Here is a 224,215-nt window from a genome sequence, read left to right as displayed (position 1 = left end):
GCGGGTGCCGGCAAGTAGCCCGCGGCCCTGACTCGCCTCCGACCCTCGACCCGACCCGATCACCTGAAGGATGCCGTAGTGACCGACGCCCATACGCCCCGACCCCTCTTGCATTTCACTCCGGAGCGGAACTGGATGAACGACCCGAACGGGCTGGTGTTCCACCGGGGCAAGTACCACCTCTACTACCAGTGCAACCCGGATGGCGCGATGCATGATCACATCAGCTGGGGGCACGCATCCAGCACCGACCTGGTCAGCTGGGAGCACCATCCTGTCGCCATTCGGGACGATGAGGCCGGGGAGATCTTCTCCGGATCCGTCGTCATCGATCACGGCAACACGTCGGGTCTCGGCTCGGCCGACGCGCCGGCGCTGGTCGCGTTGTACACCCAGGCATCGAGGAACCCGAGTCGGCAGGCGCAGTCGCTCGCCTACAGCATCGACGACGGACTCACCTGGACGAAGTACGCGGGCAACCCGGTGCTCGATCGCGGCACCGGGGAGTTCCGCGACCCGAAGGTGTTCCGCTACGACGGGCCGGCCGGCAGCTATTGGGTGATGGTCACCGTCGAGGCGGTCGACCGGCAGGTGCTGCTGTATCGCTCCGATGACCTCACACGCTGGACGTTCCTGTCGAGCTTCGGACCGGAGCGGGCCGTCGACGGCGTCTGGGAATGCCCGGACCTGTTCCCGCTCGCCGTCGACGGCGACCCGTCAGAGGTGCGCTGGGTGCTGATCATCAGCCTCAGCCCCGGCGGCGTCGCGGGCGGCTCGGGCACCCAGTACGTCATCGGGAGTTTCGACGGCGTGACCTTCACGGCGGATGCCGAGGCGACGGATGAGCCGGCGGACTGGCTGGACTTCGGCCGCGACTGCTACGCCGGGGTCACTTTCGACGGTCTGGATCGCGAGGAACGGACCCTGATCGCGTGGATGTCGAATTGGGACTATGCGCGGGAACTGCCCGCCGGTGAAGGACTGCTTCGGCACGGGATGATGACGCTCCCGCGCCGGCTGTCGCTCGTCAGTCGAGCGGGACGGATCCGGCTGCGGCAGCAGCCCGTGTCCGCTCCCCTCGAGAGGGAGAGCGCGGTCGAGGCGGTGTCCGTCGACGAGCGGGTCACGCTGATGGAGCGGCTGCCGGAAGCCGGGCGGATGACCGTGCGCGTGGATACCCGAGATGCGGCGGGGTTCGCCCTCCATCTGCGATGCGACCCTTCCGGCGACGGCGGTGTCGTCCTCGCCTACGATCGCGGCGACCTGCGGGTCACTCTCGATCGACGCCCCGGCACCGAAGGACTGCCCGAGAGCTTTCCGAGCGTCGAGGTGATGCCTGTCGCGGGTGGAGGCCTGGTTGAGCTCGTCATCTGGCTGGACCGCGCGTCGATCGAGATCTTCGCCGACGGTGGCACTCGCGTGCTCACCGATCTGATCGCCCCGCAGTCGGGAACGGCTCTCGCCATCGAGGGGCGCGGGGGAGCCGTGCACGTGGAGCGGATCGCGGTAGCCGGGGTCATCGCGTCGGGGTGAGGAGCGGCGTGGCCGTGCTGCGGCTGGCGGTCGCGGGCGGCGAGTGGTCAGAAACGCTCCTTCAACGCGCGTTTGCGATGCGTTTCTGACCTCTCACCGAGGCGACGGCGCGTTTCCGATGCGTTTTCGACCTCGTATGCGCGCAATCTCGCCCCCGACGCGACTCCGACCGGGCCCGCACCCAGCGGCAGGTGGGAAACTTGAAGGATGAGCACTTCCCCTGTTGTCGACCTGGCTGCCCCGCTGAGCGAGGCGGAGGTGCGTCGCATCCGCGAGGACTTCCCGATCCTGCAGACGCAGGTGAACGGGCATCCGCTCGCCTACCTCGATTCGGGGGCCACGTCGCAGCGTCCTTTCGCCGTCCTGGATGCCGAGCGCGAGTTCGCGTCCACGATGAACTCGGCTGTGCACCGCGGCGCCCACACGCTCGCCGCCGAGGCGACGGAGCTGTTCGAAGATGCCCGCAGCACCCTCGCCCGTTTCGTCGGCGCCGATGATGACGAGATCGTCTGGACATCCAACGCCACCGAGGCGATCAACCTCGTCGCCTACTCGCTCTCCAACGCCTCCATCGGACGCGGCGGTGCCGAGGCCGACCGGCTCCGGCTGCGCGAGGGCGACGAGATCGTCACCACCGAGATGGAGCACCACGCGAACCTGATCCCGTGGCAGGAGCTCGCCGCCCGAACCGGCGCGACACTGCGGGTCATTCCGGTCGACGACGACGGCGCGCTGCGGCTCGACGACGCGGCCTCCATCATCAACGAGCGCACCAGGATCGTCGCCGTCACGCACGTCTCCAACGTGCTCGGCGTGATCAACCCGGTCCCGCAGATCGTCGCCCGTGCGCGAGAGGTCGGCGCGCTCGTGCTCCTCGACGCCTGCCAATCGGCCCCGCACCTCCCGCTCGACGTGAAAGAGCTCGACGTCGACTTCGCTGTGCTCTCCGGCCACAAGATGCTCGGACCCACCGGGATCGGGGCCCTGTACGGGCGGCGCGAACTCCTCGAGGCGATGCCGCCCTTCCTCACCGGGGGCTCGATGATCACCACGGTCACGACGACGACCGCCGAGTACCTGCCGCCGCCGCAGCGCTTCGAAGCGGGCACGCAGCGGGTTTCGCAGGCCATCGCGCTCGCTGCGGCCGTCGACTATCTGACGGCGGTCGGGATGCCGCGGATCGCTGCGCACGAGGCGGCATTCGGCAGGCAGCTCGTCGACGGGCTGAGCGCGATCGACGGTGTCCGCGTGCTCGGCGCGGGCATCGACCTGCCGCGGGTGGGACTCGCGAGCTTCGACGTCGCCGGCATCCACTCCCACGACGTCGGTCAGTTCCTCGATGATCGCGGCATCGCCGTGCGCGTCGGGCATCACTGCGCCCAGCCGCTGCATCGGCGGCTCGGCGTCACCTCGTCCACGAGGGCGAGCACCTACCTCTACACGACTGAGGCCGAGGTGGATGCCGTCATCGAGGGCGTCGCCGCGGCGATCGACTTCTTCCGGAGGGGCGCATGAGCGACCTGCAGAACCTGTACCAGGAGCTCATCCTCGACCATTCCCGGACCCCGCACGGTTTCGGGCTGCGTGATGAGGTCGCGGCGCAGTCGCATCAGGTGAATCCCACCTGTGGCGACGAGGTCACCCTTCAGCTGCACCGCGCCGCCGACGGCACGATCGAAGCGGTCGCGTGGGAAGGCCACGGATGCGCGATCTCGCAGGCATCCGCTTCGCTGTTCGCCGAACTCGTCGAGGGGCTCACCGTCGACGAGGTGGAGGTCCGGATCGCCGCGTTCCGCGAGGCGATGCGCTCACGCGGGAAGATCGAACCAGACGAGGAGCTGCTCGGAGATGCCGCGGCCCTCGGCGGGGTATCGAAATACGTCGCGCGCGTGAAGTGCGCGATGCTGGCCTGGGTCGCTGCGGAGGACGCACTGCACAAGCTGGCTTGACGGGTCGCGGCGGCAACAGAGGATGATGGACGAATGCCTCTGAAGCTGCTTCCTCTGAATGCCGACCGCTACGACGAGTGGCGGGAAGTCACCAGGACGCGGCTCATCCGGCTGCGGCAGGACTCGGGTTTGCGCCTGGGACAGGATGCCGTCGACCAGGCCGACGCCTACTTCAGCGACCTGATTCCCGACGGCACGGCCACGGCCACGTCGCGCATTCTGCGCATCGTCGATGATGCAGACGGCGAGATCGGCACGGTGTGGCTCGGCCTGAACAGCACCACGATGTTCATCGTCGATCTCGCGTTCAGCACCGAACCCAGCGATGCGCAGTGCGACGCCGTGTTCGCCGCGGTGCTGGACACGGGCCGTGAGCATGACGTCCGCAGGGTCAGCATGGGGCTGTTCCCCCAGGATGCTGCGGGGCATCGGTTCGCCGACGGCCGTGGCTTCCAGGTCTCGTCCATCCAGATGCTGCTCGAGCCGCTACCGGGTCGGCAGATCGCGGCCCACGTGGAGGTGGCGCCGATGACCCCGGAGCGCTACCCCCGCTACGAGATCGAATCCGAGGCGGCCTTCGCGCAGGACCTCGTCGATGCGGGCAGATACACGATGGAGGAGGCGGTGGAGGAGTCCCACCGGCAGTTCCTGCAGGAGCTGCCGCAGGGATTGGAGACACCGGGTCAGGAGTTGTTCACCGCGACGGTCGACGGCGTCGAGGTGGGCATCCTCTGGATCGGCATGCGCCGACGGGGTGGTCATCCGCATGCCTTCATCCTCGATATCGAGGTGGCCGCCGATCAGCGGCGGAAGGGGTACGGCCGCGAGCTCATGCACGCCGCCGAACGAGAAGCCGAGCGTCTCGGTGCCGGCTCCATCGGACTGCACGTGTTCGGGTTCAACGTCGGTGCTGTCTCGCTCTACGAACAGCTCGGCTACCGTCGGCTGGAAGAACATCTCCTTCTGGAGCTGTGAATCGGCCTTCGTGACTTCCGGCGTCACCGACGGGAATACCGCAGTGCGGAGGGCGTTGGCCCGGACATGACAACTCTCGGAATCATCGGTGCAGGACACATCGGAGCCCAGGTCGCACGCGCGGCCGTCTCCTCCGGCTACGACGTCGTGATCGCGAACTCCCGCGGTCCCGAAACCCTCGGCGACCTCGTCGCGGAACTCGGCCCGAAGGCGCGAGCTGCCACGGCCGCAGAGGCGGGAACGGCGGGAGATGTCGTCGTCGTGACCGTGCCGCTGCACGCGATCGACCAGGTCCCGGTCGAGCCGCTCGCCGGAAAGATCGTGCTCGACACGAACAACTACTACTTCGAGCGCGACGGCCGCATCGAGGCTCTCGACAAGGGGGAGACCACCACCTCGGAGCTCCTCCAGCAGCACCTGCCGACCTCCAAGGTGGCGAAGGCGTTCAACCACATCTTGGCCTCGGAGATCGCGACGGCCGGCGCCCCGGCCGGGTCGCCGAACCGGCGCGCGCTCGCGACCTCGAGCGACCATGACGACGCGGCCGAGTTCGTCGAGCGGTTCTACGACGAGATCGGCTTCGACACCGTGAACGTCGGCCCGCTGAGCGAATCGTGGCGCGTGGAGCGCGATCGTCCCGCGTACGTGGTCAGGCAGAACGCCGAGGAGCTGACCGCGAACCTGGCTCTCGCGAACCGTCTGCCCTGACGATCGTTCCAGCCGCATGAAGGGGACGGGGTGCTGTGGCATCCCGTCCCTTTCGACGTGCACGCGCGGGGAGACACACGCGAACGCGAAACTCCGAACAGTGCGAGAATTCAGACATGACAGGGCTGGGGGCAGTCGGGGAACTGGAATCTGCGCGGGTGACGCGGATTCTGCGCGACGACATCGTGCTGGGCCGGCGTCTGCCCGGAACCAAGCTCATCGAGCGGGATATCGCGGCCGAACTCCACGTGTCACGTCTGCCGGTGCGAGAGGCGATTCGCGCTCTGGTCGGCGAGGGAGTCGTCGTGGCGCGACCGCGCAGTTGGGCGGTCGTGCGCGAGTTCACCGTGCGCGACCTGTACGACCTCAGCGAAGTTCGAGAGTCTGTCGAGACGTTGATCTTCGTCTTCGCCGCCGAGCGGCACGATGACGCCGGAATCGAACGGTTGCGCGCCGCACTCGAACGGGAAGAGAGCGCCGCACGCGCGGGCGATACGGAAGCAGCGCGAATCGCCGCCGGACGGTTTCACGAGATCGTGTCCGAGCTGGCCGGCAACGAGATGCTCGATGAACTCATCCGCGTGTTCATCACGCGCCTGCAGTGGCTCTTCGGGCAGCACGACGATCTCGTCGCGATGGCTGCCGAGCACCGCATCATCTTCGATGCGCTGATCGCGCGCGACGTGGATGCCCTGCGCGTCCTCGTGCCGCGGCACCTCGCCGCCGGGCGGGCGACCGCCGAACGGGTTCTCCTGGCGCGCGCCGCTTCGTCGGACTGAACGCGACCGCGAACGGGTTCAGGAGGCGGGGGTCGTCGTGTCGATCGCCGCACGGAGCGGTCGCCGCATCGCCGCCCAGTATCCGGTCGGGCTGGCGCGCACGAGCAGATCGATGAGACGCGCCTCACGACCGATCATCGTTCGCGCACGGCGCCGCTGCGTGGCGCGCACGATGCGGGCCGCGGCATCCGCGGGGTCGGTGTGATACATCTGCGCCTGCGCTGCGGCGGCCCGGGCTGCGACGGCCGGATCGATCGCCGCCGCATAGCGGCCGTGCAGGATGATCCCCGTTCGCACTCCGGCGGGGTAGACGGCCCCGACCGTGACCGAGGTGTCTTCGAGCTCATGGCGCAGCGACTCCGAGAAGCCGCGGACGGCGAACTTGCTCAGCGCATAGGGGATGCGACCCGCGGGGGCGGCGAGGGCGTAGACGCTGGCGAGATGCGTGATGTGAGCCGCCGGCGCCGCGCGCAGCACGGGGAGGAGTGCCTTCGTGATCGAGACCGTTCCCCACAGGTTCACATCGACCAGCCAGCGCATCTCCTCCATCGTGAGCTGGTCGAGAGAGCCGAGCATCGACGAGCCTGCGCAGGTGATCAGGGCGTTCACCTGCCCGTGCGCAGCGGCGATCTCGGCGGCCGCCGCGAAGACCGCGTCGTCATCGCGCAGGTCGACGACATGCGTCGTCACGGTCGTATTCGCCAGGTCCTCGGCCACGGCGGCCAGCGCGTCGGCATCGTGGTCGAGCAGCGCGAGGTGGGCGCCCTGGGCGGCGAGCAGGCGGGCGACAGCGGCGCCCATGCCGTTCGCGGCTCCGGTGATGACCGTTGTGCTGCCGGTGAACGTGAGCGGCTGCATCCATCCTCCTCTGGGGGCGATCTCGAGGATGCGTCTCGCGCGGCGGTGTAGGCGGCGAGACCCCGATCGGATCCATTCTGGCCGACGTTCTGCGCAAGTGATACCGGTACGCTCGAGGAGAGGAGGTTGCGGTGGGACGAACATCGGATGCCATCGCTGAGGGTGTCGCGATCGCGACCTCAGCTGCGCGCCTCGTCGTGAAGAACCACATCCTCGTCGACACGATCGCCCAGGGCGGCGTCTTCGACACCGGCAAGTACATCGCCGACGCCCGTGAGGCGCTGCGCGCGATGGCGGAGGAAGCGGAGCAGGCCGAGAAGACGCTCGCGGAACTGCGCAAGCGCGCCCGCGGTCGCCACTCCGACCCTTCGGGCACGCACGACTACCGCGACCGCGACGTCCGCAACCTCAAGCGTCGGGCGAAGCAGTCCCACGGCGTCGCCACCAAGCTGCGCGAGACGATGGAGGACGCGGAGGCGCTCAGCGTCATCGTGGAGGAAGCGCGGGAGGGAGCCTGGGCCGACGTGCGGCACAACCTCGATCGGCGCCTGCGCGTCGAGGGGATGCGCCCTGATCAGGATCCCGACTACGACACCATGCGCGAGGCACGGATGCAGGCGCTCCGGCTCGTCGATCTGCAGGCGCTGTCCTCGCAGCAGCGTGCCCGCCGCAAGGTGAAGAAGAAACAGAAGGCGGCCGCAGAGCACGACTGAGCCCTCGTTTCGCAATCGCGACGCGACTGTTGTAGGCTTATCGTCGGCCCGCTGAGCGGGCAGGAGCGCCCGTAGCTCAATGGATAGAGCATCTGACTACGGATCAGAAGGTTAGGGGTTCGAGTCCCTTCGGGCGCACATCATCAGAAATTCCCCGTCACGGAAGTGGCGGGGAATTCTGCTTTTCCGGGCTAGCCGAGCAGGCTCGTGATGGCCGGGTCGCGTTGTGCGACCTCGGCGGCCGTCGAGACGATGACCCGCCGCATGGCGGCACCGGCGGCGGTCGGCGTCACGTCGGTGCGATGGGCGAGGATGATCGTCCGCGTCATCAGTGGATGCGCCAGCCGCACCGAACGCAGTTCCGGTCGATCGAGCAGCACCATCGCCGGCACGACCGCGACTCCCAGGCCGCGCTCGACGAACCGCAGCACCGCGTCCATCTCGGCGCCCTCCAGCACCGGCGTCGGTGCGAGACCGACGGCGCGGAATGCGGCATCCGTCGTCGCACGCAGGTCGTAGCTCTCGTCGAAGGCGATCAGCGGGAGCTCGGCGAGCTGCTCCAAGGCGATCGTCGCCTGCGCCGAGATCGGGGGTCGGGCGGCGGACGACACGACGACGAGCTCTTCGGACAGCAGCGGCATTCTCGTGAGGCTGACGCCGGCGACAGGCGGGTCATCGGAGGCGGTGATGAGCGCCATGTCGACCGCGCCGACGGCGAGTTGCTCGATGAGCAGTCGGGAGCCGGCCTCGGAGAGATGCAGCTCGATGCCGGGGTGCATCTCGTGGAAGGCCCCGACCGCCTCGGGCACGAGGCTGATGCAAAGGGTAGGAGTGGCGCCGAGACGCACTTTTCCTCGTCGGAGTCCGGCGAGGTCGCTCATCTCCTCTTTGATGGCATCGGCCTCGGCGAGCATCCGCTGCGCGCGGGGCATCAGCGCTTCGCCGGCGGGAGTGAGCGAGATATGTCCGCGTGCGCGGTGGAAGAGCGCGGCCCCGAGCTCCTGTTCGAGCGTCGAGATCTGCCGGCTCAGCGAAGGCTGGGCCAGATGGAGGTCCTCGGCGGCCCGGGTGAAGTGCCCGAGCTGGGCGACGCGGACGAACCCGCGGAGCTGCTCCAGATTCATGAGAATAGTCTACAGCTATCGAATCAAGCCGAACAATGCATTGGAGTTATCACCACAGGGTTCCTAGCGTGGAGGATATGAGCACACGTGAACGACAGATCTCCACCTCCGTCCTCGTCATCGGAACAGGGGGTTCGGGCCTGCGCGCGGCGATCGAAGTAGCTGAGCGGGGCGTCGACGTTCTGGCGGTCGGCAAGCGGCCGCGGCAGGATGCGCACACTGCACTCGCTGCCGGTGGCATCAATGCCGCGCTCGGCACCATGGATGCCGAGGACAGCTGGCAGCAGCACGCCGCCGACACGATCAAGGAGAGCTACCTCCTCGCCAATCCGCACACGGTCGAGATCGTCGCGAAGGGCGCGGAACGCGGCATCCGCGACCTCGAGCGCTACGGCATGGACTTCGCCCGCGAAGACGACGGACGCATCTCGCAGCGCTTCTTCGGCGCGCACACCTTCCGGCGCACCGCGTTCGCCGGGGACTACACCGGCCTCGAGATCCAGCGTTCCCTGGTGCGCCGGGCCGAGCAGCTGCACGTGCCGATCCTCGACCACGTCTACATCACACGTCTGCTCGTCCGCGACAACGTCGTGTTCGGCGCGTACGGCTTCGATCAGAGCGACGGCACTCGCTACCTGATCCACGCGGATGCCGTCATCCTGGCCGCCGGCGGCCACAACCGCATCTGGCGGCGCACGTCTTCTCGTCGTGACGAGAACACCGGCGACTCCTTCCGCCTCGCTGTCGAGGCCGGGGCGCGGCTGCGCGACCCTGAGCTCGTGCAGTTCCATCCGTCCGGGATCATCGAGCCCGAGAACGCAGCGGGAACCCTGATCTCCGAGGCGGCGCGCGGTGAAGGCGGCATCCTGCGCAACGCACTCGGCGAGCGGTTCATGGAGAAGTACGATCCGGAGCGGATGGAGCTGTCGACCCGGGACCGCGTCGCGCTCGCCGCCTACACCGAGATCGCCGAGGGGCGCGGTACCGAGAACGGCGGCGTCTGGCTCGACGTGTCGCACCTCCCGCGCGAGACGATCATGTCGCGACTGCCGCGCGTCTACCAGACGATGCTCGAGCTGCAGATGCTCGACATCACCACGGACCCGATCGAGATCGCGCCGACCGCCCACTACTCGATGGGCGGCGTCTGGGTGCGCCCGGAAGACCACCGGACCGACGTCGAGGGCCTGTATGCGATCGGGGAGGCCTCGAGCGGCCTGCACGGTGCGAATCGCCTCGGCGGCAACTCGCTCATCGAGTTGCTCGTCTACGGCCGTCTGGTGGGGCAGGCAGCGATGGCGCATGCTGCTGGATTGGATGCGCAGCGGCGATCTGCTGTCGCCGTGGCGGCTGCCCGTGCAGAGGTCGATGACCTGCTCGCTGCGGATGGGAGGGAGAACGTCCGTGCCTTGCAGCGCGCGATCCGCAACACCATGACGTTGCATGCAGGCGTGGTGCGATCCGAGGAGGGGCTGCTCGCGGGGCTCGCCGAGCTCGACGCGATCGAAGCGCGGATGGCCGACATCGGAATCCACCCGGACATCGCCGGGTTCCAGGATCTCGCGCATGCGTTCGATCTGAAGGCGTCGGCGCTCGCCGCCCGGGCCACGATGGAGGCGGCCCTCGAGCGGCGGGAGACCCGCGGATGCCACAACCGCAGCGACTATCCCGAGACCGATCCGGCGCTGCAGGTGAACCTCGTCTGGTCGCCGCGCACGGGTGTGACGCGCGAGTCGATCCCGCCGATCCCCGACGAGATCGCCGAGCTCATGCGCGACGTCGACACGGTGGGCAAGCTCGTGGAGTAGCCCCTGTCCTCGTCAGCCGGCTCTGCGTCAGCGGATCAGGCGGGTCTCCATGGCCACGATGCGATCTCCCTCCGAGGTGAACAGGAGGAGGGATTCCGGGACGCCGTCGGAGATCGCGACCACAGCGAAACCGGTGGCGAGTTCGACGATCTCGAAGTCGAAGCCCGCCGCGTAGCGGTGGTAGGCGGCGGCGCTCGAGGCGACGCTCTCTGCACCGCGGACGATACGGATGCCGTCAGCGCCCTGATCGACGCGGAACTCCACATCCGGGTGCAGCACCGCCAGCAGCCCGGCGAAGTCTCCGGTCCGCGCGGCCGCGAGGAACGCATCCACGACCGCCCGCCGTTGTTCGCGGGTCGCCGCCTGCTGAGGGTCGCCGGGGGCAGCCCCGCGCACGCGGTCGCGCGCCCGGCTGGCCAGCTTGCGGGCGGCGGGCGTCGTCCGGTCCACGATCGGCGCGACCTCGTCGAACGACAAGCCGAACACGTCATGCAGCACATAGGCGAGGCGCTCATCGGGTGTCAGCTGCTCGAGCACCAGCATGAGGGCGTAACCGACCCGGTCGGCGCTCTCGGCGCGCACGACCGGGTCGGACTCGTCGGGGCTCCGCTCCGCCTCCGGAAGCAGATCGAGCGGGTTCTCCTGCCGCCGCGAGCGGGAGCGCAGCTGGTCGAGGCAGATCCGGCTGACGACCCGCGTGAGCCAGGCACGCAGATCGTCGACCTCGGGGGTGGCGCGGGCGACGCGGAGCCACGCCTCCTGCACGGCGTCCTCGGCGTCGGCGTGCGAGCCGAGCATCCGATAGGCGACGGCGGTCAGATATCGCCGGTGGGTCTCGAACGTCTCGCCGAGGTCGGTCGTCTGCATGTGCACCTCTCCGCTCGCAAGCTACCGGTCAGTGGGCGCCGGCCGGCTGCCGGATCGCCGCATTGATGCGATTCCACACATTGATCGCGCCGATCTCGAAGAGCAGCCCGGAGATCTGCCTGCGATCGAAATGGCTCGTCATCTCCTCCCAGAGCTCATCCGAGATCGGGTCGTGGTGATCGGCGAGGCGGGTGAGGACCTCGGTGAACTCGAGCACGGCGCGCTCCTTGGCGCTGAAATACGGCGCGTCCCGCCAAGCGGCGACGGCATGGACGCGCTCATGGGAAGCACCGTCCTCGAGCACCTGACGGGCGTGGTCGACGACGCACCAGCTGCAACCGTTGATCTGGCTCGCCCGCAGCGCGACGAGATGCAGCAGTGACTCCGGGACGCCGGATGACTGCGCGGCGCGGTTGATGCTGCTGATCGCGTCGATTCCTCCTTCAAGCACGAAAGCCGGATGCGGCATCCGCGCCTTGTGGGTGACGATCGCATCTGCGTCGATGGGGGCTTCGGTGATGATCATGGGTTTCTCCTGTTCGTCGGTTGTGCGCCGTCCGGTGAACCTCTTCATAGAGAAGACGGATGGGGCGCGCAGAATGTGACGGATGCGTCGTCGCGCGACATTCCGATCGTCGGGTCGGACCGATGCTGGCCGCCCTCGACCCCTCGCGGCGGCGGAGTGGGACCGACTACCTGACCGGTGGTGCTCGACTCCAAGGAAATCGAAAAAGTTTCTCTGATCTGCTTCTTTTCGGGTCTGAATGTCGGTGGCCCCCTGTTGAATGGAGGTATGAACAACCCCATACCTCTCCTCGATCAGGTCGTCGACGACCTCGATCAGGTGCTGAGTGCGGATGCTCTCGGGGCACTGTCGGATGCCGACCGGATGCATGTTCTTCGCGTCGCCGGGGAGGCGTTCCGCCGCATCGAGGCGGTCGTGGTGGAGACGACGGCAGGTGCAGAACCGGGTTTCCCGGACGGCTTCGGATGCCGGAACATGAACGAACTGCTGCAGCGGGTGCTGCGGGTCGACGCACCGGGGGCTGCCCGGGTGGTGAAGGCCGCGGACATGGTGCACCGTGATGTGGAACTCACCTCAGGTGCACGATTGCCGTCCCGGTGGCCCGCACTGCGCGGCGCGATGCTCGGCGGGACGATCGGGATCGCCGGGCTGCTGGCGGCGACCGGTCCGATCGAACGGGCGGGGGTCCGGATCGGGACGGCTGATCGGTTGCGGGCGGATGTCGAACTCGCCGGCCAGGCCCGCGGGTACGTCCTCGCCGGTGCCGCCGCCGATGCCGACTTCGGCGAGCGGGCAGATGCCGATACTGTGCCCGCTGATGTGGCGCCTCCGGCGACGCCGGAGGATCTGAAGCAGTTCGCGCAGCTGATCGCCCTGTATCTGGATCCGGATGGGTCCGCGCCGTCGGAGGCGGAGGCATCGCAGAACCGGTCCTTCACGGTCGGGAGGCTCCGCAACGGGACCTACCCGGTCTGGGGGAACATGCTGCCCGAGGTCTACGCGCAGATGCAGTTGATCTTCGACGCGCAACTGAACCCGAAGACAGCAGGCCCGGCCGACTTGGGTGTGATGTTCCGCCCCTCCGACGAGATCGACGGGGCTAGTGACGGTCTGGATCCGTTCAACTCGGACCCGAGGAACGTGATCGATCCGCGCACCCGCGCGCAGAAGCAGCACGACGCCCTCGCCGCGGCCTTGGGCATCGCGGCCCGCCACGACGAGATGCCCAGCCTGGGTGGGGCGGCGCCGACTCTCGTGGTGCACGTCGACGCTGCCACCTTCGCCACGGGCGACGGTGCGAAGTTCGCAGTCGGATCAGCCGCAGACGCGCTCCCTGTGCCGGACAGCGGCACCAACACCGACAGCGGCGTCAACAGCGACACCGGCGCCGGAGCGGGATTCGCGGCCGGTTGGGCGACGATCCCCGGCGTTGACGCCCCGGTCTCGGCATCCGTCGCCTCCCACACCGCCTGCACGGGTACGATCCAACGCGTCTTGTTCGACGAGGGCCGCATCGTCGGGATCAGCGTCACCGACCGGGTCTTCACCGTCCACCAACGTCGGGCGATCGTGCTCCGCGACAAAGAATGCCTCATCCCGGGCTGCCACGTCCCGGCATCCTGGTGCGAGATCCACCACGTGACCGAACACGCCCGCGGCGGACCGACCCACACCGACAACGGGGTGCCGCTGTGCTGGCACCACCACCGCACCCTCGACAGATCCGGATGGGAGATCCGCATGATCGGCGGCATCCCACAGATCCGCGGACCCGGCTGGTGGGACCCCGCACAGCGATGGCGCACCCCACGCGCCACCCTCGACACACTCACCCGCACCCGCGTCTGACCGCGCGCTGCGGCACGCTCAGCGACCCGGGGTGCTCAGCGGGGTCACCCCGGGGTGATGTCGTCCGGATCGAATTGCGGTCGTCCGACCACGCCGATTCCCACCGCTTCGTGGTCAGGCTCGGGACGCTCCTTCTTCGCCGGAGCCTTCGGCTCTTCGCTGGGTTCCTTCTCGGTGCTCGGCTCCTGCAACTGCTCGGTGGTCGGCTCTTCGGTCGTGGAAGTGGCGTTCGTCGCCGGCTCCGTTGGTGCTTCGGTTGCCGACTCGTCCGTCGCCGGTTCCGTCGTCGACTCGCCTGCAGCTGGCGCTTCGGTTACCGACTCGTCCGTCGCCGGTTCCGCCGTCGACTCGTCCGTCGTCGGCTCCGTCGCTGGCGATGTGTCGGTCGCGGACTCGGCGGTCGTGGCCTCGTCGACTGCTGGCGCATCCGACGGTTCGTCCGCAGTCGGAGTGGATGATGGGTCTGCCGCGGCCGGGGCGGTTGTCCGCTCCTCCGTCTGCGGTGCGGGTGCTGGCTCTGCGGCGGGGGCTGATGTCGGCCCCTCCGCCGGATCGCTCTGCTCCTGCGGGGCTGCACTGTTCGTCATGATCGCTCCTTGGTCTTGCGGCCTGGTGACGACAGCATGCGTCGAGGGCTCGCCCCGGCCAAGGGGGTTGACGGATGGCCGCGACGGCCGTCGCTCAGAAGTGCATCTGCTTCAGGGTGCCGTATTTGATCAGGATCTCCTCGAGCTCGGGATGCTCCTCGGGAGTCTCGATCCGGAGCGTGTGGGCGGCGCCGTCGGACAGGACGATATCCGGCCCATTCGAGAAGAGGAGAGAGCTCCACGGCGAAGACCACACGACTGCGCCGGCGGCATCCCGCGCGGCGACGCCGTCGGCATCCATCGTGATCGACACGACCTTGTCCGACGCCTTGACCGGGAAGGTCGCCGGGAACTCGCTGTTCTCCCACTCGGCGAAATACGCGGTGAGCCCCAGCTGCGCCTGAGGCCATCCGCCGCGCAGGCTCCGGCCGATCCGCGAGACTCGCAGGTCGCGCTCGACCGGGTCGCCGTTCTCATCGGGAAGCGTCATCGGCAGCACTCCACCGATCGTGTACGTCAGGCGGAACAGCTCCTCCTGACGTTTGTCGTCTTGTGTCAGATCAGTGCTCGCGAGGTACGGCTGGTCGCCGATCCACTCGGTCCGCACGGTCCACGAGCGCGTCTGCGCGTTCTTCTTCCGCCGTGAACTCAGAAGGCCGAACACGACGATCCCGATCAGGATGACCGTGCCGATGCCGAGGAACAGAAGGATGCCGGTGTCGTCACTCACGCCCACAGCGTAGCGGGCAGTCGGCGCTCGGCCGGGCGATGCCGCCCTGAGGGGCGTAGCCTTATGAAGTGACTGCGTACGTCTCGGCCTTCGACCTGTTCTCCATCGGAGTGGGGCCCTCGAGCTCCCATACGGTCGGACCGATGCGGGCCGCCCTCGACTTCACTCGACGCCTGAGCGCGATGGAGGTGCTCACCCGCGTCGCTCGCGTGGGATGCACGCTGTTCGGCTCGCTCGGCGCGACCGGGATCGGACACGGAACCCCGGATGCCGTCGTGGCCGGTCTCCGCGGCCTCGCCCCGGAATCCTGCGACCCTGCGGACGTGCGGGCGGCCTGGACCGACCTGCGCCCCGGCGCGCTGCTCCGCCTCGACGGCGTCCATGACGTCCCCTTCACGAAAGACGACATCGTCTTCGCCCCTCGCACGCGGCTTCCCGGCCATCCGAACGCGATGACGATCACTGCCTGGGATGCCGAGAACGACGTGGTGGCCGAGGAGACCTATTACTCGATCGGCGGCGGCTTCATCCGCCGTGACGGCGAAGAGGCGAAGCTCGCCACGAGCGCGTTCCCGTACTCCTACGCGGATGCCGCGTCGCTGCTCGCCCTCTGCGACGAACACGGCCTCTCGATCGCCGAGGTCGCCAGGCTGAACGAGACCGCACTGCGCACAGAAGAAGAGGTCGCTGCCGGACTCGATGCGATCTGGGATGCGATGGCGTCGTGCGTCGACGCGGGTCTGCGCGCCGACGGGACTCTGCCGGGCATGCTCAGAGTGAAGCGCCGCGCCGGCACGATCCGCGCGCAGCTCGAGGAGGCCGAGTCCGGCGGACACCGTGAACTCCCCGGCGAATGGCTGGGTGCATTCGCGCTCGCCGTGAACGAGGAGAACGCGGCCGGCGGCCGAGTCGTCACTGCCCCCACGAACGGCGCGGCCGGCATCCTTCCCGCCGTGGCGATGTACTGGTGGCGCTTCCTGGCCGACTCGGGCCTCGGCGCGGGAAACGCGGTGACGCCCTACGGCGAACTCGTCGGCAGCGCGTTGCTCGGCTTCGATGGGACGCGAGCCCTGGAGACGGCGGCGTCCAGCGCCGATGACGACCTCGTCGCCGAGGCGAACCGTCGCCGTGGCATCCGTCGTTTCCTGCTCACCGCGACCGCGCTCGGGTCCTTGTTCAAGGCGAATGCCTCGATCTCGGGAGCGGAGGGCGGATGCCAGGCCGAAGTGGGATCCGCATGCGCGATGGCCGCCGGTGGCCTGACCGCGGTGATGGGCGGCACGAACCGCCAGATCGAGAACGCCGCCGAGATCGCGATGGAGCACCACCTCGGGCTCACCTGCGACCCGATCGGCGGGCTCGTGCAGATCCCGTGCATCGAGCGGAACGCGATCGCCGCATCGACCGCGGTGACGGCGGCGCGGCTCGCGCTGCGCGGGGACGGCTCGCACTACGTATCGCTGGATGCCGTCGTCGAGACGATGCGGCAGACCGGGCTGGACATGTCGACGAAGTACAAGGAGACCAGCGAGGGCGGCCTCGCAGTCAACGTCATCGAGTGCTGAGCGCGGTGTCCGTGGCCTGAGGCAGGATCGCACTTGTGCGCGGAGCGGCATTCTGCGTACGAGGCGACATCCACTGCGCGATGTTCGTGCACATGTCGATTTTGTCCGCGGAAGGACACGTATGGATGCGTTCTGGGAGCCGAGCAGCCGTCGGCGTCGCCAGCAGCCGGTGGTGTCCGTTCGCCCATCTGATGATGCCCCGGCACCCGGTGCGCAGTGGCCGACGAGCATCCCCGCCGTCGCTCAACTGCTGCGAGAAGGCATCGATCTCGATCCCGGCGTCACGTTCCTCGTCGGCGAGAACGGCAGCGGCAAGTCCACCCTCGTCGAGGGCATCGCGATCGCCTATGGACTCTCACCCGAGGGCGGTTCCCGTCAGGCGCAGCACCGCACACGGCCGACGGAGTCACCGCTTTCCGACTGGCTTCGTCTGCAGCGCGGCGTCGGCGCCAGCCGGTGGGGATTCTTCCTGCGTGCCGAGACCATGCATTCGTTCTACACATATCTCGAGGAGAACCCGTCGACTCGGGCTCCCGATGTGCCTTTCCATGAGATGAGCCACGGCGAGTCCTTCCTCGCTCTCCTGGACAGCCGCTTCGCTGAGCCGGGCTTCTACTGCCTCGATGAGCCGGAGGCGGCGCTGTCCTTCCAGTCGACCCTGGCGCTCATCGCGGTGCTCCGGCGCATCGCCGACGAAGGCGGGCAGGTCGTCTGCGCGACGCACTCCCCGGTGCTCGCCGCGCTTCCCGGCGCACGGATCCTCGAGGTCGGCGACTGGGGTGTGCGACCCGCCGAGTGGGGCGACCTCGAGATCGTGAACCACTGGCGCTCCTTTCTCGATTCCCCGGAGCGCTACCTGCGCCATCTGCTCGACTAGACGTCACTCTCGCGATCCCGTGTAAGCGAAGTCGGCTGGCGGGCATGAGCGACAAGAGCGCGCCGCGGCGAAGGGGTCGCCACCGCTGTCCCGCAGGCGCATAATTCATCGCATGATGAATAAACCGGCGGGAGAGATCGCGCAGCTTCGGGTGCGGCGAGGGAAGACGCGCGTTTTCGACGGCATCGACCTGACGATCCCGCGCGGCGAGATCACCGGTCTCCTCGGCCCGTCCGGATGCGGCAAGACCACCCTGATGCGTTCGATCGTCGGCGTCCAGCGCATCGAGGGCGGCGATGTCACCGTGCTGGGTGAGCCGGGCGGATCGCGGCAACTGCGACGCCGGGTCGCCTATGGCACACAGGGTGCCGCGGTATACGGCGACCTCAGCGTGCGGCAGAACCTGCGCTACGTCGCTGCGCTGCTGAAATCGCCGAAGGGCGACATCGACCGGGTCATCGACGAGGTCGGTCTCCGCGCACAGGCCGATCAGATGGTCGACTCCCTCAGCGGCGGGCAGCTCACCCGCGTCTCACTGGCGATGGCGCTCATCGGCGTGCCGGAGCTCATCGTCCTCGACGAGCCGACCGTCGGGCTCGACCCGGTGCTGCGAGCCGAGTTGTGGACGCTCTTCCGGCAGCTCACCGACCGCGGCGTGACCCTGATCGTCTCCAGTCACGTGATGGACGAGGCGCTGCGCTGCGATCGTCTGCTGCTCATGCGCGAAGGGCGCATCATCGCCGATACGACGCCGCGATCCCTGCTTGCCGACACCGGCGAGGAGGACCCGGACGCCGCGTTCCTCGCACTGATCGAGCGGGATCAGCGGGAGCACCCGTCCTCGCGCCGTGCCCATCGAGACGGGGTCGGGTCGTGAACGGCAATCGGATCTTCGCCACAGCCGGCCGCGTGCTGACCCAGCTGCGGCATGATCCCCGGTCGATCGCGCTGATGCTCATCGCTCCGAGCCTTCTGGTCGGACTCTTCGCCTGGCTCTTCAGCGACCAGGAGGGGGTCTTCGACCAGGTCGGCGGTGCGATCCTGGCGCTCTTCCCGTTCATCGTGATGTTCTTGATCACGTCGATCACGACCCTTCGCGAGCGTAAGTCGGGCACCCTCGAGCGGCTGATGACGACGCCGCTCGGCAAGGCGGACTTCATTCTCGGTTATGCGCTCGCGTTCGGCCTGATGGCGCTGCTGCAGGCCACGATCACGGTGTCGTTCGCGGTCGGCGTCTGCGGCCTCGACGTCGACGGCCCGCTCTGGCAGCTCGGCCTCGTCGCGGTCGTCGACGCGCTGCTCGGCACCGCGCTCGGGCTGCTGGCCAGCGCATTCGCGCAGACCGAGTTCCAGGCGGTGCAGTTCATGCCGTTGCTGGTGTTCCCGCAGATCATCCTCGGCGGACTCTTCATGCCGCGCGACCGGATGCCCGATGTCCTGTATGCGATCTCGGACTGGCTTCCGCTGAGCTACGCGATCGACGCGGTGGGAGCCGTCGCCGCCGGGGAATCGGGATGGGATGTCGCGGGCCCATTGCTCGTGGTGGTGGCCTTCGCCGTCGGTGCCCTCGTACTCGCCTCGCTGACCCTGCGGCGTCGTACGAGGTAGCAGGTGCACGTCGCAGCGGGCGCGGCGGGTCAGCCCCGCAAGCGTCGGGTCGTGTGCCGGGTGGGCGGAGCCTGCCAGGGATCCTCCGGCCACGGATGCTTGGGGTAGCGGCCGCGCATCTCGGCACGCACCTGCGTGTAGGGCCCCGACCAGAACGAGGCGAGGTCTCCGGTGACGGCCAGCGGCCGGCCGGCGGGTGAGAGCAGGTGGAAGAGTACGGGCACACGACCGCCGGCCAGGCGCGGCGTCTCGGCCCAGCCGAAGCACTCCTGCAGTTTGACCGCGACCACCGGACGCGCCGTCGGGTCATCGAGCGGCGGATAGGCGATCCGGATCCGCGAGCCGCTCGGCACCTCGAGACGCTCGGGTGCGAGCGCGTCGAGATCGGATGCCGCGGGCCACGGCAGTATCCGGCGCAGCGGCGATGCCAGATCGATGCGCTCGGCTCGAGTGCCCGTCGCGAGCGAATCGACCTCGGGGCCGAGCCAGGCGTCGAGCCCGTCGAGCAGGGCGTCGTCGGAGACGTCCGGCCAGGGCGCCCCCAGTTCGCGATGCAGAAGGCCGAGCCGACGGCGCAGATCGTCGGCGGCATCCGACCAGGTGAACACGTCGAGGCCACGGTCCTGGATCGCCCGGCGCACCGCGTCATGCCCTTCCTCGGCCGTTACGCGCACCGGAACCGATGAGCGCACGATGGCGCCGACGCGGCGCTCGCGTCGGGCGACGACGCGACCATCGACGAAACCCGCCTCCACCCGGTCGGTGGTCAGATGGCCGGCGGCCAGTTCCATCTGGCGCTCCGAGATGATGGCGGCGGCGCGGATCACCGCTCCGGAACCGGCGGCCAGACGCCCGGAAGCCCTGGCGACATCGGCCACGGCGAGCCACTCGGCATCCGCCAGCGGGGCGCGCACGGCGGCGCGGGTTCCGGATGCCAGGAGGAACGTCGCACCGTCCGCCGAACGTTGCACCCGCTGGGCGATCCGCTCCGGGAAGGCGAGGGCGATGACGAGCCCGGCGTCGTCGACGCTCGCGCGGCGCGGAGCAGCGGCGTCGGACGAGGTGTAGTGCAGGAGTCGATCGACCTCGCGCGCCCAGCGCTGCGCATCCGGTCCGCGCCGGCCGCGGAGAGCCACGATCGCGCCGGCGACATCTGCCTCCGTGACCCGGATGTCGCCGCTGAGCAGCGCGACGACCTCGGCCGCGAGCCGCGCCCCGACGAGGGCGCTGCCGTCGCGCAGCGCACGGGCGAGGCGAGGGTCAGCGGGGATGCGGGCGAGTTCGCGGCCCTCCGGCGTCGCGCGCCCATCGGCGTCGATGGCGCCGAGCCCGCGCAGCACGGCGTGCGCCTCGCGCAGGCTGTCGAGGGGCAGCGGGTCGATCATCCGCAAGCCGGCTCCGCCGGGTGCGCCCCAGCATGCCAGCAGCAGGGCGGCATCAGTGAGGTCGGTTGTCGCGATCTCGGGGGCGGGTCTGGCCGGAGCCGCAGCGTAGGTGCGCTCATCGAGGCAGCGGATCACCGTGCCCGGGCCCTGACGGGTGGCGCGTCCGGCGCGCTGGATAGCGGACGAGCGCGGAGAGCCCATCGTGACCAGGCCGCTCATGCCGCGCGCAGCATCGCGCTGCGGATGCCGGGAGAGGCAGCTGTCGACCACGAGGCGGACGCCGGGGACTGTGAGAGACGACTCCGCCAGAGAGGTGGTGACGATGATGCGCGGCGGCTGATCCTTGCCGCGGCCCCGGATCACGGCATCCTGCTCGGCCGCCGGGATCTGCCCGTGCAGCTCGCGGACATCGAAATCGGGGGCGTGCTGACGGATGCGGCGGGCGATCTCGGACACCTCCCGGGCGCCCGGGGCGAACACCAGGACGTCAGCCGCGGGGAGGTCGCGGACCAGCTCGCGCCCGGCGGATGCCGCGGTATGCGCGACATGGTCGAGGAAGCTCCAGGTGACGCCGCGCTCGTCAAGGCGAGGTGTCGCGCTCGGGGCCCAGCGCTCGGTGAGCGGGTGCGCGGGGACGGCGTGGGAGACGACCGGGGCGGGAGAGTCGCCGGTTCCGATCACGGCCGCGATTCGGTCGGCGTCGATCGTGGCCGACATCGCGACGAGCACGAGGTCGTCGCGCAACTGTCGGGCCTCGCCGAGCAGTCCGATCAGCAGATCGGTCTCGAGTGCGCGCTCGTGGACCTCGTCGATGATGACCGCGTCGATGCCCTCGAGACCCGGGTCATCGAGCATCCGCCGCAGCAGTACACCCGCGGTGACGAATTCGATCCGCGTCGACGCGTCCACCTGGCGCTCGCCCCGGACGGTGAATCCGACCCTGGTACCGAGCGGGGATCCGTCGAGCTGCGCGAGCCGACGTGCGGCCGCTCGGGCGGCGACCCGGCGCGGCTGCGTGACGATCACCCGGCCGGGGGAGCGGGAGGCGAGCAGCGGCGGCACGAGCGTGGTCTTCCCGGTGCCGGGCGGTGCGCTGACGACGGCCGATGAGCTCTGGTCCAGGGCGGCGCGCAGGTCGTCGACGGCGGCGGCGAAGGCGAGCCCCTCGCCGATCGTCGTCAGGTCGAACGCCCCGGAGATCATTCGTCCAGTCTCCCGCATGCGTGATTCGCGGCATCCGAGGCGGCCCGGCGGAGTCGCCGGGCGGCGGTGCCTTCGACGGGCCGTTCATAATTCAGGCGATCTGTCGGACTCCGGGCGGTTTCGGCGGTGCGAGTCGCGTGATTCCGGTGGCCGCGGTGCCGGCCGGTGCCGATCTTCCTGAGTTATGAACAGGCGGTCGCCGGCACCGGCGCGCCGCGGACGCAGAAGAGCGGATGCCGCGACCGAATCGGCCGCGGCATCCGCTCTTCTCTGGTGTCGACTACTCCGCGGCGGTAGCGGGCGGGGCGGGAGGCGGGGGCGTGGTCGGGGCCGGCGTGCGGGGCGTCGACGGTGCGCTCGCCGTAGCCGTCGCCTCTGCCACTCCGGTACCGAAGCCGCGGCCGACCGCCTGGCCCTGGATGATTCCGGCGAGGTCGAGACCGGTCGCCGAGTGCACGCTGTCGAACACCGAACGCAGCGCCTTCGCGCTGTCGGCGCCGATGACGCTCGAGGCGCCGTCCTCGCCGGACGATCCGATGATCGAGACGTTCCCGATCGCCGCGTACCCCTTGGCGAACTCGGCCATGATCGACGGCAGCACTTGGAGCACCTGCTGAGACAGGAAGGCGTCCTGGTTCGACGCGATGGCCTTCGCCTCAGCCTCGAGCGCAGCGGCCTTCGCGTCGCCCTCGGCGCGGATGGCGTCAGCCTCGGCGTTGGCGCGCAGGCGGCGCGCGTCGGACTCGGCCTCGGCGAGAGCCCGCAGCGCGTGCGCCTCACCTGCTGCCTTCGCCTGAGTGGCCGCCGCCTCACCGTCGGCCTTGGCACGGTCGGCCTGTGCCTGCTGCTCGGCGATCCGGGTGCGGGCCTCGGCCTGCTTGACCTGCTCGATCGCGGCCGCTTCGGCTGCGCGCTCGCGTGTGTACAGTTCGGCCTGCGCGCGGGTCTCCGCCTCATAGCGCTGAGCGTCGGCGACGCGCTTGATGTCGGCATCCAGCTGCGCCTGCTTGTTCTCCGCCTGCTGCTGGAGGACGGCCTGCTCGGCCTGCGCGCGGGCCAGGTGCTCGGCCTGCTCGGCTTCGGCGCGTGCCCGGCCGATGCCCGAGTCGGAGTTCGCCGTGTTCGTGTCGAGCGCGGTCTGCTCGATCAGGTTGGCTTCCTTGTTGGCGATGTTCTTCTGGTTGATCGCGCGGTCGGCGTTGGTCTGCGAGATCTCCGCCGACTGACGCTTCGCCTGGATCTCGGGGGCGCCGAGCGACTGGATGTAGCCGACCGCGTCGGTGATGCCCTTGATCTGGAACGAGTCGAGGATGAGGCCCTGCTCGGCGAGCTCCTGGGAGACCTCGGCCGCGATCTGGTCGGAGAACTTCTTGCGCTCGCGCATCAGCTCGACGACCGAGAGGGTGGCGACGATTCCTCGGAGCGCTCCTTCGAGCTGCTCAGTGGTGAACTGTTCGATCGCGCTGTCCTGCGACGCGAAGCGCTCGGCGGCCCGGCGCACGTAGAGGGGGTCGGATCCGATCTTCACGATCGCGACGCCGTCGACGTTCAGGGTGACGCTGTCGAGCGACTGGGCTTCGGCGTTGAGGGAGACCTGGCGCGAGCGCAGCGAGATGATCTCGTGGCGCTGCGTGATCGGGTTGACCAGCGATTTGCCGTTCACGATGACCGTGACGGGCGACTCCTCCATCTCGGAGTGACTCGAGCCGTCGGCCGAGATGATCGCGCGCTGCACCTTCTGCTTGCGGCCCGAGATGACGAGGGCTTCATCGGCGCGGGCGACCTTGATCCAGCTGCGTGCGAGCAGCAGAACGACCAGCGCGATGACGATCGCGGCGACGATGCCGATGCCTATGAAGAAAAGGGTGCCGACGGCGTCGGTGAACTGCATGACTTCCTCCGTGTCCACTCCGCTGACGCGGAGCCTTACGAGGAACTATGCCAGATCGTGGGAAAGCGCCGTCTCGGTGCGCGCTCGACGGCGGATGCTCAGCCCTGGCGCAGCTTCTCGGCGAGGTCGCGCAGAGTGCGCAGCTCGTCGTCGTCGAGGTGCGACATCCGCTCGGCGATGGTGCGGCCGTGCACGGTGGCGAGTGAGCGGAATGCCTTGGCGCCGGCATCCGTCGCGCGGATCACCGCTCCGCGGCCGTCTTGCGGGTCGGGGCATTTCGCGACGAGGCCGCGCGCGACCATCCGGTCGACGAGGCGAGAGACGCTGGGCTGGCTGATCAGCATGTTGGCGTTGACGTCCCGCAGGCGCGCGGTCATGTCGGAGCACCGAGTCACGGTGAGCAGCACGTCGTACTCGGCCTGCGTGAGGGCGGCGTTGTCGAAGTCGGCGATCATCTCGCCGAACAGCTCGTGCTGCGCCCGGAAAAGGCTCTCCCACGCCTCGATGGCGAGCTTGCGGTCGGTCATTCTCACAGCGTACTGGGAACAGTAAAGGGCCGGTCGGAGAGGCTCCCGACCGGCCCTTGTCCCTTGCACCAAGAGTGTCCTGCAATCACATGCGGTGAGTGCCACAGCAAACATTCACCGTGCGATCACTGTATAACGGCGCGGTAACGAATGCAACGGTTTGGTCACGGAGATTTTGGGGAGGATGCCCGTCTCACGAAGCGCCGGAGCATCACGTAGATGCTGGAGCGTCGGCGAGTGAGGTCAGTGCTTCATGCAACGGCCCGGCCCTTGATCGAGATCTTCGTCGTCTTCGGACACCCTGGGCGCGGCGCGGTGCGGTGTGATCTGGCTCAGCGCGAGTGTGCCCGCACATGCGAAGACGACGAGGTCGCCGGGGGAGGTCTGCTCCGGGAGGCGCACTCGCATCGGGCTCTCTTCGTCGGATGAGTGGATGAGCATGGGCTGAAGATCACGACCGCGCGGACTGTTCAAGAGCTCAGCGTGCATGACACGGGGAATGATCGGGCGCAGGTCGCAATCGACATCAAGATCTACCTCGCGATGCCAGCGCCGTCTCTCCCGACGCGCGGTGACGGTCGCGACCACCAGGGTTCGGTACGCGCCACCGCTGTCACCGATCCCGGACGCAGCCGCAGGAGCGATGAGAACGCAGGGCGTTCGTCGTTCTCTGGCGAGGTCGATCAGTGAGCGTCCGCCCACGACGACGTCGTGTTCGCTGATCGTGGTGTTCTGGGGCCAGAGATCGCGAGACTCGCGTTGACGATCGTTTCGAAGAAGCGAGGTCGTGTGGATGAGGGTGTGCATCATGGTCACTTGGTCCTCGCCGTCGGTGACGCCAGGGCGGGCGTGAGGCGGGCCGTCTTGGGGCGTACATCGTGCAGCGTGATAGCACCAGCGCAAGGCACGGTGAGGATGTCGCCCTCCCGGAGGTCCTCCGGCACGCTCACGGTTGGATGCGGCCAGCTGGATCCACCATCCTCTCCGGGGATCAGCTCGATCTCCACGTTTCGTGACGTGGACGCGCGACCGATCAGGCGGCATTCCTCCCAGCGGGCGTCGATCGCGTCGAATGTGCAGTCGGTGAGGGCAATCCGCTTGCTCTCTTGCGTGTCGACCCGGAGGGTTATGCGGAAAACCAACACACTGACGTCCGTTCCGGAGCCTACGTCGCGGGTGCCTTGCGATCTCGGTCGGGGAAGGTCGCCGGTGAGAATGGCAGGCGAGTCGCTGATCTCCAGTAGCCGCATCAGTGAGATCCCGCCGACGACGACGTCTGTGGTCGTCGGTTCCGTGTGCACTGGCCAGCAGTGGGCGGCGATGGGGACAGGAATGCTGCGACGCAGCGTGGGGAGAATCTCGGTAAGAGTCATGACCCTGTCTTACGACGCCCTCCGACCCGTGCGACAGTGACCTCACGGAACCCATGCGCGGGAGGGCGCCTGCACTATTGCCGCGCGTCGCGTCGCTCGCTAGCCTCCCTGGGATGGACATCGCATCGTGGTGGCTTCGGCTTGCGACCGAGGACCAGCAGTATCTGATCGCAAACAACGGGGACGAGGTTCGTGAGCCCCTCCGATCGCGAGTCGTAGCGGCGGGTGCGGTGATCGGTTCGCCCTTGTGGTGGAGCATCAGCGACGATCCGTCGGACTCCACACTCGCCGACGCTGTCACCGACTGGATCGAGGCCGTTGCCAACGGCGAAACTCCGATGCCGTGATGACCGCGTCGGCATCCTCGCCAGCGTTACTTTGAAAGCCGGATCTCATGGCCTGGGCTGGTCGCCACGGCCGGTCATGGGTGCGGTGCGCGGCCAGGTCCAGGCGTATCGCAGGATGAGGGCGAGAATGAACAATTCCAGTGCGACGCCGAGGAAGTAGAAGTACATCCACGACCCGCCCAGCTCGCCGACCGCGTTGAAGGCCGCGAAGGGGACCTGAATCGAAGCCACGACGAGGTTCGCGATGCGGTTGGCCCTGGCCGGCAGCAACATGGACAGCGCGACCATGAAGATCGGGATCGCCAGGAGGATCAGCGCGGTGATCGCCCAGGTCTGCGTGATGTCGAACTCCCAGACCACGCCGATGAGGATGTCATCGACGACGCCGGGTTTGTAGAAGGCGAGAATGTCCATATAGATGTACAGGAACATGAAGCTCGCCCACGCGGCGGCGAGCTTGGCCTTGACCGGTACCTGCTGCTCTTCCAGTGCCGTGGCGGTGGATTGACGAGTTCTCATCAGATACTCCTTTGTCGGGGTGAGGGAACGACGGTGTCCGTTTCGGCGTGCGTGACGCGCAGCACGACGTTGCCCCGCTTACGGCCGGTGTCGACGTAGCGGTGCGCATCGACGATGTCGGCCAGATCGAAGGACCGGTCGATGACGGCCTGGTAGCGGCCGGAGTCCGCGAGGCTGACGAGGTGCGCGAGCTCGTCAGCGCCGGGCTTGCCGACGTTCCAGGTGACGAGCTTTCCCGAGCGTCGGGTCTGCCCGCGGCTGCGCAGCATCGACCACAGGTCGCTGATGACGAGCAGGAGCGCCCCACCGGGGTTGATGGATGCCTCTACCCGGCTGAAGGGGGCGTTGCCGACGCAGTCGACGATCACGTCATACGTGCCGCCTCCCGCGGTGAAGTCCTGGCGGGTGTAGTCGATGACCCGGTCGGCGCCGAGGGAGGTGACCAGTGCAGCGTTGCCGCCGCTCGTGACGGCGGTGACATCGGCGCCGAGCTGCTTCGCCAGCTGGATCGCGGCGGTGCCGACCGCGCCGGATGCGCCGTTGACGAGCACCGAGGTGCCCGGCCCGATCGCGACCTGGTTGAAGAAGCCCTGCGCGGTGATGCCGCCGAACACCAGCGTCACCGCCTCATCGAGGCTCATGGTGGCGGGCGCCCGGGTGATCGCGCCGTCGGCGGGCAGGCACACGTACTCGGCGTGACCACCGAACGCTGCGTCCATCGAGGCGATGACCCGGTCGCCGGGGGCGAAGGCGGTGACGCCAGCGCCGACCGCCGCAATGATGCCCGCGGCATCCATGCCGAGGATCGGCCGACTGGGCCGGAACATGCCGAGCCCGATGGCGGCGAGCATCCCGAGGCCCGACGGGATGTCCCGAGCGCGGGCTCGGTGATCGGCGACGCTCACCGTGCTCGCGTGCACTCGGAGGAGCACTTCGCCCGTCTTCGGCGAGGGGGTCGGGCGTTGCTCGAGGTGAACCTCCTCGGGGGCGCCGAAGCGGCGGTAGACGGCCGCGGTCATGGTCGTGTTGGTTGTCATGACTCGATGCTCGCCGTCTCGGGGAAGCGCGTCATCGGCCGGACGGCCCGGATCCGGTCGGCCGAAAGTACGGCTCTGAGTCCGTGCGGAAGGCCGATGTCCAGGGCGCTCGATCAGGCGAGCATCGAGACATGTCGCAACAGATGAAGACCACCCGCCCCCTTGCCGAGCAGAAGCGGCGGCCGAGGAGCGGATGGCTGGCCATCACCGGTCTCCTGCTGCTCAGCGTCCTCCCCGTGATTGGCGGAGTGCTTCGCTTGGAGGAGGTGGGCACCGAGCCCGTAGACACAGTGCTCTCGTCGGTGCCGATCGTCGCGCACATCGTGGCGATGACCGTGTACTGCGTCCTCGGCGCATTCCAGTTCTCTCCGGCACTGCGAACTCGGCGTGGGTGGCACCGCACCGCCGGCCGTGTCTTGATCCCTGCGGGATTCATCGGGGCACTGTCGGCCGCGTGGCTCGCGGTCTTCTTCGGCGGGCCGACGGACGAGCTCGCACTCGCCATGGTTCGTCTTGTCTTCGCCGGAGCGATGATGGTGTTTCTCGTGCGGGCCGTGATCGCGATCACGCGGCGCGACTTCGCTGCGCACGGAGCATGGATGACGCGCGCCTATGCGCTCGCTCTCTCTGGCAGTACCCAAGCCCTCGTGCTGGTGCTGTGGACGATCCCCCTCGGTGACGTCGACGTATACGGTGAGGCCTGGTTCGTCGCTGCGGGCTTCGTGATCAACAGCGTCGTTGCGGAGTTGCTCATCCGACGACGCCGCCGACGGTCCGGCCGACGCATGCGCGGGGTGTCGGGCCGTGGTGCGCTTGTATCCTGACCTGGTGACCGGCCTCTTGCGTTCCGCGTGGAGTGCGCCGAGCGCGGCGCCCCCTCCGCCGCGCCGGGTCTGGCGGGATTGGGCTCTCGTGGCTCTTGTCGCCGTGCTGGCGGTGATCGAGGGCATGTTCAGAACCGACCTGTCGCAGCCGGTCCTCATGGTGATCGTGTTGCTCGCCGTGCTGCCGACCGTGCTGTGGCGCCGCACCAAGCCGCTTCTGATGCTCGTCGTGGTGATGGTGCCGATCGACCTGCTCCTGCCCGACCCCGTCCTCTACACGAACCTCTTCGTCATGGTGATCGTGTACGCGTTGTACCGCTGGGGATCCGGTCGCGACCTCATGATCGGATCGGGCATTCTCCTCGTGAGCCTCGGGCTCACGTTCGTCCGAGGGGGAGGGCTCAACGAGCTCGTCGGCGGGTTCGCGCTGCTGCTGACGATGGCGCTGCTCGGCACCGCATTTCGCTACCGCGCAGGATCCCGCAGGCGCCTCCTCGACAGCATCCGGATGCGGGAGCGTGAGCACCTCGCCCGTGACCTGCACGACACGGTCGCCCACCACGTCTCCGCCATCGCGATCCGTGCCCAGGCGGGTCTTGCGGTGGCGGCGCGAGACCCGCGCGCAGCGCAGGATGCGCTCGGCGTGATCGAGGCGGAGGCGGCCAAGACCCTCAGCGAACTGAGGTCGATGGTGCGAGTGCTGCGGCAGGGCGAGACGGCGGAACTCGCGCCGAGCCCGCGGCTGGACGACATCGAGCAGCTCGCCGGCACAAGGCCGGGCGGCGCGGACGTCACCGTGAAGGTGGAAGGCGACGACGGCAGCATCCCGCCGCCGGTGGCTGCCGCGGTCTTCCGTCTGGCGCAGGAGTCCGTGACCAACGCCCTCCGACACGGGCGTCAGGTCACCCGTGTCGACGTGCTCGTGGAGGCAGACGAGGGCGGGGTGCGGTTGAGCGTGACGAACGACGGAGACGTCGCCGCGTCGCCGACGCCGGGATTCGGCATCATCGGTATGACGGAGCGCGCCGCCCTGCTCGGCGGGACCTGCCAGGTGGGACCTGCGTCCGGCGGCGGATGGGTCGTCACCGCGGTGCTTCCTCGTGTTGGATGGGCACCATGACCATTCGCGTGCTCATTGCCGACGACCAGGAGCTCGTGCGCACAGGGCTGAGCATGATCCTCGACGCGCAACCGGACATCGAGGTCGTCGGTCAGGCAGTCGACGGCAACGAAGCGGTCGCCCTCGCCCGCAGCCTGCGACCGGACGTCTGCCTGTTCGACATCCGGATGCCCGACCTCGACGGCATCGAGGCGACCCGCGTGCTCGCCGGCCCGGGCGTGGACGACCCGATGGCGGTCGTCATCGTCACGACCTTCGACCTCGACGAGTACGTCTTCGCGGCACTGCGGGCGGGCGCCAAGGGCTTTCTGCTCAAGGACGCCGGTTCCGAGTTGCTCGCCCAGGCGATCCGCGCTGCCGCGAGCGGGGATGCCCTGATCGCCCCCAATGTCACGGTGCGGCTGCTCGAGGCCTTCGCCGGAGCGGGGCCGGCTGCGCCGCCGCCGCAGCCGATCGAGCAGCTCACCGAGCGCGAGGAACAGGTGCTCGCGAAGGTCGCTGGCGGCCTGAGCAACGGCGAGATCTCGACTGAGCTGTTCATCACCCTCAGCACGGTGAAGACGCACGTGGCGAGCCTGATGACCAAGCTCGGCGCCCGCAATCGCGTCGAGATCGCCATCTGGGCGCACCAGACAGGGCGGATGCGTGCACGAACCACCGGTGACGGCCACTGACACTGCGTGCTCTCGACCGGGGCGGCAGGCAGGGTTCAGACGGCTCGCGCCTGAACCCACCGCATCCCGAGCGCGCGCCTCAGGCGCGTCCCCAGAATGTGTCCTCGGCCGCACCGTCCTCTGAGAACAGGTGGACCTCGACGATCTTGCCGTCGCGAACGGTGAGCAGATCGACGCCGCTCATGTCCATCGACGCGTCGCTGCGCTGGCCGGTGAAGCGAACCGGAACGGCGACCAACTCGCCGTTGACCATGGCGGGCCCGGACACCGAGAGTTGGAAGGTGCCTTCGCTGACCTCCATCATGCCGCCGATCATGGCACCGACACTGTCGATACCGGCGTGATCTCCGGAGAACCGGTTTGCTCCGGGCTGGTGCCAGACGACGTCCGGCCTGATGAGGCTCATCGCGGCGGGCACGTCGCCGTTGCCGAGCGCACTGAAGTAGGCATCCGCCACAGCAGCAGGGGGGTTCTCGCTCATTGCATTTCTCCTTCTATCGAGGTGATCTGATCTATGATTACATTTGGTAACTTGTTACCTCAACGTAACTAAGGGCGTGATCATGGAAAGACCGGAGTGGAACGTGATGCTCGCGACGTGTCCCTCGCGGACATCGCTTGCGCGGATCGCCAACAAGTGGACGGCGATGATCGTTGTCGCCCTCAGCGGTGGGGCCCTGCGGTTCGGGGAGATCCGCGAAGCAGTCGGGGGTATCAGCGGAAAAGTCCTCGCTGACACTCTGCGAGAACTCCAGCGCGACGGGATCGTCTCCCGAACGGCGTTCGATCAGATGCCTCCGCGCGTCGACTATGCCCTCACTCCACTCGGGCGCACCCTTCAAGAACCGCTGGCAGCACTCGGGCGGTGGGCCGAATCGCACATCGAGGAAGTCGAGGTCGCCCGCGCCGCGTACGACGATATGACGATGCCCACCGACACCGGAGCGGTGCGAACTCTGCGCTGAGCGCTCTGCCGATTACCTACCGGCGTTTCGCAGTGCGGTGTCGAGCATGCTCATGATCTGCGCGACGCGGTTCGTCCCCGGTGGCGCCGGAGGGTATCGGCGAAGGACGTCGATCAGACCGGGGCTCGCGGATTCTGCGCAGCGCCGGACAGCGAGAGCGCCGGCCTCCTCATCGTCCGCGCCGTCCAGCTCGGCGAGGTACGCCTCGATCGCGGTGGCCCGAAGGATGTGAGCGACCTGGTGCGCCTTGGCGATCGGATGCAGGTACGCCGCTGCCGCTGCGTCACCGGCGGCCTGGGCGGCGAGCTTCGCGCGCTCATCGGTCGATTCCTTCGCCGCACGGTGAGCGGCGAACGCCGTCGTGCGTTGCAGCATCGTGCGGGGCGCCCCGGCGGCGAAGGCCCGTGCGGCATCGACTGCCGCACGAGGGCGGGCATCATCCGGGTGAACCCGTTCGAAGATCGGGAGGATCCGTGCCGCTGCTTCGGCGGCGAATCCGGCGACCACGCGGATCTCGTCCATCGCCAGTTCGAAGTCGCCGGAGGAGGAGGTCACGTGCCAACTCTAAGCGGGCGGTCGGCGCCGACTTCGTCGTCGCCCGCGTGCTAGCATCATCCCGTCCACACGGGTGCCCGAGCACGGGCTGAGATCTGGCTGAAGCTGCCTGCGACCGTAGAACCTGTCCGGGTAATGCCGGCGTAGGAAGTAGGAGCCTGTGAGCACCTTTGAAAAGGTGCGCGTTCTCGCGCACCATCACGACGAAGAACACGGCATTTCGGTGCCCGTCACCCGCATCTCGCTCGCCGATTCGCCGGATGCCTCGGCGAACGAACCGTTCGATGTGTACCGCACCGAAGGGCCGCCGTGCGAGCCGGAGGCGGGCCTTCCGCCGATGCGCGACGGCTGGATCGCCGCGCGCGGCGACACCGAGGAATACTCGGGTCGTGCCCGCAACCTCCACGACGACGGTCGCAGTGCGACTCGACGTGGTGCAGCCTCCGCCGAGTGGCGAGGCGCGAGCCGCCCGCCGCGCCGCGGTCTCGATGGCCGCACCGTCACCCAGATGCACTACGCGCGCCAGGGCGTGATCACGCCCGAGATGCGTTTCGTCGCGGTGCGTGAGGCGTGCGACGTCGAACTCGTCCGTTCCGAGGTCGCCGCGGGAAGGGCGATCATCCCGGTGAACGTGAACCACCCCGAGTCTGAGCCGATGATCATCGGACGGGCGTTCCTGGTCAAGATCAACGCGAACATCGGCAACTCCGCGGTGACGAGCTCGATCGCCGAGGAGGTCGACAAGCTGCGGTGGGCGACCAAATGGGGGGCCGACACGGTCATGGACCTGTCGACGGGCGACGACATCCACACCACCCGCGAATGGATCCTGCGCAACTCGCCGGTGCCGATCGGCACCGTACCGATCTACCAGGCTCTCGAGAAGGTCGACGGCCAGTCGCGCAGCCTGACCTGGGAGATCTTCCGCGACACCGTGATCGAGCAGTGCGAGCAGGGCGTCGACTACATGACGATCCACGCCGGCGTGCTGCTGCGCTACGTGCCGCTCACCGCGAATCGGGTGACCGGCATCGTGTCACGCGGCGGGTCGATCATGGCCGACTGGTGCCTCGCGCACCATCAGGAGAACTTCCTGTACACGCACTTCGACGAACTGTGCGAGATCTTCGCGCGGTACGACGTCGCCTTCTCGCTCGGCGACGGCCTGCGGCCGGGCTCCACCGCAGACGCCAACGATGCCGCTCAATTCGCCGAGCTGGACACCCTCGCCGAGCTCACGGCGCGGGCATGGCAGTACGACGTGCAGGTGATGGTCGAGGGTCCCGGCCACATCCCGTTCGACCTGGTGCGCGAGAACGTCGAGCGGCAGCAGGCGCTCTGCCACGGCGCCCCGTTCTACACGCTCGGCCCGCTCGTGACCGACATCGCGCCCGGTTACGACCACATCACCTCGGCGATCGGCGCCACCGAGATCGCCCGCTATGGCACGGCGATGCTCTGCTACGTGACCCCGAAGGAGCACCTCGGGCTGCCGAACAAGGACGATGTGAAGACCGGTGTGATCACCTACAAGATCGCCGCTCACGCCGCCGACATCGCCAAGGGCCACCCCGGCGCCCGAGACCGCGACGACGCCCTGTCGAAGGCGCGGTTCGAGTTCCGCTGGCGCGACCAGTTCGCTCTGTCACTCGACCCGGATACCGCCGAGGCGTTCCACGACGAGACCCTGCCGGCGGAACCCGCGAAGACGGCTCACTTCTGCTCGATGTGCGGGCCGAAGTTCTGCTCGATGCGCATCTCGCAGGACATCCGCGACCGTTTCGGTGGCGTCGCCGAACAGACGGCGATCGCCGGGATGCAGCAGCAGGCAGAGGCCTTCCGCGAAGCCGGGGGAACCGTCTATCTGCCGGCGCCCGCGTTGCGGGATCCGGCGGGCGAGAAACTGCCAGAGCCGACTCTCCGCGGCTGAGCGGATGTCACATCTCGGGCAGCCGCGCGCGCAGTTTCCGCGCGGCATCGGCGGGGTCGCCGGCCTCGGTGATCGCGCGTACGACGACGATCCGGCTCGCGCCGGCGGCGACCACTTCGTCGACCGTGCCGAGGTCGATCCCTCCGATCGCGAACCACGGCCGCGCGACACCGGCCAGGTCGGCATCGGCGGCCGCGCGTACGAGTTCGAGGCCGACGGCGGCGCGGCCGGGCTTCGTGGGCGTCGCCCACACGGGTCCGACGCAGAAGTAGTCGAGTCCGGGCTCGGCGCGGGCGGCGGCGAGCTGGTCGGCGTCGTGGGTCGACAGGCCCAGTGCGACGTCGCCGCCGAGAATGCGGCGCGCAGCCGGGCGGGGCAGGTCGCCCTGGCCGAGGTGCAGGACGGGCGCGCCGGAGACGGCCGCGATATCAGCCCGATCGTTGACGGCCCACAGTCGACCGTGCCGCTCGGCGACCTCGCGCAGGATGCCGAGGTACTCGAGTTCCTCGGCGGCTTCGAGCGCCTTGTCGCGCAACTGCACGATGTCGACGCCGCCGGAGTAGGCCGCGTCGACGAACTCGGCGAAGTCCCCTCGATCGCGGCGGGCATCAGTGCACAGGTAGAGCCGGGCGGAGGAGAGCAGCATGCGGCGAGTGTATCGGTGCGCTGCGATACCGTCGTGATCGGCGGGGGAGTCGTCGGGCTCTCGATCGCGTGGGAGCTCGCGCGGACAGGCCGCGATGTGCGTCTGATCGATCCGGAACCGGCGTCGGGCGCGACGTATGCCGCGGCCGGCATGATCACACCGATCAGCGAGCACCGCCCCACAGAGCAGTCGCTGCATGTCATCGCTCAAGAATCGGCGGCGCGGTATCCCGCCTTCCTCGCGACGATCCCCGGTGGTGGCCGGTGCGGCTTCGAGGCCGTATCGACTCTGCTCCTCGCCGTCGACGACGCGGATCGCCGCCGCATCGACGATCTCTCCGCCCTCCAGCCGGGAGCGATCGAGCCGCTGACGCTGCGTGAAGCGCGACGCCTCGAACCCCTCCTCGGTCCGCGGACGACCGCGGTCCGTCGCGTGCGCGAGCATCGCATCGACCCCCGCGCCCTCGCCACCGCTCTGCTCGCCGCCCTCGGAGATCGCATCGTGCGCACCGTGGTGCGCGGCATCCTGCACGAAGACCCGAATGATCCGATGTCGCCCGCGATCGGAGTGCGCCTCGACGACGCCGTGATCACGGCGCGAGAGGTCGTCGTCGCGAACGGCCTCGCCGCCGGCCGCCTCGACGGGATGCCGTTCGTGCCGACGCTGCGCCCGGTGTACGGCGACATCCTGCGCCTGGGCGTTCCCGATCGGCTGCGCCCGCTGCTCGACTGCACCGTTCGCGCTCGCGTGCACGGTGCGTCGGTGTACCTCCTGCCGCGTATTGACGGCACCGTCGTGCTCGGTGCCACGCAACGCGAACACGGCGGGCCGGCAGCGTCGGCGGGAGGCGTCTACGAACTGCTGCGCGACGCCGCTGCGGTGGTGCCTGCCGTGGCCGAACTCGAGTTGCTCGAGGTCACGGCGCGGGCCCGGCCGACGACTCCGGACAACGCGCCCCTGCTCGGACGCGCGGCATCGGGGCTGATCATCGCCACCGGCTTCGGGCGCCATGGCGTCATGCTCGCGCCCATCGCGGCCGAGGCCGTGGCCTCGCTCATCTCGGGCGTCGCCCCGACCGGCATCGCCCCTTTCCGACCCGACCGCTTCACCGCATCCCCCATACCCCTGGAGGTCTCATGATCGACGTTCGCCTGAACGGCGCTCCCGCCCGCATCGCACCAGACGCCACTGTCGCCGACGTCGTCACCGACCTCACCGGCCGTGCCATCGGAGCCGACGGCCGGGCAGTCGACGGCGAATCGCTGGGCCTCGCCGTCGCGGTCAACGCGGCCATCATGAGGCGAGGCAGCTGGACCACGACGGTCCTGAGCACCGGCGACGAGATCGAAGTGCTCACGGCGGTGCAGGGTGGCTGAGCGGGAGGACCCGTTCGAGGTCGCCGGAGTCCGCTTCACCTCACGGCTGATCATGGGCACGGGCGGGGCAGAGAGCCTTGCCGATCTCGGAGCCGCACTCACCGCGTCTGGCACCGAGCTCACCACCGTCGCGGTGCGTCGCTACTCGCCGGAGGCGGGCACGCTCTACTCGATGATCGCCGAGCGCGGCATCCGCCTGCTCCCCAACACCGCTGGCTGCTTCACTGCCCGCGAAGCGGTTCTCGTGGCCGAGCTCGCGCGCGAGGCGTTCGAGACGGACTGGGTGAAGCTCGAGGTCATCGCCGACGAAGACACCTTGCTGCCGGATGCCGTGGAGCTCGTGGATGCGACGGAACAGCTCGTGCAGCGCGGCTTCACCGTGCTCGCCTATACGAACGACGACCCGGCTCTCGCGCTGCGACTGGAGCATCTGGGGGCGGCAGCGGTGATGCCGCTCGGGGCCCCGATCGGCACTGGACTCGGCATCCTCAACCCGCACAACATCGAATTGATCGTCTCCCGGGCATCGGTACCTGTCGTGCTCGACGCCGGCGTCGGCACCGCCTCGGATGCGGCGCTGGCGATGGAACTCGGCTGCGATGCGGTGCTGCTCGCCAGCGCCGTCACCCGCGCGATCGACCCGGTCGGGATGGCCCAGGCATTCCAGCACGCCGTCATCGCCGGGCGCCTCGCGGCGCGGTCCGGCCGGATTCCACGCCGCGAGCATGCCCTGGCATCCTCGTCGATGGCGGGACGGCCCGACCTGTGAACCGCACGCATCACGGGCCGCCCCACCCGCTGGTCGACCCCGCCGGCCCCCTCGATGCGGACGCCCGTGCCCGCTTTGCGCGCCAGCTCGCTCTGCCGGGCATCGGCGAAATAGGGCAACGCCGACTCGCGGCGGCCCGGGTGCTCGTCGTCGGGGCCGGCGGGCTCGGCACTCCGGTGCTCGCTGCGCTCGCCGCGGCAGGTGTGGGCGTCGTCGGCGTCATCGACGATGACACCGTCGAGATCAGCAACCTGCATCGGCAGTTGCTGCACGGGATGGCGGATCTGGGCCGGTTGAAGACCTCGTCGGCGAGCGACGCGCTGCAGGAGATCAATCCCGGGGTCGCCGTGCGTGAGCACCGCGAGCGCCTCACCGTCGCGAACGCCGAGACGATCCTCGCCGGCTACGACCTCGTCATCGACGGCTCCGACAACTTCGCCACGCGTTACCTCGTCGCCGATGTCGCCGAACGTCTCGGCGTGCCGGTCGTGTGGGGTGCCGTGCTCGGATACTCCGGTCAGGTCAGTGTGTTCTGGCCTCCGTACGGCCCGGGATACCGAGACCTGCATCCGGACACCCCGAGCGACGCGGCCACCTGCGCGACCGGCGGCGTGCTCGGGATGGTCTGCCACGCCATCGGGGCGGTGATGGCGGCGGAGGCGGTCAAGCTCATCACCGGGACCGGCCGCACCCTGCTCGGACGGCTGCTGCAGTTCGATGCTCTGGATACGACCTGGCGCACGTTCACCCTGTCGCCGGATCCGGATCGGACGGCGCCGGACGCAACCGCTGAGAGGGCCGAGTGCAGGACGGATGCCGCGGCATCCGCGTCGACGAGGCCGGTCGTCCCGATCGTGATGCCGTCGGTTCTCGCTCGCGAGCTCGCCAGAGGAGAAGCGCTCGTCGTCATCGACGTGCGTGAGGCCGCAGAGACAACGGGGGCGCTGCCGGTCGCATTGCGGATTCCGCTCGGCTCCATCGCGACCGCTCCGCAACTCCACGAGCTCGCTCCATCGACCCGCATCGTCACCGTGTGCGCCTCTGGAGTGCGTGCCGCGCGAGCAGGGTCTCTGCTCGCTGAGCGCGGTTTCCGCGACATCCGCTCATTGGCCGGTGCCGTCGGAGCCGTCGTCGAGGCGGCAGCGCGGCTGCGCGGCGACCCGACGAACGTCTTGGTCGAGTGAGGCTCGCGGGTCACCGGCTGGTGAACAGCAGCGCCGCGTTGTGCCCGCTGAATCCGAAGGAGTTCGAGAGCACCGTCTCGACCGCGACCGCCTGAGGGCGGTCGCGGACGAAGACCCAATCGTCGAACTCGGGATCGGTGAGGTTGAGCGTCGGCGGGAGCGTCTGATCGCGGAGGGTCAGCACCGCGAGGATGGCTTCGATGACTCCGGAGGCTCCGAGCAGGTGACCGGTCGACGATTTCGTGGCCGTGAGCGGAACGCGGTGCGCGCGCTCGCCGAGTGCGTGGGCGAGCGCCGCGATCTCGGCGCGATCTCCGAGGGGAGTCCCCGTTCCGTGCGTGTTCACGTGATCGACCTGCGCGGCGGAGGTGTGCGCGTCGGCGAGGCAGGCACGGATCGCCGCGGCCGCCCCCTGCCCATCGGGATGCGGGGCGGTGGGGTGGTGGGCGTCCGTCGTCTCACCGAATCCGGCGACGGTGGCCTGCGGCACGGCGCCCCGGCGGACTGCGGTGTCGGCGGCTTCGAGAAGGACGGCTCCCACGCCCTGCGCCATCACGAATCCGGAACGGGACCGATCGAACGGGCGCGATGCGGATGACGGGTCGTCGGCGTACCCGGTGGCCAGTGCGCGGAGGTTGGTGTTCGCGGCGAGGTGCACGGAGTTCAGGCAGTCCTCCATGCCGACGACGAGCACGGCGTCCGCATAACCGTGCCGGATGCGCCGCAACCCTTCGCCGATTCCGACTGCCCCGCTGGCACAGGCCGCGGTGACAGCGTGCGTCGCGCCGCGGAACCCGTATCGCTGACTCAGGATTCCGGCCGCAGCGTCGGCTGTTCCGAAGACGACCAGGCCTGGCGGGACTTTTCGCGGTCCGCCGGCCTCGAAGGCGGATCCGGCCCGCAGCATCGCATCGACCGGCCCGGATCCGGTCGCAACGATGATGGAGACGCGATACGGCTCCCAGGGTGATGCGCCACGGGACCGATCCCAGCCGGCATCCGTCAGCGCCTCATCGGCGGCCGTGATCGCCCACCGCTGCACGGGGCTGAGGTGACGCGCGAGGGAGGCGGGCAGATCCGGCGGCTCCGGGAACCCTGCGATGACGCCGCCGACGCTGACCGCCATCCCCGTGGTCAGGCTGTCGGGGAGGACGCTCATTCCACTGCGCCCTTCGACAACCGAGTTCCAGAGTGCGGCCGCCGTCGTTCCACTGGCGGTGACGGCGCCGACACCGGTGACGACCACCTCGCGGTGTGACGCGATCACAGGCGCGTCGCTCCGGTTCCGGAGAGGACGAGCTGCACAGTCGCTCCTCGGCGGACCTTGCCTCCGCCGGTGCGGGGAAGGCTCGGAACGGCGTGCCAGCGTCGAGGCACTGACGCTGACGGCAGCTGCGAGGCCGCCCACTCCCGGAGGACTCGCTTCGACGGCAGATCGTCGCCCTCGAGGACGAGGCCGACGACGGAGCCCAGGCTTGGATGGGGGAGCGCGATCGCGCAGACCACGCCGACCCCCGGCATCCCGTCGAAGGCGCGCTCCACCTCGGCCAGAGCGACCTTGTGCCCTCCGGTCGCGACGACCTCGCCCCGCCGCCCCGCGAACACGAACATGCGGCCGTCAAGGGAACCTTGGTCATGGACGGTCGCCCAGCCCTCGGCATCCGACAACTCCGCATCCGTGGTGTGCGGCAGGTACTGGGTGGTGCAGGACCCTGATCGGACCCAGAGTGTTCCGAGCTCGCCCGGCTCGAGTGCGTGCCCGGCATCGTCGCGAACGAGAGCCTCGACGCGCGGATACAACTGGATGCGGGTGCCGTCGCCGTCGCGGCTGTCGCCGATGAATCCGAGTTCGCCCGCCCCGTAATAGCTGACCAGGCGAGCCTGAGGCATCTCATTGGTGCCCCGGGCGCGCGTCGCCGAGGAGAGCGCCGCGCCGCCGGTGATGATCAGGCGGAGTCCTTCGAAACGCGCCGGGGAACGGTGAGCGGCATCGGCGAGAGCATGCAGCGCCGAGGGCACGGTCACCAGCCGTGTGACGTTCTCCTCGCGGGCGCGACCGGTCAACCACAACTCATCGAGCCGGTCTGCCACATGCACGCGCCCACCGGTGGCGAGCCCCTCGAACAGGGCGTACAGGGTGAGGCTGTACGACAGGGGTCCGGGTGCGAACGTCGCCACTCCGGGGTGCGCGCCGAGGAACTCGCGGGATACCGCGACGTTCGCGAGGTATTGCGCCCGGGTCTTCAGAAACGCCTTCGGAGTGCCGGTCGTTCCCGAGGAGAACAGCATCAGGAACGGGGCATCGTCATCTTTCGCCGAATCCATCATCGACGCGCCCTCGCCGGGCGTGCTGCCGGCGGATGCAAGGTGATCGAGATCGGAGGCGGGGATGATGGTTCCGCCCCAGCCCGCGGCCCGCAGAGCGTCAGGCAGACCGGGCACATCGGTGAGCAGGATCTGCGTTCTCGTGTTCCGGATCATCTGGATCTGCAGTGCCTGGGGCCACTGAGGATCAACGACGGTGAGAATCGTCGACCCGGCCTCGAGACCCACCACCAGCCGTGCCGTCACGAACGCCGAGCGCACACAGATCCCGACCACGGGCAGGTCTGTCGACACCGGCAGGGCGCGCACGCAACCGTCGATGAATGCCGCGATCCCGCGCGCATCCTGCGCCAGTTCGGCGTAGGTCAGGTGCGCGCCGTCGCCGACGATCGCGACGCGGTCAGGATCGACGGTCGCGACGCGGTGCACGGATGACGAAACAGGCGTGATCGGCTTCTCTCTGGGGCGGCTCGGAATGACCCAGCCCAGTGTACTGAACGGTGTTCAGGTGAGGTGTCGTCACTGCGTGTCGCTGAACAGCCCCATGATCCGCTCGCCCATCTCGACCTGGGTCAGCACGATCTGAAAAGAGCCGTCGGGGTCGACGAAGAAATCCGTACCCTGGCCGCCTGACCACCCGTACCGTCCGGCGTGCTCTCCCGCGGTGCGCACCGCGACCCCGAATCCCCATCCGGTGCCGTTCCAGAACCCGGGGAAGAAGCTGTCGTCCGCCTTGGCCCCCGCGGGGACCTGGTCGGTGTGCAACTGCTCCAGGAGAGCGGGCTCCAGGAAGGCTTTCCCCTGGTGCTGTCCGCCGCCGGCGAGCATGCGGGCGAACGCCGCGTAGTCGGAAGCCGTGGACACCAGTTCGGCATGACTGAGGTCGAACGGGGCCGGCGCGACATAGAACCCGCCGGCCGCCGGTTCGGTCTGCGTCAGTCCGGCCGTCTCGTCGTGGCGGTACGCGGTGGGTAGCCGGTGCGCCTTCTCGAGCGGGACGGTGTAGCCCGAGTCCACCATGCCGAGCGGACGGAAGAGGTCGTCGGTCAGGTGCTGCTCGAGCGACCCTTCGACCACGCGCGACAGGAGGATGCCGAGGATTCCGAACGAATGGTGATAGCGCCAGGCGGTGCCCGGCTGGAACGCGAGCGGCAGGTCGGCGAGGGCATCGAGCCACTCCTGCGCTCCCAACTCGACCGGTTCCTGTCCAGCCTCGGTGCGATTCGCGATCATGGCTTCACGCAGGGGGCTGGGGGCCGTCGTCATGCCGTAACCCGATGTGTTCGTCAGAAGGTGGCGCACCGTGATCGGCGTGCTCATCGGCACGGTGTCATCGAGAGCTGCCTCGGGAGAGCGCAGTACCTGCCGGTCGGCCAACTCTGGCAGCCACGTCTCCACCGGGTCATCCAGGTTCAGGCGACCGGACTGCACGAGACGCAACGTCGCGACCGCGGTCACGGGCTTGGTCATCGATTGGATGCGCACGATGGCATCGCGTGACATGTCGCCCACGCTGATGATCTCGACCTCTCCGTCGGGGGAGCCGGTCGCAGCGACGGCTCCGGGCATGGTGCCGTCTGCGACGTGCGTGGTCAGGATCTGCAGGAGTGCGCTCATCATTCCTCGATTCGCTCTGAGATCCCCATCCTGCCACTGGGTCGTGGAGAGGTCTTCGAAGAAGCAGGAGGGTGCCGGCGCATCGAGAGGATCATGCGCCGACAGCCCGAAACGTGGCGACGGCGAGCGCCGCGCAGGCGAGCGCGAACATCGTCGCCCAGGGAATCAGGCGGAAATCACGCACCCGAAAGTGGGCGCCCAGCGCGACGAGATAGTAGATCACGAAGCCTGCGGCCGCCGCGATGCCGAGGGAGGGCACCGCGAGTCCCACCACCAGCCCGAGACTCCCGGCGCCGAGCATGGTGCCGAAAACGGGGAGGAGCGAGTGCGGGATGCGCATCTGATCGGCTTGGGACTTCGGATAGTCGTGTCCGATGAGGTTCAAGACGGCGATGGCGCCGTTGAGAGCCGCGGTGAGAAGGGTGATGGCGAGTCCGAGGATGAACACGTATTGCTCCGTTCGTTGAGGATGCTTCACCTCACGGACGAGACAGCAGAGCGATACGTGACACTCGGATCGGATTTCCGTGGCGCACGTGCGTCAGCTTCGCGGGGTTGCTCACGACGTGCAGCATCTCGATCACTCCGTCCCGCAGGTGCAGCGTCGCTGCGAGCACCGGGCCGGATGCCGTGAGCACGATTCCCGGACCGCCGTTCAGCGGCGCGATGAACGGTCGGGTTCCCTCGGGTGCCTGCCGCGTGAGCTTGAGGATCGCGCGGGCGACGGCCTCGCGTCCGATGATCGGCTTGCGCGGCGCGTAGGTTCGTCCGCCGCCGTCGCTGATCATCGTGACGCCGGGTGCCAGCACGGCCATGAGCGCCTCAAGATCTCCGCCGACGCAGGCCGCGAGGAACCGCTCCGTCGCGACCCGGCGCGTCTCGATATCCGTGTCATATCGCCGCCGGCGAGCAGCAACGGCGTTCCGCGCGCGATGCGCGATCTGCCGGACGGCGGGCTCTTGCCGGTCGACGAATTCCGCGATCTCGGCATAGGAGTAGCCGAACGCCTCCCGCAGCACGAAGACAGCGCGCTCGATCGGGGTCAGGGCTTCCAGCACGAGAAGGACGGCGGTCGAGACGGAGTCGGCGAGTTCGACCCGGTCTGCCACATCGGGCGTGGTGCGGATCGGTTCGGGGAGCCACGGACCGACGTATGCCTCCCGCCGGGCGCGAGCACTGCGCAGCTGGTCGATCGCAAGCCGGGTGGTGATGCGCACCAGGTAGCCCTCCGGGTCGAGGATGCCGGCCGGGTCGACGCCGCTCCACCGCAGCCAGGCGTCCTGCACCACGTCCTGGGCGTCGACCATGCTTCCCAGTACCCGGTAGGCGACTGCCTCCAGCAGTCCGCGATGTTCGGCGAATGACGCGATCGAATCCGGTCCGGCGATCGACGGGGGTGTCGAGATCTCACGGTCGACGTCGGTCATGATTCATCCTTGCATCGGAGTGTGCGTCACGTGACCTGTCCGCCGTGAACTCGGCGGGCAGACACCGATTTCTCGGATCCGGTCACATTCCGATCGCTCTCATCGTCTTCTTCATGACTCGCCATTTCGGCGGGCATCCGAAGGAGACATCATGCTTGCCGAGATCGACACCCAGCTCGCCGAATTCACCGGCGCGATCATCACTCCCGATTCGGCGGAGTACTCGGCCGCTGCCCGTACGCCGATGGCGTCGGCCGCACCGGTCCTCGTCCTCCGTCCTGCCGACACCGCCGACGTCGCCCGCGCGGTCCGCTTCGCGGCGGCATCCGATCTTCCGCTCGCCGTGCGCGGTGGCGGTCACTCGGCTGCCGGATTCAGCACGGTCGATGGCGGAATCGTCATCGACCTGCGTTCCCTCGACGCCGTGGAGGTGCTCCCGGATCGCCGGGTGCGCGTCGGCGGTGGCGCGCTCTGGCGGCAGGTGGTCGAGGCCCTCGCTCCGCACGGCCTCGTGATCTCGTCGGGCGACACCGCAGACGTCGGCGTCGGCGGGCTGACCCTCTCCGGCGGGATCGGCTGGATGGTGCGTCGAGACGGGCTCACCCTGGATCACCTCCGTGCCGTCGAACTGGTCACGGCCTCTGGCGACGTGCTCGTGGTGGATGCCGAGCACCACGCCGAGCTGTTCTGGGCGCTGCGCGGTGGGGGTGGAGCGTACGGCGTCGTCACCGCGTTCGAGTTCGAGGCGCAGGCGACTCGAACGGTCGAGTTCGCCGCCCTGACCTTCTCATCCGACCAGGCAGAGCGGATCGTCACCGGATGGGCCGCCCACATGCGGCACGCGCCGCACGCGATCGGATCGACCGTCGTGCTGGCGAACCCGCTCGCCGGCGGGAAGGAGGCTCCCATCGTCGTCACGATGGTGCGCTCCGACGAGGGTGATCTCGTCGAGTCCGTCGACGCGCTGCGCGCGATCGCCGCTCCGCTGTCGGTGGACGCACGCCGTCGCACCTACGCCGAGATCCTGCACCCGGGAGCGGAACTGCCGCTCGGGCTGCGCGCCGTGGTCCGCAACGGATTCGTCGCTCCGGACGCCGCGGATGCCGCTGCCCTCGCCGTCGCCCGGATCGCCGGGGAGTCGCAGCCGTCAGCGATCGTCCTGCACAGTCTCGGCGGCGCGTTCGCCGAGGTCCCGGCCGACGCCACAGCCTTCGCCCACCGCTACGCCGAGCTCATGGTCACGACCTTCGCGGTCGGTCCGGATGCGGCGGTCGGTGGCATCCACGCGCGAATGACCGAAGTGTGGCGCGACCTCGAGCCGCACGTTGCAGGTGCGTACGCGAACTCGCTCGACGGGTCATCGGCGGATGCCGTGGCCTCGATCTATCCGGAGGGCACGCGCGAGCGCCTGGCAGCGGTCAAAGCCGCGTACGACTCCGCCGACCTGTTCTCGCGCAACTTCGGAGCGCGTCCTGCCTCCACCGGCGCCGAGCGTGGGCAGGATTGAACGATGATCACTGTGCTGGAGACGCGAAACCTGGGCTGATTGACCGCACGGTCTCTCAGCCCAGGCTGCATGGTCACAACTCAGTGGATCGCGTACACCGCGCTGCCGATGATCGCCGTGATGACGGTCGTCCAGCCGATGATCGCGATGGCCTGCCAGATCAGGATGCGGACCTTGCCGACGCCGGCCGCGGCGAGCATGGTCGCGGTGAACTGCGTCGGCAGCAGGAGCGGGCCGAGCAGGCTCACACCGGGAACGCCGTAACGCACGAGCGCCCGCTGGAACTTCTCCTTGCGTGCCGTCTTGCGGCCGGAGTCGCCGACGATGTCGTCGTCGAGCGGCATCGTGCCACCGGCCGGCACGAGTTCGCGAGACCGGTCGCGTCGGGTGACGATGGCCTGTCGGGCACCGGAACTGAGCAGCACGAGGACAGCGACACAGAGGAAGTTTCCGGCGATCGCAGCGATGGCGGCGATCACCGGGTGGATGCCGCCGATGATCCCGATGGCGGCGGCGCCTTCGCCTTCGATGAAGGGGACAGCGCCGGCCAGGGCGACGATCAGCGGCTGCACGAGCTCGGGCACCTGTGCCACGAGGTTCTGGAAGGTTTCGATGAGGTTCACGGTGGCTCCTGGTCTCCGGGCGATCGGTGTGTCCGTCGCGATGAGTCCAGTTCATCGGCATTCGCCTCGGCGCGGCAGTGCCGGGCTGTCACCTCTTCGCGTGCGCAACACCTGCCGGATCCCTGACAAGTGTCATGCCTCTATCGTGGTTCGAATGAGCACGAAGTCCCTCGCCGCAGGCGCAGAGCCCGGGCCCGGCGCCCAGCAGCTGGCCCGCGGGATCACCGCGACGTGGTGGTACACCGCGAGCGCCGTGATGTTCTTCGAGGTGTTTCTGGTGCTGGTGTGGACCGCGATCGCGTTCGCGGTGACGCCGGGAAGTGCCATCGCGCTCATCGTCGGAATCGGCGGCCTGCTCTGGTGCGCATCGACGGTGCCGGTGATCGCCGCCTACCGACACCGCATCGACGCTGAGCCAGGGGTTCGATGGGTCCCGCTGGCGGTGCCGGCGGGCGTTTCTTTGGCGTTCGGCATCACAGCAGGCACCATCACAGACAGCTGGCTGCTCGGAATCATGCCCGTCGCGCAGTTCCTCGTTCTGCTGAACTGGCCGAGGGGTGTTCGGCTCCGCCTCGTCATCGCGGTGACTCTCGTGCTCGTCGGCGCGGCCTTCGTCGATGCGTCCTCGGGTGGCCCGGCGTACGACGAGGCCTGGACGCTCCCCGTCGTCTACACGCTCATCCTGCCGGCGATGACGGTGAGCTCGCTGTGGTGGTGGGATGTGTTGATCACACTCGATCGGGCTCGCGCCTCCGAGGCGCGACTCGCCGCGACGCAGGAGCGTCTGCGCGTGGCGACCGACGTCCACGACCTGCAGGGGCACCACCTCCAGGTGATCGCGCTGCAGCTGGAGCTCGCCGAACGACTCATGCCGCGCGACCCGGAAGCAGGGATGGAGCAACTCCGTGCGGCGCGGGCGAGCGTCGACGAAGCGCGGCAGGGCACGCGCGACCTCGCGATGCGGTTCCGTTCGGTGCCGCTGAGCGACGAGCTCGCCAACGCCCGCGATCTGCTGCGGGCGGCCGGGCTCGATGTCGAGACGGCGATCGCGGCGGATGCCGATCAGGCACCGGCATCCGATCTCGGCCCCGTCATCCGCGAGACGACGACGAACGTGATCCGGCACGGCGGCGGAAAGCGCGCACGGCTCGTGCTCGCGCGGGAAGCGGATGCCTGGCGCTATGAGATCTCAAACGACGTCGTTCCAGGCATCGAGCCCGGGCGTGAGGGCTCAGGACTCGAGGGCGTCGGGCGCCGGATCGCCGAGGCCGAGGGCGCGCTGGAGGTGCACCGCGGCGAAGACGAGTTCACGGTTGTCGTGACGGTGCCGGCACGACAGGGAGAAGCACGATGATCCGGGTTCTGCTCGCCGACGACGAGGGGATGATCCGCTCTGCGCTCGCCGCTCTCCTCCGTCTCGAAGACGACATCGAGGTCGTCGCCGAATGTGAGAACGGCGAGCAGGCGGTCGCCGAGGCGCTGCGACTGCTGCCGGATGTGTGCCTGCTCGACCTGGAGATGCCCGGACTCGACGGCGTCGAGGTCGCCGAGCGCCTGAACCGCGCCATCGCGACACGGTGCGTGGTGGTCACCCGCCACGCGCGACCGGGAATCCTGCGCAGGGCGCTGGCCTCGGGCGTCGCCGGGTTCCTCCCGAAGTCCCGCGGCGCCGACGAGGTCGCGGCGATCATCCGCCGCGTTGCTGCGGGCGGACGCTATGTCGACCCGGAGATCGCAGCGGATGCGCTGAGCGACGAGCGCTCCCCGCTCACCGACCGAGAGCTCGATGTGCTGCGCGCCGGACGCCGGGGAGAGACCACGAGTCAGATCGCCCGAAGCTTGTCCCTGGCGCCCGGCACCGTGCGCAACCACATCTCCGCGGTGCTCGCCAAACTCGCCGTCGGCACCCGTCAGCAGGCGGTCCTCCTTGCGGAGGAACGCGGCTGGATCTGACGCTGCGCGGATATCGTAGGCTGGTCCGATGGGAACAATAAACAGCGCGCTGGTGACGGCGCCTTCCTTCACGTTCCGCGACCGCCGCGCCTGACGGCGCGCTCGCTCGTCGTACGCGCCGTCCTCCGAGATGCCATCTGCACCTCGGGACGGGCAGCTTCTCCGCGCTCTCGCGCGTTCCCTCCCTCGAGGTGCTCCGATTCTTCTTCTGGAGCGCACTCATGCCTCGTTCTCTTCATGGCGGCCGACACGAACTCGGCCAGAACTTCCTCACCCACCGGCCGACGCTCGGCCGTCTCACGTCTCTTGTCGCGCACACCTCGGGTTCGATCCTCGAACTCGGCGCGGGCGACGGCGCCCTCACCCGCTCGCTCGCCGAGCTGGGCAGGCCCCTCACCGCGATCGACATCGATGAGCATCGAGTCCGGCGCCTTCGGAAGGCGCTACCCGCGGTGCGGGTGGAAGCGGCGGATGCCACTCGCTACCCGCTCGACGCCGAGGTCGTCGTCGGCAACATCCCGTTCCACCTCACGACGCCGATTCTTCGTCGCCTCCTCTCCTCGGAGGGATGGAGGCACGCAGTTCTGCTGACGCAGTGGGAGGTCGCTCGAAAGCGCGCAGGCGTGGGCGGCGGCACGATGATGACCGCGCAGTCGGCGCCCTGGTTCGACTTCGAGTTGCAGGGACGGGTACCGGCGTGGGGCTTCTCGCCGCAGCCCAGCGTCGACGGCGGCGTGCTCACGGTCCGCCGACGCGCGACCGCCCTCATCCCGCGATCGGAGCGTCGGGCGTATGAGGCATTCATCGGTGCGGTGTTCACGGGCCGCGGGGCCAGTCTGGCGGTGGTCGTCGCACGCGCTGCGCGCGTCGATGTCGTGTCCGCACGGCAGGCACTCGCGCACGCAGGTATCTCCCCCCGTGTTCTCCCGCGGGATCTCCAGGGGGAGCAGTGGTCGAGTCTGTGGCGGCACCTCAAACGGTCACGCGGTTAGGCGCCACGGTGTGCGCATCGGATGCCCGTTGCGCACACCGGCCCGCTTCGTCACCCCGTCGTCGCACCTGCGAGAATGGAACCCGCGTCACTCGCCGATTCCGACCCGAGGAGCCACCGTGCAGTTCATTTCCACCCGAGGTGGCATGGAGCCGCTGCCGTACAGCGACACGCTGCTCGAGGGCCTGGCGCCCGACGGCGGCCTGGCGGTCCCGGAGGAGATGCCGCAGGTCGACGCCGCAACGCTGGAGAGCTGGCGCGGTCTGAGCTACCCGGAGCTTGCCACCGAGGTGCTCGGCCTGTTCGCGACCGACATCCCGCGCGACGACCTCGCCATGATGTGCGCCGACGCGTACGCGGACTTCCCGGAGGCCGTCGTCCCGCTGCGATCGATCGGCGAGGGAATCACGCTGGTCGGACTGTCCGAGGGGCCGACGCTGGCGTTCAAGGACATGGCGATGCAGTTCCTCGGCCAGGTGCTGGAGTACGCGCTGGAGCAGCGGGACAGTGTCTTGAACATCGTCGGCGCCACCTCCGGAGACACCGGCTCGGCCGCCGAGCACGCGCTGCGCGGCAAGGCAAGGGTCTCCGTTTTCATGCTGTCGCCGCAGGGGCGGATGAGCAGTTTCCAGCGTGCACAGATGTTCTCGATCGATGACGAGAATGTGCACAACATCGCCGTCGAGGGCGTGTTCGACGATTGCCAGAACCTCGTCAAGAGCCTCGCCGGTGACCTGGAGTTCAAGCGAGCGCAGCACCTCGGCGCCGTCAACTCGATCAACCTCGCTCGGATCACCGCGCAGATCGTCTACTACTTCTGGGCCTGGTTGCGGGCGACGGATGCCGACGGACCCGTCGAGGTCTCGTTCACGGTGCCGTCCGGCAATTTCGGCAACATCCTCTCCGGCTTCTTCGCCAAGCAGATGGGGCTGCCGATCCGCCGTCTCGTCCTCGCGGCGAACGAGAACAACGTGCTGGACGAGTTCTTCCGCACCGGTATCTACCGGCCTCGTGCCGCAGCGCAGACGCTCGCGACCTCCAGCCCGTCGATGGACATCTCCAAAGCCTCGAACCTCGAACGCTTCATCTTCGACCTCGTCGACCGCGACCCGCGGCGCGTGGTGACGGCGTGGCGCGAGCTCGACGAGCAGGGGCATTTCGACCTCTCGGCAGAGCAGCCGCGCTTCGAAGCCGAGTTCGGCATCGTCAGCGGTACGTCGACGCACGCCGACCGTCTGGCGACGATCCGGTCCGTCTACGAGGCGTCGGGCGAGATCATCGACCCGCACACCGCAGACGGCGTGAAAGTCGCCCGTTCGTATCTGGAGGACGGCGTCCCGATGCTCGTCCTCGAGACCGCGAAGCCGCAGAAGTTCGCCGAGACGATCCACGAGGCGATCGGCATCGAGCTCGAGTTCTCACCCGAATTGCGTCAGATGCTGGATGCTCCGCAGCGCGTCGCCGAGATGCCGGACGACGAGCCGGCACTGCGCTCGTACATCACGAAGAACGCGCTGCACTGACGGCGTCCCGAGTCAGAACTCGGTGCGCTTGACCAAGCCGCGATTCGTGCGGATGTGCTCGTAGTCCCACTGGATGCTCCGGGCCGCGGTCAGCCAGCGGGCCACCGCATCTCGGTCGACCTCTGACGCGTCGACGTAGCGCGCATCGGCCGCCTTGAACGTGCCCTCCGGTGTAAGCCCGGGCTCGTCGAAGGACTGACCGCTCCAGAACAGCAGACGCACGGCGTCCTTGAGGCGGCTGTATCCGACGATCGGGTTCCCGTCGAGGAACCAGACCGGATGCGCGTGCCAGACCTTGCCGGTGGCATCCGGCAGCTCGCGTTCGATCTCCGTGGCGAGAAGCTCGCAGATTTCGCGATCACCCGGGCGGAGAGCCTGGTGGTAGTCGTCGATCTCGATCGCGCGCGTCATGCCTCGAGTATGGCCCGGACCCCCGCGGCGGGCCATACCCGATGTTCGGTGGCGGGGTCATTCCTCGGGGTCGCCGTGGATCATCCACGGGACGCCGAAGCGGTCGACGAGCATCCCGAAGGTTCCACCCCACGGCGGCGTATCGAGCGGCATCGTGATCGTCGCGCCGTCGGCGAGCCTGTCCCACACAGCCTGAGCCTGCTCTTCGGAGTTGCCGCTCAACGACACCGAGAATCCCTGCGGTTTCTCGTACGGCATGCCGCTGGGGGAGTCGGACGCCATCAGAACGAGGCCGTCCGGCGTCGTGAGCTGGGCGTGCATGATGAGGTCCTTCTCGCTCGGGTCCTGCACCATGTCGGGGAACTCCCCGAATACGTTGACCTCGAGCTCGCCGCCGAGGACGCTCTGATAGAACTCCATCGCCTCGCGCGCTTCGGTTCGGAACGACAGATACGGGTTGAGATTTGCCATGGTTGCTCCTTGGGAGAAGAGAGATGTCTCGGCCGGCCCCGCTTGCGGGAACAGTCTGCGCCGAGCATCCGACATCCGCAAGAGCCGTGTGCGGGCGCTACCGGAGGGCGTCGAGCACCCGCGGCCACACCCGGTTGCCGAGCGCCCGATCGGATTCATCGTCGCCGCCGCGCCGCATCGACATCCCGCCGGCGGCGACCGTTTCGCCGGGGAGGAGGAGTCGATGTCCTGCGTCAGGAGCGGAGAACAGCTCGGTCGGCAGACCATGGTCCGAGCGACGTTTCACGATCGCCGCAGCGAACTCCGCGCTCGGCCACACCCGATCATCGCCTCCGGCCGTGAGGATCACCGGCGCGGCGATGCGTTCGACTGGAATCGTGGCCGCTTCAGTGGCGGCGGTGTCGCGGTGCAGACTCGTCTCGTACAGGCTGAGGTACTCGGGCGGATCGTGGCGCGGCATCCACTCCTCGTCGAAAGGGACCCAGGGCAGTGCTCGCCCGTCGAGCGTCCAATGCGATGACCAGCGTCCGTCCTGGACGCCGCCCCATGCCACGCTCGACGGCGATGCGGCGACGACCGCATGCACCGGTCTCAGAGTCGCCGTGAGCAGTGCCGCCTCGGCGCCGAACGACGTGCCGAAGATGCTCACGTGATCGCACTCCGCGCGCAAGGAGTCGAGCTCGTCGATGAAGAGTTCGAGCGGAACCTCGTGCGGCACGGCGCGCTGGCCGGCGCCACCGAACCAGCGGATCGCGCGGACGCGAATGCCGTGCGCGGCGAGGAGGTCGGCGCGCTCCTGCTCGATGCGACCGCTCGACCCGGCGAACAGCAGCACCCCGCCGCCGGACGGGGTCGTGGGAAATGCGTCATGCCGGTCGACATCGGACACCTGGGAGAACGGGACGGGCATGCTTCGATGCTAGGCGGCAGGCCGGACGGCAGGGGAGTGCGCGGATGCCGACGGCGATATCCTGGCGCGATGTCGACAGAGAGCGCCTCCGCCCATCTCCCACGGCCCGGCATCGCCGAGCGCCTCTCGCAGATGATCCAGCTGCCGACAGTGTCGGCCGAACTCGCGGAACGCGGATCCGGACCTTTCGAGGAGTTCGTCGCCCTGATCGCCGAGCTCTACCCGCTCACCCACGAGAGGCTGACACTCGAACGCCACACCGACTTCGGGCTGCTCTTCCGCTGGGAAGGGCGGCGGGCAGCATCCGACGGTCCGCTCGTCCTGATGGCGCACTACGACGTGGTCCCGGTCGATGAGAGCGACGATTGGACCTACCCGCCGTTCGACGGGGTGATCGCGGACGGGTCGGTGTTCGGGCGCGGAACGCTCGACGACAAGGGACCGCTGATCGTGATCCTCGAGGCGGTCGAGAACCTGCTCTCCTCGGGCTTCGTTCCCGCCAGGGATGTCTACCTGTCATTCGGCGGCAACGAGGAGACCTTCGGCGGTGCTGCGATCGCGATCGCCGACGTCCTGCGGCGGCGCGATCTCATCCCGTGGCTGGTGATCGACGAAGGCGGTGCTGTCGTCGACGCGCCTCTCCCGTTCGTGCCGGGACGGGCTGCGATGATCGGCGTCGGCGAGAAGGGCGTGATGACGTTGCAGTTCTCCGCGCGCGGAGAAGGCGGCCATGCCTCCGCCCCACCGCAGGTCACCGCCGTGCGGCGGATCGCGCGCGCCGTCGACCGGCTGGGTCCGTCCACCTTCCGACCCCGCGTCCCCCGGGCGATCTCACGGATGCTGTCGCAGCTCGCCGCCCAGACCCCCGGCCCGGCGCGCTATGCCCTGCGAGCGCTCGCCGCCGCTCCGCTGGTGACCGCCCGGGTCTTCACCGGTCTGGGTGGTGAGGCAGCCGCGCTCGTTCGCACGACCGTTGCGGCCACGATGCAGTCGGGTGGCACCGCGGCCAACGTGCTTCCGTCGCAGGCATCGGCGACTGTCAATCTGCGGATCGCCCTCGGCGAGACGACGCAGCAGACGGTGCTGCGCGTTCGCCGGCGCATCCGCGACCCGCTCGTCACCGTCGAGGTGCTCGAGGCGAGCGAGCCCTCGCCGGAATCGCCGACCGACAACCCGCAGTTCGGCCTGCTCGTCGAGGCGTTGGCTGAGGCATATCCGCGCGTCACGCCCGTGCCCTACGTGATGATGGCCGCAACCGATTCACGTCACTTCCATCGGTTCTCTCCCGCCGTCTACCGCTTCGCGCCTCTGGAGATGTCGAATGCGCAGCGGGCGTCGATCCATGGCGTCGACGAGAGCGTCGAGATCACGAGCCTGGAGCGGGGTGAGCTGTTCCACCGGTCGTTGATCGAGCGGCTAGGGTGATCTCACCGCGCGGTGGCTGCTGAGCCCGTCGAGACGTGGCGGGCCGAGAAGAAGCAGGAGCCGCGATGACGCGCACGGGAACACTGGGCACTCTTGCGGTCGTCGTCGGGTTCCTGGCATTCGTGGAATTCACCAGCGGCGTGCTGCAGGGCTACTACACGCCCATGCTCTCGGACATCGCCCGGCACCTCGGCATCCACGACGCCGACGTCAACTGGCTCGAAGGGGCGCAGCTGATGCTCTCCGCCCTCGTCGTCCCTGCCTTCGCGAAGCTCGGCGACATGGTCGGCCACAAGCGGATGCTGTTGATCTCGACAGCCCTCACCGCCGCCGCGGCACTCGTTCTGCCGTTCACCGATTCCTTCGAGGTGTTCCTCGCGGCGTGGGCGCTGATGGGCTTCTACGTCGTCTGGCTGCCGCTGGAGATCGCACTGATCTGGTCGCGTTCGCGGCGGATGGAAGGGCGTTCCGGGATCACCGCGAAGGCGGCCGGACTGCTGGTCGCCGCGCTCGAGGGCGGGGCGATCATCGGGGCCCTCGCGGGCGGCGCGCTCATCGACGTGCTGCCGCTGACCGTCGTGCTGCTGGTTCCTGCGATCCTCATCGTCCTCTGCTTCTTCGTGATCCTCTTCGGTGTGAAGGAGTCACCGGAACCCACCGGGGGTGTGTTCGACACCGTCGGTCTGGTGCTGATCTCGCTCGCGCTGATCTGTTTCACCGGAGGGCTCAGCCTTCTTCGCCTCGACGGTGGTCTCGTGAACCCGTGGTCCTGGGCCGTCGTCGCTCTCGGCCTCCTGCTGATCGTCCCGTTCGCCCTGTGGGAGCTGCGGCACGACGATCCTCTGATCGATGTGCGCATGTTCCGCTCGCCCGCCCTCGGACCGGTGTTCCTCACGGCCGGGCTGTTCGGAGTGAGCGTGCTCGGTGCGCAGGCCCCGCTGTCGACCTTCGCCCGCACCGATCCGGCGATCTACGGCTACGGCCTCGGCACCACCGGATTCGCGACGTCGCTCATCATCGGCATCTACCTCATCGGGATGATCACCGGTGCGCTGCTGTTCCCCACCGTCGCGAGGTGGACATCGCCACGGGTGACACTGATGGGGGCATCCGTGCTGGTCGGCATCGGCTTCCTCGCATTCCTCCCGTTCCATCACAGCTACGCCCAGGTGATCATCAACATGGTGGTCGTCGGCCTCGGCTCCGGTGCGCTGGTGGCGGCGCTGCCCGCGGCGGCAGCATCCGCAGCGCCGGCGACGCAGACGGGTGTCGCGACGGGCTTGACGAACTCGGTGAAGACGGTCGGCGGCGCCGTGGCGTCGTGCATCTTCGGAATCGCACTGCTGCACGGTGTCACGGGAGCCGCTGGTTCGGCCGAGGGAACAGCCGGGTCGCTGAGCGGCTACTTCACCGTGTGGATCGTCTGCGGTGTGACGGCGCTGGCTGCCGCAGTGCTGCTGGTCTTCGTGCCGAAGCAGGCCTTCACCGATCGCCGCGCCGAGGCCGAGGTCGCGGAGGCGCGCTGATCGTCAGGCGTCAGTCCCACCCCTTCGGGTTGTGCATGAACTCCAGACGGATGCCGTTCGCATCCTCGACGAACGCCGCGTAGTAGCGCTCGCTGAAACGCGGATACTCCTTCGGGCCGCGCACCTCCGTCCACCCCGCGGCGATCGCGATGTCGTGCAGTCGATCGACCTCCTCGCGGGAGTCGACGGCGTACGCGAGATGCTGCCAGCCGACGCGGCCGTGCTCATGTGGCCCGGTATCCTCATCGCGCGCCGGGTACAGCAGGATCTCCGGCTCGCCGTTCTTGCGCCAGTACGCCAAGTCCTCCGCATCGTGCGCTCGGTCGTAGCCGAGAGCCTCCAGCACCGGGTTGAACTGCGCGGATGCCTGCGGGACGGAGTCGACGGTGATGCCGAGATGATCGAAGGTCGCCATGACATCCAGTCTGGTCGATGCCGCCGACACCGCGACTTTCAGCCCGCGGAGGCCTCCCGCGGCGGGTTGTGCATGAACTCGAGACGGATGCCGTTGTCATCCTCGACGAAGGAGGCGTAGTACCGGTCGTTGAACCGCGGGTAGAGCTTGGGCTCGCGCACCACGGCCCAGCCGGCATCCGTGGCGATCCGGTGCAGGCGATCGACCTCGTCGCGGGAGTCGACGGCGAACGCGAGGTGCTGCCATCCGACCCTGCCGTGGACGTGCGGGCCGGTGCCCTCTTCGCGGGGCGCGAAGATGATGATCTCGGTGTCGTCGCCGCGGTTCCACGAGATCCCATGCTCCGCCTCGACCCCGCAGACGTAGCCGAGCGCCTCGAGGACCGGGTGGAACTGTTCACGTCCGCGGTCGATGTCATCGACGGTGATGCCGAGGTGATCGAGAAGAGCCATGCGGCCAGTCTTACGGCTGGCCCGACGCGGGGCAAATGAGCGCGTGCGCCTGCAGGCGGATCAGAGCTCGATGCCGTGATCTTCGTCGTTGACCCCGGTGTTGCGCCCGCGGCGGGACTCGAAGCCGAGGAACCACACCAGCCAGACGATCGCGGCGAGCAGCACGCCGAGCCAGACGTTCTGCAGGATCAGGCCCACCACGACGCCGACGACGAGCAGTCCGATCGTGCCGATCAGGCGGATGCCGGTGCGAGGGGTGTTCATCGCCCCAGCATAGTCAGCGCGGCATCCGTCGCTGCGGCGCGGACTCAGCGGTCGCGGTGGTCCTCGGGCGCCAGGCGCGGTCCCCGTCGGGGTTCCCGGATGCCGCTGCGGAGGATCAGGCGGATGACGCGCTGGCGCTGTCCGGTCCAGGGTGCCAGGAGCTCGAGCATTCCGTCGTCATCGACGCGTCGTCCGGTGAGCGCGAAGCCGACCTCGTGAGCCAGATGGAAGTCGCCGACGCTCACCGCATCCGGATCGCCGAGCGCACGGATGCGTGTCTCCGCCGCGGTCCACACCCCGACGCCCGGCAGGCTCGTGAGCACGCGATCGCGGTCTTCGGGAGTTGCGGCGGCGTGCAGTGCCCTGGCGATGCTCTCTCCTCGTGCCGCGGCGCGGACGATCGTCTTCGACTGCGGCGGCTCCACGCCGGCGCGATGCCACGACCACGACGGGATGCGGTGCCAGTCGGCGGGGGCGGGCGGCGCGAACATCGGCCGCGGCGTCGGGCCAGGAGCGCGAATGCCGAAGCGTGAGACGAGGGAGCGCCAGGCACCGAACGCCTGCATCGCGGTGACTTTCTGCTCGAGGATCGAGCTGGCCAGCGCGTCGAACACCTGGTCGGTGCGGGTGAGTCGCAGGCCGGGATTGCGCCGCGCGGCTTCGGCGATCACCGGATGCCGGGACGCGTCGAGGGGCGCAGGATCATCGGCGCTGCCGCACAGCCGCGGCACGGTTTCGAGGGCGGAGTCCGCGCCGGCGCCCCATGCCGTCGCTCGGATCTCGCCGGACACCGAACGCAGTGCGATCGTCGCTGCGCCATCCGGCGTGCGCATCGCGCGCCAGATCACCGAGCCGTCGACCACCAGGGTCGGATCGGTGCCGCCGCGGCGAAGCACCGCGACAGTGGCGCCCAGATCGACGGCGTGTGCCGGACGGTAGGTCGTCTCCAGCGGGACGCCGGCGTCGGCCTGCTCCGTGCCCGCTGTCAACGTCATGCGCCCACCCTACGTGCCAGGCCTGACACCGATGTGTGCGTTCATGATTCAGGAGAAGTCCGCCGATTCGGGCGGAGATCGACCGGAATCACGTCGACGACGCCCGATTCTCCTGAGTTATGAACTGGGGATCGGCGGAACGAGGGCGAAGGGGACTCAGAACCGGTCGGGCGAAGGGGTGCCGTGGCCGTAGCGGATCACGACGTCGGCGTGCCGGTCGAAGCGGTAGCCGATGCCGCGGACGGTGCGAACGATGTCCTCGTAGCGACCGAGCTTGGCCCGCAGGCGACGGACGTGCACGTCGATGGTGCGCTCGCCGGGGGTCTCGTCGTCCTGCGCCTGCCACAGAGCCGAGACGAGTTCGGTGCGCTCGATCGTGCGCCCCTCGCGGAGTACCAGGTACTGAAGGAGTTCGAACTCCTTGTACGTGAAGGCAGCCGACTCGCCGTCGATGAGCACGCGCTTGCGCGAGATGTCGACGGTCACGCCGCCCTCGGTGCTGGCGGCCTCTTCTTCTGCCGCTGCCTTCGTGCGGGCGATCGCTCCGGGCTCCTGCAGGGCGAGGCGTACGAGATCGAGGTCGCGGCCACCCGAGCCGTGCGGGGCAAGAGCGACGGTGGCGTGGGTCTCGGCGCCGGGCGCGAGCTCTGCGAGCGTGCGACGGAGCGCATCGACGAGGACGGGAAGGCTGACGCCGGCCTCGGCTGCCTTGATCTCGTCGAGGCCGACGTAGAGGGCGAAGCCGCGAGGGGAGCGGGCGGCCGGAAGATCGGCCGCTGCCGGCTGCTCCTGCTGAGCCCGGACGGTGCGGATCGGGGCGGTGACGGCGGGACGCTCGAGGAGTGCGATGTTCGACATGATGATGAAGTCCTTAGGGACAGTGAGCCGATGCGGCTCTGATGCGTTGCATGAATGACCGGGCGAGCCGGGAAGCGAGCAAAAGGGTGGATGCTCGTGGACTCAGTCGTCGCAGATCGCGAAAAACCGGGTCGTGCGGGGTGGCTGTTCGTTCAGCGACACATTCGGCAACACATGCCAACGCGACCGGGCATCATCATCCCGGCAGTCCTGTTCGCCTCCTGGGCGGACAAAGGGCTTGCGTTGGTGGTCATGGGAGGAAGTATGTCGGATGATGTCGCTCCGTGTCAAAACACGCCATTCGTGCAGACCCCGGCGTAATCTGGTGACGGTGACCGGTTCCACGATCGTCGACGGCTTCATCCTCACCGATGAGAAGGATGCTTCGCGTTACACGCTCATGCGCGACGGAGTGCTGGTGAGCGTGCTCGACTACCGCGATGACGGACGTACGATCGCCCTCACCCGAGCGTTCACGATCCCGAGTTTCCGCGGCCACGGCCATGCAGCACGGGTCGTAGCCGGGGCTGTCGCCGATATCGAGCAGCGCGGCGACCGGAGGGTCGAACCCGTCTGCTGGTACGTCGCCGACTGGTTCGCTGCGCACCCGGAGCACGCCAGGCTTCTCCGCCGCACCTGAGCTCTCTGCTGTGTGACGCCGTGTTACGACGTCCGTCATCTTCGTCCTGCCTCGTTGCGGCACGCCTGAGGGGCAATGTCCGTCCCCCTTCGTAGCGTGTGAGTATGCGAATCCTGCACACCTCCGACTGGCACATCGGCCGCACCTTCCATGGCAACTCGACCATGGGCGCGCTGGCCGAGGTTCTGGCCGCGTTGACGGCGCAGGTTCGCGAGTACGCCGTCGACGTGGTCATCGTCGCCGGAGACGTCTTCGACTCCGCCACGCCAGCCGGCGAGGCGTACACCCTTCTCGGCGACACGCTCGTGTCTCTCCACGAGACCGGTGCCAGGGTCATCGTCACCAGCGGCAACCATGATTCGGCGGCGCGCCTCGGCTTCCAGGCCCGGCTGCTCCGCGACGGCATCCACGTCCTCACCGATCCGCTCGCCATCGGCACACCGATCACGGTGACGGATGCCGATGGTCCGGTGCAGTTCTTCGGCATTCCGTATCTGGAGCCCGCGATCGTGCGCCAGCACTGGCCGGCCGGCGATTCGGAAGGGCGCCCCCTGCGCACCCAGGCTCAGACGATGGCGCACGCGATGGATCTGGTGCGCACGGCGATGTCCACCTACCCGGGCCGCTCGGTCGCGATCGCGCACTGCTTCGCCGCCGGCGTCGATGCCACCGTCGGTCTCGAACGCGAAGTACGGCAGGGCGGGCTCGACGTCGTGCCGCTGAGCGTGTTCGACGGCCCCGACTACGTCGCCCTCGGGCACATCCACGGGCGGCAGCAGGTGAGTGAGCGGGTGCGCTACGCGGGCGCGCCGCTGCACTACAGCTTCGGTGAGCAGCACAAGGAACGCGGGTCCTGGCTCGTCGAGCTCGACGCGGCGGGTCTCGCCGCCGTCGAGTGGGTGCCGCTCCCCGTGCCGCGAGGTCTCGTCACTCTGACCGGCGCTCTCGATGAGATCCTCTCGTCCGGCAACGTTGCGGCCCACGCCGGGGAATGGGTCTGCGCGATCTACACCGATGCGCTGCCGCAGCGCGAGCCGATGCGACGACTTCGCGAGCGATACCCGTACTGCGCCATGGTGCAGCACCAGCCGAGCTCCGACGTCGTGGCCGACGAACGTTCCTATTCGCAGCGGCTTCGCGCCGCAGCGACCGATACCGACCGCATCGAGGCCTTCCTCGAGCATGTCCGCGCAGGGCAGGGGCCGACCGAGCGCGAGGGTGAACTCATCCGCGAAGTGCTCGACGACCGGGTGCGTGCGGAGGCGCTCGTTTGATCCGGAGTCTCGTTGTGATCGGGAGCAAGAGCTGATGCGGCTGCATCACCTGGAGATCGAGGGGTTCGGCCCGTTCCGATCGCGTCAGGTCGTCGACTTCGACGCATTCGCCGACGACGGCATCTTCCTGATCGCCGGGCGCACCGGCGCCGGCAAGTCGAGCATCCTCGACGCGGTGTGCTTCGGGCTGTACGGCGGAGTGCCTCGCTACGAGAGCGGTGACAAGCGGCTGCGCAGCGACCACTGCGAGCCCGACGACATCACCGAAGTGGTGGTCGAGTTCAGCACCACCGCTGGTCGCTTCCGGGTCACCCGGTCACCCGAATACCTCCGGCCGGCGAAGCGCGGTGGCGGCATGACAAAGCAGGCGCCGGCCGTCGCGCTGGAAGAGCGGACGGATGCCGGATGGATCGGCCGTGCCGCGCGGGCCGTCGACGTCGGGCACGAGCTCGACGCGATCCTGCAGCTGAGCCGCGAACAGTTCTTGCAGGTGATCCTGCTCGCACAGAACCGGTTCTCGGAGTTCCTCCTGGCGAACAGTAAGGACCGACAGGCACTGCTGCGAAAGCTCTTCGGCACCGAGCGTTTCGAAGACGTGCAGGCGCGCTTCGATGAGCGACGCCGCGCATCGGAGCAGGCGCTCGGCACGCGAACGGCCGCGGTGGCGGCGCGCATCGAGGAGGCCGAGCGACTCGTCACCGTCGAAGAGCTCTGGGGAACTACGGGCGCGGGTGCCACCGAGATAGAAGGCGGCGCAGAGCCCGCGGATGCCGAAAGCGGAGACGAAGAGGAGCTGGCGCAGACGGTGCCCTCCTCCGCAGCGCCGATGACCACGGCGGATCGGCTCGAGGCCCTGCGACGAGCCGCGTCCCGCGCCGCATACCGGGCGGAGCGCCGCTCCGCGGAGCGTGACGACGCCGAGCGCGCTCTCGCGTCGGCCGATGCGGCTCTGGTCGATCTCCGAGAGCAGGTCGTCGCGCAGACCGAGCGCGATCGAGCCCGATCCGCGCTGACCATACTCGAGGCGGAGCAGCCGCAGATCGACGAGGCGCGACGCACGCTCGACCGTGCCCGGTCCGCTGAGACGCTCCGTGGTGTGCTGGAGGCGGTGACGCGCGCGGCGTCCGCCGAGACCACATCTCGGGCCGCTGTCGACCGTGCCCGCGATACGTGGCGCGCCATCGGCGTCGAACTCGACGACGAGTCCGCTGTCGCGTTGGAGAGCTGGTCATCCCACCTCACCCGCGAAAGCGGGCATTGGCAGCGTGCCGCGCAGCTCGAGTCCGCCACCTCCGAACGCCTGGCGGAGCTGGAATCGGCGCGCTCGGCGGTGGATGCGGCATCTCGCCAGGCGGAACGCATCGACGAGGAGCGCGGTGAGCTTCCTGCGCTGATCCTCCGCGTCACCGAAGCACGCGACTCGGCCCGCCGCAGCGCGGATCGTCTGGACGGTCTCACCCATGCGCGCGATCAGGCGGCTGTCCGCCGCAAGGCCGCTCGCGAGGTCGTACGGCTCGAGGCGGAGAAGGCGGCGGCCGACCGCGACAGGGCAGCGGCGAACAGCACGCTGGCCATCGCCCAGTCCGCGCTGGCGGCGCTCCTGCAGCGTCGGCTCGACGGATACGCGGGTGAACTCGCCACGACGCTGACGGCCGACGAACCATGCCCGGTCTGCGGCTCGGCCGAACATCCGGCTCCCGCCGCGCACACCGATCCGATCTCCGCTGAAGACATCGAGAAGGCGGAGACGGCGCGCGACGCCGCGGCGAGGGCTGAGCGCGACGTCGTCGAACGCCTCGCGGCGCTGGGAGCAGAACTCGCCGGAGCCGTTGCCATAGCCGACGGTCGCTCGGATGCTCAGGCCCAGCAAGAACTCGAATCCGCGTCCGCAGATCTCGCCGACGCAGAAACGGTCGCCGCTCGGGTCACGGCGCTCGACGCCGAGCTGGCGGAGGCGACGGCGCGGGGTGACGTACTCGAACAGGAACGCGGCGAAGCGGCATCCGCGCTCGCCGCCGCGCGCGAGTCGCTTGCGGTGCGAGAGGAGAGCGCGCGGGAAGCCGTCTCATCGATCGAGGCGGCCCGCGGTGACGCCGAGTCCGTCGCGGCCCGTCTGGACGAGGCCCGCATTCGGATCGCCGCCGCGTCGGCTCTGGCATCCGCGCTCACCGAGCACGCGCAGCGTGTCGTCGCCCTCGCCGAAGCGGACACGGCGCTGCGCGCGGCACTCGAGAAGTCCCCGTTCGACGCTGACGCCGAAGTCGAGTCCGCGCTGCGGTCCCCGGCCGAGCAGTCCGCCCTGGATCAGCGGATCACGACGCATTCCGTGCAGCGGGAGAAGGAGAAGGGCGTGCTGCTGCCGCTCGAGCTGCGGGCCCTTCCCGAAGATCCGATCGACGCCGCACCCGCAGAAGAAGCGGCAGCGGCCGTCCGGTCACGGTGGATCTCAGCGATGGAAGCCGTCGAACGCGCTGGGGCCACGGTGGGGCGGCTGAACGGTCTCATCGACTCGGCGGACGCAGAGCATGCCGCCAGCGCTGGTCAGGCCGCCGACCACGAGATCCTGCAGAACCTCGCCGACACCCTCGCAGGGCGTGGAGCGAACACGCGCAAGATGACCCTGGAGACGTTCGTGCTCGCCGCCGAACTCGAAGAGATCGTCCGGGCCGCGAACCGGCGTCTGGACGACATGTCGACGGGGCGCTACCAGCTGCAGCACTCCGACGCGCTCGCGGCGCGGGGCGCGGCATCCGGTCTCGGCATCGTCGTCTTCGACGCCTTCACCGGCCAGACGAGACCTGCCCAGTCATTGTCCGGAGGCGAGACGTTCCTCAGTTCCCTCGCGCTCGCTCTCGGCCTCGCCGAGGTGGTGACGGCGCGGGCCGGAGGCATCCGTCTTGACACCCTGTTCATCGACGAGGGATTCGGATCCCTCGACGGCGACACTCTCGACATCGCCATGCGCACGCTGGACGAACTGCGTCAGGGCGGGCGCACGGTCGGCGTGATCAGTCACGTCGACGCCATGCAGGAGCAGATCCCAGCCCAGCTCACGGTGCGCGCCACGGCGAACGGGCCGAGCATCATCGAGGCGCGCTGACGCGATCCCGCCGCGACGGTGTCTGAATCAGACGCCGTACTCGTCCTGGATGAATGCGCGCAGCTGCTCGCTGCAGCGCGCGACCGCCTCACGCCAGTCGGTGAGCGCACCGTCCTCGGCGTTGTCCGACACGGCGCGGAACACCCGGATCGGCACGCCGAACTGCTCGGCCACCCAGATGTAGGCGTAGGTCTCCATGTCGACCAGCGCGGCGCCGGTAGGACGGATGATCGCGGTGACCTCGGCATCGTCGACGAAGTGGTCGCCGGTGGCGATGAGCACGCCGTCGCGTCCGGTTGAGACCCGCGCGGGCAGCGAAACGTGCTGACCCGCGATGCCATCGAGGTCGGTGACGTCATGCTGGAATGCGGTGCCGACCTCGTGCACCGCTGCCGGAAGGTCCGGGTCGATCGCGCCGGCAGTGCCGACGACGACGACCTCGTCATAGGTCTTCGCATCGAGCGCACGGGTGAGCGCGTACGTGGCCTGGAGTTTGCCGGGTCCGGTCACCAGCCGATCGAAACCAGGAAGGGCGTCCGGGAAGGCGGCGAGTTCGGAGCTCAGAGCGGCGACGAGAAGTTTCACCGCACTATCCTGCCAGGTCGGAGCCGGATATCCTCTGTGTGCTCAGCCCCCCGGCGTCATCCGTGCGTAACACGGAAGGGCGATACTGGTTCGAGACAGAGTGGAGGAGCCCGTGTCCCTGCAGCAGCAGATCTCTGAAGCGCTCGGCGTCAAGGCCGAGATCGATCCCGCCGCCGAGGTGGAGCGACGAGTGCAGTTCCTGGTGGACTACCTGCGCACGACCGGTGCCAAGGGCTTCGTGCTCGGCATCTCCGGCGGTCAGGACTCGACGCTGGCCGGACGCCTCGCGCAGCTCGCCGTCGAGCGGGTGCGGGCCGAGGGTGGCGAGGCGCGGTTCCTCGCGGTGCGCTTGCCGTACCGGGTGCAGAAGGACGCCGCGGATGCCGAGGCCGCACTCGCGTACATCGTGCCGGACGCCTCGGTCGAGGTGAACATTCAGAACGGCGTCGACGGGGTGGAAGAGGACATCGAGTTCGCCGTCACCAGCGACATCAGCGATTTCAACCGCGGCAACATCAAGGCGCGTGTCCGCATGGTGACGCAGTACGCGCTCGCCGGTCACGACGGTCTGCTGGTGGTCGGGACCGACCATGCGGCTGAGGCTGTCACGGGTTTCTACACGAAGTTCGGCGACGGCGCGGCGGACATTCTGCCGCTCTCCGGTCTCACCAAGCGCCAGGGACGTTCCCTGCTGCTCTCGCTCGGCGCCCCCGATCGCCTCGCGTTCAAGGTGCCGACGGCCGATCTCCTCGACGGCCAGCCGGGACGCGCCGATGAAGACGAACTCGGACTCACCTACGAGCAGATCGACGATTTCCTCGAGGGGCTGCCGGTGGACGCTGAGGTCGCTGGCCGCATCGAGGCGAAGTACCTCGCCACGCAGCACAAGCGTCATCTCCCTGTGGTCCCCGACGACACCTGGTGGCGCTGAGCGCGATCTCCGGTGTCGGATGCCGCGGCTAGTGTCGAAGCATCCGAGGGAACGGGAGCATCGTGCGGATCGACACTCAGGCGCAGCGCGTCATCTGGAGCGCGAGCGACCTCAAGGCGGCCGCCGAATGCGAGTTCGCGTGGTGCCGCGCCCTCGACGCGAAGCTGGGCAGGGTTCCGGCCGTCGAGGAGCCTGTGGATGCCACGCTCGCCCGAGCCGCGAGGCTCGGCGATGTGCACGAGCAGAACGTCCTCGAGCGCTACATCGACGACCTCGGTGACGCGCGAGTGCATCGCGTCGACAAGGTCTCGTCGGTAGACGCTGCGGCCTTGGCCGCCGCCGTCGCCGAGACGGGGCAGGCTCTGCGCTCCGAGGCGCTGGTGGTGTTCCAGGCCGCCTTCGCCACTCCCGAGTTCGTCGGTTTCGCCGATTTCCTGCGCCGCGACGATGACGGGCGCTGGCGTGTCCAGGACTCGAAACTCGCCCGCAAGGCGCGGGTGACCGCGCTCATGCAGCTTGCGGCATATGTCGATCAGCTCGACCGCCTCGGGGTGCCCCGATCCGATGAAGTCGACCTGATCCTCGGCGACGGCAGCCTCAGCACGCACGCGGTCGACCACCTCCTGCCGCTGTTCCAGGTGCGTCGCGCCCGACTGCGGGCGCTCATCGCCGACCGTCGCATCGAAGACGGAGACAGCGGAGCGCCACTCGGCTGGGGCGACGACCGCGGCGACCTCGAGATCGTGGCCTGCGGGCGCTGCGCCACGTGCGAGGAGCAGGTGATCGCCCACCGCGACCTGCTCATGGTCGCGCGGATGCGCCCGGTGCAGCGCGCTCGACTCCGGACCGCCGGCATCGAGACGATCGACGATCTCGCCGCAGCGTCGGGCGTCCCCGACGGGATGAACGCCGATACCTTCGAGACCCTCCGTGCACAGGCACGGCTGCAGATCCGCGCCGACGTGGAGGGCGTCGCGACCTACGACGTGCACTACGCGGCGGCCATCCACACGCTCCCGGTGCCCAGCCACGGTGACATCTTCTTCGACTTCGAGGGCGACCCGTTGTACACGGAGCCGGCTCCGGACGGCGACGCGCAGTGGGGGATCGACTATCTGTTCGGCTGGGTCGACAACGCCGATCAGTACACGCCCCTGTGGGCGCACACCTTCGCCGATGAGCGGCGCGCCCTGGAGACCTTCCTCGACTTCGTGAATGCCCGTCGGGCCGCCCACCCCGGTATGCACATCTACCACTACGCCCCGTACGAGACCTCGCACCTTGTCGCGATGGCCGCGCGCCACGGCGTGCGCGAGGGCGAGGTCGATCGGCTGCTCCGCGAAGGCGTGTTCGTCGATCTGTATCCACTCGTGCTGCGGACGGTCCGCGTGGGGTCGAGGTCGTATTCGATCAAGAAGCTCGAGCCGCTGTACATGGGTGATGACGTGCGCACCAGCGATGTGCAGAAGGGCGACGACTCGATCGTGCAGTACGTCGCGGCCAAGGAACTCGCGGCTGCGGGGGAGCAGACCGAGGCAGACGCGGTTCTCGCCGATCTCGCCGACTACAACCGCTACGACTGCGTCTCCACGCGGAGGCTGCGCAACTGGCTGATCGAGATCGCGAAACGGGAGGGCGTGCACCCGGCGCCGCCCGACGAGGCCGAAGAGGTGATCTACGAGCCGTCTCCGCGATCCGTCGCGCTGCTCGCGGACGCCGAGCGCGCTGTCGAGGCCGGCGGTGACGGTCAGGTGCATCGCCTCGCCGCCGCGGCGATCGACTACTTCCCGCGCGAGGCGAAGAGCTTCTGGGTCGGGCACTTCCAGCGCCTGCGCGAGCCGGTGACGATGTGGGAGGGCACGCGCGATGTCGTGCGGGTCGATCCGGGCTCGTGCGTGGTGCGGCGGGAGTGGAGCGTCGGCGAGGGGCGACGAGTGATGTCTCGCGAGGTGGAGATCCGCGGAGAGGTCTCGCCGGGGACGACTCTCGGAGAGGGTGCGCAGCCCTTCGCGCTGTACGAGGTGCCCGCGCCGTTCGACACCGAGGTCGCGTCCCGAGCCGTGCACGTGCCGCACACGGTGACCGTGACCGAGGTGCTCGACGACGGCTACGTCGTGGCCGAATCCGCGATCCAAGGGCAGACCTGGGATGAACTCCCGCTCGCGCTGACGCCGGCGGCGCCGCCGCGGGTCGTATCGCTGCAGGGCGCGATCGACGAATGGGCGGATGCCGTGCATCTCGCGGCGCCGGGCTTCCCCGAAGATGCTGCGACCGACATCCTCCGCCGGATCCCGCCACGGACGCGCTCCGGAGGGCCGCTTCCCGCGGCCGAGGACGACCTGATCGACGCGATCGTCCGTGCCGTGCTCGACCTCGACCGCAGTTACCTCGCCGTGCAGGGTCCCCCGGGAACGGGTAAGACCTACACCGGCTCGCAGGTGATCGCACGGCTCGTGAACGAGCACGGTTTCAAGGTCGGTGTGGTCGCGCAGTCGCATGCCATCATCGAGACGCTGCTGGAGCGGATCGTCGCCGACGGCGTCTCGCCGGCGCAGGTCGCCAAATCGCCGAAGGACGCCGGGATCGACCCCGGATACACGGTGATCCCGAAGAGTGGGATGGCGGCGTTCCTGGCCGAGCATCAGGGCGAGGGCGTCGTCGTCGGCGGCACCGCGTGGGACTTCAGCAACAGCAACCGCGTCGAACGCGCGGGGCTTGATCTCCTCGTCATCGACGAGGCGGGGCAGTTCTCCCTCGCGTCCACGATCGCGGTCGCTGCGGGAGCGAAACGGCTGCTGCTCCTCGGTGACCCGCAGCAACTGCCTCAGGTGAGTCAGGGCGCGCACCCCGAGCCCGTCGACACCTCGGCGCTCGGCTGGGTGATGGACGGCGACGCCGTCGTGCGACCGGAATACGGCTACTTCCTGGCGCGGTCGTGGCGAATGCATCCGCTGATCGCCGCACCCGTCTCGAAGCTCGCCTACGCCGGAAAGCTGGCATCCGCGCCCGGCACCGAGCGACGCTCCGTCGAGGGCGTCGATTCGGGTCTCCACGTCGTTCCGCTGCGGCACCGCGGCAACGCCACGCAGTCGCCGGAGGAAGCGGGCGAGGTCGTCCGCCTGGTGCGCGATCTCATCGGGCGCACCTTCACCGACAACGATCCCGGCGCCACGAGCCGTCCGCTCAACGAGGGAGACATCATCGTCGTCACCCCGTACAACGCGCAGAAACAGCTCGTGCTCGAAGCGCTGGCCGCGGCCGGGTTCCCGCGCGTACCGGTCGGAACGGTCGACAACTTCCAGGGCAAGGAGGCCGTCGTCTCGATCACGTCGCTGGCGGCATCCAGCGGCAGGGATGCGCCGCGCGGACCGGAGTTCCTGCTCCTGCAGAACCGCCTGAACGTCGCGATCTCCCGGGCGCAATGCGTCGCGTACCTGATCCACTCCCCGGCGCTGCTCGATGATCTGCCGTATACGCCAGAAGGCGTGGCGCGGCTCAGTGCTTTCGCGCGTCTCGTCGGCGCGGCGGAATGATGGGCACTGTGCATACGATCGACGAAATCCACCGCGCCTCGGCCGCGTGGGTCTGGTTCCCGCGCGGTGGGGAGCAGGAGAAGACCGAGCTTCAACTGGTGCGCTATCCGGCGCGATTGGGCGGGGGCGTACGCGGCTCGCACGTCGACTCATTGCTGGATGCCGCAGCCGTCCTCGATCATGCGGTCGCGCGCACGCGGGCGTGGGGAGAGTCGCGTCTGACCTTCTGGACGAGTGCCTCCGATCGTCCCGACCTCGAGGACGAGTTGCGCCGACGCGGCGCTGAGCACATCGACACCGTCGCGGTGCTCGCCCGTTCGATCGACGCCGCTCCGATCGAGGTCCCATCCGATGCGACCGCCGAGATCGTGCAGACCCTCGAGCAGGTGCGAGACGTCGACTCGATCAACGTGCCCGTATGGGAGCAGGAGCCGCTGGACGACGAAGGGCTGCGCACCGAACTCACCGAGATCGCCGAGGAGCTCACCGCAGGGCGGGGAGCCCGCGTGCTCGGGCGCCTCGACGAAGCCCCGGCCAGCACCGGCGGTTGCACGGTCGTCGACGGTTTCGTGCGCCTGTGGGGAGCAGCGACGCTGGAGGGCGCTCGAGGCAGAGGCGCCTACCGCGCGGTACTGGCCGAACGACTGCGATTCGGTGCGGAACTCGGCGCGACGACGGCCCTCGTGAAGGGACGCATCGCAACCTCTGCGCCGATCCTGGGCAGGGCAGGCTTCACGCACCACGGCGACGAGCGCGCGTATCGGCTCATCGTCGCGTAGTCAGCTCCGACCCGGTGTCGGGAGCTGCCGCAAAGGGTGTCAGACGTCGCCCGCAGGCGCGGCGTCAGACGGTGCCGTACAGGCGATCGCCGGCGTCGCCGAGGCCGGGCACGATGTAGCCCTTCTCGTTGAGTCGCTCGTCGAGCGCACCCAGCACGAGGGTGACGTCGCGGTCACCGACCATGTTCTCGATGAAGGCCACGCCCTCGGGGGTGCCGAGAAGGCAGATCGCCGTGACATCCTGCGCACCGCGCTTGAAAAGGAAGTCGATCGCCGCGCCCAATGAGCCACCGGTGGCCAGCATCGGGTCGATCGCGAAGCACTGGCGGTCGCTCAGATCATCGGGCAGGCGCTCGGCGTAGGTCGTCGGCTCGAAGGTCTCCTCATCGCGCACCATGCCGAGGAATCCGACCTCGGCGGTCGGCAGCAGCTTGACCATGCCCTCGAGCATGCCGAGTCCGGCGCGCAGAATCGGCACGACGATCGGCCGCGGCTCGGAGATCTTCACGCCCATCGTCTTGGTCACGGGAGTCGTGATCTCGATCGGCGACACCTTGACGTTGCGCGTCGCCTCGTAGGCGAGCAGCGTCACGAGCTCCTCGGTCAGCTGACGGAACACCGGCGACGGAGTGCGCTCATCGCGCAATACCGACAGCTTGTGGGTGATGAGGGGGTGGTCGGCCACATGAACGCGCATGAATACAGGCTAATGCGCGGTGCGCTCCCGCACGACATCGGATGCTTCGCACCCAGCCGGCCACCGTCGCCCGCTGTCGTAGGCTCAACGCATGACCACAGCCGACCTCGGTGCGATGCAGCGTGCCCTCGCGCTGGCGACGGAAGCGGCGTCGGCCGATGAGATCCCCGTGGGCGCCGTCATCCTCGACGGCGACGGGCACATCGTCGCCGAGGGCCGCAACACACGCGAGGCGACGCACGACCCTACCGGTCACGCCGAGGTCGAGGCGCTGCGCCGGGCGGCGGCATCCGCCGGAACATGGAATCTCGAGGGCCACACCCTCGTCGTGACTCTCGAACCGTGCGTGATGTGCGCGGGTGCGATCCTGCAGGCGAGGATCGGGCGCGTCGTCTTCGGCGCCTGGGACGACAAGGCCGGCGCGGCCGGATCGATGTACGACCTCCTGCGCGACCGCCGCCTGCCGTACCGTGCCGAGGTCATCGGCGGGGTGGAAGCGGATGCCGCCACCGCACTGCTCCGCGACTTCTTCGAGCAGCGGCGCTGAGCTCAGTCCGAGGACTTCAGCACGAACACGTCGGTGGACGGCTCGGGATCGATCGCCGGCCGGTAGACGTCTGGCTCGATGTACACCGCGCGTGCGACGGGCACAGCCGCCCGGATCCGTGCTTCGATCTCGTTGATGTCGTCAGCCGCCTCACGCACGCTCTTGTCCGAGGCGAGCGCGACCTTCGCGGCGACCAGGAGCTCGTCCGGGCCGAGGTAGAGGGTCTTGATGTGGATGAGCTTCTCCACCTCAGGGCCGTCGTTGATCGCGTCGACGATGCGGTCATGGTCACCCGCGTTGGCCCCCTCGCCGACGAGCAGGCTCTTGGTCTCGATGCCGAGCACGATCGCGATCATCACCAGCAGGGTGCCGATCATCAGCGTTCCGATCGCATCGAAGACCGGGTTGTGGGTGATCACCGTGAGCCCGACGCCGAGCAGTGCGAAGGTCAGGCCAATCAGCGCCCCGATGTCCTCGAGCAGCACGACGGGAAGCTCGGGTGCCTTCGCGCGCCGTACGAATGACACCCAGGACTGGCCCTTCTCCCGCACCAGGTTGCTCTCGCGGACCGCGGTGCGCAAGGAGAACGACTCCAGGCCGATCGCCACGACGAGAACGACGATCGGGAGCCACCACCACGCCGGATCCAGCTCGTGCGGGTTGGTCAGCTTGTCCACGCCTTCGTAGATGGCAAAGAGTCCGCCGACAGAGAAGAGGATGATCGAGACGACGAATGCGTAGACGTAGCGCTCGCGGCCGTAGCCGAAGGGGTGGGCTTTGTCGGCCTCGCGCTTCGCCTTGCGCCCACCGAGCAACAGGAGCAACTGGTTGCCGGAGTCGGCGAGGGAGTGCACCGCCTCAGCGAGCATCGACGCGGAACCGGAAAGCGCCCACGCCACGAACTTCGCCAGTGCGATGCCCATATTCGCCAGGAACGCCGCGACGATGGCCTTATTGCCTCCGGATGCACTCATGTGTCGAGTCTAATTCCGCACCCCGTCGATCCGCCGAGCGCTCGCCATAGGATGGCGACATGGTTGCCTCTCTCCCCGCTCTCGCCTTCCTCGGCGCCGGTTCCATGGGCGGCGCGATCCTTCGCGGCGTCGTGGCCTCCGGAATCGAGATCGATGGCGGAATCACCGCCACCAATCGCACCCGGTCGAAGGCGAACGAGCTCGCCGATCTGCCAGGAGTGCGCAGCATCGCGCTCGAGGAGAATCCGAAAGGCAACGCGGATGCCGTCGCCGGCGCCCGCATCATCCTCGTCGGTGTGAAGCCGGCGATGGTGCCGGACCTGCTTCGCGAGATCGCTCCGGATCTCGCCCCCGACGCGATCGTGGTGAGCCTGGCGGCGGGCGTCACCCTGCGCACCTTCGCCGACGCGCTCGGCGACGACGCGCGCGCCATCCGCTCGATGCCGAACACTCCGGCGACGGTGCGCAAGGGCGTGACCGGGCTCGCCGCGGGAGCCTCAGCGTCCGCCGATGACCTGGCACTCGTCCGGCGTCTGTTCGAGACGGTCGGCGCCGTGATCGAGGTGCCGGAATCGCAGATCGACGCGCTTTCGACGATCTCGGGCTCGGGCCCCGCATACGTCTATCTGCTCGTCGAGGAGTTCACCAAGGCCGCGATCGGGATGGGCTTCTCCGAGGCAGATGCCCGCCTCATGGCGGAGCAGACCTTCATCGGCGCGACGGCACTGCTCGACGCCTCCGGTGAAGACCCGGCCGAGCTCCGCCGCCGTGTCACCAGTCCCAAGGGGACGACCGAACGGGCGATCGCCGTGCTGCAGGATGCGCACCTCGACGGTACGTTCGCTGATGCGGCCGCCGCGGCGCTTGCCCGCGCCAAGGAGCTCGCGGCCGGGGCCTGAGCCATGCAGCTGCGTTTCTCCGGCGAGATCTGGTTCTGGCGCGGACCTGCGCCGTTCCATTTCGTCACGGTCCCGCCCGCCGAAGCGGAGATGATCCACGACGTGTCCACGGTGGTCACCTACGGGTGGGGCATGATCCCGGCATCCGTCACCATCGGTGCCAGCACCGTCACCACCGCGCTCTGGCCGAAGGACGGCGGCTACATCGTGCCGATCAAGAAGGCGCTGCAGGACCGCGAGGACATCGGAGTCGACGATGTCGTCGACATCGTGCTCGAGATCGACGCCTGAAGCGAGGTCAGCGGTCGAGGGCGGCGAAGCGCTCGATGTCGCTGTTAGTGCCGGAGACGATGATGAGGTCGTGGTTCGTGACGATGGTGTTCGCCTCGGCGTAGCGGAACGGCTTGCCCGGACTCTTCACTCCGACCACGGTGACCTTGTACTTCGTCCGGACTCCGGATTCGTTGAGTCCCACGCCGCGGATGAACTTCGGCGGGTACATCTTCGCGAGCACGAAGTCGTCGTCGAACCGGATGAAATCCAGCATCCGCCCGCTGACCAGGTGCGCCACGCGTTCGCCGGCCTCGCGCTCGGGGTAGATGACATGGTTCGCGCCGACGCGGGCGAGGATCTTGCCGTGCGACTGCGAGACGGCCTTGGCCCAGATCTGCGGCACCTTCAGGTCGACGAGATTCGCGGTGATGAGCACGGAGGCCTCGATCGAGGAGCCGACGGCGACGACCGCGACCTGGAAGTCCGCTGCGCCGATCTGGCGCAGCGCGTCGAAGTTGCGGGCGTCGGTCTGCACGGTGTGCGTGACGCGTTCGGACCATTTCTGGACGAGTTCGAGATTGCCGTCGATCGCGAGCACCTCGCGGCCGAGACGGTCGAGTTCGCCCGCGCATGCGGCGCCGAACCGGCCGAGTCCGATCACGAGAACGGGCGCATCGCCCCGGAGGACTTCAACCAACGATCGGCCTTTCCACGGGCAGCGAGTACAGCTGCGATCGCGACGTCGCGGCGACTGCCGCGGCGAGAGTCACTGTACCAACGCGCCCCATGAAGATGGTGGCGGCGAGCACGTAGGCACCGGAGTCGGGGAGCTCGGCGGTGAGCCCCGAGCTGAGTCCGACGGTGGCGAATGCAGAGACGACGTCGAACAGCACGTGGCTGAGGTCCGCTTTGGTGATTTGGGAGATAACGATCGTGGAGAGCGCGACGATCGTCGCGCCCCAAGCGACGACGCTGAGCGCGACGCGCTGCACGTCGCTCGGGATGCGGCGGCCGAACACCTCGACAGCCTGGCGACCTTTCGCCTCCGACCACACGGCGATGGCCAGGACGGCGAGCGTGGTGACCTTGATTCCACCGGCAGTGGAGGCGGAGCCGCCGCCCACGAACATGAGCATGGTCGCAACCAATTGCGACGAGCCATTGAGGTCGGCGATGTCGATGACCGAGAACCCGCCGGAGCGTGTCATCGCGGAGAGGAAAAAGGCCTGGAAGGTCGTGTCAGCGGCATCCATCGAGCCGAACGTTCGCGGGTTGTTGTACTCGAGGATGAGGAAGACCGCAGCTCCCAGCACGAACAGCAGAATCGTCGTGACGAGGGTGAGCTTGGTATGCAGCGACCAGCGTTTCACGTGCCAGACATGCTTGACCAGCGAGTAGATCACCGGGAACCCGACGCTGCCGAGGAACACCCCGGCCATCAGCAGCGTGAGAACGAGATAGTCGTCGGCGAATACCGCGACCCCGCCCGCGTTCGGCGCGAACCCGGTGTTCGTGAAGGCCATCGCTGCGAAGTAGGGAGCCTCCCAGAGCGCGGTGACCGCATCGACACCGGCCGCTACCAGTGCCGGATACAGCAGCACGGCGAGGACGCCTTCGATGATGAGCGTGGACAGTGCAACGGTCGTCAGCAGCTGGCCGACCTCGCCGAGCCGCACGGTCTGGCTCTCGTTGACCGGCCCGCCGTGCGCCCGAAGCGGGTTTGTATCGCCCGCCGCCATGAGCTTCGCGCGCAGCCCCAGCCGCTTGGAGATCAGCATGCCCATCAGGGAGGCGAGCGTGAGCACGCCCAGAGCGCCGATGTTCACGCCGACGAAGACCACCACATGGCCGAAGGGCGACCAGTGCGTCGCCATGTCGACCGTCGAGAGGCCGGTCACGCAGATCGTGGAGACGGCGGTGAAGAGCGCGTCGGCGAGGGGCGTGACCGTGCGGTTCGCCGACGCGATCGGAAGCGACAGCAGCACGGTGAAGACGAGGATCAGCAGGGCGAAGATGATGATCGCAAAGCGTGACGGCGAGGAGGTGATGAGGCGTTTGAACCAGGCCCCCGCGCTCTTGAGGCGCTCCGCCGGAGACGATGCAGACACGATGCTCGACATCGCGTCCCCCTTTTCATCACCGGTGCCCGTCGTCCAGACGGCCGCACGACGCCTCTCGTCGAGCCTTCGTCATGGTACTCCGTGGCTGGGACGACTACCCTGATCACATGACGGACATCTTCGACGTGATTGCAGACGGCACGAGGCGCGACATCCTCCAGCTCCTGCTGCAACGCACCACTGATGGGGATGCCGGAACCAGCGTGAGTCAGATCGTCGCCGAACTCGGCATCAGCCAGCCGACGGTCTCCAAACACCTGAAGGTGCTCCGTGACGCGGAGCTCGTGACTGTGCGAGAAGACGGCCAGCGGCGTTTCTACAGCCTCGAGGTCAATCCGCTCGAGGTCGTGGACGACTGGCTGGTGCCGTTCCTCGTCGACGCGTTCGGCGACAGCGCACCCGACTTCGACTACTCGGCGCTGCCGCTGCCCGATGGCGCCGCACATGCGGCGGAGGTCGTCGGCCGCGCCGCCGCCTCCGCCAAGCACGTGGTCACGTCGGCGTTGAAGAGGCTCGGCGCCTGATCAGCCGCCGTTGAGCGTCGCGTCCTGCGACGCCCAGGCGCCTTGAGGCTCAGCGCCGGGCAGCCTTGCGTCGGAACAGCCACGCGCCCCAGACGACCGCCACGGCCAGGATCGCCAGGCACCAGCCGACAGCCCACAGCGGCTCCGTGCTGAGCGGAGCATCCATCAGCAGTCCGCGGATCGTCTCGACGATCGGTGTGATCGGCTGGTTCGCGGCGACGGGCTGCAACCACTCCGGCATGCTCGCCACCGGCACGAAAGCGCTAGAGAGATACGGGAGGAAGAGCAGCACGAACCCGTAGCCGTTCGCTCCCTCCGGGCTGCCTGCGGCGAGTCCGATCGCGGCGAACAGGTAGGTGATCGCGAGGATGTAGAGCGCGATCATCGCCGTCATCCCGATCCATTCGATGAGGGTGGCGGTGGGGCGGAAGCCGACGAGGATCCCGACTCCGATCACGATCGCCGTTGCGACGAGGTTGCGCAGCACGCTCGCGACGACGTGCCCGGTGAGCACGGCGCCGGCGCGCAGTGGCATCGTCCGGAAGCGGTCGATGATGCCGCTGCGCATGTCGTTGGCGACATAGACGGCGGTGGACGAAGCACCGAAGCCGGCGCAGGTGAGGATGATCCCTGGGACGACGTAGTCGACGTAGGCGCCGGAGGGATCGATCGCGCCGCCGAACACCCAGGTGAACATGAGCATGAGCATCACGGGAAGCATGATCGCCATCAGCAGCGACTCACCGTCGCGGAGCGAATGGCGAAGGCTCCGGCCGACGAAGACCATCTCGGCGGTGGCACCGCGGAGGCGGGGTCGGACGGATGCGGTGGCGTGAGGCAACGATGGGGCGATGGCGATGTTCATGCGGACTCCTTCACGGTCGAGTGCTCAGTTGTGCGGGCGGTGACGGCGAGGAAGACGTCATCGAGAGTGGGGCGACGCAGCGTGACGGCGCCGTCTGCGCCCTCCTCGTCGAGCTGATCCAGTGCTCGCCGGAGGCCTGCGACGGTTCCGTCGGTCGGGAGCTCTCGGAGCAGGTCGCCGTGGCTGTCGTGGAGTTCGACGGTCTCGCCGCCGATGCGGGACTTCAGCTCGGCGGCTGTGCCGAGCGCCGCGATGCGACCGTCGTGCAGCACCGCGATCCGGTCGGCCAGCTGGTCGGCCTCCTCGAGATACTGCGTCGTGAGGAAGACGGTCGTCCCGGACGCGGCGAGCGAGCGGATGATGTCCCAGAGGTCACGTCGACTTCGTGTGTCCAGTCCGGTGGTCGGCTCGTCGAGGAACAGGACCTCCGGCGTCACGACGAAGCTCAACGCCAGGTCGAGACGTCGACGCATGCCTCCCGAGAACGTGCGGACGATTCGCGATGCGGCATCCGTCAGATCGAACTGCTCGATCAGATCGGATGCTCGCCGCACGGAGGCGGCCCTGCTGAGTCCGGCCAGCCGCGCGAACATCACGACGTTCTCGGTGGCGGTGAGTGCATCGTCGACGGCGGCGGACTGCCCGGTCAGGCTGATCCGCTGCTGCACCTGCACGGAGTGCGTGCGCACGTCGAAGCCGGCGACGCTCGCCGTTCCGGCATCCGCCTGCGTGAGCGTGGTGAGGATGTTGATGATCGTCGTCTTGCCCGCGCCATTGGGCCCGAGCAGTGCGAACACCTCGCCGCGGGAGACGGTGAGATCCAGGCCGTCGATCACGGTCCGGCTGCCGAAGCTCTGGCGCAGCCCCCGTGCGTCGATTGCTGTCGTCATCGTGAGTCCTTTCTGTGTATGAGGAAAACTGTGTAGTACGTATAGCAACTGTGTATGACCATAACACACTGTTTACTTAATAAACAGAAGTACGATGAAGGCATGACTGAGCAGGAACCGCCCGAGCTGCCGCGGGGCATCGCATTGGCCTGGGGTGTGGCTGCCAATCCGCAGCGCGGACCCAAACGCGAGATGAGCGTCGAGCGCATCGTCGACGCCGCGGTCGAGCTGGCCGACGCCGAGGGCCTCGGCGCGGTCTCGATGGCCGCGGTCGCGTCGAAACTCGGCTTCACGCCGATGTCGTTGTACCGGTACGTCAGCGCGAAGGATGATCTCCTGCTGCTGATGCAGGAGGAAGCGACCGGCCTCCCGCCGGAGAGCCACCAGGATCTGGATGGCTGGCAGGCCCAGCTGCGCGCGCTCTTCGAGGCGCAGGTTCTTGTTTACCTGCGGCATCCGTGGATGCTGTCGCTGCCGATCTCAGGATCCCCGATCACACCGAACAGCTCGTCCTGGCTCGATGCGGGCCTCGCAGCTCTCGAGCCGACGCCGCTCACCGCGGAGGAACGCGTGGCCGTCGCGCTTTCGGTCACCGGGCACGCGCGCTGGTACGGAACAGTGCTCGCCGGGTACTCGGATTCGGCGCGAAGCAGCGGTCTCTCGCCCGACGAGGTCTCGGCTCGCGAGGCGGCCCTCTTCGATCGGGTGATCACCGCCGACGCCTACCCCGCGCTTCGGCACGCGATCGACGACGGTGTCTTCGTCTCCACCGCTGATCCCTTCCGCTTCGGCCTGGAACGGATCCTCGACGGCGTCGAGGCGTACATCGCGGGGCTCGACCGCGGGGAGCCGCACAGGGGCGAGTCGGAGTGGGTCGATGTCGAGCCCGCCGAACTCGCCGGTGACCGGCGGCTGCGTGAGGCGCGAAAGGCGGTGCGCGAGGCGGAGAAGGCGCTGCGCGCCGCTCGCAAACTCGAGAGGCAGTCGCTGCGCGAGGCGGGCGAGCGTCTGGCGAAGGCGAAGAAGCCGGTCTGATCCGACCCCACTCGCTGGTGCGGGTTTGCCATGATGTGGGGATGACTACTGCGGCAGCCGACTATCGGGCACATTTCGACTTCTCGATCTCGTTCGCGAACGGGGGAGGGATCAGCGGCGAAGGCTTCCGGCTCGATCTGCCCCACGCCGACATGACGGATGCCGAGGTCGGCAGGCTCCTGGTCCGGCACCTCGGGCTCGCCCTGGTCAGCGAGGTGGTCCTGCGCGATCTGCGCATCGTCGAAGAACCCCACCGGGGAAGCCGCGGCGTGGAGGCGGATGCCGGAACCGACGTCGCCGAACGCATCATCGATTGCAGCCATCCGATCGAGGCGGGCTTGGTGACGTACCCGGGGCTGCCGGCGCCGACGATCCACGCGCATCTGACCCGCGAGGATTCCCGTTCCAAGTACGCCCCCGGCACCGAGTTCGCGATGGACATCATCACGATGATCGGCAACACCGGCACCTACCTGGATTCGCCGTACCACCGGTATGCCGAGGGTGGCGATCTGGCCTCGCTCGACCTGAGCTCCCTCGTCGGCTTGCCCGCAGAGGTGTTCCATCTGCGTGACTCCTGGAGCGCGGAACAGCGCGGTATCCGTGCGGCGACGCTGGCCGATCGCGAGCTGCGGGGCGCAGCGGTACTGCTCGACACCGGCTGGAGCCGTCACTTCGGCACCCCGGAGTACGCACACGGCGCCCCGTTTCTCACGGAGGAAGGGGCACGCTTCCTCGTCGACGCCGGAGTCCGCCTGGTGGGCATCGATTCGCTCAACATCGACGACACCGAGAGCGGTGGCACGCGGCCCGCGCACTCGATCCTCCTCGCAGCCGGGGTGCACGTGGTGGAGCACCTGACGAGTCTTGACGACGTGCCGGCGCGAGGCGCCCGATTCACCGCCGCGCCACCGGCGATCCGCGGATTCGGCACATTCCCGGTGCGAGCCTTCGCCACGATCCCGGCATCCCACTGATCCCATCAGCCACATGGGTTTACACACGTCGCACCTTCCCCATAGAGTGTGCTCATTGAGAAAGGGGTACCGGGGATGCCCGAAGTTCCTGACGTCCGGTTCCTGACGGTGGCCGAGGTCGCCGAGATCATGCGCGTGTCGAAGATGACCGTGTACCGTCTCGTGCACGCCGGCGAACTGCCGGCGATCCGTTTCGGTCGCAGCTACCGCGTGCCCGAGTCGGCGGTCGCCGACGCCCTGCAGCGGCCCATCTCAGACGTCGGCTAGCCGCAAGGAGAAGACGTGGACACCAGCACGTTCTACGCCCTCTTCTCCGCGACCTGCTTCACGCTCACCGGCCTGTGGTGGAACGTCGTCCGCGCACGCCGCGACTGGACGTCGGATCCGGCGATGCGCCGGACGATCGGCGGCATCTACCTGTCGTTCCTGCTGCCGGCGCTGATGGGACTCTTCGCCCAGGTCGGCGGCACCGAAAGCCCCATCATGTGGCGCGCCTCTTTCGTGGTGCTCGCCGTCGTCGGGGGAGTGTCGATGCTGCGTCTGGTTTCGCAGGCTCGCGGTGACGGGACACCGGTGGCCGTGCGGTGGACCCAGATCGGCACCGTCGTCGTGTACGCGGCGATCGCCGTGATCGGAGTCGCCCCAGAGATCGCCGGCTCTGTCGGACTCAAGGGGATTCAGGTCGAGGCGCTGCTGCTGATCACGCTGATCGCCCTCGGACACGCGCTCGTGTGGCGCTTCATGGTCACGCAGGATGCGCCCGATTGATGCCCGTGCGGCGAGGGCGCTCCGGTTTGCTAGACTGATCCGAGGCATTTTTTCCGTGCCCAAACCCGGGCGTCCGGTATCCGAGACGCCCAGCCCCTGACTTAGTGAGGTTTCCGTGGGTTCTGTCATCAAGAAGCGCCGCAAGCGCATGGCGAAGAAGAAGCACCGCAAGCTGCTTCGTAAGACTCGCCACCAGCGCCGCAACAAGAAGTAAGCGGCCAAGACACCGAGCGCCTGTCTCCGGACGGGCGCTTTGTGTCTCTGCGCCCGAATGTGAACACCGATTACGTGAACCACCGTGAGGATGCCATGAAGTCGATCACCATCGCCGATCTCGCCGTGCGTCAGAGCACGCCGCTCATCGATGTGCGCGAGAAGAACGAGTTCGCTTCGGGTCATGTTCCCGGCGCCGTGAACATCCCGATGTCCGAGATCGGGAATCGGCTCGAAGAGCTTCCGGCGGAGGCCTTCGACGTGATCTGCCAGGTGGGCGGGCGCTCGGCGCGAGTCGTCGAGGCGCTGGAGGCGCGCGGCTACGACGTCACCAATGTCGATGGCGGCACCGGCGAGTGGGTCGCCCAGGGGCATCCGGTCGAGGTGCCCTCGGCGTGATCACGCTCACCCTCATCGGCAAGCCGGACTGCCATCTCTGCGACGTCGCGTCCGAGATCATCGACACTGTCGTCGCCGACCTGCCGGATGCGGCTGCCGAGCAGATCGAGATCGTCGAGGCATCCATCCAGGACGACCCCGCACTGTACGAGCTGTGGTGGGAGAAGATCCCGGTCGTCCTGATCGACGGCGAACTCCACGCGCACTGGCGGCTGTCTGCTGACCGTCTGCGCCAGTCCCTCGAGGAGGCCCTTCGATGACCATCCGGCACGTCGTGACCTGGAAACTCGCTGCCGAGGACGCCGCTGAGCGTTCCGCACAGGCGGTGGAGGTCGCTCGGCGGCTGAACGCGCTGGACGGCGTCGTTCCCCAGCTGCTGTCGATCTCGGCCGGCGCGAATGCCGCGTACCCGGACGCCAACTGGGACGTCACTCTCATCGCGGACTTCGCCTCCGTCGCCGCGCTCGAGGAGTACCAGGTGCACCCCGCTCACGAAGATGTCGCCGTCTACATCCGCTCGGCGGTGGCCTCTCGGGTCGCCGTCGACTTCGAGGTCTGACCGTCGAATCCGGTTAACGGTCACTTGCAACACAACTGTGACCCGTGGTGGGCCGATGTTGTTGGGTCAGCCGATGGACGGCGTGTCAAGATGTTCTCCTACCCGTTCGTGTGGCCTCCGGCCCTCGTCTCCAGGAGCTGACATGCAGCGTCGCAACATCTTCGCCGGGATCGCCCTCGCGGCGACCGCCACTCTCGCCCTCGCCGGCTGCGCCGGTGGAAGCGGTGGATCCGACGGCGCCGCCGACAACGAGTTCGACCTCATCGAGGCCGGTACGCTCACCGTCTGCTCCGACATCCCCTACGCGCCCTTCGAGTTCGAAGGCGGCGACAACGGGACCGGCTACACGGGCTTCGACATCGACCTGCTCGACGCGATCGCGAAGAAGCTCGATCTGAAGCTCGCGGTTCAGGACGTCGGCTTCGAAGCTCTGCAGTCCGGCACCACGCTTGCATCGGGCACGTGCGACGTCGGAGCCTCCGCCATGACGATCACCGAAGAGCGCGAGAAGAACATCGACTTCTCCGACCCGTACTACGAGTCGCTGCAGTCGCTCCTGGTGCGCACCGACTCCGGCATCAAGTCGATCGATGAGCTCGAAGGCAAGAATGTCGGCGTGCAGCAGGGCACCACCGGCGAGGCGTACGCCAACGAGAACGCCACTGGCGCCGAGATCGTGCAGTACCCGTCGGATGGCGAGCTGTGGCCCGCGATGCAGTCGGGTCTGATCGACGCGATCCTGCAGGATCAGCCGGTGAACCTCGAGCACGAGAAGGCCGATAAGGCGTACAAGATCGTCGAGGAGTACGAGACCGGCGAGTCCTACGGCTTCGCCTTCGCGAAGGGCGAGAAGGACGCGTTGCTCGAGGCGGTCAACGGTGCGCTGAAGGAGCTGCAGGACAGCGGCGACTACCAGACCATCTACGACAATTACTTCACCGCGAAGTAATCGGCGAGCAGCGTAGATCAGGGAGACCTTGACAATGGCGTTGAGGCGCAGCACGAGAAGCAAGCTCTATCGGTACATCATCTACGCGGTGCTGATCGCGATCGTCGTCTGGGCGGCGATCACCACCAACTGGGCGAGGATCGGGCCGCTGTTCTTCAACCCCGAAGTCGCGGTCAAGATGTTCCCCGGGATCATCACGACCGCTCTCGTCAACACGTTGTGGTTCACGGCGGTGGCGTTCACTGCAGGGCTGGTGCTCGGCGTCGTGCTGGCGCTGCTGAAGCTCTCGAGCATCGGCCCGTTCCGCTGGATCGCCACGGCGTGGATCGAGCTTTTCCGCGGGCTCCCCGCGATTCTCACGATCTTCGGGGTGGCGTTCATCCTGCCGGTCGCATCGGGGGTCTCGGGTCGCGACCTCGGTGGCCCGGTGGTGCTGGGGCTCATCGGTCTCATCCTCGTGGCATCGGCCTACATGGCCGAGACCATTCGTGCCGGCATCCAGGCAGTGCCCAAGGGACAGACCGAGGCTGCACGCTCCCTCGGCATGTCCCCGATGAAGACCACGTTCTGGATCATCGTGCCGCAGGGGTTCCGCATCATCATCCCGCCGCTGACCAACGAGTTCGTGCTGCTGCTGAAGGACACCTCGCTCCTCTTCGTGGCGGGAACGTTCATCTGGTCGAAGGAGCTCACCAACTTCGCCCGTGATGCGGCGACCCAGAACACGAACGCGACGCCGCTGATCATGGCGGCGATCCTGTACTTGATCGTGACGATCCCCCTCACGCGCTTCAGCGCGTGGCTGGAACGACGGATGGCGAAGCAGCGATGATCACCGACCTGATTGATGTCCACGCCCCGGCGATCGACCTGCAAGGGCTCGTGAAGAGCTTCGGCGACAACGAGGTGCTCAAGGGCATCGACCTCACTGTCACCGCCGGCGAGGTCGTCTGCGTGATCGGCCCCTCGGGGTCGGGCAAATCGACGCTGTTGCGTTCGGTGAACCTGCTCGAGGAACCGACCGGCGGCAAGGTGCTCATCGAGGGCATCGACATCACCGATCCCGACGTCGACATCGACCGCGTGCGCACGCGCATCGGCATGGTGTTCCAGAGCTTCAACCTGTTCCCGCACCTCGACGTCATGGGCAACCTCATGATCGCGCAGCAGCGCGTAAAGAAGCGGTCCAAGGCCGAGGCGGAGAAAGTCGCGCTCGCGATGCTCGCACGCGTCGGGCTGGCGGAGAAGGCGGATGCCTACCCCGGACACCTCTCCGGCGGTCAGCAGCAGCGTGTGGCGATCGCACGAGCACTGTGCATGAACCCCGACATGATGCTCTTCGACGAGCCGACGTCGGCGCTCGATCCCGAGCTCGTCGGCGAGGTGCTGCAGGTGATGCGCTCGCTCGCGGACGAGGGGATGACGATGCTCGTCGTCACCCACGAGATGGGCTTCGCCCGCGAGGTCGGCTCACGCCTGATCTTCATGGACGGCGGCCACATCGTCGAACAGGGTGACCCGCGCGAAGTGCTCGGCAACCCGCAGCATCAGCGCACCAAGGACTTCCTTTCCCGGGTGCTCTAGTCTCGGACGCCGGCCACGGGCCACGCGCCGAAACCCCCGGATATCGCCGAAACCCCCTCGTACTGACGTCAGTACGAGGGGGTTTCGACGTCAAGCGGGGGTGTCGGCGTCAGCCGTCGGTCTCAACAACCTCGGCATCGGCGGCGTTGCGCTTCACCGAATCGATGCCGTTCTGCGCGCCGGACTTCGAGGCGTAGCCCTGCCCGGTGGCGATGACCTCGCCGTTGCCGGCCTTCAGCCGGAACCGCCAGTCGCCGCCCTTGTCCTGATACAGCTCGAACTTGCCCGCCATGAGGCGTCCTCTCTCTTCCGAATAGAGAGAGCGACGCCCCCTCGAGCAACACGCTAGCCCTCGTGCTTCCGCTGCGGAAGAGTGAGGTGAGCCCCTGGCGGGATTGGTCCGCGCCAGGGGCTCATCGGCGTGCGGATGGGCTCAGCGAGGGGCGTTGGCCATCACGATCAAGGATTCGATCATCTCGTCGTCGATCCCGGAGCCTTCGCCACCGGCGAGGCTCGTCACCATGCCGGCGCGTCCGAACGGGAACGAGCCGGCGAGCGAGGTGTACTCGACTCCTTCCGGCATGAGCGAGGCGCTGCGCTCTCGCATCGTGCCGAGCATCGGGGCGATCGCGGCCTCTACGACGGGACCAACGACGGGGTGCCGGAGGACCTCTCTGATCGTTGACGACCTGCTGATCGGCAGGACGACGTCGTCTCCGGCGATGTGGATGACGATACGGCCCCGGATGTCGCGGCTTGAAGCGGCGACGTCGATGACGTAGTCGCCTTCCTCGACGATCCAACTGTCCAGACGGATGTCCCAGTAGGCGAGGTCTTCTCGTCGGATCGTCAGCACGGCGTTCTCGACCTCTCCTGCGGCGAGGTCGACGACGGTGAACGCTTTGAGTTCTCGGACGGGACGTTGCGCCTCACCGTCCGGGAGGGAGACGTAAGCCTGTACCACCTCGCGGCCGGCGCGTTCACCGGTGTTGGTGATGGGCAGGGTGAGCTGCACGTCGCCGTTCTCGAGTGTCTCCGCTGACGCGTCGCCGTACGCGAATGACGTGTACGAGAGCCCGTGTCCGAACGGGTACGCGACTTCCAGGCGTCGTGCGTCGAACCAGCGATATCCGACGAAGAGTCCCTCGCTGTACCGCGTGTGGGAGAACTCGCCGGGCGCATCCAGGAAGGCCGGGGTGTCCTCGATCCGCAGCGGGATCGTCTCGGCGAGCTTGCCCGAGGGATTCACGTCCCCGAACAGCACATCGGCCACGGCCCCGCCTCCGGCCTGACCGAGAAGCCAGCCTTCCACGATGGCCGGCACACGCTGTGCGAAGGGCAGAGCGACCACACCGCCGTTGGACAGGACGACGACGGTTCGAGGGTTCGCTGCGATGACGTCGTCGAGAAGGGTGAGCTGCTCCGCAGGCAGATCGATGTTCTCGCGGTCGAAACCTTCGGACTCCCGCAGCGAGGGCAGCCCGAGGAACACCACGACGACCTCAGCGGAACCGGCGACGGCGACGGCCTCGTCGCGCAGCGCGACCATGTGCTCGTCGAGAGCATCCGCCGCAGTGCTGAAGCCCTGCGCGTACGTGACGACGCCGCCGGCACGTGCCCGGATCTTCTCGAGCGCATTGTCGAGTCTGGTCGGGTTGATCAGTGATGATCCCGCGCCCTGGAACCGGGGCATCTGCGCGAACTCACCGATGACCGCGATGTCAGCGCCGGCCGGCAACGGCAGGACGCGATCGTCGTTCTTGAGCAGCACGATCGAGCGGGCAGCGGCCTCCCGGGCCAGAGCATGGTGCGCTTCGATGTCGAGCGGTCCCGCGACGGATCCGGCACTACTCACGGACCGGCGTACGAGATCCAACACGCGCCCAGCCGAGGCATCGAGTACTTCCTCGCTCACAGAACCACGGCGAACCGCCTCGACGATCTGCTTGTCCGTGGCTCCTCCGGTGGCGGGCATTTCGAGATCGAGTCCGGCCGCCAGAGCGGCGACACGATCGTCGACGGCTCCCCAATCCGAGACCACGAGCCCGTCGAAGCCCCATTCATCGCGCAGGACGGTGCGGAGAAGCCACGGGTCTTCCGATGCGTAGACGCCGTTGATCCTGTTGTACGAACACATCACAGTCCAGGGGTGCGCATCCTGCACGACGCGCTGGAAACCGCGTAGATAGATCTCCCGCAGCGGACGCGGGTCGACGTCGGAACTCGACCGCATCCGATCGTTCTCCTGGTTGTTCGCCGCGTAATGCTTCAGCGACGCTCCGACCCCCTTTGACTGGATCCCGCGAACGATTGCCGCGCCGAGCACGCCCGAGATGATCGGATCTTCGGACAGGTACTCGAAATTGCGCCCGCACAGCACCGATCGCTTGATGTTGATGCCCGGTCCGAGCACGACCGCGACGTCTTCGATCGACGCTTCCGATCCCAAGGCTGCGCCGACGCGCTCGACGAGTTCGACGTCCCAGGAGGAGCCGAGCGCCACCGCTGGCGGGAAGCAGGTCGCCGGCTTGCTGCTTTTCAGTCCGAGGTGATCTCCGCCGTCCACCTGCTTGCGCAGGCCATGCGGGCCGTCGCTGAGCATCACGGAGGGGAGACCGACTCGAGCGATCGGTTGAGTGTGCCAGAAGCTGGATCCGCTGGCGAGCGAGGCCTTCTCCTCCAGGGTCAGGTCGGAGATCTCGGGGATAGTCATGCTGGTCCTTTCGCGGGGTGTCGTCGGGGGTCAGTTCGGGCGGTCGGCTTCGTGCGCGATCCGCGTGGCGATGAGGTCGTCGATCCGCTTTCGATCCCGCGGGTAGAAGCGGTAGAGCAGTCCGAGGACAGCGGCGTTGACGAGCATCAGGATCACGAGGACCCAGAGGAACACGGCCTGGAGGCCGAACGCGTCAGCGAGAACTCCTGCCGCGATCGTGAACGCCGCCCAGCCGATGACCTCGAAGATCGAGAGATAGATGACGAAGCCCTGAGCGCGCAGCTCGGGAGCCATCACCGACATGAGAATCGGCCGGTTGATACCGGGGTTGAGGCCCTGGGTGGCCCCCATGATCCCCCACACGATGGCGTAGAACGCGATCGAGTCGACGTCGAACTGCGTCCCGATGAAGGCCACCGCTGCGAAGAGCACTTGCGCGATCTGCAGATAGGCGACGCGACTGAACCGTCCCCGACGGCGGTCGATCGCTGAGACGAGGAACCCGCCGCCGATCGTTCCCAAGAAGTAGCCGATCCCGAACGGAAGCGCGACGATCGCGGCGACGGCGTTGTCGAATCCGCGCTCGGTCACGAGGAACTGCACGCCGAACACGATGATGAGGAGGTGGCCGGAGAGGAGCCTCGACAGCATCATTATGCTGAAGGTCGGGATCTTCAGGAGGGCGATCGCGTCTTTCAGGCGGGGGCGCGTGTACTCGATTCTGGAGACCTGCGCGCCGTAGTCGGCGGAGCCGATCTCCGGTTCACGGAACAGCAGCAGCACGAGGAACCCGGTGAGGATCAAGAGGGCGCCGATGCCCCAGAAGCCCCAGCGCCAGCCGGCATCCCACAGCGAGAGGAGGCCGATGAGCGGCCCGATCACGGCGCCGAGGATCGCGGAGACGCCATAGAGCATGCCGACAGCTCGGCCTCGCGACTTGTCATCGAAAGAGTCGGCGATCACGGCGTTGGCGATGGGGCTCAGACCGATCACGGCTCCGGCCTGAACGGTCTGGAGGAGAACGAGCGCGAGGAAGTTCTCTGCGAAGCCGGAAGCGATCGCAAATGCACCGCTGAGCATCGTGCTGACGATGATCGCCTGTCTGCGCGTCGTGCGATTCGCGTACCAGACCCAGAACGGCCCGAATGGCACGCCCATGAGTCGGCCGAGCGTCGACAGCAGGCCGAGCTCGGTGTTGCCGAGCCCGAGGGTCCTGGCGATCGCCGGGAACAGCGTGGTCGTCAGGCTTCCTTCGCCGCTCTCCACGACGGTGACGCCGGTGAGAACAGCGAGGTTCCGCCAGCGAGATCTCGTACCGACAGGCGCGGGCGGAGGTGACAGATTCACCTGTGCCGTGGTGGACGTGTTCATCTGGTGCCCTTCATCATTGAACGGTCTGTCTGTGTGCGCTGCAGTCGGCGGCTTCGCGCCGACCCCATGGGCACTGCAGTGTGCATCGTCTCTCGGGCGGTGAGTTCAATCGCCGACAGAATGATTACACAAGTGGAATGCTTGAGATACTCCACTAGTGGAATACAAATGTCAACAACGGGGTGGGAAGTCCCGGACGCGTGTCGCGGCGGGAGTCCCGGCGATTCAGCGCAGCGCGTCGTTATGGTGCCGTGCTACGGGGCTGCGTCGGTGGACGCGCTCGACGCCACGAGGGATCCGTCGAGCAGGTCGCTCCGGAGGCGTTCCAGCCCCGCGATGTGGAGGTCGACCGCCTGGGCGCCGTGTTCGTGAAGGCGCTCGCTGACGGCGGCGGAGAGGACGCGGTCGAATTCGACGGTCGGATCTACTTCGATCGTGCGATCGCGGAATCGATACTTGGCCACCTGGTCGCGACGCGCGGCCAGCTCGATGTCGATGAGTGAGACGAGCTGCTCCGGCGTCAGGTATCCGGCGAACGCGAGCCGTACGGTCAGCTCCGAATCCTGGAACCGGATCGGCGGCACGTACGGCCCCTCGAGCCACTCGTACAGGACGGTCGTTCCCTCGGGGGTGACGTGATAGATCTTCGCGTCCTGCGCGCCGGGTCGCTCGTCGACGGAGTAGGCCACCCATCCGTTCGCGGTCATCGATGAGAGGGATCGATAGACCTGACTCATGGTCGTGTTCGCGCGAAGGAAGCGTCCATGGACGTCGAGGAACCGCTTGATCTCGTACCCGGTTCTGGGCATCTCGCCGAGGAGGCCGAGGAGGATGTGTTCGAGCTTCATTGACCTTGTCCTGCGTCGGTGTGGCGCGCGCCTCTCCAAGGGTGACACAAGTGATATGGCCCGTCAATGCACGGGTCTGCGCGAGGCGCGGTTGACGACTCATGACACATGTGCAATCCTTCGTAGGATTCCACTAGTGTCATAGGCGCTCGAGTGGTACGAAACGAAGGGACCGCGAAGATGCGTGCGATCATGGTGATGTTCGACAGTCTCAACCGGCACATGCTGCCGCCGTACGGCTCGGACGAGATCGAGGCTCCGAACTTTCGGCGGCTCGCCGAACGGACTGTCACATTCGACAACTTCTACGCGGGCTCCATGCCGTGCATGCCGGCCAGGCGCGAGCTGCATACCGGTCGGCACAACTTCCTGCACCGCAGTTGGGGGCCGCTGGAGCCCTTCGACGATTCCATGCCCGAGATGCTCGGACGGCAGGGCGTCCACACGCACCTGGCCAGCGATCACCCGCACTACTGGGAGGACGGCGGCGCGACCTACCATCCGAGGTACACGACGTGGGAGTTCTTCCGCGGGCAGGAGGGCGACCCCTGGAAGGGGGAGGTCGCGCCGGTCGGTACGCCAGGGCAGGGGTTCAGGAGCCGGATGCACCGGCAGGACGAAGTCAACCGCGGCTACCTCCGGCACGAGGCCGATCACCCGCAGACGCAGACGTTCGACGCGGGAATCGAGTTCATGAAGACGAACATGGATGCCGACCGTTGGTTCGTGCAGATCGAGTGCTTCGACCCGCATGAACCGTTCTTCACCTACGACGACTACAAACTGATGTATCCGCACGAGTACGAGGGACCCGCCTTCGACTGGCCCCCGTACGCGAAAGTCACTGAACCCGCCGATCAGGTCGAGCATGCGCGGGCCGAGTACAAGGCGCTCGTCAGCATGTGCGATCGGTCTCTCGGACGCGTGCTCGACCTGATGGACGAACACGAAATGTGGGATGACACCCTGCTCATCGTCAACACCGACCACGGCTTCCTTCTCGGAGAGCACGGCTGGTGGGCGAAGACCGTTCAGCCGTGGTTCAACGAACTCGTGCACCTTCCCGCGTTCGTCTGGGATCCGCGTACCGGCGGTGCGGGGGAGCGCCGTTCCGAGCTTGTGCAGACGATCGACATCGCTCCGACACTGCTCGACTTCTTCGGCGTGCCTTCGACACCGGACATGCTCGGCGGCCCTCTCTCGACGGTCGAGCGAGAGGGGGCGCTCTTCGGGGCGCACGGCGGCCATGTGAACGTCACCGACGGGCGATATGTGTACATGCGTGCCTGCGCGACCCCCGAGAACGCCCCCTTGGAGGAGTACACCCTGATGCCGACCCACATGCGCGGACGCTTCGCGCCCGGAGAGTTCGAGGGGGCGGAACTCGCCGAGCCCTTCCCCTTCATGAAGGGCATCCGTCCGCTGCGTCTGGTCGGCCGGACACCGATCAACCCCTATATGCACGGGACGCTGCTCTTCGATCTCGAGAATGACCCGGGGCAACAGCATCCTCTCGATGATCCGGAGCTGGAATTGCGCATGCTTCGACTGCTCGCGCGGCTTCTTCACGAGAACGCGGCCCCGGTGAGCCAGTTCATCCGCCTCGGCATCCCCGTCGACGGGGAGCCCGCAGTGGAGCACTTGCTCGTGCATGCGCAGAGCGGCATCGCGACAGCGGCGGCGGCGCCGATGCCGCCGATCGAGGACTTCGCCGTCGGGGAGATCGGCGTGGCGACTCCGATCACGGAGCTTCTCGGGCATCCGCGTGCTCGCGACGTGCTGGCGAGATACGCGCCGATGCTCACCCAGAGCGAGATTCTCGGGATGCTCGGCGACGCCACTCTCTACGACTTCGCCGCCGTCACTGCCTTCCCCGTCGTGCAGCTGCATCGAATCGCCGACGCGCTCGCATCGATCTCGCAGCCCGCGCAGGAGGGCCGGGCGGCACTTGCCGGAACCGCCACATGAGCGGACGACGAGTGCGTGCCGTTCCCGCGGGAGTCTTCATTCTCGGAGACCATTTCGACGACGGCAACGACTTCGACGGAGAGACTCCCGTTCGCGCGGTCTCCCTCCTCGAATTCGACATCGACGAGACGCCCGTCACGAACGCGCAGTTCGCCGAGTTCGTCGATGCCAGCGGGCACGTCACCGAGGCGGAGCGATTCGGAACATCGGCCGTGTTCCACTCCGTGGTCGCCGCCGCAGATCGAGACGTCCTCGGCCGGTCGCCCTCGGCACCGTGGTGGATCGAAGTGCGCGGGGCCGACTGGCGGCACCCCGCGGGCCCCGGAAGCGATCTCGAGGGGCTCAGTGGCCATCCGGTGGTGCACATCTCATGGCACGATGCGACGGCCTATTCGGCGTGGGCAGGGCGCACCCTACCCAGCGAGGATCAGTGGGAGGCCGCGGCCCGCGGCGGACTGATCGGCGCCAGATACCCGTGGGGAGATGAGCTTCTTGCCGGCTCCGTGTGGCCGTGCAACATCTGGCAGGGCGCATTCCCGGACGTGAACACGGCCGAGGACGGATGGGTGGCGACTTCGCCTGTGCGCACCTATCAGCCGAACGGATACGGCCTCTACGACATGGCCGGGAACGTCTGGGAGTGGACACGCGATCAGTACGCCCCGCGTCTCCGACGCGCACCTCGCGCCCTTCCGCTGCTCGATGACCGCCGCGCGACCCGGGGCGGTTCGTATCTGTGCCATGACTCGTACTGCAATCGGTACCGGGTCTCCGCGCGCACCGGCAACACGCCGGATTCGTCAGCGGCCAACTGCGGATTCCGCACCGTTTCGAAGGCGCCCGACTCATGAGAGCGAGCCGATTCCCCGCCGCCGTCTACCGGCACGGGAGCGAGCCGGACCCTCGCTTCTCGTTGGCCAATGAACGCACGTTCCTGGCGTGGATCCGCACCGCGCTCGGTATGCTCGCGGCCGGAGTGGCTCTCGAAGTCCTCGGACTCGACATCGCGGAGTCGATGCGCATCGCAGCATCGCTGATCCTGATCCACAGCGGCACCGTGCTGCCACTGATCGCGTGGTGGGAGTGGGGGAGAGCCGAGCGTGCACTGCGAAACAGCGACCCGCTTCCTGGATCCGTGATGAGCCTCTTCGTCGGGCTCGTCGTAGCCGTTGTGGGACTCGTCCTTCTCGGTGGGATCTACACGAGGTGACGAAGCGACCTGCGCTCTTCGACCCCGGGCTCCAGCTCGAGCGCACTGCATTGGCCTGGCGCCGTACCGCGGTCGCGCTCGTCATCGGATCGCTGTTCGTGCTCCGTGTGGTTCCGGTGGTCTCCCCGACGAGCTGGATGCAGGGCCTGGTTCTCCTCCCCGCGCTCCTCGGCTTCGCCCTCGCGATCTGGACGTGGATCCGAGGAGGCGCCCGATACCGTGGCGTGGCGAAGGCGCTGGTCAGGGGCGCGCCGATCCCCGGGGCCGGTGGAGAGTTCCTGACCCTCGCTGCCGTCTCGGCGCTCATCGGCGGCGCGGCATCGGGGATGCTCCTGATCCGGTAGCGGCGCTCTCGCTCAGCCGGATGCCGGGACCGGGGCGGAGCGCCGATGCGATCGGTGTGGCCTACGCCGATTCGCGCAGCACGAGACGGTGCTTCGAGACGCGTTTCAGGTCGGCACCGGGAACGCCCTCGCGGAGCGCGACGGCGAGCTCGAGAGTGTGGCGGGCGACCTCGTCGAAATCCACCGCGAGGGTCGTGAGCGTCGGGGCGACGAGGGCGCCGATCGTGAGACCGTCGACTCCCGCGACGCGGATGTCGCGGGGCACGTCGAGGCCGGCGTGGCGGCACGCCGAGAGCACACCGAGCGCCATCAGATCGTTGAACGCGAAGATGGCGTCTGGAGGTGTGGCACGACGGATGACCTGCGCCGTTACGGCCGACGCATGCTCCGGTGTCGAGGCGGAGGCGTGCACGAGCTCGGGTGCGAGACCTCGCCGCTCGAGGGCCGCCATCATCGCGATCCCGCGACCACTCGTCGCATGAGGCTCGGATGCATCGAGCACGACCGGCCGGCGGGTACCGACGGCCACGAGGTGAGCCGCCAGATCCTCGATCGCTGCGGTCGGATCCAGATTCACCCCGGCATGGCTGGAGTCCGCATCCGCGTCGAGCAGGATGAGAGGCGTCGCGCCGAACCGGCTCTCCCACCCCAGCGCCCACTCGCCGAGATAGCCGACGATGACATCGACCTGCGCATGAAGTGAATGCAGAAGCCGATCGGCGGAGCCGGCGAGCCCGATGTCGACGAGGGAGACGCTCCATCCGTCGGCAGCGGCACGGCGGACGACCGCCGCGGCCAGCTCGGGGGAGTACGGATTGCGCAGATCGCTGACGACGAGTCCGAGCTGGCTGTCGCCGCCCGTGACGAGCCCTCGACCGAATCGAGAGGGGCGGTAGGCGAGCATGCTCGCGGCCTCGAGGACCCGACGCCTGGTCTCGACGCTGATGCCCGGCATATCGTTGACCGCGCGAGTGACGGTCTGGCGTGACACCCCGGCAGCCGCAGCGACGTCGAGGATGGTCGCACGCCGACGCGTGGCAGGCGGCCCCGATGCCCCGGGGTCGCCTGCGCCGGTCAGCTGCGAAGATCCAGCCACGCCACCTCTTCGGGTGTGAGATCGACAGTGAGTCCCCGCATCGACGAGCGGGTCTCCTCGATCGTACGCGGTCCGAAGAGGGGGAATGTCGGGAAGGGCTGCGCGAGCACGTAGGCGAGTGCGATCGCTGTCGTCGGCACGCCGCGCTCGGCCCCCAGGGTCTCGGCGCGACGCAGGCGCTCGAAGTTCTCGTCGCTGTAGTAGCAGCGCACGAGCTCGGCGTCGCTGCGGTCGTCCGGACGGGCGCGACCGGTGAAGAATCCACGTGCCTGTGATGACCACGGGAGAAGCGGGATCTGCCGCTCCTCCAGCCAGCGCTTCGACGCGGCATCGGTCACCTGCACACAACCCTCCCAGGGTACGTCGTATGCCTCGGCAAGCCCGAAATGATCGCTCACGACGCCGAATCCTTGCCGCCCGTTGGCCAGAGCGTAGGCGTTGGCCTCGTCGATGCGCTCAGGCGACCAGTTCGATCCGCCGAACACGCGGATACGGCCGGCGCGGGCGTGCTCGTCGAGAACGTCGACGAACTCGCCGACGGGGACTTCGGGGTTGTCGCGGTGGAGCATGTAGATGTCGGCGTAGTCGGTTCCCTGTCGCTCGAGACTCTCGAGAAGCTGGCGCGATACCGACTCCGGGTCGCAGTGCGGGGTGTGCCCGCCCTTCGTGATGACCACGACGTCTTCGCGGACACCGCGGTTCGCGATCCAGCGGCCCAGCCGCTTCTCGAGGTCACCGTCACCGTAGATGTACGCGGTATCGAAGACGTTGCCGCCCTGCTCGGCGTAGACGTCGAAGATCGCTGACGCGTGAGCCAGGTCGGGCTGGTTGTCGACGCCCATCACGAGGCGCGAGACGCGCTTGCCGACACCCGGGATGTCGCCGTACGGCATGTCGCCGTCGGCCCCGATGCCGCGGAACGAACCGCGCACCGGCGCGATGTCCGCATCCTCGGCCTCGAAGGGGTAGCGCAGGCCGATGGCGGCGCGCCAGCGATCGAGGGTGCGCGCCGTCGCAAGGGTCTCTGCCGACGTCATCTCCGGCGCGTCGGGCCGCCCTTCGCGCAGCGCAGCGATGGTCGCGTCGGCCTCGAGTGCATACGCGTCGGTGGCCTCGATCACGATGGTGCGCACGCCATCGCCGGTGGCGAGCTCGATCTCGGCATCGCCGCTCGGAACCCAGGGTTCCGCCACGCGGATGCTGCCCTTCTCGCCGAGGATGGTCACGGTGTTCGCCGCCGGGGTCATGACGCCGGTCGTCAGAGTCGCCGTGATGCCGCTGCGGTACGTCGCTCTGGCGACGGTCCATTCGTCGACGCCGGTGGGGCCGAGGGTGCCGCCGGCCGTCAGGTCGACGGGCTCGGATGCGTGCACGCCATCCGCGGCGTCGACGACGGCCGATGCCATCGTGACGGTGTACCCGCCGACATCGAGGATGCCGCCGCCCGCCAAGGCCGGGTCGAACAGTCGCCCCTGGCGCTCACCGACGCGGAAGGCGAAGGACGCATCGATGTGGAGAACGCGGCCGATGGCTCCCGCGCGCACGAGGTCGAGCACAGCACGGGTCTGCGGGTGGAAGCGGTACATGTAGGCCTCGACGAGCGGTACTCCGGCCTGCCGGGCGGCATCGACGAGCGCCATTGCCGTCCCGTGGTTCACGGCGAGGGGCTTCTCGCAGAGCACGGCCTTGCCGGCCTCGATCGCCGCGATCGCGAGAGCGGCGTGAGCCGTGTGCACGCTGGACACATAGACCGCGTCGACGCGAGGATCGGCGAGGGCGTGCGCGTAGTCGCCTGCCGTCACGTCGGCGGCGCCCTGCTGCTTCGCTTCGTCGGCGAACGACTGGGCCCGCGAGGCATCCGAGCTGCCGACCGCGACGAGCTCACCCGCGCTCGATGCGAGGCCGGTGAGGAATGTGCGCGCGATGTTCCCCGGGCCGAGCACGGCCCATCCACCGGTGCGGGTGTGTGTCTCTTCGACTGCGAGCTGAGGGGTCACCATCGTCCTTTCGAGCCAGATTCGTGAACGTTCACGAGCCTGTCACGATAGTCCTATCCGAAGGTGTGGTCAAGCGAACCGTGAACGATCACGGCGAACGTCTCACTGAAGGGCGCGAAGCCCTCGACCGCACCCTCAACCGCGCGGATGCACCGCCACCGGCTCTGGATTCACCGCGATGCGCACCCGATCGCCGAAGGCAGGGTGAAAGCGCGGCGAGTGCTGCAGCCGCACGAGCTCGCCGGATTCCGTACGCACGAGCGTGCGCCGGATACTGCCGAGGAAGGTGCTCTCCTCGACGAGCGCGTCGGTGGCTGCATCCGCCTCAGAAGCGAAGTACACGTTCTCCGGTCGCAGGTAGACGTCGACCGGGCCGTCGGCGGGGGAGCGCAGCGGAAGGCTCTGTCCCCACACCATGACGTGGTCGCCCTCGGCGACACCCGACACGACGCTGGACAGACCGACGAACGCGGCGACTCCGGCCGTCGTCGGCTCGGTATACAGCTGCTCGGGGGAGCCGATCTGCTCGATGCGACCGGCGTTCATCACGGCGATCCGGTCGGAGACCGCGAGGGCCTCCTCCTGATCGTGCGTCACGAACACCGTGGTGATCCCCAGGCGGAGCTGGATGCGGCGGATCTCATCGCGCAGCTGCACCCGCACCTTCGCATCCAGCGCGGAGAGCGGCTCGTCGAGCAGCAGCACCTTGGGCTCGGTGACCAGCGCCCTGGCGAGCGCCACGCGCTGCTGCTGGCCGCCGGAGAGCTGATGGGGGAACCGGTCGGCGAAGGCATCCAACCCGACGAGAGCGAGGGCGTCGAGGGCGCGCTTGGCGGCTTCCGCCCGACCCGCACCGCGACGACGCAGACCGAAGGCGGTGTTGTCGACGACCCGAAGGTGCGGGAACAGCGAGTAGGACTGAAACACCATGCCGATGTCGCGCTTGTTCGTCGGCACGCGCGAGACGTCGCCGCCGCCGAGCAGCACCGCACCCTCGTCGGCGCCCTCGAGACCGGCCAGCACCCGCAACAGCGTCGTCTTGCCGCAGCCGGACGGACCGAGAAGCGAGACGAACTCGCCCGGGGCGATGTCGAGATCGACGCCGTGCAGGACGCGGTTTCCGGCGTAGCTCTTGACGATGCCCTGCAGCTGCACGCGTGTACCTTCGCCGGCCTCGGCGAGCAGCATGTTGTCGGCGGTACGGGGGAGGGTCATGAGCGGGCCTTTCCGGTGCCGCGGGCGGCGCGGCCGATGGTGAGGAGCAGGAGGAAGCAGAACAGCAGTGCCAGCAGCGTGAAGATCGCCGGTGCGTAGGCATCCTGCTTCTGCACGACGATCAACGCCGTCTGGAACACCTGCCGATTCAGCAGCGATGCGATGGTGTACTCGCCCAGCACGACAGCGATCGAGATGAGCGATGCTGCGAGCAGCCCCTGCCGCAGATTCGGTGCGAGCACTCGGAGCACCACCGTCGGCCAGCTCGCACCGAGCGAGCGGGCAGCCTCGGCGAGCGTCTTCATGTCCGCCGCGTCGATGGATGCCTGGATCGAGCGGTAGGCGAACGGCAGGACCGTGATCCCATACGCGAAGGCGAGCGTCCAGGTGCCGGTGCCGAGTGTCCGCCCGATCTGCAGATAGATCGGCGCGAGGCCGACGACGAGCACGATCGCCGGGATCGAGATCGGCAGCAGTACGGCGAACTCGAAGACCGGCCTCAGCTTCGGGAAGCGCAGATTCATCAGGATCATCGTGGGTGCGAGCAGGAACAGCACGATCAGAACCGTGACCAGAGCCAGCACCAGCGAGTTGCCGAGACCGATCCAGATGGGCTTGATCGCCGCCGAGGTCGCGGGATCGAACAGCGTCACCCATCGTTCGAGCGACATGCCACCGGCCGAATCACGGAGTGTGTAGAGGAACGTCGAGATCAACGGGATCGCGAAGAACGCGCCGACGACGATCCCGATGATCCAGCGGGTCGTGAGGGAGGGACCGAGGCGGTTCATGACTGCCACCGCGCTGCCCGACGCTGGATGAGCGAGTACAGGGCCATGACGACTCCGACGACGATGATCATGCCGAGAGCGAGGGCTCCGGCGAGGTTCTCCCGGCCGAGCATGGTCTCGCTGGTCAGCGCGGTGCGGATCTGCAGCGGCACGATCTGGGAGCCCTGGCTGGACAGAGCAGCCGCCGTCGCGAACGACGAGAACGAGTTGGCGAACAGCAGCAGCAGGGAGGCGAGGAAGGAAGGGGCGAGCACGGGGAATCCGATGCGCAGCCAGAAGCTCGCGCGGGTGCCGCCGAGGGTGAGGTTCGCCTCGGTCCACTGCGGCTTCAGTGCGGCGAGTGCGGGCATGAACGTGATCACCATCAGCGGGATCTGGAAGTAGATGTACGGCAGGTAGAGGCCGGGGAGCTCGTAGATCCACGCGCCGCTGGCAAAGATGTCGATGCCGAATGCACCGCTAAGAAACTCGGTGACGACGCCCTTGATGCCGATCGTCGCGATGAAAGCGAACGCGAGCATCACTCCGCCGAACTGGGCGAGCACACCGGCGGCGGCATCCACCGTCGAGCGGATCGCGCCCTCGGGGTTCATACCGAGCAGCGCGTAACAGACCAGGGCTCCGACGACCGCGCCGACGACGGCGGTGATCAACGACAACCACCCGGTGTTCGCGAAGGTGTTCAGCACGACCGGGTCGCCGAGGGCGGCGACGTTCGTCCAGGTGAACGAACCGTCTTTCGTGAAGAAGCCGGAGCCGATGGCGAGCAAGGTCGGAACGGCGAGGAATCCGATCACGTAGGCGGCGAACGGGATCAGTCCCAGCCACGCCCATGACCGCGCGGACCGCCGGCCCCTCGCAGCGCGCGAGGGGCCGGCGGTCGCGGTGGGAGCGGATGCCGAGGCGTCCGCTCCCGTTGCAGCGAGGGTCGTCACTGGACCGCCGCTGCCCACTTCTCACCGAGCAGGGTGCCGGCGATCGTGCTCTGCTCCTCGGTGGGAACGACCGTCTCGGCCGGAACCTCAGGAAGAGCGGCGGCGAGGTCGGCGTCGATCGTTCCTGCCTCGGTCATGGCCTCCATGCGCGCCGGTCGAGCGCCGCCCTTGAGCCAGAGGTTCTGCACCTCGTCGCTGTAGAGGAACTCCTGCCACAGGCGCGCTGCGGCCGGGTTCGGCGCGTCCTTGTTGATCGCCTGGTTGTAGTAGCCCGCGTAGCCGGTGCCCTTGAGGACGACGACCTTCCAGTCCTTGTTGTCCGCGACGTGCGAGGCGTTCAGGTAGTCCCAGTCGAACACCACGGGGGTTTCGCCGCTGGCGATGGTCGAGGTGGTGACGTCGACCTTGAGCATGTTGCCGGCCTTCTGCAGCTCAGCGAAGAAGTCGATGCCGGGCTGGAAGTCGTCGAGGGTGCCATCCGACTGCACCGTGGCGAGGCCGACCGCGGCGAACGCGGCGCCGGCCTGGGTCGGGTCGCCGTTGATCGCGACCGAACCCTTGTACGCGGGGTCGAGGAGGTCGGTGAGTTCGGCCGGAGCCTTGTACTTCGACGAGTCGTAGCCGATCGACATGTATCCGCCGTAGTCGCCGACGAAGAGGCCGGTCGACTCCTTCAGCGCGTCGGGGATCTCGTCCCACGTCTGCACCTTGTACGGTGCGAACACGTCGGTGTTCTGCAGCGCGACGGCGAGTCCGAGGTCGAACACATCGGGGGCCGTGTCGAGGCCCTCGTTGGTCTTCGCGGCCTGGATCTCTTCGGCGCTGGACACATCGGGGGAGGCCTCGTTGATCGTGATCTCCGGGTACTTCTCGGCGAACAGGTCGAGAACCTCGCCGTAGTTCGCCCAGTCGCGGGGGAGGGCGATGACGTTGAGCTGGCCCTCGGCCTTGGCAGCGGCTTCGAGGTCGGCGAATGTGCCGAAGTCGGCGACGGACGTCGCAGCAGCCGCGTCAGCGGCGGTATCGCCTTCGGCCGGTGCCGTCGATGCGCCGGCGCACGACGTCAGAGCGAGCGCCGCGGTGGCGGCGAGGGCGATGCCGGCGACGACGCGCGCGCGGTGGGGGAAACGTGCCATGGGTGTTCCTCTCGGTGTCCGGCTGCGGGTGAAGCCGGGTTGCGAGAGGAGGCTATGGGGCGGGGGTTACTCGGACAGGCGGGCCGGGTGAATGGGAGATGTCCGGGTGGTGGCGGAACGGATGCGGGGCGTGCGCGCTTCGAGTCGGGATCAGCCGCGCGGCACGTTGTACTTGAAGCCCCGATGCGATCCCACGTAGCCCAGCCGCTCGTAGAAGCGGTGCGCATCGGTGCGCGCGGCATCCGACGTGAGCTGCACGATCGACGCATCGACCGCCGGCGCTGCGGTGTCGGACACCCATCGCATCACCGCCGATCCGATGCCGGAGGAGCGCAGGTCGCTGTGCACCCGTACCGCTTCGACCAGCAGCCGACGTGCCCCTCGACGGGACATGCCGGGGATCGATGTGAGCTGCAGCGTGCCGACGACCGATCCGTCGAGTTCGACGACGAGAAGGTCGTTCGAGGGATCAGCGAGGATCCCGAGCAGGGCTGCGACATAGGCCGGGCGGTCCGCCTCGGAGGCCAGGTCACCACGGGCGGCACTGATCGCGTCGTCGGACAGCAACTGGATCACCGCATCCGCATCCTCCGCCGTGGCGCGACGCAGAGCGGCGCGTCCGACACGGGAATCGAAGGGATGCGGGAGGGGGAGTGCGTCGAGCATGATGCCAGTCTGGCATTCTGGCGGGATGGACATCGGCGCAGTACTCGGGCTCGAGCAGCTCACCTGGGGCATGCTGGTCCTCGTCATCGTGGCGGCGTTCGCGGCCGGATGGATCGACGCCGTGGTGGGTGGTGGCGGCCTGCTGCAGCTGCCGGCGCTGCTGCTGATCCCCGGCATCTCGCCGCTCCAGGCGCTCGCGACGAACAAGCTCGCTTCGGTCTTCGGTACGGCGACGAGCAGTGTCACCTATTACAGGCGAGCGAAGCCCGATATCCGCACAGCCCTGCCGATGGCGGCGATCGCGCTCGCCGGGTCCTTCGGCGGTGCCGCCGTCGCGACGGTGCTGCCTTCTGCGGCGTTCAAGCCGATCATCGTGATCGCCCTGCTGGCGGTGGCACTCTTCACGGCGTTCAAGCCGCAACTGGGTGCAGCGACGCAGCTGCGCTTCCGTGGACACAAGCATCACATCATGGCCGGGGCCGCCGGACTCGCCATCGGCTTCTACGACGGCATGATCGGGCCTGGCACCGGCACCTTCCTCGTGATCACGCTGGTCGGGTTGCTGGGCTACGACTTCCTGCAGGCGAGCGCCAAGGCCAAGATCGTGAACTTCGCCACCAACGCGGGGGCGCTGATGCTGTTCGTCCCGCACGGAGCGGTGCTCTGGCTGCTCGGCGGCATCCTCGCGGTGGCCAACGTAGCCGGCAGCTACCTGGGCTCCCGCATGGCGATCTCGCGCGGTGCCACCTTCATCCGTGTCGTGTTCCTCGTCGTGGTCGTCGCGCTCATCGGCAAGCTCGGCGTGGATGTCTGGAACGAGAACATCGCGCCGGCGCTCGCTCTCGCGTAGTCGGATGCTGCGGCATCCGCCCAGCGACCCGCCATCCGTCCCGCATCCCGCGTACGCCTCGCTCGGCTTTGTACGCTTCCCTCGGCCACAATCCGCGAATCTGGCCGAGGGAAGCGCGCTTGGCCGAGGTTGGCGTACGCCCGGCCGGCGCGAAAAGACCCCGTGCCGCTGACAGCAGCACGGGGTCTCTTCGGCTCAGGCTCAGGCCTCGTCGTCCTCCGGCTCGAAGTCGACGCCGGCCTCGGCGCGCTGCTCCGGCGTGATCGGCGCCGGCGCCGCGGTGAGCGGGTCGAAACCGTTGCCGGACTTCGGGAAGGCGATGACGTCGCGGATCGAGTCGGTCTTCGTGAGGTGCTGCATGACGCGGTCCATGCCGAGCGCGATGCCGCCGTGCGGCGGGGCGCCGAACTTGAACGCGTCGAGCAGGAAGCCGAACTGCTCGTCGGCCTGCTCCTCGCTGATGCCCATCACCTGGAAGACACGCTTCTGCACGTCTTCGCGGTGGATGCGGATCGAGCCGCCTCCGAGCTCGGAACCGTTGCACACGATGTCGTACGCGTAGGCGAGAGCCGAGCCGGGGTCGGTGTCGAAGGTGTCGGCGAACTCCGGCTTCGGGCCGGTGAAGGCGTGATGCACGGCGGTCCAGGCGCCTGCGCCGACGGCGACATCGCCCGATGCCACGGCGTCCGCTGCGGACTCGAACATCGGCGCGTCGACGACCCACGTGAATGCGAAGACGTCGGGGTCGAGCAGGTCGAGGCGACGACCGATCTCGACGCGTGCTGCACCGAGGAGTGCGCGACTGTCCTTCGCGGAACCGGCCGCGAAGAACGCGCAATCTCCGGGAGCCGCGCCCACCAGCGCAGCGAGGCCCGCCTGCTCGGCCTCGGACAGGTTCTTCGCGACAGGGCCGCCCAACGAACCGTCCTCGTTGAACAGGACGTAGGCAAGACCGCGGGCGCCGCGCTGCTTCGCCCAGTCCTGCCAGGCGTCGAGGGTCTTGCGCGGCTGGCTCGCGCCGCCGGGCATGACGACGGCGCCGACGTACTCAGCCTGGAACACCCGGAACGGGGTCTCCGTGAAGTAGTCGGTGGCCTCGACGAGCTCGAGGCCGAAGCGCAGGTCGGGCTTGTCGGAGCCGTACTTCGCCATCGCGTCGGCGTACGTCATCCGGGGCAGCGGAACGGCCACCTCGACACCGATGGTCGCCCACATCGCCTGGATCAGCGACTCCATCAGCGTGATGACGTCTTCCTGGTCGACGAAGCTCATCTCGATGTCGAGCTGCGTGAACTCGGGCTGACGGTCGGCGCGGAAGTCCTCGTCGCGGTAGCAGCGTGCGATCTGGAAGTACTTCTCCACACCGCCGACCATGAGGAGCTGCTTGAACAGCTGCGGCGACTGCGGCAGCGCGTACCAGCTGCCCGGGTGCAGACGAGCGGGCACGACGAAGTCGCGAGCGCCTTCCGGCGTCGAGCGGGTCAGCGTCGGGGTCTCGACCTCGGTGAAGTCGCGTTCGTGCAGCACGTCGCGGATCGCCTTGTAGACGTTCGAGCGCAGACGCAGAGCGGATGCCGCCGCTGGACGACGCAGGTCGAGGTAGCGGTACTTGAGTCGCGCCTCTTCGCCGACCGTCTCGGTCTCGGCCACCGCGGTCGAGACCTGGAAGGGGAGCGGAGCGGACTCGTTCAGGACCTCGACGGTCGATGCGATGAGCTCGACCTCGCCGGTGGGGAGGTTCGGGTTCGCGTTGCCGTCCGGGCGGCGAGAGACCTCGCCGGTGACCTTCAGCACGAACTCGTTGCGCAGCGGATGGGCGATCTCCTCGTCGCGGATGACGACCTGGGCGATGCCCGAGGCATCCCGCAGATCGATGAAAGCGACTCCTCCGTGATCACGCCGACGATCGACCCAACCCGTAAGGGTGACGGTCTGACCGATGTGCTCGGCTCGCAGTGAGCCGGACGTGTGAGTGCGAAGCACGGAAGTTTCCTCCTGATCTGGGAAATGACGAACCCGCCCATTCTACGGGGGGTCATGGTGCGTCTTCGGCGTGATTCCCCGTGCGGACGCGGGGAATCAGTATGATCGGCTCGAACGAAAGGCTCCCCATGGACTCCAACGGCATTTCTGACCTCTACGCATCGATCTTCTCCGGTACCAACGGCGTGATCGCGCTCATCTTCTACATCCTCGTCGTCATCGGCCTGTGGAAGGTGTTCACGAAGGCCGGCCACGCCGGCATCCTCGCGATCATCCCGATCGTGAACGTCATCCTCCTGGTGCGCATCGCCGGCATGTCCGGCTGGTTCGCGCTGCTCTACCTGATCCCGATCGTCAACATCGTCTTCGGGATCATCGTCGCGATCAAGCTCGGCCAGCGCTTCGGCAAGGGCGGGGTGTTCTCGTTCTTCCTGCTGTTCCTCTTCCCGTACATCGGCTACCTCATCCTCGGCTTCGGCTCGGCTGAATACCGCAAGGCCTGATGACGGCATCCCGGTTGCATCTCGTCCGTCACGGTGAGGTGCACAATCCGCACCGCGTGCTCTACGGCCGACTTCCGGACTATCACCTGAGTGAATCCGGCCGGCGGATGGCGAAGGCGGCGGCAGACCATGTCGCCGCCTTCGCCCGCCCGGTCACCGAGCTCTACAGCTCACCCCTGGAGCGGGCGCAGGAGTCGGCCGAACCGTTCGCCGAGCGATTCGACCTCGTGCCCGAGATCGACATCCGTGTGATCGAGCCCACGAACGTGTTCGAGGGGACGCAGATGCGTCGTTCCCTGATGAACCCGCTGAACTGGTGGCACCTGCGTCAGCCCTCGTTGCCGAGTTGGGGCGAGCCCTACACCGCGGTCGCGGAGCGGATGCTCGGCATCATGGACGAGGCATGGGATGCCGCAGGAGACGGCGACGTCGTGATGGTCTCGCACCAGGCGCCGATCTGGATCACGCACCTCCGTGTCGCCGGTCTCCCGCTGCGCCACGATCCGCGCACCCGTCGCTGCGCGCTGTCGAGCGTGACGTCGTTCGAGCGCGTCGGCGACGTGTGGCGTGAGGTCGCGTACGCGGAGCCCGCTGCAACAGACGACGCCGTCGACGTCGGCGCCGTCTGACGGCCCTCAACCCGGTCGTTGGGCGAGGGAGCGCAGCGACCGAGGGTCAGTGCTCGGACGCCATCAGCGACTGGATCACGCCGATGGCCGCAAGCTGACCGGCGGCCGACGCCATCACCACGGATGCCATCAGTCCGGGGAGGGATGCGCGGTGCGCGAGGTCGCCGGCTGCCGAGATCCCGGGCGTCGAGGTGCGGCCGAAGTCGTCGATCTCGATCGCGCCAGAAGGCAGCATCCGCAATCCGAGCTGCTCGGCGAAGGGAGCCCGCTGGCGGACGGATGCCGCGGCGACGAACACCCCGGCGACGAGGGCTTCCTCGGCGCCGGCGCTGATCCGGACGCCGATTCCGACTGATTCCACCGCGTCGACGGGTGCGGCTCCGACGCGGACCCCGAGGGCCTCGAGCATCCGCCGCTCGTCATCGGAATGACCCTCGCCGACCGGGAAGACGGTGATCTCGCCGACGATCCGACCCAGCAGCCCGATGAGATGCTCGGCGCGCGGCGCCGGTCCCAGGATCGCGATCGACTTCCCTGCATGCTCGTGCCCGTCGCAGAACGGGCAGTTGAACGCTGTCCTTCCCCACTGTGCGCTCAGCCCCGGTATGTCGGGGAGGTCATCGGCGACGCCGGTGGCGAGAACGATCCGTCGCGCGTCGACGCTCGAGCCGTCCGCGAGCGTCACGGTGAATCCCTCATCCTCCGTTCCACCGATGCGGTCGACGCCGATGTCACGGATCTCGACATCGGCGTAGGACGCGAGCTGCGCTCTGGCCGTCGCCCGGAACTCCGCCGGGGCGGTGCCGTCGTTGGCGATCACGTTGTGCATGTGCAGGACGGTGCCGTTGCGGTACTCACCGGAGTCGAGCAGGAGGGTGGAGCGGTGCATCCGCCCGAGGGTCAGCGCCGCCTGCAGTCCTGCGGGGCCCGCGCCGATCACGATCGCGTCGTACATGGGTGGTCCTTCCTGTCGAAGATCTTGCGTTCACGGCCAGTCTGTGACTTCATGTCAACATGAAGTCAAATGCTGAGCATCCGTGGTCCGTCGGCGACGTCGCGACCCGATTCGGCCTGCCGACCAATGTGCTCCGGCACTGGGAGTCGGTCGGCCTGCTCCGGCCGGATCGCGACGCGGCAGGACGTCGGCGCTTCGGAGAGGACGACGTCGTCCGTATCGCGGTGATCCAGCGCAGCAAGGCGGCCGGGATGAGCCTGGAGCAGATCGGCGTGCTGCTCGATGACGGCAGCGCCGGCCGGCATCAGGTGCTGCAGGAGCATCTCGACGACCTCGATCGGAGGATGGAGGAGATGCGGCGCTCGCGGGAGATGACCGAGCACGCGATGCGGTGCCGGTCGCACGACATCGCGACGTGTCCGCGGTTCCGTGCCGGCGTCGCCGACGTGCTCGCTCGATTCTGACGCCGTGGGCCGAGCCGTTCGGCGGCCCCTGCATCCGGCTGGCCCATAGGGTCTCGCGCGTAAACTGAGAATCGTGCCACTCGCCTCGACGGTTGACCCGAATCGCAGCGGCCGCCGCTCCCGCACTCGACACTCTCGTCGTGCGGTCGGAGCCGCGCTCGCCGCGGTACTCACCATCGGTCTGAGCGCCTGCGCGCCCGATCCGGTCAGCGAGTCCTTCCTGAGCGGTGAGAACACCGGTTACGTCGCCGCCGACGGAGCGATCGTCGAGATTCCCGAGAGCGAGCGCGGCGAGCCCGTCGTCTTCGGCGGCGTCACCGAGACCGGCGAGGACTTCGACAGCGCCGACCTCGAGGGTCAGGTCACCGTCGTGAACTTCTGGTACGCGGGATGCGCGCCGTGCCGTGTGGAGGCCGCCGACCTCGAATCGGTCTGGCAGGAGTACGAGGGCGACGGGGTCTCCTTCGTCGGCATCAACACCCGGGATCAGGCCGACACTGCGAAGGCGTTCGCCGACGAGTACTCGATCACGTACCCGAGCCTCATCGACGTCGACACCGCCGAGGCGAAGTTCGCGTTCGCTCAGGCGGTTCCGATCCAGGCGACGCCGACCACCCTCGTGCTCGACAAGCAGGGCCGCGTCGCCGCTCGCATCATCGGGCCGATCGACGGCACCTCGATCCTCTCCACGCTCGTCAAGGACGCGCTCGCGGAGTCTTCGTGAGCGCCGCGGGGGCGTCGTGAACACCGACGCCATCATCGGATCCGGCGCGCTGTGGGTCGCGATCCCCGTCGCGATGCTCGCGGGTCTCGTCTCCTTCCTCTCGCCGTGCGTGCTGCCGCTGGTTCCCGGCTACCTCGGCTTCATCGGGGGAGCGGTCGCACCGCGGTCGAGTGCGGGTGCTGAGGGTGAGGGCGTTTCGTCTCGTTCCGCTCGCTCAACGTCCGGAGACTCCACCGGCCGCGGCCGCCTGGTCTTCGGCGTCCTCCTGTTCATCCTCGGCTTCACGGTCGTGTTCGTCGCATGGACGGTGCTCGGTGGGGCCACGGGGCTCTTCTTCGCGCAGTGGGGCGAGGTGATCACCCGTGTGCTGGGCGGCGTCATCATCCTGATGGGGCTGGTCTTCCTGGGGCTGTTCGCATTCGCGCAGCGCGAGTTCCGCTTCCACGTCGACTCGAAGGCGGGCATCATCGGCGCACCGCTCCTCGGCGTCGCCCTCGGCATCGGCTGGGCGCCGTGCATGGGGCCGACCCTCACGACGATCGTGTCGCTGTCCTGGAATGTCGGCGACCCTTGGCGTGCGTCGCTCCTCGGCATCGCCTACTCGCTCGGCCTCGGCATCCCGTTCCTGCTCGTCGCTCTCGGCTTCGGCTGGGCGACCAGGGCCGTCGGGTTCCTGCGCCGCCACATCCGCCTGGTGAACATCATCGGCGGCATCCTGCTCATCGTGCTCGGCCTCCTGATGGTGACCGGCCTCTGGACCGACATCATGTCGCGACTGACGGCGGTGATGGGCAGTGTCTTCCTCCCGCTCTGAATCGAAGCCTCAGGATGCCGTGAACAACGACTCGAGCGATCCGCTCCGCCCATCCGACCACGTCGACGGCGACGACTCCATCACCCAGCCGCGACTGGGGTTCGTCGGCTGGCTGCGCTGGAGCTGGCGTCAGCTCACGTCGATGCGCACCGCCCTGGTGCTGCTGCTCGTGCTCGCGATCGCCGCGATCCCCGGATCGATCTTCCCGCAGCGGATGGCCGACCCCAACGGCGTCACGCAGTGGGAGCGCAACAATCCCGACCTGTTCCCGGTGCTCGACGCGCTGAAGCTGTTCGACGTCTACCTGTCGCCGTGGTTCTCCGCGATCTACCTGCTGCTGTTCACCTCGCTCGTCGGCTGCGTCATCCCGCGCATCAAGCACCACGCGAAGGCTCTCCGTGCGCGGCCGCCGCGCACCCCCGCCCGCCTGCAGCGGCTCGAGGACTTCCGCGCTGTGCGACGCGAGGCTGCGGATGCGGATGCTGCGGCATCCGCATCGATCGATATCGCGACGAAGCAGTTGAAGTCCCTTGGCTACCGGGTCGAACGCTACGACCGAGGACGCTCGTTCTCGGTCTCGGCGGAACGCGGGTACTGGCGCGAGACCGGCAACCTCCTGTTCCACCTCGCGCTCGTCGGCGTGCTGATCACGGTCGGCGTCGGCGGCGGTTTCGCCTACACCGGCCAGCGTGTCCTGGTCGAGGGCGAGACCTTCGCGAACACGCTCGTCGACTACGACTCGATGAACCGCGGACGTTTCGTCTCCGACGACGCACTCACGCCGTATGCGATGAGGCTCGACTCCTTCGATGTCACCTACCAGCCGTTCGGCGAGCCGGGTTCAGGGCAGGCCGGCGACTTCTCCGCGAACGTGAGCGTGCAGGACACCACCGGCTCGTCCACGGACGGCGCGGTCAGGGTCAACCACCCGCTGGGCGTCGGCGGCGACCAGATCTACCTGCTCGGCAACGGCTATGCGCCCACCATCACGGTGCGCAACGCCGCCGGCGACATCGTCTACCGCAACAGCGTGCCGTTCCTCCCGCAGGACAACAACATGACCTCCCTCGGCGTCGTCAAGGTCACCGACGGCATGCCGGAACAGCTGGGTCTGATCGGCTTCTTCTATCCGACGGCCGCGTCCGGCCAGGAGGGCGCCATCGCCTCGGGGTACGGCGACCTGATCAATCCGTTGCTCACACTCGACGTCTACTCCGGTGACCTCGGCATCAACGACGGCATCCCGAAGTCCGTGTACGTGCTCGACACGACGGGGATGAAGAAGCTCGCCGGCCGTACGACGAACGTGAACTCCATCGAGCTCGGCCCCGGAGAAACCGGCGACCTGCCGAACGGCCTGGGCACCGTGACCTTCGAAGACGAGTCGCCGGACGGGGCGACCGACGCCTCGCAGTCCGTCAAGCGGTTCGCATCGCTCCAGATCCACCACGACGCCTCCGCCGTGTGGGTGCTCGTCTTCGCCCTGTCGGCGCTCGGCGGCCTCATGCTCGCGCTGTTCGTGCCCCGTCGCCGCGTCTGGGTGAAGGCTTCGGGCGAGGACGGTGTCGTCTCGCTGGAATACGCCGGTCTCGCTCGCGGTGAGGACCCGACGCTCGCTGCGGCGGTCGATGACCTCGTCGCAGGTCACGCACGACTGATGGATGCCGCAGGCGGCTCGACCCGACGCGATGAGCCGGCGGATGAGACAGCTGCGTCCCCGGCCGGCCCGGCGGCATCCGATACCCCGAAAGTAGACTGACACCATGCTCGAGCTCAACGTGCTCTCGCCGATCCTGCTGTGGACCGCGATCGCGATCTACGCCGCGGCCTTCGTGGCCTACGCCTTCGATCTGGCGCGGCGCTCGCAGGTGACCGCGGACGCGCGGAGCGAAGCAGAGCTCGTCGGGGTGGGGGCGCGAGGCAACGCCTACGCCGCAGACGCCTCGGTTCCCGCGCCTGCGCAGGGCTTCGTGATGGCACGGATCGGCACCTCGCTCACCGTTCTCGCCTTCCTCTTCCATCTGGCGGCGACGGTGACGCGCGGCATCGCCGCTGGACGCGTGCCGTGGGCGAACCTGTACGAGTTCGGGATGATCGGCACGCTGCTCGTCGTCGCCGTCTTCCTCGCCGTGCTGACGCGGCTCGACCTGCGCTTCCTCGGCACCTTCATCATCGGCCTGGTCGTCGTGCTGCTCGGCGGCGCCGCGACCAGCTTCTACGTCGCCGTCGTGCCGCTGATGGATCCGCTGAAGAGCATCTGGCTGATCATCCATGTCTTCGTCGCATCGCTCGGCACGGCGTTCTTCGCGCTGGCATTCGCCCTGTCCGTGATCCAGCTGATGCAGGCGCGGCGCGAGCGCCTGGTCGGCGAGAACGCGGCGAAGACCGGCCCCGGGTTCCTGCGCACGCTCCCCGGCTCCGACCGACTCGAGAGCCTCGCGTACCGCTTCACCATCGTGGGCTTCATCCTCTGGACCTTCACGCTCATCGCCGGAGCGATCTGGGCGCAGGACGCCTGGGGCCGCTACTGGGGCTTCGACGTCAAGGAGACCTGGACGTTCGTGATCTGGGTCATCTACGCCGGCTACATCCACGCGCGGGCGACCCGCGGCTGGCGCGGCAGCCGCTCCGCGTGGCTCGCGATCGTCGGATTCTCCGCCGTGATCTTCAACTTCACCATCGTGAACGTCTTCTTCAAGGGCCTGCACGCGTACTCCGGCCTCAGCTGACCCGGGCGGGCGTGCGTGCGCGGTGGCGATGCGCCGCGGGCACAACGTCGGAGCTGGATGGCGACACGCCGTGGTCGGCGCCGTTTTAGCGGCGTTTCGCGCGGAGCATCCGAAGTTGTGCTCGGTGTGACGGTCCTATCGCCCGAACGGGCCTCAGCCCAGGGGATGATCTGAGTTTCCCGCGGGCGGACGGATGCTGTGTGCACAGCTTCGGAGCCGGATGGCGACTCGCCGTGGCCGGTGCCTTGATGACGGCGTGTCGGGCGTGAGATCCGAAGTCGTGCACGGTGCCGGAGGTGCTGGCCGGACGGGTCGCCCGTCGGGGTGGATGCCGGCCCAGCGGGACCCGCCCCGGCGATCACGCCGTGGCGAGCACCGCCTTCGTCGAGGTGGTGCGGCGCAGGGCTACGGCGATCGTCGTCGCGACGATCGACAGCACCGCCCACACCACCAGCGCCGCGATCGCGCCGCCGTTCGCGGCGATGAGGCCGGTGAACGCCGGAGCGGTGGGGAGTGCAGCTCCGATTCCTGCCAGCCAGCCCGGCACCGTGGAGATGAGGCCGGTGGCCACGGCGAGCACGCCGATCAGTGCGCTGATCCAGCGCCCGATTCCACCGAACAGGGCGACGAGGGCTTGATTCACCGCGGCGAAGACGATGCCGGACAGCACTGCGGTCCCGGCGAAGGCCCACCATTCCGCGGCACCGTATCCGGCGACGATCTGCACGATGAGCGCCACCAGCAGGCCCTGTGCAGCACCGATCAACGCCGCGGGGGTGAAGGCGCGGAGGGTGAGGGCCGCGGAGGAGCGCCGTGAGGTCAGTGTCCGCTCGGTGTGGGCACGCATCACGATGAACGAGGCGAGCCCGCCGAACCACAGCACCACGGCGGCGAGCAGCGGGATCGCGGTCGGGCCGAAGATCGTGCCCGTCGTCGCGTTGCTCGACACGGGGTCGGCGATGACGGAGGCCAGTGAGGTCGACTCCTCGTCGCTGAACGACGGCAGCGAGTCGGCGGCGGTGCGCAGACCACCGGCGAGGTCGCCCGTGCCGGTGGCCAGAGTGTCGAGCCCCGTGGCGAGCTCCGATGCGCCGGTCGACAGCGCGGTGGCGCCGCCGGACAGTTCCCCAGCGCCGCTGGACAGGGCGCGCGCGCCCGCGCTCGACTGGTCGACGCCGCCGGCGAGCTGGGTGAGGCCGCCCGCGAGAGCGGTCGCGCCGTCGCCGGCCTGACGCATCTGAGACGCGAGTTCAGCGGAAGCGGCGGCATCGAACTGTGTGAGCGCGTAGACAGTGCCGCTGGCAGCACCTGATGCCTGGGCGGCGGCTTTATCGAGGGCCGCGGCGTCGGCGGATGCGGTCTGGAGTCCCGTGCAGAGAGCGGGAGTGGCGTCCGCGTCGCAGGTCCCGAGGAGATTCGCCAGTTGGGCGGACAGGGACGACGCTTTTTCGGCGACCTGCCCTGTCGCGGTTGCGCTGCCATTCGCGGCGCCGTACACGGGATCGGCGACGATGCCGTTCGCCTCCAGGGCGGCCGCGCCGCCGGTCAGGCCCGAACCGATCTGCGCCGCACCGGATGCGGCACCACGGGTGTTCTGGGCGATCGTGTCGAGCCCGTTCGCGAGATCCGTCGCTCCGGATCCGAGCTGCGAAGCTCCGGAGGCGAGCTTCGTCGCCCCATCGGGAATTGCGGCGGCGCCGGTCGCGGCACCCCGAGCCCCGGAGGCGAGCTCGGCGGCACCAGACGCGGCCTCGCCGATCTGGTCTCCGATCGTCGTGAAGCCGACGAGCACGTTCTCCATCGTCGCTTCGCTGAGCATGGTGCCCATCGTCGATGCGGCGACCGAAGCGATCTGCCCGGTGATGAGATCGTCGGCGACGAGCCCGTCCTCGGGCGTGGTCACAGTGATGGTGGCCTTCTCCGCTTTGTCGGCCGCGGATCCGCCGCCGTCGGCGATCGCCTGCCCCGAAGAAGTGGCAGCAGCCGAGAAGCTCTCCGGGATCGTGATGACGGCCTGATAGGAACCGTCCGCGAGCCCCGCAGCTGCGTCGTCTTCGTTGGAGATCACCCAGGTCAGGTTCGAGTCCAGGTCGTCTGATCCCTCGACGAGACCGGATGCCAGCTGACGCCCCAACGGGGCGAGTTGCCCATCGACCTTCACCGGCTCGTCGAGGTTGACGATCGCGGCGGTCATCGAATCCAGGCGCTCGGTCGGATTCTGGAGGGCTGCGACCAGGATGCCGCCGACGGCGGCCGGCAGCAGCAGGATCCCGAGGATCGTGAGCCACGTGATGGGCTTGCGGGAGCGTGCGCGCTCGATGGAGAGGGTCATGCGTTCACCTCGGTTGATTCGGCGGATGCTTCCGGACTGATGATCGTGGCGGGTGTGCGCAGGTCGACGACGGATGCCGCGCCGCGGCCGGCGTCTGCCAGTAGGGCCCGCGCAGCATCCGCATCCATTGCCGAGGCGAACACGGCGACCTCCGACCCGGCGTCGCGCAACCGGGCGATGAGCTGGTCGCGCGCAGCGCCGGACATCCGGTCGATGCCGTCGATCACGACCAGGCTCGTGCGCCCGCGCAGGGCCTCGTCGAGGTCGCGGACGGCGGTGTCTGGGTCGTCGATGAGCACGCAGCCGACGTGGGCGCGCACCCAGGCGGCACGTCCGGGAAGCAGATGTCCCGCGGTGCGCAGGCGTCCGGCCTCCGGAGCCACCCGGCCCGTCACGGTCAGAGCGAGTGCACGCAGCGTGCCGCGCGAGGCGCCGGTCGCCACGAGCGTTCCCCCGGGTGCGAGGCGCAGCGACACGGGCGCGGCACCCGCGATGGGGAGCTCGTCGGCGGCGATCACGGAATCGTCGCCGGGCCAGGCCGCGAGGTGGCGTTCGCGTTCGACGGCCTCTCCCTCGATGTCGACGCTCGGCAGGATCCGCTCCAGCCACGCCGGGATCTGCCAGGCGCGCTCGCCGAGGATCGCCATCAGGGCGGGGATCAGCGTCATCCGCACGAGGAACGCGTCGATCGCGATGCCGGCCGCGAGGCCGAGGGCGATCGGCTTCAGCGACGAGTCGCCTTCCGGGACGAACGCCACGAACACGGCGAACATGATCAGGCCCGCGGCGGTGACGACCTTCGCCGAGCCGGTGAAGCCGGTGCGAACAGCGCGCAGTGCGGCCTCTCGCCGGGTCTCCGGATCCTTCGACAGGGGGTCGTGCACATAGTCCTCTCGCATCCGCGAGACGAGGAACACCTGGTAGTCCATGGCCAATCCGAAGAGCACGCCCATCAGGACGATCGGCATGAAGCTGATGATCGGGCCGACCTTCGCCACGTGCAGGGCATCGGCGAACCAGCCCCACTCGAACACGGCGGCGACGACGCCGAATGCGGCGACGATCGACAGCAGGTAGCCGAACGCTGCGGTGAGCGGCACCCAGAGCGATCGGAAGACGATCGTGAGCAGGATCAGCGAGAGCCCGATCACGAAGATGCCGAACGGCAGGAGCGCCGCGCCGAGCTGATCGGAGATGTCGATTCCCACAGCTGTGAAGCCGGTGACCTTCAGATCGATGCCGAATTCATCGAGCCACTCGTCGTGATGCGAGCGCAGCTCGCGCACGAGGTCGGCGGTCGCGGGGTCGTCGGGCGCGGTCTCCGGGATGACCTGCACGATTCCGGTGTCAGCGGTCTCGTTCGGAGTCGAGAGCGCGACCTCTCGCACGCCGTCGACCTGGGCCACGGCATCGCCGAGGTCCTCCATGAGGGCGAGCGGGTCGGTCGACGTGACGATGGTCCCGGTGAGGATGAGCGGGCCGTTGAAGCCAGGGCCGAACTGTTCGCCGACGAGGTCGTAGCTCTGCCGCGCTTCGGAGTCCTGGGGGAGCACTCCGGCGTTGGGTAGAGCGAGGTTGAGGCTGAGCGCGGGGATGGCCACGATGCCCAGGCCGATGATCACGGCGAGGGACGTCAGCACCGGACGCCGGGTCACACCCTCGACCCAGCGCGCGCTGGCGGCGCGGCGCGGCGCGCGAACGGGGGCGCCCTTCTTCGGCATCCGCACCTTCTTGGGCCGACCAGCGACCCTGCCCTTCATGAACCCGAGGAGCGCGGGCGTCAGGGTCACCGCGATCGCGACGGCGATGGCGACGGCGACGGATGCGGCGATGCCCATCGTCGTCAGGAACGGGATGCCGGCGAAACCGAGACCGATCAGCGCGATGAGCACCGTGATCCCGGCGAACACGACGGCAGAGCCGGCGGTGCCGACCGCGCGGGCGGCGGACTCTTCCGGATCCACTCCGTCGCGGACCTGATCCTGGTGCCGCGCCATGATGAACAGCGCGTAGTCGATCCCGACCGCGAGTCCCAGCATCAGCGCCAGCAGCGGCGTGGTCGAGGAGACGGTCGCAAAGGCGGTGGCGGCGAAGATGCCGGCCATCGAGATTCCGACTCCCAGGATCGCGGTGAGCAGGGGGAGGCCGGCGACCACGAACGAGCGGAACGTGACGATGAGCACCAGGAGCGCGATCAGGAGACCGACGGCCTCGGTGATCGTGATCGTGGGCATGGACAGCGCGAACAGGTCGCCGCCGAGCTGTGTCTGGCTGCCGTCCGGAAGCGCGGCCGCCAGGTCGTCGACGGCGGCGTTCAGGACGTCTTTCGTCTCGGCGGAGACATCGCTCGCCTCGCCGTCGAACTGCAGGCGCACGATGGCGGCGGTCTCGTCTTCATTGACCATGCCCGTGACCATTTCGTCGTAGGGCGAGGTCACCGCGAGCACTTCGTCGAGGTCGGACAGATCGTCCACCGTGTCTTCTATGTGCTCGCGATAGGCGTCATCGGTGACGTGATCACCGTCGGCCGCGACGACGATGAACTGCGCGTTGGTTCCACTCACCTGCGGGAACGAGCGGGAGAGCTGCTCGAGGCCCGCCTGCGATTCGGTTCCGGGGATCGAGAAGCTGTTGTCGGTACCGGCGCCCAGCACGAGCGCGCCGGTGCCGGCGAGGCCGAGCGCGAGCAGCCAGGACGCGAGCACGCGCCACGGATGCCGATACGACCAGCGTCCGAGCGAGGACAGGAGAGTGGACACGCGGTTCCTCCGTCGATCCGATTTGGATACACGGATGTATCCGATACATACATGTATCGTAGGGTCATCAGCGCGCGAAAGGCTGTGCACCGGGTGTGAGACATCCGCGCGGTGGTCGTGCGAGAGTGAAGGCTGGAGGTTTCGATGACGACACCGGCTACCCGGAGCCGCGAGAACACGCGCGCCCGTCTGTTGGAGGCTGCGGCTCAGGTCTTCGCCGAAGTCGGCCTCGAAGGAGCGACGGTCGAGGCCGTCTGCGAGCGCGCCGGTTTCACGCGCGGCGCCTTCTACTCGAACTTCGAATCCAAGGACGAGCTCTTCCTGATGCTCGCCGGCAGCGTCGCCGAGGTACGGGTGAGCGCCGTGCGGGCGCGCGTCGCCGAACTCGCGGTGAGCGGTGCGCTCGCTGATGGATGCGACCCCGTCGAGCTCGTGCAGCAGGTGATGGACTCGGGCGGCGATGATCGCCTCGGCGTGATGATGATGAGCGAGATCCGCATCCGCGCGCTCCGCGATCCCTCATTCGGTGCGGCCTACCTCGCGCAGGAGCGGGAGATGGTGTCGAGCATCGCCGAGATCATCACCGACATCGTCGCCGAAGGCACGTTCCGGCTGCGACTGCCCGCCGAGACCGCGGCCCGGATGCTCATGATCGTCTGGGAGGGGATGACGGTGCGCGGTGCGATGGCGGGACACGACGCAGCCCAGCTTCGTCATGCCGGCAGCGAGGAACTCGGCCGGCTCGTGGAGCTGCTGCTGCTGGAGAGGTGAGGTCGGTCGCGAACCGACGTCAGCGCGCCGCGAGAACCTCGTAGCAGCGCTCGAGCCGCGCCAGCCACCACTCGCGTCGATCGGCGGATGCCGCGAGGCGCTCCAGGGCCGCAGCATCCGGAGTCACCCGCCCGACCGGAATGCTGCCGTTCTCCGCCCGGAAGTCCGCGACGTCGTCGAGGAAGAGCGAAGACGTGCCGAGGCCGCAGTCGTAGTCGAGTCGCGGGAGGGCCGCCGCCAGCGTCACGCCCTGCGACAGGCCGATGGCCGTGTCGAGGGCGCTGGACACGACGGCCGGGAGACCCGCCGCGGTGACGAGTTGCAGGGCGTGCGTGACCCCGCCGAGCGGCTGCGCCTTGATCACGAGCAGATCCGCAGCACCGGCGCGCGCGACGGCGAGGGGATCCGATGACTTCCGCACACTCTCGTCTGCGGCGACAGGGATGCCCATGTACTTCACCCGCTGTCGCAGCTCGGCGAGCTCCGGCACGGTCGCGCACGGCTGTTCGACGTACTCGAGGTCGAACTCGTTCAGGGCGTGGACGGCGCGTTCCGCCTCATCGACGTTCCACGCACCGTTGGCATCGATGCGGATGCGCCCCTCCGGTCCCATGACTTCGCGCACCGCGCGAACCCGGGCGATGTCGTCGGAGAGGGCCTGTCCCGGTTCTGCGACCTTGACCTTGGTCGTGCGGCATCCGGCGAATCGCGACAGTACTTCGGCGACGCGGGCCGCGTCGACGGCCGGAACAGTCGCGTTCACGTTGACCCGGTCGCGCAGCGGCTCCGGCTGTGCACGCCAGGCGAAGTCGATCGCGGCTGACAGCCAGACGGATGCCTCGTCGTCGCCGTACTCGAGGAACGGCGAGAATTCCGCCCATCCCTCCGGTCCTTCGAACAGGAGCGCCTCCCTGGTGTCGACGCCGCGGAAGCGCGTGTGCATCGGGAGTGCGACCACCCTGGCCGAATCGAGGAGATCTGCGAGCGTCGTCGGGAGCATGTGCCCATTGTGCCCCGTCGACGCCGTCACGCGGCATCCGCGCCGCCCGCGCGCCGGTTCATGACTCAGGAGAATTCGTCGCTCGAGGTGGCGTGCGATGCGATGATCGGCGTGTTGCCGGGGACGCTGCGGGTCCTTCTAGAAATTTCTCCTGAGTTATGAACCATGCTCCTGGTCAGCCGAGGAGGCGCTTCTGCAGTTCGCCCATCCGCTCGCTCGGGCGGAAGCCGAGCAGGATGTTCACGGCCAGCATGTGCGCGTTCGACTCGGCGTTGTAGGTGTAGACGGCGCGGGCCTGCGGTGCCTCGTGCTGCAGCATCCGCAGGTTCGCCAGTTTCACCGCCGTGCCCAGCCGGTGCCCGCGGTCGGCGCCGCGAACCAGGGTGCCCCATTGGTAGGCGTTGCCGTCGTCGCCGGAGACCACCAGCTGCGTGTACGCCGCTGCTGAACCGTCTGCCGCCAGAGCGATCGTGCCGAAGGATGTACGGCTCTGTCGTTCGATGAGTTCTTCCGACTCGCGGATGCTGCTGACGTCTGGCGTGACCGGCTCGATGTCGAGATCGCCGCTCGGCGCTTCGGTATCGACCGATGCATCGAGGATCGCCCAGCCCTCGACGACGTCATCGGGCACGCGGCCGACCCAGCTGCGGATCTCGTAACCCGCGATCGCATCAGCGATGTCTGCCTCGATGCGGTCCAAGAGAGCGGGGTCGACCGGGAGAGGCAGGCGGCTCTGCAGATCGCCGAGCGCGAGCGTGTATCCATGCCGCCGAGCGAACTCTCGGCCGGGTGCGCCGGCTCCCTCGGGCCCGAGCTCGTGCGGCCACGACGCCGCCGACTGCGCGGTGGTGCGGTCGGCGTTCAGCGCCTCGCCCTCGAGGAACGCCAACGCCGTGGAGCCGAAACCGCGGCGTCGGTGTTCCGGGCGGACGCACACCGCGAGGTGCGCGATGTGCGTGTTGTCCTTGCGGGGCAGCGCCAGACTTGCTGATCCGACGACGAGGCCGTCCGAGCGCAGGAGGAAAGCGCGGCGCTCCACCACCGTCGAGTCCTGCTGCAGTTCGCTGCGCGATTCCTCGCGACTCCACAGCGGCGCGGCGGGGCCGCGATCCGCGCGTTCGGCCGTGGCGTAGGCATCCCACCAGGCATCGACCGCGGCGTCGTCGAACGGGTCGATGCGTGTGATCTCCACTGACATGAAACCCACGCTAGCGGTCTCGTTCCAACGTCGGTCGCGGCTCAGGCGAGCCGGTCATTGAAGCGCACAGGAATGTGTCGTTGACAATAGTGTGTGACGCACAGTAATGTGATGAACATGAACGAGATCCTCGATACGCACCTGCAGGAACTGCGGCGCGGCACGATCGTGCTGGCGTGCCTGCAGCTGCTGCGCGCCCCGGGGTACGGCTACGGACTGCTCGAAGATCTCGAGCGCCGCGGCTTCGCCACCGACGCCAACACGCTCTACCCGCTGCTCCGCCGTCTGGAGAAGCAGGAGTACCTCACGAGCGAGTGGAACACCGACGAGGCGCGGCCTCGCAAGTTCTACCGCACCTCGGATGCCGGCATGCGCCTCGCCGACACCCTCACCGACGAATGGCGATCGCTGACCACTGCGATCGCGGGTCTCACCGCAGAGGAGAACTGAGATGTCCACGAACACACTGACCGAGCGCTACATCGCGGCCACGGTCAAGAGCCTGACGCCGACCGCGCAGGACGACGTCCGCGCCGAACTCGAGGCGTCGATCTCCGACGCCGTCGAAGCGCGCGTCGAGCAGGGCGAGAGCCGGACGGATGCCGAGCGCGCCGTCCTCACCGAGCTCGGCGACCCCGGCATTCTGGCCGCCGGCTACGCCGATCAGCCGCTGCACCTGATCGGTCCGAAGTACTTCCTGACCTGGTGGCGCCTGCTGAAGCTCCTGCTGGTCATCGTGCCGATCTGCGCGATGGGCGGCGTCGCGCTCGCGCAGGCGCTGGACCGAGCCTCCGTCGGCGAGATCATCGGCGCCGCGATCGGCGTGGGCATCTCGGTCATCGTGCACGTCTGCTTCTGGGTGACGCTGGTCTTCTTCGTGCTCGAGCGCACCGGCGCCGACACCGGGGTGAAATGGGATGTCGACCAGCTGCCGGAACCGACGCCGAGCGGCGCAGGGCGGGCAGACGCCATCGCGTCACTCGTGTTCCTCGCGATCGGGGTCGGGGCGGTGTTCTGGGATGCCTTCATCGGGTTCTTCCCGACCGGCGGCGATCCCATTCCGCTGCTGAACCCGGGACTGTGGCCGTGGGGGATCAGCCTCTTCTTCGCACTGATCGTGGCTGAGGCGCTGCTGTCGGTCGCCGTGTACGCGAAGCGGCGGTGGACCGTCGGCGCTGCGGTGATCAACACCCTGCTGGCCGTCGCCTTCGCCGTCTGGTCGGTCACGCTGCTCGTGCGCGGCGAGCTGATCAACCCGCAGTTCCTGAGCTTCGTCTTCACCGGCAACGGGGTCGAGAGCGACACGATGGAAGTCCTCACCGTCATCACCGGCTTCGCCCTCGTGGCGTTCGCCGCGTGGGATGCGGTGGACGGCTGGATCAAGACCATGCGTGCGCGCCGCGCGTGATCCGCATCGTCAGGAAGCGCCGCCTCTCCCGGGAGGCGGCGCTCCCTGCGTGGTGAGGGCGAGGTGAGGAATAGGCTGGATCCCGTGGCCAACGCATTCGTCTCCGACCTGTTCGATCCCGCCGAATGGGTGCTCGCGCCCGGTGTCGACGGAAAGAGTGCCGCCGAGTACACCGACATCACCGCGCACGTCTCGCACGACGGTGGCGTCGCCCGCATCGCGTTCAACCGCCCTGAGGTGCGCAACGCCTTCCGCCCGCACACCGTCGACGAGCTCTACCGGGCTCTCGACATCGCGCGCCAGGATCCGAAGATCGGCGCCGTGCTCCTCACCGGAAACGGGCCGAGCCCGAAGGACGGCGGCTGGGCGTTCTGCTCCGGTGGCGATCAGCGCATCCGCGGTCGCGACGGCTACAAGTACTCCGACGACGAGACGGCTGTGCAGAACCCGGCGCGAGCAGGGCGCCTGCACATCCTCGAGGTGCAACGCCTCATCCGCTTCATGCCCAAGGTCGTCATCGCTGTCGTTCCCGGCTGGGCTGCCGGTGGCGGGCACTCCCTGCACGTCGTCTGCGACCTGACCATCGCGAGCGCCGAAGAGGCGCGGTTCAAGCAGACGGATGCCGACGTCGGATCCTTCGACGCCGGCTACGGCTCGGCGTACATGGCGCGCCAGACCGGACAGAAGTTCGCGCGCGAGGTGTTCTTCCTCGCCGAGGAGTACTCGGCGCAGCGCGCCTATGAAGCAGGCGCTGTGAACCGCGTCGTCCCGCACGCCGAACTCGAGCGTGAAGCGCTGAAGATGGCGCGCACCGTGCTCACCAAATCGCCCACCGCGATCCGCATGCTGAAGTTCGCCTTCAACGCCGTCGACGACGGTCTCGTCGGCCAGCAGGTCTTCGCCGGTGAGGCCACCCGCCTCGCATACGGCACCGACGAGGCGGTCGAGGGGCGCGACTCCTTCCTCGAGAAGCGCGACCCGGACTGGTCCTCCTTCCCCTGGCACTACTAGGCCGTCATGTCATCGATCGCGCACGACCCGCTCCCGACCAGAACTGTGGAGAGCAGATCATGCCTGCGGGGGAGTGACGGATGGTCTCGCTGATTCCGACGGATGCCGACGACCCCGTCGAGGTGTTCGCCGCACTGCGCCACGCCCTCGACGGCGGGCCGGCGCTCGGATTCGGAATGCTCGCCGGCGCGCCGGAGCGGGTGCCGGACGGCACAGCGGCGGTCATCGCGACCTCCGGATCCAGCGGCGTCCCGAAGAGGGTCTCACTGAGCGGCGAAGCGCTGCGGGCGAGCGCAGAGGCGACCGCGGCTCGGATCGGCAGCGGGCGCTGGTTGCTGGCTCTCCCGGTGGGTTACGTCGCCGGGCTCCAGGTGCTGGTGCGCTCGGCGCTCGCCGGTACCGAGCCCGTCGCGCCGGAGGGGCGGTTCTCTCCCAGCTCGTTCGCAGAGGCGACGCTGTCGATGGTGCGCCGGGGCGACGAAGCGCTGTTCACCGCTCTCGTGCCGGCGCAGCTCGCCACGCTCCTCGATGCGGCTGACGAACCAGGGGTACGTGCGGCACTGCGGGCGTACCGGGCGATCCTCGTCGGCGGCCAGGCGCTGCCCGAGCCACTGCGGGAGCGGGCCGCTGATCTCGGTGCTCCGCTCGTGCGCACCTACGGATCGACCGAGACGAGCGGCGGGTGCGTCTACGACGGCGTGCCGCTCGACACGGTCGCTGTGCACGCCGTCGATGGCGAGCTGCACCTCGCCGGCCCGATGCTCGCCGACGGCTATCTCGGCGATGCAGAGTTGACGGCGCGAACGTTCGTGCGCGACCGGCACGGCATCCGCTGGTACCGCACCGGCGATCTCGGGCTCGTCGACGAGGACGGCATTGTGCGGGTGCACGGCAGGGCCGACAACGTCATCGTCTCGGGCGGCATCAACATCTCACTCGACCGCGTCGAGCGCATCGTGCGCCTGGTGCCAGGGCTGCATCAGGCGGTGGTCGTCGGGGTGGAGGACGCACGCTGGGGAGAGGCATCCGTCATCGTCGCCGCCCGCGGTGAGGCGCTCCGCCGCAGCGAGTCCGAGCAGCTGGCCCATGCCCGCGAGGTGGTGGCTGCCGAGCTCGGCAAGCACGCCAGACCCGCGCGGCTCATCCTCGTGGACGAGTTGGCGACGCTCCCATCCGGCAAGCCCGATCGCGACAGCATCCGTCGGGCCGTCGCCGACCTGCACTGACCGCCGACCGATCGCCGCTGATCGGCCTGCCAGAATGGCACGCATGGCCTCGTACACGCACGGACATCACGAATCCGTCCTCCGTTCGCACAACACCAGGAACATCGCGAATTCGGCGGAGTACCTCCGGCCCCACCTCGGCGCCTCGACGCGACTTCTCGACGTGGGAGCGGGACCGGGCACGATCACGATGGACTTCGCCAGCGTCGTCGATCGGGTCACCGCGACGGAGATCGATGATGCGGCGCTGTCGCTGTCGCGCGAACTCGCCGCGAGCCGTGGGGTGACGAACGTCGACTTCTCCGTCGAGGACGTGCACGCCCTGAGCTTGGCCGATGACAGCTTCGACGTCGTGCACGCGCATCAGGTGCTGCAGCACGTGGCTGACCCGGTGCAGGCGTTGCGTGAGATGCGCCGTGTCACGGTGCCCGGTGGCATCGTCGCCGCGCGCGACGCCGACTATGCGGGCTTCATCTGGTTCCCGCTGCTTCCGGAGCTGGATCGGTGGCTCGAGCTCTATCGCGCTGCGGCACGGGCGAACGGCGGAGAGCCCGACGCCGGCCGGCAGCTGCTGTCCTGGGCGCGGCAGGCGGGTTTCACGGATGTCCGCGCCACCGCGTCGACCTGGTGCTACGCGACGCCGGACGAACGCGCGTGGTGGGGCGGGATGTGGGCAGACCGTATTCTCGAGTCCGCGTTGGCCAGGCAGTTGGTGCGGGAGGGTCGCGCGACCACCACGGATCTGCAGGCGATCAGCGACGCGTGGAAGCGCTGGGCGGATGCCGAAGACGGCTGGTACCTCGTGCCCCACGGCGAGATCCTCTGCCGCGCCTGACGTCCGCCGCGGGATACATCTCGAGGCGGATGCGGGAAGCGCGCGGCGCCGCGTAGCGTAGGGGAGTGATCCGCCCCGTCTCCCGTACCTGGCTCGTGCTCGACATCGTCGGCGCGGTCATCGGCTTCGCCGTGACGGCGCCGCTGTCCTTCCTTGCCGGTACGAATGAGCTGAGCGTCTGGATCCACTCCGGTCCCATCGCCGTCACGATCTATGTCGTCGTCGGCGTGATCCTTTGGGGTGCGGCCGCGATCAGTCGCCTCTCGCCCGCGCTCGCCCTCGGAATCGCGTGGATCGGGGCGGTCATCCAGATGGGGGCTGGGCTCCCGCCGTCTGCGTACAACATCGCCATTCTCCTCGTCCTGTTCGCGACATCGGCATGGGGAAGCAGGCGGGTGCTGTGGATCGGCGGCGTCTCGGCACTCGTTGGCGGGGTGCTGGGCGGCATCTACTTCGCGTTGATCTGGTCAGGACTTCTGACCGATGCCTCGAGCACCCTGAGGGTCGCGACGAGTGCGGCGCTGATCGGCTCGGTCTTCGTGCTCGCGATGGTGATGTCGTGGGGGACCGGACTGCTGTGGCGAGTGGTGGTGAAGGGGCGGGAGACGCAGGTGGCCAAGGCCCAGGCCGAAGCCGTCGCCGCGGAGGAGCAGGAACGAGTGCGGATCGCCCGGGACATGCACGACATCGTCGCGCACTCACTCGCGGTCGTGATCGCCCAAGCCGACGGCGCGCGCTACGCGGCCGCCGTGCAGCCCGAGCTGGCGCAGGAAGCCCTGGGTACGATCGCGCAGACCGCACGCGGTGCGCTCTCCGATGTCCGGATGCTGCTCACCCAGCTCCGCCATCGCCAGGGCGACGGCCCGCAACCGACGCTGGCCGACCTCGAGACGCTGTTCGCGCAGGTGCGGCACGCCGGGGTCGAGCCCCGCATCACCGTCGATCCGATGCCTCCGGGCGAGCCGCCGGCGGCGATCCAGCTCGCGGTGTATCGCATCCTGCAGGAGGCGCTCACGAACGCGATCCGGCACGGCGACGGCGCGGTCGACGTGCACCTCGCCTGGCTCCTTGATCGCGTCGACATCCAGGTGCGCAACACCGTGACCGGCGAGCGGGTCGTCGGCCAGGGAGGGCACGGCGTCATCGGCATGCGCGAGCGCGCGCAACTCGTCGGCGGTAACCTGCAGGCTGAGCATCAGGGCGCACAGTTCGTCGTCCGGGCGACGCTCCCCATCGGAGGCAGGGCATGATCAGGGTCGTTCTCGTGGATGATCAGGCGCTGTTCCGTGCCGGCATCCGCATGCTCGTCGCCTCCCAACCCGACCTCGATGTCGTCGGCGAAGCGGGAGACGGCCGTCAGGCCCTCGACGTGGTGCGGGAGACCCGGCCCGACGTCGTGCTGATGGATATCCGGATGCCGGTGATGGACGGGCTCACCGCGACGGCGGAGATCCTCTCCCAGCCCGATCCACCGCGCATCGTGATGCTCACGACCTTCGACCTCGACGAGGCCGCCGCGCGGGCGATCCGCCAGGGGGCGAGCGGCTTTCTGCTGAAGGACGCCGATCCGGAGTTCCTGCTCGCCGCGATCCGCACCGTGCATTCGGGGTCGTCGGTGATCGCGGCATCCGCCACCCGCGACCTCTTCCAGCACTTCACCGAGGCGCCGAAGCCGGTTCCGCCTCAGTACGCCGACCTCACCGACCGCGAACGGGAGATCTTCGCTCTCGCCGCTCGGGGTCTGTCGAATGCCGAGATCGCTGCCCGTGAGTACCTCAGCGAGGCGACCGTGAAGACGCACATCAGCAGGATCCTCGCCAAGCTGGCGCTGCGTGATCGGGTGCAGCTGGTGGTGTTCGCGTTCGAGCACGGGCTGAACTGAGCGGCCGGCCTGCGGCCGAGGGCGTCACAGCCCCTGACCGGCATCCCACAGACGCTCGGTCCGACCCGCCAGCATCGCGTCGAGCGACACGGCCTGGGCGTCCGTGAGCGAGGCGACGTAGTCGATGATGCCGCGGCCACGGGCGAAAGCATGGAGTTCCGTGGCGGTGTGCGTCTCGAGCAGCTCCGGCGCATCTTTCCGCAACCGGCGATAGTCGTCGTCGGCGAGCTGCACGAGGTCGAGCAGTCGGCGCGGGGCGCGGCGGGCGTCGAGGGGGTCGTCGAGCCAGGCGGCGAAGCCGCTGACGAGCCGCTCCAGGACGCTGGCCTGTCCGCGCTGGTAGACGGTGAGATCCGGGCGTTCGAGGATGAACCGCTCGTGCAGAAACTTGAGCACTGCGACCTCGTGCCAGGCCTGCCGGTTCAGGCTGACGTGGCCCGAGCGGATGTCGGGGTTCCGGTGCACTTCGATCGACGACTGCAGGCGCGCGATCCATGCCGTCGTGAATCTCGCGAGGGACCGCTCGCTGGAGAGGGAGCCATCGAACGGTTCGGCGAGGAGCCCGTCGATCACCTCGGCGCCGACCTTCGCCACGGCTGCGCCGAAGGCATCCGCATCCGCGATCCAGCCGTCTTTGCCGCGGAGCCGGCGCCAGAGCAGCTCGAGCGAGTGCCCCGGAGTCCTGGTATCGGCGGCGAGGAAGTCCTGGTCGGCGACGCGGAGCCGGGTGAGGTCGCGGTGCCAAGCCCGGAACTCGGTGGAAAGCGTCGTGGGGGTCAGTAGGCCGGCGCGATAGAAGTCCTCGAGATCGTGCAGCGAGTAGGCGATGTCGTCGGAGATGTCCATGATGGAGCACTCGGCCGTCTGCTGTCCCTCGCCGATCAGGGGATAGGCGGCGAGCGCCTGACGTGCGTCCTGCTCGTCGACCGCGTAGTAGTTGAACTTGCTCGTGCCGCCGCGGCGGATTCCGCCGAGGCCGCGCCGCCAGGGGTACTTCAGCACGGCGGCGCGCACCGCCGCGGTGAGATTGAGTCCGACGCCCGGGCGATCGTGCTCGTCGAGGCGGGTGAGGATGCGGTAGGTCTGCGCGTTCCCCTCGAATCCCTCGGTCAGCCCGAACCGGGCGCGCGCCAGGCGATCGAGAGTGTGCTCACCCAGGTGCCCGAACGGGGGATGACCGAGGTCGTGCGCTGCTGCGGCGGCCTGGACCACGACCGGATGCGCGCCGCCGAGCTCGGCGACGATCCGGCTCGCCTCGTCGGTACGCGTCGACAGGTGCGTCGCGATCGCCCGTGCCACGGCCGCGACCTTGATCGAATGGGTGAGCCTGTTGTGCACGGCGAGCCCGGCGCCGGTCTGCGAGATCACCTGGGTGACCGCGGAGAGCCGTGAGTAGAAGGGGGAGAAGCGGATGCGCTCCACGTCGACGCGGAAGTGCGGGTGCCCCTCGGCGCGCTGGAACTCGTCGAGCATCTCCGGCATGCGTCGGGTCTGGCGGGGGTCGAGTCCGTCTTGAGGCATGAGGTCAGTGTGTCATCCGCCGCGCTGCGTTGCGAAGAGGGTGGCGTCAGCGGAGCTTCGCGCGTCCCGCCGGACTCATCCGACGCAGGAGCAGCGGCGCGGCGAGTCCGTGCAGGACGATGCTGCCGACGACGGTGACGACCATCACCACCAGTACGAGTTCTCCCTGCTCGTCGGGCAGCGCGTTGTAAGCGAGCAGGCCGAACACGATCGATGCGGTGCCGCGCGGTCCGAGTGCACCGATGAGCAACCGCTCGCGCGGCGCGACGGAACTGCCCATCAGCGACAGATACACCGGGACGATCCGCAGCACGGTCAACGCGAGCAGTGCCAGCAGGACCACGTCCCAGCCCACTCCCGCCGAGAACGCGAGCAGTGCAGCGCCGCCCAGGATGAACCAGACGAAGTTCGCCGCGAGCGTGCCGGTCTCCTCGACGAGGACGAGTTCGTCGTGCGCGACGGCACGTTCCTCCTCGCCACGGGTGCGGGCCATCCGGTAGGCGATGCCGGCGACGAATGCGGCGACGAAGCCGTTTGCCCCGAGGGCGGGGAGGGTCGCGATTCCGTAGGCGATCAGCGGGATCAGCAGCATCACGCCGCGCACACCGGCATCGGAGACCAGTTGATGCCGACGGCACAGCCGCACCAGCGTTCCGCAGACGAAGCCCAGGACCACGCCGAGGAGGATGGCGACCAGCGTCGCCGGAACGGCACCGATGATCGCCTCGCCCACCTGATCCGAGCGCTTGTCGATCTCGGCATCGGAGAGGTCCTTCCCGGCATTGCTCACGATCTCGGCCCAGATCGTCGCGAGCGGCAGCATCATCGCGAAGAGCGGCGAGACGATTCCGTCGTTGTAGCCGCTCTCGACGTTGAGGATCTGTCGTACGCGGTCGGGAATGTAGCGCACCCGCAGGATCTCGGCAGCGGGCGCGAAGTCGGTGGGAAGGATGACGCAGGCGATCACGATCATCAGGAACGGTGCCGTCTCCGGGACCAGCAGCCAGGAGGCCGCTGCCCCGAGCACGAGCGACATCGGCAGTGCGATGAGCACGAGCCGCAGGGTCACTCGCCCCTCGTTGCCGAAGAGCCCGCCCTTGACCTCGATCGCGTCGACGAAGAGCAGCACCGCGAGAATCACCTCAACGATCTTCTCGGTCGGCGGTGCATCGATGGCCGTCGCGAACGCCTCCACATCCCAGATCACGGCGACCGCGCCGAGCACGAGGAGACCGGCGGGGCCGGCCACTCCCCAGCGCTCGAAACGATGCGACACCAGTGACCACAGCACGACGGCGGCGAAGCCGATCAGGACGACAGCAGGCACGACAGGATCCTTTCGTCCTCGGGGCTTCGATGGGGTCCCCGTTGCTGAGAATAGCGGCCCCGAGGATCATCCTTCCGATGTACGCGGATGCTCCGCACGGGCGACGCGTCGGAGCATCCGCTCTCCGTACCGTCGAAAGCATGGAGATCACGACCACCGACCTGGGGCTCGCCGCCCGCGTCCAGCACCTGAAGAAGACCTACGGCACGGGCGAAGGCACCGTGCATGCCCTCGACGGCGTGAGCGTCGGCATCCGCCGCGGCCAGTTCACCGCGATCATGGGCCCTTCCGGCTCCGGCAAATCCACCCTCATGCACATCATGGCGGGCCTGGACAGCCCGACCGAGGGGCGGGCATGGATCGGCGACACCGAGATCACCGGCCTCGGAGACCTCGATCTGACGATCCTGCGTCGCCGTCGCGTCGGCTTCATCTTCCAGGCGTTCAACCTGGTGCCGACCCTCGACGCACTGGGCAACATCATGCTGCCCTTCGAGCTCGACGGACGCCGCCCGAGCGCGATCGAGCGGGCCCGCATCGACGGCCTCATCGAGACCCTCGGGCTCGGATCGCGGCTGCGGCACCGCCCGCACCAGCTCTCCGGCGGTCAGCAGCAGCGCGTGGCGATCGCCAGGGCGCTGGCCACCTCGCCGGACCTCGTCTTCGCGGACGAGCCGACCGGCAACCTCGACTCGAAGACCGGGCGCGAGGTGCTGCGGCTCCTCGCGACAGCCAGCCGTGATCACGGCCAGTCGATCGCGATGGTCACGCATGACGCGATCGCCGCCAGCCATGCCGATCGCGTGCTGTTCCTCGGCGACGGCCGGATCGTCGCCGACCACCCGCGCCAGAGCGCCGAGGAGATCTCGGCGTACATGCTCGCCGCCGAGGTCGCAGCGTGACCGCGGTCGCCGCAGCCACCGTGCCGGAGCGCGCATCGCGCACCGCCGGAGTCGGCTGGCTCCGCGACCGCGGCATGGGGGCGAGCATCCTCGTCGCTGCACTGTCCGCGGGATTCGGTGTCGTGCTCGTCGATGTCACCGCCTACATCGGCGTCGTCCTCCAGGCCGATCCGTACATCGGCGACAGCGGCACGCTCGCCTTCGTCGTCGCCCTGCTTTCGGTTCTGCTCACCGGGGTCGCGATGTACGTCGCGGCGATCGTCACGGCGAACACGTTCGCGACGATCATCGCCGGGCGCACGCGGCAGATCGCTCTCATGCGTCTGATCGGTGCGACCGCGCGCGCGCAGCGCGCCGAGGTCGGCCGGCAGGGATTCATCGTCGGCGTGATCGGCGCAGTCCTGGGTCTGCTCGCCGGTCTCGTGCTGGCCGTGGTCGGAGTTCAGGTCGGCGCGCAGCTGCTCGACAATGCGCCGAGCGGATTCTCGGTGATCCAGCCCCTGATCGCCCTGCCCGCGATCGGCGTCGCCCTCACCACCTGGGCCGCGGCCTGGGCGGGTTCGCGGCGGGTTCTGTCCGTGACGCCGCTGCAGGCGCTCGGCGGTTCGGTCGAGCGTTCTCATGACGACGTCTCCGGTCGGCCGGGGCGGCACGTGGGTGCCTGGGTGCTGCTCATCGCGGGTGCCGCGCTCCTCGCTGCCGGCGTGGTGGTCGGACTCGTCACCCCGCTCGGCGTGGTCGTCGCCTTCGTCGGCGGCATCCTCTCGTTCACCGGGCTCGCGCTCGGGTCGGTGCTGTTCATGCCGCCCGTGCTGCGCCTGGTCGGGCGGATGCTCGGTTCGAGCGCCACCGCCCGACTCGCGGCCGAGAACGCGCTGCGCTACCCGGAGCGATCTTCGCGGATGGCGATCGGCGTGGTCATGGGTGTGACCCTGGTGACGATGTTCGCCGTCGCGATGGAGTCGGCCAAGCAGTTGATGATCAGCCAGGTGGAGGGAGACGTTCCGGCGGAGTTCTTCGCGCCGATGGACGCCTTCGCCGCGATCATGATGGTGCTGGTCGCGATCTCCGCGGTGATCGCCGCCGTCGGCCTGGTCAACCTGCTCACGATCGGTGTCGTGCAGCGTCGGCGGGAGCTGGGATTGCTGCGCTCGATCGGTCTGTCCAACGGGCAGGTGCGCGCGATGGTGCTTCTGGAAGCGACGCACATCACGGTTGCGGCGACGCTCACCGGCCTCGTGCTCGGCGTCGCATACGGATGGATCGCCGCGCAATCGCTGCTCGGATCCGTTCCGACGCCGCCCGATATGAACCCAGCCGGGCTCGTCGCCCCGCAGGTGCCGTGGCTGCCCGTCGTCATCATCGTGCTGGCGACCGCGTTGCTCACCCTGGTGGCTGCGGCGGCTCCGACACGGCTCGCCACGCGGGTCGCGCCGGTGGAGGCGCTCGCCGCGGACTGAGCCGGATCCAGTTCTCGCGGAGGGCCGTCCGAGATCAGGAGCAACGCCCGAGATCAGGAGAGTTTCAGGCAATTCCTCCTGATCTCGGGGCACTCTCCTGATCTCGGGATGCCGGCGCCACCGGCGAATAGGCTGGACGGATGCCTTCGCCGTTCGATCAGTCCACCTATCAGGTCCGTCTCGAGTGGGGCGTCGCAGGCCTCGAGCGCCTCGCCACGGCGGATGTCGTCGTGGTCGTCGACGTGCTTCGCTTCTCCTCGACGGTGGTGGATGCCGTGGCATCCACCACCGAGGTCGTCCTCGCGGACGCTGTGCGCTGGTCGCGGAACGGCGCGGCCGTGGCTTCCGCAGCGTCCGCACCGACGGTTCTCGTCGGCGGTATTCGCAATGCCGCCGCCGTCGCCCGGGCGGTGCAGACCGTGCAGGAGCGGACGGGAGAGCGAACGTCGGTCGCCGTCATCGCCGCGGGCGAACTGGATGCTGAGGGGCTGATGCGGTTCGCTGTGGAGGATCATCTCGGCGCCGGCGCGATCGTCGCCGCGCTGACCGACCTCGGCATCGACCACACCTCACCGGAGGCGGCGGTCGCCGCCGAGGGCTTCCGAGCGCTGTCCGGTGCCCTGCGTCATCTGCTCGGCGCGAGCGGCTCGGGGCGCGAGATCGCCGGTGGCATACCCGCGACGGCGAAGATCGAAGCATCCGGACTCGCGCCGTCGACGGCCGAACAGGCGGCCGCGCTGGACGCGACCGACCTGGTGCCGATGCTGGAGGATGGCCGTTTCGTTCGTTTCAGGTGAACCGCGGCCTCAGATCAGGAGACGCGACCGAGATCAGGAGGATTTCGGCGGAATCCTCCTGATCTCGGGGTGATGTCCTGATCTCGGGCGGCGGGATCGCCGAACCGCCAGCCAGCCCACGCGTGCCCATGCCCCCGCGACGTAGGGTCGAGGCATGAGGTACGTTCCCGCTCTGATCCTCGACGCCGTACTGGTGCTCATCTTCGCCGTGATCGGCCGTGCGTCGCATTCCGAGGACCCGGCAGGATTCCTCCTCACGGCCTGGCCGTTCCTGGTGGCGCTCCTGGTCGGGCACGCGGTCGCCGCGCTCCTTCCGGCGCGGCCGCGGCAGCCGTGGTCGCTCCTCTGGGGCGTGGTCGTCTGGATCGTCACCGTCGCCGGAGGGATGCTGCTCCGCGTCGTCAGCGGAGACACCGCCGAGGTGCCGTTCATCATCGTCGCGACGCTGACCCTCGGAGTCTTCATCGTCGGCTGGCGGGCCGTGACGGCGCTGCTCCGTCGTCGCCGGGCCAGCGCGGAGTAGCAGGGCGAACGTCAGCGCGGCATCTGGGCGGCGAGTCGCGTGTCGGAGCTGATCTCGCGCCGGGTCCAATCGAACTGGAAGCGCGCATCGAAGGTGCGCGAGCAGCGCGCGCATGACGTCGGTCTGCTCGGACGACGGTGCCGATAGGTCACGTGCCCCTCGGGGCAGCGGCCGACCCACGGGGCGAGCTCGACCGCGGTCTCACCGTGATGAGTGGTGCCGCCGACGTAGCCGAGTTCCCTGGCGACGCGCTTCCAGGCCGGTCCGTGCGCGGCGGCGTGCCCGGCGAGGGCGTGCGCCACTTCATGCAGCAGGACCTGATGGATCTCGTCATCCTCGAATCGTGCCGCCAGATATCGCGAGACCGTGATCCGGTTGCGGCTGTAGTCGCACTGTCCGGCGCGGCGCTTGGCGTGGTCGAAGCCGAACGACCAGGACTCGTCGAGGTGAACCCTGATCAGCGCCTCGCCCCAGATGCGCACACGGTCAAGATCGGCCATGCGCTCAGGCTAAGCCATACCGCCGACACTCGGGCCGATCGACGGCTCAGCCGACGAGCTGAGCGGGCCGTCGACGTTCGGCGGCCTCGATTGCGAGCAGCGCCGTCTCCAGTTCGCTGTCGTCGGCACCGGACTCCCGCCGGAGGAACAGCGAACGCTTGAAGCTCTCTCGAGCCTCTTCGTAGTCGCCCGCGTCATAGGCGTTCTTGCCGTGGTGCTGGTGTGCGAAGGCGGCGATCGACAGCCAGCGCTGTCCCTCGGCCTCGGCGGCGCAGGTGGCGAGTTCCTGTTCCGCGGCGGCGTGCGCGCCGCGGTACTGCAGGATCGTCGCGTGGAGAACCCTCGCGCGCAGCACGTCCTTGCGGGTGCCCGCCATGCGTGCCTGACGCACGGCCTCGTCGGCCAACGTCAGCGACTCGTCCAATCGGCCCAGTACCTTCAGCAGCCAGACCCGTTCCAGAAGGGCCGGGAGGCTCCGCTGCGCCTCGATCTCCGAGAGTCGCGCAGCGCAGGCGTCGAGGTCGACCAGCTCACGCAGCGTCTCCTGGTGGTATCCCTGGATCAAACTCATGTCACTCCCTCCGTGTGCGTCCCCGTTCCAGTCTGCCTGTCGATCCGGGCAGGCCAGGGGCGGCACGCCTGGAAGCCGCGGACCCGTCATGGATCTCAGCGATCAGGGCGGCGGAAGGGCTCAGCGCAGGAACAGTGAGGCGTCTGGTCGGGGGGATGCCACCGCATCCGCGTCCGTGACGATGCGCGTGCCCTGCACGAAAGCCTTCACCTCGGCGCCCTGCGCGAGCTTGGCCGGATGGGGGCCGGCGGCGAGGATTCGCGGCAGCCACTCGGTGGGCAGTGCAGTGGCGGATGCCGCCACGACGAGGTTCCCGAATCGGCGCCCCTTGAGCACCTGCGTGTCGGCGAGGATCCCTATCTCGGGCAGCACGTCGGCGATCGTCGCCACCTGCTTGCGGGCGAACGCGAGCCCTGGTCCGTCGGCGACGTTGACGAGCAGCACACCGCCGGGGGCGAGCAGCGTCGAGAGCTCGCGGTAGAACTCGATACTGGTCAGGTGGGCCGGGGTCTGCGCTCCGGAATAGACGTCGGAGACCACGAGGTCGCAGCTGCCAGCCAGCGCCGGCGGCAGGCGACGCACGCCCTCTCGGGCATCGCCGATGCGGATGCGGATCGAGGCCCCCTTCGGCAACGGCAGATGCTCGCGGACGAGTTGGGCCAGCGGCGCCTCCAGCTCGATGACCTGCTGGCGCGAGCCCGGTCGCGTCGCATCGATGTAGCGCGGGATCGTCAGTGCACCCGCACCGAGATGCACCGCCGTGAGAGCGGCACCCGGTGAGGTGAGCTGATCGATGACGGCGCCCATCCGCACGATGTACTCGAAGTGCAGATGCGTCGGATCATCGAGGTCGACGTGCGACTGCGGGGTTCCGTCGACGATGAGCTCGAAGCCGCTGGTGAACTCGGACGGGATGATGCGGGCGATGCCGCCGTGGTCGAGACGGGCTTCGGGATGCTCGGTGTCCTTCGATCGCATCCTGCCCATGAGACGAGACTACGCGCTGCCTGCGTCGAGATGCGGGGCCTGTGCCGCGTCCGGTGTCCGTGACGGCCGGTACGGTTGCCAGCGTGATCGAAGCCCTCCCGGATGCCCCGACCCGTCGCCCTGACATCGAGGACGATTTCGTCGACGGTCCCCGCTCCGACCTGTGGGTCGCGCATTATCTTCCGCACTGGACCACGCCTGACCGCTCCGCCGCGCGGTTCGAGACGGCCGATGACGGGGTGCTGCTGAGGATCGATGCCGACCAGCCGGATTGGAGACCGGAGGACGCACCGATGCGGGTGTCGAACCTGCAGACCGGCGTGCATTCCGGACCTGTCGGCTCATCGGACGGAACGCACCGTCACCGCCCGGACGGGCTGGCGGTCCGTACGGTCACACCTACGCAGCTGCTGTGGGCGCCGAGCTCGGGCCGCGTCGACATCACGGTGAGCGCCAGCCGCGATGGCGGATGCATGCTCGCCGCCTGGCTGGTGGGCACCGAGCACGAGCGGGCGGATGCCGCCGGCGAGATCTGCGTGTTCGAGATCGACGCCGAAGCGATCGGCTCGCACCGCAGCGTGGCACGGTCCGGCGTGAAGGCGCACTCCGACCCGCGCCTCGACACCGACATGGCCGAGGTTCCGCTTCCCTTCGACGCGTCCCGACCCCACACCTGGACGGTGATCTGGGGTGGCGATGAGACCGTGATCGGCTGCGAAGGCGTCGTGGTCCGCCGCATCCCGCAGGCTCCGGACTACCCGTTGTTCCTGCTCATCGACCTCTTCGAAGTGGCGGCACCGGCCGGCTCGTATCCGAAGACGGCCTCGGTGCACCACGTGCGCGGCTGGAACGGACCCTGACCTGAGGTCACCGCTGGTTGCCGACCGAGCAGGTCTCCTGCTCGAGGGATTGCCCGGAGATCTCGGGCGGCAGGGTAGCCCGAACCGCAGGCGCATCCGTCGAGGTCGGTGCAGGTTCAACCGGCGCCGTCGGCGGCACCAGCTCGACGCCTTCGTGCGTCGCGACATCGCCGGTGAGCTGCAGCGGCTGCCCTGCCTTCACCGCGGCCCAGAGCGCGTCTGCCGCCTCCCAGTTCGGAGCGACTTTGATGCCGGGATTGTCGGGGTCATCGACGTTCGGGTACTGCACGAACACGAAGTCGCTGAACGGCACATCGTTCAACGCGAGACCGAGCTCGGCGAGCCGCAGCGGATTCTGCAGCTCCTCGCTGGGGACGATGTTGTCGGCGATCGCATTCGCCAGGCGCAGCACCCTCGGCACATCGGTCAGGGTCTCGGCGCTCAGCACCTTCTTCGCCAGCCGTGACATGTACTGCTGCTGATTCGAGATGCGCGCAAGGTCGCTCTCGTCGCCGACGCCGTGTCGCGTGCGGATGAACGCCAGAGCGTCCGGCCCGGAGATCGTGTGGGTGCCCGGCGGGAGGTCGATACCTGCCTGCTCGTCTCGAATGCCGTCGCCGGCGATGCAGACCTCGACACCACCGATCGCCTCGGTGACCGCCATCACGCCGTCGAAGCCGATCTTCGCAGCGAACTCGATGGGGATGTCGGCGAGATCGCTGACCGTCTTGACCACGCAGGAGATGCCGGCATGATCGAACACGGAGTTCAACGGTGCCTTCGACATGCCTGATGCCTCGGAACCGTCTTCGCGCGTGCAGTCCGGCACCGGAACCATGAGGTCGCGGGGGAGTGAGACGACCGTCACGTTCCTCGGCGCCGCTGAGACGTGCACGAGGAGGTTCACATCGTTGCGGCTGCCCCCATCGGCCTCCGCGCAGCGGGCGCCGAGCAAAGCGGTGGCGCGTTCGCCGCACTCGTCGGTCCCGATGACGAGGATGCTGAACGCCTTGTCGCTCGGGTAGGCGCCGAGCGACGGCGGCGCGACATCCGGAGCATCCTCCAGAGCCACCGCACCGTCCCCGACCCGCCCCAGGATGTCCGTGACGACGAACGCAGAGACGGCGACGGCTGAGACGAGGATCACGCCGAGTGAGATGCCGAGAAGCTTGAGGACGGCGGACAGCGGACCCGGTGACGGGTGGTGCGCATGACGTGCCAGCGTTGCGCGGTCATCGCCGTTTCCCCTACGAGGCATGCCGCGAGCCTACGACGGAAGTTCTTGTCACAGTCCGGCCACATTCTGAGAAAAACTTGCAGGCAATTAGTTAGTCGTGAATACTTATCCCCAGGGTGCGCACCCGATGCCGCCCAGGACGTTTCAAAGAGGAGATCCCTGATGCACAAGCGCATACTTCCGGCCCTGGCGCTCGGCGCCGTTGTCAGCCTCGGCCTCGCGGCCTGCGCTGGCGGGACCGCGCCTGCCGACGGCGGCGGCACCGACGGCGAGGGCAAGGAGCTCACCGTCTGGATCATGAAGGGCACCAACCCCGACTCGACCGCCTTCTACGACGCGGTGTCCGCGGCATTCGAAGAGAAGACCGGAGCGAAGGTCACCATCGAAGAGGTGCAGTGGGCAGATGCCCACGACCGTTTCGTGACGGCGATCGCCGGTGGCACCACGCCCGACATCGCCGAGACCGGCACCACCTGGACGGCTGAGTTCGCCGATGCCGGTGCGCTCGAGGCGATCGGTGAGTACGTCGACGGTGAGAAGGGGCTCCGCGATGATCTGGTCGAGGGGCTCGAGGTCGCCGGGACCTACGACGGCGAGCTCTACGGCATGCCGTGGTACGCGGGTGTCCGCTCGATCGTCTACCGCACCGACGTTTTCGAGGAGCTCGGGCTCAAGGCTCCGGAGAGCTGGGACGACATCATCGCGGCCGGCGATGTCATCAAGGCGGCGAAGCCCGAGATGCTCCCGTTCCCCGTTCCAGGTGACGCGGAGTTCGACGTGTACCCCTGGGTCTGGGGTGCCGGCGGCGAGATCGCAACGCTCAAGGGCGACACCTGGACGAGTGAACTCGACAGCAAGGAGTCGCAGGCGGGCATCGAGTTCTACACCGACCTCGCGCTGAAGCACGGCTTCTCCTCCGCCGGTGCGACCACCTGGAAGGAGACGGATCTGCGCGACGCCTTCACTCAGGGCAACGTCGCCATGATGCTCTCCGGATCGTGGACGCCGAAGGCGCTGGTCGAGGCGAACCCGGAACTCGAGGGCAAGCTGGGCGCCGCTGTCATCCCCGGCGAAGACGAGGGCATCTCGCCGTCGGTCCTCGGCGGATCGCACCTCTCGATCTTCAACACCACGGAGAACGCCGATCTCGCCTGGGAGTTCGTCAACCTGATGACGACCGGTGAGTTCGCGGAGCAGTGGGCCGCCGAGACCGGATACTTCCCGGGCGTCCAGTCCGCGATGGAAGAGGCGTTGGCCTCGACCGACCCGCTCGTCGCTCCGTTCGCGAAGCAGATGGTCGAGGGCGGAGCATCCGTCCCGGTCACTCCGAACTTCGGTGCCGTGCAGGCGAAGAAGACGACCAACGCGATGATCCAGGCGATTCTCAGCGGGCAGAAGGACGTCGCGACCGCGACGAAGGATGCCGCCGCTGAGATGACCGAACTGCTCAACCAGTAGTAGGTACCCGACGATGTCGATGGTGCAGACACCACTGCCGGCCGTGGAAGCGGAGTCATCCGTTTCCACGGCCGGCGGCCGCGCCCGCCGTGGGTTCCCCTGGGCGAAGGCCCGCCCCTGGCTCCTGCTCGCGCCCGGATTGGTCATCCTCGCGGTGCTCATGCTCTGGCCGCTCGTGCAGGTGGTCCTGTATTCGCTGCAGGACTACGGGTTGCGCGAGATCAACACCGGCGAGAACAACTGGATCGGCCTCGGCAACTACATCGAGGCGCTCACCGACTCGACGCTGTGGAGCGTCGTCCTCCCGAACACCGTCGGCTTCGCGGCCGTCGCCGTCTTCGTGACGGTCACGGTCGGAACCCTCGTCGCCCTGCTCCTCGCCCGACTGGGCATCGTGTGGCGCACCATCGTCTCGAGTTGCATCATGGTCGCGTGGGCGATGCCCGCCGTGACCGGCACCTACGTCTGGACCTTCATCTTCGATGCCGACCGGGGCATCTTCAACTCCGTTCTGCAGGATCTCGGCCTCATCGACGGATCGGTGAACTGGTTCACGAACCAGTGGTCCTTCTACGCGATCGTGCTGCTCAACGTCGTCCATCACGGGTTCCCGTTCGTGGCGATCACGGTGCTCGCCGGCCTCCTCGGCGTCTCGAAGGAGATGCTCGAAGCAGCGGCTCTCGACGGCGCCGGCGCCTGGCGGCGCTTCTGGAAGATCATCTTCCCCACGTTGAAGCCGGTGTTCTCGGTCGTCATCATCCTGTCGACGATCTGGGACTTCAAGGTCTTCGCGCAGGTGTACCTGATGCCGGGCGGCGCCGGCTCCAACAGGACCGTGCTCAATCTCGGCGTCTGGTCCTACGTCGAGTCGTTCGGCCAGAACCGTTACGGCTTCGGCGCCGCGCTCGCCGTGCTGCTGACGCTCGTGCTGATCGTGATCACCATCGTGTACATCCGCTCCCTGATGAAGGAGGACGAACTGTGAGCACCCGACGTCCACTCCTGTCGCGGATCGGAATCGGTGTCGCCATCGCGGCCGTCCTGATCTTCACGCTCTTCCCGGTGTACTGGATGGTCGCCAGCGCTTTCGACAAGAAGGCGTCGAGCGGTGGGCAGACGTTCCTGCCTCAGGAGTTCACCTTCGACAACTTCGCGTTCGTGCTCACCGAGGGCGGGTTCGGCACCTTCCTGCGCAACTCCGCCATCGTCGCGCTCGCCACCGTCCTCGTCAGCGCGCTCGTCTGCCTGCTCGCGGCGGTGGCTGTCGCCCGGTTCCGGTTCAAGCTGCGCACCACGGTGCTGATGCTGATCCTCATCGTGCAGATGGTTCCGCTGGAGGCGCTCGTCATCCCGCTGTTCCTGCAGGTGAAGAGCCTCGGACTGCTCAACAGCATCCTCGGACTGATCATCGTGTACATCGCGCTCTCGCTCGCGTTCGGGATCTGGATGCTGCGCGGATTCGTGCAGGCGGTTCCGGTCGAACTCGAGGAAGCCGCGTACATCGACGGCGCGAGCTGGTGGCGGATGTTCCGTTCGATCCTGCTGCCGCTCGTGATGCCGGGGCTCGTCGCGACGAGCGTCTTCAGCTTCATCACGGCGTGGAACGAGTTCATCTTCGCAATGACGATGCTGGGTGGCGCAGCGGATCAGTACACTGTGGCGATCGGTCTGAAGTCGTTCTTCGGACTGCACTCCAACGACTGGGGCAGCATCATGGCGGCATCCACCATCATCACGATTCCGGTGATGATCTTCTTCGTCATCGTTCAGCGCCGCCTGTCCAGCGGCATGGTCGCCGGCGCGGTGAAGGGATGAGCGACGATCTCGCCCGCCTCGCCAACGGCGTGCTCTGGCCGGGCTTCCTCGGAACGGAGGCGCCGCCGTGGCTGCTCTCCGAGCTCCGCGACGGGCTCGCCGGCGTCGTCTACTTCGGACAGAACATCAGTGATGGCCTGTCCGCGCTGAGCGCGTCGATCCAGGAGGCGAATCCGGATGCTCTGATCGGCATCGACGAGGAGGGCGGCAGCGTCACCCGGCTCGAGTCCGCGACCGGCTCGACGCTCCCCGGAGCCGCGCAGCTCGGCGCACTCGACGACCTCATCGCCACCGAGGCGACCGGGGCGGAACTCGCCCGACGTGTGCGCGCCATCGGCGGCAACGTCATCCTCGGGCCCGTCGCCGATGTCAACACCGACCCGCGCAATCCGGTCATCGGCGTGCGCTCCTTCGGTTCCGACGAGCACCTCGTCTCGCGCCACGTCGTGGCTCAGGTCGACGGCATCCAGGACGGTGCGGTCGCCGCGTGCGTCAAGCATTTCCCCGGCCACGGCGACACCCACCTCGATTCCCACCATGCGCTGCCGGAGATCGCCCTCGACATCGACGAGTTCGAACGGGTGCACCTCGAGCCGTTCCGCGCGGCGGTGGACGCCGGCGTCGATGCCGTCATGACCGCGCACATCATCGTCCCCGCATGGGGCGAGGCGCCGGCGACTCTCAACCCCCGTGTGCTCGGGATGCTCCGGGAGTGGGGCTTCCAGGGCGTGATCATCACCGATGCGCTGGACATGGCCGCCATTCGCGAGACCGTGGGGATCGGCGGCGGAGCGGCACAGGCGCTCGCCGCGGGCGCCGACCTGCTCTGCATCGGCAATCCGACGAACCCCGGTGCGGCCGCGCTGCCCGACCAGGATCGCCGTGACTTCCTCGCCGCCCGGGACGGAATCGTCGCCGCGCTCCGCGACGGCTCGCTCTCGCGGGAGCGGGTCGAAGAGGCTGCCGCGCGAGTGGCTGCGCTCGCGTCCCTGCGCCGTGCCGCTGCATCCGATCTCTCCGACGAGCCGATCGACTTCGACGCCGCGGCCGTCGTCGACCGCGCCATCGCCGTCACCGGTGGGACGCTGGTCGGAGCATCCGCCCTCGCCGTCGTGGACGCGCGGCAGCGTTCCTCGCTGGCCGTCGACAGTGCCGCAGGCTTCGTGTCCGAGGCGCTCGCCGCCGGCGACTTCCTGGTGCGGCTCGACGTCGCGAGCAGCAGCGCGGACGCGCAGCAGAGTGCGCTCGCCGACGCGGTCGCCGCCAACGGCAGGACAGTGGTGCTCGTCGATCGTCCCGATGCGGATGCCGGCCAGCGGGCGCTCGTCGAGCGGGCTGCCGTCCTCGATCCCGCCGCGGCCGTCGTCAACGTGGGGCTCGCGGCCAGGCACCCCCTGCCGTTGCCGACCGTCGAGGTCGGCGCCGCGAGCCGCCTCGGCGCCGAAGTCGCCCGCGAGAGACTGCTCGGCAGGGCGGCAGAACAGCTCATCGAGGCCGGCTGACGACGATGGGCGCCGTGGACGCTGACGTTCTCGCGCTGATCCGCCGTTCGGTCCCCCGGCTGAGTGCCGCCGAGGGGCGGGTCGCCGAAACGATCCTCGGTGACCCGACCCTTGTCGTCGACCTCGCCATCAACGACCTCGCCAAGCTCTGCAGGACCTCGCTGTCGACGGTCGCCCGTTTCGCGCAGTCGCTGGGCTTCAGCGGTTATCGCGAGCTGCGGGTCGCCGTCGCTCGCGCTGTCACCCTTGCTCAGGCGCAGCAGGCGCGCTTCAGCCTCGACAACACCGCGATCGATCAGGACGACGAGCCTTCGGTGGTCGCGGCGAAGATCGCGGCGCAGGAGATCGACGCGATCGAGAAGACCGCGCTCGGCCTCGACGGGCCGACGCTCGATCGTGTCGCTCGTGCCGTCGTCGCCGCACGTCATATCGACATCCTCGGCCAGGCCGCATCGTCACTCACCGCTCAGGATCTGCAGCAGAAGCTCGTGCGCATCGGGTGTTCGGCTTCGCATTCGCCGGATCCGCACCTGGCGTTGACCACGGCATCGCTGCGCACGAAGGACGATGTCGTGATCGCCGTCTCTCACGGCGGCGAGACGGCCGAGACGGTGTGTGCTTTCGAGGTCGCGCGTGATGCGGGGGCTCTCGCGGTCGCGATCACGAGCGTGAACGACTCGACGCTGGCCCTCGCGGCCGACGTCGTGCTGCTGACGCACGCCAGCGAGTCGCCCTTCCGGATGGCGGCGATGTCGAGTCGGATCGCGCAGCTGGCCCTGGTCGACATCCTTTTCGTGCGCGTCGTGCAGCACCGCGGCGAACCCGTCGCCATCCCTTTGCAGCTCACCCGCGATGCCGCGCTCGGCCGCCCTGTACCCGGTCGTTGAGCGAGGGCGCGCAGAGACCGAGACGAGACGCGCCCATCCGGCGAGCGATGTCGGAGACCGCGCGTATGTTGCGCGCCATGGGATACGTCTACATCCTTCGCTGCTCTGACGGGACGCTTTACGTGGGGAGCACCCGTGACCTCGGATTGCGCCTCGTGCAGCACCAGGAGGGGATGGGCAGCGCCTACACGCGGCGTCGGCTTCCCGTGGAGTTGATCTGGAGTGCGGACTTCGCCCGTATCGATGAGGCCTTCGCATGGGAGAAGCGACTGCAGGGCTGGAGCCACGCGAAGAGGATGGCCTTCATCGAGGGTGGCTTGGATGCTGTGATCGGTTGGAGCGTCCGAAACCGCACCGCCGGTCGTTGAGCGAGGGAGCGCCAGCGATCGCGTTGGGTCCCTCCCCACGGTCGTTGAGCGAGGGAGCGCAGCGACCGAGACGAAACGTGCCTGTCTGGCGTTCGACGCAAGATCTCTGCGTTTCGTCTCGCTTCGCTCGCTCAACGACCGACGGAGCGAATAACGCCGTCAGTCGACGTGGTCGCGGGTGCTCGCGAGCGCCCTGGTGGCGATCCGGTGAGCGCGCGCCAGGCTCCCGGAGAGCGACAGCCCGGTGAGGACCCCGGCCAGGAAACCGGCGGCGAAGGCGTCGCCGGCACCGACGGTCTCGACCACATTCGCTTCGAGCGCGTCGCTCTGGACGCGCTCCGCGCCGTCGAAAGCGGTCGCCCCGGTCGGGCAGGTGACGACGAGATAGCGCGGTTCGGGGAACAGGTCGCGCAGGCGCTGCGGATCGGCCGTGCCGAAAACGGCTTCGGCGTCTGGCCGGGTGCAGAACACGGCGTCGGCACGGCCGGCGTAGTCGGCCAGCAGCGCCTTGGCCTCGTCTTCTCGGCCTCGCCAGAGCGCCGGGCGCCAGTTCACGTCGAAGCTGAGCAGGCGGCCAGCCGGGCGATCCGCGAAAAGCGCATCCTGTGCGGCCTTCGCGCCAGGAGACAGTGCCGGAGTGATCCCGGAGGTGTGCACCAGCGCCGCCTCGCTCAGCAGTGTGGATGCCGGTGGCCTGGCGAGTGTCGACGGTGACATCGCGGCGGCCGCCGACCCGGAGCGGTAGTAATGCATCCGGCTCTCCACCGCGCCGACGGGGAGCGGAGTGAGCTCCTTCACGTACAGCCCGGTGGGTGCGTCCGGATCGATCTCGACGGCGGAGTCGTCGACGCCGTGACGGCGCAGTTCCCCGGTGAGGAACCGGCCGAAGCCGTCATCGCCGACCCGGGAGACGACAGCGGTGCGAATTCCGGCCGAGGCCAGGGCGATGGCGGCGTTCCATTCGGCTCCGGCGAGCGAGCGGTGGAAGGTCCGGCATTCCTCGAGCGGCGCTGCGACGGCGGGGACCAGTGCGACCAGACCTTCGCCGACGCAGACGGCGAGGGGAGCGGAGTCGAGCACGTTGTGGACACTACCGGATCGTCGGGGAGCCGAAGCAGCCGATACCGGATTGCAACCTGTTTGTACTTGGTAACTGGATCGCGGCTGGGTAGCGTCAAAGGATCACCGTGCCGGATGCGACGACGCATCGGGCACGCGCATCGAAGCGCCCACATAGGGAAGGTCACCACCATGCACCACACACCCATGCGCCGGCGAGGGCTCCTCGCCGTCAGCGGCGCGGCACTCGCCGCGCTCGTCCTGGCTGGTTGCGTCGCCAGCGATCGCGGAGACGGCGGCTCGGAGACGGCGAAGGACGTCGACAGCACGTTCGTCTTCGCAGCATCCTCCGACCCGGCCAGCCTCGACCCCGCTTTCGCTCAGGACGGCGAGACCTTCCGCGTCTCCCGCCAGATGTTCGAAGGCCTCGTCGGCACCGAGCCGGGAACCGCAGACCCGGCGCCGCTGCTCGCAGAGAAGTGGGAGTCGGCTGAGGACGGCATGTCCCACACCTTCACACTGAAGGAGGACGTGACCTTCCATGACGGCACGCCGTTCAACGCAGAGGCCGTCTGCTTCAACTTCGACCGCTGGTTCAACTGGACCGGTCTCGCCGCGAGCGAGGCACTGGGCTACTACTACAACAAGCTGTTCCACGGCTACGCCTCGGACCCGGCCAACGCGGTCTACAAGTCCTGCACGCCGGACGGCGACAACAAGGTGACGATCGAGCTCAACAAGCCGTTCGCCGGGTTCATCCCCTCCCTCTCGCTTCCCGCGTTCGGGATGCAGAGCCCTTCCGCGCTTCAGGAGTTCGCCGCAGATGAGGTCGGCGGAACCGCCGAGGCTCCTGTGCTCTCCGAGTACGCCACTGCGCACCCGGTCGGCACCGGCCCGTTCCAGTTCGAAGAGTGGGCTCCGGGCGAGCAGGTCTCGCTCAAGGCCTTCCCCGACTACTGGGGCGACAAGGGACAGATCGAGCAGATCATCTTCCGCACGATCGATGACCCGACCGCACGCCGGCAGGCGCTCGAAGCCGGCGACATCGACGGCTACGACCTGGTCGGCCCTGCCGACAGCAAGGCCCTCGAGGACGACGGCTTCCACATGGAGTCGCGTCCGCCGTTCACGGTCCTCTACCTCGCGTTCAACCAGGTCGTTCCGGAGCTGCAGGACATCCGTGTTCGCCAGGCGCTCTCGTACGCCGTCGACAAGGATGCCCTGATCAAGCAGGTGCTCCCTGATGGCACGGAGAAGGCGACGCAGTTCGTTCCGCCGGTCGTCAACGGCTACAACGAAGGCGTCACCACCTACGAGTACGACCCGGAGAAGGCGAAGGCTCTGCTCGAGGAAGCGGGCTTCACGGCAGACAACCCGCTGACGCTGACCTTCAACTACCCGGTCAACGTCTCGCGCCCGTACATGCCGGACCCCGAGCAGATCTACACGGTGCTCGCATCGCAGCTGGCTGAGGTCGGCGTGAAGGTGAACCCGGTCACGGATGCCTGGAACCCGGACTACCTCGAGAAGATCACCGCTGGTTCCGACCACGGCATCCACCTCCTCGGCTGGACCGGCGACTACAACGACACCGACAACTTCGTCGGCGTGTTCTTCGGTCAGAAGTCCGCGGAGTGGGGCTTCGACAACCCGGAGCTCTTCCAGAAGCTCACTGAGGCGCGGGGAGTCTCGAGCCTCGAAGAGCAGACGCCGCTCTACGAGGAGATCAACGAGGATGTCGCGCAGTTCATCCCCGGTGTCCCGATCGCGCACCCGGCTCCGACGCTCGCGTTCGACTCGCGTGTGAAGAGCTACCCGGCCAGCCCGGTGAACGACGAGGTCTTCACGGACATCGTCCTCACGAAGTAAGCCTGACCGACTGAGTAGTCGGATCCCGGTCCCCGCCCACGGCGAGGACCGGGATCCGGCAACCCACCCGATCGACGGAGATCTCCGTGCTGCGCACTATCGGCAGGCGACTGCTGCTTCTCATTCCCACGCTCATCGGTTTGAGCATCCTTCTGTTCGCCTGGGTCCGCGCGCTCCCCGGCGGCCCCGCCATCGCCCTCCTCGGCGAGAAGGCGACCCCTGAGGCCATCGAGCGCGTCAACGAGCTCTACGGCTTCAATCGACCGCTCCTCGAGCAGTACTTCATCTGGATGGGGCGACTCCTCCAGGGTGACTTCGGCTCATCGATCGTCACGTCCCGCCCCGTCGTCGAAGAGTTCTTCCGGCGGTTCCCCGCGACTCTCGAGCTGAGCGTGATGGCGCTGATCTTCGCGATCGGCGTCGGTATTCCGCTCGGCTACTGGGCCGCCCGTCGCCACGGGAAGCTCACCGATCACGCCTCGGTGGTTCTGAGCCTGATCGGAATCACCATTCCGGTGTTCTTCCTGGCCTTCATCCTGAAGTACATCTTCGCGGTGGAGCTGGGCTGGCTGCCGTCCGACGGCAGACAGGACGCGCGGATCGACGCCACGCATCCGACCGGCTTCTACGTCTGGGACGGCATCATCACCGGCGAATTCGACGCGTCATGGGATGCGATCGTGCATCTCATCCTGCCGGCGCTCGCGCTCGGAACGATCCCGCTCGCGATCATCGTGCGCATCACCAGAGCGAGCGTGCTCGAGGTGCAGAACGCCGACTACGTCCGTACCGGTCGCGCGAAGGGCGTCGCCGGCTCGACGCTGCGCAACCGATTCATCCTGCGCAACGCGATGCTCCCGGTGATCACGACGATCGGTCTGCAGACCGGACTGCTGATCTCGGGCGCGGTGCTCACCGAGACGGTGTTCGCTTTCCCCGGTATCGGGTCGTTCCTCGCCAGAGCGATCTTCGCCAGGGACTTCCCCGTCCTCCAGGGGTTCATCATCTTCATCGCGATCGCCTACGCGCTGATCAATCTCGCCGTCGACGTCTCATACAGCTTCATCGATCCGAGAGTGAGGGTGCAGTGATGCTCCTTCCGACAGCTCCGAAAACCGCTCGCACGACCGCTCGAAAGGAGTCCGCCTCATGAGCGTCGCACTCCCTCCCGCACAGGGCGGCGGGGTCATCGACACGGTGGCCATCGCCCAGGCCGGCCTCAACGAAGGGCCCGGCGGTTTCTGGCGAGACGTCTTCCGACGGCTCCGCCGCAACCCCACCGCATGGGTCGGCGCCGCGATCGTGCTGCTGTTCCTGCTGGTCGCGGGCTTGGCGCCCCTGTTGGCGCCCTACCCGGAGACGGCACTGCCCGGTGCGAAATTCATCACGCCGACGCACATCCCGGGGCCGGGCGAGCTCGCCCAGTTCCCGCTGGGACTCGATCGCTTCGGCGGCGACGTGCTCTCCAAGCTCATCTGGGGCGCTCAGGCGTCGCTCCTGGTGGGAGTCATCTCCACGGCGCTCGGCCTCGCCGGCGGCATGCTGCTCGGCCTCCTCGCCGGTACTTTCGGCGGCTGGGTCGACACGCTCATCATGCGCTTCGTCGACATCATCCTCTCGGTGCCGAACCTGCTGCTCGCGGTGTCCATCGCCGCGATCCTCGGGCAGACCCCGTTCGCGGTGATGATCGCGATCGGTGCGTCGAACGTGCCGATCTTCGCGCGTCTGCTGCGCGCGTCGATGCTGCAGCAGCGCTCAGCCGACTACGTGCTCTCGGCCCAGACGCTCGGTCTCGGGCGCGGCCAGATCACGATGTCGCACGTGCTGCCGAACGCGATCGGACCGGTGATCGTGCAGGGAACACTGACTCTCGCGACCGCAGTCATCGACGCCGCGGCGCTGTCGTTCCTCGGCCTCGGCGGCGGTCGCCCCGAGACGGCGGAGTGGGGGCGGATGCTGACCTACGCGCAGTCGGAACTGGCGATCGCGCCGCAGCTGGCGTTCCTTCCCGGTATCTGCATCGCGATCACGGCGCTCGGCTTCACGTTGTTCGGTGAGGCGTTGCGCGAGGCCATGGACCCGAGGACGAGGGCGCGATGAGCGCCTCGAAGGAGAATCAGATGTCAGGCGCTCCGCTGCTTTCCGTGGAAGGCCTCGCGGTGGACTTCTCGACCATGGACGGGGTCGTCCATGCGGTCGAGGCCGTCGACCTGGAGATCGCCGCCGGTGAGACCGTCGCGATCGTGGGGGAGTCCGGTTCCGGCAAATCCACAACGGCGATGGCGATCATCGGTCTGCTGGCCGGTGGCGGACGGGTCGCTGCGGGCAGCATCCGCCTCGATGGACGCGAGATCGCGCACGCCTCCGAGCACGAGCTGCGCATGATCCGCGGCCGCGACATCGGTCTCGTGCCGCAGGATCCGATGTCGAACCTCAACCCGGTGGCGAAGATCGGTACCCAGGTCGCCGAGACCCTGCTCGCGCACGGGCTGGCGAACCGCCAGAACGTGCAGGAGAAGGTCGTCGAGGCGCTCACCGCCGCCGGCCTGCCCAATCCGGAAGCGCGGGCCAAGCAGTACCCGCACGAGTTCTCCGGCGGCATGCGTCAGCGCGCGCTGATCGCGATCGGACTCGCCTGCAAGCCGCGGTTGCTCATCGCCGACGAACCGACGAGCGCCCTCGACGTCACCGTGCAGCAGACGATCCTCGATCAGATCGGCGCGATGACGCGCGAGCTGGGCACGGCCGTGCTGCTCATCACGCACGACCTCGGTCTCGCCGCGGAGCGTGCCGAGCGGGTCATCGTCATGCACCGCGGCAAGGTCGTCGAGCAGGGGCCTGCACGGCAGATCCTGGAGGCTCCGCAGCATCCTTACACCCAGTCGCTCGTCGCCGCGGCTCCGTCCGTCGCCGCTGCGCGCCTGCGTCCGGAGGCGTTCCGGGTCGAGGAGCGCGCGGAGGCCGAGGTCACCGACGAGGCGAAGCCCGCCGACAACATCGTCGAGATCGAGAACCTGACGAAGGTGTATCCGGTGCGCGGTCGCCACGAGGACTTCGTCGCCGTCAACGACGTGTCGCTCTCGATCCCGCGCGGCGAGACGGTCGCGATCGTCGGGGAGTCGGGGTCGGGGAAGACCACCACCGCGCGGATGCTGCTGAAGCTCATCGAGCCCACCAGCGGCCTGATCCGATACGAGGGTCAGGACATCTCGTCGCTGAGCAAAGCGGAGGCCAAGAACTTCCGGCAGAAGGTGCAGCCGATCTTCCAGGACCCCTACTCGAGCCTGAACCCGATGTTCACCATCGAGCGGCTGATCGGGGAGCCCCTGGACTTCTACAAGCGAGGAAGCAGCGCCGATCGCCGCAAGCGTGTGCGGCAGCTCCTCGACGACGTCGCCCTGCCCCAGTCGATGCTTCGTCGCTACCCCTCCGAGCTGTCCGGCGGTCAGCGGCAGCGCGTCGCGATCGCGAGGGCGCTGGCGCTGTCGCCGGAACTGATCGTGTGCGACGAGCCGGTCTCTGCGCTGGACGTGCTCGTGCAGGATCAGGTGCTCAAGCTCCTGCGCGACCTGCAGTCGGAGTACGGATTGTCGTACCTGTTCATCTCGCACGACCTCGCGGTGGTGCGACTGATCAGTGACTATGTGTGCGTGATGAAGGACGGGGCACTCGTCGAGGCGGCATCCTCCGAGGAGATCTTCACGAACCCCCGCGATCCGTACACGCGCCGCCTGCTGGCATCCATCCCCGGCAACGAACTGAACATCGCATCCTGACCGTTTTCCCCCGCGCGCAGAGGTCTTGTGCGTCGCGGGGGAGAGGACTAGCTTCACTCTCGTGCGACATCGTCGCGCCCGAGTCGCCGTGGGCGACGACCCGGTGTTTCCTCTGGGGTTAGGGAAGACCATGAAGAAGATGATGTGGGGGTGTGCGCTCGCGCTGGGCCTGGTGCTCGGCAGCGGCGGCACCGCGATGGCCGGCGAGTACAACGGACAGGGCGGTGACGTCCGCGGCGGCGACGGAGCGCACTCCGCCTGCCACTACTCCGGGCGGGATCTGCCGGACGGCGTTGAGGGCAACCCGTTCCCGTTCCTCGACGATGACGCGGTCACCGGCGGGGAGGTCCAGTCCTACGGGATGTACGTGCGTGCAGACATGAAGGGAGCGGTGCCGAGCCCGGGCGAGGCGTGCCGCGGCAACGTCCCGCACGAGGAGTAGCAGTCGAAGAAGGTGGATGCGGATGCTTTTACCGCAGCATCCGTAATTGGTCAAGGATTGAACTTGCCATGTCGTGGATTCGTACGTATAGTTGGTAGTTGCGCTCGTTTCTCCCTGCCCTCATATGGTGGTCGGCAGAAGTTGAGCATTCGGGCGCGCAACCCCACCTGACGACAAAGGAATCAGAAGCCCTGCGGGGCTCACGGAGGTTATTCCCTTGGCTGCTGCTCGCAACGCATCCACATCCACCACCACTAAGAACGGACGCGGAGCTTCCCGTCTTTCGTTCGCCAAGATCTCCGACACCCTGACGGTCCCAGACCTTCTGGCTCTGCAGACCGAGTCCTTCGGTTGGCTCGTCGGCAATGACGACTGGAAGGCCCGCGTGGCCGAGGCCAAGAAGGCCGGCCGCAACGACGTCAACGAGATCTCGGGTCTCGGCGAGATCTTCGAGGAGATCTCCCCGATCGAGGACCTCGGCGAGACGATGCAGCTGTCGTTCACGAACCCGTACCTCGAGCCGGAGAAGTACTCGATCGAGGAGTGCAAGGAGCGTGGCAAGACCTACGCCGCTCCGCTGTACGTCGAGGCCGAGTTCATGAACCACCTCACCGGTGAGATCAAGACCCAGACGGTCTTCATGGGCGACTTCCCGCTGCAGACCGGCAAGGGCACGTTCATCATCAACGGTTCCGAGCGCGTCGTCGTGTCGCAGCTCGTGCGTTCGCCTGGTGTCTACTTCGACAAGACCCCGGACAAGACGTCCGACAAGGACATCGTCTCCGCTCGCGTCATCCCGAGCCGTGGTGCATGGCTCGAGTTCGAGATCGACAAGCGCGACCAGGTCGGCGTGCGCATCGACCGCAAGCGCAAGCAGTCGGTCACGGTGTTCCTCAAGGCGCTGGGTATGACCAGCGAGGAGATCCTCGTCGAGTTCGCCGGCTTCCCCTCCATCGAGGAGACCCTGGCGAAGGACACCATCGTCACGAAGGAAGATGCCCTCCGCGACATCTACCGCAAGCTGCGTCCGGGCGAGCAGGTCGCCGCCGAGGCTGCCCGCGCTCTGCTGGACAACTTCTACTTCAACCCGAAGCGCTACGACCTCGCGAAGGTCGGTCGTTACAAGATCAACCAGAAGCTGGGTCTGGAAGCACCGCTCTCCGCCTCCGTGCTGACGGTCCAGGACATCGTCGAGACGATCAAGTACCTCGTGCGCATCCACGCCGGTGTCGAGACGTTCGAAGGGATCCGCGCCGGTAAGAAGGCCGAGATCCGTCTGGCCACCGACGACATCGACAACTTCGGCAACCGTCGCATCCGCGCGGTCGGCGAGCTGATCCAGAACCAGGTCCGCACCGGTCTGTCCCGCATGGAGCGCGTCGTCCGCGAGCGCATGACCACGCAGGACATCGAGGCGATCACCCCGCAGACCCTGATCAACGTGCGCCCCGTCGTCGCCGCGATCAAGGAGTTCTTCGGAACGTCTCAGCTGTCGCAGTTCATGGACCAGAACAACCCGCTCGCGGGTCTGACCAACAAGCGCCGCCTGTCCGCGCTCGGCCCCGGTGGCCTGAGCCGTGACCGCGCAGGCGTCGAGGTCCGTGACGTCCACCCGTCCCACTACGGCCGCATGTGCCCGATCGAGACCCCGGAAGGCCCGAACATCGGCCTGATCGGTGCGCTCGCGACGTTCGCGCGCATCAACTCCTTCGGCTTCATCGAGACGCCGTACCGCCGGGTCGTCGACGGTCAGGTCACTGACGAGATCGACTACCTCACGGCATCCGAGGAGAGCGACTTCATCGTCGCTCAGGCCAACGCTCCGCTGAAGAAGGACGGGCACTTCCGCGAGGACCGCGTCCTCGCCCGCCGTCCCGGCGGCGAGGTCGACCTGTTCCACCCGGAAGAGGTCGGCTACATGGACGTCTCGCCGCGCCAGATGGTGTCGGTCGCGACCTCGCTGGTGCCGTTCCTCGAGCACGACGACGCACAGCGCGCCCTCATGGGTGCCAACATGCAGCGTCAGGCTGTGCCGCTGCTGCGCAGCGACTCGCCGCTGGTCGGAACCGGTATGGAGGGCTACACCGCCATCGATGCCGGTGACGTGATCACCGCCGAGAAGGCCGGTGTCGTCACCGAGGTCTCCGCAGACCGCGTCGTCCTCATGCTCGACGAGGGTGGCACCAAGGAGTACTACCTGCGCAAGTTCGACCGCTCCAACCAGGGCACGTCGTACAACCAGAAGGTCGTCGTCTCGGCCGGTGAGCGTGTCGAGGTCGGCGAGGTCATCGCCGACGGCCCTGCCACCGAGAACGGCGAGCTCGCGCTCGGTAAGAACCTCCTCGTGGCGTTCATGACCTGGGAAGGCTACAACTTCGAGGATGCGATCATCCTCAGCCAGGACCTCGTCAAGGACGACACCCTCTCCTCGATCCACATCGAGGAGTACGAGGTCGACGCCCGCGACACGAAGCTCGGCAAGGAGGAGATCACCCGTGACCTCCCCAACGTCAGCCCGGAGCTCCTGAAGGATCTCGACGAGCGCGGCATCATCCGCATCGGCGCCGAGGTTCGCCCCGGCGACATCCTCGTCGGCAAGGTCACGCCGAAGGGCGAGACCGAGCTGTCGGCCGAGGAGCGCCTGCTCCGCGCGATCTTCAACGAGAAGAGCCGCGAGGTTCGCGACACGTCGCTGAAGGTTCCGCACGGCGAGCAGGGCACGATCATCGCCGTCAAGGAGTTCAACGCCGAAGACGGTGACGACGAGCTCGGCTCCGGCGTCAACCGCCGCGTCGTGGTCTACATCGCCCAGAAGCGCAAGATCACCGAGGGCGACAAGCTCGCCGGCCGTCACGGCAACAAGGGCGTCATCGCGAAGATCCTCCCGATCGAGGACATGCCGTTCCTCGCGGACGGAACTCCGGTCGACATCGTCCTGAACCCGCTCGGCATCCCGGGTCGAATGAACTTCGGCCAGGTGCTGGAGACCCACCTCGGGTGGATCGCCAAGCAGGGCTGGAAGGTCGAGGGCAACCCCGAGTGGGCAACCAAGCTGCCGAAGGATGCCTTCGAGGCAGCCCCCGGCACTAAGGTCGCCACCCCGGTGTTCGACGGCGCGAGCGAGGAGGAGATCGCAGGTCTCCTCGACGTGACGCTGAAGACGCGTGACGGTGTGCGCCTGGTCGACTCGACCGGCAAGACGCAGCTGTTCGACGGCCGCTCCGGCGAGCCGTTCCCGGCGCCGATCTCGGTGGGCTACATGTACATCCTGAAGCTCCACCACCTGGTCGACGACAAGATCCACGCACGCTCCACGGGTCCGTACTCGATGATCACCCAGCAGCCGCTCGGTGGTAAGGCGCAGTTCGGTGGTCAGCGCTTCGGTGAGATGGAAGTGTGGGCCCTCGAGGCCTACGGTGCCGCTTACGCGCTGCAGGAGCTCCTCACGATCAAGTCCGACGACATCCTCGGCCGCGTCAAGGTGTACGAGGCGATCGTCAAGGGCGAGAACATCCAGGAGCCCGGCATCCCGGAATCGTTCAAGGTGCTCATGAAGGAGATGCAGTCGCTCTGCCTGAACGTCGAGGTTCTCTCGGCCGACGGCACGCTCGTCAACCTCCGCGACACCGACGACGAGGCCTTCCGCGCAGCAGAAGAGCTCGGGATCAACATCTCCAGCCGCTTCGAGGCTGCCTCGATCGACGAGATCTAATCCTTTGGCGGCTCAGGGATCTGATTCCCTGAGCCGCCGAAGCCAGACTTCTCAAAAAGAATTTCCGACACAGGAGAACTAGTGCTCGAGTCAAACACTTTCGATGAGCTTCGCATCGGCCTGGCCACTGCCGACCACATCCGTGCGTGGTCGTACGGCGAGGTCAAGAAGCCTGAGACCATCAACTACCGCACACTGAAGCCGGAGAAGGACGGCCTCTTCGGTGAGCAGATCTTCGGACCCTCCCGCGACTGGGAGTGCGCCTGCGGCAAGTACAAGCGTGTCCGCTTCAAGGGCATCGTCTGCGAGCGCTGCGGCGTGGAGGTCACCAAGAGCTCCGTCCGTCGTGAGCGCATGGGCCACATCGAGCTCGCCGCCCCTGTCACGCACATCTGGTACTTCAAGGGTGTCCCCTCGCGTCTCGGCTACCTGCTCGACATGGCGCCGAAGGACCTCGAGAAGGTCATCTACTTCGCCGCGTACATGGTCATCTCGGTCGACGAGGACGCTCGTCACCGCGACCTCGGCACGCAGGAGAACAACATCCGCCTCGAGCTGAAGACGCTCGGTGATCGTCGCGACGCGAAGATCGCTGAGCGCCTGGCTCGCCTCGAGGAGGAGCTCGCTTCTCTCGAGGCCGAGGGTGCCAAGGCCGACGCGAAGAAGAAGGTCAAGGACGCCGCCGAGAAGGAGATGTCGCTCATCCGCAAGGGTGCAGACGAACAGATCGCCAAGCTCGAGCGCGTGTGGGAAGACTTCCGCACGCTCGAGGTCGGTGCGCTCCGCCCGGAGGACGACGTCTTCCACGAGCTGCAGGACCGCTTCGGTCAGTACTTCGAGGCCTACATGGGCGCCGAGTCGATCCAGCGTCGCCTCGCGGCATTCGACCTGAAGGCCGAAGCAGAGAACCTGCACCTGCAGATCTCTGAGGGCAAGGGCCAGCGCAAGATCCGCGCGATCAAGCGTCTGAAGGTCGTCAACTCGTTCCTGGAGACCGGCATGAGCCCGGCCGCCATGGTGCTCGACGTCGTCCCGGTGATCCCGCCGGAGCTGCGTCCGATGGTGCAGCTCGACGGTGGCCGCTTCGCGACCTCCGACCTCAACGACCTGTACCGCCGCGTGATCAACCGCAACAACCGTCTTCGTCGTCTGATCGACCTCGGTGCCCCCGAGATCATCGTCAACAACGAGAAGCGGATGCTGCAGGAGGCCGTCGACGCTCTGTTCGACAACGGTCGCCGTGGTCGCCCGGTCACCGGTACCGGAAACCGCGCCCTGAAGTCGCTCAGCGACATGCTCAAGGGCAAGCAGGGTCGTTTCCGTCAGAACCTGCTCGGCAAGCGCGTCGACTACTCCGGCCGTTCGGTCATCGTCGTCGGCCCGCAGCTGAAGCTGCACCAGTGCGGTCTGCCCAAGCAGATGGCTCTGGAGCTCTTCAAGCCGTTCGTGATCAAGCGCCTGATCGACCTCGGTCACTCGCAGAACATCAAGGCCGCCAAGCGTGCCGTCGAGCGCACCCGTCCCGAGGTCTGGGACGTGCTCGAGGAGATCATCCGCGAGCGTCCGGTGCTTCTGAACCGTGCGCCCACGCTGCACCGTCTCGGCATCCAGGCGTTCGAGCCGCAGCTCGTCGAGGGCAAGGCCATCCAGCTCCACCCGCTCGTCTGCGCGGCGTTCAACGCCGACTTCGACGGTGACCAGATGGCTGTGCACCTGCCGCTTTCGGTCGAGGCTCAGGCCGAGGCCCGCGTGCTGATGCTCGCATCGAACAACATCCTGAAGCCGTCTGACGGCCGCCCGGTGACCCTTCCTTCGCAGGACATGATCATCGGTCTGCACCACCTGACGACGGTCAAGGCCGGCGCCAAGGGTGAAGGTCGCGCGTTCGGCTCGGTCTCCGAGGCGATCCTGGCGAAGGACGAGGGCACCCTCGACCTGCAGGCCAAGGCTCGCATCCGCATCCACGGCCTGACGTTCCTCGAGGGCGAAGCTCCCGAGGGCTACGAGCGCCACGGCCTCGTCGACGCGTCGCTGGGTCAGGCGATCTTCAACGACACTCTCCCGAAGGGCTACCCGTTCGTCCGCGAGCAGGCAGACAAGGGCAAGCTGTCGCAGATCGTCAACAAGCTGGCCGAGGAGTACCCCAAGACCGAGACGGCTGCGACGCTGGACCGCATCAAGGACGCCGGTTTCTACTGGGCAACGCGCTCCGGTGTGACCGTCGCCCTCAGCGACATCCTCACCCCGCCGAACAAGGCGGAGATCGTCGCCGGCTACGAGAAGCAGGCCGCGAAGGTCCAGTCCCAGTACGAGAAGGGTCTCACCACGGACTCTGAGCGTCGCCAGGAACTCATCAAGATCTGGACCGAAGCGACCGACGAGGTGCAGGCCGCGATGAAGGCCTACTTCCCCGAGGACAACACCATCAACCGCATGGTGACCTCTGGTGCTCGTGGTAACTGGCTGCAGATCCGGAACATCGCCGGTATGCGAGGCCTGGTGAACAACCCGAAGGGTGAGATCATCCCTCGCCCGATCATCTCCTCGTACCGCGAGGGGCTGTCGGTTGCCGAGTACTTCATCGCGACGCACGGTACCCGTAAGGGTCTGGCCGACACCGCTCTGCGTACCGCCGACTCGGGTTACCTGACCCGTCGTCTGGTGGATGTCTCGCAGGACGTCATCATCCGCGAAGAGGACTGCGGCACGTCGAAGGGCCTCGAGCTCCCGATCGCCGCTCCGAACTCGCAGGGCGAGCTCGTGCGCGATGCGAACGTCGAGAACTCGGTGTTCGCTCGTACCCTGGCCTCCGACGTGGTCGACAGCAAGGGCGAGATCCTCGCCTCTGCACATGACGACGTGGGCGACGTGCTCATCGACAAGCTCGTCGGACTCGGCGTGGAGAGCATCAAGGTCCGCTCCGTGCTGACCTGCGACTCCGCCGTCGGTGTCTGCGCGCAGTGCTACGGCCGTTCGCTGGCGACGGGCAAGACCGTCGACATCGGCGAGGCCGTCGGCATCATCGCGGCGCAGTCGATCGGTGAGCCCGGTACCCAGCTGACGATGCGTACGTTCCACACCGGTGGTTCGGCATCGGCAGATGACATCACCCAGGGTCTGCCCCGTGTGCAGGAGCTCTTCGAGGCTCGTACGCCGAAGGCGGCTTCCCCGATCGCCGAGGCCGATGGCCGCATCACGATCGACGAGACCGACAAGGCCAAGAAGGTCATCCTCACGCCCGACAACGGCGACGAGGCAGTGGTCTACCCGGTGCTGAAGCGTGCGACGCTTCTCGTCGAGGACGGCCAGCACGTCACCGTCGGTCAGCCGATCCTCGTCGGCACGCTCGACCCCAAGGAGGTCATGCGTGTCATGGGCGCCCGTGAGGTTCAGCGTTACCTCGTCGGCGGCGTGCAGGGCGTTTACCGCTCGCAGGGTGTGCCGATCCACGACAAGCACATCGAGGTCATCGTTCGTCAGATGCTCCGCAAGGTCACCGTCGTCGATCACGCCGACACGACCCTGCTTCCGGGTGAGATGGTCGACCTCAAGCGCTACCAGGCGATCAACCGCGAGGCTGTCGCCGAGGGCAAGCGCCCGGCGTCGGGTCGTCCGGAGCTGATGGGTATCACGAAGGCGTCGCTCGCGACCGAGTCGTGGCTGTCGGCCGCATCCTTCCAGGAGACGACCCGCGTGCTCACGCAGGCCGCCATGGAGGGCAAGCGCGACCCGCTGGTCGGTCTCAAGGAGAACGTCATCATCGGAAAGCTCATCCCCGCGGGAACCGGACTTGCGAAGTACCGCAACGTCACGGTCGAGGCGACGGAAGAAGCCAAGAGCGAGCGCTACCCGAACCGGATCTTCGCATCCGACGGCGCGTACGCGGACGGCGACTTCGGCTACGTCGACTTCGACGCGTTCTCGACGGACGACATCACCCCCGGTACGTATAACTGAGGTGTGACTGAGTGAAAGAAGGCCCCGGGGTTCGCCCCGGGGCCTTCTTCGTGTCATCGCGCTTGTCGCCGATCGAGCGGCCCGCCATACTCATCGTGTGACGGGACGATACGACGCTGATCCGGCGATCCTCAGAGACCTTCTCGCCCCACTTGGCGAGGTGGAGACCCTTGAGAGTCTCGGTGGCGGACTCTTCGCCACCGCGGTGTGCGCGACGTTCGCTGACGGTTCGCGATCGGTCGTCAAGATGGTGGCGGCCGACACCGGCCGGATGAGCACCTATGAGAAGGGGATCCTCGGCACCGAGGCACGCATCTTCGGCATGCTCGCCGGCAGCGGGGTGCCCGTGCCTCGGGTGCAGCTGACCGACTTCACGCGCACCCGGCTCGCGGCCGACGTGGTGGTGACCGAGCATCTGCCTGGTGCGGTCTGGAACGACCTCTCTCTCGATGACGACGCGCAGCACGCTCTGCGGCGGGAACTGGGTGCGGTCATGGCATCCGCCCATCGGGTCACGGCACCGTACTTCGGGTATCCAGCGCCCGAATCCGGACTCTCCGGCGCGACGTGGCGGGAGGCGTTCGGGCGGATGGTCGATGCGGTGCTGGCAGACGGCGAGCACTGGGACGTGGCGCTGCCGGGAGACCGCGTCCGCGCGGCAATGGCAGCCCATGCGACGCAGCTGGACGAGGTGGTCTCGCCAGCCGTCGTGCACGCGGATCTGTGGGCGGGCAACGTCTTCGTCGATGAGGGCGCGCTGCGCATCGTCGGAATCATCGACACCGAACGGACGGTATGGGCGGATCCGCTGCTCGATCTGGCCGGCGCCGAGCAGTTCTCCGCGGCTCCGCCGGATCCGGACATCCTCGCCGGCGATGCCGCCGCCGGGGGTGTCCTGACAGACCTCCTCGCGACCGAGGCCGGGCAGGCTCGACTGCAGCTGTGCCGGATGTACTACTCCCTCCTGCTCGTCACCGAGGTGACGATTCGCGCGTACGAGGGCGAGTACGCGATCTGGTGCGAGACCACGGCGCGAGCCAACCTCGACGTGGCGCTGGACCGACTCGGCTGCTGAGAGCGCCGGCATCGGGCGCTTCGATCGCCGTGTGACCAACGCCTGCGGTGGTGAATGAATCGTGCCGTGGTACGACGCGGCCGGTACCAGCGGCGGATGGCAGGAGAAGCCGGACACGGTTTGCTGAGAGAGATCGTTGCTCCACTGCGGCCAGGGCCCGGGAGCGCGACGTCTCTGCTCCGGTCGTACCGAACGAAACTCACCACACACATGACATTCCTCACGCGCGCCAGCCTCGCGAACCGTGCCATCGTCTGCCTGATCACGGTCGCCGTCGCGGTCTTCGGCCTCTTCGCGATGACATCGCTCCGCCAGGAGCTGATGCCGTCGATCAAGCAGCCGGGAGCGTACATCTCGGTGGATTCCAGTGGGCTCGCACCGGACCAGATGGTTCAGCTCGCCACGGAGCCCGTCGAGGACGCTCTGAAGGGCGTGAACGGACTCACGTCGATCAGCTCGACGACGCAGACCGGCAGCGCGCAGGTCGCGGTCACGTGGCCGTTCGAGCTCGACGCCGACGAGACTCTTCGTGCGATCAAGGCAGCCGTCGACTCGGTGAAGTCCGCGCTGCCGAAGGATTCCGGTGTGGTCGTGCAGTCGGGATCGGCAGCCGACCTGCCGGCGATGGTCCTCAGCGCCGGTTCGACGAAAGACCCCAACACCTTCGCAGACGCGCTCGAACAGAGCATCCTGCCCAAGATCCGCGCGGTGACGGGCGTGCGCGAAGCCACGCTGCAGGGCCGTGAGTCGCAGCAGCTAGAGATCTCACTCCGACCGGCAGACGTGGAGCGTCTGAAGGTCGATCCCGCTGTGGTCCTGGCCACACTGCAGAGCAACGTCGCTGTGCTGTCCGCGGGGCAGGTCGGCACCGACGCGGGCGAAGTTGCCGTGAACGTCGGCCCGGGCGTCGAGAGCGTCGAAGCCATCGGCGCGCTCCCGGTCCAGGTGCAGGACAGCGTCGTCCAGATCCAGGACTTCGCGGATGTCGCCCTGAAGCCCGAACCGGTGGGTTCCATCTCCCGGGTGAATGGGAAGGACGCGCTCACGATCCAGGTCCTGCCCGCCGCCGGTGCGAACGCGGTCGAGATCTCTCACGGGGTGACCGCGATCCTCGACGAGGCCGCTGCCTCGCTGGACGCCGAATTCGTTCCGATCTTCGACCAGGCGCCGTACATCGAGCAGTCGATCGAGGACCTCTCGACGGAGGGCGGCCTCGGCCTCCTGTTCGCGGTCATCATCATCTTCGCGTTCCTGCGGTCCTGGCGTTCGACCGTCATCGCGGCGGTCTCGATTCCGCTCTCGCTTCTGATCACGATGGTCGGACTGCTCTGGTCGAACAACACCCTCAACATCTTCACGCTCGCCGCGCTCACCATCGCGATCGGACGCGTCGTGGATGACTCGATCGTCGTCATCGAGAACATCAACCGGCACGCGGAGAGACGCGTGCCCACGGCGGCGGATATCGTCGCCTCGGTCAAACAGGTGGCAGGCGCGATCATCGCCTCGACGGCCACGACGATCGCCGTGTTCCTGCCGATCGCCTTCGTATCCGGCGTCACAGGGCAGTTGTTCCGGCCGTTCTCGATCACGGTGACGATCGCGTTGGCCGCTTCGCTGGTGGTCGCATTGACCGTCGTTCCTGTCCTGGCGTACCTCTTCCTGCGGCCGCGGGCGCTGCGACGTGCGGCGGCCCAGCAGACAGAAGGGGAGCCGGTCGCGGAGACCGAGACGGTGACGGATGCCGGCGAGTTCGCCCGAGCCGAGATGAGCGCCCCTGAAGACCGCCTGCAGCGTACCTTCATGTCGTTCCTCGGCGCGACGCATCGACGGCCCGTCATCACGCTCGCCGGCTCGACCGTCGTGCTCCTCGGGACCTTCTTCCTCGCGACGCAGATTCCGACGGACTTCCTCGGAGAATCCGGCCAGCAGAGCATCACGGTGACGCAGAAGCCCGGTGAGGCCGCAGACGTGGAGGCGCGCCTCGAAGCGGCCGAACCGGTCGAGCGCGCGCTTCAGGGCGTCACGGGGGTCGAGAGCGTGCGATCGACGATCCCCGGAGGTGCGACGAGTGCAGGGGAGGAGAACGTCAACACCTTCGAGGTCACACTCGAGAAGGGTGCGAAGGCGGCGGCCGTGCAGGTCGCCATCGACAAGAAGCTCGCCACGCTCGGAAACCCGAAGCAGTTCGACGTGCTGACCGCCGATTCGAGTGGAGCGGGAGGCGGCATCGAACTGCGCGTGATCGGAAACGATCCGAAGGCGCTGGCGGCCGCGAGCGAGTCTCTGGTCACCGCTCTCGAGGATGCGCGGGGCGTGCAGAAGGCCACCAGCGACATCAGCGGTGAGCAGCCGATCGTGCAGGTCTCCGTCGATCCCCTGAAGGCGGCGGCGCTCGGCTTCGACCAGCAGCAGATCGCCACCGCGATCGCGGCCGCGCTGAACGGAACTCCGGCGGGCAGCGTGGTCCTGGATGGGGAGGAGCGGGATATCGTCATCCGCACCGCCTCCGTCAGCGGCGGCGTGGACGCGGTGGCCGGCATGGTGCTCCCCATCACGCCGAAGCAGACCTCCGACGCGCAGAAGGCGGCGGCCGATCAGCTCGAGGCCGAGCAGAAGCAGAAGGCGCAGGAGCAGAAGGAGGAGGCGGAACGCGAGCTGAACCAGCAGATCGACGACACGGCCTCGCAGCGATCCGACCTCCGTGACCAGCTCGGCATCCTGCGGTCCCAGCTCGCGCAGTTGGAGGCATCCGCTCCCGCCGTGCCTGCACCGAATACACCGGAGGAGCAGGCGGCGATCGACGCGGAGCGCGAGCGGCAGGAGCAGATCGCGGCGATGGTGTCCGCGATCGAGCAGACGCAGGCCGGCATCGAGTCCGCAGACGCGCAGCTCGAGCAGCTTCGTGAGAGCCAGACGGAGTCTGCCGCGCAGCAGGCAGAGGCCGACCGGATGGCGCAGGCGCAGAAGGCGGCGAGCGAGATCCGCGGCACCGCCGTGCGGGTCGGTGACGTCGCGACCGTGACCGAAGCGAAGACCGCTCCGTCGATCTCACGCATCGACGGCGAACGCGTCGTCTCGATCTCGGTCACGCCGAAGAGCGGCCAGCTCGATGCGGCGACCAGTGCCGTCGATGCGGCGACGGCGAAGGTCGAGCTTCCGGCCGGCGTGCGCTACGAGGTGGGCGGAGTCGCCGCCGAGCAGGATGACGCGTTCGGGCAGCTCGGCCTTGCGATGCTCGCTGCGATCGCGCTCGTGCTGCTGGTCATGGTGATGACCTTCCGCAACCTGCGTCAGCCGACGATCCTGCTGATCGCTGTGCCCTTCGCGGCCACCGGAGCGATACTCGCCCTCCTGTTCACGGGGACGCCCCTCGGCCTGCCTGCCCTCATCGGGCTCCTGATGCTGATCGGCATCGTGGTGACGAATGCCATCGTGCTGCTCGACCTGGTGAACAAGCTGAGGGCCGGAGGCGCCGATCTCGACGAGGCGGTGTATCACGGAACCCGCCTGCGCTTGCGGCCGATCCTGATGACAGCGACGGCGACGATCTTCGCCCTGTTGCCGATGTCGCTGGGGATCACCGGCGGCGGGGTGTTCATCTCGAGGCCGCTCGCCGTCGTCGTCATCGGCGGGCTGATCAGCTCGACGCTCCTGACGCTGATGCTCGTGCCGATCCTGTATCTGCTCCTCGAACGCGCACGTGATCGCCGGATCGCCAAGCGCGAGGAACGACGGATGCAGCGCGAAAGCAAGCGACTCGGGACCGACGAGCCGGACGACGGCGACGGCGAGCTCGTGCTCGTGCTCGGCGGTGACGATGAGGCCACGCCTCGCGGCTGACGCCGGACGGCTGACACCGTACGGCTGACCCCGGACGGCTGACCCCGGGCCGCCGCCCTTGCCGGCGCGGCCCGGCGGCTCAGCCGAAGAGGTGCTCGACGATGCTCGAGGTGTAGCCGCTCGGCGCCAGGTTCGAGAAGCGGGTGTCGATGAGGATGTCGTCGCGCCAGAACAGCGTGCGTCCGTCGGTCACCGGGTACTGCGTGTTCGGCCAGGTCTTCTCGCAGCGTGTGCCGCCGTCGGGCGTGAAGCAGGTGAAGCCCTCGGTGTTCGCAAGGGCGTTGAGCATGTCGAGCGCGGGGCCGCGATTCATCGCCGAGATCGTCGTGACGAGACGGGTGGTGTCCGCACGCGGATCGGCCCAGGCGCAGATGAGCGAACCGTCATCCTGTACTCCTGTGGGTCCGAAGGCGGCGTCGTTCAGCGGCACGTCCTCGAGTTGGGCGAGCACGTCATCGGAGAGGATCGCTCGGCAATCCGTCGGCAACGCGATCCCCTTCGTCGGTGTCGGGCTTGGCGATGCAGTCGGCGACTTCGTCTCGTCAGGGGTCGGTGATTCGCTGGTGCCGGGGCTCGTTGACGCGCTCGGCGAGCCCGCGTCCGGCGACTCGGACGCGCAGCCTGCGAGAACGGTGGCGAGCAGCAGTGCGGCGGCGCCGGCGACGAGTCGTGCATTCATGGCCACACCGTATCGCTCGCGGAACCCCGGGGATAGGGGGAAACACCGCACCGCGATAGTGTCGGCGAGTGAGCACAGCTTTTTCCTCCGCCGGATCGGTCGTCGTCGTCGGCGATGCACTGATCGATGAGATCCACGACCACGCCGGAGTGCGAGAACTCGTGGGGGGAGCGGCGTTGAACGTCGCCGTCGGTCTGCGCAGACTCGGGGTGTCCACGACATTGATCGCGATGGTCGGCGATGATGAGGCCGGTGATCACATTCGCGAGTATCTTCGCGATCACGACGTGGCGCTGGTATCGAGTCCGAGCCCGCACGGATCTTCTCGGGCGATCGTGCAGCGCTCGGCGAGCGGTGAGCCGGAGTACGTCTTCAACGAGGCGGCGAAGCGGCGCAGCATCCGCTATTCCGCCGAGGCGCGGCAGGCGATCTCGGAGGCTGGGCTCGTCGCGGTCAGCTGCTTCCCGTTCGACGTTCCTGCCGAAGTGGATGCCTTTGCAGAGGCGCTGGACGGCGCACGCCTCGCGATCGATCCGAACCCCCGTGCGGGGATGCTGAGCGATCGGGACGAGTTCGTTCGCGGTTTCGAAAGCCTCGCTGCGCGGGCGGAGATCGTGAAGGTCGGAACGGACGACGCCGCGCTCCTCTACGGCGGGGATCTCGATGCGCTCCGCGCTCGTCTGAGAGGGCTGGGCGTCGGTGCGGTGCTCGCCACCGCCGGGGTGGATGGCGCGATCATCGAGGCGGATGCCGGCATCGTGGCTGCTCCGATCTCGACGCTCCCTGGACCGGTCGTCGACACGGTCGGGGCGGGGGACTCGACCCTCGCCGCGGTGGTGGCTGGGCTGGTCGGATCGGCGCCGCGCACGACGGGCGAGTGGGACGCACTGCTGCGCCGCGCCATGGACATCGCCGCCGCGACCTGCCGTGCCGAGGGCGGTTTGCTGCGCACTCCGGAGTCGCTGGCCGAGGCGGAACGCGGCGTCTACGGAAGCTGAGGCTTCGATTTCATGCGCTGGCCGATCGCCGGTATGATAATTCTTCGTGCCCCCGGTTGGCTGTTCAAGTCGGACGGGTGCGCATTGGCGAGTTACCCTAGCGGCCAAAGGGATCTGACTGTAAATCAGACGGCTCAGCCTTCGGGGGTTCGAATCCCTCACTCGCCACAGCACAGAAGAAGGGCCCCGCATCGCGGGGCCCTTCTTGCATTCTCGGTGTACGAGCGGATGCTCCGCGCTCACACCTCGGGGTCAGTACGAGGCGGTGGCGACGTTCTGCACGGCCAGCGCGACTTGGCCGACATGGTTTGCCATCGCTTCTCGGGCTTTCACGGGGGAGCCTGATGCGATCGCGTCCACGATCTGGGCGTGTTCGATGTTCGACGCCCGTTGCCGCGCTTGAGTGACGTTCAAGAACTCGGACTGGAGATCGAGCGCCTGACGAGTCGACGCGACCACCGAGATGAGTACGGGGTTCCGGCTCGCTTCCGCGATCGCCACATGCAGCTCACCGTCCAATGCCACCCAGGCCCGGAGGTCCTCTGCGGCGTCGAGTGCGGCGAGAATCCGATGCAGGTTCTCGAGCTGGGCCGGAGTGTGCCGTTCAGCCGCATAGCCGGCGGTGGGCACTTCGACATGCTGTCGGGCCTCGATGAGGTCCTGGGCGCTGAACTCGCCGAAGACGAGCTGAGACGCCGGACTCTTCTTGACGACGAAGGTGCCGCTTCCTGTGCGGGTCTCGGTGAGCCCCAGCGTCGCGCATGCGTGCAGCGCTTCGCGCACAACCGAACGACTGACTCCGAATTCGCCGGCGAGAGTCAACTCGGACGGAAGGCGGTCGCCGATCTCGTAGTCGTCGCCTCGGATCATCGCGTTGAGCGCTCTGAATGCCGCCTCAGTCGCACTGATCCTCTCAAGGCCCGGCTTCGTCGGCTCACCTGGCGCACTCATCCCACCACTATATGGCTGCCCCGAGCGGGCGGCTTCGCTGCTGATACGGAGCGGTGGACCGTACGTCGTGCTTGTGCTCGCGATCGAGCCCGCCTACACTGATCCGAACAAACCTGTCTGACAGCCAGACAGCATGCGACCGGTGGGTCGAGTGCATCCGCGATGAGGTGGATGCATTGATCTGCTCATGAATCGAAAGGCACGTCATGGCCGAGAACGAAGACGTTCTACAACTCAAGAGCCCGACATCGCGGCACGTCGACATCGGTGACGCCGGATACACCAAGGGACTCAAGCGTCGGCACATGCACATGATCGCCATCGGCGGTTCCATCGGCACGGGGCTCTTCCTGGGTGCGAGCGGCCGGATGGAACTGGCGGGGCCGTCGTTGGCAATCGTGTACATCGTCTGCGGCGCGTTCGCGTTCTTCGTCGTGCGTGCTCTCGGGGAGCTCGTCATGTACCGCCCCTCGTCGGGCGCGTTCGTCTCGTATGCCCGGGAGTTCATGGGGGAGAAGGGCGCCTACACCGTCGGGTGGTTGTACTTTCTGAACTGGTCGACGACCGTGGTCGCGGACATCACCGCCGTCGCCCTGTATGTGCATTTCTGGTCGATGTTCGTCGCGATCCCGCAGTGGGTGCTGGCGTTGATCGCCCTGGCGATCGTCGTCGCCATGAACGTCATCTCCGTGAAGGTCTTCGGCGAGATGGAGTACTGGTTCGCCCTCATCAAGGTGGGCGCGATCGTTCTGTTCGGGATCATCGGCATCTTCCTGATCGTCACGGGAACCGAGATCGACGGTCACACGCCCGGCATCGCCTTGATTGCGGACAACGGCGGGCTGTTCCCGATGGGAATCGCGCCGATGTTCATCATCGCGCTCGGGGTCGTCTTCGCATTCGGCGGGACAGAGCTGGTGGGAGTGGCCGCCGGAGAGTCGGAGAATCCTCGGGCCGTGATCCCGAAAGCCGTCAATTCCATCATGTGGCGGATCATCCTCTTCTACGCCGGCTCCGTCGTCCTGTTCACTCTGCTGATGCCCTGGACGGCCTACTCGGCGGGGGAGAGCCCGTTCGTCACCGTGATGAACGCGATCGGTATCCCTGGCGCGGGCGACATCATGAACGTCGTCGTGCTGACGGCTGCGATGTCGAGTCTCAACGCCGGCCTCTACGCGACGGGACGAACGCTGCGTTCCATGGCGATGGCGGGAACGGGACCGAAATTCGCGAGGCGATTGAACAAGGCCGGTGTCCCCTACGGAGGAATCCTCATCACCGCCTCGATCGGCGTCGCCGGGGTGATTCTGAACTTCTTCGTACCGGAACGGGCATTCGAGATCGTGCTCAACCTCGCCGGAATCGGCATCGTCGGCACCTGGATGTCGATCATGATCTGCCATTGGCTGTTCCTGCGGAAGGTCAAGCGGGGAGAAGTGGAGCGCCCGACGTTCCGCCTGCCGCTGGCCCCTGTGACGAATATCGTGACCCTCGTCTTCCTCGTCATGGTCGTGGTGCTGATGGCGATGGATGCGAGCGTCGGAAGGCTGACCCTGGCGGTCTTCGCGCTCATCGTCGTGGCACTGATCATCGGCTGGTTCGTCATCCGCGATCGGATCAACCCCGATGCGATGATCGAGCTGGGAGACGCGAGCGACCTGCCCGCCGGTGAGGAATCTCGTGAATGAGAGGCGCCTGCTCGTCGTGTACACCGGCGGCACGTTCGGCATGCGAGACCTGGGGTCCGGATTGGAGGCGACAGATGACCTCGGAGCGGAGATCGCCTCTCTTGTCGCTGGGTATGACGCGCAGCGCCGCACGAGATCTCGCTGGGCGTTCGTGAAGTCGGAGTGCGTCATCGACAGCGCAGAAGCGACCCAGCAGACGATGGTCGACTGGGCTGCCGAGATCCGGATGAAGCTCCAGTCCGCGGACTGTGAGGAGACATACACGGGTGTGCTCGTCATCCACGGCACGGATACCCTGGCCTACACGGCGGCCAGGATGGCATTCGAGCTGGCTGACCTCCGGGTACCCATCGTCTTCACGGGATCTCAGCTCCCGCTTCATCTCCCGGGCAGCGACGCGCCGTCGAACTTCGAGTTCGCACTGGATGTGCTTTCCGGCACCATCACCGGCGGTACGTGGGTGGCATTCGACCACCAGCTGCATCCGGCCGTCCGTGTGAGCAAGTACTCCAGCGAGAGCAGGTCAGGATTCGCCTCCCCGCGGGCTCTCGCGCCGGTGGTCGACTCGTCGCTGGCGCACGCGGTCGCCGATCGCTTCACAGAGGCCGAGGTCAGTGCCATTCGAAAAGTCGGCGTCCTGAGCGTGTTCCCGGGCATGGCCTCCGAACAAGTGCGGGCCGCTCTTGCGTGCTACCCCGACGGTCTGATCCTCGAATGCTATGGCGCGGGAACTGCACCGGTCAGCACCCCAGGCATCCTCGACGACTTGGGTGCGGCGATCGATGGGGGAACCACCGTGGTCGCTGTCACGCAGTGCCAGACCGGCTCCGTCGACCTCTCGCGATACGCGGTCGGGTCTGCGCTGGCCCGCGTCGGAGTCTTGAGCGGCGGCGATATGACCGTGGAAGCCGCGCTGGGCAAGCTCGGCTATCTCGCGGGCAAGTATCTGGATGCCTCGACGATGAGAAGCGCACTTGCCTCGAACTTCATCGGGGAGATGCATTCGCCTGCCGTCTCGGCGGGGCCGAGTCTCTAGGCGTCTTCGCCGCCGAACGTCGCATCCAGCGCCGCGCGGAGATCCTCGAGGAGGTCATCCGCATCCTCGAGGCCGACAGACAGTCGAAGATGGCCGTGCACCCGGAACGGTTCGGGGTAGGTGGCCACGCGTCCGCCCTCGGTGCCCGTGTGCACGATGAGCGAGTCGTCGTGCCCCAGCGAGAACCCCGAGGTGATCAGCCGCAGATTGGCGACGAACCGGTTCTGTCGATCGGCGTCGCCCTTCACCGCGAACGCGATCATCCCTCCGAAGCCGCGGCCGCCGAACTGGCGCTCGGCGAGTTCATGCTCCGGATGCGAGGGAAGGCCGGGGTAGTAGATGTACTCCACGCGCGGGTCGGCGGCGAGGAAGTGCGCGATCCGCTCGGCGGAGCGGAAGTGCTGCTGCAGGCGCAGGGGGAGCGTCACTGAGCCTCGCTGGATCTGCCACGCGTTGAACGGGGAGATGATCCCGCCGACGTCGACCATCGCATCCGCCTTGATCGGCTGGATCAGTTCGTGACGCCCCGCCACGGAACCGCCCATCGCATCGCCGTGGCCGTTGATGTACTTGGTCAGCGAATGCACGACGAGATCGGCTCCGTCGGCGAGGGGGCGGTAGAACGGCGGCGGGGTGAACGTCGAGTCGACCATCAGGATCGCGCCGGCCGCATGCGCGATGTCGGCGATCGCGCGCACGTCGGCGATCTTGGTCGTCGGGTTCGCGATCGCCTCGATGCAGACCAGCTTGGTCTCCGGACGCATCGCCGCGCGGACGGCGTCGAGGTCGCCGATGTCGACGAAGGTCGCCTCGATGCCGTAGCGACCGGGGAGGAGGTCCGTCCACAACCTCCAGGTCGCTTCGTAGGTCACATCGCTGACGACGACGTGGTCTCCGACGCGGACGTGCGTGAAGAAGACGGCATGAAGGGCGGCCACACCGGAGGCGAGAGCGACCGCATCCTCAGCGCCGTCGAGAGCGGCCAGCTTGTGCTCGAGCGCTGCCTGGTTCACGCCCGTGTTCCGCGTGTAGAGGCCCGGCGCAGTGGCCGACCAACTGATCTCGCTCGGGTCGTCAGGAAGCTCGTACGAATTGGCCATCACGAGCGGTGTGCGGAGCGCCTTGGTCGAGTCGAGTCGATTGCCGAGGTGCACCGCGGCGCTCATGTCGGACAGCGTCGACGGGTCCGTGCGGTCTGGACGTGTGCTCATGAAGTCTCCTCCGGGTGCGTCCGTGCGGCGAAAACAGTTCACCGCACAGTGGATGCCGTCCAGCTTAGTGTGCATAATAGACACAAGCAATTGCTGATACCGCACATTGGAGACGTGATGGAGCGACTTCCTCTCGACGAGGTCGATCGGCAGATCCTGTCGCAACTGGCTGACGACGCGCGAACGCCTCTCGTTGCGCTCGCGGCGCGCGTGCATCTTTCTCGCAACGCCGTGAAGCAGCGGATCGAGCGGATGGAGCGTCAGGGCACGATTGCCGGCTACACCGTCGTCCGCGGGAAAAGTGCTGCAACGGGAGTCTCGGCGATCGTGATGGTCTATCGGGCCGATCGGATGCGCGGTGGGGGCGTGATCTCCGAGATCGCCCAGATCCCCGAAGTGCGCCGGTGCGACATCCTCAGCGGGGACTTCGATCTGCTGGTGACGCTCGAGGCGGATTCCATGGATCGGATCGGCGAGGTCTGGGAGTTCATCGCCGCATTGCCCGGTGTGGCCGACACCGTGACCTCGGTCTCCCTGACGCGCGTCGTCGACCGACGTTGACGCGCGCCAGGGAAGTCCTCAGGTGTTGATGCAGATGACCTTCGGCTGGGTCATCTCGTCGTAGGCGAACCGAACGCCCTCGCGGCCCATGCTCCCGTACTTGGCGCCGCCGAACGGCATGCTGTCGATGCGGTAGTCGGAGGAGTCGTTGATCATGACGCCGCCGGCCTCGAGACGCTCTGCCACGCGAAGCGCGCGTCCGAGTTCTGACGTGAAAGCTGCCGCATGCAGTGCGTACTCGATGTCGTTCGCCTGCGCGATCGCCTCGTCTTCGGTATCGAATGCGGTCAGAGCGACGACGGGCGCGAAAGCCTCCTCGCGCCACAGTTCGCAGCTCAACGCCGCGTTCTCCACGACGGTCGGCCAGTACACCGATCCCTCGCGGCGATGACCGGTGAGGACGTTGGCCCCGGCGCTCACGGCATCGTCGACCATGCGCTCGACGCGCATCGCCGAGTCGGTTGAGATCATCGCGCCGACATCGGTGCGGGGGTCGGCGGGATCGCCGACGCGCAGCGCCGACGTCCTGGCGACGAATCGGTCGCGGAACTCCACGTAGACACTCCGCTCGACGAGGATGCGCTGCGCGCCGACGCAGTTCTGCCCGGCGGCCCAGAACGCACCGGAGACACAGGCGTCGACGGCGGCGTCGATGTCGGCATCCGCGAAGACCAGCACCGGGGCGTTGCCGCCGAGCTCCATCGCGAGCTTCTTGAGCCCTGCGCCTCGGGCGATGGCCTCGCCCGTCGCGAATCCGCCGGTGAAAGACACCATGCGTACGTCCCGGATTCCGATCAGAGCCTGCGCGAGGTGTCGGTCGCCATGGACGACAGTGACGATCTCGTCCGGCAACCCGGCGTCGATGAGCACGTCGACGAGCAGCTGGGCCGTGAGCGGCGTGAACTGCGACGGCTTGAGGATGACGGAGTTCCCCCCGGCGATGGCCGGACCGATCTTGTGGGCGACGAGGTTGAGCGCGTCGTTGTACGGCGTGATCGCCACGATGACGCCGAGCGGCTCGCGCGTGAACCACCCGCGCCGGTTCTCCGATCCCTCGTAGGCATCGAACGGGATCACCTCACCATCGGCGGCACGCGCAGCCTCTGCGGAGAGGGACATCGTCGTGATGGCTCGCTGCACTTCCTTCTTCGCCTGGGTGATCGTCTTCCCTGCCTCGCGCATGACGAGCGAGGCGGCCTCCTCGGCGCGCTCGCCGAGGAGGCGCGTGGCTCGATCGAGGATGCGGTGACGTGCGAACTTGGACAGATCGCGCGAGAGCGACGCACCGATGCGCGCGCGCTCCATGATCGCGTCCGCATCGGCCGGCGTGCTCAGCGGTACCTGTCCGAGCTGCTCGCCGGTGAACGGGTCGAATACCGACAGTCGATCGGCGGCGAGCTCGGTGGGTGCGAGCACGGCGGTCACAGCCCGGCCCCGACGAGCGCGCGCTGGTGGGCGTCGATGGCGATGATGTCGGAGAGCAGGGCGTACGCGGTCTCCCAGCGGCCCGCGCCGGGCCCGGAGACGGTGACCGTTCCGAGCAGGTCGGTGCTGAACGCGATCGCGTTGGTGGCATCCGAGATTCCGGCCAGCGGATGCTCCGGCGACAGTGCCATCGGCTCCACCGCTGCGGTCACCGTGCCTGACGCGTCGCGCGTCACCGATCCGACGAGCTTCCAGCGCTTCCCTTCGGCGGCCGCCTGCACGATGTCGGCGGCGCTGAGCGAGCTGATCCCGCGGCGCTCGACGTCTGCGGTCGTGAGGTCGGCGCCGAGCAGCTCGTTGGCGAGGATGACGACCTTCAGCTGCACATCGGATCCTTCGATGTCCGCAGTCGGATCGGCCTCGGCGTATCCGAGTTCCTGCGCCTCGGCGACCGCGGCCTGCAGAGTCATCCCGCCCTCCATCTTGCCCAGGACGTAGTTGCTGGTGCCGTTCAGGATGCCCTGGATCGCGTTGATCCTCAGGCCGCTCATGGTCTCGCGCCCGAACCGCAGCACGGGCGTGCCGCTCATCACCGATCCTTCGTACTCGAACCGGACGCCGTTCTCGTCGGCGAGGCGGTTGAGCGCGGCGCGCGCGATGGCGACCGGTCCCTTGTTGGTCGTCGTGACGCTCTTGCCGCTTTCGAGGGCCGCGCGGACGTGGGAGATCGCCGGCTCCCCGTCGACCGGGTTCGTGAAGGTGGCCTCGACGATGATGTCGGCGGATGACTGCCGGATGACGTGATCGTTGTTCGGCATCGCCGCGCCTCCCGGCATCCCCTCGAAGCTCGCGTTCGAGGGCAGGTTCAGTACGTGGTCCAGATCGATGCCGTCGGACTGCATGAGCGAACCGAATCGGAGATCGGTGATGGCGACGACGCGAAGTGTGAATCCGAGTTCATCGGCGAGCGCCTCGCCTCGATCGCGGATGATCTCGGCGAGAGCGCGATTGACGCCTCCGAAGCCGATGAGGGCGAGATCATGGTGGTTCACGGGTGCTCCTTCGTCAAAACGGGTAGGCACCCATCGTCGAATGGAGCCCTGTCAGTCCGCGCCTTCCAGAACGGCACACCGACCTGCCAGAACGGCCGTCGCGGTGTCAGAATCGCAATCCCGACGGCTGCGGCTGTCGTTTTCGGTGACCGGGGTTGCGGTGGAAGCTGACGGCATGTAGCGTCCCGCCATACCCGAATCCGTGCAAGATCGACACAACAGCGTGTCGATAACGCACACCAACGCTTGGATTGAGAGACTGCATGGCTCCTGTAGCCGGGGAGAAAGAACTCCCCAACGCCCTGCCTCACACGACCGCGACACAGGTACCGTTGCGCCGCTTGCAACGGTCGATGGACGCGCGGCACCTGATCATGATCGCCCTCGGCGGTGTGATCGGGTCGGGGCTGTTCCTCAGCTCCGGATACACGATCTCGCAGGCCGGCCCCCTCGGCGCGATCATCGCCTATCTGATCGGCGCGCTCGTCGTCTACCTGGTGATGGCCTGTCTCGGTGAACTGGCGATCGCGTATCCCGTCTCCGGTGCCTTCCACATCTACGCGGCCCGCTCGATCGGCCCCGCGACCGGATTCACCACGGCCTGGCTGTACTGGCTGTGCTGGGTCGTCGCGCTCGGCTCGGAATTCACCGCATCGGGAATCCTGATGCAGCGCTGGTTCCCCGGAGTTCCGGTGTGGCTGTGGTGCCTGATCTTCGCAGCGGTGCTGTTCCTGCTCAACGCCATCTCGGCGCGCGTCTTCGGCGAGGCCGAGTTCTGGTTCTCACTCATCAAGGTCGTCGCCATCGTCGGTCTCATCGTGCTGGGCGGCGCCGCGATCTTCGGAATCACGCCGCTGTCCGCAGAACACCCGCCGGCGATCCTGTTCAGCAACTTCGAGACACCCGACGGTCTGTTCCCCGGCGGCTTCAGCGGCGTGATCGTCACCGCGCTCGCCGTCTTCTACGCCTTCAGCGGCTCGGAGCTCATCGGCGTCGCGGCCGGTGAGACGAAGGACCCTGCCAAGAACATTCCGAAGGCCCTCCGCTCGACGGTCCTGCGCCTCGTGGTCCTGTTCGTCGGTGCGATCGCCGTCGTCGCCGCGATCCTTCCTTACGAGCAGGCCAGCGTGACCAGCAGCCCGTTCGTAGACGTCTTCGAGTACGTGGGCGTGCCGTTCGCGGCCGACATCATGAACTTCGTCATCATCACCGCACTTCTCTCCGCCGGCAACAGCGGACTCTTCTCCTGCGCGCGCATGCTGTTCTCGCTGGCGGAGGAGGGGCATGCGCCCCAGCGTCTCGCGTACCTCACCAAGCGCGGAGTTCCGATCGTCGCGCTCACCGTGAGCATCCTCATCGGACTCGTCTCCCTGCTCACGAGCGTCATCGCGCCGGGAACGGTGTATCTGGTGCTCGTCTCGATCGCGGGGTTCGCGGTCGTGGCCGTGTGGATGTCGATCGTGGCGTCGCAGTTCTTCCACCGGCGCGCTTTCGTGCGAGACGGCGGCGATATCAAGACGCTGGCGTACCGGACGCCGCTCTACCCCGCTCTGCCGATCGTGGCCTTCGCGCTTCTGTTCATCTCGATCGTGGCGATCGCGTTCGACCCGAATCAGGTCGCGGCGCTGTACTTCGGGGTGCCGTTCGTCGGAGCCTGCTACCTGTACTTCTGGTGGCGCCATGGCCGCAAGCGCCAGGCGGATGACGCCTCGGCGGCGCCGGTCGGCGCCGGAGCGGCTGAGTGACGCGACCCGCGTCAGCGGGATGGGTCGAAGTCGACACCGAGGCGATCGACCACAACATTCGCACGATCCGCGCAGAACTCGGCGACCACGTCGAGTTCTGCGCGGTGGTGAAAGCAGACGCGTACGGGCACGGTGTCGATCTCGTCGTGCCCCTCTTGATCGCGAATCGCGTCACCATGATCGGCGTGACATCGAATGACGAGGCGCGGCTCACCCGTTCGTTCGGATTCACCGGCCGTCTGCTGCGTCTCCGAACCGGGGTTCGCGAGGAGATCGACGAAGGCGTGGGGTACGGGATCGAAGAGTGGGTCGGCGGCGTCGAGCACGCGCGCGTGATCGCGAACGTGGCCCGAGAACGAGCGCGGCGGATCCGAGTTCATATCTCCCTCAACTCCACCGGTCTGAGCCGTGACGGCATCGAGGCGGGCGGTGGACTCTCCGATGAAGTCGTGCAGAGCGTCCTGCGGCATCCGGCCTTCGATGTCGTCGGAGTCTGCTCGCACTTCCCCTGCGAGGATCGTGCAGACGTTCGGCAAGGAGCAGCGAGGTTCGACCGGGAGTCTCGTGAGCTCCTAGGCCTCCTCGATCCCGCATCCTCGCCGCAGCGTCACTGCGCCACCACGTACGCTGCGCTCTACGAGCCGGGCACGCGGTTCGATCTGGTGCGCATCGGAGCCGCGCTCTACGGCGATACCGATGCGCTCGGCGGCGAGCTGCGCCCGGCCATGCGCCTCGTCTCCTCGATCGCCGCCCTCAATACCTATCCGGGCGGGAGCACCGCAGGATACGAACGCCGCCACCGCCTGCATGAGGAGGCGACACTCGCCGTCGTGCCCCTGGGATACGCCGACGGATACCACCGGAGTCTCGGCGGCCGGGCCGAGGTCCTCGTGCACGGGCGGCGAGCACCGGTGGTCGACCAGCTCGCGATGAACACATTTCTCGCCGACGTGTCGCACATCCCCGAGGTGCGTGTCGGCGACGAGGTCGTCGCCTACGGTGCGCAGGGTCGTGACACCATCACGGCTGCCGACATCGAGCGGTTCACTGGTCAGATCGCCGCCGACCTCTACACGGCCTGGGGGCGACTCCTGCCGAGAGTCCCGCGCCGGCCGCTGGATAGGATGAGCCGACCGGACGAGCTCGTAGGGGAGAGGGGAGTGCGCAGCAGATGAGTGCATCCTCTCTCACGCAAGGTCTGGCGTTGCTGGATGCCGCCATCAGGCAGGAACGATTGCGCCGCCTGGGGCACAATGCATCCCGGCTCGCGGATGCGACGGGCATCGAGCGGAGTCGCGTCTCGCGACTGACCCAAGAGCTGCGGGAACTGGAGTACCTGGAACGCAGTGAATCCGCGTTGCTCGCCGCGGGGCCGGAGTACTTCCGCACGGCAGCGACGCTGAACGCCACGTGGCTGAAGGGCTCCCGCGAGGTTCTGAGGTTTCTTGCGTCGCACCTGCGGATGACGGCCGTGATCGCGGTCGCCGACGGTCCCCGAGCGGTGCTTCTTCGGTATGAGCAGGCGATCGCAGCGGCCGACCGCTCGCTCCGGCCCGGACTCGTCGCACCCATCTGGTGCACGGGTGCCGGCCGGGCGCTGCTGTGGGATCACTCTCGAGGAGGCCTGCAGGAGCTGCTCGACGATATGCAGTTCGTCGGCGTCGGCGGGCCGGCATCCGCCCGCTCGGTCGCCGAGGTGCAATCGCGACTCGAACGCGACCGCGCCAACGGATTCATCGCCGCGAGCCAGGAGTACGTCGATGGGGTGGACGAGTTCGCTCTCCCCATTCGGCGGGGCGGGGCGGTCATCGCCTCACTCGCCCTTGCCGGTGCGCATCGAGACAAAGGCGCGTCCCGTGAGGTGCGAGCGCGCCTCGGCGAAGCCGCGCAGCAGCTGAGCGCCGCGGCCGACGGCCGCTGACGGCCGCGCGCGTCACAGCAGTGCTGCGCCGAGACGTTGCGAGAGGGCATCGGCTGCGCTCCGCACGGAAGCACCGTATTCCGGTGTTCTCACGCGCAGTGCTTCCTGCTCGCCGACGACCTGAATCGCCGCGATGACTTCGCCGCGGAAGTCCCAGACGGGCGCGGCCACGGAGTACAGTCCCGGCTCTGCTTCCTGATCGACGATCGTGTATCCGCGCTCCTGGTCCTGACGCAGGCGGTCGATGAAGTCGTCGACGGAGCCGGGAGCGTTCGGTCCTGGGCTGACGAACTCTGTGGCCGAGAACACGGCGCGGATCTCGTGATCGGTGGCATCCCAGAGGACCGCGCGCCCGGCGTCGCTGCAGAACGCCGGGTAGGCGCGCCCCCGCCACGAACCGATCATGCGGGAGTCCGCCGGGATGCTCTCCAGAATCGTCACGGTGCTGTCGCCCTGCAGGACACTCAGGAAGCACGCCTGACCGAGGTCGGCTGCGAGCGCATCCAGCGTCGTCATCCCGACGGTCTGCAGACGCTGATCGGTGAGTTCCTGGGCGGTCGCGTACCAGTTCCAGGACAGCGAGTACGCGAGGTCGGCATCGCGGACGACGAATCCGAGGTTCAAGAGGGCGGACAGAGTCCGGGAGACCTGTGAGCGGTCGCGGTCCAGTTCTCGAGAGATGCTCTGCACGGTTGCGGTGTCGCCGCGGTCCGACAGCGCGCCCACTGCGCGGACGATCTCGAAGCCTCGTCCCATGCTGCTCAGGCGCGTCTCGGTGCGGCGATCCATCGACATGGATCGAGCGTAGCCGCCGCGGCGGCTCCGATCCGGCGTGTCGACCGACGGTGCGTGACACCGAGACCCTGCATCCGCCACACTGAGTGCCATGGGATCAGCGTTGACCACCATCGGACTGCCTGTGGCACTGGGCATCATCATGCTGGGCCTCGGGCTCAGCCTCACCCTCGCCGACTTCGCGCGGGTGCTGAAGCAGCCGAAAGCGGTGATCGTCGCGCTGATCTGCCAGCTCATCCTGCTGCCGGGCATCTGCTTCGGACTCGTGCTGCTGTTCCAACTGCCGCCGGTTCTGGCGGTGGGCATGATGATGCTCGCGGCCTCGCCTGGCGGCACGACGGCGAACCTCTACAGCCACCTGTTCCGCGGTGACATCGCGCTGAACATCTCCCTGACCGCGGTGAACTCGGTGATCGCGGTGATCACCCTGCCGCTGATCACGAACTTCGCGATCGCGTACTTCCAGCCGTTCGACAACCAGCTCGGGCTGCAGTGGGCGAAGGCGCTCGAGGTCTTCGCCATCGTCCTGCTCCCGGTTGCGGTCGGAATGCTGATCCGTCGCCTGTGGCCCTCCTTCGCGGACGGCATGGACAAACCGGTGCGGATCGCCTCCGTGGTCATCCTCATCGTCGTGATCGCCGGTGCCGTGGCATCGAACTGGGCGCTGCTCGTCGCGAATTTCACGCAGCTGGCGCTCATCACGGTGCTCTTCTGCCTGATCAGCCTGTCGATCGGGTTCTTCGTCCCGCGTTGGCTGAAGGTCGGCAGACGCCAGGCCGTGGCCACATCGTTCGAGATCGGCATCCACAACGCCACGCTCGCGATCGTCATCGCCCAATCCGTGCTCGGGTCGGTCGAGCTGAGTCTTCCCGCCGCGGTCTACGGCGTGCTCATGTTCTTCATCGCCTTCGGGTTCGGCTTCCTCATCCGCGATCGCTCGACTGCCGCCGTTGACGCCGCGGCGACGTCGAGGTGACCGGGTTCCTAGACTGGAGCGATGCGAGCGCTCACCGAAGCCGACGTCCGTGCGTCGTTCGTCAATGCGGATGCCGATGAATTGCGCGTCATGGCGATGCCGCACGACTTCATGCTCGTCGACTGGGACTATCTCGACTTCTTCGCGTGGCGTGATCCGGCCGCCGGCCGCCGCGGCTACGTGCTGATCGAGCACGAGGGGCGTGTCGTCGGTGTGGTGCTGCGCGCCTCCGATCCCGGGCGCGGGCGCTCCGGCATGTGCAATATCTGTCACACGATGCAGCCGGGCAACCAGGTGGCGCTGTTCTCCGCCGGCCGCGCCGGCGATGCGGGCGCACGCGGCGACTCCGTCGGCACCTATCTCTGCGCCGACCTGTCCTGCCACGAGAGTGTTCGGCTTGCGCATCCGCTCGCTCCGAACGAGATCAGGGCGGCGGGTCAGGTCGACATCCGCCTCGACGGCACCCGACGCCGGATGGAGGCGTTCATCTCCCGCGTGCTGGAGCAGGAGTGAGCGCGGTTACGCTGGAGGCATCCGTCCTGTGCTCGAAGGAGACGCCATGAGCGATGCCATCCTGTTCTCGGTGACCGATGGGATGGCGCGACTGACGCTGAACCGTCCGTCCCGGCTCAACGCGTTCAACGCGGATCTCGCACATGCCTGGCGCGACGTCACCGCCGAGGCGACATCGAGAACGGACGTCAAGGCGATCCTGCTCGACGCCGCCGGTCCCGCGTTCTGCGCGGGTGGCGACGTCATCGACATGGCGACCTCGATGGGCTCCGGCGCCGACATCACCGCGCTCGCGGAGGTGATCAACGCCGGAATCCGTTCGCTCACCGAATCGACGATCCCGGTCGTCGCGGCGGCACACGGCACGACCGCGGGTGGCGGACTCGGGATCCTGCTCTGCAGCGACTACGCCGTTGTCGGCTCGCGCTCCCGCCTCGGCAGTCTGTACGCGAACATCGGCCTGACGCCCGACCTCTCGGTCTCCGCGCAGCTCGCGAGGGCCGTTGGCGAGCGCCGTGCACTCCAGCTCGTGCTGCAGGACCGGCTCCTCACCGCCGACGAGGCGCAGCAGTGGGGTCTGATCGCCGAGGTCATCACGGGTATGGATGCCGCGGCAGAGGCCGAGCAGGTGCGTGCGCGCGCTGAGGAGATCGCCCGATTCTGGCTGGCCGGCGCGGCCGACGCCTACGGGCAGGCGAAGTGGCTCGTGCGCTCGCAGCCGCAGCGGTCCTTCGCCGAGCAGTTGAGCGAGGAAGCCCGATCGATCGGGGCCTTCATGGAGACCGCCGACGCGCAGGCGCGGATCACCGCCTTCGCGGCAGCGTCGGCCAAGGCCCGCTGAGCCGGCAGGGCTGATCCGGCCGCAGGAGAACTTTCCACAGGCGGGACGGCGACCTCGGTTCCGCGGCCCGTGCGTGCGAGGATGAAGGCACCGCCGCTCAACGAGAGGATCGCCATGTCCCAGTCGGATACCGCGAAGGCCGAGAAGAAGAACACGTCCCTGCTCATCAGGGGCGCCATCTGGATCGCGATCGGCGCGTTGATCGCTGCGGCCATCGTCTGCGTCATCTGGGTGCTGATCGGAGATCAGGACGGTCTGATCGGCCGCGCATTCCTGACGATCCTCCTGCTCGCCGGCTTCGCCGGGATCGCGATTCTCGAGGCAGGACTCGCGCCGAACCGTCCGGACTGGCTGGCGCTGTCCAGCATGGTCACGTGGATCGTCGCGCTTCTCGTCGGCGCCGTGAAGATCTGGCTCCCCGAAGACGGCGACGACTTCGGGGGAGCGGAGCGGTTCTTCCAGTTGCTGCTGGTGGTCGGCATCCTGCAGCTGGCACTGCTGCACGTGCGCATCTTCACGCCTGCCGCGCAGCGCCACGTGACGACTTTCACCCGCGTGATCTACATCCTGACGGTCGTCTTCCTCACGGCTCTGGTCGGCATGCTCGTCTTCTTCCTCACCTTCCCGCACTCGTTCGACTACGTCGAGCTGTACTGGCGCATCGTCGTCGCGCTCACGATCCTGGCGGCCGTGGGCACCACGCTCATTCCGCTGCTCAATGCACTGTTCGCGCCGAAGAAGCGCCAGGCGTTCGCTGCGGCCGCTCCTGCTCAGGCACCGGCGTGGCCGACCTATGCAGACGGCATCACCCCGCTTCCCGTTCTCGCTGACGGCCAGCCCGACTGGAACGCGTACTACACCGGCTACCCGACCGCTCAGCAGCCGCAGCAGCAGCAGCCGTTCGCCCTCGCGTCGGCCGAGCAGTTCCCCGTCGTGCCGTCAGCGGCGCCGAGTGTCCCGGCCCCGTCGGTGCCCGAGGTGCCGGCAGCCCCCGAGGTGGCGGCAGCTCCCGAGGTTCCGCCAGTACCGCCGGTGCCTCCCACTCCGCCAGTGCCCCCGGCTCCGGCGGCTCCCGGCGATCACATGGCGTTTCCGCCTCCTCCGCCCTCGGCTCCGCAGGTTCCCCAGGCTCCGCAGTGAGCCTGGAACGCGACCTCGGCGAGCTCGCCGCCGACATCGCCCGCGAGGCCGGCGGACTCGCGCGGCGCCGTCGCCAGGAGGGCGTGCATCTCGCGGCGACGAAGTCGACGCTGGCCGACATCGTCACCGACGCCGATCGTGAGGTCGAAGCGCTGATCCGCGCCCGGCTGCGCGCCGAGCGCCCGGGCGATGGCTTCCTCGGCGAAGAATCCGGGGCAGAGGCCGGCGACACGGACATCACGTGGGTCGTCGATCCGATCGACGGAACGGTGAACTACGCGTACGGCATTCCCGCGTACAACGTGAGCATCGCCGCCGTCCGCGGCAGCGCGGATCCTGACGTGTGGGAGGCGCTCGCCGGAGCGGTGTTCGCACCGGTGCACGATGAGCTCTTCACGGCTGTGCGCGGTCACGGCGCCTGGTTGGGCTCGACACGTCTCGCGGTCACGACCGATTCGGCGGCAGCCGGCGCGCTGCTCGGCACGGGGTTCGGCTACGACCCGGCGACGCACGAAGGAGATCTGGCGACGGTACGCAGCGTCATGCCCATGGCGCGCGACCTCCGGCGCATGGGGGCTGCCGCGCTCGATCTCGCCTACGTGGCCGCCGGTCGACTCGACGGATACTTCGAGCGAGGGCTGGCGCCCTGGGACATCGCCGCAGGCGCCCTGCTCGTCACCGAGGCGGGCGGGAAGTTCTCCCGGATCGACGCCGACTCGTCGCGGCCGATGGTGATCGCCGGCGGCGTTGATGTGCACGACCGCCTGCTGGCCCTGATCGGCGACCCGTCTTCGCAGGCGAAAAGGTGACGAACTCATGGCATTCTCAGGCGGAGCAGGATAGTGTTTATGCGATCGTTACTTTCATCCGCCCGAACGGGTGAGAGTTGAGTAAGCGCCCCCGAGCTTGACGCACGACCCGAGAGAATCCGCTTTGCCCTTCGAAACTCCCCAGGCTGCCCCTGCGCCCACGCGCCGTTCCAGCCGACTCCGCAACGAGGCCGTCGAGGCCCCCGCGGTGGGAACGACGGCAGCCGCCTTCGCCGCGCCGAACAGTCTTCCCGCCATGACAGCGCCGTCGGCACCCGTTCTGACCTCGCGTCGCGCAGCGCGGCAGCAGGTGAGCGTTCCGAGCGTCGACGCGTCCAGCACCCCGCTTCTCGCACCCGCTGCTCCGGTCGAGTCGCCCGCCGAATCTCCCGCCGCCGAGACGATGTCCGACGAAGGCGTCGACGTCTTCGCGCAGGCGACTCGCGCATTCCGTATCGGTGAGCAGACGGCGGATGCCGCGGCATCCGTCCCTCGTGCCACCGAAGACAAGCTCGCAGAGCCGACGATCCCCCACGTCGCGCCCCGCCGTTCGTACTCGGTCCGTCGTTTCGTGACGATCGGCGCGACCGTCGGCGTGATGAGCCTCGCCGGTCTCCTCGCCGTCTCGATGACACTTCCGACCGAGGCCGTCGCCGCCGCTCAGGCTCCGCAGGCCGCGGCCGTGACGTCGCTCGTCACCGCCTCCAAGACCGCGAAGGACGACGCCCCCGAGGGTGAGATCCAGGCGTACGTCGCTTCGTCCGACGTGCAGAACGAATCGCTCGAGCGCGCAGAGGACTTCTCGACGGTGTCGTATCTCGACATCGCTGCCGAGCAGGGCATCCGGTACTCCGGCGAGGTTTACACGAACGATCCGGATGCCGCGATCCAGTGGCCCTTCCTGGTCGGCGTCGGCATGACCTACGGCTACGGCATGCGCGATGGCCGACTGCACGCCGGTATCGACTTCGTGCCCGGCAACGGCGCTCCGATCCAGGCGATCGCCGACGGCACGGTGCGCACCGCGACCGAGCAGGGCGGCGGCTATGGAGTCACCGTCTACATCGACCACATCATCGATGGCGCCGTCATCACCAGCCACTACGCGCACATGCAGTACGGCTCGCTCCGCGTGAAGGCCGGCGACACCGTGAAGGTCGGCGACATCGTCGGTCTCACCGGCGATACCGGCAACTCCTACGGCGCGCACTTGCACTTCGAACTCATCGTCAACGGGTCGACCATCGACCCGATGCCGTGGATGAAGGAGAACGCGGGTCGATCCTCGTATTGACCGCCTCGGTTTCATGAGAACGCCGCAGTGATGGTAGTCTCGTGTGGTTGCCCCGCGAGGGCAGCACGCTCCGATAGCTCAGTGGTAGAGCACTTCCTTGGTAAGGAAGAGGTCGTCAGTTCAATCCTGACTCGGGGCTCGCAAAGCATCGTCTCACGTGATGGATGCCTCGCGGCAGGGTAGCTCAGCTGGTTAGAGCGCACGACTCATAATCGTGAGGTCGCGGGTTCAAGCCCCGCTCCTGCTACAGATCGAAACCCCCGGAATTCCGGGGGTTTTCGTCGTTTCCAGGCGTCTTGACTGTCGACCGGATCGGCTGTGCGACGATCCGAAGCGCTGGCTCAGTTGTCGTTCATGGCCTCGTTGCGGAAACCCAGCTGGTGGCTGATCATCTCGGTGGTCGTGAGCAGCGTCGGCAGATGCTCGCGCAGTTCATCAAGGTTGGTGCGGCTCCGGAATGCGGTCACGGACACGGCCCCCGCCACGTCGCCGGCGTGGTCGCGCACCGGAGACGCGATGCAGTTCGACAGATCGTCGTATTCCCCATCGTCGAACGCCCAGCCGCGCTCCTGGACCCGAGTCAGTTCGCGTTCATAGCTCTCTCGATCTGTGAACGACCGCTCGGTGTAGGCGGGGAAGGTCGCACGGTTGAGTACTGTGCGTCGGAGCTCGCTCGGCAGGTGGGCCAGGATGGCCTTCGCCACTCCGGCCGTGCTGATCACGACCTCTCCGCCGATCTCGGTGTTCAGCACGATCGAGTCGCGCGGCTCGATCTTGTCGACATAGCGGATGCGGTCGCCGTCGAGTACGGCGAACTGCACGGTGAGATGGAGTTCGTCGCTGAGCGCCTTCAGATGAGGATGCGCGATGCCGCGCAGATCGAAGTGCATCATGGCTGACTTCGCGAGTGCGGCGAGTCGGAAGCCGGTACCGAAGACTCCCGGCACGGTCTGTCGTACCAGACCTGCATCCTGCAAAGTGAGCAACGTGCGCAACACGGTGGTTCGATGCACTCCCAGAACGTCAGCGATCTCGCTCGCGCTCCTGGGCTCGGCACTGCACAGCTCGAGGATGGTGATCGCGCGCGAGACGGTGGAGCTCATGTATCGATCATGCCGCTTCCGTGCGGCAGATGAGCCGGCGTTGTCACTCCGACACGCAGGAGCGCATTCGCGAAGCGCCGCGTGTCGCCGGTGACGATGCAGAGCGCCATGTCTTCAGATCGGGTGAGGGCTTTGAACTCCTCGCGCGAGACCGAATCGTGAACCGGTGATCCGGCTGCGGCAGCTGCCTGGCGCGCGACCCTGCCCAGTTCCTCGTCGGGCGCCGTCATCGTCGTCACCGCCTCGAGCTGAATCGTCGCTGAGATCAGGGCCGCGACATCGGGTACGAGCGGAGCGCCAGGTGCAAGCGCCAGGTGCACGACCACCGCCTTCTGGCTCACTGCCGTCGACGCCGCGAAGTGCGCGTCGGCGACGAGCACGAGCGAGCCGTGCCCTGCGCGGGCGAGGGCGTGCAGTACGTCCGGGTGCGTGATCGGTGCGCGCAGCATCAACTGAAGTACTGTCCGCCGTTGACATCGAGCACCACGCCTGTGGTGAAGGATGCGCCAGGAGAGACGAGCCACGCCACCGCGGACGCGATGTCAGCAGGTCTTCCGGCTCGGCCGACAGGAATCCCGCTGATCGTCTTGGCCTTCGAGTCCGCAGCGGTGAACGTGTCGTGAAACGGGGTCGCCTCGATGAATCCAGGGGCCACGGCGTTCACCGTGATCCCGGATGCGGCGATCTCGGCCGCGAGTCCGCGAGTGAAGCCGAACAACGCGGCTTTCGCCGTCGCGTAGGCCGTCGCTCCTGCGTGGCCCCCGGTACGACCGGCCAGCGAGGCGACCGTCACGATGCGGCCTCCTCGTCCCATGAGCGGGAGCATGCGGCGCGTCACGAGGAAGACCGAGTCGACGTTCAACGCCTGCACACTGCGGAAGAGGGAGTATGACATCTCCGCGATCGTGGATCGCTGGAGGAGCCCGCCGGCATTGTGGACAAGGATGTCGAGCCTGCCCAGCTCGGCGATCGTGTCGCCAAGCTGCTGGACCTCGTCTTCGGAGGTTAGATCGACGCGGACGGCGGTCGCTTCCAGACCATCCGGGGTACGCAACCGTGCGAGCGCGGCCTCGTCCGGCTCATGCGACTGGTAGGTGACGATGACCCGGGCGCCGCGACCGGCGAGTTCCTCGGCGATGCCGGCACCGATGCCGACACCGCCTCCGGTGATCAGCGCCGTTCGACCGTGCAGGTCCAATGCATCCGTTCGGTTGTCGTCGTGGGTCAGGGCGTCAGTCATTGTCATGCCTCCGTGTCAGTGCGGGTCGGATCGATCTCGGTCTTGTTCAGTGCCAGGCTCGTGTCTCCCTCAGGGCGACGGCCGGCGAAGCGCCATGTTGCGAAGGCGGTGATGGCCAGGGCGCTGGCCAGCAGCAGGATCCCTGCCTGAGTGGAGCCGGTCAGGTCGGTGAGCCAACCGACGGCGACAGGCGAGATGAATCCGCCGACGTTCCCCACCGCACCCACGAGTCCGATGCCCGCGGCCGCCGCGGCGCCGGAGAAGAGGCTGGCCGACATCGAGAGCATCGGAGCGATGGCCGTATAGATGCCGATGGCGGCGAGCGAGAGCGAGGCCATCGCGATCACTGGGGAGACGGTGAGGGTGAACCCTGCACCGAGCAGACCGATCGCTGCGACGCTGAGGCTGACAGCGACGTGCCACGCGCGCTTGCCGGTGCGGTCAGCGCGGCGGCTCCACCACAGTACGAAACATGCTCCTACCGCGTAGGGAATCGCGACGACGAGACTGCGCTGGAAAGGCTCGAAGTCGCCCATCTCGCCGACGATCGAGGGCAACCAGAACGCGAGGCCGTAGATACCGAGGACCATTCCCAGGTTGAGGAACGCATAGGCCCAGGCGCGGCCGTCTTTCAACGCGGCGAGGAAGTTGTGGTTCTTCGACGTGACCCTCGTGTTGTCGTCGGTGATCGCTGTTTCGAGCGCGACCCGCTCGTCGGGGGCCAGCCAGCGTGCGGCCGAGGGGCGGTCGGTGAGCAGGAACGGCACGACAAGGCCGAACAGCACCGCGGGTGCTCCCTCGATCAGGTACATCCACTGCCAGCCATGCAGTCCGGCCACGCCGTCGAGTTCGAGCAGTGCACCGCTGAGCGGCGCGCCGATCATGTTGGCGATGGGCTGCGCGAGCACGAACACGCCGAGCACAGCCGCACGTTCGCGCACCGGGAACCAGAGCGTGAAGTAGAAGACGACGGCCGGGAAGAACCCGGCCTCGGCGATGCCGAGCAGGAAGCGGATCACCGCGAAGGACGTGTCGTCGACGACGAATGCCGTGCCCATGGCGAGCAGGCCCCAGGGGATGAGGATGCGGGCGATCCAACGGCGTGCGCCGAAGCGGTGCATGCCGGCGTTGCTCGGGATCTCGAAGAGGGTGTACCCGATGAAGAAGAGCCCGGCGCCCAGGCCGAACGCTGAAGCCGTCAGGTCGAGCTCGGCGCTCATCGACTCGCGAGCGAAGCCGACGTTGTTGCGGTCGAGATATGCGATGAAGTACAGCACGCAGATGAGCGGAAGGATCCGCCAGCGGGCTTTGCGGATGGCGCTCTGAAGAGCGGTCGGTGGTGTGGACGTGATGGTCGACATGAGACTCCCTTGGCGCAGTGTCGATGCGTGGTCGAGCGTTGATGCCCGATCGAACGACCATACATCTATTGCACCGTCAGTGCAATAGATGCACCGACTGGCAGAAAGGTTGGCCGCTAGACTGCAACACCTGACTCATGATCGTGAGGTCGCCGGTTCAAGCCGCGCTCCCGCTACAGCTCAAGACTCCCCGCGGATTCCGGGGGTTTTCGTCATATCCGGGTCTTCCTCGAACACCCTGGATAGCCACACCCGAAGGAACGCGATGACCGCCAGCCGCCGACTGGTCCAGCACCTCGAAGCCGATCGCCCGGTCGTGCTCGATGGTGCCCTCGCGACGGAACTCGAGCGTCGCGGGTGCGATCTCAACGACTCGCTCTGGTCAGCGAAGGCGCTCCTCGAACAGCCCGAGATCATCGAGGCCGTGCACCGGGACTATTTCGCTGCCGGCGCTCATATCGCCACGACGGCGAGCTACCAGGCGACTCCCGCAGGGTTCTCCGCCCGCGGGATCGATGAGGATGCTGCGCTCGACCTCGTCGCCCGCAGCGTCCGGCTCGCGGCATCCGCTCGTGCCGCGGAATCCGCCTCCGATTCAGCATCCGCCCTGCACGTCATCGCCGGCGCTGTCGGCCCGTATGGGGCGTTCCTCTCCGACGGTTCCGAGTACACCGGTGAATACGACCTGTCGCGCGAGGAGCTCCTCGCCTTCCACCGGCCTCGCGTGGCTGCGCTCGTGGCAGCCGGCGCCGACATCCTGGCCTTCGAGACCCTGCCCAAACTCACGGAGGCGCTCGCTCTCGCCGAGCTTTCCGATGAGTTGGGCACGCCCGCGTGGTACGCCTTCTCATTGCGCGACGCCCGGCACATCAGCGACGGCACTCCGCTGGCCGATGCCGCCCGGGCGCTCGAAGGCCGGGCGGGTGTGATCGCAATCGGGGTGAACTGCGTTCCGATCGATCTCGTCTCGCCGGCGCTCGACGAGTTGGCGGCGCACACCAGCGCGCCTCTTGTCGCGTATCCGAACTCGGGCGAGGCCTATGACCCGATCACGAAGACGTGGGGCCCCGGCGAGAAGAGCACAGCGACTCTGGCTGACATGGCTCCGGACTGGCGCGCACGCGGTGCACGTCTCATCGGCGGCTGCTGCCGCACGACCCCGGCCGACATCGCCGACCTCGCCACTGCGCTCCGTGGTTGATCCGCTGAACTTATAGCTGCTGCGCGATGCAGAGGAAGTTGCCCTCCGTGTCCCGGAACCAGGCCGCCTTGGAATCGTCCATCGTGGCGACACCGTTCTCGGTCTTCATGCCAGGGATGTCATAGTCCTCGAAGACGACGCCGCGTTCGCGCAGGCGAGCCATCTCCGCGTCGAGGTCGTCTGTCAACCAGACCATCTGGGTGTTCTTCGCGGTGCCGGCGTTGCTCGTCTCGTAGATCTCAAAGGCTGATCCTTCGGATGCGTGATACATGAGCATGCCGTCACGGATCTCATCGGGGTCGAGTTCGAGTTTGTCGTGATAGAAGGTCCGTGCGCGTTGCAGGTCTGCAGCAGGGAGGACGGTGTGGAGTTCCTTAAGCATTGTGGCTCCTCCTTTGGAGCGCGTGAAAGGGAGATGAAACGGGTGGGACTACCGTTCACCTGAGCTGCTCGCGCGACCGGTGGCCGGTATCCTCGTCCGCCGAACGGCGGGAGACGCATCAGCGGGCGGTGGCTATCGCATGTGCGCACACTCTACGCCTGGTGCAGCCCACGGAAAAGGGGCGCCTGCGCGTGAAGCAGGCGCCCCTTCCGGCGCGCTTCAGAACTGAGACCGGCAATCGTCAGTCCCGCACGGGCGCGATGCCGATCGCGCGTTCGCGCAGCTTTCCCAGCGCCCCGGCCACCGGCAGGTGTTCCCAGTCGCCGGCGGTGGTCTCCAGCCCGATCGCGAGCCCCAGCGCATAGTCCTCGTAGAAGTTCGGCACGGTCTTGAGCGCCGTCCGCCACGGGATCGGATCCGGGCCCTCCGGAAGCGGCGGGAAGGGCTCCGGCTCCGGCGGGCAGATGTCCGGGATGTCGTCGAACGCGATGCCGAGCAGTCGAGCGGTGCCAGCCGCCTGAACCACGGCGAATGCGGTCTTGAGACCGTAGCGGACGCCGATCGCGCCCTCGGCGGGCGGCAGCGGCTGCGGGTTCAGTGCGACCCTGTTCACCGCGACCTTGCCGAGCGGTCCGAGTGGGCCGATGATCTCTTCCCACAAGATGGGATGGCGATTCGCGAGTATCGCCCACAGTGCTGTCTCGCGCAGCGACTTCTTGGGTGCCATGGCGGCTCCCTCCTTCCGGTCCGCCGCAGCGGACCCTCACGGCCCTGGCGGGCCTCGGCGACCCTTCACCACACGGGTCGCAGATGAAGAGGCGGTCGTCGCCGCGCTGATACGCGATGGCGACCGCCGCTCCGCATCCTCGGCGCGGCGTATCAACGAGCCAGGAGCATGACTCTTCCCTGCTGACAATCCGTCTCGACCAGGAGGTTCTGCCATGACTGCCATGCTTCGCGTCGATGTGCTCTTCGATGAGAAACCCGCCCCCGATGCCCACGTCGAAGTGGAATCGGCCCGCGAGCCCGGCTCGCCCCGTCGCCTCGACTTCCATGAAGACGTCGCGGCCTACCTCGGTGACAAGCTGCCTCCCGGCACCGCCGTGCTCACCGTCCGGCATCCGGATTTCGCAGAACAGACCCGCCGCATCACGCTGCAAGAGTCACAGAACACCGAACTCGTGCTGCTCGCCAAGCCCGGCACCCCGACCTTCTTTCGCGAGAACGTGCGCGTGCCGGTCAACGCCGAGCCCGGGCTCATCGGGGTCACCTTGGCGCGCCAGGCACGGCGTCAGAACAACCTGGACGCGATCGCCGGCGACCTCGGTCTCGAAGAACAGAAGCTCCCAGACCTCGCTCACCAGGCCGGCATGCGGCTGTACCGCGCCGGCGGATCCGTCGAAGAGATCCTCAAGCGCCTCGATGCCCTCGACGATGTCGAGCACGCCGGCGCTGTCGTGATCCAGGGCGAGGAGGGCTTCAGCCACCTCACCCGTGACATCGTCGTGCAGTTCCGCGGTCCGCGCCGCGAAGAGGCGGCCGCGATCGCGAAGGAGCTCGGCTGCGTGCTGACGCGCGAACTTCCGTACGCGACGACCACGTTCGTGTTCCGGCTGCACCGCGGTGCCTCCCTCGACGCGCTCGAGGTGATCGAGAAGCTCGCCGCCCGCGACGACGTCGCCTGGGCAGAGCCGAGCCTCGCGGTCTCGCCGCAGGTCGACACCGTCACCCCGAACGACTTCCTCTTCCCCGGTGCCTGGGACCGCATCCTGGTCGGTGCGCCCGATGCGTGGCAGATCCTTCAGGACAACGGCCTGCAGACATTCGGCGACCCGAACATTCTCCTCGCGGTGTGGGACTCCGGTGTCCAGGAGTCGGGCGGGACGCCGACCAACGGCGACTTCAACGGCACCCTCACCAACGGTCAGCCCAAGGTGTTCGCGTCCTTCGATTTCGACAACATGGTCGCGAACAACAACAGCCCGTGGAGTGATCACGGCTCCGGTGTCGCGGGCGTCTCGGTTGCGATGGCGAACAATCCCGCACCCGGCGGCGGGGGATTCGGCGTCGCCGGTGCGGCGCCGAACGTGCAGATGATGAGTGTTGCGGGTCGCACGCCATACGTCGACATCGAGGTGTCCGACCAGTACATCTGGATGGCGGGGTTCAACCCGCAGAGCCCGATCGTGGGATTCCCCGCCCCGCTCAGCCGCGGCGCAGACGTCATCACGTGCAGTCTCACACCTGGCGCGGGTTCGCCGCTGTCCGGCACCGCACGGGCGACGCTCGACTTCCTCACCACGTTCGGGCGAGGCGGCAAGGGCACGCTCTGCTTCTTCTCCACCGGCAACGCGAACCAGAACAACGTGACGGCGCGGCCATGGGGAGCGTACGAGAAGGCCTTCGGGATCGCGGGTACGACTCTCGCGAACGACGGAGTCACCGAAGTGCGCGCCACGATGTCCGGCTGGGGGAGCATCGCCCTCTCGTCGCCGACCGAGGACTACTCGGGGCTGCACAACCCGCCCGCCAACTACCAGACATGGGGCGCCGCCCACATCGGCGACGGCAACCTGCCGAGCTTCCCGGCGATCTCGACGACGATGACGGCCGCCAGCGCCGCCGGCGCGACCAGCATCACGGTCGCGAGCGTCGCGGGCCTCGCCGCAGGACAGGTGCTCCACCTCGGTGCGGTCGGCGTGAACGGCAGCGAGCCGGCGCGGATCGTGTCGATCAACGCGATGACGAAGACGATCACGCTGAATGGCTGGGCTCCCGGCTGGTCCGGCGGTCTGCTCAATGCCCACGCGAACGGTTCCGCGGTCGTGCAGGGTCCCGCGAACCATACCAACGCGTTCGGCGGCACGTCGTCGGCGACGCCGCTGGCTGCGGGGGTTGCGGCCCTGGTGCTCTCCGCGAAGCCGGTGCTCACGTGGGTACAGGCGCGGCAGGTGCTTCGCGACACCGCCGTGAGGTTCGATCTCGCGAACACCGACCCGGTCGGTCAATGGCTGGATGCCGCGGGCAACCCGTCCGTGACGTCGGGCCAGCCGGCGGTCCGCAGTGGTTGGTACGGCTACGGCCGTGTCGATGCCGAGGCGGCTGTGCAGGGAGCGATCAGTTTCGGCGCACTCCCGGACATCGTGATGCGCGACAACCTCGGCGACACCGGGAACGTGCCGACGGCTGGCGGCTTCTGGAACACGCCGGACCTGTGGTGCCGCACGACGAACCCGGCATCCGACCCCGGCGCGGTTCCCGCGTCGTACAGCGCTGCGGGACCCCATCAGCCGCCGATCCGCGGCCAGGCGAACTGGATCCACGCCCGTGTGCGCAACCGCAGCGCGGTCGCGTCCAACGAGGCCTGGGTGCGGCTGTCGATCACCCACTGGCCCGGGACGGAGTTCACGTGGCCTGCGTCCTTCATCCCGACGAACGGACCGGGTGACCCGATCCCGTCGCCGATGGCGCACGGCACCTACTTCATCGGCGAAGCCAAGGTCGGCCCGCTGGCAGCGGGCGCGGAGCAGATCGTGAGCGTCGAATGGCCGGCCGGGCTCATTCCGCCCGACACGATCATGATCGGCGGGACCCCGGTGAAATGGCATCCGTGCCTTCTGGCCGAGGTGACCCCGCATGACGGCCCGCTCCCGACGGGCAACCACGTCTGGGACGACAACAACCTCGCGCAGAAGAACATCTCGATCGTGGATGCCGATTCCAGCGGGGGCGACTTCGCCGCCGGCTTCGTCATCGGCCACGACCTCAACGGCGGCAAGTCGATGTCGCTCGAGATCCTCCGTGGCGAGCTGCCCAAGTCCGTGCGGCTCTACCTCGACCTGATCGACCCGGTGCTGCGGCGCCGGATCCGGGTGCTGGCGGAGCGGACGCCCACGGGGCGGAGGGAGCCCGTCGAGACACCGACCAGGATCAAGCCGACGCGCAACCTCGCAACCCTCGTTCTCGAGCCCCGGCTGCTCGGCATCCGGCTCCCGGCGCGACCGACGTGGTCGCTCGGCTTCGAGGGCGGCCGGGAAGTGGTGCTCCTCTCCCCGGTGAAGAGCGTGCGCGTTCCCGTGCCGGCACCCGGGGACCACCCGACGCTGCTCGTGCTCGGGGGCGTCATCGAGCCGGACACACCGGAGGGCGAATACGAGGTGGTCGTGCTCCAGCGCGACGACCGCGGACACGTCGACGGCTCTGTGGGCTTCGTCATCCGAGTCGGCAAGCGCTGACGGCCATGGCTGCCTTTCGGTGCACAGTACCGGCGACGCCGGCGAACCTGCTCGTCGTCGCCCAGCTCGACACCGATGGCCGCATCGCCGCCGACCACCGTATGGTGGTCGGCGGCGAGCTCCACCTGGTGCTGACGGATGCCGAGATCGGCATCGTCGAGACGCTCGGGCTGCCGGTCACCCGGGTCTCGGAACTGCAGGTCCGCGATCTCCGTGACGACGTGGGCGGTGGTCTGGCGGATATCGCGACCGGATTCGTCTCGGGGTATCTCGACGGTCCCGGCGTGGCGGCGGCGATCACCGCCCTCGCGGCGGCGCATCCGACTCTGTGCGCACTCACCACGCTTCCCGAGGCCACCCTCGGATACGACGGTTCCCTCGCATCCGCTGCGGGACCGGCATCCGTCCAGCTCCTGCGGATCACGACGACCCCGGCATCCAAGAGCAAACCGGGGATCCTGCTGATCGGTGGCACGCACGCGCGCGAGTGGATGAATCCGCTCATCGCGATCGAGTTCGCGGCGCAGCTGCTGAACAACTACGACCCGGCGAGCGTCGATCCGGAAGTGCAGGCGATCACCGCGCTCGTCGACGGCCTCGACATCCTGATCGTGCCGGTGCTCAATCCGGACGGGCTGACGTTCTCGGTGCATGACGACGCAGGCTGGCGCAAGAACCGGCGGAACAACGGCGGCGGATGCTTCGGCGTCGACAACAACCGCAACTATGAGGTCTACTTCGGGGGAGCAGGCTCCTCCGGCGCCTCCTGCAACGACACGTTCCGCGGAGCATTCGCCTTCTCGGAGGCGGAGAATCGGAACATCCGGTGGGTGCTCGAGCAGTTTCCGAACGTGCTCGTGGGAGTGGATGCGCACTCGTACGGCGAGCAGATCCTGCGTCCGAACCCGGCCGGCGGCAGTTTCGTGGCATCCGAGCCGGTGTCAGCCGCCGATGAGGCGATCTATGCGGGGCTCGAGACGACGCTGCGCACCGCGATCCAATCGGTGAACGGCAACGCCTACTCGCTCGGCACGACATCGAACCATGCGGGTCCGTCCGACGAGTACATGTTCTTCGCGCATCGCGTGTTCGGCTTCAACACCGAGTGCGGGCTGGACTTCCAGCCGCCGTGGGCGCAGGCGACTCCCGTCATCGCCGAGGTGACGACCGGGCTGCGCGCGCTCGCCGAAGCGACCAGGACCCTCACCGTCACGACACCCGCCCCGCTGAGCGTCGTCCAGTGCATCGACCGGACCGGCAGCATGGTCGCCTTCGGCTACGAGTCCGCGGCGCGGCAGAATGCCAAGCGGTTCATCGATCTGCTGTCCCTCGGCGACAGGACCGCCGTGGTCAGCTTCGCCGACCCCGCTCCCGGGGTGACCCCGCCGGCCGACCGCGCACGGGTGGAGGCGCCGCTCACGCTGCTCGATGATCCGGGTGACGCGGCGACGATGAGGGCCGCGGTCGACGGCATCGCCTTCGGCGGCTGGACCCCGATCGGCGCCGGAATGATCGCCTCGGCCGGCGAGCTGACCGGCGCCGCGGCACCCCGCGCGGTGCTGCTCGTCTCCGACGGGTTCCAGAACGTCGACCCGACGGTCGCGACGGCGCTCGCCGCGCTTCCCGCGGGCCTCCGCGTCTACACCGTCGCGCTCGGCCCCGCCGCAGACGCCCCGCTCCTGCAGTCGATCGCGACGTCCACCGGCGGGCTGTTCCTCAACAGTCCCACTGCACTCGACCTGCACCTCGCCTACAACGACATGCGCGCGGGTCTCACCGATCAGGGTCTCGTGGTCAACCGGATCGACAGTGCGCCGACGATCGACATTCCGGTCGAGCCGGATGCCGATGAGCTCACGGTGAGCGTCTCGACGTCGTCGGGCACGCTCGGGCGGGTGGTGCTGATCTCGCCCTCCGGACGGGCAGTTCGCGTGGATGACTGGGGCGTGCGGATGAGCGGAGGCGACGGATACGTCAACGTCACCGTCCTCCGCCCCGCCGTCGGAATCTGGCGGCTCCTGCGCGGCGCGCGGGGTGACCGCGGCGATCGCGGCCAGCGGTTCGCGCGACCCGTGGCGAGTGCGGTCGCCGCCTTCGTCCGGTCGCCGCTGCGTCTGAAGCTCCGGCTGCCGGACGTGCTCAAGGAGGGACAGTCGTCGACACTGGAGGTGCGGGCGCGATTCGAGAAGCATCCGCTCACCGCACCCCGAGTCAGCGTCGCATCGGTCGCGCACCCGCGCCTCCTGCTTCCGGAGAATCTCGACCCTGACCGCGAGTCCGAGAAGCTCCAGGGCATCCTCGCGAAGCACGCCCGCCTGCGGCCGCGCCACCTGACCTGGGACGGGACGGGCGCTGTGCTACCACCGGGCTTCTCGAGCGTGAGCATCCGCATCGAAGGTCGCCTCCCCTGCGGTTCGCCCTTCGTGCGCGTGGTCAGGCGGAGCGTCCGGGTGGTCTGAACAGGGATGCCTCCCGATGTTGTATCGCGAGGCGCCCTGCGCCCTCTTCTCTTATGTGGAGGCGCACAGGATGCTCCACCTCATCAACGTCCAGGAGGTCGAATCATGAACACCACCGTCGCCGCGGAGAGTCTCGAGCAGGCCGTCAACCGACTGGCCCGCACCTTCCGAGAACTCCTCAGCGGATCCCAGGGAGCCCAGGAAGTCATCTGCAGTCTGCAGTTCGCGGAGGCGGAGGCGCTCGCCGAAGTTCTCGAGGCCGGGCTGCACCGCGATGTGGCGGCACGTTTCATGCATCGATGGGCGCTCACCGAACCCGACTGGGACGACGAGAACGGCGACGTCATCCGGCGATGGCTCGCCATCGATGTCGGAGCCGCGCCGTCCAACTGAATCGGTGTCACCGGAGAATTGGACGTTTGGCCATGTATCAGGCACCGCCCTATCGCTCTCTCCTCGCTGTGGACACAATTGACCGTATGACGCAGGAGGGCACCGTTGACGCGGTCGATTCCACCGAGCCCGCGCGCTGGGAACGCGCGGGCTCCCTCTTCGTACGCTGGCGTGACGGCGACGGCAGCGCGATGGACGAGCTCGTGCGGCTCATGACTCCTTCGCTGTGGCATGTCGTGCGCGCCTACGGGCTCGACGCCGCCCTCGCGCAGGACGTCGTGCAGACGACGTGGCTGACGCTCGTCCGCAGGCACGAGTCGATCATCGAGCCGCTGGCGATCTCGGGGTGGTTGACGATGTGCGCGCGCCGCGAGGCGTGGCGAGTGGGCAAAGGGCACCGGCGCGACGACGCGACCGAAGTGGACGCGCTCGAGTACCACCTGCCCCCGCAGGAGTCGGCCGAGCAGAGCGCGGAGGTGGAGGACGACCGTCGTCGCCTGTGGATCAGCGTCGGAACGCTCGACGCACGATGCCAGCGACTGCTGCGGGTCATCGCGTTCGAGGAACGACCCGACTACGCCCACATCGCTGCAGATCTCAGAATGCCGATCGGGTCCATCGGACCGACGCGCCAGCGCTGTCTGGGCAAGCTCCGCGCCCTGCTCGAGGGCGACGGCTGGGGAGGAAGATCATGAGCATGAACGATGAGGGCCAAGGCCCCGAGGTCGCGCTGTTCGCGCGGCTTCGCGAGATGTGGCGGGAGGCGGATCCCGAACCGGACGACCTCGTCGACCGGATGGTCGCGGCCGTCGCTGTCGAGGACGTGTCTCGCGCGTATGAACTGCTGACGCTCGTCGAGGGATCACCGCTCGCGGTGATCCGCGGTGAAGCCGACACCGCGACGCTGCAGTTCAGCGACGGGAAGACCAGCGTGCTGCTGCACGTGACAGCGACCGAAGACGGCTCAAGGCGTATCGACGGGTGGGTGGACGCCGAGGCTCTCGCCATCCGCCTCACGCAGGGGGAGCGCGACTGGTCGGCCGGCGCCGGCGACAACGGGCGCTTCGAGTTCGACTCGATACCCGCAGGCGTCTCCAGGATGCGCATCGTGGTGCGGGCCGCTGACGGCGAGCTGCACGAATTCCAGACCCCCCAATTCGAAGTGTGAGTGAGGAGCCGACGTGAGCGATCAGGGCGTGGAGACCAGGCGGAATCCCGATGACTGGCGGAAGGTCAGGCGGTTCACGCTGCTGGACCCCTCTGGTGAGGTGCCGGGCACCGTCTTCCCGGCGTTGTACGTCTCCGACGAGCTTCTGGTCGATACCGGCGAGGCGGACGCCCGCGCGGTCGAGAGGCTGCGGGCGCTTGCGGAGAAGTCGGGATGGACGGTGGACGCCGGCGAGAGCGGCGGAAACATCGAAGACCCCCGCATCGACCCCCAGAGAGGCATGCCGATTCCGCGATCTCGTGGCGTGAGCAGGTCCGTGCGTCTCCGCCTGGGTATGGCCAAGGAGGCGGAGCACGTCGTCGCGACACCCGACGCGTGGGCGCTGCTGCGGCAGGCGCGACGCACCGGCTGGGGGAAACGCGGGATCAGTCTGAACCACGTCCTCACGACCGACCCCATCGGTCTGAACCCGTTCAAAGCCAACCCGTTCAAAGCGAATCCGTTCAAAGCGAATCCGTTCAAGGCGAACGCGGGGACAGTCGGCATCGGGAGCTACGGCGAGCTCGGCTCCGGCGGCCTGCAGCCGGTGACCTACCTCGGGGCGAAGCCGACCCGCCGCCATCCTGATGCGATCCGTCCCATCGTCGCGGTCTTCGACACCGGCTGGGGAGAACACCCGTGGCTGAAGGATGCCGTCATCGAGCCGCGCCTCGGCGCCGGCGAACCGATCGGCATCGAGCCGGAATCGCCGACGAATCCGGAGCGCACACCGTCGCTCGCCGAGCCGCTCGACGGCATCTTCGACGATGCCGCCGGGCATGGCACCTTCATCGCCGGAATCATCCACCAGGAATGCCCCGACGCGTTGATCCTTCCGGTACGTGTCGCCGACGGCGAGGGGGTCATCCTCGAGAGCGACCTGATCGGAGCGCTGGGCCGGCTCGTCGAGTTCATGGACGACAGCGCCCTCGAATCGAAGCGAGGTGGCTCGAAGGTCGCGGTGCTGAATCTGTCGTTCAGCTTTCACCACGAGACACCCGATGACCCGGACACCGTGTCCGAGCTCAAGAGGCTCCTCGACGAGATCCGCATGCGGGACTGCGTCGTCGTATGCTCCGCGGGGAATGAAGCAACGTCGAGGCCGACGTACCCGGCCGCGATCCCCTCGAACGATCCCGGCCGTCATGTGTCGGTCGGCGCGCTCAACCCATCCGACCGCTCCATCGCGTTGTTCTCCAACATCGGGGACTGGGTCGAGGTGTACGCCCCCGGTGTCTCGCTGCTCTCCACGGTGCCGATCACCTTCGAGGGCGGCATCCAGGCGGGCACGAGGGATGACGGCCACGGGCATCGTCGGGAGACGCTCGACGTCGACGACTTCCGGGGAGGGTTCGGGGTGTGGAGCGGCACGTCGTTCGCGGCTCCCGTGGTCGCCGGGCGGATCGCGGCGCGAATCGTGGCCGGCGAGAGTCCTGATGCGGCGAAGAAGAGCGTGGTGAAGGAACTCACCGCACAGGACCACTCGCGGATGGACTGACCACCCGCCATCCTGAATGCATGAGGCTATCCGCCGCAGAGCTGCACCGTCGGGGTCGCGCCCACCTGAACGCGGGGCAGAACGCTGCTGCGCGGCGGGTGCTGCTCCTCGCGGGCCAGCGCACCGACGACCCGGATCTGCGTGCTCGCATTGCGGGTTCGCTCGCCGCGCTGACGATCCGCCAGGGTGATCCGGATGCCGCTGCGCAGCTGTGCCAGCAGGCGCTCGCGCTTCCCGGGGTGTCGGATGGCACCGCGGCGATCGTCTACGGCCAGCTCGGTCTCCTCGCGCTGGAGAGAGGCGCGCTCGATGAGGCGGTCGCCCTCCTGGACCGGGGGATCGCGGGGATCCGCGACGAGGTGGAGTATCGGGCGCCGATGCTGGTCAATCGCAGTGTCGCGCACAGCCAGGCCGGACATCTGGCGGCGGCGCGTGCCGACGTCGAAGCGGCGGCCAGCGACTACCAGACGGTCGGGGGTGAGGTCGAGCGGGCGATGGCCATGCACAATGCCGGTTATATCGCGCTGCTCGAGGGCGACCTCATCGTGGCGCTCGAGACGATGGGGGAGGCCAGGGGTGCGCTCGCCGCGGCCTCCGCTGTCAACGCCGCCATCTGCGACCTCGACCGCGCAGAAGTGCTCCGGGATGCCGGACTCGCTCGCGAAGCGGAGCAGAGCCTCGAACGGGTGGTCGGCGTCTTCGCCGCGAACCGCATGCGGCAGGCGAAGGGTGAGGCGCAGTTCCACCTGGCGCGGTCTCTTCTCACGCACACGCCCGTGCGAGCGGCGGCGACCGCGACCGTCGCCGCCCGCACGTTCCGGGGGATCAGCAGTGAGTGGTGGGCGCTGCGCGCCGACGCCCTGCGTCTGCGCGCGCAGCTCGCGCCCGTGGCCGAGCACTCCGGCGAGCGGCGGCGCGTGCCGGCAGCCGCGGTCGCCGAGGCGGACGCCGTCATCGCGGCGCTCCAGGCGAGAGACCTGCGTGCCGACGCAGAGGCGCTGCGGTTGACTCGAGAGCTCCGGCTCGCGGACCACCCGCATCCGGCGGCACCGCCGGCAGCCATCCGCACGCCGGCCGATGCTCCGCTGCAGGTGCGCCTGCTTGCACACGAAGTGCGATCCGCTCGCGCTGCGGCGCGCGGAAACGAGTCCGGCGCGAGACGGCATGCTGCCACGGGCCTGGACGCGCTCGCCGAATGGCAGCGGTCGTTCGGCAGCCTCGACCTCGCGACGTCGCTCGTGATGCACGGCGGCGGGTTGATCTTCGCCGGGCTCAGATCCGCCGTGCGTTCGCGGCGGCCCGACGTCGTATTCGACTGGTCGGAGCGCGCTCGGCACCTCAGTCAACAGACGATTCCGGTGCGTCCGCCGCGGGATGAGGCGCTGGCCGCGGATCTCGCCGAGCTTCGGATGCTGCGCTCCGAGTCCGGAGCGGGCGACTGGCTCGCATCGCCTCGTGCCGCCGAGCTGAGCGAGCGGGTCCGCCGTCGGCAGTGGTCTTCGACCGGTGCGGCGGGGTCACGGGATCGCATCGCACTCGAAGACCTTCGCTCGACCCTCGCGGTGGACACGGCGCTCGTCACCTACGTCTTCGACGGCACGAGCATCACGGCGCTCGCTGTGACCGACGATCTGGCCAGGGTGATCGAGATCGGTCCCTGGGCGCGCATCAGTACTGCCTATGCGGGGCTGCGCGCAGACCTCGACGTCAGCGCATCGGTTCGCTCGGGACCGATGGTGCCGGTCGTGCGGGAGTCGCTCGAACAGCGGTTGGCAGCGCTGTCGTCGGTGCTCGTCGAGCCGATCGTGGAAACCATCGGCGAGAGGCGCGTCGCGATCACCGTGCCCGGCGTCCTGGGCGGGATCCCGTGGGGGATGCTGCCGGGAATGCGCCGCAGAGCGTTCACGATCGCGACATCGGCGAGCCAATGGGTCGCCGACCGGCGGGGAGGGGCCGCGCCGGGGGTGGGCTTCGTCGTCGGCCCCCGTATCTCGCGTGGCCCGGAGGAGATCGCGCGAGCGGCGTCAGCCTGGAACGGGGCAACCGTTCTTCCTCCGGAGGCGGCGACCGTCGACGAGACCGAGAAGCTCGCTTCGACGGTCGGCACCCTCCATATCGCGGCGCACGGCAGGCACTCGGCCGAGAACCCGCTGTTCTCCGGCCTCGAACTCACCGACGGCGCGCTCTTCGGCTATGACATCGACCTCATTCCGAAGGTCCCCGACACGGTGGTGCTCTCGGCATGTGAGCTCGGCCGTTCGTCCGTCCGATGGGGCGAAGAAGCCATCGGGATGACTCGAGCATGGCTGCACGCCGGTACGCGCTGCGTCATCGCGTCTCCCGTTGTGGTCGCCGATGACGTCGCATGCGATCTGCTCGCCGCGATGCACGAGCGGCTCGCCGCCGGCATGGTGCCAGCCGAGTCGCTTGCGCGCGCGGCCGAAGAGACGGGGATCGTGGCCCCTTTTCAAGCCCACGGCGCAGGATTCTGAACCGTTCCCTGACGACGGGGGCGCGCGCAACCGAGGCGCTCACGCCTTCCGCTAGCGTCGACTGAATGAACGAGACACGCGCACAGCGCTGGGCCATCACGGGAGCCGCCGGCACCATCGGCACCGCTCTCCGGGAGCACCTCGCCGACACGTCCGTCGAACTCGTGTCGATCGATGTCGCGGAGATCACGCGGGTGACCCCTTCAGAGCGTCTCCTCCGCTGCGACGTCGGCGATCTTGCGGGTCTGGAAGCGGCATTCGAGGGATGCGTCGGTGTCATTCACCTCGCCGGAATCGCCGATGAGGCGGACTTCCACGATCTTGCGGAGATCAACATCGTCGGCACTTACCACGTGCTCGAAGCGGCGCGCCGCGCCGAGGTGGGCCGCGTCGTCTACGCCAGCAGCAACCGCGTGACCGGGTTCTACGACGCTGACACTCCGGTGGAGGAGGCGATGCCCCCGCGGCCCGACGGGTTCTACGGCGTCTCCAAGGTCGCCGGTGAAGCCCTGTGCCGCCTCTATTCGGACAAGTTCCATCTCCGCACCATCGCCCTCCGCATCGGCAGCTATGAGCCGATGCCCGGGTCCGCGCGGGAGATGCACACCTGGCTCAGCCCCCGCGATGCCCTCCGCGCATTCGATGCCGCGATGACCACCGACCAGAGGCATGCAGTCTTCTACGCGGTCTCGAACAACACCGAACGCTGGTGGAGTCTCGAGGCAGGGCGGGCAGCGGGATTCGTGCCGATCGACGATGCCGCCGAGCTCGGGAGCGATCAGCCGCCCTTCCCCAGTGGCCCGCAAGGTGGGGTGTACGCCACGGCGGAGTACTCGGTCGACCGGATGCGTACGGACTGACAGAGGCGTCGCGGCCACGACGTCGTGCTCAGCGGCGGCGCAAGGTGGACGGGCCTCGCAGCGATCAACGGTCCCAAACGTGCCACCACGCCGACCGGCGCCGCTGCCGTCGCAGGCCGTACAACGCGATCAGTGTTTCGTTTCGTTTGGCGCCGAGAAGGAGGATGACGAGCACACCGAACACTGCGAACAGAGCGAGCGCCATCACAATCCCCACCGCGATCCCATCTCCCACGAGCAAAGCACCGATCGCCGCCACAAAGGCGGCCAGTGAGATCGTCATCGCCATCATTGAGTGGTCGATCCCAGATTCGAGCTCAAGCACCGCTATCGCGTATTCAACGTCGACCTGCTCCACCTCTTCGGCGTCGCTGATCCATCGGTTGATCGCCTTGATTCGCTTCCTGGAACCGAGATCTGTCAGGTCTCCGAGCCTCAACCCTGGCCGATACTTCACGCCCACACCATACAACTCTGTGAGGACAACCGCCGATCGGGACCTCATCGATGTCCGGTGGAGGGCGAGCAGCTCCCGATCCCGCTCACCCTTCGCGCGCGCCGACCTTTGTCGTCGGCGGATGAGCCCCAGCATCGAGGGGGTCGAAAGCGGCACCGCCGATCATGAAGATCCCGCGCTGCGGCATCCAGAAGTCACCGAGCTTCGTCTGCTCCTGCAGCGGCCCGATGGCGCCGAGATCTTCGCCGTGGAGCGAAGCCGTGGAACTCTCGACGATCCACATTCGTTTCGGGCTGGCTTTGAAGAGCTGCCGATTCGGAGTGCGTCCGGTCATTCCGATGCGTCCGGCACGCAGCGAGAGTCCAGCGACCGCGCCGAGCATCGACAGGAACCGCTGGTTTTGCCAGGAGCCGGCCGGCAGAGCGCTGGCGACGCCGGACATCATCCGAGTGATCGGTGTGGCGGCGAGGACGACCTTCCAGCGCAGCCCGACTTCGTCGCCGATGCTCACCACGAACGAGCGCTCGCCGATCCAGTCGACCGTGATCTCATGGACGGACGTCGATTCCAGGGCGCTCCCGAAGTAGCGCGGGCAGGAGAGCAGCGCGTCGATGGACGTGTAGATCGTCCAGGCCCCAGTCGGGGTGCGCAGCCAAACGGATGTGTATCCCGGGCCGAGCGACGTGAGGGGAAACCGACGGAGGGCGAGGACGTAGCCCGACGTGAATGGAAGACTCATCAATCCGTAGCCCGAGACTCGCTCCTCGGCGCCGGGCCCGAGTTCGGCGCCGGGCCCGAGTTCGGCGCTGGCCTCTGCCACGGCCACGAGATCGCGAACACTGGGCATGATGCCTCCGGTGCTGACGATACTCGCGTCGGCGAACGAGATGGGGGCGATTCTCACGCGGCGAGCGGTGTGCCATCCGATGGAGTGAGGAGAATTCTGACGAATCTGTGACGTTTTGCTCCTCCCATCCGTCTTAGTGGTGTCGCAGCATTGCGGCCCGCGGTCCTCACCGGCAGCGGACACCTACGGATGAAGGAGCTCAGGATGGCGAATGTGACTGGTGGCACCCAGCCCAAGGCTCAGGTCGTTGCACCGCAGGGAGCGGTTGCAGCAGGCAAGACAACGATCGAGGACGGCGTCGTCGCGAAGATCGCCGGTATCGCCGCACGTGAAGTGAGTGGCGTCTATGCGCTCGGCGGCGGCGCCGCACGCATGGTGGGGGCCATCCGCGATGCGCTCAACACGACTGACCTGTCCCAAGGGATCAGCGTCGAGGTCGGCGAGACCCAGGTGGCCGTCGATGTCACGATCGTCGCGGAGTACCCCGTCTCGCTGCAGAAGGTGTCTGACGAGGTTCGGGCCGCGATCCACCGCGCCATGGTGGAGCTCGTCGGCATGGAGGTCGCCGAGGTCAACGTCACCGTGAACGACGTTCACATTCCGTCGGACGACGACGAGGGCGAACGTCAGCAGGAGGCACGAGTCCTGTGACCACCTCGGTGACCGGCGCGGCGGTGGGGACCGTGCTCGCGCTCACATGGGTCGCGCTCGGTTTCTGGGCGTTCGTCCTGGTCGCTGTGGCGATGTTCATCGGTGCTGCTGTGGGGCGCATCATCGACGGGCGACTCGATGTGCGGGCTCTTGCGGATGTCTTCCGGGGCAGGCGCTCGTCGTCATGATTCCCGGCCGAACCGAGACGGCACACAGCGCCGCACCGGGGAGGACGACGGTAACCGCTCGCGCCCTGCAGCATCTCGCAGTCGGTCTGGTGCGGGATGCAGCGAGGGTTTCCCCACGCGACGTTTCCGTCGACCTCTCCGATGAGCAGGGAGCGCTCCGGGTGTCGGTGTCCGTGCCGGTGGCGTTGGCTTCCGGTCGAGGCGAGACCCTCGTCGAACGGGGCGAGGTCATCCGCCGAAGCCTGGTCGATGGCATGCGAGAACTGTCAGGGCGAAACGTCAGCGTGGTTGACGTTCGCTACTCCGGAATACGTCGAAGCGCTGCGAGGAGGGTGACATGACAACCCAGCAAGCCGTGTATCGCCGCGTGCTGCGCCGAGAGACGCACTCGCCGCGGACCGTGTCGGCTGTCATGGTCGCGTCGCTCCTCTTCATCGTGCTGATCGCGGCGATCACGGGCGCGGTGTGGTGGCTCATGGATGCCGGGTTCAGGGACCAGGCGACAGCGTGGATCTCGGCTCAGTCCGAGAACGGCGGGGGCCAGACGATGCTGACTGCGACTGGAGCGATCTCGGTGCTCGTCTCCCTGCTTCTCCTGGTACTCGCGCTGAGTCCTGGGCGACGCGCGCGTCGAACCCGCACGACGGAGAGGATGGCGTTGCTGGTGGATGACGGCGTTCTCGCCGACGCGGTCGCCGATGCCGTGGCGGTGCGTGGGGGCATCAGCCGGCGACAGGTCTCTGTGACGGTCGGAAGACGTGTCGTCACGGTGCGGATCACGCCGACGAGCGGCTTGCCGCTTGACGGGGCAGAAGCCGAAGCCGCCGTGACAGAAACCCTCGCTGAGATCGGATTCGCGGCCACTCCGCGTCTCATCGTGGCGCCGAGGGGAGTGGTGGCATGAACTCGACGAACCGGGTGCTCAACCGTGGTCTGTTGTTGATCTGCGGGCTGATCCTGCTGGCCGGCGGGGCAGCGGCCGTCGTACTGGGGGTGCGCCCGGCCTGGGCCGAGCCCGGGGTGGAACGGTCGACGAAGGCGACGAGTGATCTCCTGGCGCAGGTCGGAACGTGGGTCGTGGATGTCCCGGGGGCGGGGAGCGTCTCCGGCGCAGCAATCGTGCTGATCGGAGTCGCATTGGTTCTGGCTGTCGTGCTGTTGGTTTTCGTCTTCACCAGAGGAAAGGGGAAGACGCCCACCGTGCTGAGCGTAGACGCCGGGAGCGGCCGAACCTCCGTGGATCGGAATGTGGCTGAGGCCGTGCTCGGGGGAAGCATCGCTGATCGGCCGGATGTAATTTCGGCGCGAACAGGCGTCTACCTGGTGAAGCGCGAACGAGCGATCGAGTTGGCCGTGACCGTCCAGCGGGGCGCATCACTCGGTCGAGTTCTGGATGCTGCCGAATCGGCGGTCGACGACTGGGACGCGCTGATCGGTACGTCGGTGCCCGTCATGCTGCACCTGGCCGATCGGAGCTGGCGCGACGGCTTGCGCTCCCGAACCAGGGTGCGCTGAATGCATCGGGGAATCGAGCACCCGAACCTGAGCCCCGAGACACACTGACCCGCAGGCCGTGCCTGCACGATGACCGGTCGCCGAACAGCGACCTGATTGAGAAAAGGAGACGCCATGAGCGCTGAGGACAAGATCAAGGCCGCTGCCGAAAAGGTGGCAGGAAAGGCCAAGGAGGCCGTTGGCCACGTCACCCACAACGACGAGCTCGTTGCTGAGGGCAAGGCTGAGCAGGTCAAGGGCAACGTCAGAGACGCAGCAGAGAACGTGAAGGACGCGTTCAAGAAGTAGCGGCTCGGGTGGGGTCGCATGGGTCGACCCCACCCCCTCCACCTCTCATCGAAAGGAAAGAGCTCATGGGCTTCTTCGCATTTCTCATTCTCGGGCTGATCGCGGGCGCTATCGCGAAACTCATCCTTCCCGGCAAGCAACGTGGTGGCTGGTTCGTCACTCTGTTGCTGGGAGTCGTCGGAGCGATGCTCGGCGGCTGGCTCGGAGGCCTCCTGTTCAACGCGAGTCTCGACTCGTTCTTCGCGCTCTCGACATGGGTGCTCGCCGTCGGCGGCTCCCTCATCGTGTTGCTGATCTACGGACTGATCGCCGGACGCCGCACCAAGGCGTGAGGAAGCGGATAGAACCCGGCACCGATCGCTCGGTGCCGGTGCAAGCTGGGGTCGGAGCAGCGGGGGCTGCTCCGACCCCGTCGGTGCGAGAACGATCGAAGGAGCGGAGGGAGAACATGGACAGCACGAGACCATCGGGCTCGCTCGAGCTCGCTGACGACCGCATCGTCGCAGGGCGGGCCATCGACGGTGACGTCGCCGCCTTCGCCGTGCTGGTGCGGCGCTACACGCCGATGATGCGCGCGTACGCGCAGCGGATGCTGAACGCGTCAGCCGACGTCGATGACATCGTGCAGGAGGCGTTCGTGACGGCATGGCAGCGACTGCCGGAGCTCGAAGACCCGGCGAAGGTGAAGAGCTGGCTGATGAGAGTCGTCAGTCGCAAGACCGTGGACCGGATCCGCGCCCTGCGCCCGCAGATCGACATCGACGAGGTCGACCACCCAGCGCCGCAGCATGCAGGCCCACCGCAGGTGGCGGAGGCGCGGGCGGAGGTCGAGGCGCTCAGCAACGCACTGCGGGAGCTGCCGGATGGCCAGCGCGAATGCTGGGTGCTGCGTGAGATCGGCGGGCACAGCTACGACGAGATCGCCGAGCAGCTGGGCATTCCCGTCACGACAGTGCGCGGGCTGATCGCCCGTGCACGGAAGTACATCATCGTGCGGATGGAGGAGTGGCGATGAACGACGAAGACAACGCCCCCGAGCAGCGTTTGCTCGGTTTCGAGCCGGGTGATCTCGACGGCCACACCATCGAGGACCTCACTGACTATCTCGATGCCGGACGCGCGCCCGCTGATCCATCGATCGACGGATCTCCGGGGTGCCAACTGGCGCTCGATGCACTCGAACGGCTTCGCGGGCTCACCCCTGCGTTGGTCGCTGCGGATACCGCGGCGGAGCCGGCGGCCGATGCGCGCTGGGTCGACCGAATCCTCAGCGGCATCGCTTTGGATGCTCGCTCCGGTCGTCGGATTCCGCTCGCCTCACCGGATCCCTCGGTCGACTTCGGTGTGACCGAGGGGGCTGTGCGCGGGTTGATCAGGGCAGCCGAGAACGCTGTTCCCGGAGTCCTCGTCGGTCGGTGCAGACTCGACGGCGACGTGACCCAGATCGGCGCTCCGATCCGCATCGACATCGACGTGAGCGTGCCCTACGGGCAGGTGATCCCGCGCTTGGCCGATCGGCTGCGCGCCGAAGTCGCTGACCGGTTGAATGCGAACACCGAGCTGAACGTCACCGCGATCGACATCACGATCCACGACATCTCACTCTGGGCAGAAGGAGCCGGCGATGACCGAGCATGAAGACGCTGAGCTGGCATCGTCGATCGAGGCGGCGGTCCGGGCCACTCCGGGAGTGAAGAATCTCTACCGCTCGGGGTCTCTGGTGTCCAACCTCGTCGATACGGCGATAGAGGCGCTGGGCCTGCGAGCCGCCGAGCTGCCGCTCGTGTCGGTCACGCGCGGCGAAGACGGCGTCACCGTCGACATGTCTGTCGGTGTCGACGCGTCCATGAACGCCGTCGACACGGTGCGGGCCGTGCACCAGGTCGTTGACGCTGAGCTCGAGGCGGCTGGAGCACAGCGGGCAGGCGTTCGCATCACCGTCGTGCACGTCCACGAGACCACGTTTCCGATCGACGGCGCTGTCTGACTCTCTCGACAGCGTCGGAGAACGCAGGCCGTCCCCGGCCACGCAGGCTGCATGGCCGGGGATACGTCATTCGGATCAGGCGACCGCGCGGAGTCCCTCGACGAGCGGCGTCGTGGGGCGCCCGATGAGGCGGGCGAGCGTGCCGTCGGTGTCGGCGAGCGCACCGTCGCGGATCCCCGCGTCCAGCGCCGTCACGAACCCGACCGTTCCCGCATCCAGGCCCGCACCCGTCAGGACGGCGGCGTGGTCCTCCGTCGACAGCGCCTGATAGTCGACCGGCCGACCGGAGACCTCGGCGATCGCGCCGGCGAGCTCGTCGTAGTTCCAGGCGACGTCGCCGCCGAGCTCGTACACCTCGCCGATGTGCCCGTCTTCGAGGAGGACCACCGCTGCGGCGTCTGCGAAGTCGCGGCGGCTCGCCGATGCCACGCGCCCTTCGCCGACACTCGCGGCGAGGATGCCGGACTCGGTCGCCTGAGCGAGGGCGCCAGCGTAGTTCTCGGTGTACCAGTTGTTGCGCAGGATCACCGCAGGGATTCCGGAGGCCGCGATGAGCTCTTCGGTGGCCTTGTGCTCTGGCGCGAGAACGAGATCGCTCGTGGTGGCCTTCGGGGCGCTCGTGTACACCAGCTTCGTGACGTCCGCCGCGGCGGCCGCGTCGATGACCGCCCGGTGCTGGGCGACCCGGCTGCCGACCTCGGAGCCGGAGACCAGGAGAACGGTGTCGACGCCATCGACGGCGGCCTTCACCGTGGCGGGGGCGTTGTAGTCGAGTTCGACGACCCGGATGCCGCGTGCGGCCAGGTCCGCCGCTTTCGCCGTGTCTCGGGCTCCGGCGACGATCGACTGCGGCTCAGCGCCGCGCTCGAGGAGGCTGTCGATGACGAGGCGGCCGAGCTGACCGGTCGCGCCGGTGATGAGAGTGGTCATGGGGAAGTCCTTTCGTGAGTGGATCGTCCATGACAACCGGCATCTCGCTACAAACCTTCCAGTCTGTGGGTACCCACTTTGAAGTAAGGTACCTACATGGCCGTTAGTTTCGCGCAGATAAAGGAATCGTCCCCGATGGTGTTCGATCCGGGATGCAGCACGCGCGTCATCCTCGACCACATCATGAGCAAGTGGGGCGTGCTCATCCTCTCGTCGCTGTCGGATGGCACGCGGCGCTGGGGCGAGCTTCGACGAGAGGTCGGCGGCATCAGTGAGAAGATGCTCGCGTCGACGTTGCGCACTCTTGCCGACGACGGCCTCGTGCACCGGGAGTCGTTCCCGTCGGTGCCCCCGCACGTCGAGTACAGCCTGACCCCGCTCGGACGCGATCTCATGGCGCGGATGCTGCCGCTCGTCGAATGGGTGGCGGACAACTCCGACGGGATGCTCGATCGCTCGTCATGATGATCAACGCGGATTCCGTTGTTCAACCCCTACGAGATGTATGAATTTCGTTGTCAAGATTGCTGACTTGACCCGAGAACAGCAGTGGTCGTACTGTTCACAGCATGGTTGCAACGACGCCCATTCATCTGGAACACCCTGAGGGCAAGGGACTGGCGGCCGGCACACTGGGGCTCTGGGGTTCCACCGTCATCGGTCTGGCCTCCACCGCGCCCGTGTACTCGCTGGTCGCGACTCTCGGCTGGGTGGTGCTCGCCGTCGGCGCGCAAGCGCCCATTGCGTTCATCATCGCGTTCATCCCGATGCTGCTCATCGCCTTCGCGTATCGCGAGCTCAACAACGCCGTGCCCGATTGCGGCACCACGTTCACATGGGGGACCAAGGCCTTCGGCCCCTGGGTGGGCTGGATGGGTGGCTGGGGTGTTGCCGTGGCGGGCATGGTCGTCCTCGCCAACCTCGCGCAGATCGCGTCGGTGTATTTCTGGGCGCTGATCGGCCAGGACCTCGAGAACAACGACCTGCGGGTCGTGATCGTCGCGGTGGTCTTCATCGCCGCGATGACCTGGGTCAGCTGGCGCGGTGTCGAGATCGGCGAGCGCATCCAGAACGTGCTGCTGGGCATCCAGTACCTGGCGCTGGCAGTGTTCGTCGTCGCCGCCTTCTGGCAGTTCGCCGCGGGCACCGCGCCGAACCCCACCCCATTCGACTGGGAGTGGATGAACCCGTTCGCGTTCACCGACTGGTCCGGCTTCACCGAAGCCATCCTGCTCGCGCTCTTCATCTACTGGGGCTGGGACACCTGCCTCGCCCTCAACGAAGAGACCAAGGATCCGAAGCGCATCCCCGGTCGAGCCGCGCTCCTGACCACCGTCATCCTCCTCGTCACGTACGTCTCGGTCACGATCGCGGCGATGATGTACGCCGGACTCGGCGATGACGCCACCGGGCTCGGCAACGAGGCGAATGCTGACGACTTCTTCCTCGCGATCAAAGACGGGCTGCTCGGCCCGTTCGGCTGGGCGCTCGTGGTCGCCGTCATCCTCTCCGCGATCTCGTCGACGCAGACGACGATCCTGCCGACCGCCCGCGGCACGCTCGCGATGGGCGTGTACCGTGCGCTGCCGGCGAAGTTCAAGGACGTCCACCCCGAGTACAAGACGCCGTCGTTCTCGACCCTGGTGATGGGCGTCGTCGCCATCGTCTACTACGTGGGCATGACGCTCATCAGCGACAACATCCTGCAGGACTCGATCCTCTCGCTGGGGCTCGCAATCGCGTTCTACTACGCCATCACCGGCTTCGCCTGCGTCTGGTACTTCCGCGCGGACCTGTTCCGCTCGGCGCACGCGTTCTTCTTCAAGGGACTCTTCCCGCTGCTCGGCGCACTCATGCTCACGGGTGCATTCGTGCAGTCGGCGATCGACATGTGGGACGTCGACTACGGCTACACGGTGCTGTTCGGCATCGGCGGCACGTTCGTCGTGGGCATCGGTTCGCTCGCCGTCGGCATCGTGCTGATGTTCGTCTGGTTCCTCTTCCCGCGGTCGAAGCGGTTCTTCCGCGGCGAGAGCCTGAACCGCGACACCCAGGTCATGGTCCCGGACGAGCCGGGGGAGTTCACGCGGTCCATCGACGGAGGCATCTGACGATGCCGATCGCCACGGCGGACCTCTACGACGAGCTCGGCGAGAGCATCCAGTCGCTGCCGACGCAGCTGCGGTCGTTCGGCGGACGGTCCGCGTTCGACGGACCGATTCGCACGGTGCGCTGCTTCGAGGACAACGCGCTGGTGAAGGCGATCCTCGCGTCGCCCGGTGCAGGCTCAGTGCTGGTCGTCGACGGTGGCGGTTCCCTGAACACGGCGCTGATGGGCGACCTGATCGCGGCATCCGCCGTCGCCAACGGCTGGGCCGGTGTCGTCATCCACGGCGCGATCCGCGACAGCGTGGCGATCGGCTCACTCGACCTCGGCGTGAAGGCGCTGGGCACGAACCCGCGCAAGAGCGCCAAGGACGGCGCGGGCGAGGTTGATATCGCCCTCGAATTCGGAGGCGTCGTCTTCCGGGTCGGTGCGCGTCTGTACAGCGACGAGGACGGCATCCTCGTCGAGCGGTGAACCCGGGGACCGTGACTTAGGCTGGATCCGTGCGCATCCGGCTCGACATCGCCTACGACGGTACCCACTTCCGCGGCTGGGCGAAGCAGCCGACGCTGCGCACGGTGCAGGGCACTCTCGAGGCGGCGCTGGCCAGAATCGTGGGCTCGGACGTGCAGTTCGTCGTCGCCGGACGCACGGATGCCGGCGTCCACGCCGCGGGGCAGGTCGTCCATGTCGATCTCGACGACGAGCAGTGGGCGCGCATCGAGCGACGCCACGGCAAAGCAGCGCACGACCCGGCGGGGTCGATCGCGGGGCGCATGCGCGGCGTCCTCGGCGCCTATCCCGACGTCACGGTGCTGCGATCGACGATCGCGCCGGAGGGCTTCGATGCCCGCTTCTCCGCCGTCTGGCGCCGATACCGCTATCGCCTCGCCGACGACGGTGCCGGATACGATCCGCTGCGTCGACACGACACCACGGACATCCGCGGGGATCTGGATGAACGGGCGATGGATGCCGCCGCCCGAACTCTCATCGGACTGCACGATTTCGCGGCCTACTGCATCCCCCGTGAACGGGCCACGACCATCCGCACGCTGCTCGACTACCGCTGGGAGCGCGACGCCGAGGGGGTGCTCGTGGCCGAGGTGAAAGCCGATGCCTTCTGCCACAGCATGGTGCGGTCGCTGGTCGGCGCGTGCGCGGCCGTCGGCGCGGGGCGGCTCGACGTCACCGATCCCGTGGTGCTGCGCGATGCGCTGGAGCGCACCAGCGAGTTCAAGGTGCTCGCCGCCCGCGGACTCACGCTCACCGAGGTCGGCTACCCGGCAGACGAACTGCTCGCCACCCGCGCCACCCAGACTCGCGCTCGCCGCGATGGCGAGTCGTCGAGCGACTGACCGGCCCCGAGGTCGGGAACGCATCGTCGGACTCTCTGATCCGGGAAGCTCTGTGGCCGCCTTCCTCCCCAGAGCGGCGGCCACAGAGCTGGACCATCGGGGAGTCGGCTCGACACCCCGATGGTGGCGGATCCGCGGGTGCCACCGGAGAGTGAGATTTCGCGGATCCTACGGTCAAGCTATGGCAGACGTGTTCACTGAACACCTGGGGAAGTGTGATGGATCCACCGTGAACGGCCTGGCACTGACCGTTTCTCCGGGGATCACCGCGCGGAACCGTATGCTGACTCCAGGTCAATGCTTCACAGGGATTGGGGAACTGTGATGAATGAGATGGACAGTTCGGCGGGGGGCTTCGCCGACGAGTTCCGCGCCCTGGTCGAGGAGCGCGGCATCACGCTCACCAGCCTGCAACGTCGACTCACCGATCGGGGCAACCCGGTGTCCATGGCGACGTTGAGCTATTGGCGTTCCGGAGACCGACAGCCCGAAGGGGTGCTGTCGTTGAGCGCGATCGAGGACATCGAGGACATCTTCGGGCTGCACCGAGGTCACTTGACCGGGCTGATCCGGCCGGTGCCACGGATCGGTCGAAAGCCGGAACCGGAGCTCAAACAGACGTTCGCTCTGAACATCGACCAGGAGATCGAGGAGACGGCGCAGGCGCTGGGGACCGTGGCACAGAGCGGAATACGCGATCTCTCCGTGTCGCTCGTCGGGTACGTGGACGCCCACGGGGATCTCGATCGGGTCGTCACTCGTGCGCTGGTGCAGTCGATGGAGGGAACCATCGCGGAAGTGCCGCTCTACGACCTGGCGCCATTCGACGCCGCGGAGACCAAGTCCGTCACGGAAGTGATCGGCGGACGCGTCGATCGCAGTCTTCGGCATCCGCTCGGGCGGGTCGTCTGCGACGTCATCGCCTTCGATGATCCGATCCCGGTCGGCGGTACGGGGCTCATCGAGTTCACCGAGCGCTTCCCGGTCGCCTATCCGGATCGACGCGCGCTCTGGCACGGGGTGGATCGTCCGAACCGGCAGATCCTGCTCTGGGTGCGATTCCATCCTGATGCCGTCCCGGACTGGTGTGAGGAGTACACCGTGGTGGACGAGCAGGAGACGGTGCGGATGCGGACGATCGCGAGTGGTGCCATCCACGTCGCCCGGTTCGGGTTCGGTCCTGGCATCGTCGGCATCCGCTGGGGGTTCGACGCCGACTCTTGACACCGGGGAACCGCGCGAGGTCGTCACCCCGCGTCTGGCTGAGGCGGGGTAGCGTGGAGTTCGATGAAGGTCATCTCCTACAACCTCCGCAAGCATCGGGCCGCGAGCGAGCTCGTCGCGCTCGAAGAGGCGCACGCCCCCGACATCCTGTGTCTGCAGGAGTGCGATGTGCAGGATCTGCCCGAGAGCGTCGGCGATCTCGTGATGGCGCAGGCCACGCAGGACAACCGGCTGGGACTCGCCGTCTACTACCGGGCGAACACCTTTCAGGTGCAGGAGATCCGCACGATCGGCCTGAAGAAGTCGCTGCACGACATGCTGCTGAAGCCCGCGCACGAGAGAGTGCTCGGTGTGCGCCTGCACGACATCGACAACGGGCGTGACATCATCGTCGCCTCGTTCCACGCGGCGCCGCTGACGGCGTTGAACAGGCTGCGTCGTCACCAGATCCGTGCTGCACTCACCGAGCTGGCCACCCTCGGCGAGGGGTTGCCTGTGCTGATGGTCGGCGACTACAACTACCCCGTGTTCAAGGAGAACCTCAGCCAGACCGTGCGCGACCACGGGTACACGTTGAGCCTCAGCGACGACCACACGTACACCCGCTACCGCGTCTTCCGCGGGCACTACGACTTCGCCACCTCCGTCGGCTTCGACATCGAGCGCATCACCACGCTGCCGCAGGCATCGAGTGATCACCGGCCGATCCTGGTGACAGCGCAGCCGCACTGACCTCAGGCAGCGCTCGTCTGGTCTGCTTTGGGCTGAGCTGAGCTGAGCTGGGCTGGTCGCGGGAGGGGGCGCACATTGTCGCGTCCGTCGCACTGCGGGGCACTCTTCGACACCTGCTCCACGAGGATGTGACCCCGTTCGTCCCCCCGTGGAGTGGTGCCACTGGCAGGGGACGAAGATGGTCGTCTGGAGCGCCGAGACCCGACCATCTGCGTCCCCTGCCCAGGAAGAGGGGACGAAGATTGTCGCATGAGGCTGCGGGATGCGACCAGGTGCGTCCCCTGCCCCTGGGGCCCCTGCGCCTGGCCTGCATCTTTGTGTTGCGCGACGATAGTCACGGCGACAGCCACCAACGGCGCCCCGAGAAGTGGGCGCCCATGAAGCCAAGCGCGCGCGGCCTGGTCATTTGGGAGCGCCATCCCATCCGCGACGGAGGAGCGCCTTGCGCACGATCGAGATCCCCGTCGGACGAGAGCCTCGGATATGGGTCGACGTCAAGCGCACCACCTCCCAACCCGCTTCGGCGTAGGCCTGGTACTTCTCGATATCGCGATTCCATTGCGCTCGGGAAGTGCGGTGGTGGTCGCCCTCGATCTCGACGATCAATCGAGATTCTCGATAAACGACCTCGGAGATGCCGAGCAGGCGGCCATTCGAGCTGCGAATCTCGACATCGAGCTCCGGTTCCGGTAGCCCGCCCGTTGCGGCATCGAGCCGGTATTCGGTCTCCAGCGGCGACGAGCTCCCGACTCGCACCTTCTCTATTGCCGCGCGCAGACGACCGGTTCCTGGTGGACGGGGACCAGCATCGGCGGCGGCGTGCAGTTGCGTCAGCGTGGCGAGAGCAAGCTCGGGATGCTGACGACCGAAGTCATCGCGCGGGATTCGCGCCATCGCATCGCCAAGGGTGACGAGTTCGCGCACGGACAGTTCGGTGCAGAGCATCGCCCACGTCGAAGCTGGACTAGCCACGCGCAGTCCCTCGTGAGTGCGTACCGAAACCAGATGCTCGGCGATCCTTCGCCCTCGGATACCGCGGGCGCGCGGCGCTCGGCCAGGGGAGACCACTCCGACCTCGAGGTCGCCCGGGTGGTCGATCGCAGCGCCATGAAGCACGGCCGCTGTGCGGCCGCAGAAGAAGCTGCCCGCCGGCATGACTTCGGCGTAGGCATGTGCGTCACGCAGGACTCGCGCCCGCTGCTGCCGGTCGATCGACAGCGGTCCGTACTCTGCGTCGTCGCCCTCGCCCGATTCGTTGTCGACGCAGCGGCGCACGCCGTAGAACGGCGAGGCGAGGTCCTTCGCGCGCAGTCGTCGCCTGGTGATCCCCTGTTCGACTGCACGCGCGGCCGAGAACTGGCGGCCGAGGTCATCGGGGAGCGGGCAGGGTGGGTGCGGCACTCCTCCACTCTCTTCGATGGATGCGCAGCATCCGCTGCCGGTATCCACGACCTGTGGAGACTCGCTCGAAGTTCTCAGTGGTGCAGGAACCGTCGTGCGCGGCTCCTGTCGTCGTCTCCAACCTGTCGCAGCCGCACGAGGGGACGCACATTGTCGCGTCCGGGCGTCGGAGGCGACAAACTGCGCCCCCTGCCCAGGACGAGGGGACGCAGTTTGCCGCAACAGATGCCCTGAGGCGGCCATCTGTGACCCCTGCTGAGGGAGGTGGGGGGTGAGGGAGGAAGGGGAAGGGGGGAAGGGGAGGGTGAGTGAGGCTGACTTCAGGCAGCGCTCGTGCGGAACGCCGTGCGGTGCGCTGCCGGGCTCACGCCGAGCCGTTTGCGAAAATGCAGGCGCAGCGACACGGCGCTGCCGAAGCCGGCCAGCTCGGCGACGCGGTCGACGGAATCGACGCCGCCTTCGAGCAGGGTCCGCGCGCATTCGATGCGCTGGTCCAGCAGCCACTGCTGAGGGCTCGTGGCGGTGCGATCCCGGAATCGTCGGGTGAAGGAGCGGCGCGACAGGTGCACGGATGCCGCCCAGCTGTCGACGTCGATCGTGGTGGCGAGCCGCTCGCGGGCCCAGAGCATGGCCCGCCCGATCGGATCGTCGGCGGTCGCGGCGACGACGGGCGCGGGGATGTACTGGGCCTGCGACCCCGTGCGGTGCGGAGCGAGCACCAGACTCCGGGCGAGAGCCGCAGCTGCGAGGCTGCCGTGGTCGGAGCGGACGATGTGCAGGCAGCAGTCCAGGGCGGCTGCGGCGCCGGCCGAAGTGATGACGTCGCCGAGATCGCTCCACAGCACGTCCTCCCGCACACGGACGTTCGCCTCGCGTGCGGCCAGACGACGCGCCGCAGCCCAATGAGTCGACACTTCGCGGCCGTCGGCGACTCCGGATGCCGCCACGACGAACGTGCCCAGACACAGGCCGACGATCCGTGCGCCGCGCGCATGCGCCGCACGGACGGCGTCGAGCAGCTCTTCGCTCGGATCCGTGTCGGACCGCCAGCTCGGGATGACGACGAGATCAGCATCCGTCATCGCGTCGAGCCCGGTGTCGACCGTGATGCTGTACCCGGCGCCGGTGGGGAGTGATCCCGGAGTCTCCGCACACACGACGACGTCGTACAGCCCGTCCACGCTGTCGAGTCCGGCGCCGCCGAACACCAATGTCGGCACCGAGAGGTGGAACGGACTGATGTGCGCGAAGGCGAGGACGGCGACGCGCAAGCGTGGGCGGGAATCAGGCATGGCCTGATCTTATCGAACAATGGCATTCAGGCCACTGGATTACCGAGACCGGATGCCGAAGACTCGACTCATGACAAAGATCAACGCTCTCCTCGTCGGTGGTCCGACCCTTCACTTCACCTACGGCGGACTCGGATTCCTCACCGACCCGACCTTCGACGAGCCCGGTTCCTACCCCGGCGGCATCACGCTGCACAAGCTCACCGGGCCGGCCGTTCCGGCATCCGCCCTCGGTGCGATCGATGTCGTCCTGCTGTCGCACGATGAGCACGCCGACAACCTCGACGACGCGGGGCGAGCACTGCTCCCGGAGGTTCCGCTCGTTCTCGGCACCGAGGGTTCCGCGACCCGCATCCCGCACGTCACCGGTCTCGCCCCGTGGCAGGAGCATCGTGTCGGCGATGTCACGGTGACGGCGGTTCCGGCGCTGCACGGTCCGGAGGGTGCGGAGGCGCTGAGCGGCCCCGTCATCGGCTTCATCCTGCAGAGCGACGGAGAGCCGACCGTCTACGTCTCCGGTGACAACGCTTCGGTCGATGTCGTCCGCGAGATCGCTGAGCGATTCCCGCGTATCGACGTCGCCGTCCTGTTCGCGGGAGCGGCGAACGTCGGTCGCTTCGGCGATTCCGACCTGACCCTGAACGCCCGCACTGCGCTGGAGGCTGCCGAGGTGCTGGCGGATGCGGTGATCGTGCCCATCCACGCCGAAGGCTGGTTCCACTTCTCGGAGACGCGTGACCGTCTGCGGCTGATGTTCGAGTTCGCCGACCGTGGCGATCGGCTGCGCCTGCTCCCGCCGGGGGGGCGCGTCACGATCGGCTGAGCCGCGCACAGTTTGAGAGTGGGGCACCGGATGGCGTATGCTGACTCTTTGGTGCCCTTCTCGGTGCGCTCTTCGGAGCAATCGGATCGGGACATCATCCGAACGTGAGCCCTCCACTGGCGTGTTCCTCCCTCTCGGGAAGAACCACCCCGGAGTGGGATTCACGAACTCCTCCGTTCGAACAAGAAAGCAGCACTATCGTGACGCGCACTTACACCCCGAAGGCCGGCGAGGTCCAGCGTGACTGGGTCGTCATCGACGCCACTGACGTCGTTCTCGGCCGTCTCGCCTCGCACGCCGCAACGCTCCTGCGTGGCAAGCACAAGCCCACCTTCGCCAACCACATCGACTCGGGTGACTTCGTCATCATCGTGAACGCAGAGAAGGTCGCGCTCACCGGTCAGAAGCTCCAGAAGAAGCTGGCCTACCGCCACTCCGGTTACCCGGGCGGCCTGAAGTCGGTCACCTACGCCGAGCTCCTCGAGAAGAACCCGGTTCGCGCTGTGGAGAAGGCCATCCGTGGCATGCTCCCGAAGAACAGCCTGGGCCGTCAGCAGCTGACGAAGCTCAAGGTGTACGTCGGTGCCGAGCACCCGCACTCCGCGCAGCAGCCCCAGCCGTACACCCTCGACCAGGTCGCCCAGTAAGCGCCGTAAAGACTTAAGGACATACTCGTGGCTGACATTCAGGACACCAACGAAACCCCCCAGAACTTCTCGACGTCGACTCCCGAGACCGAAGCAGTCGAGGCGGCTCCCCGCCCCGTGCTGAGCGTTCCGGGTGCCGCTGTCGGCCGTCGCAAGCAGGCCATCGCCCGCGTGCGCATCGTTCCCGGCTCGGGCACGATCACGGTCAACGGCCGCACGATCGAGGACTACTTCCCGAACAAGCTGCACCAGCAGCTGATCAACGACCCGTTCACGGTGCTGAACCTCACCGGTGCGTACGACGTGATCGCCCGCATCTCCGGTGGTGGCCCCTCGGGTCAGGCCGGCGCGCTGCGTCTCGGCATCGCTCGTTCGCTGAACGGCGTCGACGAGGAGAACAACCGTCCGACCCTGAAGAAGGCCGGCTTCCTGTCGCGCGATGCTCGCGTCAAGGAGCGCAAGAAGGCTGGACTCAAGAAGGCCCGCAAGGCGCCTCAGTACTCGAAGCGTTAAGGTCCACTGCTCCGATGCCGATCTTTGGCACGGACGGTGTGCGAGGGCTTGCCAATGGCATCCTCACCGCCGACCTCGCGCTCACCCTGGCCCAGGCGACTGCTGTCGTCCTGGGCCAGGGCCGTACTGCCGAGGCGCGCAAGGCCGAGGGCAAGCGGCTCACCGCCGTCATCGCCCGAGACCCGCGTGTCTCCGGGCATTTCATCTCGGCCGCCGTGGCCGCGGGACTCGCATCCTCGGGCGTTGACGTCCTCGACGCGGGAGTGATCCCCACCCCGGCGCTCGCGTTCCTGGTCGCTGACCGGGATGCCGACTTCGGTGTCATGGTGTCCGCCTCGCACAACCCGGCTCCCGACAACGGCATCAAGATCTTCGCGCGCGGCGGAGTGAAGCTCCCCGACATCGTCGAGGCGCGCATCGAAGACGCGATGACCGGTGAGAAGCTTCAGCCCACGGGTGCCGGTGTCGGTCGCATCAGCCGTTTCTCGGATGCTGAGGACCGCTACGTCGTGCACCTGCTCGGCTCGCTGCCGAACCAGCTCGACGGCATCCACGTTCTCCTCGACTGCGCGCACGGCGCGGCCGCAGGCGTCTCCCCGGAGACGTTCCGGGATGCAGGCGCCGAAGTCACCGTCATCGGCGCCGATCCTGATGGTCTGAACATCAACGACGGCGTGGGATCCACTCACTTGGACAAGCTCGCTGAGGCCGTCGTTCGTCTCGGAGCCGACATCGGCATCGCGCACGACGGCGACGCCGACCGCTGCCTCGCGGTCGACGCCGAAGGCAACGTCATCGACGGCGACCAGATCATGGCGATCCTCGCGGTTTCGATGAAGGAACGCGGCCACCTCGTCGACGACACGCTCGTCGCGACGGTCATGAGCAACCTGGGCTTGCACGTCGCGATGCGCGAGCACGGCATCACGGTCCGTCAGACCGCTGTCGGCGACCGCTACGTCCTCGAGGACATGAACGCCGGTGGATACGCGCTCGGCGGCGAACAGTCCGGCCACGTCATCATGAGCGAGTACGCCACGACGGGTGACGGACTGCTGACCGGTCTGCACCTCGTCGCGGAGATGGCCAGGAAGAAGAAGTCGGCCGCAGAACTCGCCTCGGTGATGAAGGTGTACCCGCAGGTGCTCATCAACGTGCGCGGCGTCGACCGCTCGCGCGTGAACGACGATGAAGGCGTGCTCGCCGCGGTCCGCGAGGTCGAAGCCGAGCTGGGCGAGACCGGACGCGTGCTGCTGCGCGCCTCCGGCACCGAGCCGCTCGTGCGCGTGATGGTCGAGGCAGCAGATGCCGAGTCCGTTCAGCGGCACGCAGAGCGCCTCGCAGACGTCGTTCGTGAGCGCCTCGCGCTCTGACAGACGTACAGAACAACGAACCGGCCGGATGCTGAGATCTCAGCATCCGGCCGGTTCGCTGTCGGTCGGAATGTCGGCGGGGAATCACGATTGTCTGTCCAGAACGGCCGATTCCGCCGACAGACCGTGTTCTGAGCCGACAAAGTGCACGCCGGAACGCGGCTGCGGGCGAGGTGACGGGGACGGCGCTCCGCTCGGGCTCAGCGCTCGGCGACGCCGCCCCAGGTCAGCTGCTCGATGTAACGCAGCAGCACGCCCTCGCGCAGGGCCCAGGGCGAGACTTCGAGTTCGTCGAGATCGAGCGCGCGCATCGTCGTGTGCAGCGAGACGGCCGCGGCGACGATCTGGAAGGTGCGGTCGGGGGTGATGCCCGGAAGCTCCTGACGGGCGGATGCGGGGAGCCGGGCCAGCCGCGGGATCCACGATCCGAGCGCGGTGCGCGGAAGCAGCATCCGATCGCTTCCCGACCATCCGGGCGCGGGGTAGCCGACGAGCCGCGCGAGCGAGCGGATCGCTTTGGAAGAGCCGACCACGTGGTCGGGCTTCGGCAGGGCGGCGAACCGGGGGAGGATCGGCGCCAGCGTCGCGGCGGCGTGTTCGCGGAGCCGTTCGACGTCGTCTTCGCCCGGCGGATCGTTGGGCAGGAACTCCACCGTCATGCGCCCCGCGCCGAGCGGAACGGATGCGGCGGCGGCCGGCACCTCTTCTGCGCCGGCGGCGATCTCCAGCGATCCGCCGCCGATGTCGAGAAGCAGCAGCTGACCGGCCGACCACCCGAACCATCGCCGCACGGCGAGGAAGGTGAGCTCGGCTTCGGTCTCGCCGTCGAGCACCTGGAGAGGCTGCCCGAGAGCCGCTTCGATGCGCGCGATGACGTCTTCGCCGTTGCGGGCTTCACGCACGGCACTGGTGGCGGTGGCGAGCAGCGCATCGACCCGCTCGGCCTCGGCGACAGCGCGCGCCTGTGTGACGGCAGCGATCAGCGCCAGGACCCCTTCCTCGGTGATCGCGCCATCGGGCGTGAGATAGCGCATCAGCCGCAGGACCGTACGGTCGCTCGTCTTCGCCAACGGCCGACCTCCTGGGCGGACGTCGGCAGCCAGCAGATGGACGGTGTTCGACCCGATGTCGAGAACTCCTAAGCGCACTGTATGAGACTATTCGTTGGGGGATCCACCCGGGGAACGAAGGAGCGCGATATGGAGATACCGCCGCGTCCCGACCTTCCAGGAGCCCGTCGAGCGCAGCGCCTGGCCGCGCAGACTCCGGTGCATACGAACCCGCACGCCGCACGACGGCGGGGCTGGATCTGGGCGGTCGCGATCGTCTACCTCGTGATCCTCGTGTACATCGTCTTCTGGCCGGAGCCATCGGACTTCGGGATCTCGCCCTGGCTGCGGCGGATCCGCGAGATCGTCCCGGCGCTCACGTCGACGCGGGTCGAATTCGTGGCGAACGTGCTGCTGTTCGTTCCCCTCGGTGCCGGTCTTGCGATGATGCTCCATCGGCATCGCTACCTCGTGGTTCCGCTCGGATTCCTCGCCACGCTGACCATCGAAGGCGTCCAGGCGCTGCTGCTCGTTGGTCGGAGCCCGACCGTCATCGACCTGATCGCGAACTTCGCGGGAGCCTGCGTCGGCCTCGTCGTCGTCGCCGCCTTCGAAGGTCTTCTCCGGCACCGAGGGCCGAGCTACTCCGGGGCGGCGCAGACCCGATAGATCGGTCCGTCGACGAGGACGTCGGTGGTGCAGGCTTCGACCGTGAGGCGCGGCGTCTCGGCCATGGCCGGTGCATCGAACAGGCCGAGATGAGTCCCCGACAGCACCACTGCCGAGGTCGGGCCTCCCCAGGGCTGGGCGGCGAGCCAGGAGATGTCGTTCTCTTCGGCCCAGGCGCGGATCGGTGCGACGGAGGCGCGCTGGCTCTCGAGCGTCTCCCATCCGGGGGTGAAGGTCGATGACGCGTGCAGCGCACCGCCGGCGCCGAGTCCGAGCACGAGGAGCGCCGAACCGGCGACCGCCGCGATGCGGGCGGGGCGAATGCGCGTCTGCCACAGCATCCGCATTCCCCAGACGGCGACGGCCGCAAGGATCGGCAGGAACGCGTACACACCCGGCGAGGGGTGGCGAACCCAGAGCGGGAGGTGGGATGCGGTGGCCCACCATCCGACATAGGCGGCGAGACCCACGATGGCCGCGAGCACGGAGTACTGGATGACCGGAGGGATGGCGGTGTCGGAGTCTGCTTCGCGGCGGCGCGCGATCATGAACCCGCCGACGATGAGGGCGGATGCCGTGAGCGCGACGAGCAGCGTGAGCCACCCCGGCAGGAACCAGGCATCGAGCAGCGTGCCGATCTTCTGCGTGATCGTGGTCGGTTCGTAGTTCTGACCGCCGCTGCGGAGGAACCCGGCGAGGGCCCGGAGGTGGTCGACGTACCCGCTCGCGCCCAGGGAGACGAAGGCGGCGACTTCGACGAGGAAGGTGGGGAGGGCGACCAGCGACAGAGGCAGCCAGGAACGCGTGAGGGTCGCACGGAGGCGGTCCACGCCACGGCCGGGCGAGAGGATCCAGAGCGCCACGGCAAAAGCGGGCAGCACGAGCAGCGCGATGAGCTTGGCCTGCACCGCGAGGCCGATGAGGAGGCCCGCCAGCCAGGCGCGCCGGGGCAGCACGACCAGGGCCCACACGATGAGCGCGGCGGCGGGAATCTCGCCGAGCAGATCGGCCGGACCCTGGATCGGGGAGATCGTCAGCGCCGAGTTGAACGCCAGCGGCACGGCCACGGCGACGAGTGCCGCCCAGCGTCCGCCGATGCGCCGGCCGAGCACGGCCAGGCCGGCGAGGAGCAGAACCCAGTATGCGAGAGGGATGAGCCGGGCGCCGATGACCGGGTCGATGCCGGTCGCGAGGACGGTTGCGACCGGAAGCAGCACCGAGACGCCGGTGGAGATCCGCGGGTCGAAGGGAGTCAACGTCGACCCGGAGAGAGCGCCGTCACTCGTGTAACCGAGCCCGGCGAGCAGGTTCAGCGGCACCGTGAGATTGAACGCTTCGTCCTCCCACAGGCGCATGGTCACGAGGCTGTGCCAGCCGACGATGACGTGCGCCGCGATGAGGGATGCCGCGAGCAGCCAGAAGATCGCAGTGCGCAGGTTCTTCATGGGCTGTCCTTCGGGCATTCGCGGGGCTCGTCGGTGCGGGCTATCGCTGGGCGGGAGCCGTCGGGATGCTGCGCAGGGGAGCGCCCGGCTTGAGGGACCACGACCAGACCTCGCCGAGAGCGGCGCGTGCGAAGCGGCGCAGTCGCTGCGGCGGGAGGCTCGGCCGGGGCGTGCCGCCCCACATCGTGCCCGTCTCGGATTCGCCGCGCCGGGGGATGCTCAGCACGCGGAGGTAGCGGACGGTCAGGCCGAGACGCGCCTCCGCCAGTGAGAAGTGCACGTGCGGAACGAGAGCGTCAGCCGGCACCGCATCGAGAAGGCGGTTGATCGCCTGCGGCCGGTAGGCGCGCAGAGGAGTGTTGACGTCGGGGATGCGGCGGCCCGCGGCGACAGCGATGAGCGTGCCGACCGATGCAGTGAGGGCTTTGCGGAACCAAGGGTCGGTGCGGCCGTCGCGAACACCGTGCACGACATCGGCGTTCTCTCGCACGAGCGCCGAGACGAGCCGGGGGAAGTCTGGGCCGATGAACTGTCCGTCACCGTCGACGTGCACGAGCACGTCGGGATCGAGCGTCATGCCGGCGCGGTACGCGGCGAGGGCGGTGGGGCCGTGGCCGCGGTTGGCCGGCTGACGCTCGACGTGCACGTCATCGATGCCGTCGAGTGCTGCGGGCGTACCGTCGGTGGACTGGTCGTCGGCGACGACGAAACTGATCCGTTCCGCGACGGGCGCGAGGTGCTCGCGGATCTCGTCGATGAAGCCGCCGATGCCCTCTGCCTCGTTGTAGGCGGGCATGACGACGACGAGATGGGCTACTGGCACTGGCGGACCTCACTGCGATGCGTCGAGAGCGGACGATCGCACTCCCTTCTAGACTAATGGAGACATGGAAATTCGCTCACGCCTGCGCCGACTCGCCTCCGTCGGTGGCCGCTTCCTCATCGTCGGCGGGGTGAGCACCCTGATCGAGGTGGGTGTGTTCAACCTGCTCGTCTACGTCTGGGGCGTCGACCTCGTCTGGGCGAAGGTGATCGCGTCCCTGGTGGCACTCGTGAACGCCTACATCGGAAACCGCGAGTGGACGTTCCGTCACCGTGACCGGCGCGGCCGCGTCAACGAGCTGGTGCTGTTCGTGCTGGTGAACGCCGCATGCACCGCGCTGGGCGCAGCGCTGGTGTGGTTGGGCGTGCAGATGCTCACGGGCATTCTGGATCGGACGCCGGGGCCGCTGGGCGTCAACGTCGTCAACCTCGTCAGCATCGTGATCGTGGTACTCCTGCGGTTCGTGCTGTACCACAAGATCGTTTTCCGGACGGCTCCTGCCCCCGCGGTCGCTGCGGACTGAGGCCTGGCCGGCGCCTCCGGTCGCACTTCGTGCGGGTGCCGGGTCGCGCGGGCGACGTCAACTGCGACCGGAACGCCGCAAGGGCGACCTGGAACTCCGAGCGTGCGTCAGACGCCGGCCTTGGCCTTCGCCCGGCGTTTCGGCTTCGCCTGGGCCGTGCTCAATTCGGTCGGAGCCTGCTCGAGGGTATGCGTCGACCCGTAGGTGTACGCGCCGTAGGCGTAGCTGTCGGGGCCCTTCGTCGGCAGCATGGTGACGACGACACCGAGCATCGAGACTCCGGCGGTGTCGAGCGTGCGGATCGCGCCGGTGAGCTCCTGCTTCTTCGTCTTGCCGGATGCGGCGGCCAGGATGACGCCACGGGCCTTCTTGCCGATCACCGCGGCATCCGTCACCAGGAGCAGCGGCGGCGCATCGATGAGCACGTAGTCGAAGTACTCGCCCAGAGGCTTGAGGACCTGGTCCATTGCGGCAGAGCCGAGCAGCTCCGAAGGGTTCGGGGGAATGCGACCGCTGGGCAGCACGTACAGGTCGTTCGCGCCCCACTTCTGCAACGCATCGGGCACGTCGATCCGCCCGATGAGCACGTCGGTGAGGCCGACGCCGCCCTCGATGCCGAGGTACTCGGCCACGCGAGGCAGGCGGAGGTCGCCGTCGATCAGGGCGACGCGCGCCCCGGTCTCGGCGAGGGCGATCGCAAGGTTCGCGGTCGTCGTCGACTTGCCCTCACCGGGGCCGGAGCTGGAGACGACGAAGATGCGGGGGCCGGATTCGACGTTGAGGAACTGCAGGTTCGTGCGCAGCGTGCGGAAGGACTCCGCGCGCGGGCTGCGAGGATCGGCGTGCACGATGAGCGGACGCTTCGTCGCATCCGGGTCGTACGCGATGCCGCCGAGCATCGGCTTGTCGGTGATGTTCTCGATGTCGTGGAGCGTGTGGATGCGGGTGTCGAGGACGGTGCGCAGCATGGCGAGGCCGATACCGGCAGCGAGGCCGAGGATCCCGCCGAGCAGAATCAGCATGCGCACGTTCGGGCTGGTCGGCGCCGTCGGCGGCACCGACGGCTCGGTGATCGTGATCTGCACAGGGCTTGTCGTGCCTTCGGCGGCGGGCTGCTCGAGGGTGCCCTGCACTGCTGCCGAGAAGCTCTTCGCGACCTCGTTGGCGATATCGGCCGCGGTGTCGGCGTCGCCGTCGGTCACAGCGATGTCGATGAGCACCGTGTTCAGCGGAGTGCTCGCGGAGATGCGTGAGCTGAGTGCTGCGACGGACGTGTCGAGGTTCAGTTCTTCGATGACCGGCTCGAGCACGAGCGCGGTGCCGACGACGTCGACGTAGCTCGTCACCATCTGCCGCGCGAACGTGGTTCCCTGCACCAGATCACCGGTCGCGGCACCTTCGGTGCGCACCGAGACGTACAGCTGCGTGGATGCGACGTACTTCGGCTGCTGCAGCAGCGCGTAAGCGGTGCCGCCACCGAGCCCGAGCAGCAGAAGCACCAGGATGAGGATCCAGTTCTTATGCAGGATGCGCACGTAGTCGCGAAGTTCCACGAGGAATTCTCCTGAGTTCTTTCGTTCAGTTCATCGTTGGGAGCGCGGTCCGGAATGAATCCGGAACCTTCCCCGTGCGCTCATGCATTGCTGTGGTGCGCCCCATACGCGTACGTGCCGTATGCCGTCTTGTCTGCCCCGCTGGTGGGGAGCATGGTTACAACAGTACCCAGCACCCGCGAATCCGCCGCCTCGATGCGCTGCGCGGCTTCTGCGAGTCGAGGCTTCGTCGTGGAACCCGCGGCGGCGACCAGGATGGCGCCGGTGGCGAATCGCGATACCACCGCGGCATCCGTCACCAACAGCACCGGGGGCGTGTCGATGATGACGACGTCGAATGCGGTGGTGAGCGTGGCGATCAGGCTCTCCATCGCCGGCGACCCGAGAAGTTCGGCGGGGTTGGGCGGGATGGTTCCCGACGGAAGGAGGAACAGCGCACCGCGCCCCCAGCGTTGAATGACGTCGTTCACCGCGACGCGGCCGACGAGCACGTCGCTCAGGCCGACGCCGCCCTCGATGCCGAAGCGCTCGGCGACGCGAGGCAGGCGCATGTCGCCGTCGACGAGGGCTACCCGCATCCCCGATTCGGCGAATGCGATGGCCAGGTTCGCGGCCGTGGTGGTCTTGCCCTCGCCGGGGCCGGAGCTCGTGATCACGAACACGCCCGGCTCGCCGGACGGGAAGACGAAGCGCACGTTGGTGCGCAGGCTGCGGAAGGCTTCGGCGAGCGGATCTTGCGGGGCGGATGCGACGATGAGCGGCCGCGAAGCGGCGTCCGGATCGTGCGCGATGCCGCCGAGCACCGGTGCCTTGACGGTCGACTCCAAGTCGGCCAGGGTACGGATGCGTGTGTCGAGCACCGTCCGGAGCATGCCGATTCCGATGCCGGCGCCGAGGCCGATGACCGCGCCGATGATCAGCGACATGCGCATGTTGGGAGCGACGGGTTCGAGGGGCACCTGAGCCGCCTGCAGCGGGATGATGCGGATGCGGAAGGCGGTGTCTTCCGCGCGCTTCTCGAGTTGTTCAGACACGAGGGTCGCGAAGCTGTCGCCGATCGCGTTGGCGATGCGAGCAGCCTGTCCGGGATTCGTGTGAGTCACGGAGATGGAGATGATCGTGCTGCGGATGCCGACGGAGGCACGCACGCGCTCGGCGAGTTCCGGGGCTGTCGTCGGCAGGCCGAGATCGTCGATCACCGGGTCGAGCACCAGAGAGCTGGTGATGATGGAGCGATAGGTCTCGACGACCTGCTGCGCGTAGCTCGTGCCCTGGGTGAGCTCGACGGCGGTCGCACCGTCGCGGTCGTTGACCGAGATCATGAGCTCGGTGGATGCCTCGAACCGCTGCGGCGTGAACATGGCGATCAGTGCCCCGCTGGAGACCCCGATCAACAGGCACGCGACGATCAGCACCAGCTGGCGTCGCAGAATCCGCACGAAATCGGGAAGATCCATGGGCGCTCCTGGTGGCGGGGAAGGGCGAGGAACAGACCGCGCGGGTATGTTCGTCTGAGGACAACTATAGGTACGCTCACGACACAGCCGAAAAGACATCACGGAAAAGCCGCATGACCACACTCGCACAGCTCTTCCCGCAGGGCCCTCGCATCGAAGAGGCGTCGACGACGTTCGACGATCACCACACCGTGCGACGGCTCACGGAGATGTTCGGTGATCCGAGCGACGACTTCGACATGACAAGGCCGCGCGCCAGTGTGCAGCGTTTGTCGCAGCTCGTCGAGGAGGCGGTGGCGGATGCCGCGCCGGCGACCATTCCCGCACCGCCGGCGTCGGCCAAGCGGCGTCGGCGTCGCCGGTTCGACGGACTGGCCGTGGCTGCGGCCTCGCTTGCGATCGTCGGCGTCGCCACAGCGGGGATCGTCGGGGGAGTGCAGATGGCGAACGCGAGCCCTGCCGACGGGGTCATGCAGTCTCTGCGCGCCGACGAGGCGATGATCCAGAACGCCGAGCAGGCGTTCATGTCTGCGCATGACCGGCTGTCCGCGAAAGCGGTGGCGAGCGAGGCGAATGCGGCGGCGCTGCGCACAGCGGTCGACGGAGCACGTACGGCTCCCGATCCGCGGTCGACAGATGGTGCCGCGACGATCGCGATCCTCGATGCGGTGCTGGCCGACGGGATCATCGCAGAGATCGACAGGCACGCGGCGGCGGTGCAGGCGGTCGTGCTTCCGGAACCAGTCGACCCATACGTCCGCGATGACATCGACGAGGACTCGTTGTCAGAGGTCGGCGTGGCGATCGACGACGCGCAGGCCCAGCTCGCCGAGCTCGACGCGGCGACAGCTGAATTGCGTGAGGGGCGGACGAAAGTCGAAGACCTCGATGCTCAGCACGCGACGACTCTCGAAGGCCTTGCGGCATCGTTCACTGCTCTCGGCATCGAGGCGATCGAAGAGAACCCAGACGCTGAGGCGCCTCTGCGCGACGCGGTGACGGCTGCTGCCGCACACGTCGTGAGCTCGAAGCTCGGCGGTGCCGAGGGAGCAGCGGCGGTCACCGCTTACCGCGATGCAGTGGTCGCGCTCGTCACGGATCAGGCGATCACGGAGGAGGAGCGCGCCGAGGCCGCACGCCGGGAGCGGCAGAACCGGCAGCAGAATCAGGAGCCCGACCCGACCCCGACCGAAGAGCCGGTCGTGCCCAATCCGGAACCGACCGCTCCGCCGGTGGAGGAGCCGCCCGTCGGCGACGGTCTCCTCTGACCCTGCCTGGTCGAGCGAGCGAAGCGCCGC

General features: G+C 67.8%; 219 protein-coding genes, 4 tRNA genes and 1 riboswitch (1 of these 224 cut by a window edge). Of the genes, 140 read left to right on the top strand and 83 right to left on the bottom strand.

Translation table 11 applies throughout. The features are described from left to right. The 7 genes from MRBLWO13_RS01365 to MRBLWO13_RS01335 all read left to right on the top strand — a co-directional run. Positions 1-18 carry the end of a carbohydrate ABC transporter permease gene (locus MRBLWO13_RS01365; RefSeq protein WP_341975971.1) on the top strand. It extends 816 nt beyond the left edge of the window, so only the last 18 of its 834 coding nucleotides appear in the window; its start codon lies beyond the left edge, outside the window; it ends in the stop codon at positions 16-18. Between the two features lie 60 nt (positions 19-78). Continuing rightward, positions 79-1,533: a glycoside hydrolase family 32 protein gene (locus MRBLWO13_RS01360; RefSeq protein ID WP_341975970.1), complete on the top strand. Its 1,455-nt coding sequence runs from the start codon at positions 79-81 to the stop codon at positions 1,531-1,533. 207 nt (positions 1,534-1,740) lie between these two features. After that, positions 1,741-3,048 carry a cysteine desulfurase gene (locus tag MRBLWO13_RS01355; RefSeq protein ID WP_341975969.1) on the top strand — a complete coding sequence of 436 codons (1,308 nt, stop codon included), beginning with the start codon at positions 1,741-1,743 and terminating at the stop codon, positions 3,046-3,048. Next, positions 3,045-3,482: a Fe-S cluster assembly sulfur transfer protein SufU gene (gene sufU / locus MRBLWO13_RS01350; protein ID WP_341975968.1), complete on the top strand. Its 438-nt coding sequence runs from the start codon at positions 3,045-3,047 to the stop codon at positions 3,480-3,482. The genes MRBLWO13_RS01355 and sufU overlap by 4 nt, the downstream gene beginning before the upstream one ends. A gap of 33 nt (positions 3,483-3,515) precedes the next feature. Next, the gene (locus MRBLWO13_RS01345) at positions 3,516-4,457 is read left to right on the top strand and encodes a GNAT family N-acetyltransferase (protein WP_341975967.1); all 942 of its coding nucleotides are present in this window, start codon (positions 3,516-3,518) and stop codon (positions 4,455-4,457) included. Continuing rightward, a complete protein-coding gene (locus MRBLWO13_RS01340) occupies positions 4,458-5,165 on the top strand; it encodes an NAD(P)-binding domain-containing protein (protein ID WP_341978254.1) in 708 nt (235 codons plus the stop codon). Between the two features lie 116 nt (positions 5,166-5,281). Beyond that, positions 5,282-5,944 (top strand): GntR family transcriptional regulator, encoded by a 663-nt coding sequence (locus MRBLWO13_RS01335; protein WP_341975966.1) that lies wholly within the window; start codon positions 5,282-5,284, stop codon positions 5,942-5,944. 18 nt (positions 5,945-5,962) lie between these two features. Here MRBLWO13_RS01335 and MRBLWO13_RS01330 read toward each other — a convergent pair whose 3' ends face one another. Further along, entirely contained in the window at positions 5,963-6,802 is an 840-nt protein-coding gene (locus MRBLWO13_RS01330; RefSeq protein ID WP_341975965.1) for an SDR family oxidoreductase, read from the bottom strand. A 131-nt stretch (positions 6,803-6,933) separates the two neighbouring features. Between MRBLWO13_RS01330 and MRBLWO13_RS01325 the strand changes: the two genes are divergently transcribed. Continuing rightward, the gene (locus MRBLWO13_RS01325; RefSeq protein WP_341975964.1) at positions 6,934-7,515 is read left to right on the top strand and encodes an asparagine synthase; all 582 of its coding nucleotides are present in this window, start codon (positions 6,934-6,936) and stop codon (positions 7,513-7,515) included. A 65-nt stretch (positions 7,516-7,580) separates the two neighbouring features. Further along, positions 7,581-7,653, top strand: a tRNA-Arg gene (locus MRBLWO13_RS01320). Between the two features lie 53 nt (positions 7,654-7,706). Here MRBLWO13_RS01320 and MRBLWO13_RS01315 read toward each other — a convergent pair. Beyond that, the gene (locus MRBLWO13_RS01315) at positions 7,707-8,639 is read right to left on the bottom strand and encodes a LysR family transcriptional regulator (RefSeq protein WP_341975963.1); all 933 of its coding nucleotides are present in this window, start codon (positions 8,637-8,639) and stop codon (positions 7,707-7,709) included. Positions 8,640-8,716: 77 nt separating this feature from the next. Between MRBLWO13_RS01315 and MRBLWO13_RS01310 the strand changes: the two genes are divergently transcribed. Next, the gene (locus MRBLWO13_RS01310) at positions 8,717-10,447 is read left to right on the top strand and encodes an FAD-binding protein (RefSeq protein WP_341975962.1); all 1,731 of its coding nucleotides are present in this window, start codon (positions 8,717-8,719) and stop codon (positions 10,445-10,447) included. Positions 10,448-10,474: 27 nt separating this feature from the next. Here the strand turns inward: MRBLWO13_RS01310 and MRBLWO13_RS01305 are convergent, their stop codons facing one another. Next, complete coding sequence (locus tag MRBLWO13_RS01305) at positions 10,475-11,314, bottom strand: sigma-70 family RNA polymerase sigma factor (RefSeq protein WP_341975961.1); 840 nt, start codon at positions 11,312-11,314, stop codon at positions 10,475-10,477. A gap of 28 nt (positions 11,315-11,342) precedes the next feature. Continuing rightward, positions 11,343-11,840 carry a carboxymuconolactone decarboxylase family protein gene (locus tag MRBLWO13_RS01300; RefSeq protein WP_341975959.1) on the bottom strand — a complete coding sequence of 166 codons (498 nt, stop codon included), beginning with the start codon at positions 11,838-11,840 and terminating at the stop codon, positions 11,343-11,345. Positions 11,841-12,107: 267 nt separating this feature from the next. Here MRBLWO13_RS01300 and MRBLWO13_RS01295 point away from each other — a divergent pair, with 267 nt between their 5' ends. After that, the gene (locus MRBLWO13_RS01295) at positions 12,108-13,688 is read left to right on the top strand and encodes a DUF222 domain-containing protein (protein ID WP_341975958.1); all 1,581 of its coding nucleotides are present in this window, start codon (positions 12,108-12,110) and stop codon (positions 13,686-13,688) included. 44 nt (positions 13,689-13,732) lie between these two features. Here the strand turns inward: MRBLWO13_RS01295 and MRBLWO13_RS01290 are convergent, their stop codons facing one another. Together MRBLWO13_RS01290 and MRBLWO13_RS01285 are read right to left on the bottom strand one after the other, a co-directional pair. After that, positions 13,733-14,275 carry a hypothetical protein gene (locus MRBLWO13_RS01290; protein WP_341975957.1) on the bottom strand — a complete coding sequence of 181 codons (543 nt, stop codon included), beginning with the start codon at positions 14,273-14,275 and terminating at the stop codon, positions 13,733-13,735. A 94-nt stretch (positions 14,276-14,369) separates the two neighbouring features. Further along, a complete protein-coding gene (locus tag MRBLWO13_RS01285; protein WP_341975956.1) occupies positions 14,370-15,005 on the bottom strand; it encodes a hypothetical protein in 636 nt (211 codons plus the stop codon). A gap of 68 nt (positions 15,006-15,073) precedes the next feature. Between MRBLWO13_RS01285 and MRBLWO13_RS01280 the strand changes: the two genes are divergently transcribed. The 4 genes from MRBLWO13_RS01280 (at position 15,074) to MRBLWO13_RS01265 (ending at position 19,055) form a co-directional block, all read left to right on the top strand. After that, on the top strand, positions 15,074-16,570 hold the full coding sequence (locus MRBLWO13_RS01280) for an L-serine ammonia-lyase, iron-sulfur-dependent, subunit alpha (RefSeq protein ID WP_341975955.1): 1,497 nt from the start codon (positions 15,074-15,076) through the stop codon (positions 16,568-16,570). Between the two features lie 121 nt (positions 16,571-16,691). Continuing rightward, on the top strand, positions 16,692-17,447 hold the full coding sequence (locus MRBLWO13_RS01275; protein WP_341975954.1) for an AAA family ATPase: 756 nt from the start codon (positions 16,692-16,694) through the stop codon (positions 17,445-17,447). A gap of 112 nt (positions 17,448-17,559) precedes the next feature. Next, positions 17,560-18,324: an ABC transporter ATP-binding protein gene (locus tag MRBLWO13_RS01270; protein WP_341975953.1), complete on the top strand. Its 765-nt coding sequence runs from the start codon at positions 17,560-17,562 to the stop codon at positions 18,322-18,324. Continuing rightward, positions 18,321-19,055, top strand: a complete 735-nt coding sequence (locus tag MRBLWO13_RS01265) for an ABC transporter permease (protein WP_341975952.1) — start codon at positions 18,321-18,323, stop codon at positions 19,053-19,055. The genes MRBLWO13_RS01270 and MRBLWO13_RS01265 overlap by 4 nt, the downstream gene beginning before the upstream one ends. A 29-nt stretch (positions 19,056-19,084) precedes the next feature. Here MRBLWO13_RS01265 and hrpB read toward each other — a convergent pair whose 3' ends face one another. The 5 genes from hrpB to MRBLWO13_RS01240 all read right to left on the bottom strand — a co-directional run bounded on the left by hrpB (position 19,085) and on the right by MRBLWO13_RS01240 (position 25,434). After that, on the bottom strand, positions 19,085-21,643 hold the full coding sequence (gene hrpB, locus MRBLWO13_RS01260; protein ID WP_341975951.1) for an ATP-dependent helicase HrpB: 2,559 nt from the start codon (positions 21,641-21,643) through the stop codon (positions 19,085-19,087). A gap of 280 nt (positions 21,644-21,923) precedes the next feature. After that, positions 21,924-23,534: an SPFH domain-containing protein gene (locus MRBLWO13_RS01255; protein ID WP_341975950.1), complete on the bottom strand. Its 1,611-nt coding sequence runs from the start codon at positions 23,532-23,534 to the stop codon at positions 21,924-21,926. Between the two features lie 98 nt (positions 23,535-23,632). Next, positions 23,633-24,061 carry a MarR family winged helix-turn-helix transcriptional regulator gene (locus MRBLWO13_RS01250; protein WP_341975949.1) on the bottom strand — a complete coding sequence of 143 codons (429 nt, stop codon included), beginning with the start codon at positions 24,059-24,061 and terminating at the stop codon, positions 23,633-23,635. Between the two features lie 243 nt (positions 24,062-24,304). Beyond that, positions 24,305-24,871, bottom strand: a complete 567-nt coding sequence (locus MRBLWO13_RS01245; protein ID WP_341975948.1) for a hypothetical protein — start codon at positions 24,869-24,871, stop codon at positions 24,305-24,307. A gap of 2 nt (positions 24,872-24,873) precedes the next feature. After that, a complete protein-coding gene (locus MRBLWO13_RS01240; protein ID WP_341975947.1) occupies positions 24,874-25,434 on the bottom strand; it encodes a hypothetical protein in 561 nt (186 codons plus the stop codon). A 113-nt stretch (positions 25,435-25,547) separates the two neighbouring features. Between MRBLWO13_RS01240 and MRBLWO13_RS01235 the strand changes: the two genes are divergently transcribed. Continuing rightward, positions 25,548-25,781, top strand: a complete 234-nt coding sequence (locus MRBLWO13_RS01235) for a hypothetical protein (protein WP_341975946.1) — start codon at positions 25,548-25,550, stop codon at positions 25,779-25,781. A gap of 45 nt (positions 25,782-25,826) precedes the next feature. Here MRBLWO13_RS01235 and MRBLWO13_RS01230 read toward each other — a convergent pair whose 3' ends face one another. After that, on the bottom strand, positions 25,827-26,300 hold the full coding sequence (locus MRBLWO13_RS01230) for a DUF6326 family protein (protein WP_341975945.1): 474 nt from the start codon (positions 26,298-26,300) through the stop codon (positions 25,827-25,829). Continuing rightward, on the bottom strand, positions 26,300-27,337 hold the full coding sequence (locus MRBLWO13_RS01225; protein WP_341975944.1) for an NAD(P)-dependent alcohol dehydrogenase: 1,038 nt from the start codon (positions 27,335-27,337) through the stop codon (positions 26,300-26,302). Before MRBLWO13_RS01225 ends, MRBLWO13_RS01230 begins: the two co-directional genes overlap by 1 nt. Positions 27,338-27,468: 131 nt before the next feature. Here MRBLWO13_RS01225 and MRBLWO13_RS01220 point away from each other — a divergent pair, with 131 nt between their 5' ends. The 3 genes from MRBLWO13_RS01220 to MRBLWO13_RS01210 are packed head-to-tail and all read left to right on the top strand — an operon-like array spanning position 27,469 to position 29,955. Further along, complete coding sequence (locus MRBLWO13_RS01220; RefSeq protein WP_341975942.1) at positions 27,469-28,161, top strand: DUF2306 domain-containing protein; 693 nt, start codon at positions 27,469-27,471, stop codon at positions 28,159-28,161. 4 nt (positions 28,162-28,165) lie between these two features. Beyond that, positions 28,166-29,281, top strand: coding sequence for a sensor histidine kinase (locus MRBLWO13_RS01215; protein WP_341975941.1), 1,116 nt, complete (start codon positions 28,166-28,168; stop codon positions 29,279-29,281). Continuing rightward, positions 29,278-29,955 (top strand): response regulator transcription factor, encoded by a 678-nt coding sequence (locus MRBLWO13_RS01210; protein WP_341975940.1) that lies wholly within the window; start codon positions 29,278-29,280, stop codon positions 29,953-29,955. The genes MRBLWO13_RS01215 and MRBLWO13_RS01210 overlap by 4 nt, the downstream gene beginning before the upstream one ends. 79 nt (positions 29,956-30,034) lie before the next feature. On the opposite strand, the gene MRBLWO13_RS01205 is transcribed toward MRBLWO13_RS01210, so the two are convergent. Continuing rightward, a complete protein-coding gene (locus MRBLWO13_RS01205; RefSeq protein ID WP_341975939.1) occupies positions 30,035-30,436 on the bottom strand; it encodes a nuclear transport factor 2 family protein in 402 nt (133 codons plus the stop codon). Positions 30,437-30,518: 82 nt separating this feature from the next. Here MRBLWO13_RS01205 and MRBLWO13_RS01200 point away from each other — a divergent pair, with 82 nt between their 5' ends. Then, on the top strand, positions 30,519-30,920 hold the full coding sequence (locus MRBLWO13_RS01200) for a helix-turn-helix domain-containing protein (RefSeq protein ID WP_341975938.1): 402 nt from the start codon (positions 30,519-30,521) through the stop codon (positions 30,918-30,920). 12 nt (positions 30,921-30,932) lie between these two features. On the opposite strand, the gene MRBLWO13_RS01195 is transcribed toward MRBLWO13_RS01200, so the two are convergent. Continuing rightward, the gene (locus MRBLWO13_RS01195; protein WP_341975937.1) at positions 30,933-31,475 is read right to left on the bottom strand and encodes a putative immunity protein; all 543 of its coding nucleotides are present in this window, start codon (positions 31,473-31,475) and stop codon (positions 30,933-30,935) included. A 59-nt stretch (positions 31,476-31,534) separates the two neighbouring features. Further along, positions 31,535-31,642: riboswitch (TPP riboswitch) on the top strand. On the opposite strand from MRBLWO13_RS01195, the gene thiC reads away from it, so the two are divergent. Beyond that, the gene (thiC, locus tag MRBLWO13_RS01190) at positions 31,636-33,405 is read left to right on the top strand and encodes a phosphomethylpyrimidine synthase ThiC (RefSeq protein WP_341975936.1); all 1,770 of its coding nucleotides are present in this window, start codon (positions 31,636-31,638) and stop codon (positions 33,403-33,405) included. It overlaps the preceding riboswitch by 7 nt. Before the next feature lie 7 nt (positions 33,406-33,412). Here the strand turns inward: thiC and thiE are convergent, their stop codons facing one another. Beyond that, the gene (gene thiE / locus MRBLWO13_RS01185) at positions 33,413-34,051 is read right to left on the bottom strand and encodes a thiamine phosphate synthase (protein ID WP_341975935.1); all 639 of its coding nucleotides are present in this window, start codon (positions 34,049-34,051) and stop codon (positions 33,413-33,415) included. A 33-nt stretch (positions 34,052-34,084) separates the two neighbouring features. Between thiE and thiO the strand changes: the two genes are divergently transcribed. Genes thiO through MRBLWO13_RS01165 form a run of 4 tightly spaced genes read left to right on the top strand, consistent with a single transcriptional unit; the run spans position 34,085 to position 37,380 of the window. Further along, positions 34,085-35,191 carry a glycine oxidase ThiO gene (gene thiO / locus MRBLWO13_RS01180; RefSeq protein WP_341975934.1) on the top strand — a complete coding sequence of 369 codons (1,107 nt, stop codon included), beginning with the start codon at positions 34,085-34,087 and terminating at the stop codon, positions 35,189-35,191. Continuing rightward, positions 35,188-35,427 carry a sulfur carrier protein ThiS gene (gene thiS / locus MRBLWO13_RS01175; RefSeq protein WP_341975933.1) on the top strand — a complete coding sequence of 80 codons (240 nt, stop codon included), beginning with the start codon at positions 35,188-35,190 and terminating at the stop codon, positions 35,425-35,427. The genes thiO and thiS overlap by 4 nt, the downstream gene beginning before the upstream one ends. After that, positions 35,420-36,196 carry a thiazole synthase gene (locus MRBLWO13_RS01170; RefSeq protein ID WP_341975932.1) on the top strand — a complete coding sequence of 259 codons (777 nt, stop codon included), beginning with the start codon at positions 35,420-35,422 and terminating at the stop codon, positions 36,194-36,196. Before thiS ends, MRBLWO13_RS01170 begins: the two co-directional genes overlap by 8 nt. Beyond that, positions 36,193-37,380, top strand: coding sequence for a ThiF family adenylyltransferase (locus tag MRBLWO13_RS01165; protein WP_341975931.1), 1,188 nt, complete (start codon positions 36,193-36,195; stop codon positions 37,378-37,380). The genes MRBLWO13_RS01170 and MRBLWO13_RS01165 overlap by 4 nt, the downstream gene beginning before the upstream one ends. A 10-nt stretch (positions 37,381-37,390) precedes the next feature. Here the strand turns inward: MRBLWO13_RS01165 and MRBLWO13_RS01160 are convergent, their stop codons facing one another. The 5 genes from MRBLWO13_RS01160 to sigJ form a co-directional block, all read right to left on the bottom strand. Further along, positions 37,391-38,647, bottom strand: a complete 1,257-nt coding sequence (locus MRBLWO13_RS01160) for a beta-ketoacyl-[acyl-carrier-protein] synthase family protein (protein ID WP_341975930.1) — start codon at positions 38,645-38,647, stop codon at positions 37,391-37,393. After that, positions 38,644-40,134, bottom strand: coding sequence for a long-chain fatty acid--CoA ligase (locus tag MRBLWO13_RS01155; RefSeq protein ID WP_341975929.1), 1,491 nt, complete (start codon positions 40,132-40,134; stop codon positions 38,644-38,646). The genes MRBLWO13_RS01160 and MRBLWO13_RS01155 overlap by 4 nt, the downstream gene beginning before the upstream one ends. 90 nt (positions 40,135-40,224) lie before the next feature. After that, entirely contained in the window at positions 40,225-41,322 is a 1,098-nt protein-coding gene (locus MRBLWO13_RS01150) for a serine hydrolase domain-containing protein (protein ID WP_341975928.1), read from the bottom strand. A 91-nt stretch (positions 41,323-41,413) separates the two neighbouring features. Then, positions 41,414-41,770 (bottom strand): DoxX family protein, encoded by a 357-nt coding sequence (locus MRBLWO13_RS01145; protein WP_341975927.1) that lies wholly within the window; start codon positions 41,768-41,770, stop codon positions 41,414-41,416. A gap of 31 nt (positions 41,771-41,801) precedes the next feature. Then, positions 41,802-42,749, bottom strand: a complete 948-nt coding sequence (sigJ, locus tag MRBLWO13_RS01140) for an RNA polymerase sigma factor SigJ (RefSeq protein WP_341975925.1) — start codon at positions 42,747-42,749, stop codon at positions 41,802-41,804. 151 nt (positions 42,750-42,900) lie between these two features. On the opposite strand from sigJ, the gene MRBLWO13_RS01135 reads away from it, so the two are divergent. Next, positions 42,901-44,256, top strand: coding sequence for an FAD-binding oxidoreductase (locus tag MRBLWO13_RS01135; protein ID WP_341975924.1), 1,356 nt, complete (start codon positions 42,901-42,903; stop codon positions 44,254-44,256). Positions 44,257-44,336: 80 nt separating this feature from the next. Here MRBLWO13_RS01135 and MRBLWO13_RS01130 read toward each other — a convergent pair whose 3' ends face one another. Next, positions 44,337-44,879, bottom strand: a complete 543-nt coding sequence (locus tag MRBLWO13_RS01130) for a small multidrug efflux protein (RefSeq protein WP_341975923.1) — start codon at positions 44,877-44,879, stop codon at positions 44,337-44,339. A 154-nt stretch (positions 44,880-45,033) separates the two neighbouring features. On the opposite strand from MRBLWO13_RS01130, the gene MRBLWO13_RS01125 reads away from it, so the two are divergent. From MRBLWO13_RS01125 to thrC, 4 genes are all read left to right on the top strand, one after another. Further along, positions 45,034-46,233 carry a histidine kinase gene (locus MRBLWO13_RS01125; protein WP_341975922.1) on the top strand — a complete coding sequence of 400 codons (1,200 nt, stop codon included), beginning with the start codon at positions 45,034-45,036 and terminating at the stop codon, positions 46,231-46,233. After that, complete coding sequence (locus MRBLWO13_RS01120; RefSeq protein ID WP_341975921.1) at positions 46,230-46,832, top strand: response regulator transcription factor; 603 nt, start codon at positions 46,230-46,232, stop codon at positions 46,830-46,832. The genes MRBLWO13_RS01125 and MRBLWO13_RS01120 overlap by 4 nt, the downstream gene beginning before the upstream one ends. Positions 46,833-47,053: 221 nt before the next feature. Next, complete coding sequence (erm, locus tag MRBLWO13_RS01115; protein WP_341975920.1) at positions 47,054-47,824, top strand: 23S ribosomal RNA methyltransferase Erm; 771 nt, start codon at positions 47,054-47,056, stop codon at positions 47,822-47,824. Between the two features lie 118 nt (positions 47,825-47,942). Next, entirely contained in the window at positions 47,943-49,346 is a 1,404-nt protein-coding gene (gene thrC / locus MRBLWO13_RS01110; RefSeq protein WP_341975919.1) for a threonine synthase, read from the top strand. Positions 49,347-49,358: 12 nt separating this feature from the next. Here thrC and MRBLWO13_RS01105 read toward each other — a convergent pair whose 3' ends face one another. The 3 genes from MRBLWO13_RS01105 to MRBLWO13_RS01095 form a co-directional block, all read right to left on the bottom strand. Further along, on the bottom strand, positions 49,359-49,757 hold the full coding sequence (locus MRBLWO13_RS01105) for a DUF1801 domain-containing protein (RefSeq protein WP_341975917.1): 399 nt from the start codon (positions 49,755-49,757) through the stop codon (positions 49,359-49,361). Between the two features lie 57 nt (positions 49,758-49,814). Next, positions 49,815-50,228 (bottom strand): VOC family protein, encoded by a 414-nt coding sequence (locus MRBLWO13_RS01100; RefSeq protein WP_341975916.1) that lies wholly within the window; start codon positions 50,226-50,228, stop codon positions 49,815-49,817. Positions 50,229-50,325: 97 nt separating this feature from the next. Continuing rightward, the gene (locus MRBLWO13_RS01095) at positions 50,326-51,138 is read right to left on the bottom strand and encodes an acyl-CoA thioester hydrolase/BAAT C-terminal domain-containing protein (protein WP_341975915.1); all 813 of its coding nucleotides are present in this window, start codon (positions 51,136-51,138) and stop codon (positions 50,326-50,328) included. 69 nt (positions 51,139-51,207) lie between these two features. On the opposite strand from MRBLWO13_RS01095, the gene MRBLWO13_RS01090 reads away from it, so the two are divergent. Next, on the top strand, positions 51,208-52,563 hold the full coding sequence (locus MRBLWO13_RS01090; RefSeq protein WP_341975914.1) for a M20/M25/M40 family metallo-hydrolase: 1,356 nt from the start codon (positions 51,208-51,210) through the stop codon (positions 52,561-52,563). 65 nt (positions 52,564-52,628) lie between these two features. Further along, the gene (locus tag MRBLWO13_RS01085; RefSeq protein ID WP_341975913.1) at positions 52,629-54,089 is read left to right on the top strand and encodes an MFS transporter; all 1,461 of its coding nucleotides are present in this window, start codon (positions 52,629-52,631) and stop codon (positions 54,087-54,089) included. Positions 54,090-54,099: 10 nt separating this feature from the next. Here MRBLWO13_RS01085 and MRBLWO13_RS01080 read toward each other — a convergent pair whose 3' ends face one another. The 5 genes from MRBLWO13_RS01080 to MRBLWO13_RS01060 all read right to left on the bottom strand — a co-directional run bounded on the left by MRBLWO13_RS01080 (position 54,100) and on the right by MRBLWO13_RS01060 (position 57,073). Then, positions 54,100-54,504 carry a VOC family protein gene (locus tag MRBLWO13_RS01080; RefSeq protein ID WP_341975912.1) on the bottom strand — a complete coding sequence of 135 codons (405 nt, stop codon included), beginning with the start codon at positions 54,502-54,504 and terminating at the stop codon, positions 54,100-54,102. Positions 54,505-54,542: 38 nt separating this feature from the next. Continuing rightward, positions 54,543-54,956, bottom strand: coding sequence for a VOC family protein (locus MRBLWO13_RS01075; RefSeq protein WP_341975911.1), 414 nt, complete (start codon positions 54,954-54,956; stop codon positions 54,543-54,545). A 60-nt stretch (positions 54,957-55,016) separates the two neighbouring features. After that, the gene (locus MRBLWO13_RS01070) at positions 55,017-55,220 is read right to left on the bottom strand and encodes a hypothetical protein (RefSeq protein WP_341975910.1); all 204 of its coding nucleotides are present in this window, start codon (positions 55,218-55,220) and stop codon (positions 55,017-55,019) included. A 44-nt stretch (positions 55,221-55,264) separates the two neighbouring features. After that, positions 55,265-56,215, bottom strand: a complete 951-nt coding sequence (locus tag MRBLWO13_RS01065) for a DNA-3-methyladenine glycosylase 2 family protein (RefSeq protein WP_341975909.1) — start codon at positions 56,213-56,215, stop codon at positions 55,265-55,267. Between the two features lie 156 nt (positions 56,216-56,371). Then, on the bottom strand, positions 56,372-57,073 hold the full coding sequence (locus tag MRBLWO13_RS01060; RefSeq protein WP_341975908.1) for a winged helix-turn-helix domain-containing protein: 702 nt from the start codon (positions 57,071-57,073) through the stop codon (positions 56,372-56,374). Between the two features lie 331 nt (positions 57,074-57,404). Between MRBLWO13_RS01060 and MRBLWO13_RS01055 the strand changes: the two genes are divergently transcribed. From MRBLWO13_RS01055 to MRBLWO13_RS01045, 3 genes are all read left to right on the top strand, one after another. Then, the gene (locus MRBLWO13_RS01055) at positions 57,405-57,713 is read left to right on the top strand and encodes an N-acetyltransferase (protein WP_341975907.1); all 309 of its coding nucleotides are present in this window, start codon (positions 57,405-57,407) and stop codon (positions 57,711-57,713) included. Positions 57,714-57,817: 104 nt separating this feature from the next. Continuing rightward, positions 57,818-58,987, top strand: a complete 1,170-nt coding sequence (locus MRBLWO13_RS01050; protein WP_341975906.1) for an exonuclease SbcCD subunit D — start codon at positions 57,818-57,820, stop codon at positions 58,985-58,987. Positions 58,988-59,021: 34 nt separating this feature from the next. Continuing rightward, positions 59,022-62,087 (top strand): AAA family ATPase, encoded by a 3,066-nt coding sequence (locus MRBLWO13_RS01045; protein ID WP_341975905.1) that lies wholly within the window; start codon positions 59,022-59,024, stop codon positions 62,085-62,087. 27 nt (positions 62,088-62,114) lie between these two features. Here the strand turns inward: MRBLWO13_RS01045 and MRBLWO13_RS01040 are convergent, their stop codons facing one another. Then, on the bottom strand, positions 62,115-62,672 hold the full coding sequence (locus MRBLWO13_RS01040; protein WP_341975903.1) for a nucleoside phosphorylase: 558 nt from the start codon (positions 62,670-62,672) through the stop codon (positions 62,115-62,117). Positions 62,673-62,784: 112 nt separating this feature from the next. On the opposite strand from MRBLWO13_RS01040, the gene nadE reads away from it, so the two are divergent. The 3 genes from nadE (at position 62,785) to MRBLWO13_RS01025 (ending at position 67,915) form a co-directional block, all read left to right on the top strand. Beyond that, positions 62,785-63,603: an ammonia-dependent NAD(+) synthetase gene (gene nadE, locus MRBLWO13_RS01035; RefSeq protein ID WP_341975902.1), complete on the top strand. Its 819-nt coding sequence runs from the start codon at positions 62,785-62,787 to the stop codon at positions 63,601-63,603. 62 nt (positions 63,604-63,665) lie between these two features. Further along, positions 63,666-67,136: a TM0106 family RecB-like putative nuclease gene (locus tag MRBLWO13_RS01030; RefSeq protein WP_341975901.1), complete on the top strand. Its 3,471-nt coding sequence runs from the start codon at positions 63,666-63,668 to the stop codon at positions 67,134-67,136. Further along, positions 67,136-67,915 carry a hypothetical protein gene (locus MRBLWO13_RS01025; protein ID WP_341975900.1) on the top strand — a complete coding sequence of 260 codons (780 nt, stop codon included), beginning with the start codon at positions 67,136-67,138 and terminating at the stop codon, positions 67,913-67,915. Before MRBLWO13_RS01030 ends, MRBLWO13_RS01025 begins: the two co-directional genes overlap by 1 nt. 64 nt (positions 67,916-67,979) lie before the next feature. Here the strand turns inward: MRBLWO13_RS01025 and upp are convergent, their stop codons facing one another. Next, positions 67,980-68,612: a uracil phosphoribosyltransferase gene (gene upp / locus MRBLWO13_RS01020; RefSeq protein ID WP_341975899.1), complete on the bottom strand. Its 633-nt coding sequence runs from the start codon at positions 68,610-68,612 to the stop codon at positions 67,980-67,982. Positions 68,613-68,703: 91 nt separating this feature from the next. On the opposite strand from upp, the gene tadA reads away from it, so the two are divergent. Beyond that, positions 68,704-69,159 (top strand): tRNA adenosine(34) deaminase TadA, encoded by a 456-nt coding sequence (gene tadA / locus MRBLWO13_RS01015; RefSeq protein WP_341975898.1) that lies wholly within the window; start codon positions 68,704-68,706, stop codon positions 69,157-69,159. A 2-nt stretch (positions 69,160-69,161) separates the two neighbouring features. Here tadA and MRBLWO13_RS01010 read toward each other — a convergent pair whose 3' ends face one another. Then, on the bottom strand, positions 69,162-70,133 hold the full coding sequence (locus MRBLWO13_RS01010; protein WP_341975897.1) for a cation diffusion facilitator family transporter: 972 nt from the start codon (positions 70,131-70,133) through the stop codon (positions 69,162-69,164). A 59-nt stretch (positions 70,134-70,192) separates the two neighbouring features. Between MRBLWO13_RS01010 and proC the strand changes: the two genes are divergently transcribed. Further along, on the top strand, positions 70,193-71,032 hold the full coding sequence (gene proC, locus MRBLWO13_RS01005; RefSeq protein ID WP_341975896.1) for a pyrroline-5-carboxylate reductase: 840 nt from the start codon (positions 70,193-70,195) through the stop codon (positions 71,030-71,032). A gap of 3 nt (positions 71,033-71,035) precedes the next feature. Then, a complete protein-coding gene (locus MRBLWO13_RS01000; RefSeq protein WP_341975895.1) occupies positions 71,036-71,323 on the top strand; it encodes a DUF1905 domain-containing protein in 288 nt (95 codons plus the stop codon). Between the two features lie 7 nt (positions 71,324-71,330). On the opposite strand, the gene MRBLWO13_RS00995 is transcribed toward MRBLWO13_RS01000, so the two are convergent. Both MRBLWO13_RS00995 and MRBLWO13_RS00990 read right to left on the bottom strand, forming a co-directional pair. Beyond that, complete coding sequence (locus tag MRBLWO13_RS00995; protein WP_341975894.1) at positions 71,331-72,002, bottom strand: TrkA family potassium uptake protein; 672 nt, start codon at positions 72,000-72,002, stop codon at positions 71,331-71,333. Next, positions 71,995-73,425 carry a potassium transporter TrkG gene (locus MRBLWO13_RS00990; RefSeq protein ID WP_341975893.1) on the bottom strand — a complete coding sequence of 477 codons (1,431 nt, stop codon included), beginning with the start codon at positions 73,423-73,425 and terminating at the stop codon, positions 71,995-71,997. The genes MRBLWO13_RS00995 and MRBLWO13_RS00990 overlap by 8 nt, the downstream gene beginning before the upstream one ends. Before the next feature lie 107 nt (positions 73,426-73,532). Between MRBLWO13_RS00990 and MRBLWO13_RS00985 the strand changes: the two genes are divergently transcribed. Beyond that, a complete protein-coding gene (locus tag MRBLWO13_RS00985; RefSeq protein WP_341975892.1) occupies positions 73,533-73,949 on the top strand; it encodes a metalloregulator ArsR/SmtB family transcription factor in 417 nt (138 codons plus the stop codon). Between the two features lie 49 nt (positions 73,950-73,998). Here MRBLWO13_RS00985 and MRBLWO13_RS00980 read toward each other — a convergent pair whose 3' ends face one another. Together MRBLWO13_RS00980 and MRBLWO13_RS00975 are read right to left on the bottom strand one after the other, a co-directional pair. Further along, positions 73,999-74,814: an ABC transporter permease gene (locus tag MRBLWO13_RS00980; RefSeq protein ID WP_341975891.1), complete on the bottom strand. Its 816-nt coding sequence runs from the start codon at positions 74,812-74,814 to the stop codon at positions 73,999-74,001. Beyond that, a complete protein-coding gene (locus tag MRBLWO13_RS00975; RefSeq protein WP_341975890.1) occupies positions 74,811-75,704 on the bottom strand; it encodes an ATP-binding cassette domain-containing protein in 894 nt (297 codons plus the stop codon). Before MRBLWO13_RS00975 ends, MRBLWO13_RS00980 begins: the two co-directional genes overlap by 4 nt. Positions 75,705-75,806: 102 nt before the next feature. Here MRBLWO13_RS00975 and MRBLWO13_RS00970 point away from each other — a divergent pair, with 102 nt between their 5' ends. The 11 genes from MRBLWO13_RS00970 (at position 75,807) to MRBLWO13_RS00920 (ending at position 82,188) form a co-directional block, all read left to right on the top strand. Then, entirely contained in the window at positions 75,807-76,739 is a 933-nt protein-coding gene (locus MRBLWO13_RS00970) for a TetR/AcrR family transcriptional regulator (RefSeq protein ID WP_341975889.1), read from the top strand. A gap of 41 nt (positions 76,740-76,780) precedes the next feature. Next, positions 76,781-77,716 carry a cyclase family protein gene (locus tag MRBLWO13_RS00965; RefSeq protein ID WP_341975888.1) on the top strand — a complete coding sequence of 312 codons (936 nt, stop codon included), beginning with the start codon at positions 76,781-76,783 and terminating at the stop codon, positions 77,714-77,716. A 75-nt stretch (positions 77,717-77,791) separates the two neighbouring features. Then, the gene (locus MRBLWO13_RS00960; RefSeq protein ID WP_341975887.1) at positions 77,792-77,983 is read left to right on the top strand and encodes a helix-turn-helix domain-containing protein; all 192 of its coding nucleotides are present in this window, start codon (positions 77,792-77,794) and stop codon (positions 77,981-77,983) included. A 15-nt stretch (positions 77,984-77,998) separates the two neighbouring features. Continuing rightward, on the top strand, positions 77,999-78,484 hold the full coding sequence (locus MRBLWO13_RS00955; RefSeq protein ID WP_341975886.1) for a hypothetical protein: 486 nt from the start codon (positions 77,999-78,001) through the stop codon (positions 78,482-78,484). Between the two features lie 115 nt (positions 78,485-78,599). Next, positions 78,600-78,698 (top strand): AURKAIP1/COX24 domain-containing protein, encoded by a 99-nt coding sequence (locus MRBLWO13_RS00950; RefSeq protein ID WP_003792170.1) that lies wholly within the window; start codon positions 78,600-78,602, stop codon positions 78,696-78,698. A gap of 95 nt (positions 78,699-78,793) precedes the next feature. Beyond that, positions 78,794-79,096 (top strand): rhodanese-like domain-containing protein, encoded by a 303-nt coding sequence (locus MRBLWO13_RS00945; protein ID WP_341975885.1) that lies wholly within the window; start codon positions 78,794-78,796, stop codon positions 79,094-79,096. Beyond that, positions 79,093-79,356, top strand: a complete 264-nt coding sequence (locus MRBLWO13_RS00940) for a glutaredoxin family protein (protein ID WP_341975884.1) — start codon at positions 79,093-79,095, stop codon at positions 79,354-79,356. The genes MRBLWO13_RS00945 and MRBLWO13_RS00940 overlap by 4 nt, the downstream gene beginning before the upstream one ends. Then, the gene (locus tag MRBLWO13_RS00935; RefSeq protein WP_341975883.1) at positions 79,353-79,655 is read left to right on the top strand and encodes a Dabb family protein; all 303 of its coding nucleotides are present in this window, start codon (positions 79,353-79,355) and stop codon (positions 79,653-79,655) included. Before MRBLWO13_RS00940 ends, MRBLWO13_RS00935 begins: the two co-directional genes overlap by 4 nt. Positions 79,656-79,797: 142 nt before the next feature. Further along, positions 79,798-80,604, top strand: a complete 807-nt coding sequence (locus tag MRBLWO13_RS00930) for a basic amino acid ABC transporter substrate-binding protein (protein WP_341975882.1) — start codon at positions 79,798-79,800, stop codon at positions 80,602-80,604. A 34-nt stretch (positions 80,605-80,638) separates the two neighbouring features. Continuing rightward, positions 80,639-81,436: an amino acid ABC transporter permease gene (locus MRBLWO13_RS00925; RefSeq protein WP_341975881.1), complete on the top strand. Its 798-nt coding sequence runs from the start codon at positions 80,639-80,641 to the stop codon at positions 81,434-81,436. Beyond that, the gene (locus MRBLWO13_RS00920) at positions 81,433-82,188 is read left to right on the top strand and encodes an amino acid ABC transporter ATP-binding protein (protein ID WP_341978520.1); all 756 of its coding nucleotides are present in this window, start codon (positions 81,433-81,435) and stop codon (positions 82,186-82,188) included. Before MRBLWO13_RS00925 ends, MRBLWO13_RS00920 begins: the two co-directional genes overlap by 4 nt. 109 nt (positions 82,189-82,297) lie before the next feature. Here MRBLWO13_RS00920 and MRBLWO13_RS00915 read toward each other — a convergent pair whose 3' ends face one another. From MRBLWO13_RS00915 to MRBLWO13_RS00900, 4 genes are all read right to left on the bottom strand, one after another. Then, positions 82,298-82,480, bottom strand: coding sequence for a YegP family protein (locus MRBLWO13_RS00915; RefSeq protein ID WP_341975880.1), 183 nt, complete (start codon positions 82,478-82,480; stop codon positions 82,298-82,300). Positions 82,481-82,621: 141 nt separating this feature from the next. Beyond that, positions 82,622-84,901: a glycoside hydrolase family 3 C-terminal domain-containing protein gene (locus MRBLWO13_RS00910; protein WP_341975879.1), complete on the bottom strand. Its 2,280-nt coding sequence runs from the start codon at positions 84,899-84,901 to the stop codon at positions 82,622-82,624. Between the two features lie 30 nt (positions 84,902-84,931). Beyond that, positions 84,932-86,272 (bottom strand): MFS transporter, encoded by a 1,341-nt coding sequence (locus tag MRBLWO13_RS00905; RefSeq protein ID WP_341975878.1) that lies wholly within the window; start codon positions 86,270-86,272, stop codon positions 84,932-84,934. Positions 86,273-86,526: 254 nt separating this feature from the next. After that, positions 86,527-87,120: a PadR family transcriptional regulator gene (locus tag MRBLWO13_RS00900; RefSeq protein WP_341975877.1), complete on the bottom strand. Its 594-nt coding sequence runs from the start codon at positions 87,118-87,120 to the stop codon at positions 86,527-86,529. Positions 87,121-87,273: 153 nt separating this feature from the next. Between MRBLWO13_RS00900 and MRBLWO13_RS00895 the strand changes: the two genes are divergently transcribed. The 4 genes from MRBLWO13_RS00895 to MRBLWO13_RS00880 are packed head-to-tail and all read left to right on the top strand — an operon-like array spanning position 87,274 to position 90,642. After that, a complete protein-coding gene (locus MRBLWO13_RS00895; protein ID WP_341975876.1) occupies positions 87,274-89,088 on the top strand; it encodes a sulfatase in 1,815 nt (604 codons plus the stop codon). Beyond that, entirely contained in the window at positions 89,085-89,939 is an 855-nt protein-coding gene (locus tag MRBLWO13_RS00890; RefSeq protein ID WP_341975875.1) for a formylglycine-generating enzyme family protein, read from the top strand. The genes MRBLWO13_RS00895 and MRBLWO13_RS00890 overlap by 4 nt, the downstream gene beginning before the upstream one ends. Next, a complete protein-coding gene (locus MRBLWO13_RS00885) occupies positions 89,936-90,298 on the top strand; it encodes a DUF202 domain-containing protein (protein WP_341975873.1) in 363 nt (120 codons plus the stop codon). The genes MRBLWO13_RS00890 and MRBLWO13_RS00885 overlap by 4 nt, the downstream gene beginning before the upstream one ends. Further along, a complete protein-coding gene (locus tag MRBLWO13_RS00880) occupies positions 90,295-90,642 on the top strand; it encodes a DUF202 domain-containing protein (protein ID WP_341975872.1) in 348 nt (115 codons plus the stop codon). Before MRBLWO13_RS00885 ends, MRBLWO13_RS00880 begins: the two co-directional genes overlap by 4 nt. Before the next feature lie 61 nt (positions 90,643-90,703). Here MRBLWO13_RS00880 and MRBLWO13_RS00875 read toward each other — a convergent pair whose 3' ends face one another. From MRBLWO13_RS00875 to MRBLWO13_RS00845, 7 genes are all read right to left on the bottom strand, one after another. Next, positions 90,704-91,738: a LacI family DNA-binding transcriptional regulator gene (locus MRBLWO13_RS00875; RefSeq protein ID WP_341975871.1), complete on the bottom strand. Its 1,035-nt coding sequence runs from the start codon at positions 91,736-91,738 to the stop codon at positions 90,704-90,706. Further along, entirely contained in the window at positions 91,717-93,738 is a 2,022-nt protein-coding gene (locus tag MRBLWO13_RS00870; RefSeq protein WP_341975870.1) for an aldo/keto reductase, read from the bottom strand. Before MRBLWO13_RS00870 ends, MRBLWO13_RS00875 begins: the two co-directional genes overlap by 22 nt. A gap of 132 nt (positions 93,739-93,870) precedes the next feature. Continuing rightward, complete coding sequence (locus tag MRBLWO13_RS00865) at positions 93,871-94,950, bottom strand: ABC transporter ATP-binding protein (RefSeq protein WP_341975869.1); 1,080 nt, start codon at positions 94,948-94,950, stop codon at positions 93,871-93,873. After that, on the bottom strand, positions 94,947-95,741 hold the full coding sequence (locus MRBLWO13_RS00860) for an ABC transporter permease subunit (protein WP_341975868.1): 795 nt from the start codon (positions 95,739-95,741) through the stop codon (positions 94,947-94,949). The genes MRBLWO13_RS00865 and MRBLWO13_RS00860 overlap by 4 nt, the downstream gene beginning before the upstream one ends. Beyond that, positions 95,738-96,676 (bottom strand): ABC transporter permease, encoded by a 939-nt coding sequence (locus tag MRBLWO13_RS00855; RefSeq protein ID WP_341975867.1) that lies wholly within the window; start codon positions 96,674-96,676, stop codon positions 95,738-95,740. The genes MRBLWO13_RS00860 and MRBLWO13_RS00855 overlap by 4 nt, the downstream gene beginning before the upstream one ends. Continuing rightward, positions 96,673-97,812 (bottom strand): ABC transporter substrate-binding protein, encoded by a 1,140-nt coding sequence (locus MRBLWO13_RS00850; RefSeq protein ID WP_341975866.1) that lies wholly within the window; start codon positions 97,810-97,812, stop codon positions 96,673-96,675. The genes MRBLWO13_RS00855 and MRBLWO13_RS00850 overlap by 4 nt, the downstream gene beginning before the upstream one ends. A gap of 150 nt (positions 97,813-97,962) precedes the next feature. Next, entirely contained in the window at positions 97,963-98,478 is a 516-nt protein-coding gene (locus MRBLWO13_RS00845; protein ID WP_341975865.1) for a GNAT family N-acetyltransferase, read from the bottom strand. Between the two features lie 25 nt (positions 98,479-98,503). On the opposite strand from MRBLWO13_RS00845, the gene MRBLWO13_RS00840 reads away from it, so the two are divergent. Beyond that, positions 98,504-99,328, top strand: coding sequence for a TSUP family transporter (locus MRBLWO13_RS00840; protein WP_341975864.1), 825 nt, complete (start codon positions 98,504-98,506; stop codon positions 99,326-99,328). A gap of 201 nt (positions 99,329-99,529) precedes the next feature. Here the strand turns inward: MRBLWO13_RS00840 and aspS are convergent, their stop codons facing one another. After that, positions 99,530-101,311 (bottom strand): aspartate--tRNA ligase, encoded by a 1,782-nt coding sequence (gene aspS, locus MRBLWO13_RS00835; protein WP_341975863.1) that lies wholly within the window; start codon positions 101,309-101,311, stop codon positions 99,530-99,532. A 128-nt stretch (positions 101,312-101,439) separates the two neighbouring features. On the opposite strand from aspS, the gene MRBLWO13_RS00830 reads away from it, so the two are divergent. Together MRBLWO13_RS00830 and MRBLWO13_RS00825 are read left to right on the top strand one after the other, a co-directional pair. Continuing rightward, the gene (locus MRBLWO13_RS00830; RefSeq protein WP_341975862.1) at positions 101,440-101,814 is read left to right on the top strand and encodes a DUF5684 domain-containing protein; all 375 of its coding nucleotides are present in this window, start codon (positions 101,440-101,442) and stop codon (positions 101,812-101,814) included. Beyond that, positions 101,814-102,443, top strand: coding sequence for a histidine phosphatase family protein (locus MRBLWO13_RS00825; RefSeq protein WP_341975861.1), 630 nt, complete (start codon positions 101,814-101,816; stop codon positions 102,441-102,443). The genes MRBLWO13_RS00830 and MRBLWO13_RS00825 overlap by 1 nt, the downstream gene beginning before the upstream one ends. A 46-nt stretch (positions 102,444-102,489) precedes the next feature. Here MRBLWO13_RS00825 and MRBLWO13_RS00820 read toward each other — a convergent pair whose 3' ends face one another. Further along, the gene (locus MRBLWO13_RS00820) at positions 102,490-103,398 is read right to left on the bottom strand and encodes an NAD(P)/FAD-dependent oxidoreductase (protein WP_341975860.1); all 909 of its coding nucleotides are present in this window, start codon (positions 103,396-103,398) and stop codon (positions 102,490-102,492) included. 59 nt (positions 103,399-103,457) lie between these two features. Between MRBLWO13_RS00820 and MRBLWO13_RS00815 the strand changes: the two genes are divergently transcribed. The 5 genes from MRBLWO13_RS00815 to ccsB all read left to right on the top strand — a co-directional run bounded on the left by MRBLWO13_RS00815 (position 103,458) and on the right by ccsB (position 108,129). Beyond that, complete coding sequence (locus MRBLWO13_RS00815; protein ID WP_341975859.1) at positions 103,458-103,862, top strand: MerR family transcriptional regulator; 405 nt, start codon at positions 103,458-103,460, stop codon at positions 103,860-103,862. Between the two features lie 73 nt (positions 103,863-103,935). After that, positions 103,936-104,586: a TlpA disulfide reductase family protein gene (locus MRBLWO13_RS00810; RefSeq protein WP_341975858.1), complete on the top strand. Its 651-nt coding sequence runs from the start codon at positions 103,936-103,938 to the stop codon at positions 104,584-104,586. 16 nt (positions 104,587-104,602) lie between these two features. After that, positions 104,603-105,400, top strand: coding sequence for a cytochrome c biogenesis protein CcdA (locus tag MRBLWO13_RS00805; RefSeq protein WP_341975857.1), 798 nt, complete (start codon positions 104,603-104,605; stop codon positions 105,398-105,400). Positions 105,401-105,419: 19 nt separating this feature from the next. Then, complete coding sequence (locus MRBLWO13_RS00800; RefSeq protein WP_341975855.1) at positions 105,420-107,159, top strand: cytochrome c biogenesis protein ResB; 1,740 nt, start codon at positions 105,420-105,422, stop codon at positions 107,157-107,159. Positions 107,160-107,163: 4 nt separating this feature from the next. Next, the gene (gene ccsB / locus MRBLWO13_RS00795; RefSeq protein WP_341975854.1) at positions 107,164-108,129 is read left to right on the top strand and encodes a c-type cytochrome biogenesis protein CcsB; all 966 of its coding nucleotides are present in this window, start codon (positions 107,164-107,166) and stop codon (positions 108,127-108,129) included. Positions 108,130-108,487: 358 nt separating this feature from the next. Here ccsB and MRBLWO13_RS00790 read toward each other — a convergent pair whose 3' ends face one another. Next, positions 108,488-110,461: a YhgE/Pip family protein gene (locus MRBLWO13_RS00790; protein WP_341975853.1), complete on the bottom strand. Its 1,974-nt coding sequence runs from the start codon at positions 110,459-110,461 to the stop codon at positions 108,488-108,490. After that, entirely contained in the window at positions 110,458-113,220 is a 2,763-nt protein-coding gene (locus MRBLWO13_RS00785; protein WP_341975852.1) for an MMPL family transporter, read from the bottom strand. Before MRBLWO13_RS00785 ends, MRBLWO13_RS00790 begins: the two co-directional genes overlap by 4 nt. Before the next feature lie 144 nt (positions 113,221-113,364). On the opposite strand from MRBLWO13_RS00785, the gene MRBLWO13_RS00780 reads away from it, so the two are divergent. Continuing rightward, positions 113,365-113,991: a helix-turn-helix domain-containing protein gene (locus MRBLWO13_RS00780; protein WP_341975851.1), complete on the top strand. Its 627-nt coding sequence runs from the start codon at positions 113,365-113,367 to the stop codon at positions 113,989-113,991. A 19-nt stretch (positions 113,992-114,010) separates the two neighbouring features. Here MRBLWO13_RS00780 and MRBLWO13_RS00775 read toward each other — a convergent pair whose 3' ends face one another. Beyond that, complete coding sequence (locus MRBLWO13_RS00775) at positions 114,011-114,991, bottom strand: o-succinylbenzoate synthase (protein WP_341975850.1); 981 nt, start codon at positions 114,989-114,991, stop codon at positions 114,011-114,013. A gap of 175 nt (positions 114,992-115,166) precedes the next feature. Beyond that, positions 115,167-116,189 carry a GNAT family N-acetyltransferase gene (locus MRBLWO13_RS00770; RefSeq protein WP_341975849.1) on the bottom strand — a complete coding sequence of 341 codons (1,023 nt, stop codon included), beginning with the start codon at positions 116,187-116,189 and terminating at the stop codon, positions 115,167-115,169. Between the two features lie 117 nt (positions 116,190-116,306). Between MRBLWO13_RS00770 and MRBLWO13_RS00765 the strand changes: the two genes are divergently transcribed. From MRBLWO13_RS00765 to MRBLWO13_RS00735, 7 genes are all read left to right on the top strand, one after another. Continuing rightward, complete coding sequence (locus MRBLWO13_RS00765) at positions 116,307-116,639, top strand: PadR family transcriptional regulator (RefSeq protein WP_341978518.1); 333 nt, start codon at positions 116,307-116,309, stop codon at positions 116,637-116,639. Position 116,640: 1 nt separating this feature from the next. Beyond that, positions 116,641-117,597: a permease prefix domain 1-containing protein gene (locus MRBLWO13_RS00760; protein WP_341975848.1), complete on the top strand. Its 957-nt coding sequence runs from the start codon at positions 116,641-116,643 to the stop codon at positions 117,595-117,597. 84 nt (positions 117,598-117,681) lie between these two features. Continuing rightward, entirely contained in the window at positions 117,682-118,608 is a 927-nt protein-coding gene (locus MRBLWO13_RS00755; protein WP_341975847.1) for a 1,4-dihydroxy-2-naphthoyl-CoA synthase, read from the top strand. A gap of 80 nt (positions 118,609-118,688) precedes the next feature. Then, complete coding sequence (locus tag MRBLWO13_RS00750) at positions 118,689-119,834, top strand: AMP-binding protein (protein WP_341975846.1); 1,146 nt, start codon at positions 118,689-118,691, stop codon at positions 119,832-119,834. Between the two features lie 43 nt (positions 119,835-119,877). Continuing rightward, positions 119,878-120,669 (top strand): class I SAM-dependent methyltransferase, encoded by a 792-nt coding sequence (locus tag MRBLWO13_RS00745; protein WP_341975845.1) that lies wholly within the window; start codon positions 119,878-119,880, stop codon positions 120,667-120,669. Between the two features lie 65 nt (positions 120,670-120,734). Beyond that, on the top strand, positions 120,735-121,919 hold the full coding sequence (locus MRBLWO13_RS00740; RefSeq protein ID WP_341975844.1) for a histidine kinase: 1,185 nt from the start codon (positions 120,735-120,737) through the stop codon (positions 121,917-121,919). Beyond that, complete coding sequence (locus tag MRBLWO13_RS00735; RefSeq protein WP_341975843.1) at positions 121,916-122,551, top strand: response regulator transcription factor; 636 nt, start codon at positions 121,916-121,918, stop codon at positions 122,549-122,551. Before MRBLWO13_RS00740 ends, MRBLWO13_RS00735 begins: the two co-directional genes overlap by 4 nt. Positions 122,552-122,575: 24 nt before the next feature. On the opposite strand, the gene dgt is transcribed toward MRBLWO13_RS00735, so the two are convergent. Together dgt and MRBLWO13_RS00725 are read right to left on the bottom strand one after the other, a co-directional pair. Further along, positions 122,576-124,072, bottom strand: coding sequence for a dGTP triphosphohydrolase (gene dgt / locus MRBLWO13_RS00730; RefSeq protein ID WP_341975842.1), 1,497 nt, complete (start codon positions 124,070-124,072; stop codon positions 122,576-122,578). Positions 124,073-124,118: 46 nt separating this feature from the next. Continuing rightward, positions 124,119-125,399 carry a cation:proton antiporter gene (locus MRBLWO13_RS00725; RefSeq protein WP_341975841.1) on the bottom strand — a complete coding sequence of 427 codons (1,281 nt, stop codon included), beginning with the start codon at positions 125,397-125,399 and terminating at the stop codon, positions 124,119-124,121. Positions 125,400-125,539: 140 nt separating this feature from the next. On the opposite strand from MRBLWO13_RS00725, the gene MRBLWO13_RS00720 reads away from it, so the two are divergent. The 4 genes from MRBLWO13_RS00720 (at position 125,540) to MRBLWO13_RS00705 (ending at position 129,081) form a co-directional block, all read left to right on the top strand. Further along, positions 125,540-126,301 (top strand): ABC transporter ATP-binding protein, encoded by a 762-nt coding sequence (locus MRBLWO13_RS00720; RefSeq protein WP_341975840.1) that lies wholly within the window; start codon positions 125,540-125,542, stop codon positions 126,299-126,301. Continuing rightward, positions 126,298-127,761: an ABC transporter permease gene (locus MRBLWO13_RS00715; protein ID WP_341975839.1), complete on the top strand. Its 1,464-nt coding sequence runs from the start codon at positions 126,298-126,300 to the stop codon at positions 127,759-127,761. Before MRBLWO13_RS00720 ends, MRBLWO13_RS00715 begins: the two co-directional genes overlap by 4 nt. Before the next feature lie 140 nt (positions 127,762-127,901). Continuing rightward, positions 127,902-128,558 (top strand): 2-phosphosulfolactate phosphatase, encoded by a 657-nt coding sequence (locus tag MRBLWO13_RS00710; protein WP_341975838.1) that lies wholly within the window; start codon positions 127,902-127,904, stop codon positions 128,556-128,558. Between the two features lie 154 nt (positions 128,559-128,712). Beyond that, positions 128,713-129,081 carry a DUF3054 domain-containing protein gene (locus MRBLWO13_RS00705; RefSeq protein WP_341975837.1) on the top strand — a complete coding sequence of 123 codons (369 nt, stop codon included), beginning with the start codon at positions 128,713-128,715 and terminating at the stop codon, positions 129,079-129,081. Positions 129,082-129,092: 11 nt separating this feature from the next. Here MRBLWO13_RS00705 and MRBLWO13_RS00700 read toward each other — a convergent pair whose 3' ends face one another. The 3 genes from MRBLWO13_RS00700 to MRBLWO13_RS00690 form a co-directional block, all read right to left on the bottom strand. Beyond that, a complete protein-coding gene (locus tag MRBLWO13_RS00700; RefSeq protein ID WP_341975836.1) occupies positions 129,093-129,581 on the bottom strand; it encodes a SprT-like domain-containing protein in 489 nt (162 codons plus the stop codon). A 46-nt stretch (positions 129,582-129,627) separates the two neighbouring features. Continuing rightward, complete coding sequence (locus tag MRBLWO13_RS00695) at positions 129,628-130,152, bottom strand: hypothetical protein (protein ID WP_341975835.1); 525 nt, start codon at positions 130,150-130,152, stop codon at positions 129,628-129,630. 120 nt (positions 130,153-130,272) lie between these two features. Continuing rightward, a complete protein-coding gene (locus MRBLWO13_RS00690; RefSeq protein WP_341975834.1) occupies positions 130,273-131,139 on the bottom strand; it encodes a fused MFS/spermidine synthase in 867 nt (288 codons plus the stop codon). A gap of 83 nt (positions 131,140-131,222) precedes the next feature. On the opposite strand from MRBLWO13_RS00690, the gene MRBLWO13_RS00685 reads away from it, so the two are divergent. After that, positions 131,223-131,999, top strand: coding sequence for a hypothetical protein (locus MRBLWO13_RS00685; protein WP_341975833.1), 777 nt, complete (start codon positions 131,223-131,225; stop codon positions 131,997-131,999). A 7-nt stretch (positions 132,000-132,006) separates the two neighbouring features. Here the strand turns inward: MRBLWO13_RS00685 and MRBLWO13_RS00680 are convergent, their stop codons facing one another. Continuing rightward, positions 132,007-133,257, bottom strand: coding sequence for an LCP family protein (locus MRBLWO13_RS00680; protein WP_341975832.1), 1,251 nt, complete (start codon positions 133,255-133,257; stop codon positions 132,007-132,009). A gap of 141 nt (positions 133,258-133,398) precedes the next feature. On the opposite strand from MRBLWO13_RS00680, the gene MRBLWO13_RS00675 reads away from it, so the two are divergent. The 6 genes from MRBLWO13_RS00675 (at position 133,399) to MRBLWO13_RS00650 (ending at position 139,266) form a co-directional block, all read left to right on the top strand. After that, complete coding sequence (locus MRBLWO13_RS00675; RefSeq protein ID WP_341975831.1) at positions 133,399-134,694, top strand: sugar ABC transporter substrate-binding protein; 1,296 nt, start codon at positions 133,399-133,401, stop codon at positions 134,692-134,694. Positions 134,695-134,707: 13 nt separating this feature from the next. Further along, the gene (locus MRBLWO13_RS00670) at positions 134,708-135,679 is read left to right on the top strand and encodes a sugar ABC transporter permease (RefSeq protein WP_341975830.1); all 972 of its coding nucleotides are present in this window, start codon (positions 134,708-134,710) and stop codon (positions 135,677-135,679) included. Beyond that, positions 135,676-136,509 carry a carbohydrate ABC transporter permease gene (locus tag MRBLWO13_RS00665; RefSeq protein WP_341975829.1) on the top strand — a complete coding sequence of 278 codons (834 nt, stop codon included), beginning with the start codon at positions 135,676-135,678 and terminating at the stop codon, positions 136,507-136,509. Before MRBLWO13_RS00670 ends, MRBLWO13_RS00665 begins: the two co-directional genes overlap by 4 nt. Next, positions 136,506-138,011, top strand: coding sequence for a glycoside hydrolase family 3 N-terminal domain-containing protein (locus tag MRBLWO13_RS00660; RefSeq protein WP_341975828.1), 1,506 nt, complete (start codon positions 136,506-136,508; stop codon positions 138,009-138,011). Before MRBLWO13_RS00665 ends, MRBLWO13_RS00660 begins: the two co-directional genes overlap by 4 nt. Positions 138,012-138,025: 14 nt before the next feature. After that, positions 138,026-138,898, top strand: a complete 873-nt coding sequence (locus MRBLWO13_RS00655; protein ID WP_341975827.1) for a MurR/RpiR family transcriptional regulator — start codon at positions 138,026-138,028, stop codon at positions 138,896-138,898. A 77-nt stretch (positions 138,899-138,975) separates the two neighbouring features. Further along, positions 138,976-139,266, top strand: a complete 291-nt coding sequence (locus MRBLWO13_RS00650) for a GIY-YIG nuclease family protein (protein WP_341975826.1) — start codon at positions 138,976-138,978, stop codon at positions 139,264-139,266. 159 nt (positions 139,267-139,425) lie between these two features. Here the strand turns inward: MRBLWO13_RS00650 and MRBLWO13_RS00645 are convergent, their stop codons facing one another. Beyond that, positions 139,426-140,346, bottom strand: a complete 921-nt coding sequence (locus MRBLWO13_RS00645; RefSeq protein ID WP_341975825.1) for a sugar kinase — start codon at positions 140,344-140,346, stop codon at positions 139,426-139,428. A 171-nt stretch (positions 140,347-140,517) separates the two neighbouring features. On the opposite strand from MRBLWO13_RS00645, the gene MRBLWO13_RS00640 reads away from it, so the two are divergent. The 9 genes from MRBLWO13_RS00640 (at position 140,518) to MRBLWO13_RS00600 (ending at position 158,999) form a co-directional block, all read left to right on the top strand. Then, positions 140,518-142,194 carry an ABC transporter substrate-binding protein gene (locus MRBLWO13_RS00640; RefSeq protein WP_341975824.1) on the top strand — a complete coding sequence of 559 codons (1,677 nt, stop codon included), beginning with the start codon at positions 140,518-140,520 and terminating at the stop codon, positions 142,192-142,194. Positions 142,195-142,280: 86 nt separating this feature from the next. Further along, complete coding sequence (locus tag MRBLWO13_RS00635; protein WP_341975823.1) at positions 142,281-143,285, top strand: ABC transporter permease; 1,005 nt, start codon at positions 142,281-142,283, stop codon at positions 143,283-143,285. Positions 143,286-143,343: 58 nt separating this feature from the next. Beyond that, a complete protein-coding gene (locus tag MRBLWO13_RS00630; RefSeq protein WP_341975822.1) occupies positions 143,344-144,294 on the top strand; it encodes an ABC transporter permease in 951 nt (316 codons plus the stop codon). 20 nt (positions 144,295-144,314) lie between these two features. Further along, complete coding sequence (locus tag MRBLWO13_RS00625) at positions 144,315-145,970, top strand: ABC transporter ATP-binding protein (RefSeq protein ID WP_341975821.1); 1,656 nt, start codon at positions 144,315-144,317, stop codon at positions 145,968-145,970. 130 nt (positions 145,971-146,100) lie between these two features. Continuing rightward, the gene (locus tag MRBLWO13_RS00620; RefSeq protein ID WP_341975820.1) at positions 146,101-146,412 is read left to right on the top strand and encodes a hypothetical protein; all 312 of its coding nucleotides are present in this window, start codon (positions 146,101-146,103) and stop codon (positions 146,410-146,412) included. A 217-nt stretch (positions 146,413-146,629) separates the two neighbouring features. Further along, a complete protein-coding gene (locus MRBLWO13_RS00615) occupies positions 146,630-150,124 on the top strand; it encodes a DNA-directed RNA polymerase subunit beta (RefSeq protein WP_341975819.1) in 3,495 nt (1,164 codons plus the stop codon). Positions 150,125-150,205: 81 nt separating this feature from the next. Then, positions 150,206-154,081 carry a DNA-directed RNA polymerase subunit beta' gene (gene rpoC / locus MRBLWO13_RS00610; RefSeq protein WP_341975818.1) on the top strand — a complete coding sequence of 1,292 codons (3,876 nt, stop codon included), beginning with the start codon at positions 150,206-150,208 and terminating at the stop codon, positions 154,079-154,081. A 97-nt stretch (positions 154,082-154,178) separates the two neighbouring features. Next, the gene (locus MRBLWO13_RS00605; RefSeq protein WP_341975817.1) at positions 154,179-155,156 is read left to right on the top strand and encodes a phosphotransferase; all 978 of its coding nucleotides are present in this window, start codon (positions 154,179-154,181) and stop codon (positions 155,154-155,156) included. A gap of 210 nt (positions 155,157-155,366) precedes the next feature. Further along, positions 155,367-158,999, top strand: coding sequence for an efflux RND transporter permease subunit (locus tag MRBLWO13_RS00600; RefSeq protein ID WP_341975816.1), 3,633 nt, complete (start codon positions 155,367-155,369; stop codon positions 158,997-158,999). 79 nt (positions 159,000-159,078) lie between these two features. Here MRBLWO13_RS00600 and MRBLWO13_RS00595 read toward each other — a convergent pair whose 3' ends face one another. After that, the gene (locus tag MRBLWO13_RS00595) at positions 159,079-159,678 is read right to left on the bottom strand and encodes a hypothetical protein (RefSeq protein ID WP_341975815.1); all 600 of its coding nucleotides are present in this window, start codon (positions 159,676-159,678) and stop codon (positions 159,079-159,081) included. A 68-nt stretch (positions 159,679-159,746) separates the two neighbouring features. On the opposite strand from MRBLWO13_RS00595, the gene MRBLWO13_RS00590 reads away from it, so the two are divergent. After that, positions 159,747-160,676: a PfkB family carbohydrate kinase gene (locus MRBLWO13_RS00590; RefSeq protein WP_341975814.1), complete on the top strand. Its 930-nt coding sequence runs from the start codon at positions 159,747-159,749 to the stop codon at positions 160,674-160,676. A gap of 86 nt (positions 160,677-160,762) precedes the next feature. Next, positions 160,763-160,844 (top strand) — tRNA-Tyr (locus MRBLWO13_RS00585). A gap of 84 nt (positions 160,845-160,928) precedes the next feature. Here MRBLWO13_RS00585 and MRBLWO13_RS00580 read toward each other — a convergent pair. After that, entirely contained in the window at positions 160,929-161,627 is a 699-nt protein-coding gene (locus MRBLWO13_RS00580) for a FadR/GntR family transcriptional regulator (RefSeq protein WP_341975813.1), read from the bottom strand. Positions 161,628-161,833: 206 nt separating this feature from the next. On the opposite strand from MRBLWO13_RS00580, the gene MRBLWO13_RS00575 reads away from it, so the two are divergent. Together MRBLWO13_RS00575 and MRBLWO13_RS00570 are read left to right on the top strand one after the other, a co-directional pair. After that, on the top strand, positions 161,834-163,315 hold the full coding sequence (locus tag MRBLWO13_RS00575; RefSeq protein WP_341975812.1) for an amino acid permease: 1,482 nt from the start codon (positions 161,834-161,836) through the stop codon (positions 163,313-163,315). Beyond that, on the top strand, positions 163,308-164,351 hold the full coding sequence (locus tag MRBLWO13_RS00570; protein ID WP_341975811.1) for an asparaginase: 1,044 nt from the start codon (positions 163,308-163,310) through the stop codon (positions 164,349-164,351). The genes MRBLWO13_RS00575 and MRBLWO13_RS00570 overlap by 8 nt, the downstream gene beginning before the upstream one ends. Here MRBLWO13_RS00570 and MRBLWO13_RS00565 read toward each other — a convergent pair. Then, positions 164,348-165,562: an aminotransferase class I/II-fold pyridoxal phosphate-dependent enzyme gene (locus tag MRBLWO13_RS00565; RefSeq protein ID WP_341975810.1), complete on the bottom strand. Its 1,215-nt coding sequence runs from the start codon at positions 165,560-165,562 to the stop codon at positions 164,348-164,350. The genes MRBLWO13_RS00570 and MRBLWO13_RS00565 overlap by 4 nt on opposite strands. A gap of 48 nt (positions 165,563-165,610) precedes the next feature. On the opposite strand from MRBLWO13_RS00565, the gene MRBLWO13_RS00560 reads away from it, so the two are divergent. Then, complete coding sequence (locus MRBLWO13_RS00560; RefSeq protein WP_341975809.1) at positions 165,611-166,123, top strand: Lrp/AsnC family transcriptional regulator; 513 nt, start codon at positions 165,611-165,613, stop codon at positions 166,121-166,123. 18 nt (positions 166,124-166,141) lie between these two features. Here MRBLWO13_RS00560 and MRBLWO13_RS00555 read toward each other — a convergent pair whose 3' ends face one another. Beyond that, positions 166,142-167,548 (bottom strand): aldehyde dehydrogenase family protein, encoded by a 1,407-nt coding sequence (locus MRBLWO13_RS00555; RefSeq protein ID WP_341975807.1) that lies wholly within the window; start codon positions 167,546-167,548, stop codon positions 166,142-166,144. Beyond that, entirely contained in the window at positions 167,545-168,600 is a 1,056-nt protein-coding gene (locus MRBLWO13_RS00550) for a homoserine dehydrogenase (RefSeq protein ID WP_341975806.1), read from the bottom strand. Before MRBLWO13_RS00550 ends, MRBLWO13_RS00555 begins: the two co-directional genes overlap by 4 nt. Positions 168,601-168,953: 353 nt before the next feature. Between MRBLWO13_RS00550 and MRBLWO13_RS00545 the strand changes: the two genes are divergently transcribed. The 3 genes from MRBLWO13_RS00545 to MRBLWO13_RS00535 are packed head-to-tail and all read left to right on the top strand — an operon-like array spanning position 168,954 to position 172,266. Beyond that, entirely contained in the window at positions 168,954-170,345 is a 1,392-nt protein-coding gene (locus MRBLWO13_RS00545) for an amino acid permease (RefSeq protein WP_341975805.1), read from the top strand. Beyond that, positions 170,342-171,520 (top strand): alanine racemase, encoded by a 1,179-nt coding sequence (gene alr, locus MRBLWO13_RS00540; RefSeq protein WP_341975804.1) that lies wholly within the window; start codon positions 170,342-170,344, stop codon positions 171,518-171,520. Before MRBLWO13_RS00545 ends, alr begins: the two co-directional genes overlap by 4 nt. Then, entirely contained in the window at positions 171,517-172,266 is a 750-nt protein-coding gene (locus MRBLWO13_RS00535; RefSeq protein WP_341975803.1) for an IclR family transcriptional regulator C-terminal domain-containing protein, read from the top strand. Before alr ends, MRBLWO13_RS00535 begins: the two co-directional genes overlap by 4 nt. A gap of 12 nt (positions 172,267-172,278) precedes the next feature. Here MRBLWO13_RS00535 and MRBLWO13_RS00530 read toward each other — a convergent pair whose 3' ends face one another. Further along, positions 172,279-173,061 carry an IclR family transcriptional regulator gene (locus MRBLWO13_RS00530; protein WP_341975802.1) on the bottom strand — a complete coding sequence of 261 codons (783 nt, stop codon included), beginning with the start codon at positions 173,059-173,061 and terminating at the stop codon, positions 172,279-172,281. Positions 173,062-173,152: 91 nt separating this feature from the next. Between MRBLWO13_RS00530 and MRBLWO13_RS00525 the strand changes: the two genes are divergently transcribed. From MRBLWO13_RS00525 to MRBLWO13_RS00490, 8 genes are all read left to right on the top strand, one after another. After that, positions 173,153-174,037 carry a bile acid:sodium symporter family protein gene (locus tag MRBLWO13_RS00525; protein WP_341975801.1) on the top strand — a complete coding sequence of 295 codons (885 nt, stop codon included), beginning with the start codon at positions 173,153-173,155 and terminating at the stop codon, positions 174,035-174,037. 21 nt (positions 174,038-174,058) lie between these two features. Continuing rightward, positions 174,059-174,550, top strand: a complete 492-nt coding sequence (locus tag MRBLWO13_RS00520) for an FBP domain-containing protein (protein ID WP_341975800.1) — start codon at positions 174,059-174,061, stop codon at positions 174,548-174,550. A gap of 46 nt (positions 174,551-174,596) precedes the next feature. After that, positions 174,597-175,391: an enoyl-CoA hydratase/isomerase family protein gene (locus MRBLWO13_RS00515; RefSeq protein ID WP_341975799.1), complete on the top strand. Its 795-nt coding sequence runs from the start codon at positions 174,597-174,599 to the stop codon at positions 175,389-175,391. A gap of 114 nt (positions 175,392-175,505) precedes the next feature. Further along, the gene (locus tag MRBLWO13_RS00510) at positions 175,506-176,531 is read left to right on the top strand and encodes a hypothetical protein (protein ID WP_341975798.1); all 1,026 of its coding nucleotides are present in this window, start codon (positions 175,506-175,508) and stop codon (positions 176,529-176,531) included. Next, the gene (locus MRBLWO13_RS00505; protein WP_341975797.1) at positions 176,528-177,340 is read left to right on the top strand and encodes an inositol monophosphatase family protein; all 813 of its coding nucleotides are present in this window, start codon (positions 176,528-176,530) and stop codon (positions 177,338-177,340) included. Before MRBLWO13_RS00510 ends, MRBLWO13_RS00505 begins: the two co-directional genes overlap by 4 nt. 124 nt (positions 177,341-177,464) lie before the next feature. Further along, positions 177,465-178,634: a peptidoglycan DD-metalloendopeptidase family protein gene (locus tag MRBLWO13_RS00500; RefSeq protein ID WP_341975796.1), complete on the top strand. Its 1,170-nt coding sequence runs from the start codon at positions 177,465-177,467 to the stop codon at positions 178,632-178,634. Positions 178,635-178,701: 67 nt separating this feature from the next. Continuing rightward, positions 178,702-178,773, top strand: a tRNA-Thr gene (locus MRBLWO13_RS00495). A 34-nt stretch (positions 178,774-178,807) separates the two neighbouring features. Beyond that, positions 178,808-178,881 (top strand) — tRNA-Met (locus tag MRBLWO13_RS00490). Positions 178,882-178,975: 94 nt separating this feature from the next. On the opposite strand, the gene MRBLWO13_RS00485 is transcribed toward MRBLWO13_RS00490, so the two are convergent. Genes MRBLWO13_RS00485 through MRBLWO13_RS00470 form a run of 4 tightly spaced genes read right to left on the bottom strand, consistent with a single transcriptional unit; the run spans position 178,976 to position 182,338 of the window. Further along, the gene (locus MRBLWO13_RS00485) at positions 178,976-179,737 is read right to left on the bottom strand and encodes an IclR family transcriptional regulator (RefSeq protein WP_341975795.1); all 762 of its coding nucleotides are present in this window, start codon (positions 179,735-179,737) and stop codon (positions 178,976-178,978) included. Further along, complete coding sequence (locus tag MRBLWO13_RS00480) at positions 179,734-180,186, bottom strand: RbsD/FucU domain-containing protein (protein WP_341978516.1); 453 nt, start codon at positions 180,184-180,186, stop codon at positions 179,734-179,736. The genes MRBLWO13_RS00485 and MRBLWO13_RS00480 overlap by 4 nt, the downstream gene beginning before the upstream one ends. Continuing rightward, the gene (locus tag MRBLWO13_RS00475) at positions 180,186-180,977 is read right to left on the bottom strand and encodes an SDR family oxidoreductase (RefSeq protein WP_341975794.1); all 792 of its coding nucleotides are present in this window, start codon (positions 180,975-180,977) and stop codon (positions 180,186-180,188) included. Before MRBLWO13_RS00475 ends, MRBLWO13_RS00480 begins: the two co-directional genes overlap by 1 nt. Before the next feature lie 2 nt (positions 180,978-180,979). Continuing rightward, a complete protein-coding gene (locus MRBLWO13_RS00470; protein WP_341975793.1) occupies positions 180,980-182,338 on the bottom strand; it encodes an MFS transporter in 1,359 nt (452 codons plus the stop codon). Positions 182,339-182,603: 265 nt separating this feature from the next. Here MRBLWO13_RS00470 and mmuM point away from each other — a divergent pair, with 265 nt between their 5' ends. Beyond that, positions 182,604-183,539: a homocysteine S-methyltransferase gene (gene mmuM / locus MRBLWO13_RS00465; protein ID WP_341975792.1), complete on the top strand. Its 936-nt coding sequence runs from the start codon at positions 182,604-182,606 to the stop codon at positions 183,537-183,539. A gap of 10 nt (positions 183,540-183,549) precedes the next feature. Here the strand turns inward: mmuM and MRBLWO13_RS00460 are convergent, their stop codons facing one another. Next, complete coding sequence (locus MRBLWO13_RS00460) at positions 183,550-183,921, bottom strand: VOC family protein (protein WP_341975791.1); 372 nt, start codon at positions 183,919-183,921, stop codon at positions 183,550-183,552. Positions 183,922-184,162: 241 nt separating this feature from the next. Continuing rightward, on the bottom strand, positions 184,163-184,648 hold the full coding sequence (locus MRBLWO13_RS00455; RefSeq protein ID WP_341975790.1) for a hypothetical protein: 486 nt from the start codon (positions 184,646-184,648) through the stop codon (positions 184,163-184,165). Positions 184,649-184,862: 214 nt separating this feature from the next. Here MRBLWO13_RS00455 and MRBLWO13_RS00450 point away from each other — a divergent pair, with 214 nt between their 5' ends. From MRBLWO13_RS00450 to MRBLWO13_RS00415, 8 genes are all read left to right on the top strand, one after another. Then, positions 184,863-188,156, top strand: coding sequence for a S8 family serine peptidase (locus MRBLWO13_RS00450; protein WP_341975789.1), 3,294 nt, complete (start codon positions 184,863-184,865; stop codon positions 188,154-188,156). 5 nt (positions 188,157-188,161) lie between these two features. Beyond that, positions 188,162-190,615, top strand: coding sequence for a M14 family zinc carboxypeptidase (locus MRBLWO13_RS00445; RefSeq protein WP_341975787.1), 2,454 nt, complete (start codon positions 188,162-188,164; stop codon positions 190,613-190,615). Positions 190,616-190,720: 105 nt separating this feature from the next. Beyond that, positions 190,721-191,008: a hypothetical protein gene (locus MRBLWO13_RS00440; RefSeq protein WP_341975786.1), complete on the top strand. Its 288-nt coding sequence runs from the start codon at positions 190,721-190,723 to the stop codon at positions 191,006-191,008. An 86-nt stretch (positions 191,009-191,094) separates the two neighbouring features. Further along, a complete protein-coding gene (locus MRBLWO13_RS00435) occupies positions 191,095-191,703 on the top strand; it encodes a sigma-70 family RNA polymerase sigma factor (protein WP_341975784.1) in 609 nt (202 codons plus the stop codon). Beyond that, positions 191,700-192,176 (top strand): hypothetical protein, encoded by a 477-nt coding sequence (locus MRBLWO13_RS00430; RefSeq protein ID WP_341975783.1) that lies wholly within the window; start codon positions 191,700-191,702, stop codon positions 192,174-192,176. The genes MRBLWO13_RS00435 and MRBLWO13_RS00430 overlap by 4 nt, the downstream gene beginning before the upstream one ends. Before the next feature lie 13 nt (positions 192,177-192,189). Further along, on the top strand, positions 192,190-193,713 hold the full coding sequence (locus MRBLWO13_RS00425; RefSeq protein WP_341975782.1) for a S8/S53 family peptidase: 1,524 nt from the start codon (positions 192,190-192,192) through the stop codon (positions 193,711-193,713). 20 nt (positions 193,714-193,733) lie between these two features. After that, complete coding sequence (locus tag MRBLWO13_RS00420) at positions 193,734-196,205, top strand: CHAT domain-containing tetratricopeptide repeat protein (protein ID WP_341975781.1); 2,472 nt, start codon at positions 193,734-193,736, stop codon at positions 196,203-196,205. A 65-nt stretch (positions 196,206-196,270) separates the two neighbouring features. Next, positions 196,271-197,065 carry an NAD(P)-dependent oxidoreductase gene (locus MRBLWO13_RS00415; RefSeq protein ID WP_341975780.1) on the top strand — a complete coding sequence of 265 codons (795 nt, stop codon included), beginning with the start codon at positions 196,271-196,273 and terminating at the stop codon, positions 197,063-197,065. Between the two features lie 64 nt (positions 197,066-197,129). Here the strand turns inward: MRBLWO13_RS00415 and MRBLWO13_RS00410 are convergent, their stop codons facing one another. Both MRBLWO13_RS00410 and MRBLWO13_RS00405 read right to left on the bottom strand, forming a co-directional pair. After that, on the bottom strand, positions 197,130-197,522 hold the full coding sequence (locus MRBLWO13_RS00410; protein WP_341975779.1) for a hypothetical protein: 393 nt from the start codon (positions 197,520-197,522) through the stop codon (positions 197,130-197,132). A gap of 85 nt (positions 197,523-197,607) precedes the next feature. Next, positions 197,608-198,426, bottom strand: a complete 819-nt coding sequence (locus MRBLWO13_RS00405) for a hypothetical protein (RefSeq protein WP_341975778.1) — start codon at positions 198,424-198,426, stop codon at positions 197,608-197,610. 147 nt (positions 198,427-198,573) lie between these two features. Between MRBLWO13_RS00405 and MRBLWO13_RS00400 the strand changes: the two genes are divergently transcribed. From MRBLWO13_RS00400 to MRBLWO13_RS00360, 9 genes are all read left to right on the top strand, one after another. Further along, a complete protein-coding gene (locus tag MRBLWO13_RS00400; protein WP_341975777.1) occupies positions 198,574-199,020 on the top strand; it encodes an Asp23/Gls24 family envelope stress response protein in 447 nt (148 codons plus the stop codon). Further along, positions 199,017-199,208: a DUF2273 domain-containing protein gene (locus tag MRBLWO13_RS00395; RefSeq protein ID WP_341975776.1), complete on the top strand. Its 192-nt coding sequence runs from the start codon at positions 199,017-199,019 to the stop codon at positions 199,206-199,208. The genes MRBLWO13_RS00400 and MRBLWO13_RS00395 overlap by 4 nt, the downstream gene beginning before the upstream one ends. A 337-nt stretch (positions 199,209-199,545) precedes the next feature. Then, positions 199,546-200,112, top strand: a complete 567-nt coding sequence (locus tag MRBLWO13_RS00390) for a hypothetical protein (protein WP_341975775.1) — start codon at positions 199,546-199,548, stop codon at positions 200,110-200,112. Beyond that, positions 200,109-200,723 carry a hypothetical protein gene (locus MRBLWO13_RS00385; RefSeq protein WP_341975774.1) on the top strand — a complete coding sequence of 205 codons (615 nt, stop codon included), beginning with the start codon at positions 200,109-200,111 and terminating at the stop codon, positions 200,721-200,723. Before MRBLWO13_RS00390 ends, MRBLWO13_RS00385 begins: the two co-directional genes overlap by 4 nt. A gap of 114 nt (positions 200,724-200,837) precedes the next feature. Beyond that, positions 200,838-201,011: a CsbD family protein gene (locus MRBLWO13_RS00380; RefSeq protein WP_341975773.1), complete on the top strand. Its 174-nt coding sequence runs from the start codon at positions 200,838-200,840 to the stop codon at positions 201,009-201,011. A gap of 65 nt (positions 201,012-201,076) precedes the next feature. Then, complete coding sequence (locus MRBLWO13_RS00375) at positions 201,077-201,343, top strand: GlsB/YeaQ/YmgE family stress response membrane protein (protein ID WP_341975772.1); 267 nt, start codon at positions 201,077-201,079, stop codon at positions 201,341-201,343. A gap of 116 nt (positions 201,344-201,459) precedes the next feature. Further along, complete coding sequence (locus tag MRBLWO13_RS00370; RefSeq protein ID WP_341975771.1) at positions 201,460-202,026, top strand: RNA polymerase sigma factor; 567 nt, start codon at positions 201,460-201,462, stop codon at positions 202,024-202,026. Continuing rightward, complete coding sequence (locus MRBLWO13_RS00365; RefSeq protein WP_341975770.1) at positions 202,023-202,649, top strand: Asp23/Gls24 family envelope stress response protein; 627 nt, start codon at positions 202,023-202,025, stop codon at positions 202,647-202,649. Before MRBLWO13_RS00370 ends, MRBLWO13_RS00365 begins: the two co-directional genes overlap by 4 nt. Then, complete coding sequence (locus tag MRBLWO13_RS00360; protein ID WP_341975769.1) at positions 202,636-202,998, top strand: hypothetical protein; 363 nt, start codon at positions 202,636-202,638, stop codon at positions 202,996-202,998. The genes MRBLWO13_RS00365 and MRBLWO13_RS00360 overlap by 14 nt, the downstream gene beginning before the upstream one ends. Before the next feature lie 75 nt (positions 202,999-203,073). Here the strand turns inward: MRBLWO13_RS00360 and MRBLWO13_RS00355 are convergent, their stop codons facing one another. Further along, positions 203,074-203,928, bottom strand: coding sequence for an SDR family oxidoreductase (locus tag MRBLWO13_RS00355; RefSeq protein ID WP_341975768.1), 855 nt, complete (start codon positions 203,926-203,928; stop codon positions 203,074-203,076). Between the two features lie 96 nt (positions 203,929-204,024). Here MRBLWO13_RS00355 and MRBLWO13_RS00350 point away from each other — a divergent pair, with 96 nt between their 5' ends. From MRBLWO13_RS00350 to MRBLWO13_RS00325, 6 genes are all read left to right on the top strand, one after another. Next, the gene (locus MRBLWO13_RS00350; RefSeq protein WP_341975767.1) at positions 204,025-204,393 is read left to right on the top strand and encodes a helix-turn-helix domain-containing protein; all 369 of its coding nucleotides are present in this window, start codon (positions 204,025-204,027) and stop codon (positions 204,391-204,393) included. Positions 204,394-204,497: 104 nt separating this feature from the next. After that, positions 204,498-206,039 (top strand): APC family permease, encoded by a 1,542-nt coding sequence (locus MRBLWO13_RS00345; RefSeq protein ID WP_341975766.1) that lies wholly within the window; start codon positions 204,498-204,500, stop codon positions 206,037-206,039. A gap of 2 nt (positions 206,040-206,041) precedes the next feature. Beyond that, complete coding sequence (gene rraA, locus MRBLWO13_RS00340) at positions 206,042-206,509, top strand: ribonuclease E activity regulator RraA (RefSeq protein ID WP_341975765.1); 468 nt, start codon at positions 206,042-206,044, stop codon at positions 206,507-206,509. Between the two features lie 29 nt (positions 206,510-206,538). After that, complete coding sequence (gene truA, locus MRBLWO13_RS00335) at positions 206,539-207,393, top strand: tRNA pseudouridine(38-40) synthase TruA (RefSeq protein WP_341975764.1); 855 nt, start codon at positions 206,539-206,541, stop codon at positions 207,391-207,393. A gap of 324 nt (positions 207,394-207,717) precedes the next feature. Beyond that, complete coding sequence (locus tag MRBLWO13_RS00330; protein ID WP_341975763.1) at positions 207,718-208,617, top strand: helix-turn-helix transcriptional regulator; 900 nt, start codon at positions 207,718-207,720, stop codon at positions 208,615-208,617. A gap of 63 nt (positions 208,618-208,680) precedes the next feature. After that, positions 208,681-209,349, top strand: coding sequence for an endonuclease/exonuclease/phosphatase family protein (locus tag MRBLWO13_RS00325; RefSeq protein ID WP_341975762.1), 669 nt, complete (start codon positions 208,681-208,683; stop codon positions 209,347-209,349). Between the two features lie 402 nt (positions 209,350-209,751). On the opposite strand, the gene MRBLWO13_RS00320 is transcribed toward MRBLWO13_RS00325, so the two are convergent. Further along, the gene (locus MRBLWO13_RS00320) at positions 209,752-210,750 is read right to left on the bottom strand and encodes a hypothetical protein (protein WP_341975761.1); all 999 of its coding nucleotides are present in this window, start codon (positions 210,748-210,750) and stop codon (positions 209,752-209,754) included. Positions 210,751-211,070: 320 nt separating this feature from the next. After that, on the bottom strand, positions 211,071-212,042 hold the full coding sequence (locus MRBLWO13_RS00315) for a helix-turn-helix domain-containing protein (RefSeq protein ID WP_341975760.1): 972 nt from the start codon (positions 212,040-212,042) through the stop codon (positions 211,071-211,073). Positions 212,043-212,112: 70 nt separating this feature from the next. Here MRBLWO13_RS00315 and MRBLWO13_RS00310 point away from each other — a divergent pair, with 70 nt between their 5' ends. The 4 genes from MRBLWO13_RS00310 to glmM all read left to right on the top strand — a co-directional run bounded on the left by MRBLWO13_RS00310 (position 212,113) and on the right by glmM (position 215,398). Beyond that, positions 212,113-212,865 carry an MBL fold metallo-hydrolase gene (locus tag MRBLWO13_RS00310; RefSeq protein ID WP_341975759.1) on the top strand — a complete coding sequence of 251 codons (753 nt, stop codon included), beginning with the start codon at positions 212,113-212,115 and terminating at the stop codon, positions 212,863-212,865. Positions 212,866-213,065: 200 nt separating this feature from the next. Continuing rightward, positions 213,066-213,512 (top strand): 50S ribosomal protein L13, encoded by a 447-nt coding sequence (gene rplM, locus MRBLWO13_RS00305; protein ID WP_341975758.1) that lies wholly within the window; start codon positions 213,066-213,068, stop codon positions 213,510-213,512. A gap of 27 nt (positions 213,513-213,539) precedes the next feature. Further along, a complete protein-coding gene (gene rpsI / locus MRBLWO13_RS00300) occupies positions 213,540-214,025 on the top strand; it encodes a 30S ribosomal protein S9 (RefSeq protein WP_341975757.1) in 486 nt (161 codons plus the stop codon). A 14-nt stretch (positions 214,026-214,039) separates the two neighbouring features. After that, entirely contained in the window at positions 214,040-215,398 is a 1,359-nt protein-coding gene (gene glmM, locus MRBLWO13_RS00295) for a phosphoglucosamine mutase (protein WP_341975756.1), read from the top strand. A 200-nt stretch (positions 215,399-215,598) separates the two neighbouring features. Here the strand turns inward: glmM and MRBLWO13_RS00290 are convergent, their stop codons facing one another. Next, positions 215,599-216,546, bottom strand: a complete 948-nt coding sequence (locus tag MRBLWO13_RS00290; RefSeq protein ID WP_341975755.1) for a Ppx/GppA family phosphatase — start codon at positions 216,544-216,546, stop codon at positions 215,599-215,601. A 51-nt stretch (positions 216,547-216,597) separates the two neighbouring features. Here MRBLWO13_RS00290 and MRBLWO13_RS00285 point away from each other — a divergent pair, with 51 nt between their 5' ends. Next, the gene (locus MRBLWO13_RS00285) at positions 216,598-217,116 is read left to right on the top strand and encodes a VanZ family protein (RefSeq protein ID WP_341975754.1); all 519 of its coding nucleotides are present in this window, start codon (positions 216,598-216,600) and stop codon (positions 217,114-217,116) included. Here MRBLWO13_RS00285 and MRBLWO13_RS00280 read toward each other — a convergent pair. Then, positions 217,089-218,561 carry a hypothetical protein gene (locus tag MRBLWO13_RS00280; RefSeq protein WP_341975753.1) on the bottom strand — a complete coding sequence of 491 codons (1,473 nt, stop codon included), beginning with the start codon at positions 218,559-218,561 and terminating at the stop codon, positions 217,089-217,091. The genes MRBLWO13_RS00285 and MRBLWO13_RS00280 overlap by 28 nt on opposite strands. Positions 218,562-218,601: 40 nt before the next feature. Next, positions 218,602-219,384, bottom strand: coding sequence for a glycosyltransferase family 2 protein (locus MRBLWO13_RS00275; RefSeq protein WP_341975752.1), 783 nt, complete (start codon positions 219,382-219,384; stop codon positions 218,602-218,604). Between the two features lie 64 nt (positions 219,385-219,448). Here MRBLWO13_RS00275 and MRBLWO13_RS00270 point away from each other — a divergent pair, with 64 nt between their 5' ends. Then, the gene (locus tag MRBLWO13_RS00270) at positions 219,449-219,907 is read left to right on the top strand and encodes a GtrA family protein (RefSeq protein ID WP_341975751.1); all 459 of its coding nucleotides are present in this window, start codon (positions 219,449-219,451) and stop codon (positions 219,905-219,907) included. Positions 219,908-220,014: 107 nt separating this feature from the next. Here the strand turns inward: MRBLWO13_RS00270 and MRBLWO13_RS00265 are convergent, their stop codons facing one another. Next, positions 220,015-221,460 (bottom strand): polysaccharide biosynthesis tyrosine autokinase, encoded by a 1,446-nt coding sequence (locus tag MRBLWO13_RS00265; RefSeq protein ID WP_341975750.1) that lies wholly within the window; start codon positions 221,458-221,460, stop codon positions 220,015-220,017. A gap of 80 nt (positions 221,461-221,540) precedes the next feature. Further along, positions 221,541-222,917, bottom strand: a complete 1,377-nt coding sequence (locus MRBLWO13_RS00260; RefSeq protein WP_341975749.1) for a polysaccharide biosynthesis tyrosine autokinase — start codon at positions 222,915-222,917, stop codon at positions 221,541-221,543. 113 nt (positions 222,918-223,030) lie between these two features. Between MRBLWO13_RS00260 and MRBLWO13_RS00255 the strand changes: the two genes are divergently transcribed. After that, positions 223,031-224,185: a hypothetical protein gene (locus tag MRBLWO13_RS00255; RefSeq protein ID WP_341975748.1), complete on the top strand. Its 1,155-nt coding sequence runs from the start codon at positions 223,031-223,033 to the stop codon at positions 224,183-224,185. The last annotated feature ends 30 nt before the right edge of the window (positions 224,186-224,215 follow it).

The organism is Microbacterium sp. LWO13-1.2 (genome assembly GCF_038397725.1).
Classification (GTDB): Bacteria; Actinomycetota; Actinomycetes; order Actinomycetales; family Microbacteriaceae; genus Microbacterium.
This window is presented reverse-complemented; position numbering and strand designations above follow the sequence as displayed.

Bases quoted from the DNA above. Each gene is read 5' to 3' on its own strand.
- MRBLWO13_RS00485 (WP_341975795.1), bottom strand. From the start codon at position 179,737: ATGAGCTCCACCGTCTCGCGCGCGATCACCATCCTCGAGCTGTGCAGT.
- MRBLWO13_RS00960 (WP_341975887.1), top strand. From the start codon at position 77,792: ATGCCCGAAGTTCCTGACGTCCGGTTCCTGACGGTGGCCGAGGTCGCC.
- MRBLWO13_RS00445 (WP_341975787.1), top strand. From the start codon at position 188,162: ATGGCTGCCTTTCGGTGCACAGTACCGGCGACGCCGGCGAACCTGCTC.
- MRBLWO13_RS00650 (WP_341975826.1), top strand. From the start codon at position 138,976: ATGGGATACGTCTACATCCTTCGCTGCTCTGACGGGACGCTTTACGTG.
- MRBLWO13_RS01210 (WP_341975940.1), top strand. From the start codon at position 29,278: ATGACCATTCGCGTGCTCATTGCCGACGACCAGGAGCTCGTGCGCACA.
- MRBLWO13_RS00760 (WP_341975848.1), top strand. From the start codon at position 116,641: ATGTCCACGAACACACTGACCGAGCGCTACATCGCGGCCACGGTCAAG.
- MRBLWO13_RS00845 (WP_341975865.1), bottom strand. From the start codon at position 98,478: ATGCTCGACGCACTCCCCCTCCCGCATCCCTTCGATTCCCGTGTCGGA.
- MRBLWO13_RS00280 (WP_341975753.1), bottom strand. From the start codon at position 218,561: ATGAAGAACCTGCGCACTGCGATCTTCTGGCTGCTCGCGGCATCCCTC.
- MRBLWO13_RS00350 (WP_341975767.1), top strand. From the start codon at position 204,025: ATGGCCGTTAGTTTCGCGCAGATAAAGGAATCGTCCCCGATGGTGTTC.
- MRBLWO13_RS00910 (WP_341975879.1), bottom strand. From the start codon at position 84,901: ATGACTATCCCCGAGATCTCCGACCTGACCCTGGAGGAGAAGGCCTCG.
- MRBLWO13_RS00790 (WP_341975853.1), bottom strand. From the start codon at position 110,461: ATGACCCTCTCCATCGAGCGCGCACGCTCCCGCAAGCCCATCACGTGG.
- MRBLWO13_RS01105 (WP_341975917.1), bottom strand. From the start codon at position 49,757: ATGACGCGCGCGATCGAGATCGACGACTACCACCAGGCTCTCCGCCCG.
- MRBLWO13_RS01025 (WP_341975900.1), top strand. From the start codon at position 67,136: ATGGGCACTGTGCATACGATCGACGAAATCCACCGCGCCTCGGCCGCG.
- MRBLWO13_RS00775 (WP_341975850.1), bottom strand. From the start codon at position 114,991: ATGCTCCCGACGACGCTCGCAGATCTCCTCGATTCGGCCAGGGTGGTC.
- MRBLWO13_RS00830 (WP_341975862.1), top strand. From the start codon at position 101,440: ATGGACTCCAACGGCATTTCTGACCTCTACGCATCGATCTTCTCCGGT.
- MRBLWO13_RS00690 (WP_341975834.1), bottom strand. From the start codon at position 131,139: ATGGGCAGGATGCGATCGAAGGACACCGAGCATCCCGAAGCCCGTCTC.
- MRBLWO13_RS00720 (WP_341975840.1), top strand. From the start codon at position 125,540: ATGGAGATCACGACCACCGACCTGGGGCTCGCCGCCCGCGTCCAGCAC.
- MRBLWO13_RS00820 (WP_341975860.1), bottom strand. From the start codon at position 103,398: ATGTACGACGCGATCGTGATCGGCGCGGGCCCCGCAGGACTGCAGGCG.
- MRBLWO13_RS01000 (WP_341975895.1), top strand. From the start codon at position 71,036: ATGCAGCTGCGTTTCTCCGGCGAGATCTGGTTCTGGCGCGGACCTGCG.
- MRBLWO13_RS00390 (WP_341975775.1), top strand. From the start codon at position 199,546: ATGACAACCCAGCAAGCCGTGTATCGCCGCGTGCTGCGCCGAGAGACG.
- MRBLWO13_RS00595 (WP_341975815.1), bottom strand. From the start codon at position 159,678: ATGAATGCACGACTCGTCGCCGGCGCCGCCGCACTGCTGCTCGCCACC.
- MRBLWO13_RS00370 (WP_341975771.1), top strand. From the start codon at position 201,460: ATGGACAGCACGAGACCATCGGGCTCGCTCGAGCTCGCTGACGACCGC.
- MRBLWO13_RS00480 (WP_341978516.1), bottom strand. From the start codon at position 180,186: ATGCTGCGCGCACCGATCACGCACCCGGACGTACTGCACGCCCTCGCC.
- MRBLWO13_RS00365 (WP_341975770.1), top strand. From the start codon at position 202,023: ATGAACGACGAAGACAACGCCCCCGAGCAGCGTTTGCTCGGTTTCGAG.
- MRBLWO13_RS00470 (WP_341975793.1), bottom strand. From the start codon at position 182,338: ATGTCGACCATCACGTCCACACCACCGACCGCTCTTCAGAGCGCCATC.
- MRBLWO13_RS01080 (WP_341975912.1), bottom strand. From the start codon at position 54,504: ATGGCGACCTTCGATCATCTCGGCATCACCGTCGACTCCGTCCCGCAG.
- MRBLWO13_RS00825 (WP_341975861.1), top strand. From the start codon at position 101,814: ATGACGGCATCCCGGTTGCATCTCGTCCGTCACGGTGAGGTGCACAAT.
- MRBLWO13_RS00360 (WP_341975769.1), top strand. From the start codon at position 202,636: ATGACCGAGCATGAAGACGCTGAGCTGGCATCGTCGATCGAGGCGGCG.
- MRBLWO13_RS00780 (WP_341975851.1), top strand. From the start codon at position 113,365: ATGACGACACCGGCTACCCGGAGCCGCGAGAACACGCGCGCCCGTCTG.
- MRBLWO13_RS00985 (WP_341975892.1), top strand. From the start codon at position 73,533: ATGACGGACATCTTCGACGTGATTGCAGACGGCACGAGGCGCGACATC.
- MRBLWO13_RS00330 (WP_341975763.1), top strand. From the start codon at position 207,718: ATGAATGAGATGGACAGTTCGGCGGGGGGCTTCGCCGACGAGTTCCGC.
- MRBLWO13_RS01240 (WP_341975947.1), bottom strand. From the start codon at position 25,434: ATGACTCTTACCGAGATTCTCCCCACGCTGCGTCGCAGCATTCCTGTC.
- MRBLWO13_RS00925 (WP_341975881.1), top strand. From the start codon at position 80,639: ATGGCGTTGAGGCGCAGCACGAGAAGCAAGCTCTATCGGTACATCATC.
- MRBLWO13_RS01060 (WP_341975908.1), bottom strand. From the start codon at position 57,073: ATGTCGAACATCGCACTCCTCGAGCGTCCCGCCGTCACCGCCCCGATC.
- MRBLWO13_RS00860 (WP_341975868.1), bottom strand. From the start codon at position 95,741: ATGAACCGCCTCGGTCCCTCCCTCACGACCCGCTGGATCATCGGGATC.
- MRBLWO13_RS01070 (WP_341975910.1), bottom strand. From the start codon at position 55,220: ATGAACACCCCTCGCACCGGCATCCGCCTGATCGGCACGATCGGACTG.
- MRBLWO13_RS00980 (WP_341975891.1), bottom strand. From the start codon at position 74,814: ATGAACATCGCCATCGCCCCATCGTTGCCTCACGCCACCGCATCCGTC.
- ccsB (WP_341975854.1), top strand. From the start codon at position 107,164: ATGCTCGAGCTCAACGTGCTCTCGCCGATCCTGCTGTGGACCGCGATC.
- MRBLWO13_RS00475 (WP_341975794.1), bottom strand. From the start codon at position 180,977: ATGACTGACGCCCTGACCCACGACGACAACCGAACGGATGCATTGGAC.
- MRBLWO13_RS00705 (WP_341975837.1), top strand. From the start codon at position 128,713: ATGAGGTACGTTCCCGCTCTGATCCTCGACGCCGTACTGGTGCTCATC.
- MRBLWO13_RS00520 (WP_341975800.1), top strand. From the start codon at position 174,059: ATGCGAGCGCTCACCGAAGCCGACGTCCGTGCGTCGTTCGTCAATGCG.
- MRBLWO13_RS00695 (WP_341975835.1), bottom strand. From the start codon at position 130,152: ATGAGTTTGATCCAGGGATACCACCAGGAGACGCTGCGTGAGCTGGTC.
- MRBLWO13_RS00385 (WP_341975774.1), top strand. From the start codon at position 200,109: ATGAACTCGACGAACCGGGTGCTCAACCGTGGTCTGTTGTTGATCTGC.
- MRBLWO13_RS01205 (WP_341975939.1), bottom strand. From the start codon at position 30,436: ATGAGCGAGAACCCCCCTGCTGCTGTGGCGGATGCCTACTTCAGTGCG.
- MRBLWO13_RS01095 (WP_341975915.1), bottom strand. From the start codon at position 51,138: ATGCCCGTCCCGTTCTCCCAGGTGTCCGATGTCGACCGGCATGACGCA.
- MRBLWO13_RS00765 (WP_341978518.1), top strand. From the start codon at position 116,307: ATGAACGAGATCCTCGATACGCACCTGCAGGAACTGCGGCGCGGCACG.
- dgt (WP_341975842.1), bottom strand. From the start codon at position 124,072: ATGCCTCAAGACGGACTCGACCCCCGCCAGACCCGACGCATGCCGGAG.
- MRBLWO13_RS00885 (WP_341975873.1), top strand. From the start codon at position 89,936: ATGAGAGCGAGCCGATTCCCCGCCGCCGTCTACCGGCACGGGAGCGAG.
- MRBLWO13_RS01075 (WP_341975911.1), bottom strand. From the start codon at position 54,956: ATGGCTCTTCTCGATCACCTCGGCATCACCGTCGATGACATCGACCGC.
- MRBLWO13_RS00675 (WP_341975831.1), top strand. From the start codon at position 133,399: ATGCACAAGCGCATACTTCCGGCCCTGGCGCTCGGCGCCGTTGTCAGC.
- MRBLWO13_RS00420 (WP_341975781.1), top strand. From the start codon at position 193,734: ATGAGGCTATCCGCCGCAGAGCTGCACCGTCGGGGTCGCGCCCACCTG.
- MRBLWO13_RS00450 (WP_341975789.1), top strand. From the start codon at position 184,863: ATGACTGCCATGCTTCGCGTCGATGTGCTCTTCGATGAGAAACCCGCC.
- MRBLWO13_RS00580 (WP_341975813.1), bottom strand. From the start codon at position 161,627: ATGAGTGCGCCAGGTGAGCCGACGAAGCCGGGCCTTGAGAGGATCAGT.
- MRBLWO13_RS00355 (WP_341975768.1), bottom strand. From the start codon at position 203,928: ATGACCACTCTCATCACCGGCGCGACCGGTCAGCTCGGCCGCCTCGTC.
- sufU (WP_341975968.1), top strand. From the start codon at position 3,045: ATGAGCGACCTGCAGAACCTGTACCAGGAGCTCATCCTCGACCATTCC.
- MRBLWO13_RS00850 (WP_341975866.1), bottom strand. From the start codon at position 97,812: ATGGCACGTTTCCCCCACCGCGCGCGCGTCGTCGCCGGCATCGCCCTC.
- MRBLWO13_RS00345 (WP_341975766.1), top strand. From the start codon at position 204,498: ATGGTTGCAACGACGCCCATTCATCTGGAACACCCTGAGGGCAAGGGA.
- MRBLWO13_RS01225 (WP_341975944.1), bottom strand. From the start codon at position 27,337: ATGACAACCAACACGACCATGACCGCGGCCGTCTACCGCCGCTTCGGC.
- MRBLWO13_RS00455 (WP_341975790.1), bottom strand. From the start codon at position 184,648: ATGGCACCCAAGAAGTCGCTGCGCGAGACAGCACTGTGGGCGATACTC.
- MRBLWO13_RS01290 (WP_341975957.1), bottom strand. From the start codon at position 14,275: ATGACGAACAGTGCAGCCCCGCAGGAGCAGAGCGATCCGGCGGAGGGG.
- MRBLWO13_RS00515 (WP_341975799.1), top strand. From the start codon at position 174,597: ATGAGCGATGCCATCCTGTTCTCGGTGACCGATGGGATGGCGCGACTG.
- MRBLWO13_RS00865 (WP_341975869.1), bottom strand. From the start codon at position 94,950: ATGACCCTCCCCCGTACCGCCGACAACATGCTGCTCGCCGAGGCCGGC.
- MRBLWO13_RS01295 (WP_341975958.1), top strand. From the start codon at position 12,108: ATGAACAACCCCATACCTCTCCTCGATCAGGTCGTCGACGACCTCGAT.
- MRBLWO13_RS01335 (WP_341975966.1), top strand. From the start codon at position 5,282: ATGACAGGGCTGGGGGCAGTCGGGGAACTGGAATCTGCGCGGGTGACG.
- hrpB (WP_341975951.1), bottom strand. From the start codon at position 21,643: ATGATCTCCGGGGCGTTCGACCTGACGACGATCGGCGAGGGGCTCGCC.
- MRBLWO13_RS01085 (WP_341975913.1), top strand. From the start codon at position 52,629: ATGACGCGCACGGGAACACTGGGCACTCTTGCGGTCGTCGTCGGGTTC.
- MRBLWO13_RS01355 (WP_341975969.1), top strand. From the start codon at position 1,741: ATGAGCACTTCCCCTGTTGTCGACCTGGCTGCCCCGCTGAGCGAGGCG.
- MRBLWO13_RS00625 (WP_341975821.1), top strand. From the start codon at position 144,315: ATGTCAGGCGCTCCGCTGCTTTCCGTGGAAGGCCTCGCGGTGGACTTC.
- MRBLWO13_RS00930 (WP_341975882.1), top strand. From the start codon at position 79,798: ATGCAGCGTCGCAACATCTTCGCCGGGATCGCCCTCGCGGCGACCGCC.
- MRBLWO13_RS00535 (WP_341975803.1), top strand. From the start codon at position 171,517: ATGAGTGCATCCTCTCTCACGCAAGGTCTGGCGTTGCTGGATGCCGCC.
- MRBLWO13_RS00600 (WP_341975816.1), top strand. From the start codon at position 155,367: ATGACATTCCTCACGCGCGCCAGCCTCGCGAACCGTGCCATCGTCTGC.
- proC (WP_341975896.1), top strand. From the start codon at position 70,193: ATGGTTGCCTCTCTCCCCGCTCTCGCCTTCCTCGGCGCCGGTTCCATG.
- erm (WP_341975920.1), top strand. From the start codon at position 47,054: ATGCCTCGTTCTCTTCATGGCGGCCGACACGAACTCGGCCAGAACTTC.
- MRBLWO13_RS01330 (WP_341975965.1), bottom strand. From the start codon at position 6,802: ATGCAGCCGCTCACGTTCACCGGCAGCACAACGGTCATCACCGGAGCC.
- MRBLWO13_RS00310 (WP_341975759.1), top strand. From the start codon at position 212,113: ATGACAAAGATCAACGCTCTCCTCGTCGGTGGTCCGACCCTTCACTTC.
- MRBLWO13_RS00700 (WP_341975836.1), bottom strand. From the start codon at position 129,581: ATGGCCGATCTTGACCGTGTGCGCATCTGGGGCGAGGCGCTGATCAGG.
- MRBLWO13_RS00890 (WP_341975875.1), top strand. From the start codon at position 89,085: ATGAGCGGACGACGAGTGCGTGCCGTTCCCGCGGGAGTCTTCATTCTC.
- MRBLWO13_RS00965 (WP_341975888.1), top strand. From the start codon at position 76,781: ATGACTACTGCGGCAGCCGACTATCGGGCACATTTCGACTTCTCGATC.
- MRBLWO13_RS01235 (WP_341975946.1), top strand. From the start codon at position 25,548: ATGGACATCGCATCGTGGTGGCTTCGGCTTGCGACCGAGGACCAGCAG.
- MRBLWO13_RS00380 (WP_341975773.1), top strand. From the start codon at position 200,838: ATGAGCGCTGAGGACAAGATCAAGGCCGCTGCCGAAAAGGTGGCAGGA.
- MRBLWO13_RS01255 (WP_341975950.1), bottom strand. From the start codon at position 23,534: ATGCAGTTCACCGACGCCGTCGGCACCCTTTTCTTCATAGGCATCGGC.
- MRBLWO13_RS01310 (WP_341975962.1), top strand. From the start codon at position 8,717: ATGAGCACACGTGAACGACAGATCTCCACCTCCGTCCTCGTCATCGGA.
- sigJ (WP_341975925.1), bottom strand. From the start codon at position 42,749: ATGACCGACGTCGACCGTGAGATCTCGACACCCCCGTCGATCGCCGGA.
- MRBLWO13_RS01270 (WP_341975953.1), top strand. From the start codon at position 17,560: ATGATGAATAAACCGGCGGGAGAGATCGCGCAGCTTCGGGTGCGGCGA.
- MRBLWO13_RS01050 (WP_341975906.1), top strand. From the start codon at position 57,818: ATGCGAATCCTGCACACCTCCGACTGGCACATCGGCCGCACCTTCCAT.
- MRBLWO13_RS00430 (WP_341975783.1), top strand. From the start codon at position 191,700: ATGAGCATGAACGATGAGGGCCAAGGCCCCGAGGTCGCGCTGTTCGCG.
- glmM (WP_341975756.1), top strand. From the start codon at position 214,040: ATGCCGATCTTTGGCACGGACGGTGTGCGAGGGCTTGCCAATGGCATC.
- MRBLWO13_RS00945 (WP_341975885.1), top strand. From the start codon at position 78,794: ATGAAGTCGATCACCATCGCCGATCTCGCCGTGCGTCAGAGCACGCCG.
- MRBLWO13_RS01065 (WP_341975909.1), bottom strand. From the start codon at position 56,215: ATGACGTTGACAGCGGGCACGGAGCAGGCCGACGCCGGCGTCCCGCTG.
- mmuM (WP_341975792.1), top strand. From the start codon at position 182,604: ATGACCGCCAGCCGCCGACTGGTCCAGCACCTCGAAGCCGATCGCCCG.
- MRBLWO13_RS00255 (WP_341975748.1), top strand. From the start codon at position 223,031: ATGACCACACTCGCACAGCTCTTCCCGCAGGGCCCTCGCATCGAAGAG.
- thiS (WP_341975933.1), top strand. From the start codon at position 35,188: ATGATCGACGTTCGCCTGAACGGCGCTCCCGCCCGCATCGCACCAGAC.
- MRBLWO13_RS00415 (WP_341975780.1), top strand. From the start codon at position 196,271: ATGAACGAGACACGCGCACAGCGCTGGGCCATCACGGGAGCCGCCGGC.
- MRBLWO13_RS00915 (WP_341975880.1), bottom strand. From the start codon at position 82,480: ATGGCGGGCAAGTTCGAGCTGTATCAGGACAAGGGCGGCGACTGGCGG.
- MRBLWO13_RS01200 (WP_341975938.1), top strand. From the start codon at position 30,519: ATGGAAAGACCGGAGTGGAACGTGATGCTCGCGACGTGTCCCTCGCGG.
- MRBLWO13_RS00440 (WP_341975786.1), top strand. From the start codon at position 190,721: ATGAACACCACCGTCGCCGCGGAGAGTCTCGAGCAGGCCGTCAACCGA.
- MRBLWO13_RS00710 (WP_341975838.1), top strand. From the start codon at position 127,902: ATGCCTTCGCCGTTCGATCAGTCCACCTATCAGGTCCGTCTCGAGTGG.
- MRBLWO13_RS00680 (WP_341975832.1), bottom strand. From the start codon at position 133,257: ATGCCTCGTAGGGGAAACGGCGATGACCGCGCAACGCTGGCACGTCAT.
- MRBLWO13_RS01305 (WP_341975961.1), bottom strand. From the start codon at position 11,314: ATGCAGACGACCGACCTCGGCGAGACGTTCGAGACCCACCGGCGATAT.
- MRBLWO13_RS00375 (WP_341975772.1), top strand. From the start codon at position 201,077: ATGGGCTTCTTCGCATTTCTCATTCTCGGGCTGATCGCGGGCGCTATC.
- MRBLWO13_RS01345 (WP_341975967.1), top strand. From the start codon at position 3,516: ATGCCTCTGAAGCTGCTTCCTCTGAATGCCGACCGCTACGACGAGTGG.
- MRBLWO13_RS00735 (WP_341975843.1), top strand. From the start codon at position 121,916: ATGATCAGGGTCGTTCTCGTGGATGATCAGGCGCTGTTCCGTGCCGGC.
- MRBLWO13_RS01100 (WP_341975916.1), bottom strand. From the start codon at position 50,228: ATGGCAAATCTCAACCCGTATCTGTCGTTCCGAACCGAAGCGCGCGAG.
- MRBLWO13_RS01125 (WP_341975922.1), top strand. From the start codon at position 45,034: ATGAGCACGAAGTCCCTCGCCGCAGGCGCAGAGCCCGGGCCCGGCGCC.
- MRBLWO13_RS01230 (WP_341975945.1), bottom strand. From the start codon at position 26,300: ATGAGAACTCGTCAATCCACCGCCACGGCACTGGAAGAGCAGCAGGTA.
- MRBLWO13_RS00525 (WP_341975801.1), top strand. From the start codon at position 173,153: ATGGGATCAGCGTTGACCACCATCGGACTGCCTGTGGCACTGGGCATC.
- MRBLWO13_RS00670 (WP_341975830.1), top strand. From the start codon at position 134,708: ATGTCGATGGTGCAGACACCACTGCCGGCCGTGGAAGCGGAGTCATCC.
- MRBLWO13_RS01275 (WP_341975954.1), top strand. From the start codon at position 16,692: ATGGATGCGTTCTGGGAGCCGAGCAGCCGTCGGCGTCGCCAGCAGCCG.
- MRBLWO13_RS00935 (WP_341975883.1), top strand. From the start codon at position 79,353: ATGACCATCCGGCACGTCGTGACCTGGAAACTCGCTGCCGAGGACGCC.
- MRBLWO13_RS00510 (WP_341975798.1), top strand. From the start codon at position 175,506: ATGTCCCAGTCGGATACCGCGAAGGCCGAGAAGAAGAACACGTCCCTG.
- MRBLWO13_RS00575 (WP_341975812.1), top strand. From the start codon at position 161,834: ATGGCCGAGAACGAAGACGTTCTACAACTCAAGAGCCCGACATCGCGG.
- MRBLWO13_RS00660 (WP_341975828.1), top strand. From the start codon at position 136,506: ATGAGCGACGATCTCGCCCGCCTCGCCAACGGCGTGCTCTGGCCGGGC.
- rraA (WP_341975765.1), top strand. From the start codon at position 206,042: ATGCCGATCGCCACGGCGGACCTCTACGACGAGCTCGGCGAGAGCATC.
- MRBLWO13_RS01220 (WP_341975942.1), top strand. From the start codon at position 27,469: ATGTCGCAACAGATGAAGACCACCCGCCCCCTTGCCGAGCAGAAGCGG.
- MRBLWO13_RS00870 (WP_341975870.1), bottom strand. From the start codon at position 93,738: ATGGTGACCCCTCAGCTCGCAGTCGAAGAGACACACACCCGCACCGGT.
- MRBLWO13_RS00990 (WP_341975893.1), bottom strand. From the start codon at position 73,425: ATGTCGAGCATCGTGTCTGCATCGTCTCCGGCGGAGCGCCTCAAGAGC.
- MRBLWO13_RS00640 (WP_341975824.1), top strand. From the start codon at position 140,518: ATGCACCACACACCCATGCGCCGGCGAGGGCTCCTCGCCGTCAGCGGC.
- MRBLWO13_RS00260 (WP_341975749.1), bottom strand. From the start codon at position 222,917: ATGGATCTTCCCGATTTCGTGCGGATTCTGCGACGCCAGCTGGTGCTG.
- MRBLWO13_RS01245 (WP_341975948.1), bottom strand. From the start codon at position 24,871: ATGATGCACACCCTCATCCACACGACCTCGCTTCTTCGAAACGATCGT.
- MRBLWO13_RS00770 (WP_341975849.1), bottom strand. From the start codon at position 116,189: ATGTCAGTGGAGATCACACGCATCGACCCGTTCGACGACGCCGCGGTC.
- MRBLWO13_RS00815 (WP_341975859.1), top strand. From the start codon at position 103,458: ATGAAGTCAAATGCTGAGCATCCGTGGTCCGTCGGCGACGTCGCGACC.
- MRBLWO13_RS01090 (WP_341975914.1), top strand. From the start codon at position 51,208: ATGTCGACAGAGAGCGCCTCCGCCCATCTCCCACGGCCCGGCATCGCC.
- MRBLWO13_RS00545 (WP_341975805.1), top strand. From the start codon at position 168,954: ATGGACGCGCGGCACCTGATCATGATCGCCCTCGGCGGTGTGATCGGG.
- MRBLWO13_RS01010 (WP_341975897.1), bottom strand. From the start codon at position 70,133: ATGAGTGCATCCGGAGGCAATAAGGCCATCGTCGCGGCGTTCCTGGCG.
- MRBLWO13_RS01045 (WP_341975905.1), top strand. From the start codon at position 59,022: ATGCGGCTGCATCACCTGGAGATCGAGGGGTTCGGCCCGTTCCGATCG.
- MRBLWO13_RS00970 (WP_341975889.1), top strand. From the start codon at position 75,807: ATGACTGAGCAGGAACCGCCCGAGCTGCCGCGGGGCATCGCATTGGCC.
- MRBLWO13_RS01135 (WP_341975924.1), top strand. From the start codon at position 42,901: ATGCTTGCCGAGATCGACACCCAGCTCGCCGAATTCACCGGCGCGATC.
- MRBLWO13_RS01300 (WP_341975959.1), bottom strand. From the start codon at position 11,840: ATGATCATCACCGAAGCCCCCATCGACGCAGATGCGATCGTCACCCAC.
- upp (WP_341975899.1), bottom strand. From the start codon at position 68,612: ATGCGCGTTCATGTGGCCGACCACCCCCTCATCACCCACAAGCTGTCG.
- MRBLWO13_RS01150 (WP_341975928.1), bottom strand. From the start codon at position 41,322: ATGAGCGCACTCCTGCAGATCCTGACCACGCACGTCGCAGACGGCACC.
- MRBLWO13_RS00630 (WP_341975822.1), top strand. From the start codon at position 143,344: ATGAGCGTCGCACTCCCTCCCGCACAGGGCGGCGGGGTCATCGACACG.
- MRBLWO13_RS00750 (WP_341975846.1), top strand. From the start codon at position 118,689: ATGGTCTCGCTGATTCCGACGGATGCCGACGACCCCGTCGAGGTGTTC.
- MRBLWO13_RS01315 (WP_341975963.1), bottom strand. From the start codon at position 8,639: ATGAATCTGGAGCAGCTCCGCGGGTTCGTCCGCGTCGCCCAGCTCGGG.
- MRBLWO13_RS00920 (WP_341978520.1), top strand. From the start codon at position 81,433: ATGATCACCGACCTGATTGATGTCCACGCCCCGGCGATCGACCTGCAA.
- MRBLWO13_RS00530 (WP_341975802.1), bottom strand. From the start codon at position 173,061: ATGTCGATGGATCGCCGCACCGAGACGCGCCTGAGCAGCATGGGACGA.
- MRBLWO13_RS00315 (WP_341975760.1), bottom strand. From the start codon at position 212,042: ATGCCTGATTCCCGCCCACGCTTGCGCGTCGCCGTCCTCGCCTTCGCG.
- MRBLWO13_RS00905 (WP_341975878.1), bottom strand. From the start codon at position 86,272: ATGAACACGTCCACCACGGCACAGGTGAATCTGTCACCTCCGCCCGCG.
- MRBLWO13_RS00285 (WP_341975754.1), top strand. From the start codon at position 216,598: ATGGAGATACCGCCGCGTCCCGACCTTCCAGGAGCCCGTCGAGCGCAG.
- MRBLWO13_RS00325 (WP_341975762.1), top strand. From the start codon at position 208,681: ATGAAGGTCATCTCCTACAACCTCCGCAAGCATCGGGCCGCGAGCGAG.
- MRBLWO13_RS00400 (WP_341975777.1), top strand. From the start codon at position 198,574: ATGGCGAATGTGACTGGTGGCACCCAGCCCAAGGCTCAGGTCGTTGCA.
- MRBLWO13_RS00435 (WP_341975784.1), top strand. From the start codon at position 191,095: ATGACGCAGGAGGGCACCGTTGACGCGGTCGATTCCACCGAGCCCGCG.
- MRBLWO13_RS00620 (WP_341975820.1), top strand. From the start codon at position 146,101: ATGAAGAAGATGATGTGGGGGTGTGCGCTCGCGCTGGGCCTGGTGCTC.
- thiE (WP_341975935.1), bottom strand. From the start codon at position 34,051: ATGCTGCTCTCCTCCGCCCGGCTCTACCTGTGCACTGATGCCCGCCGC.
- MRBLWO13_RS01250 (WP_341975949.1), bottom strand. From the start codon at position 24,061: ATGACCGACCGCAAGCTCGCCATCGAGGCGTGGGAGAGCCTTTTCCGG.
- MRBLWO13_RS01120 (WP_341975921.1), top strand. From the start codon at position 46,230: ATGATCCGGGTTCTGCTCGCCGACGACGAGGGGATGATCCGCTCTGCG.
- tadA (WP_341975898.1), top strand. From the start codon at position 68,704: ATGACCACAGCCGACCTCGGTGCGATGCAGCGTGCCCTCGCGCTGGCG.
- MRBLWO13_RS00840 (WP_341975864.1), top strand. From the start codon at position 98,504: ATGGACATCGGCGCAGTACTCGGGCTCGAGCAGCTCACCTGGGGCATG.
- MRBLWO13_RS00745 (WP_341975845.1), top strand. From the start codon at position 119,878: ATGGCCTCGTACACGCACGGACATCACGAATCCGTCCTCCGTTCGCAC.
- MRBLWO13_RS00460 (WP_341975791.1), bottom strand. From the start codon at position 183,921: ATGCTTAAGGAACTCCACACCGTCCTCCCTGCTGCAGACCTGCAACGC.
- MRBLWO13_RS00565 (WP_341975810.1), bottom strand. From the start codon at position 165,562: ATGAGCACACGTCCAGACCGCACGGACCCGTCGACGCTGTCCGACATG.
- MRBLWO13_RS00975 (WP_341975890.1), bottom strand. From the start codon at position 75,704: ATGACGACAGCAATCGACGCACGGGGGCTGCGCCAGAGCTTCGGCAGC.
- MRBLWO13_RS00900 (WP_341975877.1), bottom strand. From the start codon at position 87,120: ATGAAGCTCGAACACATCCTCCTCGGCCTCCTCGGCGAGATGCCCAGA.
- MRBLWO13_RS00270 (WP_341975751.1), top strand. From the start codon at position 219,449: ATGGAAATTCGCTCACGCCTGCGCCGACTCGCCTCCGTCGGTGGCCGC.